The organism is Azospirillum brasilense (assembly GCF_005222205.1).
Lineage (GTDB): Bacteria > Pseudomonadota > Alphaproteobacteria > Azospirillales > Azospirillaceae > Azospirillum > Azospirillum brasilense_G.
In genome coordinates, this window is record NZ_CP032345.1 from 1,818,043 (window position 1) to 2,041,712 (window position 223,670).

Below are 223,670 nucleotides of genomic sequence, written 5' to 3' on the forward strand. Positions count from 1 at the left end.
CCCTTCGCGCCATCCTTCGCAGGGCCCTTGCCGCGGTCGGCGATGGCCAGCATGCGGCGGCCGATCTCGGCGCGGGCGGCGGCGGCCTGCGCCTCGCTGATCAGGCCGCGGCCCTGGTCGCGCTCCAGCTCGCCGAGCTGGTCGCGGTAAACCTCCAGGTCGTAGGCGGCACGCTCCTCGGCGGCGCCCTCGGGCTTCCTCAGCAGCGGGGGCACGATCAGCAGCACCACGGCCGCCGTCAGGGCGGCGGCGACGATCCAGAACAGCATCAGGCTTTGTCCTTGCGGAGCAGGGCGTCGAGGCGCCGCCGCTCGTCCTCGGTCAGCGGGGCGGTGTCGCCGCCGGCAGCAACGGCGGCTCCCTTCCGCCCGCGCAGGTACAGGGCCGTGGCGACGCCGCCGATGGCCAGGATCACGAAGGGGCCGATCCACAGGAAGAGCGTCGTCGCCTTGAAGGGCGGGCGCAGCAGCACATAGTCGCCGTAGCGGTCGGTGACGAAGCTCAGCACCTGCTGGTTGCTGTCGCCGGCGGTCAGCCGCTCGCGGACCAGCACGCGCAGGTCGCGGGCGAGCGGCGCGTTGGAATCGTCGATCGACTGGTTCTGGCAGACGAGGCAGCGCAGATCCTTGCTGATCTCCCGGGCGCGGCCCTCCAACGCCGGGTCCTTCAGAACCTCGTCGGGCTGGACGGCGGAGGCGGCGACCGGGGTCAACGCCAGCAGGACGGCGATCAGAAGGGCTCTCACGACGCGCTCCGCAGATGCTTGACCATGGGCAGGATCTGCTCCTCGACCACCTGCGGGGTCAGGGGGCCGACATGCTTGAAGCGGATGCGGCCCTGGCGGTCGAGCAGGAAGGTCTCCGGCACGCCGTAGACGCCCCAGTCGATGGACACGCGGCCGTCCAGGTCGACGCCGATGCTGGCGTAGGGATCGCCGTTGCGGTTCAGCCAGGCGATGGCGTCCTCCGCCTTGTCCTTGTGGTTGATGCCGCGCACCGTCACGCCCTGCTCGCGGGCCAGCCGGGTGATGATCGGGTGCTCGGCCTTGCAGGGGATGCACCAGGAGGCGAAGACGTTCACCAGCGTGACGTCGCCCTTCAGCGTCGCGTTGGACAGCCCTTCCTTGTAGCCCGGCAGCGGCGGCAGCGAGAATTCCGGCGCCGGCTTGTCGATCAGGGCGGAGGGGATGTCGCGCGGGTCGCGGTCGAACCCGCGCAGGAAGGCCACGCCGACACCGACGAACAGCAGCAGCGGCAACAGATAGATCAGGCGGCGCATCGTGGGCTTGTCCTTACTCGGCGGGCTGAAGGCTGCCCTTGGCGGCGCGGCGGCGCTCCGGGGCGCCGATGCGGAAGCGGCGGTCGGACAGGCTGACCAGCCCGCCCAGCATCATCCCCAGCGAGCCGATCCAGATCCACGGCACCAGCGGGTGATGGTACAGCCGCACGGTCCAGGCCGTGCCGTTCTGCGTCGGGTCGCCCAGCGCCACATAGACGTCGGACAGCCAGGTGGTGTGGATCGCCGCCTCGGTCGTCGTCATGCGGGTGACCGGGTAGCTGCGGCGCTGCGGCGTCAGGGTGGCGATGTGGTTGCCGTCGCGGGTGACGGTGAAGACGCCCTGCTCGGCGCTGTAGTTCGGCCCCTGCACCGTGCCGACGCGGTCGAAATGCACGGCGTAGGCGCCGACCGTGGCGTTGTCGCCCGGCTTCATCGCCTTGATCGTCTCGCTCTGCCAGGCCGAGGTGCCGGTCATGCCGGCGATGGCGATGCCCATGGAGGCGTGGGCGATGGTCATGCCCCAGGCGCTGCGCGGCAGGTTGACCACGCGGTTCCAGCTGTCCTTCGCCGGGATGCGGAACAGGCGGATGCGCTCCGCGAACTCGGCGATCGAGCCGAAGAAGGCCCAGGCGGCGAGCGCGACCCCGACCAGCGCCAGCAGCGGCCCGCCGCCGTTGGTGACGTAGGCGGCGATGGCGACGCAGGCGACGGTCGCCACGCCGGCCGTCCACAGCCGGGTCAGGGCGCCCAGCAGGTCGGCGCGCTTCCAGGCCAGGAAGGGGCCGACCACCATGGCGATCACCATCGGGATGGCGACGGGGATGAAGGTGGCGTTGAAGAAGGGCGGGCCGACCGACACCTTGCCGAGGTCGAGCACGTCGAGGAACAGCGGGTAGAGCGTGCCGATGAAGACCGTCGCCGTCGCGGTGGACAGCAGCAGGTTGTTCAGCACCAGCGAGCCCTCGCGGCTGACCGGGGCGAACAGGCCGCCGGTCTTCAGGCTGGGCGCCCGCACGGAGTAGAGCAGCAGCGAGCCGCCGGTGGCGATCGCCAGCAGGACCAGGATGAAGACGCCGCGCGCCGGGTCCACCGCGAAGGCGTGGACCGAGGTCAGGATGCCCGAGCGCACCAGGAAGGTGCCCATCAGCGACAGCGAGAAGGTGATGATCGCCAGCAGGATGGTCCAGGTCTTCAGCGCGTCGCGCTTCTCCACCACGATGGCGGAGTGCAGCAGCGCGGTGCCGGCCAGCCAGGGCATGAAGGAGGCGTTCTCGACCGGATCCCAGTACCACCAGCCGCCCCAGCCCAGCTCGTAGTAGGCCCACCAGGAGCCGAGCGCGATGCCGGCGGTCAGGGTCGACCAGGCGGCCAGCGTCCAGGGCCGCACCCAGCGCGCCCAGGCCGGGTCGACGCGCCCCTCGATCAGGGCGGCGACCGCGAAGGAAAAGGCGATGGAGAAGCCGACATAGCCCGCGTAGAGGAAGGGCGGGTGGAAGGCGAGGCCGGGGTCCTGGAGCAGCGGGTTCAGGTCGTTGCCGTCGAGCGGCGCCGGAACCACGCGGAGGAAGGGGTTCGAGGTGATCAGGATGAACAGCAGGAAGCCGACGCCGATCATGCCCTGGACGGAGATGACGCGGGCCTTCAGCGAGGGCGGCAGGTTGCGGCCGAAGATGCCGACCGCCGCGCCGAACACCGTCAGCATGACGACCCACAGCATCATCGAGCCTTCGTGGTTCCCCCACACGCCCGACACCTTGTAGAGCATCGGCTTCATCGAGTGGCTGTTGGCGACCACGTTCGACACGCTGAAGTCCGACACCACATGCGCCCAGGTCAGGGCGCCGTAGGCGACCAGGACCAGAAGCATCTGGGCGATGGCGGCGGGACGGGCGACGCCCATCCAGGCGGCGTTGCCGGTGGCGGCACCCACCAGGGGGACGCCGGACTGCACCAGCGCCACGAACAGCGCCAGCACCAGCGCGTAATGGCCGAGTTCGGGAATCACGGGCCCGATGCTCCCTTAAAGAACGGAATGTGGAGGAGTGGGGAAGCCGCCAGCGTCACGAGCTGGGCTTCTGCTCCTTCGAGTTCGCCTTGAAGTGCTCCGCCTCCTTCAGGGCGGCGGCGACCTCCGGCGGCATGTAGTTCTCGTCGTGCTTGGCCAGCACCTCGCGCGCCTGGAAGACGCCGTTGATCATGCGGCCTTCCGTGATGACGCCCTGGCCCTCGCGGAACAGGTCGGGAAGCTGGCCGCGGTAGCTGACGGCCACCGTGTGCACCGTGTCGGTGACGCGGAACTGCGTCGTCACCCCGTCGGGCATCTTGCTCACGCTGCCTTCCTCGACGAGGCCGCCCAGGCGGAAGTTGCGGTCGCCGATGTCCTGGGTCTGCAACTGCGTGGGGCTGAAGAAGAAGACGATGTTGTCCTCGAACGCCGTCAGCGTCAGGGCGGTGGCCGCGCCAAGGCCCAGCAGGGCGAGGCCCAGCATGTAGAGGCGCCGTTTCTTGCGGGTCATCCTTCACCAACCTCCGCCGCGGGCGACGCCGCGGCTCCGTTGCGCGCCCGGCGCCGCCGCGGCGGGCGGCTGCCTTCCAGCGCCTTCAGGGTCGTCTCGGCGCCGCGCAGCGCCTTCAGCGTGGCGACCAGCAGGCCGACCATCACCAGCGCCGCCAGCGCGTAGGACGACCAGACATACGCGGCGTAGCCGCCCATCGCGAAAAACTCTGCCATCCTTGCCTCCGGCCCAGCCTGTTCCCGTGCCTCAGCCCTGCGCCTCGGTCAGGCGCATCGTCTGGATCTTGCGCTGCACGATCTCCGCCCGCAGGCGCAGCAGGACCACCGTGATGAAGTAGGCGGTGAAGCCCAGCGCCATGACCAGCAGCGGGACCAGCATGGACCCGTCGATGGTCGGTCCGCCCATGCGGATGACGCTGGCCGGCTGGTGCAGGGTGTTCCACCAGTCCACCGAGAATTTGATGATCGGCACGTTCACGATGCCGACGAGAAGCAGCACGTTGCCCGCCCGCGTCCCGCGCTGCGGGTCGTCGAAGGCGTTCACCAGCGCCATGTAGCCGAGATAGAGGAAGAACAGGATCAGCACGCTGGTCAGCCGCGCGTCCCACACCCACCACGTCCCCCACATCGGCGCGCCCCACAGCGAGCCGGTGACGAGGCAGATGAGGGTGAAGCCGGCGCCGACCGGGGCGGCGGCCTTGGCGAACAGGTCGGCCAGCGGGTGCTTCCACACGAGTCCGCAGGCGGCGGCGATGGCCATGTTGACGTAGACGAACAGGCTCATCCAGGCGGCGGGCACATGGATGTACATGATCCGCACGGTGTCGCCCTGCTGATAGTCGCGGGGCGAGCCGATCAGCGCGATGTAGAGCCCGACGATCAGCAGGATCACGGTCGCCCCCGCCGTCCAGGGCAGGATCGCCGCCGACAGGCGCTGGAAGCGGGCAGGATTTGCAAATCGATGCATAGGACCTATGGGCCTCTGGTCGTGCTGCGGACGATATAAGCTCAGTGATGCCCCAGCGCGAGGGGTTTCGCCTTGATCTTGGTCAGGAAACATGGCCGCACACCGTGGTGTTTTCAGGACGGTGCGGCGGCCTGTCGCACTGACGGTACGACGGGTTGACGCGGCCTTTCCATGCTACGTTGGTGCAGGGCGGGTGGAAAAGTCCGCCCGGACCGGATGACGGGGCGACGCCGCGCTCAGTGCCGGTGCGCGTGGTGGGCGTCCGGAAAGTGGGCGTGCCGGTGCCGCAGGCGGCCGTGGCGATGCCGGTGGCTGTGCGGTTCGGTCACCGGGCCGTCGTGATGGTGGCGGTGGTGCTCGTCATGGGTGTGCGGGTGGTCGTGCTCGATCTCCTCATGATCGTGCTCGTGGTCGTGATCCTCGGTCAGGTGCAGCCAGACGCCGACACCCATCAGGACCGCCGCCGCCGCCAGCCCGAGTGTCACCGGCTCGCCGAAGATCGCCAGGGAGGCGATGCCGCCGACGAAGGGGGCCGTCGAGAAATAGGCCCCGGTGCGGGCGGCGCCGATGTGGCGCAGGGAGACCACGAACAGCACGAGGCTGACGCCGTAGCCGAGCAGCCCGACCAGCATCGCCGCCGCCGCGGTCGGCGCGGCGGGCGGGGCGTCGCGGAGCGCCAGGGCGATCCCGACAGTGACGCTGCCGGCCACCAGCCCCTTGATCGTGGCGATGTCCGCCGGGTCGGCCAGCGACACCTTGCGGGTCAGGTTGTTGTCCACCGCCCACATCAGGCAGGCGGCGGCGACCGCGGCCGGTCCCCATCCGGCGGCGAGGGCCACCGGTCCGCTCCAGGACAGCACGACCGCTCCCGCCACGATGGCGGCCATGCCGGCGACGAGGCGCCGGTCGACGCCCTCGCGGAAGACGAACCAGGCCAGCAGGGCGGTGAACACCCCCTCCAGATTGAGCAGCAGCGAGGCGGTGGATGCCGGCGTCGCGGTCAGGCCGGCCATCAGCAGCACCGGCCCGGCGACTCCCCCGGCAACGACGGCGGCCAGCAGCCAGAGCCATTCGGCACCGCGGAGGCCGCGTTCGCTGCGCTTGCGCTCTCCCGTCAGCCCACGGACCAGCCGGACCAGCCCCAGCCCGATCCCCGAGCCGAGATACAGCAGGCCCGCCAGCATCCAGGGCGACAGGTCATGGACGAGCAGCTTCGCCAGCGGCGTGCTGACGCCGAAAAGGACTGCGGCCAGGATGGCGGTCGTCGCGCCGGTTCGGGGCATGAGCGCCTCGCACGCCAGTTGAGTGAGGGAACCGCCCCCACGCTAACCCACCCCCGCTGCGGAGGGGAGGGGGTCAAAGGGCTGGGAGGCGGACGGTGCAGAGCTTGTCGGGGCTTTCCTTGGCGATGGCCTTGTGGCCGGCGATGGCGGTGTTGATCGCGTCGGGGGTCAGCCGATGCCGCCCGGGCGCCAGCACCACGGCGACGCCGCTGGCCGACAGCAGCGGGAAACGCCGCACCGCGCCGTAGCGGTCCTTGCCCTCGAAGCAGCCGGCCTCCCGCGCCTCCGCGTCGTAGAGGCTCTCCGCGTCGGAGCGGAATTGCGCGACGAGGTCGGCGACGCGGGCGAGCGCGTCCTCGTCCGCGGCGCCGCTGAGGGCGACGAAGAAGTCGTCGCCGCCGATGTGGCCGGCGAAGCCGCCGTTGCCCGACGCCCAGGCCTTCAGCCGCTCGCTGAACATCAGAATGGCGCGGTCGCCCTGGCGGAAGCCGAAACGGTCGTTGAAGGGCTTGAAGTTGTCGAAGTCCAGATAGGCCAGGACATGCCCGCGGTCCTGCTCCTGAAGGGCGCGCTCGATGTGGCGCACGATGGCGGCGTTGCCGGGCAGGCGGGTCAGCGGGTTCTGGTCGGCGGCCACGGCGAGGTTGCGCTCGTGCACCAGCCGGATCAGCGCGCCGCTGGACAGGAAGCCGGCGTATTCGCCGCCTTCGATGATGATGATGCCGTCGCTGGCCTCCTCCGCCGAGAAGGCTTCGATCACCTGGTCGAGTGGGGTGGAGATGTCGCAGACCGGGCTCTTCACCACCAGATCCAGAAGCGTGTCGCCCAGACCCCTGTTGCGCAGAAGCTCGCTGCCGAAGCGGGAATAGACGAAGCGCTTCAGGTCGCGTTCGCGGATCAGCCCCAGCGGGCGCTGCTGGCGGTCGACGATGGGGGCGATGGACGGGCTGTGGTCGCCGCGGAAATATTCCAGAAGCTCGGTCTTCGGGGAGGTGACGGCCAGCGGCGGCTGGCGCTCGATCACCTCGGACAGGCGCAGGCGGGCCTCGTTCGGCTTGCGGCGGTCGCGGCGGTTCAGCTCCTCGACGATGCCGTAGCGCTCGGGCACCGCGCGCAGTTCCAGGCTCGGCCGGGCGATCAGGTAGCCCTGGGCGAAGTCGCAACCGAGATCGCGGCAGGTGTGGAATTCCTTCTCCGTCTCCACCCCCTCGGCGATGATGAGGATGCCGAGCGCATGGGCGTAGCCGACCAGCGCGTGGGCGATGGCCCGCTTGCGCGTGTCCTGGTCGATGCCGTCGATGAAATAGCGGTCGATCTTGAGATAGTCGGGCTTGGATTCGTAGAGCAGCCGCAGCCCGGCGAAGCCGACGCCGAAGTCGTCCAGCGCCACCCCGATGCCGGCCTGCCGGTAGCGGTCGATGGCCTGCTCGATGCTGTGGTCGGGGCGCAGCTCCCGCCGCTCGGAAATCTCCAGGCTGATGGCCAGGCGCGGGTCGGCTGTGCCGCCGTCCAGCGCGAAGGGGGCCAGCCAGGGCGAGCCGGCCACCCCGACCACCCGCGCGTCGATGTTCAGGAACAGCTTGGCGTTCGGCCAGTTGTCCAGCGCCCGGAAGGCGGCCGCCGCCTTGGCGTGCAGGGCGCATTCGACCTCGGCCAGCAGACCCTGCATGCAGGCGGCGTCCAGCAGGTCGTTGGGGCTGGCGAAGGGGCTGCGCTCCAACCCGCGCAGCAGAGCCTCCATGCCATGGCAGCGGCCGGTGCGCATCTGCACGATGGGCTGGAAGGCGACCGACAGACCGGCCAGAAGTCGGGTCCATTCCGCCGGCAGCGCGGCCTTGCGGGCGCTCCCCGCCGGGACGCCGGGGCGACCATCCCATTCTTCTGCTGGCACCGAGGCCATGGCTTCGTCCACCGCCGGCTGTCCATGTTCGTCACGGGCTGGCCCTTCTTGTAGCGGATCATCTTTTCGATTTCGTGACAAAGGCGCGCTATGCCGGCGGCGGGCGTTCCAAAATGCCCTTCGCACCGCGGCCCCGCTTTGCGCTATAGGGGTGCGCTTCAACGCAGACGATGATGGATCTGGGGGGCGGCGGGGCATGAAGGTCGGCATCGACATGGGGGCGGCCATGACGGCTGGCGCGACGGGGGCGTCGGCGATGCTGGATCTCGAGGAGCTGCTGGCGACCCGCCTGCTGGTGCAGGGCAACTCCGGCTCCGGCAAGTCGCATCTGCTGCGCCGCCTGATCGAGCAGAGCGCGCGCTGGGTGCAGCAGGCGGTGATCGACCCCGAGGGCGACTTCGTGACTCTGGCCGAGCGTTTCGGCCACATCGTGGTGAACGCCGACGAGCACAGCGAGGCCGCCCTGCAGAGCGTCGCCGCCCGCGTGCGCCAGCACCGCGTCTCCGTCGTCCTGAACCTGGAGGGTCTGGACGCGGACATGCAGATGCGCCACGCCGCGGCCTTCCTGGGCGGGCTGTTCGACGCCGACCGCGACCACTGGTACCCCATGCTGGTGGTGGTGGACGAGGCGCAGCTCTTCGCCCCCTCCGCCGCCGGCGAGGTGTCGGACGAGGCGCGCAAGGTCTCGCTGGGCGCCATGACCAACCTGATGTGCCGCGGCCGCAAGCGCGGGCTGGCCGGGGTGATCGCGACGCAGCGCCTCGCCAAGCTCGCCAAGAACGTGGCGGCGGAGGCCTCCAACTTCCTGATGGGCCGCACCTTCCTCGACATCGACATGGCCCGCGCCGCCGACCTGCTGGGCATGGAGCGCCGCACCGCGGAGATGTTCCGCGACCTGGAGCGCGGCCATTTCATCGCGCTCGGCCCGGCCATCTCGCGCCGTCCGCTGCCGCTGCGCATCGGTGCCGTCGAGACGCAGGGGAGGGCCGGCAGCCCGAAGCTGATGCCGCTGCCCGACACCCCGCTGGAGGACGCGCGGGAGCTGATCTTCAAGCCGGGCGAGCCGGAACCACCGCGCCTGCCGGTGCGCCGCCCCTCGACCAGCGCCAGCGCCGACCTGCTGGCCCAGCTCGCCCGCCCGCGCCCCCTGCCGGTGGAGCCGGAAAGCGAGGACGCCGCCCCCGCGCCGCCTCTGGAGGAGCCGGAAACGCCGGAGCAGGCGGCGGAGCGCAAAGCCGCCTACGAGACGATCCTGCGCGAGGTTCTGGCCGATCCGGAGGCGCCCTACCGTTCCATCGCCGTGCTGTACCAGGACTTCCTGGTGCGCTGCCGGACCCAGGGGGTACGGGGCGAGCTGCTGGAACTGCCGGCCTTCCGGCGCAAGCTGGCGGCGGCCCGCGCCGGGGCGGGCGACGGCACCACGGAGAATCCCGCCTGGGAAAAGGCGACCCAGGTCGCGGCGACCCTGCCGGAGGACATCCAGGTCGTTTTCCTGCTGCTGGCCCGCGCGGCGCTGGACCATCTGCCCTGCCCGTCCGACGCCGAGGTGGCCCGCGCCTGCGGCAGCCGGTCGCGAGGGCGGGCGCGGCGGCTGCTGACCTACATGGAGCAGCGCGGCTTCATCGCCACGCGCAGCGGGCTGGGCAACACGCGCAGCATCGCCCTGCCGGCGCTGGGCTGGGAGACGGCGCTGGGCGATCCGAACGCCGAGGACGGTTCCGACGGGCCGGAGGACGGCGGGCTGTTCGCCACCGCCTGATTTTTCTTTATTCGTCGTCCGGCTCGATCCCGGCGGCCAAGGCGTGGGCCAGACGCCCGGTGGCGGCGACCGTGGCCATGGCCTCCTGCGCCTTGGCGGCGATGCGCGCGGTGCCCTCCGGCGTCGGCTGGTGGAGCGACGGGTCGGGCAGGCGTTCGGCGAAGTCCCAGGCGCCGGTGGCGGGGTCCCAGACCTCGAACACGTCGGGGTTGGGGCGGCGGGCGACCCATGCGCGGGCGGTGTTGCCCTCGGCGTGGAAGCGCACCCCGAAGAAGCGGCTGGCCGCCATGGCCCCGATGGCCGCGACCAGATCGCCGTCGGCGTCCGGACAGCGCTGCGTCAGAGCGGCGCGCAGGGCTTCCGCCAGGGCGCGGCGGTCGTCATGATGGGGAAGGCCGTCGGGATCGGTTCTCATGACCCGCGATGGTAGAGGGACGGCGCGCCTCCGCAAGCGGGCGCGATGTCGCAAGCCCCCCTGAATGTTCCCGGAGTCGTCATGGTCAGCCTGTCCGAAGCCTACGCCATCGCCATCGGCCACCATCGGGCCGGACGGATGGGCGAGGCCGCCGGGGTCTACCGGGCGATCCTCGACGCCGACCCGCGGCAGGCCGACGCGCTGCACCTGCTGGGCGTGCTGTCCGGCCAGACCGGGCGGAGGGAGGAGGCGCTGTCGCTGATCGCCCAGGCCATCGCGCTGGACCCGGAGGCGGCGGACTATCACGACAATCTGGGCAGCCTGCGCCGCACCGCCGGGGACGCGGCGCGGGCGGCCGGGCAGCACGCGCGCGCCCTGACGCTGGAGCCGGCGCGGGCCAAGGCGGCCTTCAACCGGGGGCTGGCGCTCGGCGATCTGGGCCGGGTCGGAGAGGCACTCGGATGCTTCCGTGTCGCCTTGCGGATCGATCCGGGCTATGGGGCGGCGGCCCTGGCGGCGGGCCGGCTGCTGGCCGGCGGGCCGGAGCCAGGGATAATCCGTGGGGCGGCGGAGCGCTGGCTGGCCCACGCCCTGTCCCTGGCGCCGGACAGCGCCGATGCGTGGGCCGCCGTGGGGCGGGCAAGGCTGGCGGCGGGGGCGGACGACGGGGCGGTGACGGGCTACGACCGGGCCGCAAGGCTGCGTCCAAGTGACGGGGCGGCGCTGAGCAACCTTGCCATGGCGACCTTGCAGGCCAGCGGCGCCCTGCCGGAGTTCCCTCGCGCCGACCGCCCGGAGGCGACATGGGGCGAACCGCTCGCCCGCGCGCTCGACCTGTTCCTGGCGGCGCTGGAGCGCGGGGCGGGCGAGGTGACGGAGGCCGCGCTGTTCCGCACCGCCGTGCTGGCCATCCACCGCGGCATGCTGGACGACGCGCGGCTGGAACGGATCGCCCGGCGGGCGCGGGACCGGCTGCGGCGCACTCCGGACGATGGCGCGGCGGCGGCCTGCATCGCCCACGGCCTTTACCGCCGGGGGCGGCTGGTGGCTGCCTCGCGGCTTGCCCGGCGCTGTCTGCGCGGCTGGTCGGAGGAGGCGATCCGCGCCGACCCGCAGGCGGCGAAATGGCGGCAGGTCGATGCGCGCCCGGTCTTCCTCGACGCGCTCGCCGCGTATCGGCCGCGCATCGCCGAGGCGGGGGAGCGGTCGATGCCGGTTCCTCCCGCGGCGGGTGGTGGCGCGATCCTGCTGGTCAGCGTCGATTCCGGCTATTGGCGGCGTTTCGGCGACCGCTTCCTGTCCCACGTCCTCAAGGATGCGCCGGGCGACCGGGTGCATGTCCACATCGTCAATCCCGGCGCGGAGGACCACGCCGAACTGGATCGTCGCTGCACCACCCAGCCGGGGCGCCTGTCCTGGTCGCTGGAGCGCATCGACCTGTCCCTGCACGCGCCGGGGGCGGAGACCACCTATTACGCCTCCGCGCGCTTCTTCATGGCTCTGGACCTGCTGGAGCGGACGGGGGCACCGGTCTTCATCACCGACATCGACGCCCGCGGCACGGCGCCGCTTCCACCGGACTTGCGGGACGGGGCCGGGTGGGACCTGACCATCATGCGCGACCGCCGCGCCCGCGGGCCGTTCGACGAGATCCTCGGCGGCTTCCTGGGGATGGCGCCGACCGCAGCGGGGCGGGAGTTCCTCGGCCTCGTCCGCGCCTACATCGGCTGGTTCTTCGACCGGGGCGAGGCGGCCTGGACGCTCGATCAGGCGGCGCCTTACGCCGTCCTTCACGACTGGATGCGGCGTGGGCGGACGCTGCGGCTGCGGGAACACGAGTTCCTGCGGCTGCCCTGGTTCGATTTTCCGGTGAAGGGGGAGGGGTGAGGGGCCTGCTACGCCGCCTGGACGCTGTTGTCCTTGCGCCGGGACAGCTGCAACTGACCGTCCAGGCACTTCACGTAGGTGGTCTTGCCGGCCTTCAGATTGTCGCAGACGGTGACCAGCGCGCGCGGGATGGCCGCGAATTCCTTCGAGCCGCGCGACTGCGTGTTGTAGGCGGCGAGATGCTGGCGCAGCCCTTCCTTCGATACCGGCTTCCCGTCGTTCCCGATCATGGTCGTCCCCGCGCGTGTGGTCGTCGGTGGCCGAGGCTACGCGGGGACGGTGCCGAACTCAACGCCCCGGACTCAACGACCGCTGTCGTCCGCGGGCTTGCCCCCCGGTTTTCCCCCGTCGCCGGTCCAGTCGTCGGTGATGTAGCGCTGCGCGTCGCTGATCTTTTCCACCTCGTCGCGGCTCGGCGGCTTGGGCACGCGCGACTGGCCGTTCTCGCGGTCCTGGTCCATGGGTCCTCCATCGCTTTGCCAGTGATGTGGACGGAAGGGTGGGATCGGCAAGCCCATCCCGGACAGGGGCGCGGACCGGGTTAAGGCGTTCGCGTTCGATCGCGGGGGCCGCTATGACCGCCGCCCGCTTGACAGGCGAACCCGCGCCGCCGGATCATCCGGCCGTTAACCGCTAAGAATTCCAAAGAGAATTCGCCCCGTCCGGGGTCGTTCCGGGATCACGCAGGGAGTATGGGAACCATGAACACGCTTGCGCGCCGTCTGGCCGGCGCCGCCCTTCTGTCCGCCGGTCTTTCCTTCGGTCTCGCGGCCACGCCGGTCCTGGCCGACACGCCGAAGGACACGCTGGTCATGGCCTGGCAGTTCGACGACATCGTGACGCTCGATCCCGGCGAGATCTTCGAGCTGTCGGGGGCCGAATACGGCGCCCAGGTCTATGACCGGCTGATCCGCTTCGACGTCAACGACGTCAGCAAGATTTACGGGCAGGTGGCGGAAAGCTGGACCGTCTCCGACGACGGCAAGACCTTCACCTTCACCATCCGCGACGGGATCAAGTTCCACTCCGGCAACCCGCTGACGGCGGAGGACGTGGCCTACTCGCTCCAGCGCGCCGTGAAGATGAACAAGGGGCCGGCCTTCATCCTGACCCAGTTCGGCCTGACGCCGGAGAACGTCGACCAGAAGGTCCGCGCGACCAACCCGCGCACCCTGGTCTTCGAGACGGACAAGACCTACGCCCCGACCTTCGTGCTCTATTGCCTGACCGCCGACGTCTCCGGCGTGGTCGATTCCAAGCTGGTCAAGAGCAAGGAGGTCAACGGCGACTTCGGCGCTGTCTTCCTGAAGGCCAACTCCGCGGGGTCCGGTCCCTTCGTGCTGCGCCAGTGGAAGGCCAGCGAGCTTCTGTCGCTGGAGGCCAACGCCAATTACTGGGGCGGTGCGCCGGCGGTGAAGCGCGTGCTGATCCGCCACATCGCCGAGCCGGCGACCCAGCGCCTGCTGCTGGAGAAGGGCGACGTCGACGTGGCCCGCAACCTGAAGCCGGAGCAGTTCGAGCCGCTGCGCGGCAACGACAAGATCCGCATCGTCCAGGCGCCCAAGGGCACGCTCTACTATTTCGGCCTGAACCAGAAGAACGAGGTGCTGGCCAAGCCCGACGTGCGCAAGGCCTTCAAATACGCCGTGGACTACGACGGCATGGCGAAGACCATCATGAACGGTCTCGGCACCGTCCATCAGGCCTTCCTGCCCAAGGGCTTCCTCGGCGCGCTGGAGGAGAACCCGTACACGTACGACCCGGCCAAGGCGAAGGAGCTGCTTCGCCAAGCCGGCTATCCGGACGGCATCACGGTGACCATGGACGTCCGCAACACCTCGCCCAGCATGGACATGGCCCAGGCCATCCAGGGCAGCGCGGCGGCGGCGGGCATCAAGATCAACCTGCTGCCGGCGGACGGCAAGCAGGTGGTCACCAAGTACCGCGCCCGCAACCACGAGGCGCTGCTCTACCAGTGGGGTGCCGACTACCAGGACCCGAACACCAACGCCGACACCTTCGCCGCCAACCCGGACAACGCCGACGACGCCAAGGCCAAGCCGCTGTCCTGGCGCAACGCCTGGGACATCCCCGAGCTGACCAAGAAGACCGCCGCCGCGGTCGAGGAGCGCGACACCGCCAAGCGCGCCGCGATGTACCAGGAGCTTCAGCGCGAGGTGCTGGAGACTTCGCCCTTCGTCATCATGTTCCAGCAGACCGAGGTGATCGCGGAGCGCAGCAACGTCGAGGGGCTGGTCTGGGGGCCGAGCTTCGACAGCAACTACTACTGGAAGGTCAGCAAGAAGTAAGGGACGCTGTTTGATTCCCTCTCCCGTCCCGGGAGAGGGAGGCGCCGGAGGCGCCGGGTGAGGGTCGTGCAAGGAGCGAGGCGCTGATCCTCGGCGGTACCCTCACCCTTCCCGTGCTTTGCACGGGTCCCTTCCCTCTCCCGGGGCGGGAGAGGGACTTCGAACTCAAGTCGGGTGAAACTTGGCCGCTATCTTGAAACGACCGGGGATGCCGGGGCGGCGTCATGCGATTCGCGGAGCGGGCTTGCTCGTCTCGGTGGCGCTGACCGTCCTCGGCCTCCTGCTCGTCACCTTCCTGATCGGGCGCGTGGTGCCGATCGACCCGGTGATCTCCGTGGTCGGCGACCGCGTGTCCGCCGACACCTACGCCCGCGTCCGGCAGGAGCTGGGGCTGGACCTGCCGCTGTGGCAGCAGTTCCTGCGCTACGTCGGCGACGTGATCCAGGGCGATTTCGGCACGTCCGTGCTCACCTCCCGCCCGGTGCTGGAGGACATCCTGCGCGTTTTCCCGGCGACGCTGGAGCTGGCTACCGCCGCGCTGATCGTCGGCGTGCTGCTGGGCATCCCGGCGGGGGTGATGGCCGCCGTCCATCGCGGGCGCTGGCCGGACCATCTGATCCGGGTGATCGGGCTGATCGGCCATTCCATCCCGATCTTCTGGCTGGGGCTGATGGCGCTGCTGGTCTTCTACGCGCGGCTCGACTGGGCGCCGGGGCCGGGGCGGGTGGACGTCTTCTACGAGGGGCTGGTCGATCCGGTGACCGGGGTCATCACGGCGGACGCCCTGCTGGCCGGCGAGACCGACGTGTTCTGGAACGCGCTGCACCATCTGGTGCTGCCGGCGGGCATCCTCGGCCTCTACAGCGTGGCCTACATCGCGCGCATGACGCGCAGCTTCATGCTGGACCAGCTCCGCCAGGAATACATCACGACGGCCCGCGTCAAGGGCATGTCGGAGGCGCGGGTGATCTGGCGCCACGCGCTGGGCAACATCGCGGTGCCGCTGACGACCGTGGTGGCGCTGTCCTACGCCTCGCTGCTGGAAGGGTCGGTGCTGACGGAGACGGTGTTCGCCTGGCCGGGGCTGGGGCTCTACATCACCAACTCGCTGCTGTCGGCCGACATGAACGCGGTGCTGGGCGGCACGCTGGTGGTGGGGGCGGTCTTCATCGGCCTGAACCTGCTGTCCGACCTGCTCTATCGTCTGCTGGATCCCCGTGCGAGATGAGGGTGGCGCGATGACCGCACAGACGCATGCGACCGAAAGCGGGCTGCGGGCATGGCTGACCGCGGAGACGCCGCAGTCCCGCGGGCAGGCCCGGCTGGGCCGGGTCTATCTGGGCTGGTTGGCCTTCGCGCGAAACCGGCTGGCCATGATCGGGCTGGGCATCGTGCTGCTGCTGGTGCTGATGGCGGCGCTGGCCCCGCTGCTCGCCCCCTACGATCCCTACGCGCAGGACCTGTCGCAGCGGCTGCTGCCGCCCAGCGCGGCGCACTGGCTGGGCACCGACGCCTTCGGGCGGGACATCCTGTCGCGCATCCTCTACGGCTCCCGCCTGACGCTGATGATCGTGGCGCTGGTCGCGGTGACGGCGCCGGTGGCCGGGCTGCTGATCGGGACGGTGGCGGGCTATCTCGGCGGCTGGGTGGACGCGGTCCTGATGCGCGTCACCGACATCTTCCTGGCCTTTCCCAAGCTGATCCTGGCGCTGGCCTTCGTCTCGGCGCTGGGGCCGGGCATCGAGAACGCCATCATCGCCATCGCGATCACCAGCTGGCCGCCCTACGCCCGCATCGCGCGGGCCGAGACGATCACCATCCGCAAGAGCGACTTCATCAGCGCCGCGCGGCTCCAGGGCGCCTCGACGCCGCGGATCATCCTCGGCCATGTGGTGCCGCTCTGCTCCTCCTCGCTGATCGTGCGGGTGACGCTGGACATGGCGGGGATCATCCTGACGGCGGCGGGGCTGGGCTTCCTCGGCCTCGGCGCGCAGCCGCCCGCCCCGGAATGGGGCGCGATGATCGCCACCGGGCGGCAGTATGTGCTGGAGCAGTGGTGGGTCGCCACCATGCCCGGCATCGCCATCTTCGTGGTCAGCCTGGGCTTCAACCTGCTGGGCGACGGCCTGCGCGACGTTCTGGACCCGAAAGGCCAATGAGCGAGACACCTCTGCTGGAGGTCGAGAACCTCCGCATCTCCTTCCCCACCCGGACGGGCGTGACGCAGGCGGTGCGCGGCGTCTCCTTCACCGTCGGGCGGGAAAAGCTGGGCATCGTCGGCGAGTCCGGCTCCGGCAAATCGATGACCGGGCGGGCCATCCTGCGGCTGGTCCCGCCGCCCGGAATCGTGACCGCCGACCGGCTGAGCTTCCAGGGCGAGGACCTGCTGACCCTGCCGGAGAAGCGGCTGCGCGGCATCCGCGGGCGCCGCATCTCCATGGTCATGCAGGACCCGAAATTCTCGCTGAACCCGGTGATGACCATCGGCGCCCAGATCGCCGAGGCCTACCGCGTCCATTCCAGCGCCGGCACGGCGGAGGCGAAGCGGCGCGCGCTGGAGATGCTGGAGGCCGTGCGCATCCGCAACCCGGAGCGGGTCTACGGCCTCTACCCGCACGAGGTGTCGGGCGGCATGGGCCAGCGCATCATGATCGCCATGATGCTGATCCCCAACCCCGACCTGCTGATCGCCGACGAGCCGACCTCGGCGCTCGACGTGACGGTGCAGATGCAGGTGCTGGCGATCATGGACGAGCTGTGCTCCAGCCGCGGCATGGGGATGATCTTCGTCAGCCACGACCTGAACCTGGTGGCGTCCTTCTGTGACCGCATCCTGATCATGTACGCCGGCCGGGTGGTCGAGACCTGCCGCGCGTCGGAGCTGCACGCGGCGAAGCATCCCTACACGCGCGGCCTGCTCGACAGCCTGCCGCGCCTGGACGACACGCGGGCGGAGCTGCCGGTGCTGGCGCGCGACCCGTCCTGGCTGGAGGGTGTTTCTCCCTCTCCCCCCGGGGAGAGGGGCGGGGTGAGGGGGCGCCGGCATCGCCGGAAGGTTCGGGAAAAGCGCACCCCCCTCACCCTAACCCTCTCCCCGGGGGGAGAGGGGACATGGTCCGGTGGAGGGCGGGCGATGATCGACGTCAAGGATCTGCGCGTCACCTTCGGCCATGGCGCCGACGCGGTGGCCGCCGTGCAGGGGGTGTCCTTCGCCGTGCGGGAGGGCGAGAGCTTCGGGCTGGTCGGCGAATCGGGCTCGGGCAAGTCCACCGTGCTGCGCGCCGTGGTCGGGCTGAACCACGACTGGACCGGCTCCATCGCCGTGGCCGGCGCCGCGCAAAGCCGCCGGCGGGAGAAGGGCTTCTTCAAGTCCTGCCAGATGGTCTTCCAGGACCCCTACGGCTCGCTGCACCCGCGCCACACCATCGACCGCATCCTGGCCGAGCCCATCGCCATCCATGGCTTGCGCGACGCCGACGCGCGGATCGACCGGGTGCTGCGCGACGTCGGGCTGGGGCCGCAGTTCCGTTTCCGCTACCCGCACCAGCTCTCCGGCGGGCAGCGCCAGCGCGTCGCCATCGCCCGCGCCCTGGTGCTGGAGCCGCGCGTGCTGCTGCTGGACGAACCGACCTCGGCGCTCGACGTCTCGGTGCAGGCGGAAATCCTCAACCTGCTGAAGCGGCTGCGGGCGGAGCACGCGCTGACCTACGTGCTGGTCAGCCACAATCTGGCGGTGGTCGCCACCATGTGCGACCGGCTGGCCGTGATGAACCGCGGCCGCATCGTCGAGGAGATGGACGTGGACTCGCTGCGCCGGGGGGCGGCGCGGGAGGACTACACGCGCCAGCTCCTGCGCGCCAGCCAGGGCTACGACCGCGCGGCGGCGGACAGCTTCAAGGACTTCGCGTAGGCGCTCAGTCAGCCTCGGGGGGCGCGGCGGGGCGGGTGGACAGCGCGTCGGCCCGGGCCTGGAGCTTGGCGAGCAGGCCGTCGAGCTGGCCCATCTCCTCCTCCGTCAGCGCGCCGGTCAGCTCCCGCTCGTAGGCGAGCGCGAGGGGGACGATCTCCGTGTAGATCGCCAGCGCCTTGGGCGTCAGGGTGAGCTGCGCCTTGCGGCGGTCGGTGGCGCCCGATTCGCGCAGGATCAGCGCCGAATCGAGCATCCGGCTGATCGCCCGGCTGACCTGCACCTTGTCCATGGCGGTGCGCTGGGCGATCTCGCCCGCGCTCAGCGTCTCGCCGCCGCCCAACACGGCGATGACCCGCCATTCCGGGATGGTGATGCCGAATCGCTTCTCATACAGCTTCGCCACCGTGTGGCTGACCGTGTTGGACAGCACCGACAGGCGGTAGGGCAGGAAGCGGGTCAGATGCAGCAGCGGCGCGGCGGGATCGGCGTCGGAGCGCTTGCGGCGAGGGGAGGCCATGGGGTGTCGCGCCTTATCGGAATGCGGGAACCGGTGCCGGCTTCCCCATCCTGCCCCGGAAATTGGCGGACGCAACCGTTTCAGGTAAAATTTTTCAGCCGCCGGGAATTCGCCGGACAGGCCTCAGCGGTTGACGATCAGCGCCACGCCCAGCACCGCGACGATGGCGCCCGCCCAGGCTCCGGCCCCCGGGCGCTGGCGGGTCCAGACCCACAGCATCGGCAGGATCAGCACCGGGCTGGTGGCCGACAGGGTGGCGACCACCCCGGCGTTGCCGTGGGCCAGCCCGATCAGCAGCAGAGTCATGCCCAGCCCCAGCCCGATGAAGCCGTTCACCACCACCTGGGCGAAGATGCGCGGCGTCAGGCCGGGGCCGAAGCCGAGGCGCTGGCCGGGCAGCAGCCCGCCCGCGAACAACAGCAGCCCCGACGTGCCGACGCGCACCGCCGCCGCCGCGATGGGGTCGGCGCCCGCCGCCATCACCGGCCGGGCGATGACCGAACCGGCGGCCTGGCAGACGGCGGCGATCAGGCAGGCGCCGACGCCGATCAGCAGGCGCCCCCGCACCGACTCCCAGTCATGGGGGGCGGTGCCGGTGCCGTTCGGGACCGGGCTGGCGCGGAAGAAGATCGCCAGCATCACCCCGGCGGTGACGAGCGCGATGCCGACCGCCGTCCACGGCCCCAGCGCCTCCCCCAACACCGCCCAGGCGAGCAGCGCGGTGATCGGCGCGTTGGTGGCGTAGATGACCGAGTTGCGGCGCGGCCCGATGCGCCCGAGCGCCCAGAACAGCGCGGTGTCGCCCATCACGATGCCGACCGCGCCGGACAGCGCCAGGATCGCCGCGCCCTGAAGGTCGAGCGTCTGCCAGCCGCCGAGCAGCGTCGTGGCCAGCGCCGTGCCGACAAAGACGATGCTCATGCGCAGGCGGTTGAAGGCGACCGAGCCGATGGCCCGCACCGGGCCGATGGCGATCAGCCCGCTGGCCGCCCAGCAGAGCGCGGCCCCCAGGGCGGCGAGGTTGGCGGTCAGCATGACGGGAGCTTCGCAAGGGCGGGGTGGGGCGCAGGGCGGGGCGCGGAGTGGGGCATCGTGCCGGCACCCTATCCGGAACCCGGCCGCGGCGGTAGTCCGGCAGTAGTGCGGCGGTGGTATGGCGGGGGTGTGGGCGGGGGGCGCCTACTGCACCACGATCCGCCGCACCACGGCCTTGGTGGCGCGGGCCAGATCCGCCGGAGCCAGGGCGATCTGCAGGCCGCGGCGCCCGCCGTTGACGACCATCTCCGGCAGGCCCTCGGCGCTGGAATCGATGAAGGTGGGCAGGGCCTTGCGCTGGCCCAGCGGGCTGATGCCGCCGACCATGTAGCCGGTGGTGCGCTCCGCCAGCGCGGGGTCGGCGAGATCAGCCTTCTTGGCCCCCGCGGCGGCGGCCAGAGCCTTCAGGTCCAGCTTCGCCGCGACCGGGATGACGACGCAGGCCAGCGCCTTCGGCTCCAGCTGGACGATCAGCGTCTTGTAGACGACCGCCGGGTCCAGCCCCATGGCCGCCGCGGCGTGCAGGCCGATGGCGTCCGCCGAGGGGTCGTACTCATACTCCATCAGGCGGTGGGCAATCCCCGCCGCCTTCGCCGCGTTCACCGCCGGTGTGACCTTCGCCGCCATATGACCTTGCTCCCCCGGGCGCGGATTCGCCCTTGCGCGCCGGGAGCTTAGCAGACCGTTCAAGCGAGGGGGAGGGGGGGGCGGAGGGACGGGCACGCTGCCGCGGTGCACCCCTTTCGACGACGCAATTTTGCCCAAATTGCGCCCGTGTTCATGCCAACGCGCCTTGGACAGACGGGCCGCCTGCCGCGATTCTGACCGCCGGCCCGCGTCCCGGTCGGAGAGTTGGAGAATCATGGTTCCACGCACGCTGCTTGTCGTCGATGACGATCCCACCCTGGAAGGCCGGGTCCGGGACGCCTTGCCGGTGTGCCGGATCGTCGCTGCGGGCGGCGTGGCGGACGCGCTGGAGGCGGTGCGGACGCACCGGCCGCCGGTGGTGGCCCTGTCGGTCGATCTGGCGCATCTCGCGGAATCGCCGAACGGAAGCGGCGACGGGCTGGACGCCCTGTCGCTGATCCTGGGCGAGGCGCCGTCGATCAAGCTCATCGCGCTCGCCCCGCACGACCAGCGGGTGCTGGCGGTGCGCGCGGTGGCCCGCGGCGCCCACGAGGTGTGCGGCAAGCCGATCGATGCGCAAGAGCTGGCCGGGGTGGTGCAGCGCGCCTTCCAGCGCGCCGACCTGGAGCTGGAAGGGCGCCGGCTGGCCAGCGGGGACGCCCCGCCGACCCTGCGCGTCCTGCGCGACGAGACGGAGCGGCGCGCCCTGCTCGACTCGCTGGCCCGCTCCGGCGGCAACCTGTCGGCGACGGCGCGCCTGCTCGGAGTCAGCCGCCCGACGCTCTACAGCCTGCTGCGCCAGCACGGCATCCGCGCGGATTAGCGTGGGCTTGGCTCATTCCGCGCGCGAGCCGGGGTTGCCGATCATCGAGAGGAACTCGCGCCGGGTCGACGGGTCGCTGCGGAAGGCGCCAAGCATCCGGCTGGTCACCATGGTGACCCCGGTCTTGTGCACGCCGCGGGTCGTCATGCACTGGTGCTGCGCTTCGATCACCACGGCGACCCCTTCGGGCTGGAGCACCTGATCGATGGCGTTGGCGATCTGAGCGGTCATCTTCTCCTGGATCTGCAGGCGCTTGGCGTAGGCCTCGACGAGCCGCGCCAGCTTGGAGATGCCGACGACGCGCTGGCGGGGCAGGTAGGCCACATGCGCCTTGCCGATGATCGGCACCATGTGGTGCTCGCAATAGGATTCCAGCCGGATGTCGCGCAGGACGACCATTTCGTCGTAGCCGTCGGTCTCCTCGAAGGTGCGCTTGAGGATGTCCTCGGGATCGACGGCGTAACCGGCGAAGAACTCCTCGTAGGAGCGGACCACCCGGTCCGGCGTGCCGAGCAGACCCTCGCGCGACGGGTCGTCACCGGCCCAGCGGATGAGCGTGCGGACGGCCTCCTCGGCTTCGGCGCGGGTGGGGCGCTCGGTTGCGCCGTTGCTGATGTCGGCCGGATGGCCGGGGCCGCGGAGGATGTTGTCGGCGTGCGGGGTCTTGGAAGCCGTCACGGGGCGAAGCCTTTCGATTTCCTGGTCCAACAGGTCCTGGTCACACGAGGGCCGGCGCAGGGCATCCAATGCCGGAGCCGGCTGGTCAGGTATGGATACGGTCCGCCGCCTGCCTGGATCACCGGGATTTTCGAAAAAATTCGGCAGGCAGCGGAGAGGAGTATGGCGCAAGTGGGTTCGGACGCCCCACAATCAAGGCGCCGGATTCAGCCTTTCGGTCCGCCTTGCGGCGATTGGCTGCACGCGCCGGGCGGACGGCGTCAGTTCAGCTGGCGGGGCTGGTGCGGGCTGTCCAGCGAGAAGGCGGGGACCGCCACGTCGAAGGCCTCGCCGCCGCCAGTCTCGAACCGGTAGGAACCGACCATGATGCCGGACGGCGTGGGAAGCGGCGTTCCGCTGGTGTATTCGAAGCTTCCGCCGGGCTCCAGCACCGGCTGTTCGCCCACCACGCCCGGCCCGCGGACCTCCTGAACGCGCCCCAGCGCGTCGGTGATGTGCCAATAGCGTGTGCGCAGCCGGACGGTTTCCTGGCCTTCGTTCTCGATCCGGACATGGTAGGCCCAGACATAGCGGCTTTCGGCGGGCATGGACTGCTCTTCAAGAAAGACCGGCTGGACGGTGACGCGGATCGCGCGGGTGACTTTCGTGTACATGGCGGCACTCCCGGCCCAGAGAATAGTGGTGGGGGAAAGCGCCTGTCCAGTGGTGGAGCGGATGATTCCCCCTCCGGACGCTCCGATGCGGCGGGAGGGGAGTTCCGGCGATGCATGGAGGACACACCGGGAAGCCATGCGCAACGGGCCGGTTCCGGCCCTTTCACGATCGCTTGAACCCCCTGTCCGCTGGTGTTATATGCGAGGTCCCTGCAACGGCCGAAGAGCCTTGCCCATGTCTCGTCCGCACAGCATCAGCATCCGACGACGACGCCACGCCGCGCTGCGCGCGGTTGCGGCCGTCCTTGGGTCGCGTGCGGACGCTTCGGGTTTCCGCCGGCACTGATCCGGCGCTCCCCCGGCGCGGCGGCGCGGTCCGCCTCCGACCACAGTCCTTTTGCCGGGAAGCCCCTGACATGATGATCTCCCTGGAAGAGCCGCGGCACGACGCGGCGATCGAAGCCCTGCTCGACCGGTCCTTCGGCCCGGATCGTTTCAAGAAGACCGCCTACAAGCTGCGGGAGGGCGTCGCCCCGATCCCGGAGCTCGGCTTCGTCGCCATCGAGCATGACGAGCTGGGCAACGAGATCCTGGAGGGCACGATCCGCTATTGGCCGGTGACCATCGGCGGCACGGTGCCGGCGCTCCTGCTCGGCCCGATCGCCGTGTCGGACCGGCTGCAGGGTGGCGGGCTCGGCAGCAAGCTGATCCGGATGAGCCTGAACAAGGCGGCGGCGCTCGGTCACCGGGCGGTGATCCTGGTCGGTGACGCCCCCTATTACGCGCGGTTCGGCTTCTCGCGGGAGCTGACGCTGGACATGGCCCTGCCGGGCCCGGTGGATCTCGACCGCTTCCTGGGCCTGGAACTTGTGCCGGGCGCTCTGGCCGGCGCCGCCGGCATGGTGACGGTCCCGGCGACGGACGAGGGTTATGGAGTGCCCGCGAACGAGGACGTGCGGCCGGCGGCCGGCGGCACCGCCTTGTTTCCGCGGCTGATCTCGCCGCTGGCGTCGGTTTTCGCCGCGTCCCCGCGGGAACTTGCCGAATCCCGCCTGTGGCATGCTCGAACCGCTTGAAAGCGGCGAAAGCGTCGCCTATAAACATGCGGCGCGCGGGTGTAGCTCAATGGTAGAGCAGAAGCTTCCCAAGCTTACGACGAGGGTTCGATTCCCTTCACCCGCTCCATGAATTTTGACTTTTTGGGACACGGTGGGACACAATCAAGGGACAACAGCCCTTGATGTCGTCCCATGGCAACAATTGAAAAAAGTGGTCCCTTCCAGTTTCGCGTCAAAGTTCGCCGCAACGGTGTCTCCGAAACTCGCACCTTCGAATCAAAACGCGAGGCCGACGAGTGGGCGCGCGTCATGGAAGGTCGCATAACCGGCGATGATTACCAAGACAGTCGTTTGGCAAAAAAGACGACGTTGGTTGACGCCTGCGATTGGTTTGAAAAAAATCTTGACAAAAGCAAGCCTGACTTCCGCAACAAGTTGAGCAAGCTCAAGTATTGGCGCGAATCTGAATTCAATTTCTGGTCAATAGCAAGCATCCGACCCGCTCATTTGATCCAGTGGCGCCGCATCGTCCTCGATGAAGACAACGCCGACTGCGGTGAGGTTGCCGGGCCAGAAGCCGAGGTTGGACCACAGACCGTAGTCCACCGGCTCAATGTGCTGGCGCAAGTCTACCAGCATTGGTCGCTGGCCCATGATCAAGTTGTCAGTTGCCCTGTAACCAAGGGCGTCCGTCCCAGCCTACCAGACGGGCGGAACCGGCGGCTGGACCCTCATTCTGACGAGCATGGCCAAGACGAGGAGGCACGCCTTCTTGCCGCTGCGGCGAAGTCTTCGCGTCCATGGCTTGTTGCTGCCATCATCATTGCCATTGAAACGAGCATGCGGCAGGCTGAACTCGCTGGCCTTACGTGGGGTCGCGTCAATCTGTCCGCTCAATACCCATACTGCGACTTGCCGATGACCAAGAACGGGAAGCCTCGCCGTGTGCCGTTGTCAACACGAGCGGTTCATGCGTTTCAGTCACTCCTACCGGAAGGTGTTGCGGGCGCGTTGGGTAAACGTGCCGTGTTTCCTGTCGAGACAGGGCGAGGAATCGCTCACGCCTTCCGTGATGCCGTAAGCGATGAGGCATTCCCCGACCTGCGATGGCATGACCTCCGGCACGAGGCGGTGTCGCGGCTCTTTGAACTCACCGACTTACGCGACACGGAAATCATGGCGATTACCGGGCATCTTCGCCCCGAAATGCTCGCCCGATACACACATCTTCGGGCAGACCGACTCGGTAGCCGCTTGCCCGGCGGTGCGATGAACCCAATGAGCCAGTTCGCTGGGGCGCCGTAATCAACCACCACACGGCCGCTGACACCACCCCTCGTTCGGGTGGCGATGATGACAAACAGGCCGCCGGGTAGACGCCCGGCGGCCTGTTGTCGTTTCGGTCTGGGGCGACCGGGAAAGACACCCGAACTCGGATTTACCCACCACTAAATAGCTGATGGTTCAGACAATCATCATCCCGCGCCGGGCGCCGCGCATGACGCGGGACGAGATGTCGGCGGCGGCTGAGCGGCAGGCCGAGGTGATTGTGGCGTTGCGGTCGTTCGGTCGGGAGGACGTAGCTGATCGGTTGGCATGCTGCATTAGCGCACACATGGCTCGTCGCGGCGATCCGGCGGCGGCCCGGACATGGCCTTGGCGTTGTAAGTCGGCGGGGTGCTGCTGGTGCAGTAGAACACATCAGCACCGGGCGTGGCGTGCAGCCTTGCGGTGGGGCCGTGGGCTGGTGCAGCGCAGCTTGGTCGTGATTCCGCTACCCCATCCGCCCGGCGGCTTGCGGAATGCCGCGAAGACACTGCGAAGATCGCTTCGCGATGTTCGCGATGGGGAAGCGGCCAAGTCCCGCAGGTGGCTGGACGTGGGGTTCGGCGGGGTGGTGATCAGCGATTCGGCTTGGCTGGTTGCGCTCCATGACCGGCTGGACCGACAGGAAGTCACGCGGGTGGTGCGGCGCCGGTGGGGTTCGGCGCAGGTGGGTGCGGACATGCCCGCGCACGTGCCGTTCGAGTTCACCACCGCCGACCTCGTAGAATTGGCGCTGGCACGTCGCGGTGCTGCCGAACCCACCAAAATTACTGTGGGCCTTCGTAAAGTCGAGTTCGGCCAACAACACCAGAAAGACGCGGGTAGGTCGGTGGTGGATGAGCCCATGCCGTTCATCTGGTGAATTCTGTCTAGGTAACCACGTGTCGCTTGGCGCGACACGTGCCGTCCGCGCCTGCGGTTTCTGGCGGTCTTCGCTCGCGTTCCGCTCGCTTCATCCGCAGAAACCTTGCCGCGTTCGTCTTCCGGCGAACTTTCATCTTGAAGAATCATTTGATCCGGCTTTCACCCTAGATTGATGTTGCATTCTCTCCCCCACACTCCGCGACACGTGTGCGCGATGGTGAGGGGAGATGAACGCGAACCTTTCACCCTGAGTTGCCCCGGAGGGAGGTTGCCCCATTAGCGGCGTGCTCGCGTCTCCGCGATTGCTGGCGGCTTCCCGCAGACCAGCATGCACCGCCCTATCCCGGCCACGGGTATGGTCATGGACGAGGGGATTGCTCCCGACCTTCCGTGTTGTGCCAAGCGGTTATGAATGGAAAATTCAAGCTCGTGCGGTCAGCAATGGGGGGACCGAGCCGCACGCGGACAGGTGTCAAAGCCAAGACACGACTGTCCTCATTGAAAAGTGCCTTTCGCGGATCGTGTCCGCCGAGCGGCAGTTGCGTTCCGACCCGCGTTGTGGGGGTCGAAGTCCGGCTCGTTGGTCGCTCTACCGCGCGGATCGGTCGTGCCGTGAGGCTCCAACTGGCGCTTTGGGGCGGAGTCACCCCGACTAACTCCTGAGCGAATTATGTAAAACTGAAACTACCGACTGCTACACTTCCGCGTTGTCGCCGAGGGCGTTGGTGAGCCAGTCGCGAAGCTCAACGCGACAGGCCCCGTCCGCACGCGGACGAACATTCTGGTCTACCGTCCATAGGATGTGAGAATTCGTTTTATTCATCTCAAAGTTGTCGTTGTAAACGGCATCGAAATCGCAACGCCACGTCTGGCCGATGAAAACGTAGCGGTATACCACCTTGCTGGCTGCCGCCGACATCAATCGGGCGTTGATAGCGACCCCGGAAATCGTCCACGAGGCGGCGTCGCCGATTGGTGTCAAACTCCGCGACACCAACTCCTTCATCAGCAAATTGTTATCTACGCCGATGGCGTCCCAGACCGCATTCTCGCGCTCGCCGAGATTCACATTTTGTCCTGCCAATTCCTTCAAGCTCACTTCACCGTTACTCCAGAATTTTACAACACTCTGACCTTGGTCAGCTAAATCTATTTAGTATGACCGCAGATTTTGACCAAGAAAAGGAGCAAAAAACATGAATTTCGACCTTCGCCGAGCTTATGCGGTGCTTCGCGGCACTGGCGCTGTTAGTTCGATGACGCAACTCGACGAGTGGCTGGGCCAGCGTCCCGGATATTTGTGGCGCGGCGGGCCGACCGTGAGCCGCAAGGCCGCACTGCCCGCCCTGATGCGCCTCGCCAAGCGGCTGGACTCGCTGACCGGCGCCGTCGAGCGGGTGCCCGCCGTTCGCGATCTTCGCGCGGCGCTTGCTGCCGAAATCGCGCATCGGGTGACGCACGATGTCCGCTGATGAGCTTGGGCTTGGCACCGACGAGTTCGTCGAACGGGTGTTGACGCTGGTCGAGGCGGACGGAAGCGCCGCCCCGGCGAAGGGCGCGGAGCGTCGGCGGGTCGCCCTGGAGCGCCGCAACAAAGCGATGGCGGCCACCACCAAGGCCGCGCAGTCGGTGGCGGCCAGCGATGCGCCCGCGTCGCTGAAATCGGCCAAGCTCGCTGTGCAGAACGCCCGGCGCCGCGAGGCCGACGCGGTTTACCGCGCGGCCATCGCCGAGGGCGATGACTCGTGGAAGGTCGTCATCCGCGAGGCCGCCGAGCGGGTCGGCATGACCGTCGTAATTCCGCCCCGGCCCGGCGAGGTGGAGCATTACGGAGCGAAGGGTGAATTGGTTGGTCGGTCCAAACGAGTTGGCAATAAAATTACCCATTACACGGCGGATGGGCGAGCGGTGGGGACCACCACCTTGTCAGGTCGGAAGCTATTCAGCCGGTCGGTGACCGGGGCGGCCACGGGCAAACACATCATTCGGAACTGATGAAGGTCGCGCCACACCCGGTTTTGGGCATGCCCAACACCATGGAAGCAAGGCTGTAGGATGGGTGGGCGGGTGGCGTGAGCCACACCGTCTTCCCATCAACCGAGCGACCATAGTAGCCGCCCGCTCGGCGTCGGCCGTGATGGTGGCGTTCAGGTCGATGCCGCAGTCGGCAAGGTCTGGGTCAGAAAGGGCGCGGCACCCTTGACTCGTTCGCCTCCCATTTTACCAGTAAAATGTGTCGTTCATGCAACGGCGTGTCGATTATGACACGCCATGGTGCTTGTCCAACAACCCAGCAGCAACGTAGCAGTCGAGATGATGCCGCGCGTCCCAATTGAATTCGCGTCGGTCGACGCCGAGGTCGAGGCATTCACCCAACATGGTGATCAAGACGGCATGTTGTTCGTGCCAGTTGCTCGCGTCGTCGTCCATCGCCTCGGCCATCGCATTCGTGATGATCACGGCCAAATCGGTGGGTAGGGATTTGTGAAAGACCCTCACTTGCTCGCCCCCGCCACGGCCTGCTTGGCGATCTTCGCGATGGTGGCACGGCTCGCGCCGGTCGCGGCGTTGATTTGGCTGTAGGTCAGCCCCTTGGCGAGCATCGTGGCGATTCCGGCATTTCGCTTCTCGTCGGCCGGGCGGCCCTTATACCGCCCGGCTTCTTTCGCTTTGGCTTGCCCCTGGGCCTGACGCCGCCGCCGGTCTTCGTAATCCTTTCGGGCTACGGCAGCGAGCACGTCGAGCATCATGCTGTTCACCGCCGAAAACATGCGGGCCGTGAATTCGTCCGTTGGGGCGGCCAACATCCACGACGTAGGGAGGTCGAGCGCCACCACCCGGATTTGTCGTTGGTCGAGTTCTGCGCGAAGCCGGGACCAGTCGGCGGCGGTCAACCGGCTGAGGCGGTCTACCTGCTCCACGAGAATTACATTGCCGGGTTCCTGGCAATCGCCCAGCAGCCGGAATAGCTCCGGCCGAGCCAGTTTCGCCCCCGACTCGTTCTCGACGTAGGTCGCCGCGATGGTCAGGCCGCGTTCGGCCGCGAACGCGGCAATTTGCTCGCGGGCGCGGGTCGCGTCCTGCTCGGTGGTGCTGGCTCGGAGGTAAGCTCGAACGAACATGGTGGTGTGCCATCCGGTTCACTTTGGATGGTTCATATAATAGTGGTTCATTTTGGTTGGTCAACAGGTATTTGTTGAACCAGTCGAAGGCTGGTTCAGTAGACCCATACCCAATTCGAACCGGCACTCTACTGCCGCAGGTTGGAGCGCGCGGCTTACCTCACGGCCCACCAGCCTCGACAGACGGCTGCCGGAACGACCAGCACGCGAACTGCCCCGGCCGGTTGCACTTGCCCTTGGAGTTACTGCGGTGGCATGCTCCAGCCGCAATTTTTGGCAAATCGGTGGCAGGGGTATGAGCGAAGCGTTTTTCGAGCGGCCGATCCTGAACTCGCCCTACGCTTACCCTGCCCGCCATTGGGAACTGGACGCCGACGGCCAGCCGACGAACCGGATCGTCGAGCATCGTCGCCGGTCCGAACTCATCAGCCCTATTCCGAAGACGAAGAAGCGCCGCAGCCCGACTCAGACAAGCCTCGACCTCGACCGCACCGCCGACCTGACGCACGACGGGCAGGAATACAACCCAACCCCCTACATCAACAAGATTCGCAGCGAGGTGGAATCCTGGCGCCGGTTGCCCAACCCCAATGACTGGGGGGTGACGCCGGAAACCGCCCGCCTGCTCCAGCATTGGCGTCACCATCCGTTCCAGGGGGTTCGCCCTTTCTTCTGCCAGATCGAGGCGGTTGAAACCGCGATCTGGTTGACCGAGGTCGCTCCGCAGCGCGGCGAAATCTGGCAGCACATCAAGGGCGCCAACCAGCAAGCCAACCCGGAACTGCTGCGCATGGCGCTGAAGCTCGCCACCGGCGCGGGCAAGACCACCGTCATGTCGATGCTGATCGCGTGGCAGACGGTCAACGCCGTTCGCCATCCGAACGCCAAGTCCTTCTCGCGCGGCTTCCTGATCGTGGCGCCGGGCATCACCATTCGTGACCGGCTGCGCGTGCTGCTGCCCAACGACCCCGAGAGCTACTACCGCAATCGCGAGATCGTTCCGGGCGACATGCTCGCCGACATCGAGCGGGCCAAGATCGTCATCACCAACTACCACGCCTTCAAGCGGCGCGAGCGCATGGAGGTTTCGAAGGTCGGGCGGGCGCTGCTCAAGGGGCGCGGCCCGGACCTCGACACGTTGGAAACCGAAGGCCAGATGCTCCAGCGCGTGATGCCGGACCTGATGGGCTTGAAGAGCATCGTCGTGCTGAACGACGAGGCTCACCACTGCTACCGCGAAAAACCTCCCGAACAGGGCGGCACCGATGATGTCGCCGCGCTGAAAGGCGACGAGAAAGACGAGGCCAAGCGCAACAACGAGGCCGCACGCCTGTGGATTTCCGGGCTGGAGACCGTCAAGCGCAAGTTGGGCCTGCGAGCCGTCTACGACCTGTCGGCCACGCCCTTCTTCCTGAACGGCTCCGGCTACGCCGAGGGAACCCTGTTCCCGTGGACGGTCAGCGACTTCTCGCTGATGGACGCCATCGAGTGCGGCATTGTCAAGCTGCCCCGCGTGCCGGTGGCCGACAACATCCCCGGCGCCGACGTGCCGAAGTTCCGCGACCTGTGGACCCACATCGGCAAGCGCATGCCCAAGGCTGGGCGCGGTGCGGGCAAGACGCTCGACCCGCTGGCGATCCCGGTGGAGCTACAGACCGCGCTGGAGGCGCTCTACGGCCATTACGCCAAGACCTTCGACCTGTGGGAGCATGAAGGTATCGGCGTTCCGCCGGTCTTCATCGTGGTCTGCAACAACACCGCCACGTCGAAGCTGGTGCATGACTACATCTCCGGCTTCCACCGTCCCAACCCCGATGGGTCCGCGACGTTGGAGCACGGGCGCCTCCCTCTGTTCCGAAACTTCGACGAATCCGGCAACCGGCTGGCCCGGCCGCGCACCCTGCTGATCGACAGCGAGCAGTTGGAGTCCGGCGAGGCGCTGGACAAGGATTTCCGCGCCATCGCGGGTGATGAGATCGAGCGGTTCCGCCGCGAGATCGTCGAGCGCACCGGCGATATCCGCAAAGGCGAGGCGATCACCGACCAAGACCTTCTGCGCGAGGTGATGAACACCGTCGGCAAGAAGGGGAAGCTCGGCGAGTCGATCCGCTGCGTCGTCTCCGTCTCCATGCTGACGGAAGGATGGGACACCAACACCGTCACCCATGTGCTGGGCGTGCGCGCCTTCGGCACGCAGTTGCTCTGCGAACAGGTGGTCGGCCGCGCCCTGCGGCGCCAGTCCTACGACCTGAACGGCGAAGGGCTGTTCAATGTCGAATACGCCGACGTGCTGGGCGTGCCCTTCAACTTCAACGCCAAGCCGGTCATCGCCCCGCCCGCTAAGCCACGCGAGACGGTGACGGTCCAGGCGGTGCGGCCCGACCGCGATGCGCTGGAAATCACCTTCCCCCGCGTCGAGGGCTATCGCGTCGAACTGCCGGAGGAGCGGCTGACTGCCGCCTTCGGCCCGGACTCCGTGCTCGACCTCAACCCCGATCTGGTCGGCCCGTCCGTCACCAAGAACCAGGGCATCGTCGGCGAAGGGGTCGATTTGACCATCGCCCATCTGGAGGACATGCGCCAGTCCACCATCCTGTTCCATCTGGCCCGCCACCTGCTGTTCCAGAAATTCCGCGATCCAGGCGCGGAACCGAAGCTCCATCTGTTCGGCCAGTTGAAGCGGATCACCAAGCAGTGGCTCGACGGCGGCTATCTGCGCTGCACCGGCGGCACTTACCCGGCGCAGGTCATCTACCGGGAAATCGCCGACATGGCTGCGGAGCGGATCACCGCCGCGATCACGTCGGCGCATGTCGGCGACCGGCCGGTCAAGGCGGTGCTCGACAGCTACAACCCCAAAGGCTCCACAGCCTTCGTCAGCTTCACCACGTCGAAGACCACGCGCTGGCAGACCGACCCGCGCAAATGCCACGTCAACTGGGTGGTCTGCGACAGCGATTGGGAGGCCGAACTGTGCCGGGTGGTCGAAACGAACCCGCGCGTCCTGTCCTATGTGAAGAACCACGCCCTGGGCTTCGAGGTGCCATACCGGCATGGCTCCACCCCGCGCCGCTACCTGCCGGACTTCATCGTCCGCATCGACGACGGACGCGGTGCGCAAGACCCGCTGAACCTGATCGTTGAGGTGAAGGGCTATCGCGGCGAGGACGCCAAGGACAAGGCGGAAACCATGCGTGCCTACTGGGTGCAGGGTGTCAACAACCTGGGCAGCTTCGGCCGCTGGGCGTTCACCGAGTTCACCGCCGTCTACGAGATGGATGCGGCTTTCGCGGCACTGGTCGAATCGTTCCAGTCAAAGCCAGCGAGCCGCTTCCGTGCATTTTTGGGAATTGCCGGTCCGGGGATGACAACGGACGAGATTATGGAGCTTACCCGTGGCGACAAATAACAGAACCTTGGTTGACACGAACATCCTGCTCGATCTCGTCACGAAGGATGAAAAGTGGGGGGGGTGGTCGGTGGCGCAATTGGAAGCTGCCGCTGCCAAAGGCCCTCTCTTCGTCAACAAGGTTATATTCGCCGAGTTGTCGGTCCGTTTCGACAGCGCCAAGAGCGTGCTCGCGATGCTGGACGGCATGAAGATCGATTTTGCGGATATTCCCCATGATGCCATGTTCCTTGCGGGCAAGGCGTTTTCCCAATATCGGAAGGCCGGGGGCACGAAGCAGGGGGTGCTGCCCGACTTCTTCATCGGGGCGCATGCCCAGGTGGTCGGGACACCGTTGCTGACCCGCGATACCGGGCGGTTTTCCACCTATTTCCCCAGCGTGCCGTTGATCACCCCGACGACGGTTCCGCCGCTGGCGGGGGGCGGCAAGCCATTGTGTCATTGATGCCGGACGGCCACCACGCCGGACCCGTGCGCACGGTTCCTATTGAGTTCTCATCGTCCCAAGGTAGATCACATGGCTGAGAAAGAGATCGGCGCGATTCGTCACAAGGACGCCAAGCGGCGGTTGATCCCGACGGCGGAGTTGCAGTCGGTGATGGACGAGGCCGAGAAGGCACCCGTCCGCGTCGCCTACGAGCGGCGCAACCGCGATCTCGATCCGCAACTGGTGTGGCGCGGCAAGGATGAACAGGATTGGTCGGACCTGATCGTCCAGGCGCCGCCGCTCTACATTCAGGAGAAGGTCCACCCGAAGGTTCTGATCGAGGAGTTGAAGCGCGAAACCCGTGCGCGGGCCGAGGGCAGGAAGCCCAAGGGCAGCAATTACGAGATGTTCGCCGACTTCAACGGGCTGCCCGACAAGGATGTGGCGACCGAGTTCTACCGCCACGACTCCAACTGGACCAACCGGATAGTGTTGGGCGACAGCCTTTCCGTGATGGCGAGCCTTGCGGAGCGCGAGGGGCTGCGCGGCAAGGTCCAGTGCATCTATTTCGACCCGCCCTATGGCATCAGGTTCAACAGCAATTTCCAATGGTCCACCACCAGCCGCGACGTGAAGGACGGCAACAAGGACCACATCACCCGCGAGCCGGAGCAGGTGCGCGCCTTCCGCGACACATGGCGCGACGGCATCCACTCCTACCTCACCTACCTGCGCGACCGCTTGACCGTCGCTCGCGACCTTCTGGCCGACAGCGGGTCGATCTTCGTCCAGATCGGCGACGAGAACGTGCATCGGGTGCGGGCGCTGCTCGAAGAGGTCTTTGGCGAAGATAATTTTATTTCAGAAATTCTCGTTAAAAAGAAAGGAAGTCAAAAATCATCAGGGCTTGATCCAGTTAATGATTACATACTCTGGTTCTCAAAATCATCACGCTCAAGTGGTGTTTTGAAGATACGCAGCCTCTTTGAGGCGAGAGAAATCGATGCCGAGACTATTGATGAGTTCTCCCGTGTCGAGATGCCGAATGGGAATGCGTATAATTTGAAATCTTATGTCGATAAGAGTGGTGGAAAGTTAGATTTCCGAGCCTTTCCGAAGCGAGTATTTGAGGAGTTCCCTGGTGGGCGCCTGTTCAGACCTTGGCCCATCACGAATGGTGGCGAGCGCCCTGCACAAATGGACCCTGTGGTATACAATGGAGAGCCTATCTACCCGCCAAAAGGAAATTGTTGGCGCCACACATCTCGCCCCGGCGATGAGGGTCTTCCGGGAATGGAAAGAAACAAAATCGCGGGGAGAATCATCAAGTCGAAGACAAGCCTGGACTATAAGCGTTACTTAGATGACTTCCCTTACAAGTCAATTTCAAATTGGTGGGATGGATTCGGTGGGGCAGCAGATCAAATTTATGTTGTCCAAACAAATGAGCGGTTGATCGAACGCTGTATCCTGATGGCGACCGACCCTGGCGATATCGTCCTCGATCCCACCTGCGGCTCGGGAACGACCGCCTATGTCGCCGAGCAATGGGGACGGCGGTGGATCACCATCGACACATCACGGGTGGCGCTGGCACTGGCCCGCGCCCGCATCATGGGGGCGCGCTACCCCTATTACCTGTTGGCCGATAGCCGCGAGGGCCAGATCAAGGAAGGCGAGGTCACTCGCACCCCACCGAAGGACGCCGCTACGCGCGGCGACATACGGCAAGGCTTCGTGTATCGGCGCCATGCCTACATCACGTCCGGTGTCATCGCTAATAACGCCGAGATCGACGTGATCTGGGAGGGGGCGCAGAAGCGGCTGGAGCCGTTGCGTGCTCAACTGAACGCTACGCTCGGCACCGGCTGGGAAGAGTGGGAAATCCCCCGCTTGGCGGAGGAGAACTGGCCGAAGGCGGCGAAGGCGCTGCACGCCGAATGGTGGGCGTTGCGCATCCAGCGCCAGAAGGACATCGACGCCTCGATCTCCGCCAAGGCCGAGTTCGAGTATCTCTACGACAAGCCCTATGTGGACAACGGCAAGGTCCGTGTCGCTGGTCCCTTCACGGTGGAGAGCCTGTCGCCGCACCGCATCCTCGCCATGGATCAGGACGACGAACTGATCGACCTGCTCGACGCGGCCGAGGGCAAGCGCAAGGCGTCCGACCTCGCCCCGGACGACTTCGCGGCGATGATCCTCGACAACCTGCGGGCGGCCGGGGTGCAGCAGGCGCACAAGGAGGACCGCATCGCCTTCACGTCGCTGACCCCCTGGCCGGGCGATTTCATCGCCGCCGAGGGGCGCTACATGGAGGGCGAGCGCGAACGCCGCGCGGGCATCCTGATCGGGCCTGAGTTCGGCACGGTGTCGCGCGCCGATCTGGTGGCGGCAGCCCGCGAAGCGGGCGACGCCGGGTTCGACGTGGTGGTGGCCTGCGCCTTCAACTACGACGCCCGCTCGGCCGATTTCGAGAAGCTGGGGCGCATCCCGGTGTTGAAGGCGCGGATGAACCCCGACCTGCACATGGGCGGCGACCTGAAGACGACAGGCACGGGCAACCTGTTCGTCGTGTTCGGCGAACCGGACATCGACATCCTGAAGGACGCCGACGGCCGCCTGCGTGTGCGGATCAAGGGCATCGATGTTTTCCACCCCTCCACTGGTGAGATCACCTCGGGTGGCCCCGACACCATTGCCGTCTGGTTCATCGACACCGATTACAACGAGGAGAGCTTCTTCGTCCGCCACGCCTATTTCCTGGGCGCGTCCGACCCCTACAAGGCCCTGCGCACGACGTTGAAGGCGGAGATCGACGCCGACGCCTGGGCCAGCCTGAACAGCGACACCAGCCGTCCTTTCGACCTGCCCACGTCGGGCCGGATCGCGGTGAAGGTCATCAACCACCTCGGTGATGAGGTGATGAAGGTGTTTTCAGTGGAGTGAGGCGATTGGACGACCGGGGGGACAACGAGGAGAACGCTGAAGGTGCGCCGGGTGGCCTCTATGGCGTTCGTCCCGCCGGACGGGAGGGATGGTTCCTGCGCGACCATCGCGGCGACCGTGCGGCTCTGATCGCCGTGCTCGCCGCCGAGGGCATTGTGGCCGAGGTGGTGGAGATCGCGCCGTTCCTGCGACGTGGCCCCATGTCCTTGCCGGACTTTATCCTCGACGAGATGGCATTGCATTTCGGGTGGAGCTTCGACCCTGCCATCGACGGCTGGCGGGCGCCGGGCGAGGCGCTGTCGCCCTTCCCCAGCACGCCCCTGCCGGTTGATCGGATCGACGTGCGTTACGAGGTTCCCAGGGGCTTCTTGATGCCGATCACCATTGCGGCGGGCGGCCAGAGCGTCACCTTCGATGTGACCAACACCTTCGATCCGATCCCCGGCATCACGCCCTGGCTTGAGCGGGTTCTGGACGGCGAGCACCCCCGGCTGACTATCGACCGCGAGGGCGAATACACCGAACTGCATGTCCTGCCCACCGACCAGGGCGTCCGCCTCGTGGTCGCCCTGCTGGAGGAGGAGTGGAGCACCCCGATTGATGTCCGCCTGTCCCGGTTGGCCCTGATCGCCGGGTTCTACCGCCCGCTGGTCGAGGTGTGGGAAAGCGATGCGCTGGTGACGGAGGGGTGGCGGCGCTGGCATTTCGATCTGGCCGTCGGTTCCAGCGGGCTGACGGCGGCCGATCACGTCCCTTATTCCGTCCGCTCGGCCCGCATCGACGCGGCGCTTGCCGATCACCCCGACAGCGTTGGAGAGACGCCGTGACCAAGCCGCGCGGCAAGCGCCCGGCCTACCCATCGCCATGAACCGGGTGGACGTGACCTATCCAGCTTAATTCGTGCTTGATCGTGCCCGTCGTGCCACTTGTTCTGCCTTGGTCGGGCGGCCACGCCGTGTTTGCTTCACTGAACTCCCGCTTGCTTGCGGTGTTCCACCCAGAACTGGACTTGCAGAAAGCCATGCCTCGACTTCGGATGTGACGTAGTAAACGCGGTTCGAACCGGGGTATAGGCGCCAAGGTGGACCGCTGCATGACGGGTTGTCCATCCGGCTTTTCTTCAAGCGGGAAACAGTCAAGATGCCTGGGTATTGGTTGGCAACTTGCTCGGTGGTTAGGAATCGCCCCATGTGGTGATCATGATCGTCTTGAGTAACCCGTTGCACGCGGCATATGGGTTCCCCGCGCGTGGCGGGCGGTGAGGCCAAACTGACCACCACCGATTTGGTCTACCGATCATACGAGTCGGCCAGTCCCGGTGTCAAAATTCACGTGCACGGTTCATCTTGGTTCGCAAAATCTTGGGGCAGCTTGGGACAGTGCCGAAGAACCACGGGGAACAACGGCGAACCAACTCGAACCACAAGGCACTGTTTTTGCTGGAAGCTGCGCGAAAGGTGATCGGCTTCAAGGCATCCAAAACGGCTTCCCAAGCTTACGACGAGGGTTCGATTCCCTTCACCCGCTCCAACATCTCCTTGAAAATCAGAAACCTGCTGAAGCCTGGGCCATCCGGGCGCGCAGGCGTGCGGGGTGGCCGCGGACGTCGTCCGGCGGCCCGATCCCCGTTGTAAACCGGCGCTTACCGGCGCTTGCCGTTATCGGACGTCAGCGCGCCGACCGCTGCACCGGCCGCACCACCGATCACACCGCCCATCACGGCGCTTCCCCCGGTCAGGGCGCCGACCGCGGCACCGCCTGCGGCGCCGATGGCGCCACCCGACAGCGTGCGCTGTTCGCGGTGGCTGAGGTTCGAGCAGCCCGTCAGGACAAGGCCGCCAACCACCATCACTGCCAGTTTCTTCACCATGCTCATACCCGTTCTCTTCCCTGCATTCTTGAGCACCACCAGCCGTGGAGGCCAGCGGTCAAGCCTGCGCTTGCGATGCATGCTTACGGAACGAACACGCTTTTGCGTGTGACTATTCCGGGGCGAAGAACCGACGATCCCATCCCTAAGAGGGTCGGATCGTTCCTCCTCCCTTCCTCGAAATAGGAATTCGCGACCGCGCTGCAAAGCCGGTGGAATGGTGTTTGGTCGGCGGTCCGAAAACTATAAGAAAAATCTGGTTATTTCCTATTTACCTTTTTCTGCGTCGAAAAGTTGCACGAATTCGGAGGCGTTTCCTCTTTACTTCATCCTGGCCGCGTGGAAGGTTCAGTGTCCTAACGACCTGCGCGACATCAAGGACGCAGGCTCATCGGAAACGTCCCAGGATGCCCGCCATGCTGCATCTTTCAAGGCCGCAGGCCCTTGCCGTCCTCCCGGCAAGCCGCCCGAGTGACCGCCGTGAACGACACCCGCTGCAGCCGGTCAGCGCCCATCCGTGCGCGCCGGCTTTCGAGCGCTCCGATGCCGCGATGCATCCAGCGGTGCCGGCGGCCGTGCCGGCGTCCGTGCCACGGATCCGCGCCGGCCTCGATGGGCAACCGCTGGCCCGCGTCATCCACATGGCGACCACCGGCGTGTGGGTGGTGAAGCGCCATGGCCGGATGCTTGAAATCGACGGACGGCTGCACTGGAACTGCCCGCGCACGCTCGCGTCGGACGCCGAGCGCGCCGGCGTCGTCCTGTCCGATCTGGTCGTGAACACTGGCCACCAGCTCTGATCCGATGGTGGAAAAAGAAAGGAGCGGCGCCCACCGGCGCCGCTCCTTCGCGTTCTCGGGTCCGGTGGGGAACGCCGGTCAGCGCTCCATCGTCACGGCCTTGATGGTCTCGACGCGGATCTCCTCGGTCAGCCGTTCCTTGTAGGCGGCGAATTCCGGGGTGGTCTTGACCTTGTAGGACCGGGGGTGCGGCAGATCGATGGGGATGTCGCACTTGATGCGGCCCGGCCGGGCCGACATCACCACCACGCGGCTGGCCATGAAGATGGCCTCGTCGATGTCGTGGGTGACGAACATCACCGTCTTGCGGTCGGCCTCCCAGATGCCCAGCAGCAGCTCCTGCATCAGCTCGCGCGTCTGGTGGTCCAGCGCGCCGAAGGGCTCGTCGAGCAGCAGCATCTTGGGGTCGTTGGCCAGCGCGCGGGCCAGCGCCGTGCGCTGCTGCATGCCGCCGGACAGTTGGGCGGGGTGGTGGTTTTCGAAGCCCTTCAGCCCGACCTGGGCCAGGAAGCGGTCGGCGATCGCCAACTGCTCCGCCCGCGGCAGGCCGCGCTCGCGCAGGCCGAAGCAGACGTTGTCGCGCACGGTCAGCCAGGGGAACAGCGTGTAGGACTGGAACACCATGCCGCGGTCGGGGCCGGGGCCGGACACCGCCTTGCCCTCCAGCAGCACCTCGCCGGCGGTGGGGGTCTCCAGCCCGGCGACGATGCGCAGCAGCGTGGACTTGCCACAGCCCGACGGCCCCAGGATGGTGATGAAGTCGTTGTCGGCGACCTCCAGGCTCGTCGGCACCAGCGCGCGGGTGGGCGCCGTGCTGTTGCGGCCGGGGAAGGTCTTCTCGACGTTGCGGATGGACAGCTTGCTCATGGCCGGCGCTTATCGTCCTTTGGCCCACGGGAAGAGACGGGCGTTGAGCGCCCGGAACAGCAGGTCGGTGATCAGGCCGATCACGCCGATGATGAAGATGCCGAAGATCATCTGGCCGGTGTCGAGGAAGCGCTGGGCGTCGATGATCATGTGGCCGATGCCGCGCGACGCGCCCACCAGCTCCGCCACGATCACGTAGGTCCAGGCCCAGCCGAGGACGAGGCGCAGCGCCTCGAAGATCTGCGGCGAGGCGGCGGGCAGCAGGACGCGCAGCACCACGCCGTCGCGCTTGGCGCCCAGCGTGTAGGCGGCCTCCACCAGATCGGTGCGGATGCCCGACACGATGACCGTCACCATGATGATGAGCTGGAAGACCGAGCCGATGAAGATGACCAGGATCTTCTGCAACTCGCCCACACCCGCCCACAGGATCAGCAGCGGGATGAAGGCCGAGGCCGGCAGGTAGCGGGCGAAGGACACGAAGGCCTCGAAGAAGGCCTCCACCGGCTTGAAGGCCCCCATCAGGATGCCCAGCGGCACCGCCAGGGCGGCGGCCATGGCGAAGCCGGCGAAGACGCGCCAGACCGTGACGGCGATGTCCTCGGCGAAGCCGAACTCCCGGAACAGCGCGATGCCCGCCGTCAGCGTGTCGCCGGGCGAGGCCAGGAACAGCGGCTTCACGAAGCCGCCGTAGGTGGCGATGCCCCAGCCCAGGAAGAACAGCACGAAACAGGCGATGCCCAGCACCGTGCGCAGCGCCGGAGCGACCGGCTTCAGCGGAGTGAAGAGGGGTGACATGGGATTGGTGGACCGTTGTCGGTGTATTGGACGCGCTTGCCCCCACCCCGGCCCTCCCCCGCTGTCGCAGGGGAGGGGGCTTGATTCCCTCCCCTGCGCAGCGGGGGAGGGTTAGGGAGGGGGCAACGGCAGCAGATACGTATCGTCTTACTTCACGAAGGACGTGTCGGTCATGCTGTCCAGGCTCGGCGGGGCCTTGCGGATCAGCTTGGCCTCCAGCATCACGTCCTGGACCTCCTTGATGAAGGTCGGCATCGTCTTGGTCAGATACTCGACGTTGCCGGCCTTGTCGTACCAGAGCACGGTCTTGGCGGATGTGGCGAACTGTTCCGGCGTCTGGTTGACGTCGCGGGCCATGATCTCGAAGGCCTTCTTCTCGTCCTTCTTGATCTCGTCCAGCGCCTCGAACCAGCTGTCTACGAAGGCCTTCACCACCTTCGGGTTCTTCTGGATGTAGTCGGGCTGGAAGGCCAGCGTGTCGATGATGACGCCCGGCGTCTGGTCCGACGTGACGATGATCTTGCCGTTGGCCTCGCGCACCTTGGACAGGTACGGCTCATAGGTCACGGCGGCGTCGAACTGGCCGGCGACGAAGGCGTTGGCGGCGTCGGACGGCTGGAGGTTGACGGTCTGCACCTCGCCGATCGACAGGCCGTTCTTCTTCAGCACATAGGCCAGCCAGAACTGCGGCACGCCGCCATACTGCACGGCCACCTGCTTGCCCTTCAGGTCGGCGAGGCTGTTGACCGCGTCGCGCACGACGATGCCGTCGCCGCCATGCGAGCTGTCGAGCACCAGCACCTGCGTCACGTCCACGCCGGAGGAGGCGTAGAGCAGGTGCGTGTCCACCGTGGTGGTGATCGCCTGCACCTCACCGGCCGCCATCGCCTGGTGGCGGTTGGAGGTCGGCATCTTCTTGATCTCGACCTCGATGCCGTTCTTCTTGAAGATGCCGGTTTCCTTGGCCAGCGTGATCGGCGCGAAGCCGGTCCAGCCGCTCATCGCCACGGTCACCTTGGTCTGCGCCGAGGCCGAAACCGCGCACAGCCCGGCGACGGCCGCCGCCAGGGCTCCGGCCATCCACGACGTCTTCCTCATGATCCCCCGCTCCCGGTTCTGAAGGTGTCTTTTGATCGCGCCGGGCGGCGGCCCGCCGCCCACGCATCCGTGTGCCGCATTGTGCACGCCCATGGGGCGGGTGGGAAGGGACGGCCGGCCGCGGCCGCGCAAGCCTGACCTTCGTTGGAAGGGTCGGAGGGAAGCTCTTGCAACCAAAGGCTTATTGGGATGCTTGCGTGCCCAATCCATATACCAACTGAACAAACCGCGACGGGTGTATGCCGTTCTTTTGGGCACCACAGAGGGGAGGCCGGACAGGATGCGCTCCATGGACCCGATGAACCCGCCGATGAACGCGATGGACCGCCAGCGCACGCTGGACTATTTCGAACGACTCGGCCGGGACAAGGTGCGACTGTACAGCGCCATCGACTGCGACCGTTACCTGGGCGGCTGGCAGGTGCGGGAACTGGCCGACCAGTGGCTGGCCGAGAAGGCCGCGGAGGAACGCCCGGTGCCGTTGTGGCGCCGGATCGTCCGGCGGCGCTGACGCCGCCGGACGCTTTCCTTCCGTTTACGCCGCCCCGGCGTTCGCCATCATCTTGCGCAGGTCGTTGGGGAAGACCGGCTTGTGCAGGATGCTGAAGCCGTTGCGGCGGGCCTCGTCCAGCCGTTCCGGGGCGGTGTCGCCGGTCAGGATGATGCCCGGCACGTCCTTGCCGACCAGACCCTGCACCGCGGCCAAGGCCTCCGGCCCGGTCCGCCCCTGCTGGAGCTGATAATCGGCCAGCACGATCTGCGGACGCCGACCGTCGGCGCGCAGCCGCTCCAGCGCCTGGTCGCCCGAGCGCGCGGTCAGCACGCTGTAGCCCCAGCCCTCCAGCATCGCCTTCAGGCCGAGCAGGATGATCGCCTCGTCGTCGATGACCAGCACCATCCCCTTGGTCGCGCAGTCGTTGGCGGCCTGCCGGAAGAGGTCCATGGCGGGCGGCGGCACGGCGGCGCGGGGCCTCTCCACGACGACGCGCGGCATCTCCACCGAGAAGACGGAGCCGATGCCCTCCTTCGAGCGCACGCGGACGCGATGGTCGAGCAGCTTCGACAGGCGCTTGACGATGGCGAGGCCGAGGCCCAGCCCGCGGTCGCCGCTGCCCTGGATCTGGGTGAACTCCTCGAAGATGTCCTCCAGCCGGTCGGCGGGGATGCCGACGCCGCTGTCCCACACCTCGACGCGCAGCCGGTCGGGGCCGCTGCGGCGGCAGCCGATCAGGATGCGGCCCTGCCGGGTGTAGCGCAGCGCGTTCTCGATCAGGTTGCGCAGGATGCGCTCCAGATGCGACGGGTCGGTGCGCACCCAGGCCCGCGTCGGGACGGCGCGCAGCTCCAGCCCCTTCTGGGCGGCGCGCGGCGCGTATTCGGCGACCAGACGGCCGAGCACCTGACCCAGCCGGACCTCCGCCGGGTTGGCGGCGATCTTGCCGGATTCCAGCCGCGACATGTCGAGCAGGCCGTCCAGCAGACCCTTCAGCGTGTCCAGCGCCTGACGCATGTTGTCGAGCAGCGGCAGGCTGGGGTGGCCCTGCAGGCGGTCGCCCAGCGCGGCGGCGAAGAGGTAGAGCGACTGCACGGGCTGGCGCAGGTCGTGGCTGGCGACGGCCAGGAACTTGGACTTGCCGGCGGCGGCGTGCTCCGCCTCCTCCCGCGCGCGACGCAGGTCGGCCTCGGCCTGCTTGCGGCCGGTCACGTCGACGGCGGCGCAGGTGATGCCGGCCAGCGCGCCGTCCGGGCCGCGCAGCGGGTCGATGGTCATGTCGTAGAAATGGTCCTGCCCGGCGTGGCGGATGCGGACCTCCTCGCGCACGCCCTCGCCGGTCTCCAGCGCGCGGCGCTTGATGGCGGTCAGGGCTTCGGCATCAGCGGTGTCCTCGAACACCTCGGCGTCGGTCTTGCCGACGACGCGGTCCGCCGTGAAGCCGAGGGCGGGGTTGTGCATCCAGGTGTAGCGCAGGGCGCAATCCTGGTTGAACACCACGACGCCGGAGTTGCGCAGCGCCGTGCGGAAGCGCTCGTTGGCGACGCGCAGCGCCTCCTCGGTGGACTTGCGCTCGGTGATGTCGATGCCGGAAACGATCAGGTGGGTGATCCGCCCGTCGGGGCCGCGCATCGGGGTGACCCGCATCTCCATGATCGCCGCGCGATCTCCGGCGATGCGCACCGGCGCGTCGAAGCGCGCGGAATCGCCGTGGGCGGCGCGCTCCACCGCCGTGCGCAGGCGGTCGCCCGCGGTTCCGTCGAAGGCGCGCCGGCAGGCCTCGTGGAAGGGGTGGCCGACGATCTGCTCGACCGGCAGACCGGACGCCTGGACGGCGGTCTGGTTGACCTGGAGCACGTCGCCGTCCGGGCTCAGCACGCCGACGAAGGTCGGCAGGGCGTCCAGCACGGCGCGCAGATGCTCCTCCGAGCCGCGCAGCGCGCGCTCGCGGGCCTCCAGGGTCTCGGCCATGGCGTCGAAGGCGCGGCCGAGCTGGCCGATCTCCGACTTGCGGTCCACCAGGCCGGCCCGCGCGCTGGAATTGCCGGCGCTCCAGCCCTGGGTGGCGCGGATCAGCGCCTCGACCGGGCGGCGGATGAACAGGGTGCCGCCGATCCAGGCGGCCAGGATGGCGACCAGAAGACCGGTCAGCGTCATCAGCAGGCCCTGGCGGGTGGCGCGGTCGATGGTGCCGGCCACGGCGGTGTGGTCGAGCCCGACGCTGATGAACAGGTCGCGCGTGCCCTGGCGGGAGGGCGAATAGGCCAGCACCCGCGCCACCCCGTCCATCCCGGGCAGGGTGGTGACGCCGCCGCGGTTCTCGTTCAGCAGGTTCAGATAGGGTTGCGGCACGCGTTCGCCGCGCTGGGCGATGCCGTTGGGCAGCTTGACCAGGATGGTGCCGTTGCGGTCGGTGACCAGCAGGCTGGCGTTCTCGGGCAGGGGCCGCGCCGCGAAGTTGGTGGCCAGCCAGGGCAGGTCGAGGCCGAGCGTGACCACGCCGGCGATGCCGCCGGCCTCGTCGCGGAAGGGAACCGCGAAGGGCAGCATGGCGGTGCCGGGCTCCGCCGCCGGACCGGGGGTCGTCCATTCGCCGACGACGAAGCGGCTCTCCTCCAGCGCGCGGCGGACATAGGGGCGCTGGGCATTGGCAAGGCCGGCGGCGGCGGTGGCGTTGTCGGACGTGGCGCTGCACAGAACGGCGCCGTCGCGGTCGAGGACGGACAGGTTGCGGTATTCGGGAGCGCGTTGGGCGAGCCGGATCAGGTGGGCCTGGCACTGGGCGTAATCGCCGGACCGCAGGGTGGCCGATTCCGCGATGGAGGTGACCATCAGCCGCGCGCCGTCGACGATCCGCGCCTGCTCCCCCTCGACCAGATGAAGCAGCCGCTCGGCCTGAGTCGCGACTTCCTCGGCGCGTTCCGCACGGAACTGGAACACGCTGTAGGCCTGGATGCCCAGGGCCGGCAGGACGGCCAGAAGCACCAGCAGGAAAAGGCGGGCCAGCAAGGTCATCGTGTCACAGGCTCCCATCGGGCGGGAAAGCAGCCGGAACCAAAAGTCCGCTATCGTTTCGCCTGTGTCCTGAATAACCTTTGCATGGTTAAATCGCAGTTAATGAGTGGGATTTATTTGCTTACAGATCGGCAACCTGCGGGATTTTCTCTGGAAATAAAGGGGTAGGTGGAGCGGTGGGGTTGGGGGTTTACTTCTGTATTTCTCCTAAAATTATATGGCTTCCTTTCATCGAATGGGTTAATCACCACCTCTTTTGATCGGCGCGCGGCGAACGAATCCGTGCGGCCCCTCCGCAGGGGCCTGCCATGGGAGCGCCCTCGTTGTTTGCGCAACCTGTGGTAAATTCAGGCGCGTGGCGGTCCCAGGCCGGATCATCCGCTTTCAGCGGAGGACGGGCGTGCTACAGTGCAGGCCCCGCCTGCTCCGGAAGATCCGCTTGCTGTTGAAGCCCCACCATCGTCCGCTGGTCCTTCTGGTGCTGGCAGCGTTGCTGCCGCTGGTTGTCCTGTCGGCGGCTCTCGGCGGCGCCTGGCTGCGGGGGCAGCAAAGCGCGATGGAGGCCAACGCCGTCGCCCTGGTGGAGCGCTTGTCGGCCCTGGTGGACCGCGAATTGTCCGCCCAGATGGACGCGCTGAAGGCGATGGCGGCGTCGCCCCTGCTGGACGGCCTGGCCGTTGGCCGCGAGGTCGATGCCGCGGCCTTCTTCGAATACGCCGAACGGGTGCAGGGCGCGATGCCCCTGTGGTCGACCATCGTCCTCAGCGATGTCGAGGGGAACCGGCTGGTCGACGCTCCCTTCCTGGTGGGCGGCGTCCGGGGCCGGGTGCTGGAACTGGACAGCCACCGGCGCGTGGTCGAGACGGGCAATCCGGTGGTCGGCACGATCCTGCGCGGCCCGCGCGGCGTCCACGCCTTTCCCATCCGCGTTCCGGTGACGCGCAACGGCGCGACGGTCGCCGTCCTGTCGGCGGTGGTGATGCCGGAGGGATTCCAGAGCCTGCTGTTCGGAAACAGGCTGCCGCCGGGCTGGATCGCCGCCGTCATCGACGCCGAGGGGCGTCTGGTGGCGCGGGCCGGCGGTGAACCGGACTTGATCGGGCGCCATGCCAGCGAAAACGCGCTCAGCGCCCGCCGCGCCGCCGGCAGCGGCGTCTATGACGGAATGAGTCTGGAGGGCACGCCGACGGTGGTCGCCTTCCGCACGCTGCCCGATTACGGGTGGTCGGTTCACTTCGCCATCCCGCAGGACGCCTACCGGGCGCCGGTCTCCAACGCGCTGTGGCTGGCCGGGGTGGGGGCGTTGGCCAGCCTGTTGATGGCCGGCGCCTTCCTGTGGCTCCTCAGCCGCGAGTTGCGGCTGCGCCGCCGCCAGGAGGCGGCCCGGGAGGAAAGCCTGCGGCTGGAGGCCCTGGGCCGGATGACCGGCGGCGTCGCCCACGACATCGCCAATCTGCTGACCGTCGTGATGAGCGGCATCGCCGTCATCCGCCGCCGCCCCGACGACCCGGAGCGCATCACCCGCGTGCTGCCCGAGATCGAGGGGGCGGTGACGCGCGGGCAGGCGCTGATGCGGCAGATGGCCGCCTTCGGCCGCCGCAGCGTCTACGAGCCGGTGCCCTTCCGCCTGCAGGACCGCAAGGCGGCGCTGGAAGCCCTGCTGGCGCGCTCCGCCGGAAGCGCGGTGTCCACGGCGCTGATCGTCCCGGACGACCTCTGGCCCATCATCGCCGATCCGGACGCCATGGAGGTGGCGCTGCTCAATCTGGCGGTGAACGCCCGCGACGCCATGCCGGACGGCGGCACGCTGACCGTCATGGCGGAAAACCGCGGCCTGCCGGCCCGGCGGGGGGACGACACCGGGCTGACCGGCGATTTCATCGCGCTGGCCGTCCGCGACACCGGCACCGGCATCCCGCCGGAGCATCTGCACCAAATCTTCGAGCCTTTCTTCACCACCAAGCCGGATGGCAAGGGAACCGGGCTGGGGCTGAGCCAGGTCTTCGGCTTCGCCCGGCAGTCGGGCGGGACGGTCACGGTGACCAGCACCGTCGGCGCCGGCACCACCGTGACGCTCTATCTGCCGCGGGCGGCGACGGGCGCGACCCCCGGCTGAGGGGGGCGGCGATCATGGTGGTGGAACCGCCGTGCCGCGCGCCGTGTTGAACGGGCGCCATGGACACCGCATTCCGCACGCCCCCCCATTCCACCACGACGGACGGCGCCCCGCGCACGGTCGGCGTGGAGGTCGAATTCGCCAATCTTGACGCCCCGTCGGCGGCGGCGGTGGTGCGCAGCCTTTACGGGGGCGCGCTGGAGCCGGAGGACCCGCACCGTTGCCGGGTGACCGGCACGCGGCTGGGCGACTTCGCGGTGGAGCTGGACATGCGCTCCGCCCATCCCGAAAAGACGGAGGCCGGCAAGGCCGAACCGGGCGAGCCCGGGGCGCTGGGCAAAGTGGTCGGCAAGGCGGTGGACGGCGTCGTGGACGCGCTGCGGCCCTGGTGGGGCAACGTCGGCAGCCTCGTCATGCCCTTCGAGATCGCCGCCCCGCCCATCCCCATCGACCAGCTGGCCGAGCTGGAGCCCCTGTTCGCCGCCTTGAGCGCCCAGGGGGCCGCCGGCACGGGCGCCAGCCCGCTCTTCGCCTTCGGCCTGCATCTGAACCCCCAGGTGGCGCGCACCGACGGGGAGTATGTTCTTGACCACCTGAAGGCCTTCCTGCTGCTGGCCCCCTGGCTGCGCCGCGAGATCCGTGTGGACCCGACCCGGCGCCTGACCGGCTTCATCGCCGCCTTCCCGGTGGAGTACGCGGTGAAGGTCGTCGATCCCGCCTACCGTCCCGACCTCGACGGGCTGATCGGCGATTATCTGGAGGCCAACCCGACCCGCAACCGCGAGTTGGACCTGTTCCCGCTGTTCGCCCATCTCGCCCCGGAGACGATGGCGGCCAAGCTCAGCGACCCGCATGTGCGGCCCCGCCCGACCTTCCATTACCGCCTGCCGAACGCCCGGCTGGGCGATCCGGACTGGTGCCTGGCCCAGGACTGGAACCGCTGGGTGGCGGTGGAGGAGCTGGCGGCCGACCGCGACCGGCTCGACGCGCTGGGGGCGGACTTCCGCGCCTTCGCCGCGCGCAAGGCGCTGGACGGCTGGGCCGCCGAGGCGGGCCGGCGGCTCGCCGTCTGACGGGGGCGACATGGCCGCCTTCATCGCACGGGGACGCCCCCTGATCGGAGTCACCGCGTCGGTGCATGGAAGCCGCATCGCCTGGTGGGCGAACCGTCTGGCGCTGCGCCGCGCCGGCGCCCGGGCGGTGCGCATCACGGCGCGCGACCCCTTCCCCATCGAGCGGCTGGACGGGCTGGTGGTCGGCGGCGGCGACGACATCGACGCCGCCCTCTACGGCGAGACCGCCCTCCCGAAGATGCGCATCGACCCGGAGCGCGACCGGCTGGAGCTGCGCGCGCTGGACGGCGCGGCGGCGCGGCGGCTGCCCGTGCTGGGCATCTGCCGGGGCTCGCAGATGATCAACGTGCACCGCGGCGGCTCGCTTCTCACCGACATCCACGAGGTGTACGAGGAGGCGCCGCGCCTGCGCACCGTGCTGCCGCGCAAGCGCATCCGCATCGATCCGCGCAGCCATCTCTACCGCATCCTCGGCATCGCCGAATGCCGGGTGAACGCGCTGCACCATCAGGCGGTGGACCGGCTGGGCGACGGCCTGCGCGTGGTGGCGCGCGAGACGGTTGGGATCGTCCAGGGGATCGAGGCGGTCCACCACCCCTTCCTGATCGGGGTGCAGTGGCATCCCGAATATCTGGTCGCCGACCAGCGCCAGCAGGCGCTGTTCCGCACGCTGGCCGCCACCGCCGCCGGAACCGCCAGCCTGGAGGACGCCGCCGCCTTGTGATCGCTCCTTAACTGTTCGTTGTGCCACCATTTCCCTCGCGCGTGGAAGCGGCTATCCTAACGATCGGGCCTGACGATCGGGCCGCCGCAACGGCGAAGGGGCAGCGGGTGACGGAGAAGCAGACGGGCCGGCGGCTTCGGCTGCACACGGTGACGATGATCACCGCGCTGGCCACGGCGTTTCTGATGGCCGGGCTGACGCTCGGGGTGGGCGGCGCCTTCGTCCGGGTGCTCGACCTTGCCGAAGAGGCGGACCGCGCCATCGTTCCCCAGATCGCCCGCCAGCACCAGTACGCCGTCTTCGCCGCCCGGATGGGCCAGCTCGCCGAGGCCGTCCTGCGCGCCCGCTCGCCGGAGGAGCGCGCCGGCGCCCTGGCCGAGGTGGAGGGCGTGTCGCAGCGCTTCGCGGCGGACGCCGCGGCCCCGGAGCTGCTGCAACGGCTCGATACGGCGATCCAGGCGGTGCGCCGCACCGCGGAGCGGGCCGACGCCATCGACGCCCTGGCGGCCCAGGCGGTCGCTCTGCAGAAAAAGGGGGACGAGGCGTTCCTGAGCCTGCTGCGCTCCGGCGCGCCCCTGGCGGTGCAGGAGCCCTACCACCGCGCGCTGGAGGCGCTGGCCGCGGGTCTGATCGCGACGGACACGGTGCAGCTTGCCGGCGAGGTCGCCCGCTTCCACGAACACGCCGCCGCGGTGGTGAACGCGCTGATCCCGCTGGAACCGGGGGAGCGGGCGCCGCTGGCCCGCACCGCGCGCGACCTCGACGGGCTGGGCGCGCTGTTCACCCTGCGCCGGACCATCCTGTCCGAAGCGGGGCTGATGGGGCTGGAGACGGAGATCGCCCACGGCGTGCTGAACGACCTCAGCGGCAGCCTGACCGACGCCGCCGCGACCAACACGCGGCGCATCGCCGACACCCTGACCGATCAGGCGCGCAGCGGCCTGTGGATCGTTCTGGTCGGGCTGGGAATCGCCTCGGCCGTGCAGACACTGCTCTATGTGCTGCTGCGTGTCCATGTGGTCCGCCCGATCCGCCGCGCGTCGCAGGCGCTGGCCATGGTCCAGAAGGAGCGCCGGACCGTCCGCCTGCCGCCCGCCCTCTTCGCCGAGCTTCAGGCGATCTCCACCAGCGTGGAGCGGTTCGGCACGGCGCTGGTGGAGACCCACGCCTACGCCGAGGCGTTGAAGGCGGGGGAGGAGCGGATGCGCGTGATCCTGGCGGCGTCGCCCTTTCCCATCGTGATCGCGCGGCGGTCGGACGACACCGTCCTCTTCGCCAACCCGCAGGCCGAGGCGCTGTTCGGGACCGAAGGGTCGCGGCTGGCGCTGACGCGCAACGCGCGTTTCTTCGTCCATGCCTCCGACGCCGTCCGGCTGTCCCGTCTGGTGGCCGAGCGGGGGGCGGCGAGCGACCTGGAGATGGAGATGCGCACCGCCGGTGGCCGGGCCTTCTGGGCGATGATCTCCGCGGTGGAGATCCACGACGTGGACGAGCCGGCCATCCTCATCGCCGTCAACGACATCACCCTGCGCAAGCGGTCGGAGGAGGAGACGGAGGCCGCCAAGCAGCGCGCCGAGAGCGCCCTGGCCGACCTGCGCGACACCCAGGCCCACCTGATCCAGGCGGAGAAGATGGCCTCGCTCGGCGGGATGGTGGCGGGGGTGGCGCACGAGGTGAACACGCCGGTGGGCATCGCCCTGACCGGGATCACCCACCTCGCCGACCAGACCCGCAAGGTGGCCCGCGGAGTCGAGGCCAACACGCTGCGCCGCGCCGACTTCACCGGCTATCTTGCCACTGCCGGGGAGGCCTGCCGGCTGATCGAGAGCAACCTGAACCGCGCCGCCGAGCTGATCCAGAGCTTCAAGCAGACCGCCGTGGACCAGACCAGCGAGGAGCGGCGCCGCGTCGATCTGGCCGCCTATCTGGACGACGTGCTGACCAGCCTGCGGCCCCGGCTGAAGCAGACCCCCCACCGCGTGGTGATCGACTGTCCGGCGGGCCTGTGGGTGGACAGCTACCCCGGCGCGCTGTTCCAGGTCCTGACCAACCTGACCATGAACGCGGTGGTCCACGCCTATCCGGACGGGCGGGCCGGCACGCTGACCGTCGCTGTCACCCGTCCCAACCCGCAGGAGGTCGAACTGCGCTTCGCCGACGACGGCTGCGGCATTCCCGCCGCCCATCTCGGGCGTGTCTTCGACCCCTTCTTCACGACGCGGCGCGGCGAGGGGGGAAGCGGGCTCGGCCTGCACATCGTCTACAACATCGTGACCACCCGCCTGCGCGGCAGCATCCGGGTGGAAAGCCGGGCGGAGGGCCGGGAGGGCGGCCAAGGGGGTGGAGGCACCTGCTTCGTCCTGCGCTTCCCCGCCGAGGCTCCCCCCGCGGTGGACTCCGGTGAACCGGCGGCGGTCAGGCCGGAGCCGGTGAGCTGAAACGGAAAAGGGCGCGCCGGAGGTCCCGGCGCGCCCTTCGCTGCAAACCTCGAAGCCTTACTTGCTGCCGTCCGGGCCGCAGTTCGGGGTGCCCGGCGGGCAGTGGGTGCCGGTCGCGGTCTGGTTGTCGCGGGCCGGGTTGCTGCTGGTGGCGCTGCCCAGGCCCGACGGCGCGGTGGTCTGGCCCTGCCACGTGCCGCCCGACGAGCCGCTGCCCATGGTGCCATTGCCCGTGGTGCTGCCCGACGAACCGGGCACGGTGGTCCCCGGCGAGTTCATGGTGCCGGTCGAGCCGGCGGTGCCCGGCGAGGTCACGCTGCCCGGGGTGGAGCCCGGGCCGGAGGTGCTCAGGCCGGTGGACGGCGAGGTCGTGGTGCTGGGGACGGTCGGGCTCACGGCGGTGCCGCCCGACTGGGCGACGGCGGAGCCGGCCATCAGGGCGAGGGCCGACGCGGCGGCGATCAAAAGGGTACGCATCCTCATCTCTCCATCTGGTGGCGGCGCCCTTTGGCCGGGCGCCCTCCTGGCGGGGGTTCGGGCGGAAATTCGGTCTGGCGCTCTGCGGCGCGCCCGTCCCCCATTCGCCCATCCCCAACAGGAGGCCCGGCGCATCGTTTCGGAAAAACCGGACGGTCATCCGATCTTTTGGAGCGATCTTTCGGAGGCCCGCCCACCGTCCCGGCTTTCCGGCGGCCCCATCCAGAGGCGGCCGCCGGACAATTCCGGAGCAGTCCGGCGCTCCGCGGAACAGCCCGGCGCCAGAAGAGTTGACGCAAGCACCGCTACGGCACGTCGAGGCAGGAATGAGCGAACATCGGGATGCGGCGGACTTGGCCGGGGCGCGGCCCATCCTGCGCCCCGGCGCCACCTGCTGGCGGACCGAGCGGGCCGACCGGGTGGCCGTGCTGGTCGACGGCGCCGCCTTCTTCGCGGCGGTGCGCGCCGCCCTGCTGAGGGCGCGGCGGTCGGTGATCCTGCTCGGCTGGGACATCGACCCGCGGATGCGCCTCGACCCCCACGACCCGGAAACACTGGGCGATTTCCTTGCCCGCCTGATCCATCATCGCCCGTCGCTGCAGATCCACGCGCTGAAATGGGACATGCCGTTCCCCATCTCGCTGGAGCACCCGCACGGGCCGCTGGAACGGCTGAACCGCCGCACCGGGCCGCGGCTGACGCTGGAGCTGGACGACGCCCTGCCGGTGGGAGCGGCGCAGCACCAGAAGCTGGTGGTGGTCGACGACGCGCTGGCCTTCTGCGGCGGCATCGATCTGGCCGGAGACCGTTGGGACACGCCCGAGCATCTGGACAACGATCCGCGCCGCCGCTGGCCGACCGGCGAGCTTCACGCCCCGCGCCACGACGTGATGATGGCGGTCGACGGCCCCGCCGCCCGCGCGCTGGGGCTGATGGCGCGCGAGCGCTGGAGCCACGCCACCGGGCAGGCGCTGCCGCCTCCGCCGCCGGAGGATTTTCTGGCGGCCGGCGCCGATCCCTGGCCGGAGGGGCTGCACCCGCTGATCACCGACGCGGATGTCGGCATCGCCCGCACGCTTCCCGACTGTCTGGTCGGCCGTCCGGTCCGCGAGAACGAGGCGCTGACCTTCGCCGCCATCGCCGAGGCGCGCCACAGCATCTATCTGGAGAACCAGTATTTCGCCTCCTTCCGGGTGGCCGAGGCGCTGGCCCGGCGGCTGCGCGAGCCGGACGGGCCGGAGGTGGTGGTCGTCGTCCCCATGGAAAGCCCGAGCTGGTTCGACCGCATGGCCATGGACACGCCGCGCGGCGTGGTGCTTCAGGAGCTGCGCGCCGCCGACCGCCATGGGCGCCTGCGCGCCATGACCCCGCTGACCGAGGGCGGCAACGGCATCGTTGTGCATTCCAAGTTGATGGTGGTGGACGACCGGCTGCTGCGCATCGGGTCGAGCAACCTGAACAACCGCTCCATGGGCTACGACACGGAGTGCGATCTGGCGGTGGAGGCCCCGCCGGGCGACCGCAGCACCGCCAACGCCATCGGCGCCGTGCGCAACCGCCTGCTGGCGGAGCATATGGGCGTGGACCCGTCGGAGATGACCGCGGCCCTCCGCGCCGCCGGCGGCCTGGTGGCCGCCATCGACCGGCTGAACAAGCCGTCCGGACGCCGCCTGGCGCCGCTGCCCGACACCGACCCCGGCCTGACCGAGCAGGCCTTCGCCGCCCTGCGCATCGCCGACCCCGACCGTCCGGAGGAAGCCTGGGCCGTGTGGAAACGCATGCCCCCGGCCCCGGCGCCGGCCCGCTCCCTGACCCGCGCGGTGGGGGCGGCGCTGTTCACCGCCGGGGCGATCGCCGGGGTCTACGCGGTCGCCCGGGCGATGGTCGAGACCGAGCGCGGCGACCGCTGAGCGGCGCGCCGCAACCGGACGTCAGGCGGCGCGCCTGCGGACGCCGGACAGGCCGCGCAGATCCTCCTCCAGCCCGTTCAGCCGGGCCAGCCCGCCGCTGATCGCGTCCAGCTCCCGCCGCAGCCCCTCGGGCACCCGCAGGTCGCCGGCGAAGCCGGTGACCGTGTCGGCCAGGCTGTCGCCCAGCCGGTCCAGTTCGTCCATCAGCCGCCGTTCATGCCCGGCGACGTCCTGCTGGCCAGCGCTGAGGCTTTGCAGGCGGTCGGCCAGATCGGACAGCAGCGCGTGCTCGGCGGCCACCTTCGCCTGGGCGTCCTGTCCGGCGATCTGCTGGGCGATCGCCTGCTGCATGCGGTCGATGCCCTTCTGGATCACCTGGATGGCCTCGTTCGACTGGCGGGCCAGATCGCGCACCTCGTTCGCCACCACGCGGAAGCCGTGGCCGTACTCCCCGGCCCGCGTCGCCTCGATGGCGGCGTTCAGCGCCAGCATGTTGGTGGCGGACATGATGCGGGTGATGGCGTTGACCGAATCCTCCAGCGCGCGGGACTCCGCGACGATCTGCTCGAACCGCGTCAGGTCGGAGGTGGCCTCCGCCCGGCGGCGGTCCAGATGATCCTGGAGGCTGGCGAGAAGCGCGCGGTTCTCCGTGGCGCGGCGCTGGGCGTCGTCGTGGCGGCCGGCGATCTGCACCCCGCTGTCGCGGATGAAGCCGACCAGGGCGGCCACCGCGTCCTGCGTGTCGGACAGGCGGGCGCGCAGGGCCTGCGCCTCCCGCTCCGCCTGGTCGAGCGCCGCGCCGACGCGGGCCTTGGCCAGCTCGACCGCCTGCGGCACCTTGGCGATGGCGCGCTCGGCCTCCGGCGGGATCCCCTGGGGCCGGCGCGCGTAGGCCAGCCGGGCGGCGCACAGGCTGCCGAACTCGTCCAGCGGGCCGTCGATGCCGTTGTCGCGCAGCAGGCGCCGCCACTCTTCGGAATCCCGGTGCAGGGTGACGAACAGGCGGTTGGCCTCGTCCGTCGTCAGCGTCTCGCCGTCGAAGGTCAGATGTTCGTGCGGGATGAAGTTGAACAGCGACGTGACCATGGTCCGCCGCGTTTCCAGCACCCAATACTGGACGACCATCACCACCATGATGGTGACGATCATGCCGAGCGCCGCCGCCGGCCCCTCCGGCACGCCGAACCGGTGCAGTGTGGCGTTCCACAGCGGGTTGAGGAGAACCACCACCACGATCACCGGAAGGCCGATGATGAGGAGAAGCAGAGCCTGCGCCTTCAAAAATCCCCTGCTGAGCATCGCTCCCTCGTCACCCTGTCCAGTGGTCATTCCGAATCCCCGCGCAATCAAAAGGACGCCAAGGTCCCTCCTGTTCGCGCATCGTAAAACCACACACCGTAAAAGGTAAAGAAGCATTGATTTTGCCCTGCATTCGAGACAATTTTTCCGGAGGACAGCGTTTCCGACGCAATGGTGGCGTGGGAGAAGCAAGTCGGAGCGGGAAAAACGGCCGGAAATCGGGCCGGAATCGAAGCGGGCGAGCCGTTTCCGGCCCGCCCGTTCTTGCTCAAGCGCGATGTGCGTCAAATGGCAGCATGGCCCGTCAGGAGCGCGTCTCCGCCACCGAGCCCGGCTCGGAGATCACGATGTCGACGCGGCGGTTCTGCTGGCGTCCCGACTCCGTGCTGTTGGAGGCGACCGGCTGGGCCGATCCCAGGCCCTGGGCGGCGATGCGGCTGGGGTTGACGCCGCGCGCCGTCAGCGCGTCGCGCACCGCCATGGCCCGCTCCTCCGACAGGCGCAGGTTGGTGGCCGACGAGCCGGTGGTGTCGGTGTAGCCCTCGATCCGCACGGTGCGTTCCGGGTTGCGCTGGAGGAAGTTGGCGAGTTCGCTCAGCCGCGCGTCGGCGCCCGGAGTCAGGCGGGCGCTGCCGGTGGCGAACAGAACGTCGCCCAGCGACATCACCAGCCCGCGCTCCGTCCGCTCCGCCTGGAGGGCGCGGATCTGGTCCTGGAGGCGGTAGGTCTCGGCGTTGGCGACGACCTGCTGAGCGCCCTTCATCGCCGCCACGTCCTGGGCGATCTGGAGCTGCCGGTTGGCGAGATAGGCCTGATGGTCCATCTCCGCGGTGTTGCCGTCGCTGCGCGCCCGCTCGCCGCGCTGCAGCGCCTCTTCGGCGCGGCGCAGCTCCAGCGTGGCGTTGCTCGCCAGCTGCGGGTTGGCGGCGGCGCCGGAATAGGACTGGCGCGCCTGGGCCAGGGCCGGCGTGTCGTCCGGGGTGGCGCAGGCGCCGAGCGACAGGGCGACGACTCCGAGCGACGCCAGGGCCAGGCTTTTCCTCACCGCCAGGGTCTTCTTCGTGGTGTGCATCACGGCGTGCCCTCCAGCGTGCGCGGGGAGTCCCAGGTCGAGGTCCCGCTCATGCCCGATGGGGCCAGGGGAGCGGCGGCCGAGGCGGCGGGCGCCCGGCCCGGCACACCGCTGTTGGGGTTGGCAAGCGTGCGGACCGCGCTGGCGGCCTGCTGCGCCGTCGCGCGCTGCGAGCGCACGGTGGCGAGTTCGGCGTCGGCCTGCGCCTGTTCGGCGAGGCGGCGGGCCTTGGTCCGCTCGTCCTCGCGCATGGCGGCGTCGGCGGCGGCCAGCTTCTCGCGGGCGGACTGGAACTCCGCGGGGGCGTGTTCGAGGGCGCCGGCCCGTTCGGCCTGCTGGATGGCCTGCGCCGACGCGCCGAGCTGGGCGGTCGGCGGCGGCACGCTGCCGGCGCAGGCGGCCAGCCCGAGCGACGCCGACAGGATGGTCGCGGCCCTCCATCCCACCCTGGGCCATCCCAATGTCGAAATGCTGTTGCGGTTCATGCTGCGGCTTCCCGAATGACCGCGGCGCACGGCCGCGGGAGAGTGTTCGCCGCTCCAACGCGCCGCCGGGTGGAAGGTTCCTTGTCCGCACATCCGCGCCGGGAAACGCCCCGCTTGCGCACAAAAAGACGGCCGGGGGAGTGCCCCGGCCGCAAGGTCTGCCTGGATGGGAGGGTGGATCAGGAGGGGGTTACTTCTGGATGCCGATGACCTGCTGCTGCGCCTTGTTGCCGATGCCGGCGGCGAGGTTGGAGACGGTGCCGAGGTTCTGGTTGAACAGGGCGCCCGGCGCGCCGAACTGCATGGCCTTGACCTGCTGCTGGGCGGTGTTGCCGATGCCGACGGCGCTGTTGCTGACGGTACCGGCGTTGCTGTTGAAGCCGCCCAGGGCGAAGGGCGCCTTCACCCCGCCGCCCATCCCGCCGCCCGCCTGCAGGCCGAAGACCTGCTGCTTGGCGGTGTTGCCGACGCCGGCGGCGAGGTTGGAGACGTTGCCCAGGTTGGAGGCGGTGCCGAACGGCCCGGCCAGCCCGCCGCCCGCCTGGACGCCCATCACCTGCTGCTGCGCCTTGTTCTGGATGCCCGCGGCGGTGTTGGAGATGACCCCCAGGTTGCTGGCGTTGCCGAGCGGGATGCCGCCGGTCATCAGGTCGCCGGCGAAGGCCGGGGCGGAGCACAGGACGGCGACGGCGGCGGCGATCAGGGTGGTGCGGCGCATGGTGTGGTTTCCTTCCGGTGTCTGGGGAGTTGGCTTCTGGGGGGATTTGTCTGCCGGTTCCGTCTGCGTCGGGGCCCGGCCTGTCCGATGACCAGACACTACGCCCGGCCGCCCTCCCCCGCTGTGGCCTGCGCCACACCCGGACGCGGTTTGCTGTCAGACCCGCAGGCTTGACGTTCATCAAGACTCCGTCCGGCAAAGCGGTGTCTTCTCTGCCCCCATGACCACCGACCTTCTCCTCGCCGCCCTGTTCCTGTTCGCCACCCACGCCGTGCCGTCCTGGCCGGGGGTGCGGCCGTGGCTGATCGCCCGGCTGGGGCGGGGCGGGTTCGTCGCCCTGCATTCGCTGGGCTCGCTGCTGGCGCTCGGCCTGTTCGTCTGGGCCTACCGCGAGGCTGGGGGAGGGGAGCCGCTGTTCGTTCCCGCCGGCTGGGCGGCGCCGCTGGTCGTCGCGCTGATGCCGCTGTCCTTCCTGCTGATCGCCGCCCGCGTCACCAGCAAGGCCGGCGAGCCCGACGCGCCCAACCCGCCGTGGGGCATCTACCGGATCACCCGCTTTCCCGGCTCCATGGGGCTGCTGCTGTGGGCGCTGCTGCACCTGCAAGCCACCGGGGACGGGCGGCGGGTCGTGCTGTTCGTCGCGATGGCGGCCATCGCCCTGTTCGCCATGGTCAAGAACGACTGGCTGCTGCGCCGGAGCGCGGCCGGGCGGGCCTACCGGGCGGAGACCTCGGCGCTGCCCTTTGCCGCCATTCTGGCCGGACGCCAGCGCTTCCGTCCCGGAGAGATCGGCTGGGGCCGTGTCCTGGGCGCGCTGGCCGCCTACGCCGCGATGATCGCGGCGCACCCCTGGCTGTTCGGGGTCAGCCCGCTCTATTGGCTGTAGCGCAAAGGTCTCCGGCACGCCGCGTCGCTCCGCCTGTTGACGGTCCTGAGAACAGACCGCACTGGGAGGACAGCGCCATGGAGCATCACACCGGCCCCGACGACCCCCGCGTCCGCGAGCGCGCCCACGCCATCTGGGAGCGGGAGGGCCGTCCCGAGGGGCGCCACATCGAGCATTGGCAGCAGGCCGCCCGCGAGATCGCCGAGGAGGACGCCGTCCCCGGCCCGGAGTCCGGCCTGCAGACCCCCGACAGCGCCAGCGAGCGCGCCCTGCACGAGGCCGCCGAGCATCTGCGCGGCGTCGACGCGCACAGCCACCACCGCCAGTCGTCGCCGGCGGAAGGCTGATCGGGCGGAAGGCTGACCGTCAGTCCTCGTCGTCCAGGGAGAGCTGACGGACCTCCAACCTCGGGTCGGGCTGCTGGGAATTGGGTTGGGGCAGCGGGCGCGGCTCCGCCGCCCGGCCCGCGGCGGGAGGCGGCGCGGCGCGGGGCGGGCGCAGCGGCTTGTTCACCGTGCCCCGCGGGCCGATGCTCGGCTCGTCGCCGAAGTCGGGCAGGGGCGGGCAGCGGTCCATCACCGCGCGCATCAGGACGGCGACCCGGTCCGTCTGCTTGCGCAGGCCCTGCCCGCGCTCCCCGTCATAGAGCGGGTCATCGAGGAACTTGCGGATCTCCATCAGCGCGCGGAACTCGACCCCCACCGTCTCGTGGGTGCCGATGGGCAGCGCCTTGACCCGCGCGAAGGTGTTGAAGAAGCCCAGGCTCTCCTCCACGAACAGGATCACCATGCGGGCGTGCAGGCGTTCCAGCGCGGTGGTCATCGGGCCGATCAGCTCCTCCATCTCCGACGGGGCGGCGTCCAGCCGTTCCTGGGTCACCGCCGCCAGCGAGAAGAAGTCGCGCACCTTGCGGGAGAATTTGCGGTAGCGGCCCATCCCGCCGACCGACACGCGCTCCCGCGCCGCCGCCGCCAGATCCGCGCACTTCTTCAGCATGTCGTCGAGCCGCATCAGCATGCGGGCGACCTCGCGCTGGCGCTGGGCCGCGCTGACCATGGGGGCGGGCGGGGCCTGCCGGCGGGGAGGGGAGGGGCGGCCGATCATCAGACCATGGTTATCCCGATCCGGTCCGCCGGGTCTAGTTCGCCGTTCGGACGTTCAGCACCCGTTCGCTGCCGCCGCGCAGGACGGTCACCTGAAGGGGCGTGCCGGCCCGCACCAGACCCATGCGGTTGCGGAAGTCGGTGGCGCTGCGCACCGGGCGCCCGTTCACCGCGGTCACCACGTCGCCGCTGCGGAAGCCGGCGCGCTCGGCGGCCGATCCGCGCTCCACCTGGGCGATGACCGCCCCGGCGTCGCCGGCCAGATTCATGCTGTCGGCCAGATCGGGGGTCAGGTCCTGGATGGAGACCCCCAGCCGGCCGCGCCGCACCTCGCCATACTCGACCAGCTGCTCCATCACCGAGCGGACGATGCTGACCGGGACGGCGAAGCCGATGCCGACCGACCCGCCCGCCGGCCCGATGATCGCGGTGTTGATGCCGACCAGCTCGCCGTTGAAGTTCACCAGCGCGCCGCCGGAGTTGCCGGGGTTGATGGAGGCGTCGGTCTGGATGAAGTCCTCGTACCCCTCGATCTTCAGCCCGCTGCGGCCGAGCGCCGAGACGATGCCGGAGGTCACCGTCTGGCCCAGCCCGAAGGGGTTGCCGATGGCGACCAGGAAATCGCCGACCTTGAGCTGGTCCGAATCGCCCCAGGGCAGGGCGGTCAGCTTTTCCGCCTCGATCTTCAGCAGCGCGATGTCGGTCGCCGCGTCCCGCCCGACCAGCTTGGCGCGCAGGCGGCGGCGGTCCTTCAGGGTGACGGCGATCTCCTGCGCGTTCTCCACCACATGGGCGTTGGTGATGACGTAGCCGCGCCGCGCGTCGACGATGACGCCCGACCCGGCGCTGACCTGCGGACGGGCCTGCTGCTCGGGGACGTTGAAGAAACGGCGGAAGAAGGGGTCGCGCAGCAGCGGGTTCTCGGCCTGCGGCGCCCGCGACAGGACGGCGATGTTGACGACGGCCGGGGTCACCTGCTCCAGCATCGGCGCGATGGTCGTCACCCCGGTCACCCCGGCGGGCAGGGCCGCCGCGGCGGGTGCGGGGGCCAGGCCCGCGCCCGGAACGCCGATCCCCAAAAGCCCGGCCACGCACGCCGCCCCCGCAAACCGAAGCGCCGCGAACCGAAGCGTCGTCCTCATCGGCATCTTGTCCCCGTTCCTGTTGTTCCGTGCTGCCTTGGCGCGGCTGATGTGGGCGAGCGGCGCCCGTGGGTCAAGCCTGCGCACCCTTTGCCCCGCCGCGCGCCGCTCCGGAGTATAGGGCAGCGGCGGCGACGGGAGAATCCTCCATACCGCAGCCCGCGGTCTTTCCGGGCTCCGCTCCGGCGATCGATTTCCATGCTTGGTTGCATGACGACGGGGTGCGTCATCGCGCGCCGCCCATGACTTCATTAAGACTTTGTTCAGCGGGATCTGCGAGGACCTGTTGGCAAGGATTTGCCTGAAATCCAGCCTATGTCTGGTGTAACCTCAGTTTTCCTAAGACGTGCTTTCCTCCATGGCGGATACTCAACAGCGGCCCGCCGACGGTGACGACGATGAGCGATGTTCCTCTGATGGAACTGACCGAGCATGATTACCTCCAGATGGAGGAGGCGCTGTCGCAGACCGCGCGCGGCCGCGCGTTCCTGCGCATGCGCGACCGGCGATCCCGCGTCGTCGCGGTGGACGAGTTCCACCGGCTGACCGGCGCGCTGGAGCAGCAGGTCAACCGGCTGCGCGGGGTGGACCCCGGCGCCTTGCCCCGTCCGGTGCCGGGAGGCGGGATGGGGGATGGCCTGCAGCTTCAGCAGGAGCTGATGTCGATCACCCAGGTGGTGCGCGAGACGCGCAGCGACATCGCCGCGCTGCGCCCCGCCGACACCGGATCGAACCGCATCGAGGCGGCGACCGGCGAACTGGACGAGATCGTCGCGGCGACCGAGCGGGCGACCACCGACATCCTGAACGCCACCGAGAAGATCCAGGAGATCACCCAGGGCATCCCGCGCGACGATCCCGACATAGCGGAAATGATCGACGCCATCGACGCCTGGAGCATCGAGATCATGACCGCCTGCGCCTTCCAGGACATCACCGGTCAGCGCACCACCAAGGTGGTCAACACGCTGCGCTACATCGAGCAGCGCGTGAACACGATGATCGAGATCTGGGGCGTCGACCGCATCGCCACCGCCTCGGAAACCGCGTCGATGGGCGAGGGGGCGTCCCACCGCAAGCTGGGCGACACCCGGCCCGACGCGCATCTGCTGAACGGTCCGCAGCTCGGCGGGCCGGAGGTCAGCCAGGACGACATCGACGCCCTGTTCGACACGCTGGCCACCCAGATCCCCCAGGTTCTGGAACGCGCCGAACCGGCCGAAGCGCCCGCCCCGCCGCCCCCGCCCCCACCTGCCGCCGCTGCGAAGCCGGCCCCGCGTCCCGCCGCCCCGGCGCCCGAACCGTCGGGCGGCGGCAGCGAGATTTCGCAGGCCGACATCGACGCGCTGTTCGCCTGAGGCGCCGATGGCGAACGACGGCTCCCACAAGTCCCGGATACGCTTGAGCCAGGAGCAGCTGGACCGGGTGTGCGAGCGCCATGTCCGCTTCACCGAGGGGCGGCCCAACGGCGCCCGCGCCAACCTGCCCTTCTTCGACCTGACGGGGCTCGACCTGTCGGGCCGCAACCTGACCGGCGCGCACCTGTCCGGGGCCATCCTGCGCGACGCCCGGATGCAGGGAACCATCCTCGACCACGCCGACCTCTACGGCGCGGACCTGCGCGGCGCCGACCTGTCGGAGGCGCGGCTCTACCGCACCGACATGCGCGGCGCCAACGTGCGCGGCGCCATCCTGGACGGCGCGGTGATGGTGGAGGTCGACCTGCGCGACGGCAGCGTCGCCAACCGCAGCGCGTCGGGTGAGCTGAAGGTGATCGGCTTCGAGCCGGGACCGGCGGACATGGCCTCGGCCAAGCTGACCAACGCCGACATGGCGCGGGCCAAGCTGTCGGGCAGCTTTGCGCGGGCGGCGGACTTCACCAACTCCCGCCTGTCGGGGGCGCGGCTCCAGCGCACCGACCTGCGCGACTGCAACTTCTCCGGCGCCGACCTCCAGGGGGCGGACCTGAACGGCGCCGACCTGCGCGGGGCCAAGCTCGACGGGGCCAAGGTGTCGGAGCTGGACCTCGTCACCTCCATCCGCACCGACGAGGAGGCGGTGGCGGCGGCCCAGGCGCCCACGCCCATCCTGGAACCGGATGAGGACCCGGCGGCGGAGCCTGCCCGCCCGGCGATCGCAGCGGCGGACATCGAGGTTCTGCTGCACCAGCATCTGCTGTGGCTGGGCACCAGCGGCCAGCAGGGGCGCCAGCTCGACCTGACCGGCCTGAACCTCGACGGGGCGGACCTGTCGGGCAAGGTGCTGACGCTCGCCAAGGGATCGGGGGTGCGGCTGCGCCACGCCCGGCTGAACGGCGCGCAGCTCCAGGCGGCCCAGTTCGACGGGGCCGACCTGCGCTCCGCCGACCTGCGCGGCGCCGACCTGCGCGGCGCGAAGCTGGACCGGGCGATCCTCATCGACGGCTGCCTGGACGGGGCCAATCTGGGGATGCTGCTGATCAGCGCCGGGGCCAAGATGATGCGCGCCTCGCTGGTGCGCGCCCGCATGGCCGGCGCCTCGCTCAGCGCGACGAACATGAAGGGCTGCGACCTGACGCTGGCCGATCTGACCGGCTGCGACCGCAGCGGCGCCATCTTCGACGAGGCCATCCTGGACGGCGCCCGGCTGGGCAACGCGTAGGGTTCGGAGCCGATTCACCACACCGTTTCACCGCAAAGAAAAAGCCCCTCCCCGGCGGACCGGGAAGGGGCTTTTTTCCGTGCTGCGGCGGGCGAGGTCTAGGTCGCTCCCTGGGGGGCGATCTGGCCTCCGGGGGCGACGCCCGGCTGGCCGGTGACCGGCTCCGTCGCGTGGTGGGCGATGGCCGTCGGGGCCGATTCCGGGCTCATCAGCGACATGCTGACGGTCGGGGTCTTCCATTCCAGGCTGTCGAAGGCGCCGCAATGGCCGCACAGGCCGCCCCAGCTCGGGCTGACCGCGTTGCAGGCGCTGCAGGTCCAGGCCGGGTCCGCCGGGGCGTTCGCCGCCTGGGCCAGCCAGGCGCGCGCCGCCTCCTCGTCCTGCCGCTCCGCCCGCTCCAGCTCGGCCAGGAGCTGGAAGACGCGGCGGGAGGGCCGCATCTCCAGCGCCTTGGTCAGATGGGCGCGGGCCTCGCCCCAGAGCTGGGCGTCGAGGGCGGCGCGGGCCACGGCGAGCAGCGACTCGACGTCGTTGGGGGCGTGGTTGCGCAGCTTCTCGAACATCTTGACCCGCGTCATCGGGTCGTAGCTCGACACCACCTCGCGGTAGGCCGAGGTCAGGTCCGGGTGCGGGTTGACGCGCCAGCAGCGCTCCAGGGTCTTGGCGGCGTTCTTGTGCTTGCCGATGGCCATCTGCAGCCGGGCCGCGCGGGCCGCCGCCGGGACGAAGCCGGACAGCAGGTCGTGCGCCGCCTGGGCGTGCGAGAGGGCCGAGTCGGACCGGCCGCGGCGCTCCGCCTCGAAGCTGCGCTCCAGAAGCAGGGTGGCGCGGTGGCGGCGGCCGTCGTCGGGGTTGATGGCGCCGGCCTGGACGGCCTGCTGCAGCGTGCCTTCCGCCGCCGCCCATTCGCCCGAGCGGGCTTCCAGGTCGTACAGCGTGCCGAGCAGCCAGGGCGTGTTGGGCTGGAGCGACTGGGCGCGGCGGGCGAGCTGCAGCGCCTCCACCCGGTCGCCGGCCTTCAGCGACTGCGTCAGCAGGCCGCGCAGGCCGAGGAAGGCGGTCTCCGGCCGGTCGAGCATGGCGGTGAAGTATTCCTTCGCCGCGCGGTCGTCGCCCTGGAGCTGGGCGGCCTGGGCCGACAGCAGCATGGTCAGCGGCGGTTCGTTCAGCAGCCCGTCGGCCTTGCGGGCCATCTTGCGGGCGGTCGTGGCGTCGCCGGCGGCGACGGCGACCATGCCGCGGGTCAGCGCCTGATAGCCGCGCTCGCGCCGGCGCGACCGGCGGTAGCGGCCGAAGTTGCGCGGCGCGCCGAGGATGGCGCGGGCCAGCCGGTAGAGGACGATGCCCGCCGCCAGGGCGGCGACGCCGATCAGGATGGCGATGCCGATCCCGGTCTCGACGACGTAGCCCTGCCAGTTGATGGCGAGGGTTCCGGGGTGGTTGGCCAGCCAGACCGCGATCGCGACGACGATGGCGACCTTGATGATGAACCAGATGGCGCGTGTCATTGGGCCGCTCCCTTGACGCCGGCGGACTGCGACAGCAGGCCGATGGCGCGGTTGGTGAGCTGCTGGCCGGCCTCGTTGGCGGCCAGACGGGCCTTGGCGTCGGCGATCCACGGGGCGGCGACCTGCGCCGCCGGCCCCTTCAGGGCCGCCAGCTCCTTGACCGCGCCGCCGAGGTTGCCGGCCTGCAGGGCGGCTTCGGCGCGGGCGACCACCGCCGAGGCGCCGTCGCCGACCGCGTCGCCGCCCGAGCGGCGCACGGTGACCAGCGTGGCGATCTTGCCGGTGACCTGCTCGACCCAGTCGTTGCCCTCGCCCTGGTTGTCGGCGCGCACGATGTCGGAGGCCATGGCGGAGAAGCGGTCGGTGAGCTGCGGCTGCGTCGGCACGCCCTTGGCGGCGTAGCCGGCCACGGCCTCCAGCGGCTGGGTCACCTGGGCGTCGCCCGACGCCACGGCGCGGACGGCCTGGAGTTCCTGCTGGAACGGCTGCCCGGCGGCCAGCGCGGAGCGCAGCTGCCCGGCGGCGAGCACCAGCGTCTGGGCGGCGGTGGCGGCGTCGCGGCGGGTTTCCACCGCCTGGTTGACGGCGGCCAGCTCCTGCTTCAGCGCGTCCACCTCCTGGCGGATCTGCCCGGCGGCCTGGGCCTCGCTGCCCACCGCGTCGACGCGCTGCTGCACCTGGCCGAGCTGCTCGGTCAGCTGGGCGACGCGCGGGTCGGGCTCGGCCGGGGCGGCGGCAGCGGCGGCCTGCGGACGCTCCTCAAGCTGCTGGATGCGGGCGGCGAGCTGGCCAACGGCGTTGTCCAGCGTCTGCTGGTCGATGCCGGCGGCGGCGTTGCCCTCGGCCGGGGCGGCGGGGCGCTGCTCCAGCTTGGCGAGGCGCTCGGTCAACTGCTGGATCTGGTTGCGCAGGGCCGGGTCGGGCTGCGGCGCGGGCGCCGTGGCGGCCGGACCGGCGGCGGGACCGCCGGCGCTGGGCCAGCCGGGGACGCGCGGGCCCCACCAGGGCTGCGACAGGGCCGCGGCGCCGACCAGCAGGGCGATCAGCGACACGGCGGTGGCGAAGCCGGCGCCGGACTTGCGCTCCTCGCGCGGCGCCTCGTAGCGCGGCGGCTCGTAGGAGGAGGCGGTGTAGGCGGGGGCGGGGGGCTCCACCGGCGGCGGCGTCTCGCTCTTGACCTCGTCCGGCTTGAAGGGATCGGCCTTGGCCTCCTCGATCCGGGTCTCCTCGACCGTGATCGCCTCGGAGCGGATCTCCTCGCCCTTGATCGTCTCGGCCTTCACCTCGCCGCCGGGCAGCGTGTCGGCGCCCGGCAACGTGGAAGGCGGCAGGGTGTCCGCGACGGGCGGCAGGGTGGAGGGCGGCAAATCCGTGGCCGGCACCGGGCCACCGCCGGGCAGCGTGTCGGCGTCCGGCACAGTGGAGGGCGGCAGGGTGTCCTCGGCCTTGCCGGGTTCGGTCTTAGACGGCTCGGCGCCTCCGGGGAGCGTGGCGGCCGTCGCGATGATGGCGGCGTCCGGCGGCAGCGGCACCACCGAGCCGGCGGCGTCGGGAGCGTTGCGGTCCTCGCTCGGCGTGGCGGCTTCCAGGTCGGCTTCGCTCAGCTTGATGCGGTGCTTGGCGGCGGAGGCGCGGAGATCGGCGTGGCGGGCCAGCGGGATGGCGCCGCGCTTCTTCCAGCCCTGCACCGTGGTGACCGGGATGTCCAGCTTGTGGGCCATGGGGCGGATGCCGCCGAAGCGCTCGATGATGCGTTCGACGGCGGGGCCGCCGGCCACTTGATTTTGGTCGGGCGTCTGGTTCTGGTCGGACGGCGTGTGGCCGTTCGGGTCAGCCTCGTGTTCGGAGCCTGGGCGAGAGGTCATTGGGTGCCTTCTGGTCGCAGTTGTTCTCAACGAACGCCACACAAGCCCCCAAGCGGATGCGCTCAAGCCCGGCCCGTGCCGCCGGATGCTTCCGGCAGCAGGCCGAGCAGAGAGTCCTGCTCCGGCCGTGGCGCCACCCGTACGTTCTGCCACGGTGTCACTCCCAGCTCACCGTACGCGCGGGCAGCCTCCGCGACCGCGGGGCTGAGGCAGAGCGCGTCCACTGTACGACAGCGGTCGATGAGCCCGGCCTCGGCGACAAGCCTAACAAACGAACGGGCGGTACGGGGAGAGAAAAACAACACGGCGTCCAGTGTTCCCGTACGCAGCAGCGCCGCCGTGCCGTCCGACAGCCGCGCGCTCGGAACGGCGTCGTACAGCGTTTCCCGCAGGATGGAAAATCCGGCCTCCCCCAGCAGCGCCGACAGGTCGCCGGCCAGCTTGGTTCCTGCGACATGAAGTAGCGGACCCGCCGCTGCGGTGCAGCGTCGGCGCACCAGATCGGCCAGCGCGTACACGTCGCCGGACGCGCTTTCGACCTGCGTGAAACCGGCCGCGCGGGCGGCGGTCGCGGTGGCGTCGCCGACCGCATAGACCGGACGGTCAAGCCGGCTTGTACGTCTGGTGTAGCCCCGTACGCCGTTTGCGCTGGTGAAGAGAAGGGCCTGTACGTTTCCGACGTCCGGCTCCGGCCCGTCCAGCCAGCGGATCTCCAGCATCGGCTCCGCCGACACGGCGAATCCCAGCGCGCGCAGACGGGCCGCCAGCGGCTCGGAATCCTCCGCCGGACGGGTAACCAGAAGGTGGGGGGCCGCCATCGCCGGCCGCCGTCAGCTCTTGAAGAAGTCGGGCGGCAGGACCGCCTTGATCTCCGCCCCGGCGTCGGCGCCGATGGCGGCGGCATCGCTTGCGTTGCCGCTGCGCTCCGCCCGGAAGACCTGCCGGCCGTCGTTGGACAGCACCTTGGCCTTCAGGTGCAGCCGGTCGCCGTCCAGCGTGGCCAGTCCGGCGATGGGGGTGCGGCAGGAGCCGTCGAGCATGGCGAGGAGCGCGCGCTCCGCCGTCACGCGGGCCGTGGTGGCGGCGCAGTTCAGCGGGGCGAGCAGGGCGCGGGTGGCGTCGTCGGCGCTGCGGATTTCGATGCCGATGGCGCCCTGGGCGACGGCGGGCAGCATCTCCTCATGCTCCAGCACGGCGGTGATGCGGTCGGTCAGGCCGAGCCGGCGCAGCCCGGCGAGCGCCAGCAGGGTGGCGTCGACCTCCCCGGCCTCCAGCTTGGCGAGGCGGCTCTGCACGTTGCCTCGGAAGGGGACGACCGTCAGGTCGGGCCGCCGCTCCAGGATCTGGGCCTGACGGCGCAGGCCGGCGGTGCCGACGACGGAGCCGGCGGGCAGCGTGTCCACCGTGTGGCCGCCGCGCGAGAAGAAGGCGTCGCGCGTGTCCTCGCGCGGCAGGAGCGTGGAGATCTCCAGCCCGTCCGGCATCCAGGTCGGCACGTCCTTCATCGAATGGACGGCGAGGTCGGCGCGGCCGTCGAGCAGCGCGTCCTCCAGTTCCTTGGTGAACAGGCCCTTGCCGCCGGCCTCGGCCAGCGTGCGGTCCAGGATGCGGTCGCCGGTCGTCTTGAAGACGACGATCTCGATGGCGCCGGGGGCGGCCAGATGCGGGTGCGCCGCGATCAGCCGGTCGCGGGTCTCGTGGGCCTGCGCCAGCGCCAGCGGGCTGCCGCGCGTGCCGATGCGGAGCGGTTGGGTCATGGGGGCAGTGTTCTAGGCGATCCGCCGCGGTTTGCAAGCCCTGGTGACGGGCCTGCTACTCTTTGGTGAAAGACTTTGCCGCGCATCTCACGGCGCGCATCTCATTGCGCGCGCCGCGCCGTGACCACCATGCGGCGGCTGTCCACCGTCCAGGGCGCGTCCTCGAAATCGCCGGCCAGCCGCTCCACGGCGAATCCGGCGGCTTCCAGCATCAGCTCCAGCTCGTAGCGGAAGATCATCCGCCAGGTGAAGCCGTACTCGGTCACCGCGATCTTGCCGTCCGCCAGCAGCTCGTCGTACCAGCCGTGGATGCGCTGGCACTGCCGCTCGTCCAGGCGGGTGGCCAGGCTGTTGCGGATGTAGCGGTTGCCGCTGTGCGGGTTGCGCCGCGGTTCCGACGGGCTGGGCTTCGTCTCGGCGTCCATCGGCATGGTCAGCGGGTTCATCACGTCCAGCGCCAGCGCGCCGCCCGGCGCCAGATGGGCGGCGGCGGCGGCCAGCGTGCGGCGCTCCGCCGTCAGGTCGGGAATGAGCATCAGCACGTTGAAGGGGATGACCGCCAGCCGGAAATCCCGCACCGGCAGGTCGAGCGCCGCGGCGTCCTGCCGCACCATGTGGACGCGGTCCCGCACCTCCGGCGCCTCGCGCGCCAGCTTGGCGCGGAGCTGGTCGAGCATGGCGGCGGAGACGTCCACCGCCCACACCGTGTGCCCGGCGCGGGCCAGCGGGATGGTCAGACGGCCGGTGCCGCAGCCGATCTCCAGAACCGGGCCGCCGGTCGCCGCCGCGCGCTCCTTGTAGAAGGGCACGTCGCCGAGGATGCCGAGCCGGGCCAGCGTCGCCGCGTGCTCGGCCCGCGCCTCGCCGATCTCCAGCGACGGGTAATCGCCGTCGTAATAGACGATGCTGGCGTCGTCGTCGGGGACGTCCTTGTTCATGGAAAGGGAAAACCCTGAAGAATCCGGGCCAAGACCCTATACCAGAGCGGTGGAGACGGCTAGTTTGACGGCCATCATGATCGTTCTTGGAATCGAAACGAGCTGCGACGAGACGGCGGCGGCCATCGTGACCGACGCGCGGGAGATCCGCGCCGACGTGGTGCTCTCGCAGCTGGACGACCACACGCCCTACGGCGGGGTGGTGCCGGAGATCGCCGCGCGCGCCCATCTGGAGCATCTGGACGGGCTGATCCGCCGCGCCATGGCGGAGTCCAAGCTGGGCTTCGCCGACATCGACGCCGTGGCGGCGACCGGCGGGCCGGGGCTGATCGGCGGGGTGATCGTCGGGGTGATGACCGCCAAGGCCATCGCCGCGGCGCGCGGTCTGCCCTTCGTCGCGGTGAACCATCTGGAAGGCCACGCGCTGACCGCCCGGCTGACCGACGACGTGCCCTTCCCCTACCTGCTGCTGCTGGTGTCCGGCGGGCATTGCCAGCTCCTGGTGGTCGAGGGGGTGGGGCAATACCGGCGGCTCGGCACCACCATCGACGACGCGGTGGGCGAGGCGTTCGACAAGACGGCCAAGCTGCTCGGCCTCGGCTATCCCGGCGGGCCGCTTCTGGAGAAGGCGGCGGCGCTGGCGACGAATCCGGGCCGCTTCGACCTGCCGCGCCCGATGGTCGGGCGCCCCGGCTGCGACTTCTCCTTCTCCGGCCTGAAGACCGCGGTGCGGCGCCATGTCGAGGAGCTGGGGACGCCCCTGTCGCCGGAAGACCGGGCCGATCTGGCCGCCGCCTTCCAGACCACGGTGGCCGAGGTGATGGCCGACCGCTGCGCCCGCGCCATGCGCCGGTTCAAGGAGATGCACCCGCAGGGCGGCGCCCTGGTGGTGGCCGGCGGCGTGGCGGCCAACAAGACGCTGCGCGCCCGCCTGCAGACGCTGGCCGACCGCGAGGGCATGCCCTTTGTGGCGCCGCCGCTGCGGCTGTGCACCGACAACGCGGCGATGATCGCCTGGGCGGGGATCGAGCGCTTGCGGCTGGGCCAGACCGACCCGCTGGACTTCGCGCCGCGCCCGCGCTGGCCGCTCGATCCCACCGCGAAGCCGGCCATCGGCAAGGCCGGGGTCGGCTCCGGCGTGAAGGCGTGAGGATGATGCCGTCGTGACCCTGACCTTCCGCACCGCCGGGCGCGACGACGTGCCGGAGATCGTCCGGCTGACCGCCGACGACGCCCTGTCCACCGGCGGCGACGTCTACAGCGAGCCGCTCGACCCGCTCTACTGGGACGCCTTCGACCGCATGGCGGCCCAGCCGGGCAATTCCATCGTGCTGGCGGAGTTGGAGGGGCGGATCGTCGGCTGCTTCCAGTTCACCGTCACCCACGGGCTGGCCCGCCGTGGCGCGGCGCGGGCGACGGTGGAGGCGGTGAAGGTGGACGGCGCGCTGCGCGGCCAGGGAATCGGCAGCGCCATGATGCGGCACGCCATCGCGCTGGCCCGCGCCGAAGGCTGCGTGATGGTGCAGCTGACCAGCCAGACCCGGCGCACCGACGCCCACCGTTTCTACGAGCGGCTGGGCTTCCGGGCGAGCCATGTCGGGATGAAGCTTCTGCTGACGCCGGAGGCGTGACCGTCCGGGTTGCGGACGGAGAGCGCTCCGCCTAAACAGGCGGGCAAAACCTTCAGGATACATCTTAAAATCGGGGGGCATCCATGGCGGCAACGGACTTCCGGCGCATCGGCGTGATCGGCGGCGGGGCCTGGGGCACGGCGCTGGCCTTGGCCGCCCTGCGCGCCGGGCGGGAGGCCCTGCTGTGGGCGCGCGAGCCGGCGGTGGTCGAATCGGTCAACGCCGCGCGGGAGAACCGCGACTATCTGCCGGGGGTGGCCTTGCCCGCCGCGCTGCGCGCGACCGGCGATCTGGGCGAGGCCGCCGCCTGCGACGCCATCCTGCTCGTCACGCCGGCCCAGCATCTGCGCAGCGCCTGCGCCGGCCTCGCCGCCCATCTGCAACCGGGCACCCCGCTGGTCATCTGCGCCAAGGGGATCGAGCTGGACAGCCACGCCCTGATGAGCGAGGCGGCCGCCGCCGCGCTGCCGGCGGGGACGCCGCTGGCCGTGCTGTCCGGCCCGACCTTCGCGGCGGAGGTGGCGCGCGGCCTGCCGACCGCGGTGACGCTCGCCTGCGCCGACGCCGCGCTGGGCGCCCGGCTGGTCGAGGCGCTGGGCAGCCGCACCTTCCGCCCCTACTTGTCCGACGACGTGGTGGGGTCGCAGATCGGCGGGGCGGTGAAGAACGTGCTGGCCATCGCCTGCGGCGTGGTGGAGGGCCGCAAGCTGGGCGACAACGCGCGGGCGGCGCTGATCACCCGCGGGCTGGCCGAGATCACCCGGCTGGCCCTGGCGCTCGGCGGCCGGCCGGAAACGCTGATGGGGCTGTCGGGGCTGGGCGACCTGACGCTGACCTGCTCCAGCCTGCAATCGCGCAACATGTCGCTGGGCGCCGCCCTGGGCGCCGGCCGGACGCTGGCCGAGGTGCTGGCGGAGCGCCGCTCCGTCGCCGAGGGCGTCTACACCGCCGCCGCGGTGGTCGGGCTGGCCGGGAAGAGGGGCGTTGACATGCCGTTGTGCGCCGCCGTGGACGCCATCCTGAACCGCGGCGCCGGGCTGGACGCGACGATCGACGGGCTGCTGTCGCGGCCCTTCCGCGAGGAGGGGCGCTGAGGGCGCGACCGTCTTCGGAATGATTGCAAGATCGGATGGGTTGTGCGAGGCTTTGCGCCCTCACAATCGGAGTCCGTTCCATGCTCGCCCCGCCGCACCCGCTCGCCCTGCTGGCGCTCCGCGCCGCCGCACTGCTGGCTGCCGGGCGGACGATCGCCGCCCGACGGAGCGGGGACGGGCGAAAACAGCGCGGCGCCTGAACGACACCGCCGCGACGGCGGTCCCGCGCGTCCCGGGCGTCCGCCGCCGCTGCGCGCGCCGTTCCTCTGGCTGCACCGCTGAGGCACCCTGCGTCTGCGGAAGGCCGCGCGTCGCGGCACCTTCCGCAGCGGTCGCGGCTGCGCTAGGCTCCCGCCCGACCGAACGGAAGGGGTTCCCCATGCTGTACATGTTCCATTGCACCGACAAGGCCGGCGCCGCCCAGGTGCGGGCCGACAACCGCCCCGCCCATCTGGCCTATCTGGAGGCGCACGCCGACCGCCTGTTCGCCGCCGGCCCGCTGCTGTCCGACGATGGCCAGGGCATGGCCGGCAGCCTGCTGATCGTGGAGTGCGCCGACGAGGCCGACGCCAAGGCGTTCGCCGCCAACGACCCCTACGCCCAGGCCGGGCTGTTCGAGAACGTGGAGATCCGCGCGTGGCGCCGGGTCTACCCGAAGTCCTGAGCGGGGGCGGACGGCGATGGCCCGCTGGCTTCTGAAGTCGGAGCCCTTCAAATATTCGTGGGACCGCATGGTCGCCGACGGCACCACCCATTGGGACGGCGTGCGCAACCATCAGGCGTCGAACAACCTGAAGGCCATGAAGATCGGCGACCGCGCCTTCTTCTACCACTCGAACGAGGGGCTGGAGGTGGTCGGCGTCGTCGAGATCGCGCGGGAGTACTACCCGGACCCGAGCGACGAGGCGGGGCGCTTCGGCATGGTCGACGTGCGGGCGCTGCTGCCCGTGAAGACGCCGGTCACGCTGAAGACGATGAAGGCCGATCCGCTGCTCCAGGGCATGGCCCTGGTCAAGCAGTCGCGCCTGTCGGTCTGTCCGGTGTCGGACGCCGAATGGGCGCATGTCTGCGCGCTGGCCGGGATCGAGGCGTGACGGTTCTTCGGACGTGTTGAGAGCGCGGCCGTCTGCGGCGGCGGATCAGTCCGCCGGTTCGCAGATGGCCGCCTGGAAATCCTGCGTGGCCTGAAGCATCCGGCGGGCCAGCGCCTGCATCTCCGCCGCGGCTCCGGCGAATCCCGCGTCCTCCCCGAACGGCGCCAGGGCGGCGGAGCCGGACGCGTCCAACTCGGCCAGCGAGGCCGTGCGCAGGGCGGCGTCGATCACCATCAGGCTGGTGCGGCTGCCCATCTCCGACAGGCGCCCGGCCAGTTCGATGCCCTGTCCGGCGCCGCCGACGGGCGTGCCGTTTCCAGTGGTGCCGTTTCCGGTGGTGCCGTCCGCGTTGGTCGTGCTGGCCATGCCGGTGCCCTGCTGTTGGGTGAACGCCATGCACGCTAACGATGCGCCGGTTAAGACCGGGTTAAGCGGCCCCCCGAAGGGCGTCATCATGCTTTCGTATTATGCGCGACAAATAGTCGCGCGGTCGTGCCGCGGCGGATGCCGGTGAAGTCAAAAGAATGGGCGGTGCGCTGCAACAAAGTGGAGCCGAAAACCCCGATGGAGGGGACGGACAATCAGCCGTTCTGCTTGTGGTGACGGGAACTTGTGTGGATAATGTCCCGCAACAGGAGCGGTGGGAAGCCGCTCCCCAACAGCCCTTCAGGGCGTAACCAGAAGCACTACGGGGGAATCGCGAGCCAATGTCCGACAATTCGTTTTTTCCTGTTAAGCCGGAAATCGCCAAGACCGCTTACGTGGACGAAGCCGCCTACGCCCGCCTGTACGAGCAATCGATCAACGATCCGGAGGCCTTCTGGGGCGAGCAGGGCAAGCGCATCGACTGGATCAAGCCCTACAGCAAGGTGAAGGACGTCAGCTACACCGGCGATGTCCACATCAAGTGGTTCTACGACGGCACGCTGAACGTCTCCGCCAACTGCGTCGACCGCCACCTCGCGACGCGCGGCGACCAGACCGCCATCATCTTCGAAGGCGACGATCCGGGCGTTTCCAAGCACATCACCTACAAGGAACTGCACGAGCAGGTCTGCCGCCTCGCCAACGTCCTGAAGAAGAACGGCGTCAAGAAGGGCGACCGCGTCACCATCTACCTGCCGATGATCCCCGAGGCCGCCTACGCCATGCTGGCCTGCGCGCGCGTCGGTGCCATCCACTCCATCGTGTTCGGCGGCTTCTCGCCGGACAGCCTGAAGGACCGCATCGTCGACTGCGACAGCCACTTCGTCATCACCTCCGACGAGGGGCTGCGCGGCGGCCGCAAGGTTCCGCTGAAGGCGAACGCCGACAAGGCCGTCGCCGCGGCGCCGAGCGTCAAGCATGTGCTGGTCGTCAAGCACACCGGCGGCGACGTCGCCTGGACCGAGGGCCGCGACCTCTGGTACCACGAGGAGATCGCGTCGGTCTCCGCCGACTGCCCGCCGGAGGAGATGAGCGCGGAAGACCCGCTGTTCATCCTCTACACCTCGGGCTCGACCGGCAAGCCGAAGGGCGTGCTGCACACCACCGGCGGCTATCTCGTCTACGCGTCGATGACCCACCAGTACGTCTTCGACTACAAGGACGGCGAGGTCTACTGGTGCACGGCGGACGTGGGCTGGGTCACCGGCCACAGCTACATCGTCTACGGTCCGCTGGCCAACGGCGCCACCACGCTGATGTTCGAAGGCGTGCCGACCTATCCGGACATCTCCCGCTTCTGGCAGGTGGTGGACAAGCACAAGGTCAACATCTTCTACACCGCCCCGACCGCCATCCGCTCGCTGATGCGCGAGGGGGAGGCTCCGGTGAAGAAGACCTCCCGCTCCAGCTTGCGCATCCTGGGTTCGGTGGGCGAGCCGATCAACCCGGAAGCCTGGCTGTGGTACTACAACGTGGTCGGCGAGGGCCGTTGCCCGATCGTCGACACCTGGTGGCAGACCGAGACCGGCGGCATCCTGATCACCCCGCTGCCGGGCGCCATCGGCCAGAAGCCGGGTTCGGCGACCAAGCCCTTCTTCGGCGTCAAGCCGGTCGTCGTGGACAACGACGGCAAGGAGCTGGAAGGCGAGACCGAAGGCAACCTCTGCATCGCCGACAGCTGGCCGGGCCAGATGCGCACGGTGTTCGGCGACCACGAGCGCTTCGTCCAGACCTACTTCTCGACCTTCGCGGGCTACTATTTCACCGGTGACGGCTGCCGCCGCGACGCGGACGGCTATTACTGGATCACCGGCCGCGTGGACGACGTGATCAACGTGTCCGGCCACCGCATGGGCACGGCGGAAGTGGAAAGCGCGCTGGTCGCCCACCCGAAGGTCGCCGAGGCCGCCGTCGTCGGCTACCCGCACGACCTCAAGGGTCAGGGCATCTATGCCTACGTCACGCTCAACGCCGGGGAGACCCCGTCGGAGGAGCTGCGCAAGGAGCTGGTGGCCTGGGTCCGCAAGGAGATCGGCCCGATCGCCTCGCCGGACCTGATCCAGTGGTCGCCGGGCCTGCCGAAGACCCGTTCGGGCAAGATCATGCGCCGCATCCTGCGCAAGATCGCCGCGAACGAGCACGACAGCCTGGGCGACACCTCGACGCTGGCCGATCCGACCGTCGTGACCGACCTGATCGAGAACCGCATGAACAACGCCTGACCGCGGCGTTCATCGGGTTTTGTCTACGGACCGGGGGCCTTCGTGGCCCCCGGTTTCGTTTTGTGGGCTGTTGCTTGGTGCCGTTATTTGGGAGGGGTGTCCGATCCGCCGGAGGCGCCACCGCCGGACTGATTCTTCACGGACTCGGCGGTGCCGGGCTTCAGGCCGGACTCGCCGCTCGCCGCGTTGGGGACGGCGCCGATGCGGCCCTGCGCGCGGGTCTCCGCCGCGTTCTTCTGCTTCTCGGTGCGGCGCTCGCCCAAAGTCGGGTCCTGGGCGCCGGTCGATTCCATCCAGGCTTCGCCCTGGGACGGCGGGGCGGCGCCGAGGCCACCCTCCATCGTCTTGGCGTCCTGCGCCACGGCGGCTCCGGACAGGGCGAGGCTGGCGGCCAGCAAGGCGATGGCGCCGGGGACGTAAGACGAGGCCTGGGTCGTCATGGTTCGCTCTCCTCCTTGGTGGGAGGGGCAACAGCGGAGCGAGACGGCGGGTTCCCGATTCACCCGTTGGTGGAACGGGTTAGCCCATGCCCGTCCCGTCGCACCAGGGCTGGCGCCGTTCGCCGTGATAGGGGCGGGCGAGCCCCGCCTCGATCAGCGCGGCCGACAGGTCGGTGCCTCCGCCGGTCAGCACGCGGGCGCGCACCCGCCCACCGTACTTGTCTGGCTGGACGTCGAGCAGCCGCACCGGGGCCGCGCCGATCAGGCGGCGCGCGTGGTCGCGGGCGGTCTCCGCCAGCTCCCGCTCATGGGGGCAGCGGGCGCGCATCTCCGGCGCGTCCAGCCCGTCCACCCGGACATGGGTTTCCACCACCTGACCCAGCCAGATGGTGGCGCGCACCAGCAGCGTGTCGCCGTCCAGAACCTCCAGCACCTCCGCCGGAATCGGGCCGGGCAGGGCGGGCGGAGCGGCCTGAAGGGTGCCGGACAGCAGGGTTGAGAGAAGCGCCAGCCACAGCCCGGCGGAGCGGAGCGGGCATGGGGTGATGAACTTGGGCGATCCCATGGCGCGACCTCTCCGGGCACCGGTTCGCGAAAGGGCGAACCGGTCACAGAGTAGCGCGCGAACCAGAACGCATCAAGCACAACCTAGGTATTGTGTCCTGAATGCGTATGTATTCAATTCTTGAACAGGAGTGCAGAGGCAATCGATCCTATGAGCGTCGGCTTAGAAGTCCGAGCAGCGGCCCTTGAACTCCCAATCGCCGAAGCGGGTCGGCTCCGGTCCCTGGGGACCGCCGATTTCGCCGGGCATCTGCTCGGGTCCCTTGGCGCCGGTTTTGGCGGTCGTTTCGGCAGTCGTTTCGGCCTCGGGCTTCGGGGTGTCCTGCGGTGCCGGGCCGGTGGTCTTCGTCTCGGTCATGGCCGTCCTCTGGGGTCGGGTGCGGTGCTTGGCCATCTTGAACGATGCCTTCCGCCAAGCCCATATCACCAGACAGGCCCGGCGGAAAGCCCCGCCGGGGCCATCCTGTCCAACCAACAGTGAAACCGTCCAGAAGATCGCCCGGAACATCGCCCGGAACATCGCTAAGAGAACACCGCCATGACCAGCTATGTGAAGACCACCATCCTCCTCGCCGGCCTGACCGCCCTGTTCATGGGCATCGGCTATCTGATCGGCGGCAAGGGCGGCATGATGATCGCCTTCGTCATGGCGCTGGGCATGAACCTGTTCAGCTACTGGAACTCCGGCGACATGGTGTTGTCCATGTACGGCGCGCGGGAGGTCGACGCCTACACCGCCCCCGAATATTACGGCATCGTCCAGCAGCTCGCCGAGCGCGCCGGCCTGCCGATGCCGCGCGTCTACATCATGGAGAACGACCAGCCCAACGCCTTCGCCACCGGGCGCAACCCGGAGAACGCCGCGGTTGCCGCCACCACCGGCCTGCTGCGCCTGCTGAGCCCGGAGGAGATCGCCGGCGTCATGGCGCACGAGCTGGCCCATGTGAAGAACCGCGACACGCTGATCATGACGATCACCGCGACCATCGCCGGCGCCATCTCCATGCTCGCCAACTTCGGCATGTTCTTCGGCGCGTCGCAGGGCAACAGCCAGAACGGGCAGGGCGGCAACCCGCTGGGGCTGATCGGCGGCATCCTGATCGCCGTCCTGGCCCCCTTCGCCGCGATGATCGTCCAGATGGCGATCAGCCGCACCCGCGAGTACGAGGCCGACCGCATCGGCGCCGAGATCTGCGGGCGCCCGCTGTGGCTGGCCGACGCGCTGACCCGCATCCACAACTACGCCCACCAGATCCCCAACTACGCGGCGGAATCCAACCCGGCCACGGCGCATCTGTTCATCGCCAACCCGCTGCACGGGCGCAGCCTCGACAGCCTGTTCTCCACCCACCCGAACATGGAGGAACGGGTCCGCCGCCTGCGCGGCATGGCCGGCCCTTCCTTCATGCCGCGCAGCCCCTGGGGGTGAGCCGGTCAGGACCATCGCGCGACCCGATGCGCCGCGAGGACGGTGGACAAGATCGACACGGATTTCACGGATTTGGGCACGGATTCCACGGAATCCCCAATCCGTGCCTCATTCCAGCCGCACTGGGCCGAACAGCTCCGTGAAATCCAGTTTTGATCCGTGAAATCCGTGTCGATTTTTGTCCGCGTTTTCTGGGCGCTGCGTTCAGGCGGGCTTTTCCGGCCCGGACGGTTCGCGGTTGCACGCCGAAAGACGTACGTCTACCTTCCCACCGCTTGCCGATTGTGGGGCGCTCAGGGGGAACACCGCATGTCCGACGTCACGAAATACCGCCTCGTCACCCGGTCCGACTTCGATGGGCTGGTCTGCGCCGTGCTCCTGAAGGAGCTGGGCATCCTCGACGAGATCAAGTTCGTGCATCCCAAGGACATGCAGGACGGCAAGGTCGAGATCTCCGACCGCGACATCACCACCAACCTGCCCTATGTGCCCGGCGTCCATCTCGCCTTCGACCATCACCTGTCGGAGACGATCCGCGTCGGCAAGCGCGACAACCACATCATCGAGGCCGACGCCCCCTCCGCCGCCCGCGTCGTCTACAACTACTACGGCGGCAAGGAGCGCTTCCCGACCATCTCCGACGCGATGATGGCCGCGGTCGATCAGGCCGACTCCGCCCAGTACGGCATCGAGGACATCCTGAAGCCGCAGGGCTGGACCCTGCTGAATTTCATCATGGACGCGCGCACCGGCCTCGGCCGCTTCCGTGACTTCCGGATCTCCAACTACCAGCTCATGATGGAGCTGATCGACTGCTGCCGGAATCACGGCATCGACGAGATCCTCGCCCTGCCCGACGTGAAGGAGCGGGTGGACCTCTACACCGAGCATGAGGCGAAGTTCTCCGACCAGCTCGCCCGCTGCAGCACGATCCGCGGCAACGTCGTGGTCATCGACCTGCGGCGGGAGGAGACCATCTACGCCGGCAACCGCTTCATGATCTACGCGATGTACCCGGAATCGAACGTGTCGATCCACGTCCTGTGGGGGCTGAAGCAGCAGAACACGGTGCTGGCCTGCGGCAAGTCGATCATCAACCGCAGCTCCAAGACCAACATCGGCCCGCTCATGCTGGAATACGGCGGCGGCGGGCACGAGGCGGCGGGCACCTGCCAGGTGGACAACGACAAGGCCGAAGCGGTGCTGGAGGAGATCGTCGGGCGCATGCGCGCCGACGGCTGACGGGAATCGTGCCGGACCTGTTCCTCGACAAGACTCCGCTGTTCGACGCGGGGTGGCTGACCGTTTCCGCCGCCACCAGCCGGGATGACGTGCTCCTCCGGATCGCCGAAGCCGAACGCCGCGCCGAGGCGGCGCTGGAGCAGCTCGCGCAAACGCTGACCCAGGGCATCGCGGCGGCGGAGCGCGACCGGCGCATTGACGCCCTGCTGGCGCTGGAGACGCGCGGCATCCCGGCTTCCCGCACCGCGGCGGACGGGGCGGTGGAGCGCGTCATGATGGAGGTCGCCTTCCGCAAGCGCGACCTGATGCCCCGCTTCCACGAGCTGGCCGAGCGGTGCCGTGCCATCCACCGCAGCGCCCTGGCGATGGCGCGGGACGCCCGCTGGGCGCTGATGCTGGAGCGCGCCGCCGCCGACCCCGGCGGGCCGTCCAGCCCCATCCAGGGGACGGGGACCCGCTACGTCAAGAGCGACCGCTACGACGCCCGCGCCGCGCGCAGCCTGCCGCCGGACGACCGTGTGCGCGCCGACCGTTTCCTCAAGCGGCTGGGCGAGGACCCGGTGCCGCCGGAGCTGGAGTTGAGCGCGCTGGAGGGGACGGCGCTGTGGGCGATGAAGGCCGGCAACGGCAACCGCTTCATCCTGCGCCGGGCCGAATTGCGCGGCGTCGCCTGCTTCTTCGTCGAGGATGTCGGCCCCTACCCCGACCACGAGGGCGGACGGCGGGGCGTGCTGGCCCGCTGAGAGGGGAGGGAATCCGTTCGGCCCCGCGCTGCGGCTACTCGACACCCGCGGCCCGGCGCGCTACATCCAGCGGCATGTCCGACGCCTCCCTTGCCGCGCGCTCCGCCGCGCTCGACCTGCTGCGCGATGTGCTGCGCAAGTCCATCCCCTTCGACGACGCGTTCGACGCGCATCCGGAGTTGCGCGGGCTCGACCCGCGCGACCGCGGCTTCGTGCGGCTGCTGACCGCCACCGTGCTGCGCCGGCTCGGCCAGATCGACGCGCTGATCCAGGGCAGCCTCGCCAAGCCGGGCCTGCCCAAGGCCACCGTGCACGACATCCTGCGGCTGGGCGCCGCCCAGCTCGTCTTCCTCGGCACGCCCGCCCACGCCGCCGTCGACACGGCGGTGGAGCTGGCCGCGGCCAAGGGGGCCGAACCCTACAAGGGCCTGATCAACGCCGTCCTGCGCCGCATCGGCCGCGAGGGGGCGGAACTGGCCGCCCAGCAGGACGCCGGGCGCCTGAACACGCCGGACTGGCTGTGGCTGGCCTGGCGGCAGGCCTACGGCATCGGCCGCACCCGCGGCATCGTCGAGGCGCACCTGCACGAGGCGCCGCTGGACATCACCGTCAAGGCCGATCCCGCGGCCTGGGCGGAGCGGCTGGAGGCCAAGCTGCTGCCCACCGGCACGCTGCGCCGCGCCGCCGGCGGCAACCTGACGGAGCTGCCGGGCTTCGCCGAGGGCGCCTGGTGGGTGCAGGACCTCGCCGCCTCGCTGCCGGCCAAGCTGTTCGGCGATCTGGCGGGCAAGCGCGTCTACGACCTGTGCGCGGCGCCCGGCGGCAAGACCGCGCAGCTCGTCGCGCAGGGCGCGCAGGTGACGGCGGTCGACCGTTCCGCCAAGCGTCTGGAGCGGGTGCGGGAGAATCTGGCCCGCCTCAACCTGTCGGCGGAGGTGCTGGCGACCGACGCCGCCACCTGGACCCCCGACCAGCCGGCCGACGCAGTGCTGCTCGACGCCCCCTGCTCGGCCACCGGGGCGATCCGCCGCCACCCCGACATCCTGCGCGTCAAGACGCCGGAGGACATCACCAAGCTGGCCAAGGCGCAGAGCCGCCTGCTGGCCCACGCCGTCGATCTGGTGAAGCCGGGCGGGACGCTGATCTACTGCACCTGCTCCATCCAGCCGGAGGAGGGCGAGGCGCAGATCGACCGCATCCTGGCCCGCGACAAGCGGGTCGAGCGGCTGCCGATCACGCCGGGAGATATGGGCGGCGGGCATGCGGGGGATGGCAATTTGGCCGAGTTGATCAACGAGCGTGGTGAGGTACGATCCCTGCCGGGCATGCTCGGGGACCTCGGCGGGATCGACGGGTTCTTCGTGGCACGGCTGCGACGGCTGCACGATTAGGGCACCACCGGCTTGCGGGGGTCGAGGCGAATTTGATACGACAACAGGATGCATCCCCCCGATCGCCCGAATGCCTTCAGCGAAGCGCCGGCCATCGCCTCCCCCTGCCGTGTGACGGGGTGAGCCGATGAGCGCCGGGCGTGGGAAAATGGGCCGCTTGCGGGACGGCGTCGCGCAGATCGCCTTCGGCAACCCGATCTACAAGCTGACGCTGGGCGGCCGCGCGCCGACCGCCCTGTCCGCCGTGCCGCCGGACCCTTGGCCGGGCGACGCCGGCGAGGGCTCGGCGATCCTGGCCGGCGTCTTCCGCTTCGGCGGGCAGGCCGCGGCGGCCGACGCCCACGGCGCGCCGAACTGGCGGGCCGGCAGCGCCGTCTGGCAGGACGCCCTGCACGGCTTCGACTGGCTGCGCGACCTGCGGGCGGTCGGCGGCGACACGGCGCGGCGGCGCGCCCGGTCGCTGGTGCTGTCCTGGCTGGAGCACAACGGGAGCTGGAACGCCCAGACCTGGGCGCCGGAGGTGCTGGGCGCCCGCATCGCCGCCTGGATCGGCCTGCACGACTTCTACTGCGCCTCCGCCGACGACGAGTTCCGCGCCGCGGTCTTCGACAGCCTCGCCCGGCAGGTCAAACACCTGACCCGCGTGGTGCCCGGCGCGCTGGACGGCAAGGCGCTGGTCACCGCGGCCAAGGGCCTCGTCTATGGCGGCTTCTGCCTGCCGGAGCACGAGCGCGTCGGCCAGGACGCGTTGAAGCTGCTGGAGCGCGAGCTGCCGCGCCAGATCCTGCCGGACGGCGGCCATATCGAGCGCTCCCCCTCGGTGCAGCTCCGCATCCTGCGCGACCTGATCGACATGCGGTCGGTCCTGCGCACCGCCCGCGCCGACGTGCCGGAGGCGCTGCAGCACGCCATCGACCGCATGACCCCGGCCCTGCGCTTCTTCCGCCACGGCGACGGCGGCCTCGCCCTGTTCAACGGCGGACGGGAGGAGGACGCGGCGCTGGTCGACACGGTGCTGGCCCAGGCCGACGCCCGCGGGCGCCCGCTGAAGAGCGCGCCGCACACCGGCTTCGAACGGCTGATCGCCGGGCGGACCATGGTGCTGATGGACACCGGCGTGCCGCCGGTCACCGGGCTGGACGCCACCGCCCACGCCGGCACGCTGTCGCTGGAGATGTCGGTCGGCAAGGAGCGGCTGATCGTCAATTGCGGCGCCCATCCGGTGAAGACCGGCCCCTGGCGCGCCGCGCTGGCCGGCACCGCCGCCCATTCCACCGTCGTGCTGGCCGAGACCAACTCGTCGGAAGTGATGGAGCAGGGCGGGCTGGGCCGCCGCCCCTCCCATGTCGGCTGCGAGCGGCAGGAGAACGACGGGGCGGTGCTGGTCGTCGCCACCCACAACGGCTACAGCCGCAACTTCGGCTACCTGCACCGCCGCCGCGTCTATCTGGCGGAGAACGGCGAGGACCTGCGCGGCGAGGACATGCTGGAGCCGGTGATCGGCGCCACGCCGGAGCCGCGGCCCTTCACCATCCGCTTCCACCTGCACCCGGCGGTCCAGGCGAGCCTCGTCCAGGGCGGGCAGGTGCAGCTCAAGCTGCCGAGCGGGGCCGCCTGGCGGCTGCGCGCGTCGGGCGGAACGCTGGAGCTGGAGGAGAGCATTTATCTGGGCAGCGGCGACGAGCCGCGGCGGACCACCCAGATCGCCGTCTCCGGACATACCGGCCCCGCCATCAAGACGGTGAAATGGGCCTTGCGCCGCGAGCGCAAGGGGGGGTAAACCGCGCGCATCCGCGGCGGACAGGCCGTGGGAATACGGATCGGTGCCTGTTTCGAGAGTCTGTGGAGTGTTCGCCCTGCGACCGTGATCCCCGCCCCGGCGGGGGTGACGAAGCGGGGTGTTTCGCTTTTCCGGATCGGTCAGGTCCCGACGGCTCAGGTCCCGTTTTCCCATGCGCCGTCTTCCCAAGCCCTGCCCGCCGCAGCCGGTTCCATGACAGCCAGGATGCCCCGATGAGCCCGCCGAACGTCGCCCACTCGCCCGCCCCCGATCTGGTCCGCATCACGCGCGCGCTGATCTCCGTGTCCGACAAGACGGGCCTCGTCGCGCTCGGCCAGGCGCTGGCGGCCAAGGGCGTGGAGATCCTGTCCACCGGCGGCTCCGCCCAGCGGCTGGCCGAGGCCGGCATCCCGGTGAAGGAGGTCTCCGACCACACCGGCTTCCCGGAAATCATGGACGGGCGCGTCAAGACGCTGCACCCGCGCGTGCACGGCGGCATCCTGGCCCGCCGCGACATCCACGCCGAGGCGATGACCACCCACGACATTCCGCCGATCGACCTCGTGGTGGTGAACCTCTACCCGTTCGAGGCGATGGTGTCGAAGGGCGCCGACTACGCCAACTGCGTGGAGAACATCGACATCGGCGGCCCGGCGATGATCCGCGCCGCGGCCAAGAACCACGACTTCGTCACCGTCGTCACCGATCCCGAGGATTACGAGGCGGTTCTGGACGAGCTGGCGACCCATGACGGCGCCGTCACGCTGACGCTCCGCCGCACGCTGGCCCAGCGCGCCTACGCCCGCACGGCCTCCTACGACGCGGCCATCTCCTCCTGGCTGGCCGGTCAGCTCGGCGAGACCTTCCCGCCGCGCACCACCCTGTCGGGCAAGCTCAGCCAGACCCTGCGCTACGGCGAGAATCCGCACCAGCAGGCGGCCTTCTACGTCACCGGCGAGCAGCGTCCGGGTGTGGCGACGGCGATCCAGCTCCAGGGCAAGGAGCTGTCCTACAACAACCTGAACGACACCGACGCCGCCTTCGAGCTGGTCGCCGAGTTCGAGCGCCCGGCCGTCGCCATCATCAAGCACGCCAACCCCTGCGGCGTGGCCGAGGGGGCGAACCTGCTCGACGCCTACAAGCAGGCCCTGCTGTGCGATCCGGTCAGCGCCTTCGGCGGCATCATCGCCGTCAACCGTCCGCTGGACGCCGCCACGGCCGAGGAGATCGCCAAGCTGTTCGCCGAGGTGGTGATCGCTCCGGACGCCGACGACGCGGCCCGCGCCCTGCTCGCCACCAAGAAGAACCTGCGCGTCCTGCTGACCAAGGACGTGCCGAACCCGGCCGAGCCGGGGATGATGGTGAAGCAGCTCTCCGGCGGCTTCCTGCTGCAGAACCGCGACAACGGCCGCATCACCCTTGACGACCTGAAGGTGGTGACCAAGCGCGCCCCGACCGAGCAGGAGCTGGCCGACCTGCTCTTCGCCTTCCGTGTCGCCAAGCATGTGAAGTCGAACGCCATCGTCTACGCCAAGAACGGCGCCACGGTGGGCGTCGGCGCCGGCCAGATGAGCCGCGTCGACTCAGCGCGCATCGCCGCCATCAAGTCGGCGGAGGCCGCCAAGGCCGCCGGCCTGAGCGAGCCGCTGACCAAGGGGTCGGTGGTCGCCTCGGACGCCTTCTTCCCCTTCGCGGACGGCCTGCTGGCCGCGGCGGAGGCCGGCGTGACGGCGGTGATCCAGCCCGGCGGCTCGATCCGCGACAACGACGTCATCGCCGCCGCCGACGAGAAGGGCTTGGCGATGGTGCTGACGGGGATGCGCCACTTCCGGCACTGAGCATCCGCGTTCGCGAGCTTTTGCCCCCTCCCTAACCCTCCCCCGCTGCGCAGGGGAGGGGACCAACCCCCTCCACCGCGGAGCGGGGGAGGGTCGGGGAGGGGGCAAGGCACTCTTTACCCCCGCCGCGGCCCCATCAGCCGGGCCAGCAAGGCGGTGGCGTCGGTCTGCGGCGCTTTCCCGTCCGCACCGTCTTCCGGTTTCAGGCGCCCGGTCGCCGCCATGGCGATCAGCATCGCCGGATGCAGCGCGGGGTGATGCCCCGGCGGATGCCCGGCCGAATCGCTTTCCCCACGCGCCGCGGCGTGGTCGCGGGCCAGCGCCTCGTTGATGTGCGCGAAGGCCTCGATGTCCTTGATGTGCAACATGTCCGTTCCGCCCTCCGCGCCAAGTTCGTTGTGCGTCGCAGCAAAAGGCAAGTTAGCAGCTTCCGCTGGGTGAATCCGCCGTCATGCCGCGGCGGACTGTCGCACCCCGTTCGCATCGCCCGGTGCCGGCTCCCGAACCGCCAGCATAAGCCCAAAACCGATGACGAAGAAAGCCACAACGCTCGCCATGCCGGCCCTCTGGCTCTCGAACAGCGTGGTGGCCAGCCCGAAGGCCAGCGGCCCGACGAAGCCGGCCATGCGGCCGGTCAGGCTGTAGAGCCCGAACATCTCGCCCACCATGCCCGGCGGGGCCAGCCGCGCCATCATCGACCGGCCGGCTGCCTGCGCCGGCCCGAAGAAGGCGCCCAGCCCCAGGGCCAGCACCCAGAACCACGCCTTCTCCGTCGCCAGCAGCAGCGGCACGCCGAAGGCGGTCAGGCCGATCAGGCTGACCAGGATCGTCGGCTTGGCCCCCATGCGGTCGTCCACCCAGGCGAAGCCGATGGCCCCGACGCCGGCCACCACGTTCAGCGCGATGGCGAAGAGCAGGATCTCCTCGAAAGTCATGCCGAAGGCCTGGGCGGCGAAGATGCCGCCAAAGGCGGTGATGGTGTTGATGCCGTCGCGGTAGATCGCGCTGGCGATCAGGAAACGCAGCGTGTTGCGGTATTTGCGCGTTTCCGCCAGCGTCCGGCGCAGCGTCGCCATACCCTCCCGCGCTGCCTGACGGATGCCGAGGCCGGTCGCCGGCACGTCCGGAACGAACAGGAAGAAGGGCAGGGCGAACAACCCGTACCAGGCGGCGGCCAGCAGGGCGGTGGCGCGCACCGGCGCCTGCTCCGCGGTGTCGAGCAGGCCGAACAGCGGGGTGGGGGACTTCACGAAGACGAACAGGGCGACCACCAGACAGGCCAGCCCGCCGAAATAGCCGATGCCCCAGCCCCAGCCGGAGATCCGCCCGAGCATCCGCGGCGGGGCCAGAGCGGTCAGGCTGGCGTTGTAGAAGACGTTCGCCAGCTCGAAGGCGACGGTGCCGATGACCACGCAGACCAGGGCGAACAGCGCGTGGGACGGGTCGGGCTTCACCCACCACAGGGCGGCGCAGAAGACCACGGTCAGGCCGGTGAACAGCGCCATCCACGGCTTGCGCCGCCCCGTCCGGTCGGCCACCGCGCCCAGAACGGGGCTGAGCAAGGCGATCAGCAGACCGGCGACGGTCAGCGCGGCGCTCCAGCGCGAGGCCCCGGCGACCTCGTCCCCGACCACGCCGCGGGCGAAATAGACCGAGAAGATGAAGGTCGTGATGATGGTGTTGTACGACGAGTTCGCCCAGTCGTAGAGGCACCAGGACGCGATGGCACGGCGGCTCGGCGCCTCGGCGGTGTGGGGCATGCTGAAGGATCGGCCATCTGTTGTCCGGGATGGCCCACTCTAGGCAAACCGGCCGGGAATGCCAACCGAGGGGATCGGGCGCCGGCTTCCCGTCCTACTCCCCGATGACGGGCTTGTCGAAGCTCTGCGCCGCCGCCCACCGCGTCGCCCATTCGGTCGAACTCTTCTCCTCAGCGCTCACGGCGTCCAGGAAGGTGAGGTTCGCCTTCATCCTTGCGGCCTCGTCGCCGCGGAACGGATCGACGAAGCTGGCCTCCTGGCTGATCGGGCCGTTGTAAAGCCCCATGGCCAGCCCCTCCTGCTGGGCCATGATGGATTGGGCGATGTCCTGCTCCTGCTTGCTGAACTGGCCGCCGGCGTTGCTGCGAACCGCTTCGAGTGAGCGGCGGTCGAGATCGCCCATCAGGGAGTACCAGTCGCGGCCCTCGAAACTGTCGAAGTCGAAGGGCTTGCCGCTCGCCTTCATGGCGTCGTACTGCGCGTCCATGCGGGCGCGGGCGTCCTTGGCGACGGCCGGTCCGCTCAGGCCCGCCGAACTGGACACCGCCCCCGGATCGGTGACGGCCTTCGCCAGCGCCGTGGCGGACTTGCCGTCGCGCGTCGGGAAGTAGGCGGCGTAGGGGCCGGCCGGCGTGCCGTTTCCGGTCTTGGCGGCCTTGGACGCCGTGGCGGTTGCCATGAAGGCCTGGGCTTCGACGGACAGGGTGACGAAGACGGCCGAGCCGCCGGAGGCCGCCGCCGGTTGGCCGGCGGCCGTGTTCGCGGAGGTTCCCTTGTCGGCGCCCCCCAGCACGGTCAAGGCCGCCCTGAGGCTGAAACCGGCGAGGCTGAAACCGGCGAGGCTGAAGCCGGACGCTTGCGCGTTTGGCGTCGTGATCGACATGAGAAGGCCCTCCCGACCATCCAGGCGGGCGTCTTGCCGATGCCGCCAATCGTTGATGGCAGCCTACAGCGTTCAGGCCAGGGTTGTCAAAATCAGGGGCTTTTTATTCTGTAGGGCGAATAGCCGCGGGGGGCGCGGCCGTTGGGGGCTCGTCCAGGTGAACGGCGTCGAGGTCGATGGTGGGGCGCCGGTCGTTCAAGCGCTGATCGATCCGGGCGCGCCATTGCGCCATCTGCGCCTGGATCGCCTCGATCTCCGCCTTCTGCCGATCCAGGTCGGACAGGTCCGGCGGCGGGACGGCGATGCGGTCGGGAGTCTCGTCGATGCTCACGGGCCTCTCCAGTCTGGTGTCGATCGGCTGGCTTCGGTCCGCGGCAAAGCCCGAAGGCGCGCGCCCGCTCAACCGCCCACGCCGAACGAAATCTGGTTGTTGTCGTAGCGGGCGACGATGGTCAGCCGGTCGCCGGGGCGCACGCGGATCGGCGTCTCCAGATAGGTCATCGCCTGCTTCCAGTGGTTCGTCCGCGCCTGGCTTTCGGAGCGGTAGGTGACCTCCTCGTCCATATAGAGGTCAAACCAGAAGGCCACACCGTGGCAGGTGCCTTCCGCCGTGATCTCCACGGCGATCTCGCGGACCCCCTCCTCGGGCATGTTGCGGGTGAAGTCGAAGTCGAGCGCGGTGAAGGCGGCCGACAGCGGCGTGTGGGCGTCGGCGCCGAGGTCGATCTGCTGGTAGCCGGGGGAGCGGAACACGTCGAAGGTCGACATGTCGAAGCCGCCGATGGTCTTCACCGGGTTGATGCGGGCCAGCTCCGGGGTCTCCACCAGCATGGCGTAGACGGTCGAGGCGCGCGGGATGATCGCGCCGCCGGGCTTCACCAGATGGGTGCGGGCGTGCTGCAGCACCGATAGCATGCGCGGCGCCAGCATGCCGATGTTGATGAGTTCCGACACGAAGACGTCGGCCTTCTCCCGCAGGTCGCCGCCCTCGCCCACCGACAGGCGGGTGGACAGCTTCGGCACCACGTCGATGCGGTCGGCGTAGCCGTTGTTGGCGACGGTCTCGCGGGCGATGCGGGCAAGGATCGGGTTCACCTCGCAGGTCACCACCTTCCGCGCCCCGGCGCGCGCCGCCATCATGGCGACGATGCCCGATCCGGTGCCGATCTCCAGGACCAGCGAGTCCGGACCCACCGCGCGCTTCAGCGCCGCCTCGTAGGCGTCGTTGCGCTCGAAGTCGTTGATCATCGGCAGGTGCCAGCCGGGGACGGCGTTGGAATAGATCAGCCGGCGGGTGAACTGCACCAGCGGGTGGTCCGGCGCGATGGCGCGGGCGGCCTCGATGGCCTCCACCGCCTCGTTGGCGCGGTCGAGGCTCTGCAGCGTGTGGGCCAGACCGACATGGGCGGGGACGAAGCGGGGCGCCGCCGCGATCACCACGCGGAAGGCCTCCTCCGCCTCCTCCAGGGCGCCGCGGGTGCTCAGCGCCTCGGCGAGGTTGTAGCGGGCCTCCAGATACTCCGGCGCCCGTTCCAGCGCGGCGCGGAAGGCGGCCTCCGCCTCGTCCAGACGGCCCAGCTCGCGCAGGGTGGTGCCCAGGAAATTGTGCATCTCCGGCGCGTCGCCGCGCAGGGCCAGGGCGGCGCGGAAGGCGCCCTCGGCGTCCTCCAGCCGGCCCAGCGCCTTCAGCGCGTTGCCCAGATTGCCGTGAAGCTCCGGCAGGCGGTCGTTGAGGGCGATGCCGGCGCGGAACGCCTCCTCCGCCTCCGCGGCGCGGCCGAGCTGGAAGAGCAGGCTGCCGCGGCTGTTGTGGAAGGACGGGTCCTTGCCGTCCTCGGCGATGGCGTGCGTGAAGAGGTCGAGCGCGCCGTCGGGATGGCCGGTGTGGGCGGCGACGACGCCCAGCAGGTGCAGGGCCTGCGCGTTGTGCGGGTCGGTCGCCAGAATCGCCCGGCAGGTCGCCTCCGCCCCGCCCAGATCGTTCGTCCGCAGCAGGCGGATGGCGTCGTTCAAGGTCGGCTGGGGGTCGGTCATCGCGGCGGCTCCGGGTCGTTCAGTGTCCGCACCATAGCGGGAAAGCCCGAGCCGCTACAGATCAAGTTTGTGCCGTGGCGGGAGCATGCTTTGCGTGCGGGGGCCGAAGTCCGTACACGCGACAATCTGCCCTTGCAAGGCGTTGCGTCCATGCGTTGTGTTCCATTGATATTCTATTGCCTTTTGGTAGATTTCGGCGAAAGTCCCTTGCCTTGTGCACCTGTCCCCGACCGTTTTGCCGGAGTCACGTCATGGCCGATACAGACCATACCCTGCCGATCATCGCGATCTCGCCCAGCGGCGTCACGAACCGCGAGGGCAACAGCGGCATCACGCCCTATCTCTTCACTGTGACGCGCAGCGGGGACGTCAGCCAAGCCTCGACAATCGATTGGGCGGTTGCTTCGTCTGGCTCGGTTCCAGGAAGCCTCATCTACCAACTCGATGACGGCCAACTCAGCGCCGAGGATTTTGGGGGAACCTTACCATCGGGAACCATGAACTTTGCCCCCGGAGAAACGACGAAAACCCTCACCGTTCCCATTCAGGGCGATCAGCATGTGGAACGCGACGAAAACTTCAAGGTCATGCTCTCCAATCCGATCGGCGCCACGCTCGATACAAATGCCTTTTCGTCGACCGGAAGCATCCTCAATGATGACATCCCGTTTTCCATTTCCATGATGCCGCTGGGGTTAGCATCAACCGGGATCGCGGAGGGGAATACGGGGAGCATCAATTTCGATTTCTATGTGGGACGCGACGTCGCTCTGAATCCAAAGGCCTTTTCGGTAAATTGGCGAGTCGTCGGTTACGGCCGGAACCCGGCCGACGCCGCCGATTTCGGAGGGACGCTGCCCTCGGGTACGATCCACTTTGCCGAAGGGGAACATAATAAGGTCATCAGCATCCGCGTGACCGGCGACCGGCTGCCCGAATCCGACGAGGGCTTCCGTGTTGAACTCTCGACACCAGTTGCGGCTTCGGGTGGTTCCGCTACGGATGTCGCGATGAGCGTCGTCATAGAGACAAGGTCAGCGCTGGGCATCATCAAGGACGACGACAACGGTGATTCCAGCAATCTCCTCTCGATCATGTCCGGTGGCACTGGCCGCTATTTTCGAATGGACCCCTACTCCGGTCCCGTCACATGGCTGAAGAACATGCACATCGCCGAGGATGACGGTGAAGCGATGGTGGGATCGGCTGCCGCCGACTTCATCAACGCGCGCGGCGGCGACGACGCCGTGGACGGCGGCATGGGGGACGATGTGCTCGATGGCGGCACGGGATCGAACTGGCTGGTCGGTGGCTTCGGCAACGACACCTTCTTCATCGACGGGCGTGGCGGCGGCACCACATGGTCCACCGTGACCGATCTGGAAAAGGGCGAGTGGGTGACCGCCTGGGGTTGGACGGAAGGCGTGTCCAAACTGACCTGGGCGGAGATGGCCGGTGCGGAAGGCAACAAAGGGGCGACGGCCCATATCGATCTGGACGCGAATGGCAGCATCGATATGAGCCTGACCATCGCCGGCAAATCCTCCGGCGCGATCCTGGTGATGCCCGGTCAGGTGAACGGTTCCAGCTATCTCGCCTTCACCCTCGCCTGACCGGGCCCACGGCCTCCGATCTTACCCCGCCGTCAGGCCGCGGAGCTGCCGGTTTGCCACCGCCAGCATCGACAGGTCGACGTTGGGCTGGGTGCGCAGCTCGGACAGGAGCTGCTCCACCCGTTCCACCACCGGTCGGCGATGGGCGATCCAGGCCTCCACGGGGGCTTCCGCGGGAAGCTGGTCCACCGCCTCCAGGACGCGGGTGGTCAGCGCGGTCTGGTGGGCGAACAGGTCGTCCACCAGAGCGGCCACCGCCTGCTTCTGCCAATGGTTCTCCGCCTTCGCCGCGGCGGCCTTGTCGCGCAGCCATTCCAGACCGAAGCGGCGGCCCAGCATGAAGTAGACCGCGGCGACGTCCGCGACCCCGCGGCCGGTGCGTCCGGCGATGCGGACGAGGTCGGGGGCGGCGGCCAGCACCGGCAGCGCGGCCATGCGGCGGGCCAGCTCGGCGGGAACGCCTTGCTCCTGGTAGGAGGCGACGCGGGCGGTCAGGCGGGCCGTCTCCTCGGCGTCCAGCACATTGTCCAGACCAGCCAGAAGCGTCTCGATGCCGGGCCGGAAGGCCTCCGTCTCGCGGGCGATGTCCAGCGGCTGCTGGCAGCTCGCCAGGAACCAGGCGGCGGCGCGCTCCATGTGGCGGACGGTCTCCAGGATCATGGCGGTCTGGAGCGCGGCGGGAACCGCGTTGTCCAGATCCTCGATCCCCGTCCACAGCGAGCGCAGGCCGAAGGCGTCGCGCACGATGGTGTAGGCGCGGGCGACGTCCGCCGGTCCCATGCCGGTCTTCTCCATCATCTCCTTGACGAAGGTCGGGCCGGTGCGGTTGACGAGGCTGTTGGTGACGCTGGTCGCGATGATCTCCCGCCGCAGCCGGTGCCGCCCCACCGCCTCCGCATGGGCCTTGCGCAGCGGCTTGGGGAAGTAGCGGGTGAGGTCGTCGGCCATGAAGGGGTCGTCCGGCAGGTCCGACGCCAGCAGATCGTCGTAGAGCGTGATCTTGGCGTAGGCCAGCAGCACGGCCAGCTCGGGCCGGGTCAGCCCCTCGCGGTTGGCCATGCGGGCGGACAGCTCCTCCTCGTCGGGCAGATACTCGATGGCGCGGTTGAGCCGGCCCGCCTTCTCCAGCGAGCGGATCAGCCGGGCCTGAGCCTCCAGCGCGTCGGGACCCTGGGCGCGGGCGACGGTCAGGGCCTGGCTCTGCAGGTAGTTGTCGGCCAGCACCAGACCGGCCACCTCGTCGGTCATGGCGGCCAGCAGCTGGTCGCGCTGCTTCAGCGTCATGTCGCCGCGGACGACCACGTCGTTCAGCAGGATCTTGATGTTCACCTCATGGTCGGAGGTGTCGACGCCCGCCGAATTGTCGATGGCGTCAGTGTTCAACCGGACCCCGTGCTGCGCCGCCTCGATGCGGCCGCGCTGCGTGACGCCGAGGTTGGCGCCTTCGCCGATCACCTTGGCCCGCACGTCGCGCCCGTCGATGCGCAGCGCGTCGTTGGCCTTGTCGCCGACCTCGGCGTTGGTCTCCTCCGCCGCCTTCAGGTAGGTGCCGATGCCGCCGAACCACAGCAGGTCCACCTCGGCCTTCAGCAGGGTCTGCATCAGCTCCAGCGGGGTGACGTGGTCCTTGGCGATGCCGAAGCGCTGGCGGATCTCCGGCGTCAGCTCCAGCGACTTGGCGGAGCGGTCGAAGACGCGCCCGCCCGCGGACAGCAGCGACGCGTCGTAGTCCGCCCAGGAGGAACGGGGCAGGTCGAACAGGCGCTGCCGCTCCTCCCAGCTCCGCGCGGCGTCGGGGTCGGGGTCGATGAAGATGTGCCGGTGGTCGAAGGCGGCGAGCAGGCGGATGTGCTTCGACAGCAGCATGCCGTTGCCGAACACGTCGCCCGACATGTCGCCGACGCCGACGACGGTGAAGTCCTGCGTCTGGGTGTCGTGCCCCAGCTCGCGGAAATGGCGCTTCACCGATTCCCAGGCGCCGCGGGCGGTGATGCCCATCTTCTTGTGGTCGTAGCCGGCGGAGCCGCCCGACGCGAAGGCGTCGCCCAGCCAGAAGCCGTGGTCCACCGACACCGAGTTGGCGATGTCGGAGAAGGTCGCCGTGCCCTTGTCGGCAGCGACCACCAGATAGGGATCGTCGCCGTCGTGGCGCACCACCTCGGGCGGCGGCACCACCGCCCCCCCGGCGTCGAGGTTGTCGGTGATGTCCAGCAGGCCGCGCATCAGCGTCTTGTAGCACTCGATGCCTTCGGCCAACGCCGCCTCGCGCCCGGCGGACGGCGGCGGCGGGCGCTTGACCACGAAGCCGCCCTTGGAGCCGACCGGCACGATGACGGTGTTCTTGACCATCTGCGCCTTCATCAGCCCGAGGATCTCCGTGCGGAAATCCTCGCGCCGGTCGGACCAGCGGATGCCGCCGCGCGCCACCTTGCCGCCGCGCAGATGGACGCCCTCCATCCGCGGGCTGTAGACGAACACCTCGACCATCGGGCGGGGCAGCGGCAGGTCGTCGATGTGGCGGCTGTCGATCTTGAAGGAGAGGTAGGTCTTGGGCCGCCCGTCCGCGCCGTTCTGATAGGCGTTGGTGCGCAGCGTGTTGCACAGCAGGTTGAGGAAGCGCCGCAGGATGCGGTCCTCGTCCAGGTTCTTCACCCCGTCGAGCGCGCGTTCGATCTCCGCGGCCAGCCCCGGATCGTTCTGCGAACGGCGGGCCGGGTCGAAGCGGCTGTGGAACAGGGCGACCAGCTTGCGCGCGATGGCCGGATGGCCGGCCAGCGTGCTTTCCACCACGTCCTGCCCATAGGGGATGCGGGCCTGGCGCAGATACTTGGCGTAGGCGCGCAGCACCGTCACCTCCCGCGCGGTCAGGCCGGCGCGAAGGACGAGGCGGTTGAAGCCGTCATCCTCCATCCGGCCGTCCCAGACGGCGGCGAAGGCGTCCTGGAACTTCTCCTTCACCATCGCGCAGTCGATGGGCAGCCCGTTCTGGGAGCGCGCGGTGAAGTCGTGGATCCACACCGGGGCGGCGTGGCCGGCGATGGCGATCTCGAAGGGCGCTTCGGTGATCACCTTCAGGTCCATGTGCTCCAGCATGGGCAGCACGTCGGACAGCGGCACCGGGCGGCCTTCGTGGTAGATCTTGACGTGCAGCTCGTCGCCTTCGGCCTCCAGCGGGCGGTAGAGGTTGATGCCCAGCGCGCCCTGGGCCGTCGCCTTCTCGATCCGCTCGATGTCGAAGACCGCGGCCTCGGCGTTGAACTCCTCGCGGTAGGCGGTGGGGAAGGCGTCGGCGTAGCGGCGGAACAGGGTGCGCCCCTGCTCCTCGCCGTGCGCCTCGACCAGCGCGTCGCGCAGATGGTCGTCCCAGCCGCGCGACGCCTGGACCAGCCGCGCCTCCAGATCGGTGGCGTCGACGGTGGGCACGCGGCCCGGCTCGGTCCGGATGATGAAATGCAGGCGGGCCAGCACGCTTTCGGTCAGCTGCGTGGTGAAGCCGGTGCAGGTGCCGTCGTAGGCGGCCTCCAGGATGGACTGGATGCGCCGGCGCAGCGTGGTGTCGTAGCGGTCGCGCGGCACGTAGACGAGGCAGGAGGCGAAGCGCTCGAACGGGTCCTTGCGCACGAACAGGGCCAGCCGCTGGCGTTCCTGCAGGTGCAGGATGCCGACGGCGATGTCCAGCAGCTCCGGCACCTGGATCTGGAACAGCTCGTCGCGCGGGTAGGTCTCCAGGATGTGCAGCAGCGCCTTGCCGTCATGGCCCTGCGGGTCGAAGCCGGCCAGTTCCATCACCTCCGCGACCTTGCGGCGGAGGTAGGGGATCTCGCGCGGGCTGCGGTTGTAGGCGACGGAGGTGAAGAGACCGGCGACCAGCCGCTCGCCGATGATCCGCCCCTCGGCGTCGAAGCGCTTGATGAGGAAGGCGTCCATCGGCACCGCGCGGTGCACGGGGGAGGGGCGGTTGCCCTTGGTCACCATCAGGACGCGCGGGTTGCGCAGGAAGTCGCGCACGTCGGGCGGCAGGGTGGCGTAGTTGCGCAGCCCGTCGAAGACGGTGACGGAATCGTCGCGCAGGATGCCCAGGCCGCTGCCGGCGACCAGACCCAGCGAGGAGTCCGCCCCGTCGGCGCCGCTCTCGAAGCGGTATTCGCGGTAGCCGAGGAAGGTGAAATGATCGTCGTCGGCCCAGGAGAGGAAGGCCTTGGCCTCGTCCACCTCGTCGTCGGGGATGATGGGCGGGACGGCGGCGCGGGCGCAGTCGGCCTCCAGGATGGCGGCGCGCACCTGCTGGCGCATGGCCCGCCAGTCGGCGACGGCGGCGCGCACGTCGGCCAGCACACGCTCCAGCCCCTCGCGGGCCTGGTCCAGCGCGGCGGCGCCGGTGACCGCGCCGACCTCGACGTGCATGAAGGATTCGGGGGCGGCGTCGGTGGGGGCCGCCGCCGGCTCGTACAGCTCCACGAGCTGGCCGTCGGCGTCGCGCTTGACCCGCACCACGGGGTGGATGACCAGATGGACGGTCAACCCCTGGCGGTTCAGCTCCGCGGTCACCGAGTCGACGAGGAAGGGCATGTCGTCGTTGACGATCTCCACCACCGTGCGGTGGGACTGCCAGCCATGCTCCTCGACGCGGGGGTTGTAGACGCGGACCTTGGCGCGGTCGGTCGCCTCGCGCTGCTGGCCCCATTGCCACATGGCGAGTGCAGCGCCGTAGAGCTGCTCCGCCGGAGCCTGGATGATGTCGTCGGGCGGGACGTTGTCGTAGAACTGCCGTACGAAGCGCTCCGCCGGTGCCGCGCGGCTGCGGCCCAGCCGCTCGCGAACCTGCCGCACGACCTCTTCGGTCAGCTCGTCCTTGAGCTGTTCGGCCCTGAGAGCCATCGCTCCAATCCTTCCCTGATTTTTTGCGGCGGTTTGCCGCCGTTGTAGGCAGAGGGTAGCCGATTTGCCGCGACAGGCAACAGGCGGAGGGGCGTAACCGGAAGAGGCGGTTATTACGGAGCGGCCCTTCGTGTCCAAATCGATGAAAGTTGAATGAGTCGGAAAGTGGGCGTATTTTTTGTGCAGGCGCGTCCCGTGCGCGCAACCACAGAGACGGCCATGCCCAACGACGACGCCCGCCCGCCGGAGGCTACCCCGGTTCCGCCCGCCAAGCCCCGTCTGCACGTCCTCGTGGTCGATCCCGACCCGGCGCTGGCCGGGCTGACGCGCGCCGCGCTCGACGGCTTCGCGCTGGACGGGGCGCCGGTGATGGTGCTGACCGCCGCCACCGCCGCCGAGGCGCGCGAGGCGCTGTACCGCAACCCCGGCACCGCCGCCGTCCTGCTGGAGCCGGTGCTGGACCCCGCGGCGGATGGGCCGCCCGAAGGGCTCGCCTTCATCGATCACATCCGCAAGGATCTGGGGAACAGCCGCGTCCGCATCCTGGTCTGCACCGCCCATCCCGAGCGGGCGCCGGAAGAGGAGGTGGTGGAGGGGCACGACGTCAGCGACTACCGCCTGAAGGACGGACTGACGGCGCGCACGCTGCGCACCGCCGTCGTCCCGCGGCTGCGCGCCTTCGCCAACCTGCAGACCCAGGCGGCCGGGCGCAAGGCGCTGGCCCGCATGCTGGTGGCGACCACCGGCCTGCTGGAGATGCGCACCCCGGATGTGCTGTTCCCCAACATCCTGCCGCGCGCCGTCGGGCTGCTGGGCATCGGGCGGCACGCCCTGCTGTGCATCCAGGGCGACACGCTGCCGCGCGACCGCCGCATCCGCGTGCGCGCCTCCACCGGGCGCTTCGCCAAATGGAAGGACGTGGACGTCGCCGAGCTGGGCGAGCCCAACGTGGCCGCCGCGCTGGAGCGGCTGAGCCCGAGTTCCGAGACCATCGTGGAGCCGGGCTACTGCGCGCTGCGGCTGCGCGCCCATGGCGGAATCATCGGCATGATCTACGTCGAGGGCCACAACAACGAGGGCACCGCGCGCGAGTGGCAGCTGCTGGAGCTGTTCCGCAACAAATGCTCCATCGCCTTCGAGAACGCCCTGCTGTTCGAGGAGCTGAACACCGCCCAGAAGGCCACCGTCCTGGCCATGGGGTCGCTGGCCGAATACAAGGACAACGCCGCCGCCGGCCATCTCCAGCGCATCGAGCGGCTGGTCGGCGACATCGCCCGCGAGCTGCGCGTCCATGGCCGTTTCGCCGACGAGCTGGACGATGAGCTGGCGGAGAAGGTCGGGCTGGCCGCCCTGCTGCACGACGTCGGCATGCTGAGCGTGTCGGACGAGACGCTGGGCATCCCCGGCGAGCTGGCGAACAACGACATGGCCGCCATCCAGCGCCACACGCTGATCGGCCACCGCATCCTCAGCGAGGCGGCTCTGCCCCTGCGCGGGCGCAGCCTGCTGTCGATCGCCGCGGAGATCGCCCGCTACCACCACGAGCGCTACGACGGGTCGGGCTACATGGAGGGGCTGCGCGGCGGCGCCATCCCGGTGTCGGCGCGGATCATGGCGGTCGCCGACGTGTTCGACGCCCTGATCACCGACCGCCAGTACCGCAAGGCCTGGGGGGTGGAGCACGCCATCACCTGGATCGCCGAGCGGGCGGGCAAGGACTTCGACCCGCTGGTGGTCGAGGCGTTCCTGACGGTGGTCCGCCGCATCCAGGCCGAGGAGCCGGACTGGTTCCCCAAGCCGGAGGGCGGCAACCAGGGCCTGCTGGTGGCAGCGATCGGGCGCAAGCTGCGCGCCCTGTTCGGCAACCGCGCCGAACCGATCAACTGACCCGCACCCCTGCATGACGGAAGCTGACCGAACGGCCTTTCCCAAGTGGAGAGGCCGTTTTGCCGTTGCTTTCCGATGATGGGCACCGGCGCGGCATTGTGTCCGTTTCTCTCACAGTGGTTGCGCCTAAAATACTATTGTGTACAAAAAATCGTGTTACTATGAGTTGCGCAACCGATACCACAGAAGCGTTCCTTGGTAGCGCTCCGGCGTGGTGATCTTGCGGCAGCATTTGGCGGAGCCGACCATGAAAGCCAGACGTTTCATTTCCAGTCTCCTGACCTCCTGTGCCCTGCTGTTGGGCGCGACGGCGGCCCAGGCCGCCTATCCGGAGAAGCCGATCACCATGATCGTCGCCTACGGGGCCGGCGGATCGACCGACGTGACCGCGCGGATGCTGGCGCCCTTCATCGAAAAATACCTGGGCGGCGGCGCGCGGATCGTGGTGATGAACCGCGGCGGCGCCGGGGGGGAGATCGGCTTCGCGGCCATCGCCGACGCCACGCCGGACGGCTACACCATCGGCTTCATCAACACGCCGAACGTCGTCACCATCCCGATCGAGCGCAACGCCCGGTTCACGCTCGACCGGCTGGACCCGCTGGTCAACGTCGTCGACGACCCGGGCATCATGACGGTGCATGGCGACAGCCCTTACAAGACGGTGGAGGATCTGGTCGCCCAGGCCAAGGCCAACCCGAACACCATCACGCTGGGCTCCACCGGCGTCGGATCGGACGACCATCTGGCCATGCTGCTGCTCCAGCGGCAGGCCAATGTCCGCTTCACCCATGTGCCCTTTCCCGGCAGCGCGGAGAACTACCGCTCCATGCTCGGCCGCCACACCCAGATCTGCGGCCAGAATCTCGGCGAAGGGCTGCGCGGCAAGGCCGGCGGCGACAACATCCGCATCCTCGGCGTGATGAGCACGCAGCGCTGGGACATGGCGCCCGACCTGCCGACCTTCAAGGAACTGGGTTACAACATCACCATGGCGTCGCTGCGCGGCGTCGGCGCGCCGAAGGGCCTGCCGCCGGAGATCCGCGCCAAGCTGATCGATGCGGTGACCAAGGCCGCCAACGACCCGGAGTTCCAGAGCAAGGCCCGCGACACCTACCAGCCGCTGCGCATCCTCGACTCGGAGGCCTTCACCGCGGAGCTGAAGGAACTGGACGGCGATTTCCGCAACCTCTGGCGCGAGTTCCCCTGGCTGAAGTGATCGGGGGAAAACCCCCACAGGCGAGGGCGCATAGGAAAGGCCCCTCTTCCACATGGAAGAGGGGCCTTTTTCATGGGCGGTGCCGGAGGACGCCACGGCGTCCTCCCCGCATCGGGCCGGGTCAGGCCGCGGTGATCCGGGTGATGAAGGCTTCGATCTCGTTGTCCAGCCGGTTGAAGCTGCGCGACAGCTCCTCCGTCGTGGTCTGGACGGCGCCGGCGGAATGGCCGGTGGTCTCCGCCGCCTGCTGCACCAGCCGCATCTCCTGGAGCACGGCCACCGTGTCGGTGGCGGCGCGCTGCGAGCGCTCGCTGATGTCGCGGGTGGCGGCGTCCTGCTCCTCCACCGCCGCGGCGACGGTGCTGAGCGATTCGTCCACCTGCCGGATGGTGTTGACGATGGCACGGATGGCGTTGACCGCCGCGGTCGTCGCCGCCTGCACCGCCGCGATCTCCGCGCCGATCTCGTCGGTGGCCTTGGCGGTCTGGTTGGCGAGGCTCTTGACCTCCTGCGCCACCACGGCGAAGCCCTTGCCGGCCTCGCCCGCGCGCGCCGCCTCGATGGTCGCGTTCAGCGCCAGCAGGTTGGTCTGGCCGGCGATGTTGTTGATGAGGCCAACCACCTCCTCGATCTTCCGGCTGGCCTCGCTGAGGCCCTGGACGATGGAGTCGGTCCGCCCCGCCTCATCCACCGCGCCGCGGGCGAGCTGGGTCGACTGGGTGATGGAGCGGGTGATCTCGTCGATGGAGGCGCGGAGCTGCTCGGCGCCGGCGGCCACGCTCTCCACCTCGCTCGTCGCCTCCTGCACGGCGTGGGCGACCGAGTCGCTGTGGTGGCTGGTCTGGCGGGCGTTCTCCAGCATCACGTTGGCTTCGCCGCGCATGGAATCGGCGGAGCGAACCACCTCGCCCATCATCGCCTTGACCGACGCCTCCAAGTCGGCGGCGAGGCTGTTCATGGCCCGGCGCTGCTCTTCGGCGGCGCGGGTGCGCATGGCTTCCTGCTCGCGGGCCATCTCCTGGACGCGCAGCGCGTTCTCCTTGAAGACGCGGACGGTGCGGGCCATCTGGCCGATCTCGTCGCCGCGCTCGGCGGCGGGCACCTCGTCCTCCAGCCGGCCCTGGGCCAGGCGTTCCATCACCGTGGTCAGGCGGACCACCGGACGGGCGATGTTGAAGCCGATGAACAGCGCCACGCCCACGGTGATCAGCAGGGCGACGATCGCCGAGGCGATGAAGGCCTGGGTGGTCGCGTCGACCGACGCGTTCACGTTGGCGTAGGCGTCGGCCGACTGCTGGCGCTGGTAGGTCAGGTAATCGCGGGAGGTGCCGTTCAGGCGCCCGTAGGCGGCCTGGACCTCTTGCAGGAAATCGAGCGGATCGACGCCCATCTTCAGCAGGTCGAGGAAGCTGGTCACCTTCGCCTGATAGGCGGCGGTGTCGGAGCCGAAGCGCTGGAGGATCTGCCCCTCCTCCTCGGTCGCGGCCGACTGGCCCTTCATCTTGTCGGCCTGGACCTTCAGCCTGGAGAGCTGTTCGGTCAGGGCCTTCGATTCATCTTCGACCGCCTTGGGGGAGGCGTTGGCGGTGCTGAGAATCACCGTCCGGTAAAGGCCGGCGTGGGCGACGGTCAGCGTGTCGGTCAACGCCTGGACGTCCGCTTCCCGCGTGAAGGAGCGGTTGAACAGCGTGTCCAGCAGGCGTGACTGTTCCGTGATGGCGGAGCCGCCGAGCAACGCGATGGCAAGCATGCCCAGAATCGCTGTCGCCGCCGGGATTCCCATTTTGGTGGGAATGTGGAGGTGATTGAGGAAAGTCATGGAGCACCTGCTTCAACCATTGGCCGGTCCGTTGGCGCCGGATGGTCAGGGGGGCTTGAACCGCACCCGCCGCAGGCCGGTCGGCCGGCGGCGGGTGGTTTCACGGATGGGCCGGACCCGGACGGACCAGCCCGCCCGGGTCGCGTCAGCCCCGGATCACTTCAGCCAGGGCGACGACTGCCACAGCGACTTCAGCTCGGTGTCGAGCTGCTTCAGCTCCGCCGCGAAGGCGTCGGGGCTGAGGACGCGCAGCGGCTGGAAGGTCTCCTTGGCCTCGGCCTTCGCCACGAACTCCGGATCGGTGGCGGCCTTGGTGACGGCGTCCACCAGCTTGGCGCGGACATCGGCGGGCAGGCCCTTCGGCGCGCAGACGCCGCGCAGCGAGGCCATCAGCACCGGGTAGCCCTGCTCCGCGAAGGTCGGGATGTCCGGGGCGGCCTTCCAGCGCTCCTTGCTCATCACGCCCAGCACGCGGATCTGGTCGGTGGCCTGGCCGCGCAGCCCCTCGCCCAGGTTCTGGCCGCTGATCTGGATCTTCTTGGCGAGCATCGCCTTGTAGTTGGCGGCGGAGCCGGAGAAGGGCACGTGGGTGAACTGCACGCCCGCCTGGCGCTGCACCAGCAGCATGGCGAGCTGGTCGTCCGAACCCACGCCGGTGGTGCCGACGGTGACGGTGTTCGGGTTGGCCTTGGCGTGCTCCACGACGTCCTTCAGCGTCTTGAAGGTGCTGTCGCCGGGAACGCTCCACACGCCGGGATCGTCGACGACGTTGACCAGCGGGTCCAGCCGGTCCGCCGAGAAGCGGGCCTGACGCTCGATCGGGATCGACACCATGTTCGGCGTGTTGCAGAAGCCGATGGAGTAGCCGTCCGGTGCTGCGTCGGCGATGGCTGCGAAGCCGATCTCGCCGCCGGCGCCCGGCTTGTTCACCACTTCGATCCGGGTGCCGCCCAGATGCTTCTCGATGAAGGGAGCCAGCAGGCGCGCGGTCACGTCGGTCGATCCGCCGGCGTCGTAGGCGACGACCACGGTGATCGGCTTCTCGGGATAGGCGGCCCGGGCCGTCGACAGAGCGGTCGTCGACATGGCCAGCGCCAGGGTCCCGGCCGCCAGCGCCAGGAACTTGCTGCGAATGATCATCTGGATGCCCTTCTTTCCTGCGGTATTGCGGAAGACCCCCTTGGCCGCGGACGCGGTGGGGTCCCGGGAGTTCCCGCCCGTCCCGACGCGGGAACAGGCTGGGCCTCCTTTTCTGAAATTCTCGTAAAGATCGATGGTCATTGATTTCGACAGCATTGATATGTTCGGTCACGAACGACACGAAATGTCATCCTGTCCTTGTTCAGGATGGCTGCATACTTCAGTATGTTTGTCGTCGTGAAGGGCCGGTCCCGTTGCCGGCGCGGCGGCGGTGGTCGGCCGTTTTTCTCGCAAAAAGGAGCGTTTCATAGACCCAACGCTGTCAGATCGACCATTTTGAGCGATATTGTCGCTTCAAAGTGGAAGATACACGGTTGTTGTTCGTGCATCAATCGTGCTGACCGGACGGATGACGCGGAAATCACAACGATTTTCGTAGAATGCTTTCCATTTGGTGTGGCCTCTTGGATTTCCGCAGGATCGGCCGCGCGCGGTCAGCGTCAAATGGACGCATAATGAAAATGTCCTGCGGCGAAATGACCGCGTCACCCCATCGCCACCATGAAGGCGACCGAAATCGAGATCGGGGACATCAGCGTGGACAGCAGCAGCGACATCGACACCAGCTCCCGCCCCGTCTGGTAGCGTTCGGCGAAGGCGTAGACGTTGACGCCGATGGGCAGCGCCGCCGCGGTGACGGCGGGGGCCAGCCAGTCCGGGGGCAGGTGGAAGACCTCCACCGCCAGGACCCAGGTCAGCACCGGGTGAAGGACCGTCTTCATCACCGCCAGGACCAGCGCCTGGCCGAACTTGCCCGACAGCTTCCCGAAGGACAGCGCGGTGCCCAGCGTGAAGCAGGCGCAGGGCAGAACGGTGGCGGCGGCGTAGTCGGCCGCCTTCATAACCGCGTCCGGCACATGGACGCCGCTCAGGTTGAAGCCCATGCCGACGACGATCGACAGGATCATCGGGCTGAGCAGGGTCGCCTTGACGGCGTTGACCGCGGCGGCGACCGGCCGCCCGCCCGCCGTCCGCTGCGCCTCGGCGATCATCGTCGCCGTGGTGAAGAGGAGCGGCGACTGGAACAGGATCAGCAGCATCACCGGGATGGCCACCGACGAACCGTAGGCGTCCATCAGGATCGGCGCGCCGAGCAGGCCGATGGAGGAGAAGGAGGGGGCGAAGCCGCCGATCGCCGCCTCGTCCCGCCGCCGGATGGACAGCATCCAGGCGGCGCCCAGCGCGAAGATGATGAAGGCCGCGACGAAGAAGGACGCCACGAACCCCCATTCGATGGGATCGGGGATCTTCGCCTTGGCCATCGCCGCGAAGAGCAGCGCCGGCAGGGCGTAGATGCCGAGAAAGCGCGACAGCCCCTGAGCCGCCGTGTTGCTGAAATTGCCCGATTTCCCGGCGTAGAAGCCGAGCGCGACCAGGACGAACATCGGCAGCACGATTTGAAAGATGAGCGTCATGGCGGCGGAAACCGGTCTTGGGGCGGCTCGAAGGGCTGTGCGGTTCGCCGGCGGCGTGGTCCGGCGGGTGCCGGGGGTCAGCGCAGGGTGGGCGTCTCGACGATCTCGGGCTCCGGCACGCCCAGCACCTCCATCAGCGACTTGCCGGCGTCGAGTTGCTGCGACCAGATCTTCTCCTTGGCCATCAGCTCCAGGCAGCGCTTCAGCACCTCGTCCATCACAACCAGCGGCACCACGGTCACGCCGTCGTCGTCGCCGATGATGAGGTCGCCCGGGTTGACCACCATGCCGCCGACGCCGGCCGGGACGTCCATCTTGCCGCCGAAGGCCTTGTGCGGGCCGCGCGGCACCGAGCCCTTGGCGAAGACCGGGAAGCCGATGGTCCGGATTTCCTGGAGGTCGCGGACGGAGCCGTCGATCACCAGCCCGCCCAGGCCGCGCGACTTGCAGCCGCGGACCACCCATTCGCCGGCCAGCGCCACCTCCTCCAGCCCGGCGCCGGCGACCACCACGACCTCGCCCGGCTCGGCCAGGCTGCAGGCGGTCAGCAGCATGCTGTTGTCGCCCGGCATCGACACGGCGGTGCGGGCCTGACCGCAGATGCGCATCCCCGGGGCGCAGGGCTTGATCCGGGCGTCCATGCTCTGGCAGCGGTTCTGCACGTCGGACGCGATGCTGCTGGGGACCGTCTTCCAGATGTCCAGCATGTCCGGGGACAGGCGCGGAAAATTCACGATGTAGCGTTGCATAGCCATGGGAAGGACCTCTTGTCGTCTGGGCGGGTTGCCGTCTGGGCTGTACGAAGCGGGGCTTGGAAGCGCGACCAGCGGCACCGCCGGTCGCAGCGCGACGACAGCGGAGCCGGTGACGATCAGGCGGGGGAGGGCCGGTGTTGCCGGAGCGGCGGACGCCGGCCGGACAGGAGCGTCCTATCCGGGAAAATCACGGGATCAGCCCGTCCGACGCAACCAGACCATCCATGGTGCATACAACCCTAACCGGATAGAAGTTCTATTTGTTTCGTATTTGAAGCATAGTCCGTCCAGGGGTCATACGCAAGTAGGTTGCCCAATAGTAAATTTATTCACGCGGTCATATGGGGTATGTGCGCGGGGAATGACCTACAAAGGCATGCCGTTTGTCCTGTTTCGCGTCTTTAGATTGCGTCTTCCGGCGGCGCGCGCCCTGTATGGCTGCGTTGGGCCGGAGTTGGGACTCTCAGGGGGTGAGGCGTCGGTCGCGGCCGGCGGCCGGCTGCGGTGCAGACTCGGCTTCGGAGCGGACTCGGTTTCAGAAGCGCAGGTGCCGGTTGCGGACTCGCAACGCGCGGGGATCGGGGATGGGCGGGCGGGAAAAACGAAAAAGGCCGGCACCCGAAGGTCCAGCCTTTCCATCCACCGATCTGGCTCCCGTCTGGAGGATCATCGCCTCCGCCGGGAGAATGGAGCGGGCGAAGGGATTCGAACCCTCGACCCCAACCTTGGCAAGGTTGTGCTCTACCCCTGAGCTACGCCCGCGCTCCGTTTCGCTGCCGTTCGGACCCGTGTGTCGGTGCCGTCCGGCGGCGTGCGGCGGACTATACTCATGGATTTGCGCAATGCAAGCGTCATGTTTCACTTTTCTCGGGCGCCTGGGCGAATTTTCCCGGACGAATTTTCCCGGCACCGCTAAAGATGGAGCCATGGACACCCGCGACACCCCCGAGGGCAGGGCCGAGGAGCCGCTGCCGACGAGCCCCGAGCAGCTCCTGGAGCATCTCGCGGCGCTCGGCATCCGCACCGTGACCCACCGCCATCCGCCGCTCCACACGGTGGAGGAGAGCAAGGCGCTGCGCGGCGCGCTGCCCGGCGGCCATTGCAAGAACCTGTTCCTGAAGGACAAGAAGGAGCAGCACTGGCTGGTCGTCGCGCTGGAGGATGCGCGGGTCGAGCTGAACCGCTTCGACAAGGTGATCGGGTCGGCGCGGCTGTCCTTCGCCTCCGCCGACCGGCTGTGGCGGCATCTCGGCGTGCGGCCCGGCTCGGTCACGCCCTTCGCGCTGTTCAACGACCGCGAGCGGCGGGTGAGGGTGGTGCTGCAGGAGCAGATGCTGGCCCACGACCCGCTGAACTACCATCCGCTTCTGAACGACCGGACCACGGCCATCGCCGCCGCCGACCTGCTGCGCTTCCTGCGGGCCGGCGGGCACGAGCCGCTGATCGTGCCCTTCGGCGAGGAGCCGCCGGACTCTCAGCCGACGCTTGCTTAACGCGCCCCGTGCGCTCATCTATCACGCGAGATCGCAAAGGGATACGTGACCGCCATGTTCTCCATTCCGCCCGCCAACAAGCCCGCCGCCGCCGGTGCCGCTCCCGCCGCCGGTGACCTGATCAAGGACAGCAGCGACCGCGCCTTCATGGCCGATGTCATCGAGGCGTCGCAGTCCGTCCCGGTGATCGTCGATTTCTGGGCGCCCTGGTGCGGCCCGTGCAAGCAGCTCGGCCCGATCCTGGAAAAGACGGTGCTGGCCGCGAAGGGCAAGGTGCGGCTGGTCAAGATCGACACCGACAAGGACCCGATGATCGCCTCGCAGCTCCGCGTGCAGTCGATCCCGGCGGTCTACGCCTTCTTCCAGGGGCGTCCGGTCGACGGCTTCATGGGCGCCCTGCCGGAGTCGCAGATCAAGGCCTTCGTGGAAAAGCTGGTGAAGCTGGCCGGCGCCGCGGGCGGCGGCGAGGGCGACATCCTCGAGGAGGCGCTGGCCCAGGCCAAGGAGGCGCTGGAGGCCGGCGACACCCAGACCGCCTCGGAGATCTACGGCGAGATCCTGCAGGCCGATCCGGAGAACCTGAACGCCGCCGCCTACGCCGGGCTGGTCCGCTGCCTGATCGTCAACGACGACCTGGCCCGCGCCAAGCAGATGCTCGACAAGGTGCCGGATCCGATCGCCAAGGACAAGGAGATCGCCGCGGTGCGCAGCGCGCTGGAGGTCGCCGAGCAGGCTGCCAACGCCGGCCCGATCCCGGAGCTGATGGAGAAGGTCGCCCACAATCATGACGACCACGAGGCCCGCTTCGACCTCGCGCTCGCGCTGTTCGCCGCCGGCAAGCGCGAGGCCGCGGTGGACGAGCTTCTGGAGCTGGTGCGCCGCGACCGCGCCTGGAACGACGAGGCCGCCCGCAAGCAGCTCGTCAAGTTCTTCGAGGCCTTCGGCCCGACCGACCCGCTGACGGTGCAGAGCCGCCGCCGGCTGTCCTCGATCCTGTTCCGCTGATCACGAGGGGACGGCCGCGGGCCTTTTCGTTCGCGGCCGCTTCGTTCGCCATCGCTCTGTTCGGGGGCGCTCTGTTCGCCGTGCCCGGGGGTTCTATATTCGTCGCATGAGCCGGAACCCCATCGACCCGTCACCGGACCGTCTGCCGCGGCAGCTCCCGATCTTCCCGCTCGCGGGGGTCCTTCTGCTGCCGCGCGGTCGCCTGCCGCTGAACATCTTCGAGCCGCGCTACCTCGCGATGGTCGAGGACGCGCTGGCCGGCGACCGCATGATCGGCATGGTCCAGCCGACCGACCCGGCCTGCCGCCTGCGCGAGCCGGCGGTCTACGGCACCGGCTGCGCCGGGCGGATCACCAGCTTCAGCGAGACCGAGGACGGCCGGTACCTGATCACCCTGACCGGGATCAGCCGCTTCGCCATCATGCGGGAGCTGGAGGGCCAGCGCGGCTACCGCCGCGTCGCCGCGGACTGGGACCGCTTCGCCGGCGACCTGATCGACCCGCTGGAGCGTGGCGGGGCCGACGGCTGCGGGCTGGACCGCGCGCGTCTGCTGGCCGGGCTGAAGGGCTATTTCAAGATGCAGGGCCTGTCGGTGGACTGGAAGGCCATCGACGGCACGCCGGACGAGCGGCTGGTCACCTCGCTGGCGATGATCTGCCCCTTCTCGCCCAGCGAAAAGCAGGCCCTTCTGGAGACGCCCGACCTGCCGGAGCGCGCGAAGCTCTTGATCGCCCTGGTCGAGATGGCCATTCTCGACGGCCATGAGGGCGACGGCGGCAACGCGCTGCGTCATTGACCGTTTCCTTCGACCGACACTGCACTTTCCGACTGCGAGGCCCGATCCATGAGCGCCCACCCCCACGACGACACGCCCGCCGACGGCAAGACACAGGCGCGCGTCGATCCGAAGCTTCTGGAGATCCTCGTCTGCCCGCTGACCAAGGGGCCGCTGCGCTACGATGCCGAGCGCGCCGAGCTGATCAGCGACCGCGCCGGGCTGGCCTATCCGATCCGCGACGGCATCCCGATCATGCTGATCGACGAGGCCCGCAGCCTCGACGGGAAGCCGGGGGCCGCCTGATGTCCGACGAGCAATTCGCGTCGGACGCCTTCGGCACGAAGCACTGGCCGGTGGAAGTCCGGCTGAAGAAGGAGGAGAAGCGGCTGGAGGTCGATTTCGACAACGGCCAAACCTTCTCCTTCCCGGCGGAGTTTCTGCGCGTCCACAGCCCGAGCGCCGAGGTGCAGGGCCACGGTCCCGGCCAGAAGCAGACCGTCTCGGCCCGCCGCCACGTCGGCATCATGAGCCTGGAGGCCATCGGCCATTACGCCTTGCGGATCGTCTTCGACGACCTGCACGACAGCGGCATCTACTCCTGGAAGCTGCTGTACGAGCTGGGCGAGGATCAGGACCGCCTGTGGGCGGAGTATCTGGCGGAGCTGGAGGCCAAGGGGCTGAGCCGCGATCCGCGCGGCCGGCGCTGACGTGACGGCGGGGTGCGGCATTCCGTCGCGGCCCCGCTTCGTTCCATGTGGCCTTTCCGGGCGCCGGGGCGCGGCGTGTTGCGCTTTCATGAAAAGGGCGTAGATAACGGCCCATCGACCGTTCCTCCGCCGCAGGATGACCGCCGTGACCGCGACCGACCCGCCCGGCGCGACCGCCAGCCAGACCGCCGCGCCCAACACCGATTCGTCGCCCGGGGGCGGACTGCCCGTTCCCACCACGCCCGCACCGGACACGGCGCCGGCCGACCTGCCGCCGCCGCCAGCAAACGGCTGGGGCTGGGCGGGCGGCTACGGGCGGCGCGGCAGCGCCCTGCGGCAGAAGCTGGCCTCCCATCTGGCGGCCCGGCGGCGCAAGCGGCGCGCCTGGGCGCGCGACATCGCGCGGATCGTCCTGGTGCTGTCGATCATGGCGCTCGCCGTGCTGGCCGTGGAGATCGGGCGCAAGGCGGTGGTCGTGCTGAACCGCGCCGACCTCGGTGCCGTCCATCTGTTCGGGGAGCGGGGCTGAAGCGCTTGATGTTCCCTCTCCCCTCTGGGGAGAGGGTTAGGGTGAGGGGGGTGCGCTTTTGCCGAACTTCCCGCCACGCGCATCCCCCTCACCGGCCCTTCGGGCCACCCTCTCCCCGGAGGGGAGAGGGCTGAGGATGGCGTGATCTGCTCAGGGCAGGATGACCACGTAGCGTTTCGTCGTGGTCTCCAGCACCTCCCACACGCCGTCGAAGCCGGGTTCCAGCGTGAAGCGGTCGCCGGGGCCGACCGTCCAGCGGCGTCCGTCGGTGTGGCTGATGGTGCTGGTCCCCTCCAGGATCTCGCAATACTCCCACTCGTCGTAGACGATCCGCCAGGATCCGGGGGTCGAGCGCCAGACCCCGGCGAAGCGCTTGCCGTCCGCCGATTCGTACTCGTTCCAGGTGGTGAAGACCGGCGCGCCGGACAGGACGCGGTCGGCGGCCGGGCCGCCGGTCTCGGGCTCAATGGCGGGGCGGGCGGGGTCGCTCAGCAGGGCGAGGCTCATCAACGTCTCCCTTTCACCAAATGCCTTTCACCAGGCGGCGAGCAGCGGCGGCAGGCCGTGCAGGCTGTCGATGCGGCGGTAATTCTCGGTGGGCGGCTCGGCCACCTCGTGCGCCCAGGTGACGTGGTAGGGCACATGGACGGCGTGGCCGCCGACGGCCAGCACCGGCAGGATATCCGACCGCACGGAGTTGCCCACCATGACGAAGCGCGCCGGGTCCACCCCGTGGCGGTCGAGCAGGCGGCGGTAGGTCGCCGGGTCTTTCTCGCTGACGATCTCGACGGCGTCGAAGCGCCCGGCGAGGCCGGAGCGGGCGATCTTGCTTTCCTGGTCGAACAGGTCGCCCTTGGTGACGAGCAGCAGCCGGTAGCGCCCGGCCAGCCCCTCCACCACCTCCTGCACCCCGTCGAGCAGATCGACCGGGTGCTCCAGCATCGCCTTGCCGAACTCGACGAGGCTCTGGATGTCCCGCCCGCCGATGCGGCCGTCGGTCAGGTCCACCGCCGTCTCGATCATCGACAGGACGAAGCCCTTGATGCCGTAGCCGTAGACGCGGAGGTTTTCGCGCTCGGCCTGCAGCAGACGCCGGTCGATGTCCGCCGGATCGGCGAGATGGTTGGCGAGCAGCGCGCGGAAACGGTCCTGCGTCATCGAGAACAGGGATTCGTTGTGCCACAGCGTGTCGTCGCCGTCGAAGGCGATGGTGTCGATCATGGGAAGAACTCGGTGTCGGACGACGGTCGGGACCAGAGGTAGGACGCCCCGCAGCGGCTGTCCAGCGCTCCGTTTCAAACCCGGTTTGTTGGTGAACTGCACAATTTGTGGCGCCCAAAAGCTGTGCATTCGTCCATTATTCTTGCATCGGTGATATTCCTACGACAGCTATCGAGAAAGCTCACGGCTCGCATACCCACATGGCGGTGGCGGGTTTGAACGGGATGAGCAATATTCTTTCTCACAAAGCGAGGGCGCGGCGGCCACTTCCGGCAGGCCCCCTCGGGACCTTCAAAGATAGGATGACCACCATGGCAATCGCTCTGCGCACGGCCCCCGCCGGCCGTACCCTGCGTCCTGCTCCGGTGGCGTATGTGCTGGACAGCGTTCTGGACACGTTCGCCCTGTGGCGGCAGCGCACCATCACCCGCCGCGAACTGGCTCGGCTGGACGACCGGATGCTGCACGACATCGGCATCTCCCAGATCGACGTCGAAGGCGAGATCAGCAAGCCGTTCTGGAAGGCTTGATGCCGCCGTCACGGCTGCGGGAGACCGCAAGGAAAAGGGCCGCTCCTGTCTAAGGGAGCGGCCCTTTTCGCGTTCGGGTCCCGGTCATCCCGCAAGCGGACAAAAGAAAAGGCCCCCCATCCCGAAGGATGGGGGGCCTTTTTGGTAGAAGCGTCGCCCGATCAGATGCAGATCTGCTGGAGCGGGGCGAAGCCGTTGAAGCAGACCGCCGAGTAGGTCGTCGTGTAGGCGCCCGTGGCGTGGATGCGCACGCGGTCGCCGGCCTTCAGGTCCATCGGCAGCTTGTACTCGGCGCGCTCGTAGAGCACGTCGGCGCTGTCGCAGGTCGGGCCGGCCAGCACGACCGCTTCCGTGTCGCCTTCGCCGTCATCCCCCATCACCTGGATCGGGTACTGGATCGCCTCGTCCATCGTCTCGGCGAGACCGCTGAACTTGCCGATGTCCAGATAGACCCAGCGCTTCACGTCGTTGGCCGACTTGCGGGAGACGAGGACGACCTCGCTCTCGATGATGCCGGCGTTGCCGACCATGCTGCGGCCCGGCTCCACGATGGCTTCCGGCAGGCGGTTGCCGAAGTGGGTGCGCAGGGACTCGAAGATGGCCTGGCCGTAGGCGGTGGTCTCCGGCACGTCGGTGCGGTAGCGGGTCGGGAAGCCGCCGCCCAGGTTGATCATGCCGAGGTCGACGCCCAGCACCTCAAGCTCGCGGAACAGCTGCGCCACCTGGAAGATGGCGTGGTCCCACTGCATCAGGTCCTTCTGCTGCGAGCCGACATGGAAGGACACGCCGTAGGGAACGACGTTCATGCCCTTGGCCTTCAGCAGCAGCTCGCGCGCCATGGCGAGGTCGCAGCCGAACTTGCGCGACAGCGGCCACTCGGCGCCTTCGCCGGAGGTCAGGATGCGGCAGAAGACGCGGGCGCCGGGGGCGGCGCGGGCGATCTTCTCCAGCTCCGCCTCGCTGTCGAAGGCGAACAGGCGCACGCCCAGCTCGAAGGCGCGGCGGATGTCCGCTTCCTTCTTGATGGTGTTGCCGTAGGAGATGCGCTCCGGCGCGCAGCCGGCGGCCAGAACCATCTGGATTTCCGGCACGCTGGCGGTGTCGAAGGCCGAGCCCAGACGGGTCAGCAGGCCGAGGATCTCCGGCGCCGGATTGGCCTTCACGGCGTAGAAGATCTTGGCGTCCGGGAGCGCTTCCTCCAGGTCGTGATAGTTCGCTTCCACGACGTCCAGATCGACGACGAGGCACGGGGTCTGCGGACGCTGCTCTTCGAAAAAGCGCGCAATCTTTTCGGTCATCTCAGTCTCCCGGACGCAAGATGAAGGTGTCGGACGAATTGTGAAAAAGCAGGGGCGGAGCGGCCGAACGCTGCTGACCGGTCAGAAAGAAAAGACGGTCAGGCGTTCAGGCCGCCCATACTGGACTGCCGTGTCGCCTTGCGGGGAAGAGCTGAACTGGACAGAACCGGAAAGAGTCGGAGACGGGTGAGCCGGCGCCCACCCACAACAACATGAACCATCGTAACCTCCAAGTCGCCGCCTTGCTTAAGGGACGGTCGGGGATCACGCGTTACGTCGTTGCATAACCACATCTCGAAATGACGAGGGGCGGGCCAGCGGCACGTGCGCTTGCGAGTTGCGGTTACATAGATCGAACGGGCCGCCTTTTAAAGTGAAAAATGCGACCGGGCGCAAAAAAGTAGCAAGCGTTACGCAAAGGTAAAAATAGGGAGGAATAACATGGACTTGAGTACGGCCATTCCGGTCTGGGACATGGCGGCCCGGCTGGCCGCGGCGGCGGTTTGCGGGGCGGCGCTGGGACTCGACCGCGAGATCCGGGGCAAGGCGGCGGGGCTGCGCACCCACACGTTGGTGGCCATCAGCGCGGCGGTGACTACCCTGGTTGCGCTGGAGCTTTACTGGGGCATGGCCGGGAAGGGAACCGGCGGGGGCGACATGGACCCCACCCGCGTCATCCAGGGCATCGCTCAGGCCATCGGCTTCATCAGCGCCGGGGTGATGTTCCGCGCCGGGACCACGGTGCGCGGGGCGACCACCGCGGCGCTGATCTGGATGGCCGGCGCTCTGGGCATCGCCTGCGGGGCCGGCTTCTACCTGCTGGCGGGGATGGCGCTGGCGCTCTGCCTCGGCGTCACCATCGTCTTCTCCTACGCCCTGCGCTGGATTCCGGACTCGGTCAAGCGCGAGGACTGACCAGGAACCGGTGGGCCAGCGCGGCGCCCAGCGCGACCAGCCCGATCGCCGTCATCATGGGAAGCTGGCTGTCCGCGTGGGTGTGGCCGAGCGCCACGCCGATCAGCGCCGCCACGGTCATCTGCACGAAGCCGACCAGCGAGGAGGCCAGCCCGGCCATCATCGGGTAGGGGCCGACCGCCCCGGCCATGGCGTTGGGCAGGGTCAGCCCGGCGCCCAGCAGGAAGAGGAAGACCGGGGCGATGACCGCCGCCAGGTGCAGCACCCCGCCCAGCGCCAGCCCCACCCCGAGCAGCCCGCCAGCCAGCGAGACCGCCGTGCCGGTGCGGATCATCCGCGGACCGCCCAGCCGCGCGCTCAGCCGCCCGGCCAGGAAGGAGCCCACCGCGTAGCCCAGCACCACCGCGCCGAAGCTCGCCCCGAACTGCGCCGGCGTCAGGTGCAGCCGCCCGATCAGCACGAAGCTGGACCCGGAAATGAAGGCGAAGATTCCGCTGTAGGCGAAGGCCACCGTCAGCATCTGCCCGACGAAGCCGCGGTCGCGCAGCAGCAGCGCGTAGTTGGCGAGCAGCCGGCCGGGCTGCAGCGCCGTCTCGTCGCGGTTGGCGTTGGTCTCGCCCATCAGGGTCCAGGTGGCGGCCAGGATCAGCGCGGCGAAGCCGGTCAGCAGCAGGAAGTTGCTCCGCCAGCCGAACCACTCCGTCAGGACGCCGCCCAGGATCGGGCCGGCGGCCGGGGCCAGCGTCATCGCCATCGCCATGTAGGCCAGCACGGTGGCCGCCCGGTCGCGTCCGAAGACGTCGCGCACCACCGCCCGCGCCACCACCGGGCCGCAGCAGGCGCCCAGCGCCTGGAAGAAGCGCGCGACGATCAGCGTCTCGATGTCGTCGGTCAGCGCGCAGGCGGCGCTCGCCAGCAGATAGATGAGGATGCCGCCGAGCAGGGCGGGCCGCCGCCCGAAGCGGTCGGACACCGGCCCGTAGACGAGCTGCGACACCGCGAAGCCGGCGAGGAAGACCGACAGGGTGAGCTGCACCGTGGCGATGTCCGTGTCGAACACGCTGACCAGGGTGGGCAGGGACGGAAGATACAGGTCGGTGGACAGCGGGCCGAAGGCGACGAGCGCTGTCAGCAGCACGCGGACGGTCAGGGAATCGGGACGGGGCATGGAAGGGATCGGGCCGGGAACGATGGGGGAGGCGCACTCTAGCAGAGGCTTGGCACAGCCCCGTCACGGCGTTTCGGCATGACCGTCATTTGCATGTGAAACCATTCCCGTGTCGTCGCCGCTTCCCTCGCCGTACCGCAGCAGCCGGGCGCCGTTGGCCTTCAGCCAGAGGCGGGGCGTGCGCACGTCGCCGGTCAGCTGCGCGCACAGCGTCCAGAAGCGCTGGGAGTGGTTCATCTCGCGCAGATGCGCCACCTCGTGCCCCACCACGTAATCGAGCACGGACTCCGGCGTCAGGATCAGCCGCCAGGAGAAGGAGAGGCGGCCGGTGGCCGAGCAGCTTCCCCAGCGGCTCTTGGTGTCGCGCACGGTGACGGCGGCGACCCGCGCGCCGATCAGCGCGGCCTTGGCGCGCGACCGCTCGGCCAGTTCGCGCCGCGCCTCCGCCATCAGGAAGTCGCGCACCCGGCGGGCGACATGCTCCGCCCGGCCGCCGACCAGGATCGCGCCGTCCTCGCGCCGGGTCGCCCCGCGCAGCTCGGGGGCGTGCCGGATGACGTGGTCGACGCCGAGATAGGGCACCACCGCGCCGTCGGCGAAGGGAAGCTGCGGCGGCAGGGCGGCCAGCCGCGCCCGGACCCAGCCGTCGTGCCGCCCGACGAAGCGCAGCGCCTCGGCCTCTGGGACGCCCACCGGGATCACCACCTGGATCAGCCCGCGCCCGGCGTCCACCCGCAGGGTCATCCGGCGGGCACGGGCGCTTTCCCGCAGCTCCAGCGGCACGGGCAGGCCGGCGACGGCCAGGGCGCGTGGCGCCTTCGGGCGTGGGGCCTGGGCTTTGGCCTGGGCTTTGGAGGGGTGGGATTTGCGGCGGAAGAGCATACCTGACTTATAGCCCGCATGGCCGGCCGGGGCCAATGGCGCCTTTCTCTCTCACATTCAAACGGAATTTGTCCCAAGTGAGTTTTGCATGTGATATTTGACTTGGATGGGCAAGTGGCCGGATAAATGTGCTCTGATCTCAGTTTTTGCGGTGAAGTTGTGGTCGAGTATACCAGAAAGAACTCAACCGAAGGTCATATGACTGATCGTGCGATCTGGCTTGAGGCTCTGGTCTCCGCCAACGGCGCCGCTCACGCTCTGCTTGGGCTGGACGCGCGGCTTCTCGTGGTCAACCAAGCTTTTGCCGCCGCCTTCGGCCGCCTGCCGGAGGAGGTGGAGGGCCGGGAGCTGACCGAGCTGGACGTCCCAGCGGCCATCGTGTCCCAAGTCGGGGCACAACTCCGCCGTGTCGTCCTCACCGGGACTCCGGTGTCGGCCTTCGGCCTGCTGCCCCGGGGCGAAATGGTGCTGAGCCCGGTGCGCGACGCGGACGGGGTGATCACCGCGGTCGCCGCCATCGCCGACACCAACGCCGCCGCCCTGGCCGCCGCCCGCGCCGAGGCCGAGCGGGTCCGCCAGGAGGCCGAGACGGGGCGCACCGCCATCGGGCGCTTCCTGTCCGCCGCCAGCCACGACCTGCGCCAGCCCTTCCAGGCCATGCACCTGTTCCATCATCTGCTGATGGGCCGCCTGACCGATCCCGGCGCGCGCGACCTCGGCGAGAAGCTGGAGATGTCGATCGAGGCGGCGGAGGGACTGTTGCGCGCCCTGCTCGACGTGTCGAAGCTGGAGGCCGGGCTCGTCCGGATGCAGGTGCAGAGCTTCCCCATCGACGAGACGCTGGGCCGCCTGCTCAACGAGTTCGCGCCGGAGGCCGACGCCAAGGCCCTGCGCTTCAACGTCCGTCCCGCGGACGTGGAGGTGAGCACCGACCCGGTGCTGCTGGAGCAGCTTCTGCGCCCGATCCTGTCCAACGCCCTGCGCTTCACCGAGTCGGGCGGCGTGCTGCTGGCGGCGCGGCGGCGCGCTGCGCATCGAGGTGTGGGACACCGGCATCGGCATCGCCCCCGCCGACCACGCGGCGATCTTCGACGACTTCCACCAGCTCGGAAACCCGAACCGCGACCGCCGGCACGGGCTTGGGCTGGGGCTCGCCATCGTGCGGCGTCTGGCGGCGCTGCTGGGGCTGCGCGTCTCGCTGCGTTCGGTGCCCGGCAAGGGCTCCGTCTTCGCGGTGGAGGTCCCGCTGGCGGCGGCGAGCGCCGCGGAACTGCCGGTCGAGAGCAGCAGCGCGGCGTGACAGGGCGGGGAGCCGCTTTCCCTCCATTTTATCGAACGAACAGAGAGCGCCGGCCTCGCTTGCGCTCTCCGACCCGTCCTTCGGCGCCGCGCCGGGCATCGACGGAACGCGCATAATTCCTCCCAAGGCCGGGGCCGTTCACGGCCCGCCGGCCCCGGCGTCATGGTCTGGGTGCGCCACGGGCGCGGCCCGGGATCGGAGGAAAGCATGCATCGCAAAACAGGGTGCCGGCTGGCTGGTTGTCTGGCGGGGATGACGATCGCCGCCTTCGCGATCCTGCCCGCCAGGGCGCAAACGACGAGCCTGGACTGGGATCAGCGCGGCTGCGTCTTCGGACCGCGGCCCGGTCTGGATCGGCTGGTGTCCGGCTACAACCCCGGTGCGCAGCCCTATTACTGCCCGCCGCCCGCCGCGCTGTATCCCGCGCCGCCGGTCGCGGCCCCGACGGCGTCGCTCTATCTGTCGGCGCCGAGCCGGTCCTACTGCCTGCTGCGCTCCTCCGGCCTGATGGGGGACAGCCTCTCGTACCTGGCCGGGTCGCTGTGCCGGGACGACTCCGCGCTCTGGGCGCTCGCCCAAACACGGCACCCCGAGAGATGACGTAAGGGTGATAGTCCGTACTGATACGTACGGCTGATTGACAGCCTCCCTCTCTGTCCTTAAGGCTTGCAAAAAAAGGAAACACGCAAACGGGGAGGAAAACCATCGATGCCGGCGCAGCACCCGTCACCACCCTAAGTCCCGTTCCGTGCCTCACGCAGGACCGACGTTGCAACCGCCAGGAGCGGATGCGGCGCGTCCGTGCGCGCGCGTTCCGGACACGTCATCAAATCTTCACAAGACCGTCGCGGGACCGCAACCCGCGCCCTGCATGTCAGCACATCACGCAATCGATTGGTTCCAGGGAGAGACCACCATGCTGACCCGCCGCAAGCTCGCCGTCTCGACGGCCGTCTTCGCGCTCGCCGCCGGTTTCACCGGCGCCGCCTATGCCCAGCAGAAAACCGTCATCGAATTCTGGCATGGCCTGCCCCAGCCGCTCGGCGGCCAGCTTGAGCAGGTGGTGAAAAGCTTCAACGAGAGCCAGGACAAGGTCCAGGTCAACCCGACCTTCAAGGGCAGCTATCCGGAGACGATGCAGGCGGCCATCGCCGCCTTCCGCGCCGGCAACGCCCCGCACGTCGTGCAGATGTTCGAGGTCGGCACCGCCACCATGCTGTCCGCCGGTCCGGCCATCAAGCCGGTGCACCAGCTGATGAGCGAGACGGGGTCGGGCCTCGAAGCCGCGGCCTACATCCCGGCGGTCCGGGGCTATTACAGCTCCAAGGACGGCAAGATGATGGCCCTGCCGTTCAACAGCTCCACCACCATCACCTTCTACAACAAGGACGCCTTCCAGAAGGCCGGGCTCGACCCCAACAAGCCGCCGGCGACCTGGCCGGAGGTGGCCGACGCGGCGCGCAAGCTGAAGGCGGCGGGCGTGACCTGCCCGATGACCTTCTCCTGGCCGACCTGGACGCAGTTCGAGCAGGTCGGCGCGCTCCACGACAAGCCCTTCGCATCGGAGGCCAACGGCTTCGGCGGGCTGAACGCCACGCTGAAGATCAACGACCCGTTCTTCGTGAAGCATCTCCAGACGCTGATCGACCTGCAGAAGGAAGGCGCGCTGCGCTACGGCGGGCGCGACAACGCCGCGGACTCGCTGTTCCCGTCGGGCGAATGCGCGATGATCCAGGCCTCGTCGGGCCTGCGCGGGCGCATCGTCAAGGAGGCCAAGTTCAACTGGGGCGCCGCGCCGCTGCCCTACTGGCCGGACGCCATCGCCTCGCCCAAGAACTCGATCATCGGCGGCGCTTCCTTCTGGGTGATGACCTCGCCCAAGCGCACCGCCGACGAGTACAAGGCCGTCGCCGCCTTCTTCAGCCACCTCGCCCGTCCGGAGGTGGACGCCAAGTGGCACATGGACACCGGCTACGTCCCGGTGACGCTCCAGGGCTTCGAGCTGGCCAAGAAGGAAGGCTTCTACGACAAGAACCCCGGCGCCGAGGTGCCGGCGGAGCAGCTCACCCGCACCGCCACCACGGAGAACACCATGGGGCTGCGGCTGGGCAACCTGCCGGAAATCCGCAACATCATCCAGGAGGAGATGGAGAAGGCGTTCCAGGGCCAGCAGACCGCCCAGCAGGCGCTGGACAACGCGGTGAAGCGCGGCGACACGGTCCTGCGCAACTTCGAGCGCGCCAACAAGAACTGAGCAAGGCTTATGGGCTGTTCCCTCTCCCGTCCCGGGAGAGGGTGGCCCGAAGGGCCGAGTGAGGGTCGACCGAGGATCGAAGAGCTGATCCTTGGCCTTACCCTCACCCTTCCCACGCTTCGCGCGGGTCCCTTCCCTCTCCCGGGGCGGGAGAGGGCGGAAAGAACCGGAGACAACCGAAGGGTTCCATGCAACGTCGCGTGATTTTCGACAACAGGGCGCTGCCCTACCTGCTGCTGGCGCCGCAGGTGGCGGTGACGCTGATCTTCTTCATCTGGCCGGCGGCGCAGGCGCTGTGGCAGTCGGTGCATCTCCAGGACGCCTTCGGGCTGCGCAGCCAGTTCGTCGGGCTGGAGAATTTCCAGGCGGTGCTGAGCGACCCGAACTATCTGGAGACGGTCAAGACCACCATCGTCTTCAGCGCGTCGGTGACCGTCCTGTCGCTGGCCTCCGCGCTGGGGCTGGCGGTGATGGCCGATTCGAAGATCCGGGCGGCGTCCGCCTACAAGACGCTGCTGATCTGGCCCTACGCCCTGGCGCCCGCGGTGGCGGCCGTGCTGTGGATGTTCATCTTCAACCCGGACATCGGCATCCTGGGCCGCGCCTTGAACAACCTCGGCTACGCCTGGGACTACCGGCTGAACGACGGTCAGGCATTGACCATGGTCATCCTGGCGGCGAGCTGGAAGCAGGTCTCCTACAACTTCATCTTCTTCCTGGCGGGCCTCCAGGCCATCCCGCGCTCCGTCCTTGAGGCGGCGAGCATCGACGGGGCGGGGGCGGTGCGCCGCTTCTGGACGATCACCTTCCCGCTGCTGTCGCCGACCACCTTCTTCCTGCTGGTGGTGAACATCGTCTACGCCTTCTTCGAGACCTTCGGCACGATCCACGCCCTGACCCACGGCGGGCCGGGCAAGGCCACGGAGACGCTGATCTTCCGCGTCTACCAGGACGGCGTGGTCAACCACGACCTGGGCGGCTCCTCGGCGCAGTCGGTGATCCTGATGGTCATCGTCATCGCGCTGACCGCCATCCAGTTCCGCTTCGTCGAGCGCAAGGTGCATTATTCATGAACCGCGACCGTGACACCCCGCGCTCCGGCGGGCGCCTGATGGACATGGTCCCGCACCTGATCCTGATGCTGGGCGTCCTGATCTTCGCCTTCCCGATCTACGTGACGGTCATCGGCTCGACCTGGGACGCCGCCACCATCGGGCGCGGCAACCTGCCGCTGACGCCGGGCGGGGAGATGCTGAACAACTACGCCTCGGCCTGGAGCGAATCGCAGGGCAACCGCGTCATGCACACGCCCGTGCGCATCATGATGTGGAACAGCCTCGTCATGGCGCTGGTCATCGCGCTGGGCAAGATCGCCATCTCGATCATCTCGGCCTACGCGGTGGCCTTCTTCCGCTTCCCGCTGCGCATGGTCTTCTTCTGGATGATCTTCATCACGCTGATGCTGCCGGTGGAGGTGCGCATCATCCCGACCTACGAGGTGGTGGCGAACCTCGGCCTGATCGACAGCTACGCCGGGCTGACCATCCCGCTGATCGCCTCGGCGACGGCGACGCTGCTGTTCCGCCAGTTCTTCCTGACCATCCCGGACGAGCTGGTGGAGGCCGCGAAGATCGACGGGGCGGGGGCGCTGCGCTTCTTCCTGGACGTGGTGCTGCCCCTGTCGCGCACCAACATCGCGGCGCTGTTCGTCATCCTCTTCATCTACGGCTGGAACCAGTATCTGTGGCCGCTGCTGATCACCAACAGCGCGGAGATGGAGACGGTGGTCATCGGCATCACCAAGATGATCGGCAACGGCGAGGCCGCGACCGACTGGAATCTCATCATGGCGACGACGGTGCTGGCCATGCTGCCGCCGGTGGCGGTGGTCGTGCTGATGCAGCGCTGGTTCGTCAAAGGCCTTGTGGACAGCGAGAAATAAGAAATGGCAACGGTCGATCTGAATCGGGTCCGCAAGTCCTACGGCGCCGTCGAGGCCATCAAGGGCATCGACATCAGCGTCGCGGACGGGGAGTTCCTCGTGCTGCTCGGCCCCTCGGGCTGCGGCAAGTCCACGCTGCTGCGCATGGTCGCCGGGCTGGAGAGCATCACCGGCGGCGAGATCGCCATCGGCGGGCGGGTGGTCAACGGGCTGGAGCCCAAGGACCGCGACATCGCCATGGTGTTCCAGAACTACGCGCTCTACCCGCACATGAGCGTGTTCGACAACATGGCCTACGGGCTGAAGATCCGCGGCCTGCCCAAGGCGGAGATCCAGGCGCGCGTCGCCAAGGCCGCGGAAATCCTGGAGCTGAACCGCTTCCTCGACCGCCGGCCCAGCCAGCTGTCCGGCGGGCAGCGCCAGCGCGTCGCCATGGGCCGCGCCATCGTGCGCGAGCCCGCCGCCTTCCTGTTCGACGAGCCGCTGTCCAACCTGGACGCCAAGCTGCGCACCCAGATGCGCGTCGAGATCAAGCGGCTCCAGGACCGACTGGGCATCACCAGCCTCTACGTGACGCACGACCAGGTGGAGGCGATGACGCTCGCCGACCGCATCCTGGTCATGAACCACGGGGTGGCCGAGCAGGTCGGCACGCCGCTGGAGGTCTACCAGCGCCCGGCCAGCCTGTTCGTGGCGGGCTTCATCGGGTCGCCGCCGATGAACGTGCTGGACGCGCGCTTCGACGGTGCGGGGCAGGCGGTGGCGCTGCCCGGCGGCACCGCCTTCCTCCTGCCGCGCCCACGTCCCGACATGGCCGGGCGGCCGGTCAAGCTGGGCGTGCGGCCGGAGCATCTCGCCGTTACCCCCGGCCATGGGCCGCTGATCGTCACGGTCGATCTGGTGGAGGCGCTGGGCGCCGACACGGTGGTCTACGGCCGCCTGCCGGACGGGGAGGCGCTGGTGGTCCGGGTCGCCGGCCTGCCGTCCTGCCGCGAGGGCGAGACCCTGCGCGTCGGCGCGCCGCCCGACGCCCTGCACCTGTTCGACGCGGAGACCGGCCGGCGCCTGCCGGATTGAATGGGTGCCGGATTGAACGCAGGCGGGGCTGTTGCATTCGCAGCCGTCCCGTGTCTCCCTGTCGATCCGTCATGTCCCGCCGAAAACAAGGATAAGAAACGTCATGAAGCTCTACCTGAAGCCGGGCGCCTGCTCGCTGTCGCCGCACATCGTCCTGCGTGAAAGCGGCCTCGCCTTCGACGTCGCGGCCGTCGACCTCGCCGCCAAGAAGCTGGAGGACGGCAGCGATTTCCTGGCCGTCAACCCGAAGGGCCAGGTGCCGACGCTGGCCTTCGACGACGGCGCCATCCTGACCGAGGGCGCGGCGATCGTTCAATATGTCGCCGATCGTGTGCCGGAGAGCGGCCTGCTGCCGGCCGTCGGGACGATGGAGCGCTATCGCGTGCTGGAATGGCTGAACTTCATCGGCACGGAGCTGCACAAGACCTTCAGCCCGCTGTTCCGTCCGACCACGCCGGACGCCTTCAAGGACATCGCTAAGCAGACGCTGACCGCCAAGTTCGCGGTGGTGGAGGCCGGGCTGGCCGGTCAGGATTACCTGACGGGCGACCGCTTCACGGTGGCTGACGCCTATTGCTTTACGGTGCTGCGTTGGGCGCCGCGGGTCGGTCTGCCGCTGGACGGTTGCCCGAACATCACCGCCTACATGGCCCGCGTCGCTGCGCGCCCGGCGGTGGCCGCGGCGCTGGCGGCGGAAGGGATCGCCTGACCGCTGGCCGGACGGGGAGGGGACGCACCTGTTCGATCCCGAGACAGGCTGGTGATTGCCCGCGTAGACTGCTCGGGCAATCACCAGCAGGGAGGGGGCGAAGACCCCGACGAGCATGAGCGCAACCGACCGCAAACCCGTTCCGCCCTTCCACCTCGCCTTCCCCGTCCGCGACAAGGAGGAGGCGCGCGCCTTCTACGCCGGCCTGCTGGGCTGCGGGGTGGGACGGGAATCCGACCGCTGGATCGACTTCGACCTCTACGGTCATCAGGTGGTGGCCCATGTGACCGAGGAGGCCGGGACCCGCGCCACCAACCCGGTCGATGGCGAGGACGTGCCGGCCAGCCATTTCGGCGTGATCCTGGATTGGGATGACTGGCACGCGCTGGCCGACAAGCTGAAGGCCGAAGGCGTGCGCTTCCTCATCGAGCCGCAGATCCGCTTCAAGGGTCAGGTGGGCGAGCAGGCCACCATGTTCTTCCTCGACCCGAGCGGGAACGCCCTGGAGTTCAAGAGCTTCCAGGACATGGGGCAGATCTTCGCGCGGTGACGCCCGCGGCAATGCTTCGACGCCATCGGCATTTCCTTCACCCCGGAGGGAAGATCCGGCCCAGGCCGACGGTCCGATTTTCCCCTCCGCCTCGGTGAAAGCCCGTGTTTCCGCGTCATCGCGATGGCATGGAAGCTGCTAACGGGAAATGGCCGAAGCGATTTCGCCGGTCAACCGAGAGGTGTCTCATGAGCAGTCCGCCCGTCTCTGCGCCGGGAATTGGGCCGGGAATTGGGCCGGGAATTGGGCCGGGAATTGGTTCGTCCGGCGCGTACGCGCTGAACGGTGGCAAAGTCACCCGCTTCTCCGCGGCGACCAAGGCGACGCCGGAGATGATGGCGCGGGTCGGGGTCGGTGATTCCGCCTTTGAGCAGCAGATGAGGATCGCGGCGGACCCGAACGCCGTGGACCCGGCGGTTGCGGCGCGCAGCCGTGCCGTGCAGGCCCACACGGTGTTCCGGCAGGGCGGTCAGGTCGTCGCCGCCGTCTGGCGGGACGGGCAGACGCTCATGGGCAACGGGCTTGCGGCGCGGCTCGACTGGACCGCGCTGGAGCGGCAGACCGCCGCCCTGTCCGACGCGCAACGGCGGGACGCGCTCGCCGCCGCCATCGCCAAGCAGCTCGGCGGGGGCGTCCAGGTCCAGCGCTACGGTGACAGCGGCGCGGCGCCGACGCGTGGCGCGGTGATCGACGAGCAGGCCGCGGCGAATCGGGCGGTGCGCGGCGGGCGGTGATCCCGCCGCGCACCGAACAGACTTCAGGCCGCGGACCGCTTGTTCCCGCCCGGCTGACCGCCGTGCGGAGCGGGGCGGCGGTTGTGGCGGTTCTGCTGGTTGGCCGACACCTTGGCCTTCAGCGGCTGGTCGCCGGTGGCGCCGGCAACCCGCGCGCCCTGCGGCGCCGACGGCTTCGCACCGTGGGCCTTCGGCGCCTGGGGCTTCTGGCCCTGCGGCTTGCCGCCGCCCGGCTGCTGCTGCTGGGGCTGGCCGCGGCCCGGACGGGGCTGCTTGGGCGCCGGCTTCGGCGGCTTGGCGGAGGAGGCGTGGATCGCCGCCACCACCGACGCGTGGTAGGGGTGGTCGTGGTCCGCCGGGACCGGCTGGCGAATGGTCTTCTCGATGGCCTTCAGATAGGCCACCTCCTCGGCGTCGCAGAAGGACACCGCGCTGCCGTCGGTGCCGGCGCGGGCGGTGCGGCCGATGCGGTGGACGTAGCTTTCCGGCTCGTTCGGCAGGTCGAAGTTGATGACGTGCGTGATGCCGTCGATGTCGATGCCGCGCGCCGCGATGTCGGTCGCCACCAGCGCCTTGAGGTCGCCGCTGCGGAAGGATTCCAGGGCGCGCACGCGGGCCGACTGCGACTTGTCGCCGTGGATCGCGTCGGCCGGGACTCCGGCCTTCTTCAGATGGTCGGCGATGCGGTCGGCGCCGTGCTTGGTGCGGGCGAAGACGATCGTCCGCTCCATGGCACCTTCCTGGAGCAGGTCGGCGAGCAGGCGGCGCTTGTCCGCGCGCTCCACGAACAGCACGCGCTGGGCGATGCGCTCCACGGTGGTGGACTGCGGCGCCACCTCGATCCGCTCGGCGTCGGTCAGGATGCTGTGCGCCAGCTCGACCACGGCTTCCGGCATGGTGGCGGAGAACAGCAGGGTCTGGCGCTGCTTCGGCAGGACGGCGACGACCTTCCGCACGTCGCGGATGAAGCCCATGTCGAGCATGCGGTCGGCCTCGTCCAGGACGAAGATCTCGACCTGGTCGAGCACGCACTGCTTCTGGGCCATCAGGTCGAGCAGGCGGCCCGGCGTCGCCACCAGCACGTCGGTGCCGCGGGCCAGAGCGGCGACCTGCGGGCTCTGCCCGACGCCGCCGTGGATCACCGTGCGGCGGATCGGCAGGTGCCGGCCGTAGGTGCGGAAGCTCTCGCCGATCTGCAGCGCCAGCTCGCGCGTCGGTGTCAGGATCAGGGTGCGCGGCGCCTTGGCCTGCACGCGCTTCTTGTTCTGGAACAGCCGCTGGAGGATCGGCAGGGTGAAGGCGGCGGTCTTGCCGGTGCCGGTCTGGGCGAGGCCGAGCACGTCGCGGCCCTCCAGAAGAACGGGGATGGCGCCGGCCTGGATCGGCGTGGCGGTCTGGTAACCCTCTTCGGCGACGGCGCGCAGAAGGGGCTCGATCAGGCCGAGGCCACTGAATTCGGTCATACGGGGAGGGTCCTGGTCACGTGAACAGAGGCTGCACCTGGGCCGTGCCCGGACATGGCCGGGGGCGGCGTGGCTTGGGGCGCTCCGCCGCGGGAGTGCGCGGAGCCATCAATTCACCGTGGGAAGGCGCAAGCGGCGCCGGTACCGGGACGACGAGGAGCCGGCAGCCCCAAAGCAAAATCGACCGACCACACATAGGGGGTGGGGCGGCTTTTGGCAAGCAAACAAGGGCCTTGGCCGTGTTCCGGACCGGAAATGTCCCTGGGACGGGCGGCAATTCCGGGGGACGGTGGGGCGGCGTGGGTGTGATGTTCCGGCGGGTGAGGCATTTTGCCGCGTGAATTCCCGGACAAAAAAACGGGGTATAGGATTGCGAATGAATTTCAGTATTATGATGGGCGCTGCAGCATGGCGACCCGGATCGCGGGAGACGGCGCCGGAACGGATGGCAAAGGCGGTGGGGCAATGACGTCGCGTCTCGAATCCTTGTGCCTGGAGAAGGGGCTGAAAATGACCGGCCAGCGCCGGGTCATCTCCCAGGTCCTGTCGGAGTCGGAGGACCACCCCGACGTGGAGGAGGTCCACCGCCGCGCCGTGCTGATCGACCCGCGGATCTCCATCGCCACGGTCTACCGCACCATGCGCCTTCTCGAAGACGCGCAGGTGATCGAGAAGGTGGACCTGGGCGACGGGCGTGCCCGCTATGAAGAAGCGTCCACCGACCACCACCACCACCTGATCGACACGCGCAGCGGGCGGATCATCGAGTTCGCCAGCCCGGAGCTGGAGGCGCTGAAGGAGCGCATCGCGCGGGAGCTGGGCTACCGCATCGTCGGTCACCGGCTGGAAATCTACGGCGTTCCGCTCGACGGCGTTTCCGTCGACGGCGGCGACGCGCTGGACGGCAACTCTGGGGATGGCGGGGAGCGTCGATGAAGAGCATGCGCTGGCTGACGATCGCCCCCTACCCGACGGTGAGCCTGAATTGCCGCGACGCGGTCCAGCGCTGCTACGCCGGCCTGTGCGACTGCGGCCAGCCGGAGCGCTACGCGCTGGAGGCGGCGGTGACCGTCTTCCGCTACCACCATCCGGAAACCCCGCCCTTCCAGGCGGAGACCATCGTCAGCCAGTGGGTGGCCGGCCCGGTCCGCCACTGACCGCCGGCCTCGCCGCGTCTTCTCACCAGGGCCGCCGCTTGCGCTCCAGCGTGTCGGTGGCGAAGTCCTCGGGCCGCAAAGGCTTGGCGAAGTCCGGCGGGGCGAGCTGGTTGTCGAGGCCGCTCACCACATAGCGGTCGCCCGTCAGGTCGTAGGTGATCTCCAAGGCCGGGGCGAAGACGGGCACCTGGGGATAGGCGATCCCGTGCGCCTCCGCGTAGCGGACCAGATCGCCCTTGGCGTCGTAATGGTCGGCCATGACGATCTGCCAGGAGTCCTCGTCCAGATAGTAGGTGCGCTCCGGCAGGGCGTGGCGGAAGTTGGGTTTCGCCCGTGCCTCGACGATCCAGACCCGGTGCATCTCGTAGCGCAGGAACTGCGGGTTGGGATGGCCCAGCCACAGGAAGTCCACCGGCGCCAGGCCGGGCGTGTTCATCCGGCTGGCGTTGTAGGGCACATACATCTCCCGCCGCGTCACCAGCGCGAAGTCGAAGCGGTCGAGCGGCCCGCTGAACATGTCCAGCATGTCGGCGGTTCGGATGCCGCCGCTGGCCGGGTCCGGCGTGTCGTAGACGAAGTCGGGCGCGCGGACGGGCTTGCCGGTCTCCCCCTGGCGGAACCAGGCGGCGAAGCCGGCCTGGATCGGGTTCAGCGTGCCGTGCAGCAGCAGGGTGGTCCCGGCCTCCGCCTTGGGCATCAGGGTGGTGCGGCGGTAATGGAAGGGGCGCCCGCCGTCGATCCCGGCGGCGTAGCTGGACTGCCAGTCCTCGCGGTAGACCGCCGCGGTGTAAATGCCGCCGGATTCCGGCAGGACGGTGGCGCCGGTGCGGCTGAAGGAATTGCCGCGCCAGCGCAGGATGTGGTTCCACATCGCCTGCACGCCGTTGGCCGGGATGGGGAAGGGCACGCCCACCCGCGCCCCGCTCAGCGCCAGGCCGTTCTCGCCCAGCCTGGCGCGCCCGGCGTTCGCGATTGTTTCGTCGTAGACGCGCTGGGGGGCGGCGGCGCTGCGGTGGCTGGGGAAGACGGGGATCTCGAAGGACGGGTACTTGGTCAGCATCGCCTGGAGACCGGCGGACAGGCGGACCTTGTAGCGGTCCAGATCCGCCGGTCCCACGGTGAACCAGCGCCCGTCCTCGTCGTAGGGGTCGGGCAAGGGGGTGCCCGGCTTCCAGCCGCCGGGAACCTGGGTCAGCCCGCCCTTCCAGGCCGGAATGGCCCGCGTCCGGCTGGCGCCGCGCACCGCGCCGAAGGGGGTCAGCTCCTCCCCCAGGGCGGGAACCTTCTCCTGCGCGGCGATCGGGGTGGCGTAGGGGATCACCGGCAGGGAAAGCAGCAGGCTGGAGAACTGGCGGCGGTTCATGCGCGTCTCGCGGCGTGGCGGGTCGCGGGGACGATACCCCAATCGCGCGCCGGTTCGAACGGACAAAGGGTGTTTCGCGGGCGTTCAGGGGTCGGGTGCCGCGGCGATGACGCGTTCGACCTCCCGCATCGCCTGTTCCAGCGCCGTGGCCAGCGCGGTCACCCGCTCCCAGGGGGCGTCCTGCATCACCGCCTGCTCCAGCGCCTGCGCGGCGTCGCCGAGCGGCGTCGCCCCGGCGTTGCGCGAGCAGCCCTTGAGATTGTGGGCACCGGCGCGGATCGCCGTTCCGTTGCGCGCGGCCACGGCGGCGGCGACCTCGTCCGCGATGTGGCGGCCGATGCCGACGAAGTCGCTCAACAGCTCGTCCATCAGCGCCCGGTCGTCGCCGCAGAGCCGGCCCAGCACATCGAGGTTGATCGGAGGCAGGCCGATCGGCGGACTCTCCGGCGCTGCCGGGGGCGCCGCTGGCGCCACCGCTGGGGCTGCCGCTGGGGCTGCTTCTGGGGCCGCCGCCGCGGGCGGCAGGAAGCGGGTCAGCGCGGCGTCGAGCTTCGCGAGATCCAGCGGCTTGCTCAGCGCCTCGTCCATGCCGGCCGCGCGGTAGCTCTCGATGTCCGCCGGGGCGGCGTTGGCGGTCAGGGCGATGATCGGCAGATGGGCGCCGGTGGCGCGCTCCGCCGCGCGGATGCGCCGGGTCAGCTCGAACCCGTCCACCTCCGGCATCTGGATGTCGGTCAGCAGCAGGGCGTGGCGCCGCCGTCCCAGCGCGGCCAAGGCCTCCGCCCCGCCGGTGGTCAGCTCGGCCGTGTGGCCGAGCGCGGCGAGCTGCATCTGCAGGACCTTGCGGTTGATCGCGTTGTCCTCCGCCACCAGGATCAGCCGCCCCAGGGCCTCCGCCTCCGCGATGACGCGCTCCGGACTGAGCGGGGCCGGGGCGCAGGGCGCGGCGGGCAGCGGGCTTTCGCCGGGGGCGGCGTCCGTCGGGGCGCGACCAGCGGCCACCGCGACGGCGCGCACCAGAGGCATGCGGCGGACCGGGCGGCTCACCGGGACCGCCCCATCGGCGAGACGGCCGCCGAGCGCCGTGGGATCCTGGAGCAGCACCGTCGGCACCTGCGCTTCCCCGACGCGGCGGCCCAGCAGCTGCGGCGCCTGGGCGGCGGCGGGGGTGTGCAGCGCCTCGTCCACCACCACGACGTTCAAGGCGCCGCGTTCCGATTGGGCCGTCCGGGCCTGTTCGGCCAGCGCGTCCGCTTCCCCGGCGGCCAACACGCGCGCCCCGGCGGCTTCCAGATAGTCGGCGACGATCCGGCGCTCCTCCGTGTCCGGCAGGCCGACCAGGACGGTCAGGCCGGAAAGGTCCGGCTCCACCGGCCCCGAGGGGGTCATCGCCGAGGAGGCTTCGGTCGGGGCGGGGTCGGCCGCGGCGCCCAGCGTCAGCTCGACCCAGAAGGTCGAGCCCGCCCCCGGCGCGCTGTCCACCCCGATCGCCCCGCCCATCAGCGCGACCAGCCGCCGGCTGATCGACAGGCCCAGCCCGGTGCCGCCGAATCGCCGGGCGGTCGAGCTTTCCGCCTGGGTGAAGGGCTGGAAGAGCTGACGGCGCGTGGTGTCGGAAATGCCGATGCCGGTGTCGGCCACCTCGATGCGCAGCCGGGCGCCGTCCTGGCCGTTGCCGTCGATCCTGGCGGCCAGGGTGGCCCGCACGACGATCCGCCCGCGCTCGGTGAACTTGATGGCATTCCCGCACAGGTTGAACAGGATCTGGCGCAGCCGCCCCGGATCGCCGGTCAGCGCCGGTGGGATCGCCGGGTCCACATGAGTCAGCAGAGCCAGCCCCTTGGCCCGCGCCGCCGGGGCCAGCGTCTCGGCCACCCCTTCGACGAGGGCGGGGATGGAGACCGGCACCTGCTCCAGGTCCATCTTGCCGGCCTCGATCTTCGAGAAGTCGAGAATGTCGTCGATGATCCGCAGGAGCGAGGCCGCCGATTCCCGCATCGTCGCCACGGTGTCGCGCTGCCCGCCGTCCAGCGGCGTGCGCTCCAGCAACTCCAGCATGCCCAGCACACCGTTCATGGGCGTGCGGATCTCGTGGCTCATGGTGGCGAGGAAGGCGGATTTGGCGGCGGTCGTCTGTTCCGCCTGCTCCTTGGCGCGTTCCATCTGGTGCTCGGCCAGTTTGCGCCGGGTGATGTCGTAGACCCAGGCGAGATGGACCGGGCGGCCGTCGAGCAGCGTGGTGTCCACCGACACCAGCGCCCAGAAGACGGAGCCGTCGGCCCGCCGCACCCGCACCTCGGCGTCGCGCAGCGAGCGGCGGAAGAAGGTCCAGTGCGTCTCGTGCGCCTCGGTGTTGTCCGGCTCGATGAACAGGTCGGCGATGGAGACGCCGACCAGCCGCTCCTTCGGCACGCCCAGCAGATGGACCAGCCGGTCGTTGCACATCACGAGGACGCCGTCGTGGGTGTAGGCGCAGACGCCGACCGGGCTCGATTCCAGGATGGCGCGCATCTGTTCGCGGCTCTGCCGCAGCTCGTGCGTGCGCTCGGCCACCTTGGTCTCGATGGAGCGGATGTAGTCGTAGGCGCGCAGCGCCGCGATCACCGCGGTGAACAGGCCCTCCGCCGACAGGTCGGCCTTCGACTTGTAGTCGTTGATGTCGCAGCCGACGATCACGTCGCGCTGCGGCGCCTGGCCCGGCTGGCCGGTGCGCAGGATGATGCGCACATCGAGGTTGCCCAGCGGGCCGCGGATCCAGCGGACCAGCGTCAGCCCGGCGTCGTCCTCCTCCATCACCACGTCCAGCAGGATCACCGCGATGTCGCGCCGGGCGCCCAGGACGGCGCGCGCCTCGGCGGCGGAGCGGCAGCCGATCAGCTCCAGCCGGCGGCCCTGGAACTCCACGTCGTCCAGCAGGAGGGCGGTCATGGAATGGACGTCGTCCTCGTCGTCCACCACCAGGACGGGCCAGGGCGGAGTCTCCTCCCCCTCCTCGCCCTCCTCGTCGGCGAACAGGATTTCGTCGTCGGTGTCGGGCATGATCAGTTCGTCGGTCATGCTGCGTCCGTCATGCTGCGTCGGTTGCCGGGTCTTTCCCGGCGGCGGCCGTGCGCGGCGCCGTCACGGGAATCCGCAGGAGGAAGGCGGTGCCTCCGCCCGTGGGGGTGTCGGGTGCCGAACGGCTCGGGGCCGGGCTCTCCACGGAGATCCGGCCGCCCAGCGATTGCGTCACCAGATTGAAGACGATGTGGAGGCCGAGCCCGCTGCCCCCGGTGCCGCGCTTGGTGGTGAAGAAGGGCTCGAACACCTTGGGCAGATTGTCCGGGGCGATGCCGACCCCGTCGTCGGCGAAGCGGATGTCCAGCTCGCCGTCCGGCAGCTCCTCCACGGTCAGCGCCATCACCCCCTCCCGGCCGTCGGGAAAGGCGTGGGTCAGCGCGTTGATGACCAGATTGGTGATGACCTGGCTGAGCGCGCCGGGATAGCCGTCCATGGCGATGCCGTCCGGGCAGGCGACGGTCATCCGGTGCGGGCTCTTGCGCAGGCGCGGCCCCAGCGAGGTGATGATCTCGTCCAGGTAGGAGCGCAGGTCGAAGCGGCGGCGCTCCTGGCTGGTCTGGTCGACGGCGACGCGCTTGAAGCTCTGGATCAGCTCGGCCGCGCGGGTCAGGTTCTGCTCGATCAGGCGCGAGGCTTCGCCCGCCGCCGCCACATAGGCGGTCAGGTCGGACTTCTTCAGCGCCCCCTTCGCGAAAGCCTCGGTCAGCGTCTGCGTCTTCGAGGCCAGATGGGTGGAGCAGCTGTAGGCGATGCCGACGGGCGTGTTGATCTCGTGCGCGACGCCGGCCACCAGCAGGGCGAGCGAGGCCATCTTCTCCGCCTGGACGAGGCTGTCCTGGGTTTCCTTGAGGTCGGCGTAGGCGGTCTCCAGCGCCTCCATGGCGTGGAACACCTCCTCGGCGGAGCGCGCCTCCACCGTCACGTCGGTGAAGGTGCGGACGAAGCCGCCTTCCGGCAGGGGGTTGGACCGCACCTCGATGATCGTGCCGTCGGGCCGCCGCCGCTTGAAGGCGAAGGGCTGGTCGGGAACCACGGCGGTTTCGTCCAGCTCCAGGTCGGGGTCGATGCTGAAATCCTCGAACGCGCCCTGGGCGCGCTGGAGCCGGATGATCTCGGGAAACAGCGGGTTGCGGGCCAGGAAGGCCGCCGGCACGTCGAGAAGCTCCGCGGCGCGGCGGTTGGACATGACGACCCGCAGGTTGCGGTCCACCATGATGATGCCCTGGTCGGTGTTGTCGAGCGTGATCTGAAGGACGTTCCGCTCGCGCGCCAGATCCCGTTCGGCCTGCATGCGCTCGGTCACGTCGGACATGGTGCCGGTCAGACGGACCGCCGTTCCCTCGGCGTCGCGCAGGGCGGTCGCCCGGTCCTCGATCCAGCTCCAGCCGCCGTCCCGGCGGCGCATGCGGTAGACGGCGGTGTAGGCGCTGTCGGTGTCGCGCACGCGGCTGCGGGACGCCGCGACGACGCGCCGCCGCTCCTCCGGGTGGATCAGCGACTCCCAGGTCTGCGCGGTCATCGCCAGTTCCGCCGGACCGTAGCCGAGCAGGGCCGGAAACTCCTTCGACCACCAGTACTGGCCGGTCCGCAGGTCGTAATCCCAGACGGAGGAGCGGGTGGCGGCGATGGCCAGCCCCAGCCGCTCCTCGCTCTGGCGCAGGGCGGCCTCCTCCTCGTCCAGCCGGGTCAGCATGCCGTTGTAGGCGGCGATCACCCGCCCCAGCTCGTCGGCCGACGACCACTGCACGCGCTGGCGCAGATGCTCCTGCTCGGCGGTGCGGATCGACGCGATCAGCCGGCGCAGCGGCACGCCGATGGTCAGCCGGTGGGCGGTCAGCGCGGTGACCAGGGTGCCGACCAGCATCAGCAGCAGGAGCCACAGCGTGTTGACCATCTCCTGGCGGATCTGCTCGTCCACAGGGGCGTAGCTGAAATGGAGGGTCAGCGTGCCGAGCCGGCGGTTCTGCACCTGGATCGGACGGCGCACCGTCTCGCGCCCGGCGACGGGACGGCAGTCGTCCTCCGGCCACGCGAAACGACTGTCGGCCAGCTCGTCGGCCACCTCGATGCACTGAAGCTCACGGTTGACGGAAATCGCCTGGATGATGTTGCGGATGGCCGGCACGTCTACGGCCCACAGGCTGGAGGACAGGGCGACGGCGTTGATCTCCGCCACCGCCTCGATCCGGTCGCGCAGGGCGCCGCGCAGATCCTTGTACTTGCCGTAGAAAAAGATCGAGGAGAAGCCGAGCGTGGTCAGGATCAGGATGGGAATCAGGATCAGCAGGAATTTCGCCGAGACCGTCGGCACCGTCTTCCACGCCTGCTCGATCACCGTCATGAAGGGTATTCCCGCAACCGGGGCCGCAAGCCGGGCGGACCGGCGGCACGGCGCCGCCTTTCCCGGTCATGCGGTTGTACTATCAACGGACACGCTTCGTCTATGGCGTGAATTGCGTGAAATTTCTCCTGTGGATCGAAAAAATCGCCGCAATGGTTGCTTGCTGCTTGAGGGGGTGTCGGCCTTGCACTACTGTTCGCGGGAGCCGCTTGCGCGGTGCAACACAAGAGGATGTCATGAATTTCCAGGTGCGCCGTTCCTCCGAAACCATCGAGGTGCTGTTGAGCGGCCGGTTGGAATTCACCGACCATGACAGCCTTCCCGACATCGTGGACCTGCTGAACGGGGAGGGCGCGCGCCGCTTCGTCCTGGACATGGACGGGCTGACCTTCATCGACTCGGCGGGCATCGGGATGCTGCTGATCCTTCAGGACGAGTCGGAGCAGCGCAACATCAAGCTGGTGCTGCGCAAGCTTCAGGGCGACGTGCTGCGCTCCATCGATCTGGCGCGGATCGGCGAAGTCGTCACCATCGAGCGGTGAACGGGCGATGGACGCTTCCCCCGCCTCCTCCGCCAGCCTTCCGCCCGGTCCGGCCGGTGCCGTGCGCCCCTTCAGCGTGATGCGGGACCGCGTGCCGGCGGAGATCGCCGCGCGGGTCTCGGCGCGCTTCGGCTTGAGCGACGCCGCCGCAGGCGCCGGGGACGCCGTCGATCACCGGGTGGCCGCCGCGGTTCTGCTGGCCCAGGCCGACCGGGACATCCTGCGCGGCGCCTTCGGGCTCAACCGCTTCCTGACGGTGGAACTGACCGAGCGGGAGGACGGCACCGGCGCCATCGACGCCGACTGGCTGGGCGCCCCGCCGGTGGAGCGGGGATTCTACCTGTCGCTGACCACCGGCACGGCCTACGGCCTGCAATGCGCGGTTCTGGTCTGCGACGAGCTGACCCGGCGCGGCGTGCTGACGCCGGAGCGGCGGGGCAACATCGAGCTGTGCCTGCACGAGGCCATCGCCAACGCCATCGTCCACGGCAATCTGGGCATTCCCAGCGCGACCAAGGAGCAGCCGGAGGGCTACCGCCTGTTCAGCCGGCTGCTGCGCGAGCGGCTGGGCGACGGCGCCGTGCGGCAGCGGCGGATCGACATTTTCGCGCGCTGGACCGCCGACAGCCTGTCCATCGCGGTGGTCGACCAGGGCAACGGGTTCGACGCCGCGGCCCTGCCGCAGGACACCGACAGCGGCGCCCAGTCCGGCCGCGGCTTCGTGTTCATGCGGGCGCTGGCCCGGCGCATCCACGTGACCGACGGCGGGCGCTGCACCCTGCTGCAGTTCGACCTGTGACGGACGGACGGGTCCACGCATGCCCATTTCCCTCGCCGCCAGCCGGGTCCTGATCGTCGACGACAACGAGTTCAACAGGAAGTCGCTGGCCCTGATGATCCGCCGCGCCGGGCTGACCCAGATCGAGGTCGCCGAGAACGGGGTGGAGGGGCTGCGCAAGGTGGAGAGCTTCCGCCCCGACCTCGTCCTGCTCGACGTCAGCATGCCGGTGATGGACGGGCTGGAGATGTGCCGGCGCCTGCGCGAGCGGCTGACCCACGAAGAATTGCCGATCCTGTTCCAGACCGCGCTGGACAGCGACGAGGAGCAGGTCCGCTGCTTCGAGGCCGGCGGCAGCGACTTCATCTCCAAGCCGATCAAGCCCGGCGAGTGCGTCGCCCGCGTCCGCCACCAGCTCGAAAAGCGCAAGCTGTTCACCGACCTCGCCAACTTCCGCGCGCGGGTGGAGCGGGAACTGAAGCACGCCAAGGCGATGCAGCTGTCCCTCCTGCCCGAGCCGAAGGAACTGGAGGCCGTCGCCGAGCGGTACGAGCTGGTGCTGGACGCCCATTTCGAAACCTCGTCGGAGCTGGGCGGCGATTTCTGGAACGTCTACCCGCTGGACAGCCACCGCGTCGCCTTCCTGATGGTCGATTTCGCCGGCCACGGCATCACCGCCGCCATCAACACCTTCCGCCTGCACACGCTGATCGACCGCTTTCCCATGCAGCATATGCCGCCGTCGGAATGGCTGGCCGGTCTCAACCGGGCGCTGAAGGAGGTGCTGCCGGTCGGGCAGTTCGCCACCGCCTTCTTCGGCATCCTCGACCTGCACACCGACACGCTGACCTACGCCTCGGCCGGGGCGCCCAATCCGGTGGTGGGGATCGCGGGGGAGCTTCGGCTGCTCGATTCGGCGGGGCTGGTGCTGGGCGCGTCGCGCCGCGCCGTCTACGCCGACCGCAGCCTGCGTTTGCCGCGCGGGAGTTGCCTGTTCCTCTACAGCGACGCGCTGATCGAGTGCAGCGGCCCGGACAACGAACCGATCGGCCAGGACGGGGTGCCCGGCCTGCTGCGCGGCGCCATCGCCGCCAACCGCGCCCGCCCGCTGGGGCCGCTGCTGGAGCGCTTTTACGCCCGCACCAGCCTGCCGCTGCGCGACGACCTGACCGCCGTGTGGATCGCCCGCCGGGCGTGAGGGCAGGTCCGGGAACCACAGTCTGGAAATGAGAAGGGCCGCCGCGGTCGTCCGCGGCGGCCCTTTTGCCTGATTCTCGGGGGAGGGGCGCCGTTACGCCTGCGTCTCGGAGGCGGCGTAGCGGCGGCGGACCCACATCACGCTCTTCACCGCGAAGATGGTGACGCCGATGCCCAGCGCGATGAGCAGAAGGATCTTCGGGCCGTTCTCGCCGATGGCGGCGGCGGCCTCGCCGAACAGGTAGCCGGCCCCGGCGAAGCTCCAGGCCCAGATGCCGGCGGCAATGAAGTTCCAGAACAGGAACTTGCGCCATGGCATGCGGGACGTGCCGACGGCGACCGAGGCGATGTTGCGCACCCCATAAAGGAAGCGGAAGGCCAGGATGAAGCCGACGCCGTAGGTTTCCAGCCAGTACAGCACGCGGGACGCGCGGGCCTCCGCCGCCGGGAAGCGGGCCAGCGCCTTGCCGCCCCATTTGCGGCCGATCCAGAAATAGCACTGGTCGCCCATGAAGCTGCCGATCCAGACGGCGGCCACCAGCCAGTAAAGGTTGATGATCCCCAGATGCGCGCCCATCCCGCCGAAAATGACGAAGGTCTCGCCTTCGAAGAAGGCCCATATGAAGGCCAGGGGATAGAAGGCATCGCCCCAATCCTGGAGCCAGGTCATCCAGTCCAAATCACCCTCCCCGCGGGTCGTTCCTTTTCGGCTCGGACCGCCGGCGGCGCGCCAGGGAAACGCAGGCGCGGCCGATGGTCAGGCTACGGACACATCATTGCACATACGTGCGTGTCTTGTCGCGCAATCATTCCCGAATCGGGGGGAGGAACCCGCACAAAGTTGGGGTACGAAACGATCTATTGCGGCGGGATTATTTTGTTTCCGGACACGTATTCTGTGAATCGGCCAGTGTTCGTGACTTGGTCAGCCGTCCTCACCCGACAATTCGCCGACCGTCTGCCGGGCGGCGCGCAGCAGCAGGGGATTCGGTTCGGACGGGCCGTCCTCTCCCTCGTCCTCCTCCCAGGCGCCCGGAGCGGCGCGGCGCTTCAGTTCGCGCGCGGCTTCGATCAGCAGATGGGCCAGCTTGTGGTCGGGCAGCGCCTGGGCCAGCGCCCGCAACTCCGCGTTGGTCAGGGCCGCCGGGTCGAAGTCGGCGCGCGGGGCCATCGGGACGGGCGGCGGCGGAACGAGGGCGAGGGTCATGGGGGCCGGAGCCGACGGTGACGGAACGTCCTCCCGCACCACGTCGACGGCCACCGGCGCCGCCACGGTGCTGGCGCGGGACCGGCGCGCCGGTTTGCGCGCCCGCTCCGTCTCGGGCAGGCTGTCGAACAGGAGAGGTTGCGTGCTCATCCGGTCACCCGCGATCCGTTCACCGCTAGTTTGCGAAGTGTTCTCTTTTCATTCTAGAGAACGAAGGCCGGAAGTCGAGCGGAAACTTTTGGGGCGGTCCCCTGAAACGCGGAGTCAGCCGATCGCGTCCAGGAACCGTTCGGGGCGCAGGATGCGGGTGCGGCCCACTTGGCGCACCGAGAGAAGCTGCCGGTCCACCGTCACCAGCCAGTCGGCGTCGGCGGCCAGCGCCACGGCCAGGAACATGTCGTCGTCGGGGTCGCGGCACAGCCGCTCCACCGGGGCGGGCTCGACCCTTTGGGCCTCCGCGGCGAAAGTGGCCAGGAAGGCGGCGCGCTCGTCCGCGGAGCGATAGCGCTCGAAATCCGGGCGCATCAGCACCTCGCGCAGCTCCGCCAGGGTGGCGTCGGACACGAAGGCGGCTCCTCGCGCCCGCACCGCCTCCACGCTGCGCTGGATGGCCAGGCTGCGGCGGGGAACCTCGGCGCCCAGCAGGGCGTAGCCGACGAGGATGTTGGTGTCCAGAACGGCCCGGATCGGCCCAGCGGCACGGTGGAGATTGGCGGTCATGCGCCCGTCGGTCCCATGGGCCGGTCAGCCCTTGCGGGTCAGCAGCAGCGCGGTCAGGTCGTCGTCGATGGGACCGACGGCGCGCAGGCGCTCCAGCAACCCGTCCAGGAAGCGGCGGCCGTCCGTCTCGTCGATCCGCTCCGCGACCAGGGCGGCGAGGCCCGGCTCGTCCAGGACATCGTCGCCGACCGGGATCTCGATGGCGCCGTCCGAATAGAGGAACAGGCGCCCGCCGGGGGGCAGGGGGAGGGAGCGTTCCTCATACTCCGCCGCGGCGAGCAGGCCGAGCGGCAGGCCGGCGCTGTCGCCCAGCCGCGGTTCGGCATCGCCCGGCGCCCAGACCATCGGGCGCGTCGATCCGGCGGACGCGTACACGAAGCGGTTCTCCGCCGGCTCGACCACCCCGGCCAGCATGGTGGCGAACTGCCCGTTGGGAAGCAGCGCGCACAGCCGCCGGTTGACGGTGGACAGGAACTCGGCCGGGGTCAGGCCGGACATGTCCATCTGCTGGCAGATCGCGTGCAGGCGGAAGGTGTTCAGCGCCGCCCCCACGCCATGGCCGGAGAAATCGACCATGTAGAGCATGATCCGGCCCTGTCCCTGCCCCTGGTCCGGTTCGGCGTCGTCGTGCCGCAGGTCCCAGAAATCGCCGCCCAGCTCCGACGAGGGGGCGAAATGGGCGGCGATGTCGACCGCCGCCGCGGCCTCCACCTCGGCCAGCCGCTCCGGCGAGGGCATCAGCCGTTCCTGCATCTTGCGGGCGAGCGACAGCTCGCTCTCCGTCCGCTCGCGGAAACGCTGAAGGTCGTGGAGCAGCGCGCGGTTCTGCAGATGGATGCGCACGCGGGCCAGCAGCTCGACCGCGTTGATCGGCTTGGTCACGTAATCGGTGGCCCCGGCGGCGAAGGCCTTGGCGCGGTCCTCCGCCCGGTTCAGGCTGGACTGGACGAGGACCGGCAGATCCTTCCAGGCCGGGATCGCGCGCAGGCGCCGGCACATTTCGAAGCCGTCCAGGTTCGGCATCATCAGGTCGAGCAGGATCAGGTCGGGCCGGAAGGTGTCCAGCCGGGCCAGCGCGTCGTTGCCGTCCTCGGCCATCTCGATGCGGGTGACGCCGCCGCGTTCCAGCAGGGCCTGGAGCAGGTGGCGGTTCACGCGGTTGTCGTCCACCACCAGGACGCGGGCCGCCTCCAGCCCCGGAACCTCCGGCAGATTGTTCATCGTGCACCCCCGCGCCCGATCCAGACCAGCGTGTGGTCGTCGAGCGGCACGTCGCCCTGGGCCGCGGCGAGCGCCGAGGTCACCGCCGCGAAGGCGTCGCCATCCTCGCCGTTGTTCATGGAGTTCCGGACGGCGGCGCTTCGCAGCAGGGCGGCGAAACCGCCATTGCGCCCGCCCAGCGTGTCCAGCACGGCGGTCGAGTGCAGGACCAGCGCGGAATCCGGCGGGAAGGGCAGGTCGCGTTCCTCGTAGCGGGTGCCGGCGGCGATCCCCGCCGGCTGGTCGGACCCCTCGCCGAAGATCAACGAGGCGCCGCCGGGCGGCACCAGGACCGGCGGGGCGGCGGCGGCCGCCGCGTAGGTGAAGCGTTCCGCAGCACCATCGACGACGCCGTAGATCACCGTGGCGTGCTGACCCAGCTCCAGCAGGCAGACGGCCCGCTCGTTCAGCTCGGTCAGGAAGGCGCCGGGCCGTTCGCCGAGCTGGGGCGCCAACTCGTGGATCAGCGTGTGCATGCGGAAGGCGTTCAGCGCCGCCGAGACGCCGCGCCCGGCCATGTCCAGCAGGAACAGCCCGAACCGCCCGCCGGCCAGCGGCAGAACCCCCCAGAGGTCGCCGCCCAGATCGGAGGACAGCGCCGTGTGCGACCGCAGCGTCACCCCCGCGCTGTCCGAAAGCGCGGCGCACAGCGCCGGGGAGGGCAGGAGATGGTCGTACATGGAGCGGGCCATCGCCAGCTCCCCCTCGACCCGCGCCCGGTAGGTCTGCAGGTCGCGGATCAGCACCCGGTTCTGCAGGTGGATGCGCACGCGGGCGACCAGCTCCGTCCGGTCCAGCGGCTTGGAGATCAGGTCGGTGGTGCCGGCGGCGAAGGCGCGGTTGCGGTCGTCGCTCGACGACAGGGCGGTCTGCACCAGCACCGGCAGGTCGGCGTAGGCGTGGTCGGCGCGCAGGCGGCGGCACACCTCGAACCCGTCCATCCCCGGCATCATGATGTCGAGGATCAGCAGGTCCGGCGCCTCGGCGGCGATCTGCTCCAGCGCGTCGAAGCCGTCCTTGGCGTAGGCGACGTTCTGGAACCCGGCTTCGCCAAGCAGGGCGCCGATCAGTGTGCGGTTGAAGTCGGTATCATCCACCACCAGGATGCGGCAGGCGGCGATGGCGTCGTCCATCAGAGAGGGAACCTCATGCGGATGCGGCGCCCGCCGTCGAGAAGCTGAAGTTCCTCGACGATGGCGGCGATCAGGTCCAGGCCGCGGCCCGAGGCGCCGTAGTCGATGCGCTCCGGCCGGGCGAAGCCGGTTCCCTCGTCGGCGACCTCCACCACCGCGCAAGCGCTTTCCAGCCAGGCGGTGACCTCGATCCGGCGCTCGGCGAAGGCGGGGTCGGCCATGCGCGCGGCCAGGTCGTGGGAGAAGCGCTCCAGCGCCTCGACGCTCAGCCCCTTCATGCCTTCGACCTGGAGGTTGCCGTGGACCACCGCGTTGCTGATGGCTTCGTGCAGCGCCAGCTCCATGTCGTCGCGCTGGGCTTCCGGCATGGGGTGCAGGGCGGCCAGCCCGTTCAGGACGCGCCCGGCCAGATGCAGGCGGTTGGCGGTCACCGTCGTCACGCAGGCGAACAGGTCGGCGCGGGCGGCGCGGCGCGCGGCCTCGACGACCTGGGCGTCGGACAGGCCGGCGACCTCGATCCAGGCGCCATAGGGCCGCTGCCAGAACTCCGGCGCTTCCACGGCGGCGGCATCGCCCACCAGGAGCAGAACGGAGGCGCCGAATTCCTCCCCCGCCGGGGAGCCGGGCCGCCGGGGCGGAAGCCGAAGCGCCGCCGACAACCGGTCCAGCCGGTCGGCCGGCACGCCCAGGCCTTGCAGGGCGGCGACGCGGGTGGGGGAGGGGACCAAGGGGGTCAGTCCTCGATCGTGACGATCTTGTTGAGCTGGGCCACCGTCAGCACGCGCTTGACCTGACCGGCGGCGGAGCGCAGGACGAGCTGCTTGTCCGCGTTCGCCATTTCCTCCCGCGCGATCAGAAGCATGCCGATCCCCGCCGAATCGACGAACTCCAGTGTAGAGAGGTCGAGCACCTGACGCTTGGCCTTGTTCTGCAGCATCTCCCGGATCAGGGCGCGCAGCTTGGCGTGGTCGTTGAAGGTCAGGCGACCGCGCAACCGAACCAGGGTCTCCTGCTCCTTGTCCTCAATTCCGTAGTCCATCGGTCCGGTGTTCCTGAAGGGTGTTCCTGAAGGGGCATGGGTGCGGGTGGCCTTTGCGGACCACGCCAGAATGGAGCAAGACAGGCCGGGGATTCCAGAGAATCCCTCGGTTTCAGAAAAGTTCGATGTCGCCGCCGGAACTGTCGTCCTGGCCGGCATCGACGTCAAGGACGCCATGCTCGTCCAACGCCGTCCCTTCCAGCAGCAGACGGCGCACGAAGCGCTGGCGCATCTCGCTCAGCTTGAAGCGGCCCAGCAGCTCGTCGAGCCATTCCTGCGGAACCTGCGGCCCCAAGGAAGCGGGCATTTCGACGCGGGTGCGGTTTTCCAGCTCGTTCAGCCCCTCCGCCATGATGGCGAGGCTGTCGTTGATGGCCTCCAGCCGCTGCTTGGTCAGGTCCTGGAACTGCATCCCGGTGACCATGCGGCTGATGGTGGCGGACATGTCCGACGACACGGTCGCCGCCGTCTCCAGCACCGCCTGGAAGTGGTTGGTCTGGTCGACCAGGCTGTCCATGGTCTTGTCCACCCGCTCCTTGGCGAGCATCTGGGGGGACATGTCGGTGTCGGCGATCTGGCGCAGGATGTCGTGGCCGTTGCGCACGCCCTTGACCACCGCGGTGACCTTGGAGCGCATGCGGTCGGCCAGCGCCCCGGTGTTGCGGGAGAGGTGGCGCACCTCCTGGGCGACCACCGCGAAGGTGCGGCCGGCCTCGCCGGCGCGGCTCGCCTCGATGGTGGCGTTCAGCGCCAGGAAGTTGGTCTGGCGGTTGATGGCGTCGATGTCGCCGATCGACTTCTCCAGCTCCGCCACGTCCTTCTGCACGTCGTCGAGCAGATAGACCATGCTCATGGCGTGGCGCGACAGCAGGACGATGTTGGAGATCATGTCCGCGATCATCTGCTGCATGCCGGTGACGAGCTGGTCCATCGGCACCCGCTCCCCGTCGATGGAGACGGAGCCGGCCATGCCGACGATCTGCTCCACCCGCTCCGACTGCTGCATGGCCTTCTCGGCCAGCTCGCGGAAGCGGTGGGAAAGGTCCAGCGTGGCGTCCTCGACCGTGGACGAGGTGCGGGTCAGCTCGTTCTGCACCGCCTCCAGCGTGCGGCGCTGGATGTCGGCGTAGCCCATCCAGGTCGCCAGAAGCTCGCCGGTCACCGGGATCTTCCCGCCGATCTCGGGCAGGCTGTGCACGGGAGCGCCATCGTCGGGAAGGTCCGGCTTCTCCGGTTCCGGTCCGGCTTCCAGGCGGGGCGCGCGGCCGTAGAAAGACATGGTGCTGCTCCTCAGTTCGCGCGCGTGCGGTGTTCGCCGATGGCGTCGAACGCGCGCAGCATCTCGGCCGGTATCTGCGCCAGCGGCAGTTCGACGGCGACCGCCCCGGCTTCCCGGGCGGCGCGCGGCATGCCGTAGACGACGCAGCTCGATTCCTGTTCGCCGATGGTATAGGCCCCCGCGTCGCGCATCGCCAGCATGCCCGACGCCCCGTCGCGGCCCATGCCGGACAGGATCACCCCCACCGCGTTCGCCCCCGCCGCCTTGGCGACGGAGGAGAACATCACGTCCACCGACGGGCGGTGGCCGCTGACCGCCGGCCCGTCCTGGATGTGGCAGGAATAGCCCTGGGCGTCGCGGATGATCACCAGATGCCGGTCCCCGGGGGCGATGTAGACCTTGCCCTGGACCAGCCGGGCGCCCTGGGTGGCGACCTCCACCGACGGCGGGGAGATGCGGTCGAGCCGGGCGGCGAAGCTGGGGACGTAGCTGGGACCCATATGCTGGGTGATGACGATGGGCGGGCAGTCGGCGGGCATGACGGACAGCACGTCGCGGATGCGCTCCACCCCGCCGGTGGAGGCGCCGATGGCGATGAAGCGGGTGCCCGACCCGGCGCGGCGCGGCGTCTCAAGGGGCGAGGCCGCGGGCTTGGGCCGCCGCATCGACAGGCGGGCGGTGGCGGCGATGCGGATCTTGCCGACCAACTCGTGGGCCATCGCCTCGAAGCCGTGCCCCTCCGAGCCGTCGGGCTTGGCCACGCAGTCCACCGCGCCGATCTCCAGCGCGCGGATCGTCGCCTCCGACCCCTCCTGGGTCAGGGAGGAGACCATGACGACCGGCGTCGGGCGCAGCGTCATGATCTTTTCCAGGAAGGACAGCCCGTCCATCCGCGGCATCTCGACGTCCAGCGTGACGACGTCCGGGTTGGTCCGCTTGATGACGTCCCGCGCCTCGTAGGGGTCGCGGGCGACCCCCACCACCTCGATGCCGGGCTCCTCGGAGATGATGGCCTTCAGCATCTCCCGCATCAGGCTGCTGTCGTCCACGATCACGACGCGGATGGAGCGTGTCATGGCTCAGTCCTCCCCGAACAGTTCCACATCGCCCTCGATCGGCTGGTGCCGCAGGCTGGAGCGGAAATTCAGTTCCTGGTTCGCCGTCTCCGACAGGGCTTCCGGCCGCAGCATCTTGCGCATCGCCTTGCCGGTGTGGGGGAAGTAGTGGATGCGCCGGGCCGAGGCGCCGCCGAGATCCTGGCCCATCAGCTTCAGCCCCTCCCGCCGGACATAGTCGAGCGCGAAGGCGGCGTTGCGCTGGCCGACGTCGAAGCTGGAATCGATGACGCGGGCGCCGCCGAACAGCTTCACCTCCAGCCGCCCGCGCTGGGCGCCGCGGGCCAGCAGGTCGTTGATCAGCCGCTCCATGGCGACCGAGCCGTAGCGCGCCGCCGCCCCGGTGCCGGCGTCCTCGGACTCCGGGACCTCGGGCAGCAGGAAATGGTTCATGCCGCCGATCGCCGTCGCCGGGTCGTGGACGCAGGCGGCCACGCAGGAGCCCAGCGTCGTCACCATCATCACGTCGGAGCGGTCGCTGACCAGATGATGGCCCAGGAAGACCTTCATCGTGTGGGCGCGGAACTGCGGGTGGAAGTAGCCGCCGGTCTGCCGGGCCTCCGCCGCGCGGCGGCTTGCGAATGCGGTCATGCGTCACAGCCTCCGGTAGATGGTGGGGCCGGTCTGGCGGAAGCGGTCCGACACGCCGTACAGGCTCTCCGAATGGCCGAGGAACAGATAGCCGCCGGGCTCCAGCATGCGGGCGAAGTTGCCGATCACCTGGGTCCGCCCGACGCGGTCGAAATAGATCAGCACGTTGCGGCAGAAGATCGCGTCGAACGGCCCCTTCATGGGCCAGTGCTCCAGCAGGTTCAGCGGCTTGAAGGTGATCAGCCGCTTCAGCTCCTCCTCCATCGCCACCATCGGTTCGCCGCCCTCGCGCTGGCGCCGGGTGAAGCGGTCGCGCAGGGGGGCCGGGATGCTGTTCGCCAGATCGGCGGGATAGACGCCGCGCCGGGCGGTGTCGACCATGTGGGTGTCGATGTCGGTCGCCAGGATCTTCGCGTCCCAGCGCCGCAGCTCCGGCCCGAAGCTGGAGGCCAGAACCATGGCGATGCTGTAGGGCTCCTGCCCGGAGGAGCAGCCGGCGGACCAGATGCGCAGCCGCGGGTGGGAGGATTCCCCGGCGTGGCGGGCGCGCATCTCCGGCACCGCGGTCTTCGCCAGGAAGTCGAAATGGTGCGATTCGCGGAAGAAGCTGGTCAGGTTGGTGGTCAGGGCGTTGACCAGGAAGCCGACCTCGTTCGCCCCCTCCTCGCTCTCCAGCAGGGCGCAGTAGCTGTCGAAGTCGCTCAGGCGCAGGTCGCGCAGCCGCCGGGCGAGGCGGGAATAGACCATCTCGATCTTGTGCGGGGCCAGCGCGATCCCGGCGAGCTGGTAGAGCATATGGGCGATGAAGTCGAAGTGCCGCCGCTCGAACGGGAACTCCCGCCGGCCCGACGTCGCCGCGGGGACGGCGTCGCGGTCGGCCGGGGCCGAGCCGGGTGCGGGGGAAGGGCTGGGGGCCGTGGTCATGCCGCCCGTCCGCGGGCCAGCTCGGGCGCGCCGTGGGTCTGGTTGGCGTCCAGCGAGAAGAAGGCCATCTGCTGGCGGAGCTGACCGGCCTGCTCCTCCAGCGAGCGGGCGGCGGCGGTGCTTTCCTCGACCAGTGCGGCGTTCTTCTGGGTCATCTCGTCCATCTGGGCGACGGCGGTGTTGACCTCATCCAGGCCGGACGCCTGCTCGGCGGTGGCGCGGGCGATCTCCGACACGAGGTCGGCGACCCGCGCGATGCCCGCCACGATGTCGGTCAGCGAGGAGCCTGCGGAGCGGACCAGCTCCACCCCGTCCTTGACCTGCGCCCCGCTGTCGAGGATCAGCGTCTTGATCTCCTTGGACGCCTGGGCGGAGCGCTGCGCGAGGTTGCGCACCTCCTGCGCCACCACCGCGAAGCCGCGCCCGGCGTCGCCGGCCCGCGCCGCCTCCACCGCCGCGTTCAGCGCCAGCAGGTTGGTCTGGAAGGCGATCTCGTCGATCACCCCGATGATGTCGGAAATCTTCTGCGACGAGCGCTCGATCCCGCGCATCGCCTCCACGGCGCTGGCGGCGACCTGACCGCCCTTCTCGGCGGCGCGGCGGGCGTCGTTGGCGAAGGCGTTGACCTGCTGGGCGTTGTCGGCGTTGGAGCGGACGGTGGCCGCCAGCTCCTCCATGCTCGCCGCCGTCTCCTCCAGCGAGGAGGCCTGCTGCTCGGTGCGCTCGGACAGGTCGAGGCTGCCGTCGGCGATCTCGCGGCTGGCCGCGGCGATGGATTCGGCGGCGCCGTTGATGCGGCGGACGATCTCCGACAGCTTTTCCGCCGTGCCGTTGAAATCGTCCTTCAGGCGCAGGAACACGCCCTCGTACGGCTTGTCGATGCGCCGCGACAGGTCGCCCTGGGACAGCGATTCCAGCATGGCGGCCAGATCCTCGGTCACGCCGGAGACGTTGCCGGCCAGCCGGTTCATGCCTTCGCTGACCAGCCGGAAGAAGCCGGTCTTGCCGTCGAGCGCGATCCGCTGGGAGAAGTCGCCGCGCACGGCGCTGTCCACCATGGCGGCGATCTCCGCCTCGATGGACAGTTCCGCCGTCAGGTCGCGCCATTCGACGACGAGACCCAGCTTCTCGCCGTGGCGCCCGGCGACCGGGCTGGCGGTGATCTCGAAGCTGCGGCGGCCCGCCTTGACCATGCCCTTGTGGGGGCTGGCGAGGCCGGTCAGGCTGGAGCGCAGGCGCGGGGCCTCGGTGTCGAGCGCGTCGAGAGTCGTCCCGATCAGCCCGGCGGCGTCGAAGGCGGGCAGGGCTTGGCGCAGGTCGCTCTCGGCGGCCTTGAACATCGCGAGGGCGGCGGCGTTGCAATAGGTGACCGTCCCGTCCTCGCCCACGGTCATGATGCAGGACGACACGCGGTCGAGCGCGATCCCGGCCCGCACGGCGGTCACCGCGTCCTCCTTGAAGGCGGCGACGGCGCGGGCCATCGCGCCCAGCTCGTCGCGCCCGTCGGTGTGGGGGACGGTGACCGACAGATGGCCGTCGGTGAGGTCGGTCATCACCTTGCGGATGCCCTGGACCGGGCCGGTGATCGAACGGGCGATGACCTGGGCGGCGCCAATGCCCAGCAGCAGCGACAGGCCGCCCAGCAGCAGGGCCAACAGGACGCTGTTCCCCACCTCGGCCTCGGCGCGGGTCTCGATTCCCTTCTGCTCGGCCTGGATGGCGGTGGCGATCGAGTCGATCGTCGCGGTCAGGGCGGTGACGATCTTGGCGACGATCTCGGCGCGCAGGCGGTCGATCTCCTTGTCGGCGGCGACGGCGTCGCGGAAGGCGGTGCGGTAGCCCGGCGCCCGTTCCGCCACCTCGCGCAGCAGCGCCGCCACGCCGGGTTCGGTCAGCAGGGACTGCGCCTCGCGCACATGCTCCAGCATCTCGTCCAGGTTCTTTTCCATCGGCCCCGCGGCGGCGGCGTCGCGCATGCCGAGCGCCCGGTTGGCGAAGAGGCGGCTCAGCACCCAGTGCTTCTCCATCTCCTCCCCGACCAGGGCGGCGTCCTTGTCGCCGGTGGCCCGGGCGCCCTCGACGATGCGCTCCAGCGTCGCGGTGATCTGGGTGCCCAGCGGGTCCATGGTCTGGCGGATGGCCGCGTCGTAGCGGTCGCGGACGACGCGGATCGCCTCGAACTGGGTGTGGTATTCGGTGTGCAGCCGCGCCAGCTCGGCGAAGGCCGCCGCCTGGCTGGAGCGCTGGATGGCCGCGCCGTGGGCAGCCAGCGCCTGATCGAACTCGGCGCGCAACGCGCGCTGGCGGTTGAGCGCGGCGGGATCGCCGGACACCAGATAGTCGCGCCCGTGGATTCGCTGGTTGGCGAGGCGGGCCGAGAGGTCCTTGGCGAAGGTGGCGAGTTCGCCGCTGGAGAGCACCGCGTCGACGCTGCCGTTCAGGCTGCGGATGCTCAGCAGGCTGGCGGCGACCTGGGCGGCCAGCAGGGCGAGCAGGAGCGCGAAGGCCAGCCACAGCCGCTTCGAGATGCCCATCGCCCCAACGAACGAACCGACCCCTTTCGCCATGCCGTCCCCCTTGCCCGCCGCGTCGTACCGGCGTTAGCCCTTATTTGAAACAAACCCGTGTGAAAAGCCGCGACATGACGCACCCCCGTCGGCGCCTGTGCGGGCACCTCCGTGGGGCGCTGTTCAGGACGCGCGCTCCAGCGCCGGCAGGGCCCTGGTCGCCGAGTCCAGCTCGCTGTTCTCGACGGAGAACAGCTTCTCGACGTTCAGCAGCGTGACCATGCGGTCGTCGGCGGTGTAGAGGCCGCTGAGATACTCGGCGTCGACCATGCCGCCGTCCACGTCGGGTGGCGGCTTGATGGCGTCGTGGCCGATCGCCAGGATGTCGGAGATGGCGTCGACCAGGATGCCGCGGGTGCGCTCCCCCACCTGGATGACCACCACGACGTGGCGCTTGGTGACCGACGTGGCGCCGCCGCCGAAGCGGGCGCGCAGGTCGAAGATCGGGATGATGATGCCGCGCAGGTTGATGACGCCGCGCACATAGTCCGGCAGGTTCGGCAGGCGGCTTTCCGGCGTCCAGCCGCGGATCTCGCGGACCGACAGGATGTTGACGCCGTACTCCTCGCTGCCGACGGTGAAGGTGACGTACTGCTCCTCGGCGGCGTTGACCGCCATGACGTCGTTGCGGGCGTCGGTGCGGCTACCGCCGACGGTGGCGAGCGCGGTGGAACTGCTCATCGCTGTGGCCTCAGACCGGTTCGAGTGCGGGTGCGGGCAGCGCGGCCACCGGCGAAGACGGCGGACGCGGCGCCCTGGAATCCATGTGCCGGCTCATCTCGCGCAGGCCGGCGACGTCCAGGATCAGGGCGACGCGCCCGTCGCCCAGGATGGTCGCGGCTGCCACGCCGTCGAGGCGGCGGAAGTTCGCTTCCAGGCTCTTGATGACGACCTGCTGCTGGCCCAGAACCTCGTCCACGACGAGGCCGAGGCGGGAGCCGTCCTCCGTCTCCACCAGCACGACCAGCGCGCGGGTGGGGTCGGCGACGGCGCCGGGGATGCCGAACAGCTGGTGCAGGTAGACCAGCCGCACATACTCGCCGCGGGCCATCATCACGTCGCACTTGCCGACCAGCCCGTGCAGGTCCGCCGCCTTGGGGCGCAGGCTCTCCACGATGTTGGTCAGCGGCAGGACGAAGCGCTCCTCGCCGACCGAGATCACCATGCCGTCGAGCACCGCCAGGGTCAGCGGCAGCGACAGCACGAAGCGCGAGCCCTCGCCCGGCGTGGAGTAGACGCCGATGCGCCCGCCGAGCGAGGTGATGTTCCGCCGCACCACGTCCATCCCGACGCCGCGGCCCGACAGGTTGGACACCTGATCGGCGGTGGAGAAGCCGGGCAGGAAGATCAGGTTGTCGATCTCCTCGTCCGACAGGGTGGCGCCCGGCTGGACGAGCCCCTTCTCGATGGCCTTGGACAGCACCTTGGGCCGGTTGATGCCGCGCCCGTCGTCGGTGATCTCGATGACGATGCGGCCCGAGCGGTGCTGCGCCGACAGGTGCACGGTGCCGGCGCGCGGCTTGCCGACGCGCTCCCGCTCCTCCGGCCCTTCCAGCCCGTGGTCGATGGAGTTGCGGATCATGTGGGTCAGCGGATCGACGAGGTTCTCCACCACCGTCTTGTCCACCTCGGTCGTCTCGCCGCTGGTGACGAGCTGGACCTCCTTGCCGGTGGTGGCGGCGCATTCGCGGACCAGCCGCGGCATGCGGGAGAAGACGCTCGACACCGGCTGGGCGCGGATCGACATCACGCTCTCGCGCAGCTCGCGGGTGTGCTGGGCCAGCTGCTCCAGCCCTTCCAGAAGCTCCTGGAACTCGCCGGGGGGCAGCTCGCGCACATGCTCGGCGATCATCGCCTGGGTGATAACCATCTCGCCGACCATGTTGACCAGCCGGTCGATCTTGTCGAGATCGACGCGGATGGTGTGGCTCGTCAGCCCGGCGTGCTCCGCCCCGCCGCCGTTGGGGCGCGGGCGGGCGGCCTCGGCCTTCGGAGCGTCGGCCCCGAGGGTTTTGGGGGGCGCTTCGGGGACCGCGGCGACCACCGCCTGCGGGGCCGCGGCGGCGACGGGCACCGGATCGGTGACGGGGGGCGGCGCCTCGGGGGCGGCGGGAGGCGGGGCCTCCGCGGTGATGCGGATGTCGCAGTCGTCGGCCACGAACTCGAAGACGTCGTTGATCTTGTCCAGATCGACGTCCGCGTCGGCGATCAGCGTGACCGTCCAGGAGAGGTGGAGAAGCTCCGCTTCCAGGTTCTGGAGGTTGGGCAGGGCGTCGGTGTGGCATTCGACGGTGGCGTCGCCCAGCCGGCGCAGCGCGCGCAGCATGAAGGCCGGCTCGTTGCCCGACATCAGCAGGTCGGGCCGCGGCCGGAAGACGATGGTCCAGCGCAGCTTGCCGGGGGGAACCGGGTCCTCCTCCGCGCGGGCGGCGGCGATGGCCGCCATGGCGTCGCCGAACAGCCCGGCCTCGTCGTCCTCGTCGTCGGCGTAGACGGGGGCGGGCGCCGGAGCGGCGGGGGCGGCCGCCGGAGCCTGGACCTGCGGAGCCCCGCCCGACAGATGGCGGCGCAGGGCGGCCACGGTGCCGTCGGTGGTCCCCGCCGGGGCGGGGTCGCCTTCGCGCGCGTAGGCCAGCATCTGGCCCAGCAGGTCGTTGGCGCGGATCAGCGTGTCCACCAGCTCCGTCGTGACGGGGACGGTGTTGTTGCGCACCCCGTCCATCACCGTCTCGAACTCGTGCGCGAAGGCGACCAGCTCGGTGAAGCCGAAGGCGCCGCCGCCGCCCTTGATGGAATGGACGGCGCGGAAGATGGCGTTGACCTCGTCGGAATCGACCTCGCCCGGCGTCAGCCGCAGCAGGCCGGCCTCGGCGACCTCCAGCAGCTCCGCGCTTTCGTCGAAATAGGTTTGCTTGAACCGGCTCAGGTCTTCCACGGACGCCCCCTCACAAGCCAGGACGCGGCGTCAGCCGCACACCTTCTGGACGACGGAGATCAGCTTCTCCGGGTTGAAGGGCTTCACGATCCAGCCGGTCGCCCCCACCGCCCGGCCTTCGGACTTCTTCTTCTCGTCGGCCTCGGTGGTCAGCATCAGGATGGGCAGCGTGCGGTGCGCCGGGGTGGCGCGCAGGCGGCGGATCAGGGTCAGCCCGTCCATCACCGGCATGTTCAGGTCGGTGATGACGAGGTCCACCTTGTTGGCGCCGATGACGCCCAGCGCCTGCTGGCCGTCGGCGGCCTCGACCACGTCGTAGCCGGCGCCCTTCAGCGTGAAGGAGACCATGTCCCGCATGGTCCGCGAATCGTCGACGGTGAGTACCTTCTTCTTCACGCTTGGCTCCATTGCTTCAACCAGCCGTCCAGCCCCAGATCCTCGCAGGCTTCCGCCAGGACCTCGGACGGCTGGGCGATGGCGAACGTACGGTTCTGTTCGGCGGCGTGCCGGGAGGCGACGAGGAGCGCCTGGACGCAGGCGGTGCTGACCCGCTCCACGGCCGCGGCCTCGGCGACCACGGTTTGGGACGCGGCGAAGCCGGCGCGCAGGCTGTCCAGCAGGGGCTGCGCCATGGCGAGGTCGAGGTCGCTGGGCAGGCCCAGCCGCACCGTTCCCCCCTCGTCGCTCCACTTGATCAAGGTCACCGCCCGTCTCCTTGCAACCCGACCGGGCAATGCCCCGTCCGGGAGACTGTTCATGTCCGGCATTTGGTAAAAAACCTGCCTGAAACACGTATAAGGATTCGTTAAGGCAACTGGACTGACCTGTGTCAACCGGAGCGCGTTCCGGCGGTGTGGTCCGGTTCTTTCGCGGTTTGATCGTTTTGTGACACGGCTGTTGCCGCTGTTGCCAAAGGAACGGTGAAGGCGAAGGTGGCGCCCTTGCCGGGGGCGCTGTCGACCCGGATGCGGCCGCCAAGATGCTCAACGATGCGCTTGCTGATGGCCAGCCCCAGCCCGGTGCCCTGCGGCTTGTCGGTCATGGTGTCGCCGACCTGCCGGAAGCGGTCGAAGACGATGGCCTGATGCTCCGCGGCGATGCCGGGGCCGCTGTCGGTGACCGACACGCGCAGATGGTCGTCCTCCGCCGCGACGGACAGCGAGGCCCGGCCGCCCGCCGGGGTGAATTTCGCGGCGTTGGAGAGCAGGTTCACCGCCACCTGCACCAGCCGGTCGTGGTCGCCGCGCACCGGTGGCAGGCCGTGCGGGATGGTGACGGCCAGCGCGATGCCGCGCTCGTGGAACAGCCGGGCGGTGGCCGCCGCCGCCTGCTCCAGCGCGGCGCCGAGGTCCATCGGGCGGACCTGCCAGTCGATCTCCCCGGCCTCGATCTTCGCCATGTCGAGGACCTGGTTGATGAGGCGGGTCAGCCGCTCGCTCTCGGTGATGACGAGGCCGAGGAACTCCTGCCGCTGCTCCAGCTCGATGTCGGGGTTGTCGTGCAGCACCTCGGTCAGGGCGCGGATGGAGGTCAGCGGCGTGCGCAGCTCATGCGTCACGGTGGACAGGAACTCGTCCTTCAGCCGGTCCAGCTCCGTCAGCCGCAAGTTGGCGGCGCGCAGCGCGGCCGACGCGCGCTGCAGCTCCGCCGTCCTGTGTTCGAGCTGGCGGCTGTACTCGATGACGTGGCTCGTCTCGTCGAGCATCCGCATCAGCTCGGGGTAGCTGACCTCGCCGCCTTCGACCGCGGAGGCCAGGGCCACCCGCGCCGAGGCGGCGCCGATCGCCCCGGCGAGCAGCCGCTCGGCGAAGCGCACCAGTTCCGCCCCGGCCCGGCGGTCCGGTTCCAGCGGCCCGTTGCGGCGGACATATTGGGCGAAGGCGGCCTCCGCGCGCTGCGGACCGAGGAAGCGCGCGACGATGCGCTGCAGGTCGCCGACCGTGGCGGTGCCGCGCCACGCGCCGGCGGGCAGCGGGGTGTCGCGGTGCTGGAACACCTCGACGAAGGCGGTGGCCTGCGCCCGCTCGCCCAGACCGGGGCGGTCGAGCAGGGAGACCACGACGTAGAGCCCGATGTTGAGCAGCATGCTCCAGAACAGGGCGTGGGTCAGCGGGTCCATGCCGTCCAGCCCGAACAGAGCGTAGGGCCGCAGCAGGGCAACGCCCCACGGCCCCTGGTCGATGAAGGCGGCGGGCAGCCAGCCGGACCGCGCGAAGCTGGGCAGCAGCAGCGTGTAGGCCCAGGTCAGGATGCCGGCGCTGAGGCCGGCCAGCGCGCCGCGCCGGGTCGCCCCCGCCCAATAGACGCCGCCGATCAGCGCCGGGGCGAACTGCGCCACCGCCGTGAAGGAGATCAGGCCGATGGCGCTCAGCGCATAGGCCGAGCCGGCGATGCGGAAATACAGGTAGCCGAGCAGCAGGATCGCCACGATGGCGGCGCGCCGGATGGTCAGCAGCAGCGGCGACAGGTCGTGCAGCCGCTCCAGCCGGGCGCTGCGGGCGCGCAGCAGAAGCGGCATCACGATGTCGTTGCACACCATGGTGGAGAGCGCGATGGCCTCGACCACGATCATGCCGGTGGCCGCCGACAGACCGCCGATGAAGGCCAGAAGCGCCAGCCAGTCCACGCCGGCGGCCAGCGGCAGCGCCACCACGAACATGTCCGGGGCCACCGCCCGGTCGGGGAAGCGCATCAGCCCGGCCACCGCCACCGGCAGGACGAACAGGTTGATCAGCAGCATGTAGAGCGGGAACAGCCACAGGGCGCGGGTCAGGTGCCGCTCGTCCACATTCTCGATCACCGTCACCTGGAACTGGCGGGGCAGGCAGAGCACCGCCGCCATCGACAGCAGCGTCATGGTCAGCCACGACCCGTCGGCCAGCGCCGGGGTGGAGGTGAAGAGGGTGCGGATCTCCGGATGCTCCGCAGCCGTGGCGAACAGTTCGGTCGGGCCGTCGTGAAGCCCCCAGACCACCGCCGCGCCGACCGCCAGGAAGGCCACCAGCTTGACCACCGATTCGAAGGCGATGGCCGCCACCATGCCCTCGTGATGCTCCGCCGCGTCGATGTGGCGCGTGCCGAAGATGATGGCGAAGGCCGCCATGACGACCGCCACGTAGAAGGCGTTGTCCAGGACGACGGGCAGGGACAGGCCGCCGGTGGCGCCGGACGGGTCGGTGCCCCACAGCACGTCGAAGCTGACCGCCACGGCCTTGAGCTGCAGGGCGATGTAGGGCGTCACCCCGATCACCGCGGTCAGCGCCACCAGCCCGCCCAGCCCCTGGCTGCGCCCGTAGCGGGAGGCGATGAAGTCGGCGATGGAGGTGATGCGCTGCGCCTTGGCGATGCGCAGGATCTTGCGCAGCACCAGCGGCCCCAGCAGCATCAGCAGGGTCGGGCCGAGATAGATCGGCAGGAAGCCGATGCCCAGCGACGCCGCCCGCCCGACCGATCCGTAGAAGGTCCAGGTCGTGCAGTAGACCGCCAGCGAGAGCGCGTACACGTACGGCGACGCGATGACGCTGCGCCCGCCGTCGGCCCGCCGGTCCGCCCACCAAGCGATGGCGAAGAGGAAGAGCAGATAGGCGAAGCTGGCGGCGACGATGGTGGGCCAGGGCATGTCAACGCCCCCTGCGTTCCAGAAGCACCGCCGACAGCGCGATCACCCCGCCCCACACCCCCAGGGCGTACACGTACAGCAGGGGCATGCCGAACAGCGTGTCCCCGGCGCCGAAAACGCGCAGCAGCGGCGGGTTGAAGGCGACCACGCCGAACAGGAACAGCGCGATCAGCCGGTCGGCGCCCGCCCGGCGCGGTGAAGGGGGTGCGGGTTGCGGGGCGGGCCCGCCGGTCAAAAGGCGCGCTCCCGCGCCGCCAGCTCGACGATGATGTTGGCGCCGCGGATGGCGTCGTCGAGCGTGCGGACGTCGCGTTCCTTGAGCATCTCGACCATGCGCAGGAAGACCGCGGCGGTGACGAGGCTGTCGCCCAGCGCCGTGTGGCGGTCCACCACCTCGATCCCCAGCCGCTCGGCGATGCCGTCCAGCGTGTGGTCGCCGCCCTCGCCGAGCAGCATCCGCGACAGCAGCATGGTGTCGAGAACCGGGCTGTCGAAGCGCACGCCCGAGGCGCGCTCCTTCATCTTCAGGAATTTCAGGTCGAAGGCGGCGTTGTGGGCGATCAGCACAGCGCCCGACACGAAGCCGCGGAACTGCGGCAGCACCTTGTCGATGGTCGGCTTGTCGGCGACCATCGCGTCGGTGATGCCGTGGAAGGGGATCGATTCCGGTGGGATGGTCCGCTTCGGGTTGACCAGCGTGTTGAAGGTCTCGCCGGTCAGGATGCGCCCGCCGACGACGCGCACGGCGGCGATCTGGATGATCTCGTCGCCGGTGCTGGGCGACAGGCCCGTCGTCTCGGTGTCGAAGACCACGTAATGGAGCTGGTCGAGCGGCGTGCGGCCAAGCTCGCTGGTCGCCAGCGGCTGGTGCAGCAGGTTGAAGTCGAAGAACTCCGGCCGCGCCCCGCCGCGCGCCGCGGTGTGGGCCGACGGCGGCTTCAGCGCGGGCGGCAGCGGCACGCGCAGGCGCGACAGCAGCTCGCCCTCCGACCCCGGCCCCTTCACCGGCTCGCTCCACATCGTGCTCTTGTGGTGCTGGAGCACGTCGCCGACCGTCAGGCCGCCCAGCGCGTCGGGCAGCGGGTGGTCGAGCCAGCTGTCCACGATGCCGCTGGGCACCGACGGGCCGCGCCAGGTGATGTCGAGATAGACCCAGCTGTCCCCCGGCTCCACCGACAGGTCGTAGGCGGGGACCCCGGTCAGCGCGTAGACGTACTCGATCAGATAGCCGAACAGGATGACGAGGCTGTAGCTGTCGCCGTGCACCCATTGCGGCAGGCCGGTCAGCGTCACGCCGTACTGGGCGTCCGGCCCGACCCGGTGGCGGATCAGGTTGATCAGGTTGGTGGAGTGGATGTCGCTCATCGGCCAGGAGCCGGTGACGACGCTGCGGTACGCGTTGGTGACGCGGGCCAGCCGCTCCGACAGGGTGTTGGACGAGTCCATCAGCGCGGCTTGGAAGGCGGCGCGCTCCTCCGGCCCCAGCTCCGGCGTGTCGTCCAGCGTCTCCAGCACGGCGCGCAGATTGGCGATGGGCGCGCAGAAGCCTTCCGTCGCCTCGCGCAGCAGGGCGTCGCGCTGGCCGAGCGCGGCCAGTTCGCTGGTCGCGTCCGACAGGGTGATGACGTAGCCCGTGATCGTCGGTGGCTCGTCCGAGCCCTCCGGCGGGTCCTGCAGGATGGCGCTCATGCGCCCGGCCAGCAGGATGTGCCCGTCGGTGGTGGCGCCGACGAACTGGGCGGTGGTGCCGTGCTCGTGGTTGACGTGCCGTCCCTCGCGCACGCGGAGCGTCAGCCGCTCCAGCGTGTGGATGACCGGCTCCGCCACCACGAAATGCAGCAGGGAGCGGCCCAGCCCGAGGTCGCCGGCCAGATGCAGGATGTCGAGCGCCGTCTGGTTGTAGAGAAGGATCTGGTGCTTGAGGTTGCAGACCAGCACGCCTTCATGCAGGTCGCGCAGGACGGCGGCCAGCCGCGTCTTCTGCTCCTCCGCCTTGGCGGTCGACTCCGCGACGGTGCGGGCGGTGTCGCGGCGGGCGGCGGCCAGCTTGTCCGACAGCTCGTTGACCGCCTTGGCCACCGGGGCGAGGTCGCCGTAGCGGGCCAGCGGGATGCGCGCGCCGGTCTTGCCGTCCGCCGTGCCATGGGCGATCAGCCCAGCCTCGCGGCTCAGCGTTTCCGAGGCGCGCAGCAGCCGCCGGTCGACCAGCCCCCACAGGCCCCAGACCGCGGCGGTGACGGCGGCGGTCATGGTGACGGCGTAGGTGACGAAGGCGTTCGGGTCGTTGTTGGCGCTGAAGCCGACCGCAGCCCCCACCGACAGCAGGGGCAGGCCGACGCCGGCGGCGTGGAAGGCCAGGGGGATGATCCGGCGCGGCTCCGCCGGGGTGGTTGCCGGGGCTGCGGTCCCGGCACTTCCGGTGGTCGCCGGGGCGCTCATGGCTGAGGCTCCGCGGTTCCGCCCGGCGCGCTGTCCTGGTTGCTCTCGGGGTTCAGGTATTTGCGGACGGTGGTGACGAGGTCGCGGGTCGAGAAGGGCTTGGTGATGTAGTCGGTGGCGCCCAGCGCCATGCCCTTCTGCCGCTCCACGTCGCGGCTCTTGGCCGTCAGCATGATGATGGGCAGCGACTGGTGGGCGGGGTTGGCGCGCAGCGACTGGCAGACGTCGAACCCGTCGCGCCGCGGCATCATGGCGTCCAGCAGGATCAGGTCGGGCGTGCTTTCCGCAACCGATTCAAGGGCTTCCTCGCCATTGCGGGCGATGCGAACGGCAAAGCCGGCCTTCTGCAACAGGACCTGCAGGGAGAGGACGATGCTGGGCTCATCGTCGGCGACCAGGATCGTCGGCTTCATACCAGGGTTTCCTCCGGTTCGCCGGTCTCATGCGCCGGCTTCTTGCGGCTGCGCTTGTTCTAATATGCGTGCCTGTTCAATCCCATGTTAGCGGCAAGGAGAAGGGCAGATCAAGACGCAGCCCGCCCGCAATACCGAAATTGCGGGCGGGCTTTTGCAAAGGAAAGACGCGGAATAGAAGGGGGCGACAGTTTGTCGCGGTGCCGCCGTTGCCTGCGGTCAGCGCGTTGAGACGACGATGGGCTGGGCTTCCACCTTGCCCTTCAGCGACGCGGCGGCCTGACGGGCGGCCGCGGTGTCGGCGTAGCCGCCGACGCGGACGACGTGCCAGGAGCGCTGCTCGGCGTCGGTCCAGCCCAGCGCGTAGGCGTTGAAGCCGAGACCGCGCAGGCGGCGGACCAGCCCTTCGGCGTTGTCGGCCTGCTGGAAGGACCCGACCTGCACGGCGTAGCGCCCGTCCGGAACGCTGGCGGACGCCGGCGGCGTCAGCACGCCCGACGATGGCGCCGTGGCGGGCGGGGTGGAGGCGGTCTTGGGCGCCGGCTTGGCGGGCTGCGGCGCCGCTGGGCGCGCCGCGGCGGCCGGGCGCTGGGCCGCGGCCGGCGGGGGCGGGGCCGACAGCATGGCCTGAAGCTCCGCCGTTTCCGCGGCCTTCACGGGGGCGGGGCCTTGGCGGGCTCGGCCGGGGGCTGGGCCATGGCCGAAGCCGGCGGGTGCGCCGGGGGCTTCGCGCTCTCCGCCGTTTCCACAGGGTGCGGCGCGGGATGCAGCGCGGGGACGGGGTCGGCCGGCTTGGCGGCGGCGGGAGCGGGCGACGGCAGGACCGGCGGTTCCGGCACCTTCAGCGCCGGCGGCGGAATCTGCGGCAGCGCCATGGGCGGGGTGGCCACCGTGGGCGCCGGAGCGACGACGGTCTGCGTCTGCATCGGCGGCTGGGCCGGAGCAGCGGGGGCCGGAGCGGGGGCAGGGGCCGCGCGGGTGATGAGCGCTTCCGGCTTTGCCGGAGTCCCGGCGCCGGGCGAGGCGCCGCCGGGGCCGGGGCGCTGGGGACGGCGGTGATGAGCGGCGCCGGGGGCGCGGACGGCGCCTCCCCGCCCTGGTCCAGCATCACGACGACCGCGCCGATGCCGATGGCGGCGGCCAGCGCCGCGGCGATCTTGCCGATGGGCAGGTGCCGCTCCGCCTTCCGTCCGGCGTCCGGGGACAGGAGATCGTCGTCCTCCGCCGGGTCGGCCTTCAGATCGTCGTTGAGGGCGCGCAGAAGGCGGGCGATGTCGTCCCGGGCCTCCCCGCCATCGTCGGCGGGGGCGTCGGCCATGGGGCGCGCCTTGTGATCCGCCGTCTGACCGGCGGCCTTCATCTCATCCTTGAACGTCACGGCGGCGTGCGCACCCAGTTGAAGATCGCAAGGAATCGGCAGTCACGGGACCGCGGCCCGAAAGGGCCGCGCCGCGATCCAAAGACCTTCTACTGTATTTCGACGTTCGTTCAAACGCCGATGCGACGAATTGGCGTGAGAAAGTTGGGCGCGGACGCGCGTCCGGGTCGCTTTTTCCCGGTTCAGGCCGGTTCAGGCCGCCGGCCGGTAGGGATGCTCGGCCACCCAGTGGCGGGCGATGTCCAGCCGGGTGGCGACCCACGCCTTGTCGTGGCCCCGCACATAGTCGAGGAAGCGGGCCAGCGCCGCGGCGCGCCCCGGGCGCCCGACCAGACGGCAGTGCAGCCCGATCGACATCATCTTCGGCTGGTCCTCGCCTTCGGCGTAGAGCACGTCGAAGCTGTCCTTCAGGTAGGTGAAGAACTGCTCGCCGGTGTTGAAGCCCTGGTTGGTCGCGAAGCGCATGTCGTTGGCGTCGAGCGTGTAGGGCACGATCAGCTGCGGCCGGCCGAAGCGGTCGTCCCAATAGGGCAGGTCGTCGGCGTAGCTGTCGGCGTTGTAGAGGAAGCCGCCCTCCTCCGACACCAGCTTCCAGGTGTTGGGGCTGCACCGCCCGAGATACCAGCCGAGCGGGCGGGAGCCGGTGACGCGGGTGTGGATCTCGATGGCGCGCAGCATGTGCTCGCGCTCCACCTCCTCCGGCAGATGCTGGTAGTCGATCCAGCGGTAGCCGTGGGTGGCGATCTCCCACCCGGCGTCCAGCATGGCGCGGACGGCGTCCGGGTTGCGCTCCAGCGCCATGGCGACGCCGTAGACGGTCACCGGCAGGCCGCGCTCGGTGAACATCCGGTGCAGCCGCCAGAAGCCGGCGCGGGAGCCGTACTCGTAGATCGACTCCATGTTCATGTGGCGCATGCCGACGATGGGCTGGGCGCCGACGATCTCCGACAGGAAGGCCTCCGACGCGGCGTCGCCATGCAGGACGCAGTTCTCCCCGCCCTCCTCGTAATTGATGACGAACTGCACCGCCACCCGCGCCCCGCCCGGCCAATAGGGGTGCGGCGGACGGGACCCGTAGCCGATCAGGTCGCGCGGGTAATCGTGTGACATGGCGGGTGCGCTCCGTAGGGAAGAGGGGCGGTCAGGAGGCGGAGGACGAGGATTTTTCGGCGGGTGGCTCCTCCGGCACCTGATGGCGCAGGATCAGCGGGGCCTGGAGGGCGCTGAACAGCAGGGTCAGGGGCATGATGCCGAACACCTTGAAGTTCACCCAGGCGTCGGTGGTCATGGTGCGCCACACCACCTCGTTCAGCGCGGCCAGCAGCAGGAAGAACCACGCCCAGCGGATCGCCAGCGTCCTCCAGCCGGCGTCGGACAGGTTCAGCACCGATCCCAGGACGTGCTTCAGCACGTTGCGCCGCGTCAGGTGCGCCGTGAACAGGACCGCGGCGAACAGCAGGTTGACCAGCGTCGGCTTGATCTTGATGAACAGGTCGTCCTGGAGCCACAGCGTCAGCCCGCCGAACAGCAGGACGAAGCCCGCCCCGACCACCGGCATCACCGGCACCTTGCGTTCGAACCGCCAGGAGATCAGGACGGAGATGCTGGTCGCCACCATGAACACGGCGGTGCCGATCATGATGCCGGCCTGGGAATTGGCGATGAAGAAGGCCGCCAGCGGGCCGGCTTCGATCAGCAGTCGGGCGTATTGGTTCATGATCCTCACATAGACCGAACCGGGCTTGGGATAAAGTGAATCCCTCTCCCGTCCCGGGAGAGGGTGCCCACGCAGTGGGCGGGTGAGGGTCTTGCGAGGATCAAGGCACTGATCCTTGGCGGCACCCTCACCCTCCCACCGCTTTGCGGTGGGTCCCTCCCTCTCCCGGGACGGGAGAGGGATCGAAGGCCGAGGGTATTTGGAAGCGCTCAGAACCGGTAGGAGGCGCGGATCGAGCCGTAGTTGGTGTAGGATTTCTGCCCCTCGAACTCTGGCGACAGGAAGTTCTGGGCGTAGGAGATGCCGAACGGGCCGTAGCGCAGCGCCACGCCGAGCTGGAAGGCGGCGACGAAGTTGTGCTTGTCCACCGACCGGCTGTCGCGGAAGCTGTTGCCGTCCAGGAAGATGTTGCGGGCGATGGCGCGCCCCTCCGCCCCGGCGTAGACGTACCAGGAGAAGGGCGGGCGCGGCTCCCCCGCGGCCACGCTGTCCTGGTAGGGAATGCTGGCGGTCGGGCGGAGGATCAGCGCGCCGACCGGCGGCGCCATGTTGCCGCCCAGCCGCATCGTGACGCCCGCCCCGCCGAAGGTCAGGACGTTGCCGACGCTGCCGGCGACGTGGGGGCTGATGTCCGCCTCGAAGGGGCCGATGCGGGCCGGGCGTTCGGCGCGCCAGACATGCTCGTAGCTGAGGATGATGCCGGGCTCGTTCTTGAGCTGGTAGTCCCAGCCCTCCGGCCAGCGGGCGCCGGGCACGATGCGGTGCACCGCCTTCTGGGTCTGCTCCGCCAGCGAGGCCGGGCCGACCATGCCGAGGTCCAGGTCGATGCGGTCCACCTGCCGCGTCTCTTCCGAGATCACCGACAGGCGCCCGTACAGCCAGCCGGCGTAGGGGCGGTCGGTGGCGTCGGGGATGGGCTTGGTGATGTCGCTGGGGGTGTACATGTTCTGGCCGAAGGCGATGCCGTAGCGCCGCACCCCATGCTCGCCGATCCACGGGACGAGGTTGGCCAGCCAGTCGATGTTGCCGTAGGTCGGGCGGTCGCCGGAGACGTAGTAGAACTGCACACCGTTCGTGTAGTAACGGTCGGTGCCGCCACCGAACAGGTCGTTGTCGACCCAGGCGCCGATGGACGGGCCGGACCGGGGCGTGGTTTCCGCCGGCGGAACGGTGTCTGTGTTTGGAGCATTGTCCGCCTCTGGTGCGCTTTGCGCCAGCACCGGTCCTGCCGCCAGCCCGAGAGAAAGGGCGGCGATGACGCTCCAACCTGCACGCACGGCCATAATGGTTGAATTCCCTTCGTTGCCGAGCACCCTAAGATAGGGCGCAGGCGCCCTTTGGCGCCTGCACTTTCGGGTGGGGCAAAATGGCTTTCGGAGGGCCGCTTACTGGAAGGCGGCCTCGGCGAAGCTGCGCAGCTTGCGGGAATGCAGGGTCTCCATGCCGTGCTCGCGCAGAAGCTCCATGGCCAGCACGCCGATCTTCAAATGCTGGTCCACCCGCTCGCGGTAGAAGCGGTCGGCCATGCCCGGCAGCTTCAGTTGCCCGTGCATCGGCTTATCGGAGACGCAGAGCAGCGTGCCGTAGGGAACGCGGAAGCGGAAGCCGTTGGCGGCGATGGTGGCGCTTTCCATGTCCAGCGCGACGGCGCGGCTCTGGCTGAAGCGCATCAGCGGCTCGCGGTGGTCGCGCAGTTCCCAGTTGCGGTTGTCGATGGTCGCCACCGTGCCGGTGCGCATGATGCTCTTCAGCGCGTAGCCGGACAGGCCGGTCACCCGCTCCACCGCGGTCTCCAGCGCGCGCTGCACCTCGGCCAGCGCCGGGACGGGCACCCAGGTCGGCAGGTCGGCGTCCAGCACATGGTCGTCGCGGACATAGCCGTGGGCCAGCACATAGTCGCCCAGCCGCTGCGTGCTGCGCAGGCCGGCGCAGTGGCCCAGCATGATCCAGGCGTGCGGGCGCAGCACGGCGATGTGGTCGGTGATCGTCTTGGCGTTGGACGGGCCGACGCCGATGTTGACCAGCGTGATGCCGTTGCCGTCCGGGCGGGTCAGGTGGTAGGCGGGCATCTGCGGCAGGCGGAGCAGCCGCGCGCCGTTGGTGGGCGCCTCGCCGGGATTGCCCCCCAGATTGGCGTTGTGGACGATGACGCCGCCGGGCTCGACGAAGCGGTCGTACTGGCTGCGGTAGGCGGCCAGCTCGGGATCGGCGGCCGGCTCCATGATCTCGCGGGCCATGCGGATGAACTCGTCCACATAGAACTGGTAGTTCGTGAACAGGACGAAGTTCTGGAAATCCTCCGGTGCCGTCGCCGTGTAGTGGCGCAGCCGGTGCAGCGAGAAATCCACCCGCGGCGCGGTGAACAGCGCCAGCGGCTTCACCGCGTCCAGCGACTCCTCGTAGGTGCCGTTGACGATGGTGTCGTCCATGCGGGCGAGGTCGGGCAGGTCGAACAGGTCGGGCAGCCCGGCCAGCCGCTCCGGCGTCAGGTCGCCCTCGACGTGCATGCCCTGCGGGAAGGCGAAATGGATGGGGATCGCCTCGTCGCTGACCCCGACCTCCAGCGGAACATGGTGGTTGCGCAGCAGGAGCGAGAGCTGTTCGCGGTAATAGCGGTCGAACAGGTCGGGGCGGGTCAGCGTCGTGGAGTAGGTGCCCGGCCCCTCCACGAAGCCGTAGGCCAGCCGCGTGTCCACCGTGGCCGCCGAGGCGGTGGAGAGGCGGACGTAGGGGTAATGGGCCTGCTCCCGCCGTCCGCCGTCTTCGCCGCGGGTGAAGGCGGCGAAGCGGTCGCGCAGATAGGCGGTGTTGCGGTCGTAGAGGTCCTTGACGAGGGCCAGGGCGGCGTCCGCGTCGGTGAAGCGCTCGACAGGACCGGGGGGCACGGGGGAGGGGGAGTTTGGGGCAGCCGTCATAGTCTTCAGATAGGGCTTGGGCGAAGCGGCCGGAAGGCCTTTTCTCGCCCCGCCCACGGTTGGGCGCCGTTACTGGGACGGCAGCCCCATCAGCGACTTGGCGAACTGGTCGGCGTCGAACGGGCGCAGGTCGTAGACGCCCTCGCCGATGCCGATGGCGTGCACCGGCAGCTTGAACCGCTCGGCCAGCGAGACCAGGACGCCGCCGCGCGCCGACCCGTCCAGCTTGGTCAGGATCAGGCCGGAGACGTTCACCATGTCGCGGAACACCTCCACCTGATTGTGCGCGTTCTGGCCGGTGGTGGCGTCCAGCGTCAGCAGGGTGGTGTGCGGGGCGCTCTCGTCCACCTTCTTGATGACGCGGACGATCTTGCGCAGCTCCTCCATCAGGCCGGCCTTGTTCTGCAGGCGGCCGGCGGTGTCGATCAGCAGGATGTCCACGCCCTGGCGCCGCGCCTCCTCCAGCGCGTCGAAGGCGAGGCCGGCGGCGTCGGCCCCGGTGTCGCGGGCGATCACCGGGCAGCCGGTGCGCTCGCCCCAGATCTTCAACTGGCTGACCGCGGCGGCGCGGAAGGTGTCGCCGGCGGCCAGCATGACCGTCTTGCCCTCGGCGCGGAACTGGCGGGCCAGCTTGCCGATGGTCGTCGTCTTGCCGGTCCCGTTGACGCCGACCACCAGGATGACGTGGGGCTTCAGCGCGGCGTCGATGACCAGCGGCTTGGCGACCGGGCCGACGATCTTCGCCACCTCGGCGGCCAGCGTGGCCTTGACCTCCTCCGGGCTGACCTCCTTGCCGAAGCGGGTGCGGGCCAGCTCCGCCGTCACCTTGGCCGCCGTGGTCGGGCCAAGGTCGGCGGTGATGAGCAGCTCCTCCAGCTCCTCCAGCGCCTCGTCGTCGAGCTTGCGCTTGGTGAAGATGCCGGAGATGCCCTCGGTCAGCTTGGACGAGGACTTGGACAGGCCGTCCTTCAGCCGGGCGAACCAGCCCTTCTTGGGCTTCTCCTCCTCGGCCGTCAGGGCCACGGGGAGGTCGTCGCGGACGATCTCCGGCGTGTCCTCGCGCTCCTCCGGCCCGGACGGCGGAGCGATGGGCGGCGGGGGCGGGGTCTCGACCGCGGGCGGCAGCGGGAGTTCGGGTTCCGGCACCGGCTCGGGCTCCGGGGCCGGCGGCTCCTCGGCGACCGGTTCCGGAACAGGCGGCTCCTGGACCGGCTCTTTGGCGACCGGCTCTTCGGCGACCGGCTCCGCTGGCGCCGGCTCGGCGGGGACCGCTTCCGGAAGCGGGGCGGTCGTTTCGTCCTTGCGGGCTTGCTCTTCGGGCTTCTTGCGGCCGAACCAACGCAGGATCATGGCGTGTCCACTGTTTTCAAAGGGGGGTGCCGGTCAGCGCGCCGCCGGCCACGCCGGTGACCGTGGCGCGCAGGACGGAGCCGGGGGGCCGGGGCGTGCCCAGGCGGATTTCGGCGAAATGCTGGGTGCGGCCGAGGTCGTCCTTCTCGACCAGCACCGACACCTCGCGCCCGACCAGCGAGGCCAGCGTGCGGGCCTCGGCCTCGGCGCCGCGCGCGCGCAGACGGGCCGCGCGCTCCTTGCGGAGGCCGCCGTCGACCTGCGGCATGCGGGCGGCCGGGGTGCCGGGGCGCGGGCTGTAGGGGAAGACGTGCAGCCAGGTCAGGCCGCACTCCTCGACCAGCCGCATCGTGTTCTCGAACATCTCGTCGGTCTCGGTCGGGAAGCCGGCGATGAAGTCGGCGCCGAACACCATGTCGGGACGGAGGGAGCGCACGCGCTCGCAGAAGGCGATGGCGTCGGCGCGGCTGTGCCGGCGCTTCATGCGCTTCAGGATCATGTCGTCGCCGGCCTGGAGCGACAGGTGGAGGTGCGGCATCAGCCGCGGCTCGGTCTCGATCAGGCGCCACAGGTCGTCGTCGATCTCGATGCAGTCGAGCGAGGACAGGCGCAGCCGCGGCAACTCCGGCACCAGCGCAAGCAGGCGGCGCACCATCTGCCCCAGCGTCGGCGTGCCCGGCAAATCGGGGCCGAAGCTGGTGATGTCCACGCCGGACAGCACGACCTCGTTGTAGCCGGCCTTCACCAGCGCCTGCACCTGCTCCACCACCGCCCCGATGGGAACGGAGCGCGACGGGCCGCGGCCGTAGGGAATGATGCAGAAGGTGCAGCGGTGGTCGCAGCCCTGCTGGACCTGGACGAAGGCGCGCGCCCGGTCCTCGAATCCGCCGATCAGGTGGCCCGCGGTCTCCTTGACCGACATGATGTCGTTGACCAGCACCTTCTCCGCCGGGGCCAGACCCCAGCTTTCCGGCTGCAGCTTCTCCTGGTTGCCCAGGACCTGATCGACCTCCGGCATGGCGCCGTAGCGCTGCGGGTCGATCTGGGCGGCGCAGCCGGTCACCACGATGCGGGCGTTCGGGCGCTCGCGGCGCAGCTTGCGGATGGTCTGGCGGGCCTGCCGTTCCGCCTCCGAGGTCACCGCGCAGGTGTTGACGATGACGACGTCCCCCAGCCCGGCGTTGCGGGCGTGGGTGCGCATCACCTCGGATTCATAGGTGTTCAGGCGGCAGCCGAAGGTGACGATCTCCGGCTCGTTGGTCACAGTGTCGCTCATGCTCTTTCAGCCTAACGGGCGGCCATTCGTTCAGGCGGCCGCCAACTCCGCAGACAGCCGCCCGCTGTAGCTCAGGGCGACCGGGCCGGTCATCAGGACGCGGCCGTCCTCACGCCATTCGATGGTCAGGGTGCCGCCGTCCAGGATCACGTCGACCTTGCGGTTGGTCAGCCCGCGGCGGATCGCGGCGACCGCGGTGGCGCAGGCGCCGGTCCCGCAGGCCTGGGTGATGCCGGCCCCGCGCTCCCACACGCGCATGCGGACGCTGCCGGGGGACAGCACCTGGACGAACTCGACGTTGGTGCGCTCGGGGAAGGCCGGGTGATTCTCGAACACCGGGCCGACCTCGGCCAGCGGCACCGCCTCGGCGTCGTCCACGAAGAAGACGGCGTGCGGGTTGCCCATGCTGACCGCGGTGGGACCGGCGAAGCCGCCGTGCGACACCGCGTCGAGGCACAGCGTGTCCGCCGGTTCCGCCAGCGGGATCTGCGTCCAGTCCAGATTGGCCTGACCCATGTCCACGGTGATGCGCCCGTTGTCGGCGCGGCTGGCCTGCAGGATGCCGGCGTTGGTCTCGAAGGCGACGCGCTCCGCCCCCGCCTCCTCCATCAGCAGCCAGCCGACGCAGCGCGAGGCGTTGCCGCAGGCCGACACCTCGCCGCCGTCGGCGTTGCGGATGCGCATGAAGCCCGCCGTGCCGTCCGTTTTCGCCGGCTCGATCACGATGAACTGGTCGCAGCCCACCCCGGTCTTGCGGTCGGCGATGGCACGCACCTCGGCCTCGGCCGGCGAGTACGGCGTTTTGCGGGCGTCGATCACGACAAAGTCGTTGCCGAGCCCGTGCATCTTCAGGAATTCGCGCGTCATGACCGCCGTTATATGGCGACCGGGCCTGCGGAGTCCATGGCTGCACGGGGTGGTCGCGGCAAACAGTTCACGGAGTCACTGGGTTTCGGCTCCGCCGGTGTCGGCCGTGTCCCCGTCGGGCAGGGTGGCGCCCGACGCCGGGGGGATGCCTTCCAGCAGGTCGAGCATCCGGGCGAGGGTGTCCTCCGACTCGGGCCGCGGCGGCGTTCCGCCGGTGCGCTCCCACGCCTCGTAATCCCAACCCGCGGCGCCCATCGCCATGTCGGGCAACGTGAAATGCCCCTCCACAGCATGGGTCGGCGGTCCGCCCGTGCGGGACAGCCCGACCAGCAGGGCTACGGACACGGTGACTCCAGCCACCCAGGCCCACAGCACGTCGCTGTTGTTCATGGCTCCCTCCCGGCTCTTTGCCAAGGCAGGTCGGTGTCGGGGCCAGTCCTGTCGGATGCGCCCCATTCCATGGACTTCGGGTGTCTGCGGCGGCGCACAATGAGGCTTCGGGAGATATCCGGAAGGGGAGGTTGCCCTTGGCAGTCCGAAGGTCAGGCGCCTTTGAAGACCAGATGCTTGGAGGCGGCGAAGTTCAGCGCCATGCCGGACAGCGAACCGGCCGCGACGGCCAGCACCGGGTGGGCCTCGGCGATGGGCAGGGCGGCTTCCAGCCCGACCGAGACGCCGTAATTCACCGCCCCGCCGAAGGCGTTGGCGGCCAGGAAGGTCGCCCATTGCCGGTACAGCGGCGCGTCGGCCGCCCCGCGGAAGGTGAAGGCGCGGTTCAGCGCGAAGGTCGTGGTGGCGGCGGCCAGATAGGCGGGGATGCGGGCGGCGAAGAATTCCAGCCCGGCGCCGAACACCAGCGCGTAGACCACCGCCGTGTCCACCACCAGACCGACCACGCCGACGAGGCCGAACTTGCCGAACTGCACGGCCAGCCGGCCGAGCCGGCTGTCGGACAGGGTGCCGAGGAGATCGCCCATGGTCAGGACCCGGCGGCCTTGCGGACCGGATGGACGCCCGGCGCGGGGATGGACAGGTAGCGCATGCGCTTGGCCTCGCGGCGGCCCAGCGTGACCGTGTCGAGGATCAGCCCGCAGGTCAGGCTGAGGAAGCCCAGCAGCATCAGCCCGGTGGACAGCACGGCGGTGGGCAGGCGCGGCACCAGCCCGGTCTGCAGGTAGGTCGCCACCACCGGCCAGGCGAGGATCACCGACGCCGCGGCGAGCGCCGCGAAGATGGCGAAGAAGAAGGGCAGGGGGCGCTCCTCCTTCACCAGATTGACGATGGTGCGCAGGATGCGGACGCCGTCGCGGATGGTGTTCAGCTTGCTGTGCGAACCCGGCGGGCGGTCCTTGTAGGGCGCCTTGATCTCGGCGATGGGCATGTTCAGCTCCAGCGCGTGGACGGTCAGCTCCGTCTCCGTCTCGAAGCCGCTGGCCAGCGCCGGGAAGGACTTGATGAAGCGCCGCGAGAAGACGCGGTAGCCGGACAGCATGTCCTGGATGCGGTTGCCGAAGATCAGCGCGACCATGCCGGTCAGCAGCTTGTTGCCGAAGCGGTGGCCGGGCCGGTAGGCCTTGACGATCTCGGTCACGCGGGCGCCGTTGACCATGTCGAGCTGGTCCTCCCACAGCCGCTTGACCATCAGCGGCGCGGAGGGCGCGTGGTAGGTGTCGTCGCCGTCCACCAGCACATAGACGTCCGCCTCGATGTCGGAGAACATCCGGCGCATGACGTTGCCCTTGCCCTGCAGCGGCTCGTGCCGCACCACGGCGCCGGCGGCCTTCGCCACCTCCACCGTGCGGTCGGACGAGTTGTTGTCGTAGACATAGACCGTCGCGTCGGGCAGCGCCGCCTGGAAGTCGCGCACGACGGCGGCGATGGCCGCCTCCTCGTTGTAGCAGGGGATCAGCACCGCCACCACGGGGGCCATATCCGGGTCCGCTTCCCGGGTCGGGGCTGCGGACGCCGCGGCCCGGTCGGATTGACGGTCGGCCGGTCGGTCGATGATGGAGACGGTCATGGCGATGCGCTTCGAAACGGTGCCTGTGTAAGGTTAAACAGCACAATCGCCTGATTTAATCCACTGACCTTTCAAGGTCCGCCATTCGTTGCACGGCGCAGAGGTTCAGCGGCTCGCCCAGGTTGTTGGGAATGACGCGGCAGTTGTCCTGCGCCACCCGCAGCCCCAGCAGGGCGGCGGCCTTCGCCGCGCCGGGCGTGTCGGGGATGGTGCTGAGCATCAGGAAGCGCCCGCGGTGCGCCCCCACCTTGTCCTGCATCAGGGCGAGGTAGCCGTTGCCGACCGAATCCGGCTGGAGGAAGTTGGACTGGATGCGCACGAAGGGGATGCGCGGCGGGAAGGCCGGGATGACGTGGGAGATCGCCCAGTAGCCGGCCATCAGCACCATCGTGCCGTCCGGGTCCTCGATGGGCGGCACGGCGGCCTCGACCCAGCGTTCGCCCCACGGCACGCGGCCCCAGTCGGCGGGCCGGGCGGTGGCCTGGACCAGCAGCAGGAGCGCCGCCGCCAGGGCGAGCGCCGCCCGGCGCGGCACCGGCAGCAGGCCCGCCGCCATGACGATGGCCAGCGGGGCCAGCATCTCCAGCGGCACCAGATAGCGGTAGATGCAGAACATCCCCACCCACAGCGCGTAGGTCACCGCCATGGCGGTCAGCAGGTAGCGGCTGGCGGCGGTGTCGGTCAGCCCCGCGGAGGGCCGGCGGAAGACGCGTCCGAGCAGCGCCAGCGCCGCGGCGGCGGGAACGAGGAGGAACAGCACCAGGACGCGCAGGTCGAAGAAGGCGACCTCGCCGACCTTCAGCGGCGCGAAGGGGAAGACCAGCGGGAAGAGCAGGCGCTCCAGCCGCGAGTCCGGGAAGAAGCCGACGTTGACGTAGCCGGACAGCGCGGCGAAGGGCGACTTGAAGATCTGGTTCATGTGCGGGAAGACCGGGTTCCCGTACTCCACCCACAGATGGGCCATCCAGAAGCCGCCGCACAGCGCCAGCCCGCCGAGCACCCCGACACCGAAGAGGAAAGCCAGCCACAGCCGCCGCCAGGGCCGCGCCGGCAGCGCCAGGAAGGCGAGGCAGAGCCCGACCGCGTAGATCACCGTGGGGTTCTTCATCCCCATCGCCGCCCCGGCCAGCAGCCCCGCCGCGGCCGCCCGCACAAGGGCGCCCGGCACCGGCCCGTCGATCAGCCGCGGCAGCGACCCCGCCACCACGACCAGCGCGCCGAGCACGCCCAGGCTGACCATGTTGTCGTGGAAGGTGGTGCCGAGCAGCCCCAGCGTGCCGCCCCCGAAGCCGGCCATCACCGCCAGCAGGGCGGCCAGGGCCACCCGGCGTCCCGCACCGCCGACGCGCAGCGTGGCGTGGGCCAGCAGGAAGGCCAGCGCCAGGTTCAGCCCGTGCAGCGTCCCCCAGACGAATCCCGCCGCGCGCGCCGGCAGATGGCTGGCGAGCAGGTAGAAGGGCACATCCAGCAGGGGGTTGTAGAAGCTGGGCATCTGCGCCGGCAGCATGTCCATGCCCAGCCGTCCGGTCAGCAAGGCGTAGGCGTTGTACCAATGGTAGTTCCGCAGATCCCAGTTGGCGTCCATGCCGAGCGCCAGCCCGAGCAGGCCGTAGAGCGGCGGGGCGAGCAGCAGAAAGGCGAGCGCCGCGGTGCGCGGGCGGCGGGCGGTGGGGAGCAAGGTCATGGAGGTCGCGGAACCCAGGGAAGCGTCGGCCCCTTGGTAGGCGAGGGGACGCCCCACAGCAAGGACCGGATGCCGGGCCGGCCCTGGCGGAAGGCACGGCGGCGGACGTGACGGCGGACCTGGTGGAGGGAATTCGGGAGCAATTTCGTTGCGTCCGGCTGTGTTCCGGGATGCGGAATCGCGCGCCGCGGGCGCCGTTTGCGGCAAGCTTCCTCTGGCAATGGCGGGACGGGTCTGCTATTCACCGAACTCCGCATGCACACGCTTGCGCCTCTTTTGCGCGACAGGATTCTGGCGATGGAAAAGTTTACGGTTCTCACCGGTGTTGCGGCGCCGCTGCCGATGATCAACGTCGACACCGACATGATCATTCCCAAGCAATTCCTGAAGACCATCAAGCGGACCGGGCTGGGCAAGCATCTTTTCGACGAGATGCGCTACACCCCCGACGGCGCCGAGGTCGCGGAATTCGTCCTCAACAAGCCGGCCTACCGCAGCGCCAAGATCCTCGTGTCGGGCGACAATTTCGGCTGCGGCTCCTCGCGTGAGCATGCGCCGTGGGCGCTGGCCGATTTCGGCATCCGCTGCATCATCGCGCCGAGCTTCGCGGACATCTTCTTCAACAACTGCTTCAAGAACGGCATCCTGCCGATCAAGCTGCCGAAGGAACAGGTGGACCTGCTGCTCGACGACGCGTCGCGCGGGTCGAACGCCATCGTCTCGGTGGATCTGGAGAAACAGGAGATCACCGGTCCGGACGGCGGCAAGATCAGCTTCGAGGTCGATCCCTTCCGCAAGCATTGCCTGCTGAACGGGCTGGACGACATCGGCCTGACCATGCAGCAGGCCGCCTTCATCGACCAGTATGAAGGCAAGCAGCGCGGCGGCCAGCCCTGGCTCTGGGGCTGAACCAAGCCAACCGATACCGGCCCAATGGCATCAGGCCATGACGGCCTTGCGGACCGGCGGGGGTGGACCCACCTTCCGGCCTGTCGGTCCGCGGATTAGACAACACTGATAAAGTCTCCAATGGGGAGTGCGTGCGCCATGCCCGCCAACAAGAAGCTTCTGTTTTTGCCCGGCGACGGGATCGGTCCGGAGGTCATGCGCCAGGTGCGCCGGGTCATCGACTGGCTCGACCGCAAGCGCAACGTCACCTTCGACGTCACCGAGGGGCTGGTCGGCGGTGCGGCGATCGATGCCTACGGCGTTCCCCTGAAGGACGAGACGCTGGCCGACGCCCTGGCGGCGGACGCGGTGATGCTGGGCGCCGTCGGCGGCCCGAAGTGGGACAACCCCACCGACTACACCAAGCGTCCGGAAGCCGGCCTGCTGTCGCTCCGCAAGGAACTGAACCTGTTCGCCAACCTGCGCCCGGCGGTGGTGTTCGACGCCCTGGTCGACGCTTCGACCCTGAAGGCCGACGTCATCAAGGGCCTGGACATCCTGATCGTCCGCGAGCTGACCGGCGGCGTCTATTTCGGTGAGCCGCGCGGCATCACCGACATCGGCAACGGCGAGCGCCGCGGCGTCAACACCCAGGTCTACACGACCAGCGAGATCCGCCGCGTCGCCCGCGTCGCCTTCGAGCTGGCGCGCAAGCGCGGCAACAAGCTCCACTCGATGGAGAAGGCCAACGTGATGGAATCGGGCCTCCTGTGGCGCCAGGAAGTCACGAAGCTCCATCAGGAGGAGTTCTCCGACGTCACGCTGGAGCACATGTACGCCGACAACGGCGCCATGCAGCTGCTGAAGAACCCGAAGCAGTTCGACGTGATCGTCACCGACAACCTGTTCGGCGACATCCTGTCGGACGAGGCGGCGATGATGACCGGCTCGCTCGGCATGCTGCCGTCGGCCTCGCTCGGCGCCCCGGACGCCAACGGCCAGCGCAAGGCGCTCTACGAGCCGGTGCACGGCTCCGCTCCGGACATCGCCGGCCGCGACCTCGCCAACCCCTGCGCGACGCTGCTGTCCTTCGCGATGTGCCTGCGCTACTCGTTCAACATGGACGAGGAGGCGAAGATGCTGGAGAAGGCCGTGCAGAACGTGCTGTCGGGCGGCATGCGCACGGCGGACATCATGGCGCCGGGCATGGCCCGCTGCTCCACGACCGTCATGGGCGACTCGATCCTGCGCGAGCTGGACAAGCTGGCCTCCTGACCGGTTGCGCCTCCGGCCCGGCAGGCTGGAGGACGCCGACCAGCGGACGATGAAAAGAAAGCCCCTCTCCGGTTCCGGAGAGGGGCTTTTCTCGTTGGTGCCGTCAGTCGCCTTCGCCCGGACGCAGGGCGGCCCCGCGTCCGCCATGGCTCGCCTGCCCGCCCTTCCGCCCCGCTTCGGCGGCCAGGGATGGGTTCTTGGAGAAGCTGCGGGAGGACGCCGGTACGCTCCGGCCCCCCTTCCGCCCCGCCTCCGCGGCGAGTTCCGGGTTCTTGGAGAAGCTGCGCTTGTCGGCTGGCACGCTTTCCCCGCCCTTGCTGGCGATCTGGCGTTGCCGGTCACGGTCCATCGATGCGAAGCCGCGGTTCGATGTGCGACCGCTCCCGGATTGGACTTCGTCTTGGCCGTTGTCTTTCGAGGCCATCTTCAACCTCCACCTCTGCCACATGTCGGAAAACCGATGGGGGGCGACTTGGTTCCGGGGAGGTCGTGATTCCGATTCTTTCGGCACCCGTAAGTGGCAGCGGGATCCATCGGACAGCATCCGGGAACGCATCGCATCCCGAATGGTTGACCGGACGGGGGTAAGCCGAAGCGGGACCACGAAGCAGAGAGCCATAAACAGAGAGGGTCTACGATGGGAGTCGAACTCACGGCCGAACGACGGCTGTTGTCCGAGAAGGAATTCGAGCAGGTCCGCCGCAGCCATTACCCGGAGCTGGAGGGCCTGCCGCCCGATGAGACCCTGACGCTCGCCCGCTGGCTGCGCGGGGAGCGCGACCGGGCGCGCGACATCATCGCGGCGCGCCGCCGCGGACGGCGGGGCAAGGCCAGCGGCACCGGCCAGCAATCGGCCGACGCCAGCGAGCGCGGTCTGTCCGCCAAGAAGCAGGTCTACGCGCGGGCGCTGAAGCGGGTAAACGGGCGGCTGGAGCGGTTCCGCGCCGAGCGGCGGCGGGAGATCATCCAGGCCAACCTTCAGGACGCCCTGAAGCGCAGGAAGGAGGCGGAGCCCCAGCACCCGACCCCCGGGCGCACCCCCCGCAAGGGCATGCGCCCGATCCCCAGCGGGCGCCGGACTGTCGAAACCGATCCGCGCGAGATCGGGCGGGTGTCGCAGTTCGTGAAGGACGCCCAGGCGCGCCGGGATTCCTGAGCGCCCTGTCCATGAGAGGGGCGGTGGGCGTCAGCCCGCCGCCTCCAGCGCCCGGATCGCCTCGGCCATGGCGACGAGGCGCCGGGCGTTCTCGACGTGCAGGTTCTCCACCAGCCGCCCTTCCACCAGCACCACCCCCTTGCCCTGGGCGACCGCCTCGGCGTGGGCCTGGATGATGCGGTGGGCGTGAGCGACCTCGTCCTCGCTCGGCGCGAAGGCGGCGTTGCAGGCGGCGATGGTCTTGGGGTGGATCAGCGTCTTGCCGTCGAAGCCAAGCTCCCGCCCCTGGACGCAGGAGTCGGCGAAGCCCGCCTCGTCGTTCAGGTCGAGATGCACCCCGTCGAGGATGGCGAGGCCGTAGGCCCGCGCCGCCAGCAGGCAGAGGCCCAGGCTGGTCAGCATCGGCAGACGGTCGCGCGTGTGCGCCGCGTGCAGGTCCTTGGCGAGGTCGGAGGTGCCCATCACCAGCCCGCCCAGCTTCGGGCTGGCCCCGGCGATCTCCTTGGCGTTGAGCATGCCGAGCGGCGTCTCCATCATGCACCAGATGGTTTGCCCCTCCGGCGAGCCGTTGGCGCGCAGCACCGCCTCGGCCTGGCGGACCATGTCGGGGCTCTCCACCTTCGGCAGCAGCACCGCGTCGGCGCCGCTGGAGGCCGCCATCACGAGGTCGTCGTAGCCCCAGGGGGTGTTCAGCCCGTTGGTGCGGACCACCAGCTCCCGCCCGCCATAGCCGCTCGCGGCGATGGACGCCTTGATGGTGGCGCGGGCCTCCGCCTTGGCGTCGGGGGCGACGGCGTCCTCCAGGTCGAGGATCAGCCCGTCGGCGGGCAGGCTGCGGCCCTTCTCCAGGGCGCGGGCGTTGGAGCCGGGCATGTAGAGCACGCTGCGGCGCGGGCGGGCGGTGGCGGCCATGGCATTCCCTCAAGCGGTCTTGTGTCGTTGCCGCAGGATTAGCCGCCGGAGCGCGGGCTGTCCATGCGGTGCGTAGGGCTGGTCTGCATGGAAACATCCCCAGCGTGTGGCGCGGACGGTTTAGGATGCGCCCCCAACCTTTCGGATCGTCCGCCCATGAAGACCGTCATTTCGATCCAGTCCCACGTCGCGTACGGCTATGTCGGCAACCGGGCCGCGGTGTTCCCGCTGCAACGGCTGGGCTGCGACGCCATCGCGGTGAACACGGTGCAGTTCTCCAACCACACCGGCTACGGCGAATGGACCGGCCAGGTCTTCACGGCGGAGCATGTGGCCGACCTGATGGACGGAATCGCCGCGCGCGGCGTCCTGCCCACCTGCGACGCTCTGCTCTCCGGCTACATGGGCGACGTCGGGCTGGGACAGGTGATCGTCGAGACGGCGGCCCGGCTGAAGGCCGCCAACCCGCGCGCCGTCTACGCCTGCGACCCGGTGATGGGCGACGTCGGGCGCGGCTTCTTCGTGCGCCCCGGCCTGCCGGAGTTCATCCGCGACCATGCCGTCCCCGCCGCCGACCTGATGACCCCCAACCAGTTCGAGCTGGAGTATCTGACCGGCCGGACGGTGGAAACGCTGGACGACGCGCTGGCCGCCACCGCCGCCCTGCGGGAGCGCGGCCCGCGGCTGGTCCTGGTGACCAGCCTGACCCGCAAGGACGCCGACCCCGGCCACATCGAGATGCTGGCCGACGACCGCGACGGCGCGTGGCTGGTCTCGACCCCGCGACTGCCGCTGGACCCGCCGCCCAACGGGTCGGGCGATGCGGTGGCCGCGCTGTTCCTGGCCCATTACCTGAAGGCCTTCGACCCGGCCGAAGCGCTGGAGCAGGCGGCGGCGGCCATCTACGCCATCTTCCAGACCACCCGCCGGATGGGCACGCGGGAGCTGCAACTGATCGCGGCGCAGGACGAGTTCGTGAACCCCAGCCAGCGCTTCACGGTCACCCGCGTCCGGTAAGCCCCTTACGACCACGCGCCCAAGAGACGGCGCGCACAGAGGAACGACATGCGGATTTGCGTCTATGCCGGGTCCAACCCCGGCACCAACCCGGCCTATGGCGAGGCCGCGGAGCAGCTTGGCCGCCACATGGCGGAACGTGGCATCGGCCTCGTCTACGGCGGCGGGCGGACCGGCCTGATGGGTCGGATCGCCGACTCGGTCCTGGCGGCGGGCGGCACGGTCACCGGCATCATCCCGCAATTCCTGATGGACAAGGAGGTCGGCCACCAGGGCCTGCAGGAGCTGCGGGTCGTCTCCACCATGCATGAGCGCAAGGCCCTGATGGCCGAGCTGTCGGACGGCTTCATCGCGCTGCCCGGCGGCATCGGCACGCTGGAGGAGCTGTTCGAGGTGTGGACCTGGGCGCAGCTCGGCCGCCACGACAAGCCCTGCGGCCTGCTCAACGCTTCCGGCTTCTACGATGGCTTGGCCGGTTTCCTCGACCATGTGGCGGGGGAACGCTTCATGCAGCCCAAGCACCGCGACATGCTGATCGTCCGCGACACCGCGCCGGGCATCCTGGACGCCTTCGCCGCCTACGAGCCGCCGGCGGTGCGGAAGTGGCTGGACGAGGCCCGCACCTGACCCGGCAGGTCTTCAGGGCTCGAAGAGCTTCTTCATCAGGGCGTTCCAGTCGCGCTTGAACTGGGTGCCGAAGTCCACCTCGGCGACCGCGTTGCCGCGGCCGGCGGGGCGGACGATCGCCGCGGCCTGGGAATCGGGTTGCGCTTTCGCCTTGCGCTGGACGGTGACGACCCGCTTCTTCGGGGGCGGGTCGGGCTTGCGGGCGGGCAGGGGTGCCGCGGTGACCGTGACGGCGGGCGCCGCCCCGGTCTGCGAATTCCGGGAAAAGGCGTCCTTGCACCAGCCGCTGTCGCGCGCCTGGGTCAGCGCGTCCCCGTCGAGCAGCCAGCAGTCGACGCTGCCCGCCCCGGCGGCGGGAGCGGGCTGGATCGGTGCCGTCAGAAAAAGCGCCAGCGTCAGTGCACCGCACTGGGACCGCCAAGGCATGCTTCGCCCTCTCCCTCACCGTTGGACCGACGTTCAGCAATACAACGTCGGGCGCCCCTTTATCTGCGGCGCGAAACGGGAGTAGGACGGCATCGCCGTGGTAACACGGGCGGGGGCGCGGCGATCCGGCCCCTCAGGTCAGGTGCTGCTGGCGCAGGTAGTCCTCGGACTGCATCTCCATCAGGCGGCTGACCGTGCGTTCGAATTCGAAGGCGTGGGTGCCCTCGGGGTACAGCCGTTCCGGCGGGCCTTCGGCGGCGACCACGAGGTTGACCTTGTGCTCGTAGAGCGCGTCGATCAGCGTCATGAAGCGCTTGGCCTCGTTGCGCAGCTCGTCCTTCATCGTCGGCACGCCGTGGATCAGCACGGTGTGGAAGTGCGTCGCGATGGCGATGTAGTCGGCCGCACCCAGCGGCTTGCCGCACAGGCTCCAGAAATCCACCAGCGCGACGCATTTGGCGGCGCAGGCGATGTCCACCTTCCGGCCCTGGACCGACAGATGGGTCGGTTCGCCCCGGGCGCCGTCGGTCAGCGTCTCGAAGGTCTGGCGGATCCTGGCGTCGCTTTCCGGGCCGAGCGGCCAGAAATAGACGGGCTTGCCCTGGAGCCGGTCCAGCCGGTAGTCGGTCGGCCCTTCCAGCGCCAGAACGTCGAGCTTTTCCTTGAGCAGGGCGATGAAGGGCAGGAACAGCTCGCGCTGCAGCCCGTCCTTGTAGAGCATGTCCGGCGGCCAGTTGGAGGTCGCGACCACCACCACGCCCAGGTCGAACAGGCTGGTGAACAGCCGGCCCAGGATCATCGCGTCCACGACGTTGGTGACGTGGAACTCGTCGAAGCAGAGCAGCCACGCCTCGTCGGCCAGCGCGCGGGCCAGCTCGGGCAGAGCGTCGTCGGCGTCCTTGCCCTTGCTCTTGCCCGACTGGCGGTGCTGGTGGATGCGCTCGTGCACCTCCAGCATGAATTCGTGGAAATGGACGCGGCGCTTCTTCTCCACCGGGGCGGTGTCGAAGAACAGGTCCATCAGCATCGACTTGCCGCGCCCGACGCCGCCGTACATGTAGAGGCCCTGCGGCGCCTCCGCCGGTTCGGAGCGCGGACGGCCCAGCCCGAACCGCTCCAGCCAGCCGGCCTTCGCCCCGCCGGCCTTCCCGGCCGGCTGCGGGCTGTAGCCCTTCAACGCCTTGTAGAGGCTCTGGAGCTTCTCGGCGGCCAGCTCCTGGTCGGGGTCGGGGCGCAGCGTCCCGGTGCCGCGGCGGGCCCGGTAGAGCGAAAGCGGTCCGTCAGACATGGAATTCGCGGGTCTCGGCAGGGAAAGGTCTTACGTAGCCGATGCGTCCCCGCGGGGCAACGCCCGATGCCGGGATGCAGATGCGCTCAGGCGATCACCACGCGGTTGCGGCCCTGGCGCTTGGCCTCGTAGAGCGCGGCGTCGGCCCGGCGGACGGTGTGTTCGTAATCCGGGTGCCCCTCGTGCAGGGCCGCCCCGATCGAAGCGGTGACCCGCAGCCCGTTCCCGGCGCCGTGAAAACGGTGCTCCTCGACCGTTCGGCGCAGTTGGTCGGCCTTCACGCGCAGCGACGCCTCGTCCATCTCGGTCAGCAGGATGAGGAACTCCTCCCCGCCGTAGCGGAAGACGAAATCGCCGGCCCGGACGTGGGTGTGCAGCAGTTCGGCCATGTCCGACAGGACGGAGTCGCCCGCCTGGTGGCCCAGCGTGTCGTTGATCGTCTTGAAATGGTCGGCGTCCATCAGCAGCACGGCGAAGGGCTTGCCGTGACGCAGGCTGATGGCGACCTCGCGCTGGAAGATCGCCGGCATGAAGCGCCGCGTCAGCAGGCGGGTCAGCGGGTCGCGCCCGCTTTCGATCTCCATCGCCTTCTCGATGATGGTGCCGAGGACGTAGGCGATCTCCGTGACGTCGTTGTTCAGCTCCTTCACGAAGGCGGGTGTGATCCAGCCGCCCTCCACCGCCGCGGTCACCTTGGCGCTGATGCGGGTGGTGCGGTTGCGGATGAGGTCCAGCTCGGTGACGCGGCCGAAGGTCAGCTCCGCCTTGTGGTTCAGCCACAGGCCGAAATCGGAGGATTCGATGGGCGGCGGGCTTGCGTGGTTGCGGTCCTCATGCGCGTAGAAGGACACCACCGTGTTGCGCAGCCAATCGAACAGCGACGATTTCAGCCGCTCGCCCTCCAGCGCAAGATTGGGGCCGCTCATGAACATCTTCAGCGACTGCTGGTGGCGGACGTTGCCCAGCAGGTCGCCCAGATAGGCCTCGTGCATGTTGTCCAGCACGGTGTCCAGCAACTCGCCGACGAACAGGATGGCGGACGCGGTCTGGGCGCGGCTGAGGTCGGCGGCCAGCAGCCGGGCGGACAGCTCCTTCTTGACGATCCGCATCCCGGCGTTGACCAGGGTCAGCGGGATGTTGATGCGGGCGTGGATCAGCCCGACTTGGTAATTCTGCTCCAGCACCGTCGCGATGGCCTCGTCGGTGGAGGCGGTGAAGAGCGCCGTGATCCAGCGCGCCAGCGACGGGCGCAGCCGTTCCTGGACCAGGGTGTGGCTGAGGAAGGTGTTGCTGTCCGGGCGCTCGAGCAGGATCGCGTAGAAGACGCCCGAGATCGCCTCGGCCTCGGCGAGCGCGATGGCCGTCACGCGCTCGCGCACGGCGGGTTCGGTGTCCGCCCACAGCGACGACAGCGTGGCGGCGAGGATCGCGGCCTTGCGGTCTTTCTGGCTGTCCATCGTCCCTGTTCCTTTGCGCAACCGCCCCCGACCCCTGTGAATTCTTAACGCCCGGAGACCGTCAGGCAAAGCGACAATCGCTCGTGCGGCTGGTCGGGTTCATTGATGCATTAAGGTTAAACTTCCATTATGGTTTTCGCGTGAGATTGGCGGTGGCCGGGGACGGCACCGTCTTACGTTGGGCATGCCACGCGGGCGGTCCCTCAACGGCCCCGTTGTACTGCGTGCGGAGAGTTTTTCACAGCCATGGCCAGCCGCAATCCGGTTCGCGACACGACCTTGCCGCCCTCCGGAACGGGGGCCGCCGGACCGACCCCCTCCGGATTGGGGGAGCGGCTGTTCGAGGTGCTGGGGTCGGTGCGCTTCCTGATGAGGGCGTCGGGCGTGGCCTTCATCGTCGTGGTCAACGCGATGATCGCCTACGGCGTCTGGCAGCGCCACGCCGAGGCCATCGAGGGGGCCGAGCGGTCGACCCGCAACCTCGCCCGCATCCTGGAGGAGCAGGCCGTCCGCACGGTGTTCAGCGTGGACCTGCTGCTGTCCGATCTGGTCACCGTCCTGGACACCCACCCGCAGGCGCGCACCGTGGCGGCGCCGTCGGTGAACGCCCTTCTGCGCAACCGCCGCGACGCCATCGGCCCGGTTTCCGGACTGGTCGTGGTGGACGAGCAGGGCCGTGTGCTGCACCATTCCGCCGACAGCAGCCCGCCGGCCTTCGACCTGACCAACCGGCCCTATTTCGCGGTCCACCGGGAAGAGGGCGCGTCGGACGGCGGGCTTCACGTCGGCGCGCCGATCGCCAGCATCGCCTTCCCCGGCACCTACGTCATCCCGATGAGCCGCCGCTGGTCCCACCCGGACGGGAGCTTCGCCGGGGTGGTGGTCGCCATGATCAACCCGCTGCGGCTGGGGGCCGGCTTCGAGGGGTTGCGGCTGGGGCTGGAGGGCACGGTCACCCTGGCGCTGGCCGACGGCACGGTGCTGATCCACCGTCCCTGGGACGAGGGCCGCCGGCGCCTCGCCACGCTGGCCGAATGGCCGGAGGTCGACGCCGCGCTGCGCACCCGGGACGCGGCGACGCTGGACAGCGTGCTGCCCACCGACGGGCGCCCCAGCGTCGCCAGCGTCCGCCGCGTCGCCGATTATCCCTTCACCGTCGCCGCCACCCTGCCGAAGGCCGAAGCGCTGGGCGAATGGAAGCGCGACAGCGCGGTGTGGATCGCCATGGGCCTCGCCATGTCCGTGGTGATCGCCTTGCTGACCTGGTACGTGGAGCGGCAGCAGTCCCGGCGGGAGCAGGACCAGAACCGGCTGGAGCGCGCCTCCCGCCGCATCCGCGGCATCCTGGAATCCATGGTGGACGCGGTGGTCACCATCGACTCCCGCGGCATCATCGAGACCTTCAACCCCGCGGCCGAGCGCATGTTCGGCTATGCCGAGGCGGAGGTGGTGGGGCAGAGCGTCAACATCCTGCTGCCGGAGGGTTTCCGCGTCGGCCACGACCGCTCGATGGCCGAGTATCGGCCGAACGCCGGCTCGCGCATCATCGGCAACGATCGCGAGGTCCTGGCGCTGCGCCGCGACGGCAGCACCTTCCCGATAAATCTGGCGGTCAGCGCGTTGCGGCTGGGCGGACCGGACGGAGAGGGTGGTCCGGGCGATGCCGGCGGCGCGGTGCGGCGCGTCTTCGTCGGCGTCATCCGCGACGTCACCAAGCGCCGGCAGCAGGAGGCCGAACTGCTCGCCTCCAAGAGTCAGGCGGAGATGGCCAACCGCGCCAAGTCCGAGTTCCTGGCCAACATGAGCCACGAGCTGCGCACGCCGCTGAACGCCATCATCGGCTTCTCGGAAATCCTCGACAGCGAATTCTTCGGCGCGTTGAACGAGCGCCAGAAGTCCTGCGCCAAGGACATCCACGACAGCGGCAAGCATCTGCTGGACATCGTGAACGCCGTGCTCGACATGTCGAAGATCGAGGCGGGCCGCTACGAACTGTCCGAAGAGGTGATCGACCCCTGCGAGGCGGTGGCCCAGTGCCTGACCATGGTCCGCGACCGCGCCGCCGACAATGGGGTGGACCTGCGCAACGGCGTGTCCGGCGGCCTTCCCGCCGTCTGGGTGGACCGCCGCGCCTTCAAGCAGGTGCTGCTGAACCTGCTGTCCAACGCGGTGAAGTTCACGCCCGACGGCGGCAGCGTCACTCTGGCCGCCCGCGTCGAGGAGGACGGCGCCCTTGCCCTCTCGGTGGCCGACACCGGCATCGGCATCCCGAAGGAATTCATGGAGCATCTGTTCCAGCCCTTCCGGCAGGCCGACAACTCGGCCAGCCGCCAGTTCGAGGGCACCGGGCTGGGGCTGTCGATCTCCAAGAACTTCATGGAGCTGCACGGCGGCTCTTTGACTTGCGACAGCACGCTCGGCGCTGGGACTACCATGACCCTGCGCCTGCCCGCCGAGCGGGTGATGAAGCCGGAGGACACCGCCGTGAGGATCGCGGCGGCGCTGGTGTGATGGACGTTCGACGGTGTGACGGCAAAAAATAAGGCGCCTTGCGGCGCCTTTCTTCAGGTTCCGGAGGCTTTCGTCCCCGGCGTTCGGGTGCGGGAGGACACGGCCTCCCGCAGTCCCTTCATGCTTCTCAGACGTCCAGCAGCAGGCGCCGCGGGTCCTCGATGTTTTCCTTGATGCGGACGAGGAAGGTCACCGCCTCCTTGCCGTCGATGATGCGGTGGTCGTAGGACAGGGCCAGATACATCATCGGGCGGATCTCGATCTTCCCGTTCACGACGACCGGACGCTCCTGGGTCTTGTGCATGCCCAGGATGGCCGACTGCGGCGGGTTGATGATCGGGGTGGACATCAGCGAGCCGTAGACGCCGCCGTTGGAGATCGTGAAGGTGCCGCCGGTCAGCTCGTCCATCGACAGCTTGCCGTCGCGGCCCTTCTTGCCCAGCTCGCCGATCTTGCCCTCGATCTGGGCGAAGCCGAGCTTGTCGGCGTCGCGGACGATCGGAACCACCAGACCCTGCGGCGTGCCGACGGCGACGCCGATGTCGTAATAGTTCTTATAGACGAGGTCGGTGCCGTCGATCTCGGCGTTGACCGCCGGGATTTCCTTCAGCGCCTGGATGGCCGCCTTCACGAAGAAGGACATGAAGCCGAGACGCACCTTGTGGCGCTTCTCGAAGAAGTCCTTGTACTCGTTGCGCAGCGCCATGACGTTGGTCATGTCCACCTCGTTGAAGGTGGTCAGCATGGCGGCGCTGTTCTGGGCCTCCTTCAGACGCTCGGCGATGCGCTGGCGCAGACGGGTCATGCGGACCCGCTCCTCCTGCGCGGCGCGCGGACGGTCGCCCGCGGTGCCGGCGGTCCACTGGTACTTCTGCGGCGCGGCGGCCGGAGCGGCGGCGGGGGCCGCGGCCGGCTTGGCGGCGTGGTCGATCACGTCGCCCTTGGTGATGCGCCCGTCCTTGCCCGTGCCGGCGATCTGCGCGGCGTCGAGGCCCTTCTCGGCGACCAGCTTGCGGGCGGCCGGGCCGGCGTCGGCCAGGGCGGCGTTGCCCGCCGGGGCCGGAGCGGCGGCCGGGGCAGCCGCCGGAGCCGGAGCGGCGACGGGAGCGGCGGCCTTGGCCGGGGCGGCCACGGCGGCGCCGGCCTCGCCCAGCACGCCCAGCAGGGCGCCGACGCCGACGTTGGCGCCGTCGGCGGCGACGATCTCCGCCAGCGTGCCGGCGGTCGGGGCGTTCACCTCAAGCGTGACCTTGTCGGTCTCCAGCTCGACCAGCGCCTCGTCGGCGGCGACCGCGTCGCCGACCTTCTTCAGCCAGCGGGCAACGGTCGCCTCGGAGACGGACTCGCCCAGGGTGGGGACCTTGATTTCGGTAGCCATAAGTTCCTCTCGTACTTTCTTGTTCTACGCCTGGGCGTCGAGTCAGCGGATGACGAGCGCGTCTTCCAGAAGCTTCGCCTGCTCCTGGTTGTGACGCTTGAGCAGGCCGGTGGCCGGCGACGCGGAGGCCGGACGGCCGACGTAGCTGGGGCGCGAGGCCTTGTGCTCGATCGAGGTGAGGGCGCCTTCCAGACGGCGGTCGACGAAGGCCCAGTAGCCCTGGTTCTCCGGCTCCTCCTGGCACCACACCACCTCGGCGTTCGGGTAGCGGGCGAACTCCTCGGTCAGGGCGGAGCGGGGGAACGGGTAGAGCTGCTCCAGCCGGACCAGCGCCACGTCCTTGATGCCGCGCGCGGTGCGCTCCTGCAGCAGGTCGTAATAGACCTTGCCGGTGCAGACCACGATGCGGCGGATCTGATCGTTCGGCAGCAGGTCGGTCGCCGTCTCGCCGAGCACGCGGCGGAAGTTCGTGCCCTCGGCCAGCTCCGACAGGCTGGAGATGCACAGCTTGTGGCGCAGCAGCGACTTCGGCGTGAACAGCACCAGCGGCTTGCGGAAGGGGCGGCGCATCTGGCGGCGGAAGGCGTGGAACAGGTTCGCCGGGGTCGTCAGGTTGCAGATCTGCCAGTTGTCCTCGGCGGACATCTGCAGGAAGCGTTCCGGACGGGCCGAGGAGTGCTCCGGACCCTGGCCCTCGTAGCCGTGCGGCAGCAGCAGCACGAGGCCGGACATGCGCAGCCACTTCGATTCGCCCGACGAGAGGAACTGGTCGATGATGGTCTGGGCGGTGTTGGCGAAGTCGCCGAACTGGGCTTCCCACAGGGTCAGGCTGTGCGGCTCGGCCAGCGAGTAGCCGTATTCGAAGCCGACGACCGCGGCCTCGGACAGCGGGCTGTCATGGACCTCGAACGGGCCCTGGTCGGGGCGCAGGTGGTTCAGCGGGATGTACTTGTTCTCGTTGTTCTGGTCGTACATCACCGCGTGGCGGTGCGAGAAGGTGCCGCGGCCCGAGTCCTGGCCCGACAGGCGGACGCCGTTGCCCTCGACCAGCAGCGTGCCGTAGGCCAGCGCTTCGGCGGTCGCCCAGTCGATGCCCTCGCCGGTCTCCAGCGACTTCTTCTTGGCCTCAAGCTGGCGGGCGATCTTCGAGTTGATCGCGAAGTCCTTCGGATACTCGCAGAGCTTGTTGCCGACCTCGCGCAGCACGTCGATCGCCACGCCGGTGTTGCCCTTGCGCTCGTCGTCGGTCTTCGCGGCCTCCAGGCCCGACCACTTGCCTTCCAGCCAGTCGGCCTTGTTCGGCTTGAAGGAGTTGGCGGCCTCGAACTCACCCTCCAGCTTCTTCATGAAGTCCTGGATCATCTGATCGGACTCGGCCTGGGTGAGGACGTTCTCCTCGACGAGCTGCTTGCCGTACAGCTCCCGCGTGGTCCCGTGGGCGCGGATCTTCTTGTACATCAGCGGCTGGGTGAAGCCCGGCTCGTCGCCCTCGTTGTGGCCGTGGCGGCGGTAGCAGACCATGTCGATCACCACGTCCCGCTTGAACTTCTGGCGGAACTCGGCGGCGATGCGGCTGATGTGGACGACGGACTCGGGGTCATCGCCGTTGACGTGGAAGATCGGCGCCTGGACCATCTTCGCCATGTCCGAGCAGTAGACGCCGGACCGCGAATAGGTCGGGTTCGTGGTGAAGCCGATCTGGTTGTTGATGATGAAGTGCACGGTGCCGCCGGTGCGGTAGCCGCGCAGCTCCGACAGGCCCAGCGTCTCGGCCACGATGCCCTGGCCGGCGAAGGCGGCGTCGCCGTGGATCAGCACGCCCATGACCTGCTCGCGCTCCAGGTCGTTGCGCTGCGCCTGCTTGGCGCGCACCTTGCCCAGCACGACCGGGTTGACCCATTCCAGGTGGGACGGGTTGGCGGTCAGCGACAGGTGGACGATGTTGCCGTTGAAGTCGCGGTCCGACGAGGTGCCGAGATGGTACTTCACGTCGCCCGAGCCCTGGACGTCCTGCGGGCTGGACGGGTTGCCCTGGAACTCCGAGAAGACCGCGGCGAAGGGCTTGCCCATGAAGTTGGTCAGCACGTTCAGACGGCCGCGGTGGGCCATGCCGACGACGACTTCCTTGAGGCCGAGCTGGCCGCCGCGCTTCAGGATCTGCTCCAGCGCGGGGATCATCGACTCGCCGCCCTCAAGGCCGAAGCGCTTGGTGCCGGTGTACTTGAGCTGCAGGAACTTCTCGAAGCCCTCGGCGGCGATCAGGCGCTCGTAGATGGCGCGCTTGCCGTTCACCGTGAAGTCGGTGTGGTTGCGCCCGCCCTCGATGCGCTCCTGGATCCAGGCCTTCTCTTCCGGGTCCTGGATGTGCATGAACTCGACGCCGATGTTCCCGCAGTAGGTCTTCTGCAGGATCTCCAGGATCTGGCGCAGCGACGCCGTCTCCAGGCCCAGCGAGTAGTTCAGGAAAATCGGCCGGTCCATGTCGCCCGGGCCGAAGCCGTAGGTCGCCGGATCGAGTTCCGGGTGCGGCTCGCGCTTCTCAAGACCCAGCGGGTCGAAATGCGCGTTCATGTGGCCGCGCACGCGGTAGACGCGGATGAGCATCAGCGCGCGGATGCTGTCGAGCGTCGCGGCGCGCAGCTGCTGGTGGCTGATGCCGCCATAGACCTGCTGGGCGTGGGCGACGAGGCCGGCGTTGCCGTTGGTGGCGGCCGGGGCGCCGACGCTTTCCAGCGAGGCGGCGATGGGGTCGAGCGCGCCGTTGGCGAGCGTGCCCTCCTCCAGGCTCCAGGACGGGCCGTTCAGCTCGTTCAGGACGGCGCGGGAGTCGTCGTCCAGCTCCCTGAAGAAGCCGTTCCAGCTCGAATCCACCGAGGAGGGGTCCTTCAGGAAGCGCGCGTACAACTCCGCGACATATTCGGCGTTCGAGCCGAACAGGAACGAGGTCTTCTCCAGATTAGCGGACATATGTTTGCCTCGGGCGTTTGCCCGGTTCCCTCAGAGAGTTTTTTTGCTTGTCGCGGGGCTCCGGGCGGCCCCGGATCTCCGGGAGGAGACACGGGGCCGCCGGTCCTTCGGCAATGGGCGGGAATATGGGGTCCCGCCCACGCTTTATCAGCCCTTGAAGACCTTGAGCATGGTGGAACCCAGGCTCGCGGGGCTGTCGGCGACGGCGATGCCGACGGACTTCATGAACTCGATCTTGAAGTCGGCGGTGTCGTTGCCGCCGGAGATCACCGCGCCGGCGTGGCCCATGCGGCGGCCCGGAGGCGCGGTGCGCCCGGCGATGAAGCCGACGACCGGCTTCTTGGTCCCGGAGTCGCGGATGAACTCCGCGCCCTTGACCTCGGCGTCGCCGCCGATCTCGCCGATCATGATGATGCCCTCGGTCTCCGGGTCCTTCAGGAACAGCTCCAGGCTGTCCACGAAGTTCGTCCCGTTGACCGGGTCGCCGCCGATGCCGATGCAGGTCGTCTGGCCCAGCCCCGCCGCGGTGGTCTGCGCCACCGCCTCGTAGGTCAGCGTGCCCGAGCGCGAGACGATGCCGATCTTGCCGCGCTTGTGGATGTGGCCCGGCATGATGCCGATCTTGCACTCGTCGGGCGTGATGATGCCCGGGCAGTTCGGCCCGATCAGCCGGGTCTTGGAGTTGCCCAGCGCGCGCTTGACGCGCACCATGTCGAGCACCGGGATGCCCTCGGTGATGCACACCACCAGCGGGATCTCGGCGTCGATCGCCTCCAGGATGGCGTCGGCCGCGAAGGGCGGCGGCACGTAGATGACGCTGGCGTTGGCGCCGGTCTTCTCGACCGCGTCGGCCACCGTGTCGAAGACCGGCAGGTCGAGGTGCTTGGTGCCGCCCTTGCCCGGGGTGACGCCGCCGACCATCTTGGTGCCGTAGGCGATCGCCTGCTCGGAATGGAAGGTGCCCTGGGCGCCGGTGAAGCCCTGGCAGATCACCTTCGTGTTCTTATCGACGAGAACAGCCATCTTACGCGGCCTCCTTCACGGCCTTGACCACCTTCTCGGCGGCGTCGGCGAGGTTGTCGGCCGACAGGATCGGCAGACCGGACTCGCTGAGGATCTTCTTGCCCAGCTCGACGTTCGTGCCTTCCAGACGCACGACCAGCGGAACGTGCAGGTGCACCTCGCGGGCGGCCGCGACGACGCCTTCGGCGATGACGTCGCAGCGCATGATGCCGCCGAAGATGTTGACCAGGATGCCTTCGACGTTCGGGTCGGAGAGGATCAGCTTGAAGGCCGCGGTGACGCGCTCCTTGGTGGCGCCGCCGCCGACGTCGAGGAAGTTGGCCGGCTCACCGCCGTACAGCTTGATGATGTCCATGGTCGCCATCGCCAGACCGGCGCCGTTGACCATGCAGCCGATGTTGCCGTCCAGCTTGACGTAGTTGAGGCTGTGCTTGGCCGCCTCGATCTCGGCCGGGTCTTCCTCGGCCTCGTCGCGCAGCTCCTCGACGTCCTTGTGGCGGAACAGGGCGTTGTCGTCGAAGCTCATCTTGGCGTCGAGCGCCAGGATGTCACCCGAGCCGGTGACGATCAGCGGGTTGATCTCGACGATCGCGCAATCCAGGTCCACGAAGGCCTGATAGGCGGCCTGGATGAACTTGGCGGCGGCGGAGACCTGCTTGCCCTCGAGGCCGAGCGCGAAGGCGACCTTGCGGGTGTGGTAGCCCTGGATGCCGGTGGCCGGGTCGATGGCGACCTTGACGATCTTCTCCGGCGTGTTGTGGGCGACCTCCTCGATCTCCATGCCGCCTTCGGTCGAGGCGATGATGGTGACGCGGCCCGAGGCGCGGTCGGTCAGCAGGCCGAGATACAGCTCGCGCTTGATGTCGGCGCCTTCCTCGACGTAGAGGCGCTTGACCTCGCGGCCGTCCGGACCGGTCTGCTTGGTGACCAGCACGTGGTTCAGCATCTCGCCGGCGTTCTTGCCGACCTCCTCGATGGACTTGACGACGCGGACGCCGCCCTTGCCCTCGGGGTTGTCCTTGAACCGGCCGGCGCCGCGGCCGCCCGCGTGGATCTGCGACTTCACGACCCACACCGGGCCGCCCAGCTCGCGGGCGACGGTCTCGGCTTCCTGCGGGGTGTAAGCGACGCCGCCGCGGGGCACCGCGACGCCGTACTTCTTCAGCAGGCCTTTGGCCTGATACTCATGGATGTTCATCGGGCGTCCATCTGTTTTTATGGTCGGCTGACAAGGTGTGGTCGGCTGACGATGGGCGAAGATCGGGCAGGCGTTTCCTGCTGGCGGACGCGCCAGGGCGCAAGTCTTCGGGGGAGCTGAGTCCTTGAGGAAGCCTTACGCCGGCTGGCGCGAACGTCCGCGGTCACTGTACCACCGGGCGCGGACGGTTCAACCGTCCGCGCCTGGGGCGACAGGGCCGCAGGCCGCCGCGCAGGCAAAAAACAGGCCGCCTTAGGAGGCGGCCTTCTCAGCCTGCTGCTTCTTGACCACCTCGACGAGCTGCTTCACAGCGTCGACCGAGTGATCGAACATCTTCTTCTCTTCCGCGGAGAGATCGATCTCGATGATCTTCTCGACGCCACCGGCGCCGATGATCGTCGGGACGCCGACGTAGAGGTCGTTCTGGCCGTACTGGCCGGTCAGGTAGGCGGCGACCGGAACGACGCGCTTCTGGTCCTTCAGGTAGGACTCGGCCATCTGGATGGCGGAGGCGGCCGGGGCGTAGAAGGCCGAGCCGGTCTTCAGCAGCTTGACGATCTCGGCGCCGCCGTCGCGGGTGCGCTGCACGATGGCGTCCAGCTTCTCCTGCGTGGTCCAGCCCATCTTGACCAGATCCGGCAGCGGGATGCCGGCGACGGTCGAGTAGCGGACGAGCGGGACCATGGTGTCGCCGTGGCCGCCCAGCACGAAGGCGGTGACGTCCTCGACCGACACCTTGAACTCGTCGGCCAGGAAGTAGCGGAAGCGGGCCGAGTCGAGCACGCCGGCCATGCCGACGACGCGCTCCGGCGGGAGGCCGGAGGCCTGCTGGAGCACCCACACCATCACGTCCAGCGGGTTCGTGATGACGATGACGAAGGCGTTCGGGGCGTACTTCTTGATGTTCTCGCCGACGGTCTGGCAGACGCCGGTGTTGATGCCGATCAGGTCGTCGCGGCTCATGCCCGGCTTGCGCGGCACGCCGGCGGTGACGATCACGACGTCGGCGCCTTCGATGACCGAATAGTCGTTGCCGCCGCTGAGCTTGGCGTTGAAGCCTTCGACCGGCGAGGTCTCAGCCAGGTCGAGGGCCTTGCCCTCCGGCATGCCTTCGGCGATGTCGAACAGGACGACGTCGCCGAGTTCCTTCTGGGCAGCGAGCAGAGCCAGCGTGCCGCCAATCTGGCCGGCGCCGACGAGCGCAATCTTCTTGCGAGCCATGGAGCGTTTCCCTAAGCGTGAGCGTCCCCCATTCAGCGGAGGACAGAACCGATTGAGTTTAGCGTCCTAGGGATCCAGCGCCCTGAGATTTCGAGGGCGGTTCCTAGCGCGATTCCGGCCCGAGAGCAAGCGTGACCGCAAGCACGGGACGCGGAACTGTGCAATCGATTACGGCGAATGGCCGCAACGGCAAACAGGAATTTGGCGTTGCGGGTGCGGCGCACTATTCTTTGGATAGGTTTTGAAGGCCATTCGGCATGGGGGGAAGAACCATGATTCGCTTTGCACCGGCATTTTGCCTGACCGTGACGCTGGCCCTGGGAAGCGGCGGCGCGGCCTTGGGACAAACCGTCGCAGACTATGAGGCCGCTCTGGCCAAGGCCCCGATAAACACGGCGGCGGCCGGCACCGCGGCGACCAGTCCGGCGGCCGCTTCGGCGACCACGGCGGCGGATGCCCCGTCGGCCACCGACGTGCTCTATTGCCGGCCCGTGTCGAACTACGTGTACACCTCCGTCCCGCCGGGGGAGCGCAGCGGCATCGTGGTGCCCTTGGTCGCCTTCGACGGGCCGAGCGACCCGGAGACCATGCGCAAGCGCGCCCTGTGCGAGACGGTGCGCCGGATGGCGGTGATCCAGTTCGATTCCGGGTCGGGCGAGGAGATCGTCACCCCGCCGCAGCTGATCGACACCGATCCGTCGCGCCCGCTGTATCAGAACGATCCGACGCTGGCCCCCGATACGCGGCGCGCCCCGGCCCGCCGGCCCCTGGAGATCCAGTAAGGGACATTTCGGGGACGGCGCTCCGCGGCGTCAGGAGCGGACGCCGTAGAGCGCGAGGTGGCGGGTCATGTCCGCCGCGGGCAGCGGGTAGTCGGTGCCCTGGCGGGCGTTCAGCACGGCGCGCGGCGGGATGCCGGCGGCGCGGATCTGCACCCGCATGGCGCAGCGCATCGAGTAGCCCGCCCGCCAGACCAGCGCGGTGACCGCGCGGGGGTCGCCGGAGCGCAGGATGTCGTCCACGATCCCCGGATGGACGGCGGCGCGCAGGGCCAGGGCGGCGCGGACGAAGTCCGTTTCCTCCCAGGACAGGGCGTCGCCCAGCGCCGTCTCGTCCAGGGCGCCCTGGCGGTGCAGGCGGACGGCGCGGCGCCCCGGCGACTCGGCGGGATCGCGTTCCTCGACCCAGGAGACGCGCCGGCGGGTCACGGCGGCAACCTCCGCCGCGGTGACCGCGTCCAGATCGGTGCGGCGGCGCAGCAGGTCGGCCACCGAGTCGTCGACGAACTCCGCCAGCCGCAGGGCCAGCCGCTGCGGCAGGGCCGGCCGGCCGGCCAGCTTGGCCTGCCAGTCCGGATGGCCGCCCGACCGCTCCACCAGATCCTCCAGCCGGTCGTCCGGGATGACCGCGCCGTCGTTGTCCAGCAGGACGCCCGTGGCCTCCGCGTCGCCCGTGTCGACGATGGCGCAGGACAGCGGCGCGCTGACCGCCGGCCGCCGCGCGATGGCCGCCAGCGCCCAGCCGGCGGGGTGGGCGGCGACAATCTCCAGCAAATCCTCATCGGTCAGGGTGGCGCAGCAATGCAGGATCGGCTCCGCCACCGAGCGTTCCACGTCGCGGGCCAACGTGCGCGCCACGGCGGGCGGGGCGCAGGCGACGTCCTTCAGCGCCCCGGCCAGCGCCATCCTCACATGGGTCGCGTGGTCGCGGGCCAGCCGCTCCAGCATGCGCAGGGCGGCGGCGGTGGCCTTGTCCTGGCGGTCCGGCGGCAGGTCGGGCAGCAGCCGGCACAGCTTGCGCGCCAGAAGCGCGCGAACCCCGGCGTCGCCCATGCCGGCCCGCCGCGATTCGACCAGCGCCGCGCCGACGCGGCGGCGCGCCGGTTCCGGCACCGGAGGAGCGGGGGGAGAATCGTCGAACAGATAGCCGAGCAGTTCCGGGTCCACCCCGTCGTCCATGGGGGTGTCCGTTCGCGGCGCCGAGCGGGCCGCGCCGGGACGGTCGTCCCCGTGATCGGCGTGAGGGGGCTGACGTGGCTGCATCGGGATATCCAACGACGGGTGGGTTAACGGGCCGCTAATGGCCCCGAACTTGTCGCCGGTGCCCGCCGGGCGCAACCGTACCCTGTGCCGCCAGTCGAGCCGCCAGTCACGCCATCGGCCGGGGATGTGAAAGCGGCGAAAACGGACGCTGAAAAGAAAAAGGGCCGCAACCCCGGTGGGGCGCGGCCTTGAAGAGTTTAGGGAGGAAACGCACTGCAAAAGCAGTAACGGGGCGGATCATAGGCTCTGACCTTGGTGGATGGTAATACCAAGTTGGTATTGGTGCGGTGCGGTGTGTGCATGGCGATGCGGGAATAAAATGTTGTTTGCCCAGCGTGTGAGCAGGATTTCGACCGTTTGCACACATTCGAGCCGGATGGACGGATGATGGAAACGCAAACGATCAGGCTGCGAGTATTGTTTGTGACCGGAGCTATGGTGGGTGAAGTCTCACCGGATGCTGAGCGACCTCCATCCGGCCATGCCCCTGGGCGCCACCGTCCTTGAAGGCGGTTTGCGTGCCGGGCGGATTGTTCGTGAGGCTTGCCGGTCCGCTGGAAAAACCCTCCCCCGCGGCGGGCCGCGGCGCGGGGAAGGGGAAAGGGAGACGGTGCTCAGGCGGCCAGCTTCTCGCGGATCAGCGCCTTGGTCTCGTCCAGGCCGTAGAGCTGGATGAAGGAGCCCATGCGCGGGCCGGTGGTCTGGCCGAGCAGCACCTCGTAGAGCGCCTGGAACCACGCGCGCAGCTCGGTGAAGCCGTGCTCCTTGCCGACCGCGAAGACCTCGTTCTGGATGACGTCGCCCGCCGCGTCGGCGGGGATGGCGTCCAGCCGCGTCAGCAGATCCTCCAGCGCGGCGCGCTCGGCGTCGGTGGGGGCGCGGAAGCGCTTCGTCGGCTTCACCTGGTCTTGGTAGTAGCGGACGGCGTAGCCGACCAGCTTGTCCAGGAAGGGGCTGTTCTCCGGCGTCGCCTCGGGCGCGTAGCGGCTGATGAAGCCCCACATCACGTCCTTGGTCTCGGCGTTCGCCGCCCCGGCGAGGTTGAGCAGCAGGTTGAAGGACACGTCCGAGCGCACCGCCGGCGCCGTGCCGTTGTGGATGTGCCAGGCCGGGTTCTCCAGCGCCTTGGCCGGCTCCTCCACCGGCAGCTTGGCGACGAAGGCCAGATACTCGTCCACCGCCCGCGGGATCACGTCGAAATACAGGCGCTTGGCCGACTTCGGCTTCTGGAACATGTAGAGGGCGAGGCTCTCCGGCGGGGCGTAGGCCAGCCACTCCTCCATGGTCAGGCCGTTGCCCTTGGACTTGGAGATCTTCTGGCCCTTGTCGTCGAGGAACAGCTCGTAGTTGAAGCCCTGCGGCGGGGTGCCGCCGAGGATGTTGACGATCTTCCCGGCCAGCTCGGCCGACGGGATCAGGTCCTTGCCGTACATCTCGTAATCGACGCCCAGCGCGTACCAGCGCATGCCCCAGTCGGGCTTCCACTGGAGCTTCACATGGCCGCCGGTGACGGGGACCTCGACCTTCTTGCCGTCCTCGTCCTGGAAGACGATGGTGCCGGCGTCCACGTCGCGCTCCAGCACCGGGACCTGAAGCACGCGCCCCGTGGAGGGGGAGACGGGCAGGAACGGGCTGTAGGTCTGCTGGCGCTCCTCGCCCAGCGTCGGCAGCATAACGGCCATGATCTCGTCATAGCGCCGCAGCACGCCGAGCAGCGCCTCGTCGAATCGGCCCGACTTGTACCAGTCGGTGGAGGACTGGAACTCGTACTCGAAGCCGAAGCTGTCGAGGAAGGCCCGCAGCCGCGCGTTGTTGTGCGCGCCGAAGCTGTCGTGCGTGCCGAACGGGTCGGGGACCTGGGTCAGCGGCTTGCCGAGATTGGCGGCGACCAGCTCCTTGTTTGGGATGTTGTCCGGAACCTTGCGCAGCCCGTCCATGTCGTCGGAGAAGCAGAAGAGCTTCGTCGGGATGTCGCTCATCCGCTGGAAGGCCTGACGGACCATGGTGGTGCGCGCCACCTCGCCGAAGGTGCCGATGTGCGGCAGGCCCGACGGACCGTAGCCGGTCTCGAACAGGACGTAGCCTTTGGCCGGCGGCTCTTTCGCGAAGCGCGCGACGAGTTTGCGCGCCTCCTCGAACGGCCACGCCTTCGCCTGCAACGCCAATTCCCGCTCGCCGGTCATGGTAGAGCCCCTTCAAAACTCGACGGAAGTGTAGAAAGGCAGCGACCCTAGGGCGCAGCGCGCCGTCCGTCAACGGGCGCCGCGCTTGTCCGTCCTACGGTTTGCGCGCATTTCTGGAAGATGATCATCCGTCGAGGACCCGCATGAGCTGGCTGTTTCTGTCCGTCGCCATCGCCTTCGAGATCGTGGGCACCGTCGCCATGAAGATGTCCGACGGCATGACCCGCCTGTGGCCCAGCCTGGCGGTGGTCGCCTGCTATCTGGTGGCCTTCGCGATGCTGGCCCAGGCGCTGCGCGAGATCGAGGTGGGCGTGGCCTACGCCATCTGGTCCGCGGTGGGCACGGCGGCCATCGCGGCGATCGGGGTGTGGGTGTTCGGCGAGTCGCTGAACTTCCTGAAGCTGGCGGGGATTCTGCTGATCGTGGCGGGGGTGGTGAGTTTGCGGATGTCGGGGGGCGGGGCGTAGGGGTTTGTAAATCCGTCTGATGAAGATATTCATGCCTGTTCACGCCAATGGCGCAGTCATCATTTCAATGTGCCTCGGTTCTTGGCAGACTGGTCAAGATTACCGCTTTCACGGGCTTGCTTCGGGGTTGGCATCATGCAATTCTAGTATATAGGAGCCAGCCATGTCACAGGACGAACGCCAGATAGAATCTCTTCGCCAATGGCTGACAGGCGTAATCGTGATCGTCGCGGTTATTGTGTCATTCGTTGGCTTTGCCCGAGTTTCTGTGGCATGGACCTTGACGATCGCGTCTGGGGTGCTTGTGTTTTTGGTATTGTTCCTATGGAATATCGGTCGAAAAAAGCGGGCCAGGAGAACGCGGCGGTAAAGGCGAAAGAACACGTTTAATTTTATGTGACCCCGAAATCGGAATCCATGTCCGTCCATTGGAAATTTCTCTATAAGTAATTTCGACCTTCATCATGACCCCTTCCGCCACCTGAACCGGCAAGGTGCGGTCGTGTATGGCCTGAAGGACGGAACCGTCTTCCATCAAAGCACTGAACTCCAGCCCATCTTTAGCGAACCGCCAACGGCGGGGAGCCGGGATCAGGACCGGCTTAATCAATACCACGTCCCAAGTTGCCATGCGTGTTTCGGCATCTGGCTTGATTTCGTCTGTATCCCCTGTCCAAAGCCCGCTTCTCGCGGCGAATTCTTGCCTGGGAATGCTGTACGCCAACGATCTATCGGAGCGAAACACGTCAATCCGGCTGTAAGCGGGCTCATCCTGAACGATACCGTAGAACCGTTGTTGCTGCCGCTGGAGTTCGACTGACTCTTTCAGTAAGTCACGTGTTTCTGTGAATACCTGCATCTGATCATCAGGGATGCGCGGATCAGGAGTAAGCGAATTCGTGACAGCCACTGTGATGGCTGTAGTTGTTACTAGGCCGCCGAGCGTAATAGCAGCCTTTTTGACCAGCGGGAATTCCGCCATTCCGTCAGAAACATCACCGACAAATTCTTTAACCTTTTGCACCGCGAACAGGAAAGTTTGACTTCCCTTCTCTACACCTACCAGTTCGATTCGAACATTCGCGTCTGGTTCAACAGCGAGAGCGGCGGCGCGAAGCAAAGCAGCTCATGCTGATAAGGCTTCGGCTGCAATGGCGGCATCAGGATTTCGGCCTTCCGCGATTTCAAACTTCAAAATTAAGTCAGCGTCAGCCATCCGCGTTCCCCTGTGCTTCTACAGAAGGCTACGCGGTTCCATTCGCTTGCGTCAACTCCACGCGTCAATAAAGTATGTGCCTATGGCATCAAGGCGTCAAAATTGGGGAAATGCGTCGTTGTAAGTCTCTTTTGAGAGGAGGCGTGGGCTGATCATCAATTTTCCCACTTCGCGCAATCCGCCAGCCCATCGCGCTCCACAACCGCCATGCGCCGCTCGATCACACCGGCCCGCCGCGCCACGTAGGCGCCGGGCGGGTTCGGGGACCAGTTGCGGGGGTTGGGCAGGACGACGGCGAGAAGGGCGGCCTCGCGGCGGGTCAGGGCCGATGCCGGCTTCTTGAAATGGTGACGGGCGGCGGCCTCGGCGCCATAGACGCCGTCATCCCACTCCACGATGTTCAGATAGACCTCCAGGATGCGGCTCTTGGGCCACAGCGTCTCGATCAGCAGCGTGAACCACGCCTCAGCACCCTTGCGGGTCCAGCTGCGGTCCGGCCAGAGGAAGGCGTTCTTGGCGGTCTGCTGGCTGATCGTGCTGCCGCCGCGCAGGCGCCGGCCCTCCTCGTTGTCCTCGAAGGCGCCCTCGATGGCCGCCCAGTCGAAGCCGCCATGGCCGCAGAACAGCGTGTCCTCCGACGCGATGACGGCGCGGGCGAGGTGGGGAGAAATTTGCGACATGGGCACCCAGTCGTGCGCCAGCCCGGACCCTCCGGCGGCGCGGATCAGCATCAGGGGCGTGGCCGGCACCGGCGCCACGCGGTAGAGCGCCGCCCAGCCGACGCTGAAGGCCACCAGGGCGACGGCCAGGGCCATCAGGAGTCTCAGCAGACGCCGGACCGGAAACCGCATGCGCTCGACCTCTCCTCTGCGACGCTCAAGGACGGGGGAGCACTTTCGAGGGGGCGGGCCGATCGGTCAACACGGGTTTGCTCGCATTGCGGCGGCGGGGGCCACTATACTGCGCGCCATGGATCTGACCTCGGCGCCCTCCCTCCCGTCCTTCAGCCTCGATGACGCGCCGGCCCTGGTCGCCGGCGCGCGGCGCGTGGTCCTGCTGACCGGCGACGGCGAGGTGGAGGAATTGGCCCCCGCCGCCGCGGCGAAGCGGGCGCGCCGCCAGCCGCCGCTGGTCTGCCACGCGCGGGCGATGGCGCGCCGGCTGGGGACCGAGCCCTTCGCCGCCTTCGACCTGCTGGAGCTGTTCGCCTTCGTCCTGCCCGCCCGCTTCTGCGTGCCGACCCCGCGCGGGCTGGCCGAGGCGCTGGACCTGCCGATCCCCGACGGGCTGGAGGACGACGCGCTGGCCCTGCACCGGGCGGTGCGCAAGCTGCTGGGTTTGCTCGGCACGCCGGGGCGCGAGGAAGCCTCCGACCCGGTGGCCTTCGCCTGGGAGATGGGGCGCGCCGGCTGGCTGTGGGCGCCCGCGGTGCTGGCCGCGCTCGGCAAGCCGGACGGGCCGGAGAAGGGCGCCGCCCGCGCCGGCCTGCGCGTCTGGACCCGCATCAAGGAGTGGCAGGACGGCCCGCCCGAGCCGCCGCCCGCCCACCATCCGGTGGAGCCGGACGAGGCGCGCCGCCGGCTGTCGGTGATGCTGTCGGCCAGCGTGCCCGGCAAGGTGGCCGAGCCGCGCCCGCAGCAGGCCGACTACGCCAGCGCGGTGTCCGCCGCCTTCGCCCCGCGCCCCGCGCCCGACACGCCGAACGTCGTGCTGGCGGAGGCCGGAACGGGCGTCGGCAAGACGCTCGGCTATCTGGCGCCGGCCACGGTGTGGGCGGAGAAGAACGGCGGCACGGTGTGGATTTCCACCTACACCCGCAACCTCCAGCACCAGATCGACGCGGAACTGGACCGCCTCTACCCCGAACCGGCGACCAAGGCGCGCAAGGTCGTGCTGCGCAAGGGCCGGGAAAACTACCTGTGCCTGCTGAACCTGGAGGAAGCGGTTCGCGGCATGCCGATGCAGCCGCACCACGCCATCGGGGTCGGGCTGATGGCGCGCTGGGCCGCGGCGACGCGCGACGGCGACCTGACCGGCGGCGACTTTCCCGGCTGGCTGGTCGACATCGCCGGGCGCGGGCGGACGCTGGGCCTCGCCGACCGGCGGGGGGAGTGCATCTATTCCGCCTGCGACCATTACGCCCGCTGCTACATCGAGAAGAGCGTGCGCCGCGCCCGCAAGGCTGACGTGGTGATCGCCAACCACGCGCTGGTCATGGTGCAGGCGGCGCTCGGCGGCGGCGAGGAGCCGACTCTGCCCACCCGCTACGTCTTCGACGAGGGGCATCATGTCTTCGACGCGGCGGACAGCGCCTTCGCCGGGCATCTGACCGGGCGCGAGACCCAGGAGCTGCGGCGCTGGCTGCTGGGGGCGGAAGAGACGGGGCGCAGCCGCGCCCGCGGGCTGAAGCGCCGCATCGAGGATCTGGTCGCCAGCGACGAGCGGGCGCAGGAGCTGATGGACGCGGTGATGCTGGGCGCCCGCGTCCTGCCGGCGGAGGGCTGGGCGGCGCGGCTGTCCGCCGACAACCCGCAGGGGCCGACCGAGGCCTTTCTGCTCGCCGCGCGCCGGCAGGTCTATTCGCGCACGGCGGGGCAGGGCGGCCCCTACAGCCTGGAGGCCGACAAGGCCTACCCGGTGGACGGGCTGCTCGACGCCGCGGAGGCTCTTGAGGCGGCGCTGGTCCGGCTGGCGGAACCGCTGGCCGGGCTGGCGAAGCGGCTGGCGGCAAGGCTGGAGGACGAGACGGCGGAGCTGGACAGCGACCAGCGGCGGCGCATCGACGCCATGGCGCGCAGCCTGACCCGGCGCGGCGTGCTGACCGTCGAGGCGTGGCGGGCCATGCTGAAGACACTGCCGGTGGAGACCCCGGCGCAGTTCGTCGACTGGTTCGCGGTGGAGCGGATCGACGGGCGCGACGTCGACGTCGGGCTCTACCGCCACTGGATCGACCCGACCGTTCCCTTCGCCGAGGCGCTGGCCGGGCCCGCGCATGGCATGGTGGTCACCTCCGCCACGCTGACCGACGGTACCGGCGACACCGCCATGGACTGGCAGGCGGCGGAGGACCGCTGCGGCGCCAGCCACCTGCCCAAGCCGGCGCTGCGCGCCCAGGTGCCGTCGCCCTTCGACTACCCCAACCGCACGCGGGTGATGGTGGTCACCGACGTGCGCAAGGACGATCTGGGGCAGGTGGCGTCCGCCTACCGCACGCTGTTCCAGGCGGCGGGCGGCGGCGGGCTTGGGCTGTTCACCGCGATCAGCCGCCTGCGCGCCGTCTACGACCGCATCGTGGAGCCGCTGGACGCCACCGGCGTCCCGCTTTACGCCCAGCATGTCGACCCGCTGGACGTGGCGACCCTGATCGACATCTTCCGGGGGGAGGAGCACGCCTGCCTGCTCGGCACCGACGCGGTGCGCGACGGGGTGGACGTGCCGGGCCGCTCGCTGCGGCTGATCGTGTTCGACCGCGTGCCCTGGCCGCGTCCGGACATCCTGCACCGTGCCCGCCGCGACGCCTTCGGGCGGCGGCGCTACGAGGACATGATCGCGCGGCTGCGGCTGAAGCAGGCCTTCGGCCGGCTGGTGCGGCGGGCCGACGACACCGGGGTGTTCGTGCTGCTCGACCCGATGATGCCGAGCCGCCTGTTCGGCGCCTTCCCCGAGGGGGTGGAGGTCCGCCGCGTCGGCATCAAGGAGGCGGTGGAGGCGACGGCGGAGTTCCTGCGGGGCTGGTGAGACCCCGCAGGAACCGGACAGCGCCTCAGGCGGCGCGGATCGCCGCCAGGAAGCTCTCCACGTCGCGGCGCAGGTTCTCTGCCTGGGAGGCCAGCCCGCCGGCCGCACCCAGCACCTGATGGGCGGCGGCCCCGGTGGTGCCGGCGGCCTCGGTCACCTGGGCGATGTTGCTGGACACCTCGCGCGTGCCGATCGCCGCCTGCTGGACGTTGCGCGAGATCTCGTTGGTCGCGGCGGACTGCTCCTCGATCGCGGCGGCGATGGAGGTGGAGATCTCGTTGATCGCCGCGATGGTGCGGCCGATCCCCTCGATGGCGCCGACCGAGCCGGCGGTGGCCTCCTGGATCGCCTGGATCTGGGCGGCGATCTCGTCCGTCGCGCGGGCGGTCTGGTTGGCGAGCTGCTTCACCTCCGACGCGACGACGGCGAAGCCCTTGCCGGCCTCGCCGGCGCGGGCCGCCTCGATGGTGGCGTTCAGCGCCAGCAGGTTCGTCTGGCCGGCGATGTTGGTGATGAGCTGCACCACGGCGCCGATGCGGTGCGCGGCCTCGGCCAGCCCGCGCACGGAGTCGGTGGTGCGGCCGGCCTCCTGCACCGCCTGTCCGGCGATGCCGGTGGAGCGGGTGACCTGCGACCCGATCTCCCCGATGGAGCTGGACATCTCCTCCGCGGCGCTGGCGACCGTCTGCACGTTGGCGCTGGTCTGCTCCGCGGCGGCGGCGGCGTTGGCCGCCTGGTCGTTGGTCTGGCGGGCGGTGACCGCCATGCTCTGGGCGGTGGTGTCCAGCTCGGTCGCGGCGGCGGCGACGTTGCGCAGAGCGTCGGCGACCTGATCCTCGAAGGAGGCGATCAACCGCTCGACCGCCTCGGTCCGCCGCAGCTTGGCGGCCTGCTCGGCGGCCTGCGCGGCGGCCAGCCGGTCGGCCTCGATCAGCCCGTCCTTGAAGACCTGCACCGCCGTGGCCATCGCGCCGATCTCGTCGCCCCGGCTGGCGAAGGGAATGGCCGTCGTCTTGTCGCCGCCGGCCAGCCGGCGCATCGCCTCGGTCATCGCGCCGATCGGCGAGGAGACGCCGCGGATCATCATCAGCGCGCCGCCCAGGCAGACGGCGATGCCGATGAGCAGCGCGACGATGAGCATCGTGCTGGACTGGGCGTAGACGGCGTCGGCGTCGTCGCTCGCCTTGGCGGCCCCGCGGTTGTTGTGGTCGATCATGGCGTCGAGCGTCCGTCCGACCTCCTGGAAGCCCTTGTCGGCCGCGTCGCGGAACAGGGCGTTGGCGGCGGCGTTTTCGTTGCGCCGCGACAGGGCGGTGATCTGACGGTGCAGGGTGAGATACTGCGCCCACTGCTGTTCGAACTGGGCGAACAGACTGCGCCCTTCGGCGGTGCGCAGCGTCCCTTCGTAGGTCCGGCGGGCGTTGGCGATGCCGGCTTCCATCTCGTCCATCCGCTTCTCCACCGCGGTCATCTCCGTCTCGGTGGCGCTGAGGATGTGGGTGCTCTGCAGGATACGGAAGTTCGACACGGCGTCGTTCACGACGTTGACCTGAACGACCCGCGGCATCCAGAAGCTGGCGATTTCCGTCGAGCTGTCGTTGACCACCGACAGCCGGTTGATTCCCAAGGTGCCGATTCCAGCGAGAAGCAAGGATAGAAACGCAAAAACGGCGAAGGTTTTTGTTTTAACGCTGATGTCGTTCATGGTGTTTTTCTCTTTTCTGTTGTTTTGGTGGTTGGCTTCCTCGCGCGTCACCAAAGAGGGCTTTTTATTTCTGTTCGTCTTCGTTGATAATTATGAATTACGCAATGAACCGGTTGCGGCAAAATTGTTCATTGTGTGACAGTGAGGCGATGCCGCACACGCTCCGCACGCCCGACCGCATGGGCGCGCGGATGGGCAATGCAAAAACCCACATGTTCTGCGATAAGTTGAAGGATTGGTCGGCGGCCAAGGGGCGACCATGCGGAGAGATTCGCGGGACGCCTTCGAAGACGTCGGTCCGGAAGAGACTGGCGTCCCGCAGTCATCATGGCCGCCGTGCTCCCGCGGGCGGTGAAGGAGACTTCGCGACTCTACCGGTGCGGAACCTGAAGGCCCTTCGGGGATGCACGGTTTCTAGTGTCGCGTGCAGACGCTCACCGGTGGCCCCGCGGAGCCCGGATCATAGGCGGAATGAATGGAGCGCACACCGAGAATGGCCATGTCGTATCCATGCGTAAAAGTGCTGCGCACCGCGTATCCCAGCGTTTCTTACACGATAATACGTATCGTCGCAACATGAGAAAACGTGCAACCGACGATCGGCCTCGTCGCGAGCGGGGCGCCGTGGGAAGCAAGTTCACCGTGGAAATGGAGGCTTCCTCTCCAGGCTTGGGAGAAGCCGGCATGGTGCAGCTTGGGGACCGGCTCAAAACCGTGCGCGAATTTCTCGGTGAGACACAAAAAACAATGTCTCGCCGATTCCGCCTCGGGGAGAACACGTGGCAGTCCTACGAGTTGAACGGCAAGCTGCCGAAGGGGGAGACCCTGTCGGAACTGGCCACCCTCGGCATCGATATGAACTGGTTGCTGACCGGCCGGGGCCGCATGCGGATGGCGGCCGGGCGGCCGGAGTCCGGCGACGGTGCTCTTCCGCTTCCGCCGCGGGATGCCGCCCCTCCCCGGTCGGTGCTCGACCTCGCGCTGTTGAGCGAGGCGGTCGCCCTGGTCGAGCAGGGGCTGGCCGACCGGGGCCGCCGGCTGTCGCCCCGCGCCAAGGGCCATCTGGTGGCGGCCCTGTACGGTCTGGCGGCGGACGGTGCGGGCGGCTCCCGTCCGACCGGTGTCAGCCCGGCCGCCGTGGCTCATCTGCTCTGGCTCGCCTTGCAGATGGACGATGGGGCGCAACAGGGGGTGAGCGGCGATGGGGCGGCCAAGCCGCCGTGACGGCGGCCTATCCGGCTTTGCCGATGCGCGCGAGGTCGAAGGGCGTCGTCTGGTAGACTTGGTTGATCCAGTTGGCGAACAGCAGATGGGCGTGGCTCCGCCACCGGTTCTCCGGCGGCTGGCTCGGGTCGTCGTCGGGGAAATAGCCCTGGGGAACCGGCGTGGCCGGGTCCTTGGCGACGTCCCGGACATACTCGTTGCGCAGCGTGTCCGTGTCGTACTCGATGTGGTTGAACATGTGCAGCGACCGGTGGGCGGCGTCCTCCAGCAGGCAGGGGCCGGTCTCCGGGGCATCGAGGAGCACGCGCAGGCCGCTTTCCGGGAGGATGTCCTCCTCGCGCACCTCGGTCCAGCGCGAGACCGGGATGGGCACGCCGTCGGACAGGCCGCACAGGTAGGGCGAGGCGGGGGCGCGGTTGCGGTGCCGGTAGACCCCGGACGCCTTTCGCGGCAGAAGATGCTTCGGCACGCCGTGGAAATGATGAACGGCGGCCTGCGCCGCCCAGCAGATGTTCAGACAGGCGTGGACGTGGCTCTGCGTCCAGTCGAAGACCGAACACAGCTCGTCCCAGTAGGACACCTCCTCGAAGGGCATCGTCTCGACCGGGGCGCCGGTGATGATGAAGCCGTCGAACGTCTCGCGGCGCGCGTCCTCCCATGAGCGGTAGAAGGCGCTCATGTGGTCCGCCGCGGTGTTGCGCGGCACATGGTTGGTGATCCGGATCAGCGACAGCTCGACCTGAAGCGGCGTGTTGCCCAGAAGGCGGGCGATCTGCGTCTCGGTCCGGATCTTGTCGGGCATCAGGTTGAGCAGGCCGAAGCGCAGCGGCCGGATGTCCTGCCGGACGGCGTCGGCCTCCTGCATGACCATGACGCCCTCGGTCTGGAGGGCGGTGAAGGCGGGAAGATCGTTGGGTATCCTGATGGGCATGACTCGTCCGGCTCCGCTGTCGGTGCATCGGTCGGAACAGACGTCATGGCGAACCCCGTTTGTTTGCCGGTCCGGCCACATCCCCCTTCGGGACGCCACCTTGCTCGGGAAAGCAGGTTGGCGTTGAGCGTCCGCTCAACTCTTGATGCGCGGTGCACATTATACGGGCAGCGGCGGCTTGGCAACAGGAGCGGGACCGGAGGACGGTCCCACTGCCGCCCTCCGGTCCTGATCGGGGGATCCTCAGGCCGCCTTGATGGCGACGAGGAAGTTCTCCACCTCGCTCTTCAGGCGCATCGCCCCCTGGTTCAGGTCGCCGGAGGCCGACATCACCTGGCTCGCGGCGCTGCCGGTCTCGGTCGCGGCCTGCGACACGCGGCCGATGTTGCTGGTCACCTCCTGGGTGCTCTGCGCCGCCTGCTGGACGTTGCGGCTGATCTCCTGGGTCGCCGCCCCCTGCTCCTCGATGGCGGCGGCGATGGAGGAGGAGATGTCGTTGATCGAGGAGATGGTCGCCCCGATCCCGCGGATCGCGCCGACCGCCCCGCCGGTGGCCGCCTGGATGCCGGCGATCTGCTGGGCGATCTCCTCCGTCGCCTTGGAGGTCTGGTTGGCGAGGCTCTTGACCTCGCTCGCCACGACGGCGAAGCCCTTGCCGGCCTCGCCGGCGCGGGCCGCCTCGATGGTGGCGTTGAGGGCCAGCAGGTTGGTCTGGGCGGCGATGTTCTGGATCAGGTCCACCACGTCGCCGATGCGCTGGGCCGCTTCCGACAGCCCCTGCACGGTGGCGTTGGTGCGGTCGGCCTCGTCCACCGCCTTGCCGGCGATGCCGGCCGACTGCGACACCTGCTGGGAGATCTCGGTGATGGAGGCGGCCATCTCCTCCGACGCGGCGGCGACGGTCTGCACGTTGGCGGAGGTCAGTTCGGCCGCCGCCGCTGCGCTGCCGGCCTCGGCCCGCGTGTGCTCGGCGATGTCGGTCATGCTGCGGGCGGTGGTGTCGAGCTGCGACGCCGCGGCGCCCACGGTCTGCAGGACGCTGTGCACCGCGCCGTCGAAGTTGCGGATCAGCGAATCGATCCGCTCGGTGCGGCGGCGCTTGTTCTCCTCCTCGGCGGCCTGGGCGGCGGTCAGGCGCTCCGCCTCGATCAGGCCGTCCTTGAAGACCTGCACCGCACGCGCCATGGCGCCGATCTCGTCCCGGCGGGCGCCGCCTTCCACCGCGATGCCGAGGTCGCGCTTGGCCAGACGGTCCATGATGGCGGTCAGGGCGACGATGGGCCGGGCGACCGACTTGGTCATGGCGATGCCGGCGAACAGGCAGAGGACCGCCACGAAGGCGATGGCGCCCAGAATCCAGTTCCGCGCCCCGACATAGGTGGCCCGCCCGGAGTCCGCCGCCTTCGCGGCGTTCTGGACGTTGGAGGCGGTCAGCTCGTTGATGAGCGCGGAGCATTCGTCGAACGCCTTGCGCGAGTCCTCCCGATAGATGCCGGTGGCCTTCTCGTTCTCGTTGGCCCGGGAGGAGGAAAGCAGCTTGCCTTGGCTGATCTTCAGATAGCTGTCCCAGGCGGCCTCCCAGCGCTTGAAGGTCTGGGTTTCCCAACCGGGGGCCAACAGCGGTTCATACTTCCGCCGGGCCTCCGCCAAGCGGTTCAGAACCGTGGTCATTTCCTTTTCGACCTCGGCCATTTCCGCGGGGTGGAGCGCCAGGATGTGGGACGCCTCCAGGATGCGGTAATCGTTGGCCGCGCCGTCGATCTCCCCGATGGCGGTGACGCTGGGCAGCCAGTTGGAGCGGATTTCCTCAGCGGCGTGGTTGACGGTGCTCAGCCGGTCAACGGCGAACAGTCCCAGGGCGACCGACATCAGCAGGACACAGACGGTGGCGGCGACCACCTTGGTCCGGATGGTCATGGAACTCAGCATGGACATGGCGCGTATCTCTTTCCCCCGAAACGATGCGGCGGCGGTCGATTGTTATGAGTCTGAACGAAAGTATTTGGCAGTCCAGACGTCCCTGCGTGGGGCGTTGGACTTGCCTGTATCAAATGATGGAGCGGCAATTATTAAAAAATATGCAAAACCGACGCGGCGTGTTCTGCGCGACACTTGTTCAATGATGTCTTTGTGTCAGGAAAGATGAGCAGCCGAAGAGGCGAACACGACCGGGCGACCGCAAGCCAAGGTTCAGAGCGGCGGCGCGTAGGTGGCCAGCAGGACGGACAGGGTGACCACGCTGGCGATGGTGGACATCAGGATCGCGGCGGAGGTGCGCTCCACATAGATGCGGTACTGGCTGGCCACCACGAAGGTCAAGGCGCCGGTGGGCAGGCCGGCGAGGATGATGGCCGACCCGGCCCAGAAGGGGTCCAGCGGGAACAGCGTCTGGATGAGCAGCCAGGCCAGCGCCGGCTGCACCACCAGCTTGCACGCGCTGATCCAGCCGACCTCCAGAAAATTGGCCTTCAGGCTCTGGGTCGCCAGGAACAGGCCGATGGCGAAGAGGGCGCAGGGGCCGGCGGAGGCGCCCATCAGGTCGCAGTAGATGGCGACCGGGCGCGGCACCGGCACGCCGGATAGGAAGACCGACCAGGCGAGCCCCAGGGCCGTGGAAATGATCAGCGGGTTCTTGACCAGCGCCCGGCCGACGTCGCGCAGCGCCTTGCCGATGCCGCCGCCCTGGCTGTTGGCGAACTCCAGCCAGATCACCGCGATGCCGACCATGATCGCGCTCATGATGACGGTGGCGAGGATGGCCGGGGCCAGACGGTCGGGGCCGAAGGCCGCCAGGAACAGCGGGATGCCCATGTAGCCGGTGTTGGAGAAGCAGGCGTTCAGCCCCTGCATGCACTGGATCTGCGTCCGCTCGCGGTGGATCAGCCAGCCGAGCAGGGCGCCCAGCGCGTAGACCGCCAGCATCGAGCCGAGGAAGGCGCCGATGAAGGGGCCGTTGAAGATCTCGGGCAGCGAGCGCTTGGCCGTTCCGAGGAACAGCACCGGCGGCAGGGCCATCCAGTAGACGAACTTGTTCAGCGCCTCCGACGAGGCGGGACCGAGCAGCTTCGCCTTACCGGAAAGGACGCCCGCCAGGATGATGGCGAAGACCGGGAGCGCCACGTTGAAGACCACCGACATGGGGGGCGACCTTAAGGGGCAACCCGTCCCCTGTCGAGGGACCCACCCGTCCGCCCCGGGCATAGCTCCCTTGACGGCGCTCCCTCCCTTGACGGCGCGCGGGGGGCGGGCAAGATTGGGCGGGGCCCTTTTTCCGCAGGAGTTTCGATGATCAACCATCACAGCGCGCTCATCTACGTCATGGTGCTGGTGTCGGCGTGCGACGGCGACATGACGGACGCGGAGCTTGAGGCCATCGGCGAGAACGTCCGCTACCTGCCGATCTTCAAGGATTTCGACATCGACCGGCTGACCGACGTGACCCGCGAATGCTCCGGCCTGCTGGCCGACGCCGACGGGCTGGAGACGACGCTCCAGATCGTCAAGGAGGCCATTCCGTCCAAGCTGTCCGAGACCGCCTACGCGCTCGCCTGCGACATCGCCGCGGCGGACCCGTCGGCCTCGCAGGAGGAACTGCGGATGCTGGAGCTGATCCGGCACAAGCTGGGCGTGGACCGGCTGTGCGCCGCCGCCATCGAACGCGGCGCGCGGGCGCGCCATACCCGCCTGTGACGGCCGGGAGCATGACAGCCAGGGACATGGCCAACCTCAAGGACCGTACGGTCGGCTTCATCGGGCTGGGCCTGATGGGCCGGCCGATGGCTCGCAATCTGGCGAAGGCCGGCGCGGCCCTGGTGATCAGCAGCCGCAGCCCCGGCCCCGTCGAGGAGCTGGCGGCCGAGGGCATGAGCCCCGCCGCCGGGCCCGCCGAGGTCGCCGCCCGCGCCGACTCCATCGTGCTGATGCTGTCGGACACCGTGGCTGTGGAGGCGGTGGCCGCCGCGCTGATGGACGCGCTGCGGCCCGGCCATCTCGTCATCGACATGGGCACCACGGCGGTCGGGGCGACCCGCAAGCTGGCCGAGGCCGTCCGCGCCAAGGGCGCCGACTGGGTGGACGCCCCGGTGTCCGGCGGCACGGTGGCGGCGGAGGCCGGCACCCTGACCATCATGGCCGGCGGCACGGAGGAGGCCTTCGCGCGCGCCCTGCCGCTGTTCCAGGCGATGGGCCAGCGCATCACCCATGTCGGCGGCAGCGGGGCCGGTCAGGTCGCCAAGATGGCGAATCAGGTGATCGTCGCGCTGAGCATCGGCGCGGTGGCCGAGGCGCTGGCGCTGGCCAAGGCGGCGGGGGTGGAGCCGGGCAAGGTCCGCGACGCCATCCGCGGCGGCTTTGCCGAATCGCGCATCCTGGACCTGCACGGCCAGCGCATGGTCTCCGGCGACTTCACGCCGGGCGGCCGCGTGGTCACCCAGATCAAGGACCTGAAGCAGGCGGAGGAACTGGCGGAGCAGTCCGGCATCCAGCTTCCCGCGCTGGGCCTCAGCCTGGAGCTGTTCGAACTGCTGGCCGAGCAGGGCGACGGCGGGCTGGACCACTCGGCCCTGTACCGGCTGTTCGTCAAGTAAGCCCTTCTGGCTCCGGTCGGTTCGCGTCGGCCGGAGCTAAAGCGAACTTCCGTTCGCTTTGGACTCATAGCGCCTCATTCGCCGGCGGGCTCCGGTCGCATGTGCGACCGGGACCGCCGGCGCGGTCCAAAGCGGATTGCAATCCGCTTTAAAGGGCCAGATGCAGCAAGGGGAACGGGCGGCCGCTGTCGTCCAGCGCGGAGCGCCCGACCTCCCGGAAGCCGAGGCGCCGATAAAAGGCCCGGGCGGCGCCGTTCTGCTCGTTCACATCCACCGTCAGATGCGGTCCGCCGTCGCGAGCGCGGGCGACCAGGGCGCGGCCGATCCCCCGGCCGTGCCACGCCGGATCGACGAACAGCGTGTCGATCTTGCACCCGGTCATGCCCAGGAAACCGACCGGCCGGTCGTCGCCGTCCACCGCGACCAGCAGCGCCGCCGCCGGAAGATACTGGTCGCGCACGAGGTCGGCGTAGAAGGCAATGTCCTCCTCGCTCAGGAAATCGTGCGTGCTGCGCACCGCGGCGAGCCAGACGGCAAAGAGGACCGGGGCGTCGTCCGGACGGGAGGAGCGGATCGGGATCACGCGTCGAGATACTCCTTCACCAGCAGCTCGGCGATCTGCACGGCGTTGAGCGCGGCGCCCTTGCGCAGGTTGTCGGTGGACGCCCAGAAGGACAGGCCGTTGTCCACCGTGTAGTCCTCGCGGATGCGGCTGACGAAGACCGGGTCGTCGCCGGCGACCTCGACCGGGGTGATGTAGCCGTCGTTCTCGTGCTGGTCGATCACCTGCATGCCCGGCGCCTTGCGCAGGATGCGGCGGGCCTCCTCGGCGGTCAGCGGCTCGACGCATTCGATGGTGATGGCGGCGGAATGGCCGATGAAGACGGGGACGCGGACGCAGGTCGCGCTCACCTTGATCTTGGGGTCGAGGACCTTCTTCGTCTCGACGTTCAGCGCCCATTCGTCCCGCGTCGCGCCGTCCTCCATGAAGGGGCCGACGTGGGGGATGACGTTGAAGGCGATCTGCTTGGAGAAGACGGACTTCTGCACCGGGTCGTTCACGTAGATGGCGCGGGTCTGGCCGAACAGCTCGTCCATGCCCTCCTTGCCGGCGTCCGAGGCCGCCTGGTAGGTGGAGACGACGACGCGGCTGATCGTGGCCTGCTCGTGCAGGGGCTTCAGCGCCATGGCCAGAAGGACGGCCGCGCCGCCGGGGCTGGCCACGATGTTCTTCGTCGCGTAGCCGGCGAGCGCGTCGGCGTTGACCTCCGGGACCACCAGCGGGACGTCGGGGTCCATGCGGAACTGCGGGCTGGCGTCGATCACCACGGCGCCCGCCGCGGCGGCGCGCGGCGCGTGGGCCGCCGAGACCTTGGCGTCCGCGGCGAACAGCGCGATGTCCACGCCCTTGAAGTCGAAGCGGGCGACGTCCTCCACCTTCAGCACCGCGTCCTCGCCGAAGGACACCTCCTTGCCGACCGCGCTGTCGGCGGCCAGGGCGATCACCGCGTCGGCCGGGAACCGGCGGTCGGCGAGGGTGGTCAGCATTTCCCGTCCGACGTTGCCGGTGGCGCCGACGACCGCGACTGTGTAGCCCATGGCGGTTAATCCCTGTGATATGCGGTGCGAAGAGGGCTTGAGGTATGCGGTTCCCAATGGAATTGCAACAGCGCCCGCGTTGTGACACCGTGTCCGCCCTATCACGAACGACCGCGACCGGCACACCGGGGCATGGCCACTCCGCTCGAAGACATCATCGCCAAGGCGATCAAGGACGCGGACAAGTCCTTCTTCAACGAGGACTACACCAAGCAGGCGCGTTCGGTGATGAACGCGCTGAAGAAGGCCGGCTACGAGGTCGCTCCGGTCCGCCCGCCCGAGGGGCTGGTGGAATGGGCCAAGGAGAACATTCCCTTCGGCCGGCTGCGTCCGGCGGAGCTGATTACCCAGATGTATTCGATGATGGTGGAGAATGTTCGCCGCTTCGACAAGTAATAGGCTGAACGGCGAAGCCGGGTTTCGGCCCTGGTAATACCAGCTGCAGCAAAGCCCGTTAGTTTTCAGGCACTTCCCGCGGTGCGCCATTTTGGCCACGGCCAAGTCCCTGCCGTTGACTCGTGTGCGGTAGAGGCGTAATTCAATCGCCAAACACAGCAGGGCTTAAAACTTTCGGTCTCGCATCACCCGCCGTCGCGGCAACAGCCCTCCTTGCCGCGACCGGTCGCCGAACTGAGGACGACGCAATGGCAAACGGCAGCGGTCGGCCGCTCTCTCCGCATCTGCAAGTCTACAAACTCCCCAGGACCGCGCTCCTGTCCATCACGCACCGCATCACGGGCGTGGGGCTGGCCGTGGGCACCCTTCTGCTGACCTGGTGGCTGGTCGCCGCTGCCACCAGCCCCGCCGCCTACGAGCGCGCGCAGCACTTCATCGGCTCCTTCTTCGGGCTGCTGCTGATGTTCGGCTGGTCGCTGGCGCTCTATTATCACCTGTGCAACGGCATCCGGCATCTGGTGTGGGACGCCGGCAAGTCGTTCGAGCTGAGCGAGGCCGAGCGCGGCAACCAGATCGTCATCGGTGCGGCGGCCGTGCTGACCGTGCTGACCTGGATCATCGGCCTGGCCGTGTGGTGAGGAGAGAAGACATGGCGTCCAACAGCAAGACCCTCCGCTCGCCGCTGCAGATCGCGCGCGGCCTGGGCTCCGCCAAGCACGGCACCGAGCATTGGTGGCACCAGCGCGTGACCGCCATCGCCCTGGTTCCGCTGACCATCTGGTTCGTCTTCGGCGTGATCCGCCATCTGGGCGCCGATCACGCGGCCTTCGTCGCGTGGCTGGAGTCGCCCTTCTCGGCGCTGATGATGGTGCTGACCGCCGTGGTCACCTTCCACCACGCCCAGGCCGGGCTGCAGGTGGTGATCGAGGACTACGTGCACAATGAGATGGCGAAGATCCTGAGCATCCTGGCCGTGAAAGCCCTGTGCTTCGTGCTGGGTGCCGCCTGCGTCATCGCCGTCCTCAAGATTTCGTTCGGAGCCTGACGAGCCATGGCCGCCTACGATATTATCGATCATTCCTATGACGTCGTCGTCGTCGGTGCCGGCGGCGCGGGCCTGCGCGCCACCTTCGGCATGGCCGAGAAGGGCCTGAAGACGGCGTGCATCACCAAGGTCTTCCCGACCCGCTCGCACACCGTGGCCGCCCAGGGCGGCATCTCGGCGGCGCTCGGCAACATGAGCGAGGACGACTGGCGCTTCCACATGTACGACACCGTCAAGGGGTCGGACTGGCTGGGCGACCAGGACGCCATCGAGTACATGTGCCGCGAGGCCATCCCGGCGATCATCGAGCTGGAGCACTACGGCGTGCCCTTCTCGCGCACGCCGGAAGGCAAGATCTACCAGCGCGCCTTCGGCGGCATGACCGCCCATTACGGCAAGCAGCAGGCCTACCGCACCTGCGCCGCCGCCGACCGCACCGGCCACGCCATCCTGCACACCCTCTACCAGCAGTCGCTGAAGCACGAGGCGGAGTTCTTCGTCGAGTACTTCGCGCTCGACCTCATCATGGAGGACGGCGTCTGCAAGGGCGTGGTGGCCTGGAACCTCGACGACGGCACCATCCACCGCTTCCGCGCCCAGCTCGTCGTTCTGGCGACGGGCGGCTACGGCCGCGCCTACTTCTCCGCCACCTCGGCCCACACCTGCACGGGCGACGGCGGCGGCATGGTGCTGCGCGCCGGCCTGCCGCTGCAGGACATGGAGTTCGTGCAGTTCCACCCGACCGGCATCTACGGCTCCGGCTGCCTCATCACCGAGGGCGTGCGCGGCGAGGGCGGCTACCTCACCAACTCCAACGGCGAGCGCTTCATGGAGCGCTACGCGCCGTCGGCCAAGGACCTCGCCTCGCGCGACGTGGTGTCCCGCTCGATGACCATCGAGATCCGCGAGGGCCGCGGCGTCGGTGAGCACAAGGACCACATCCACCTGCACCTGGAGCATCTCCCGCCGGAGATCATCCACCAGCGCCTGCCCGGCATCGCCGAGACGGCCAAGATCTTCGCCGGCGTGGACGTCACCAAGGAACCGATCCCGGTTCTACCAACGGTGCACTACAACATGGGCGGCATCCCCACCAACTTCCGTTGCGAGGTGGTCAACCCGACCGCCGAGGATCCGGACCGCGTGGTGCCCGGCCTGATGGCCATCGGCGAGGCGGCCTGCGTGTCGGTGCACGGCGCGAACCGCCTGGGCTCCAACTCGCTGCTCGACCTCGTGGTGTTCGGCCGTTCGGCGGCCATCCGCGCCGCCGAGATCGTCGAGAAGGGCAAGTCGGTGTCGTCGTCCGCCGCCGCGACCGACGTCGCGCTGGAGCGCTTCGACCGCATCCGCAACGCCAAGGGCTCGATCAAGTCGTCGGAGCTTCGCCTGGAAATGCAGCGGACCATGCAGAACAACTGCGCGGTCTTCCGCACCGGCGAGGTGCTGGAGGAGGGCGTCAGGCTCATCGACCAGACCTTCGCCAAGAAGAGCGACATGGCGATCAGCGACCGTTCGCTGGTCTGGAACTCCGACCTCGTCGAAGCCATCGAGCTGGACAACCTGCTGTACCAGGCGGTCGCCACGCTCCACTCGGCGAAGAACCGTCCGGAGAGCCGCGGCGCCCACGCCCGCGAGGACTATCCGGACCGCGACGACGAGAACTGGATGAAGCACACCGTCATCGAGGTGTCGGGCAAGGGCGAGACGAAGATCGGGTACCGCCCGGTCCATCTCTACACCCTGACCGACGAGGTGCAGGTGTTCCCGCCCAAGGCCCGCGTCTACTAAGGCGGCAAGAGCAAGGCAAGGATACGAACCATGGTCGAATTCAACCTGCCCGCCAATTCCAAGGTCGGCGTCGGCAAGACCATCAACGCCGCCAACGGCGCCAAGCGGGCGAAGACCTTCAAGATCTACCGCTGGTCGCCGGATGACGGACAGAACCCGCGGGTCGACACCTACGTCGTCGACCTCGACAAGTTCGGCCCGATGATCCTGGACGCGATCATCTACATCAAGAACAACGTCGACTCGACCCTGACCTTCCGGCGCTCCTGCCGCGAGGGCATCTGCGGGTCCTGCGCGATGAACATCGACGGCACCAACACGCTGGCCTGCCTGAAGGCCATCGAGGAGGTGAAGGGCGACGTCAAGATCTACCCGCTGCCGCACATGCCGGTGGTCAAGGATCTCGTCCCCGACCTGAAGCACATCTACGCCCAGCTCGCCTCGATCAAGCCGTGGCTGCAGTCGCAGTCGCCGGCCCCGAGCCGCGAGCGTCTGCAGTCGCCGGAGGACCGCGCCAAGCTGGACGGCCTCTACGAGTGCATCCTGTGCTTCTGCTGCTCGACCTCCTGCCCCAGCTACTGGTGGAACGGCGACCGCTACCTCGGCCCGTCGATCCTGCTCCAGGCCTACCGCTGGATCGTGGACAGCCGCGACGAGATGACGGGCGAGCGCCTCGACAACCTCGAGGACCCGTTCCGCCTCTATCGCTGCCACACCATCATGAACTGCACCAAGGCGTGCCCGAAGGGCCTCAACCCGGCCAAGGCCATCGCCGAGATCAAGAAGCTGATGGTTCAGCGCCGCTGATCCGTCCGTTTCGGTTCGTTGATGAGGAACGGGGCGCCTCCGCGAGGGGGCGCCCCGTTTGCATTGGTCCTTGGGCGGCGTCCTGGCTCACGCGAAGTCGGGGTCGGTGGGCCGGGACGGCGGCAGGTCGTCGTTGGGCAGGGGGGAGGGCATATCCTCCTGCGGGCCGGGGGTCGGCAGGTCCGGGTTGTCAGTCAGGGGGCCCGGGGTGGGAAGGTCCTGGCCCGGCGGCGGGAAGGGCGGGGCCGCGCGCAGCGGCTGCGGAAAGGCGCTCGAATAGGTCCAGCCCATGGGTCTGTCGCTCCCGGTGTGGTGAGGGTGTCCTGCATCAACCGTCCGGCTGGCCCGTCTGCGCAGGTTGACCGGCGGCGATGAGGGGGTATGCTTTTCGAGGGAGCGAACCATCCGGATAGAACCAACCCCAAGCCAAAAAGGGAGAAGATCATGGGCAGCACGGCCGGCCAGGCGTTGAGCTACATCCAGGGCGAATGGATCGCGGGCAACCCCGCCATCGTCGGCCCGATGACTCACGCGCTCTGGCTGTCTTCGGTCGTTTTCGACGGCGCCCGCGCTTTCCAGGGTGTGGCCCCCGACCTTGACCGCCACTGCGCCCGCGTCGTGCGCTCGGCCCAGGTGATGGGCCTCGCCCCCATGCTGACCGCCGGCGAGATCGAGGAGCTGTGCTGGGACGGCATCCGCCGCTTCCCCAAGGAGGCCGAGCTGTACATCCGCCCCATGTTCTACGCGGAGGAGGGCTTCGTCGCGCCCGACGCGGAGAGCACGCGCTTCGTCCTGTCGGTCTACGAGGCGCCGCTGCCCAGCGTCGCCGGCTTCACCGCCGGGCTGTCGAGCCGCCGCCGCCCGGTGCCGGACATGGCGCCGACCGAGGCCAAGGCCGCCTGCCTCTACCCCAACGCCGGGCTGGCCCTGAAGGAGGCGCGGGAGCGCGGCTTCGACAACGCCATCATGCTCGACCCCATCGGCAACGTCGCGGAATTCGCCACGGCCAACCTGTTCATCGCCAAGGACGGGGTGGTGCGCACGCCGGTGCACAACGGCACCTTCCTCAACGGCATCACCCGACAGCGCGTGATCGCCCTGCTGCGCGACGACGGCGTGACGGTGGAGGAGGCCACCCTGAGCCCCAGCGACGTGCTGGAGGCGGACGAGGTCTTCTCGACGGGCAATTACGCCAAGGTGGTGCCGGTCACCCGCGTCGAGCAGCGCGTCCTGCAACCCGGCCCCCTGGCGGCGCGGGCACGGGCGCTCTATTGGGAATTCGCCTTCCGCTGACCGGCGGCGATCGATCCCGAATGCCGGTTTCCGGGCGGTATGCGGCCCGGAAACCGGCTTGATGACTGGCCGGTTCCGCGGCATGATTCCGTCGAAACGGTGGGGCGGCCCACCGAAGGAATCCGTGGAGGAAGGGCATGCAATTCCGCGAACGGCGCCGCGTGATCCAGGTGATCCGCACCGTCTACGATCCGGACCTGAAGCGCGGGCGGTCGGAGCTGGTCGGGAAGATCGACAAGGCCGCCCCCGTGGTCACCGACAAGCTGCAGAAAAGCTGCACGCCGGAGGAGTTGTCGGAAATCCTCACCTATCTGGACGACCGTCACAACCGCCTGCGCAACGAGGCGGTGCGCGCCGGGGCGGAAACCCTGCCGGCCCAGATGCGGGAAGCCGCGGAGTATTTCCGCACCCACCGCGACGACGACGCGCGGGCCTTCGCCACGGAAATCCGGCTGGCGTGGGAGGAGTTGAAAACGGCCCTGCGCGAGTCCGGCTTTTCCAAAAGCAAGGTGTTGAAAAGGGGGGCGGACCGGGACAAGGTCGCGACGCTGCCGGAGGCGCCGACGCCCACTGTGTCTTTGAGCGTCGAGGGCGCGGCCGAACCGGTGAGCGTCCGGTCGCCCGCACAGCCGGTTCGCAAACCGCGCGCCAGGAAGGCGCGGGCCGTCTCCGCCGCCGCCGTGGAGGGGGCATCCCCGGACATGGACGGGGCCGGCAGCCCTCCGGCGGTCTGACGACCGCGCCGGTTCAGCCGCCTGCGCGAACCAGCGCGCTGGCGGCGTTGCGGTGATGGGTCAGCGCGGCGGTGAGGCGGGTCAACCAGACGTCGCTGGCCGTCCGGTCGGCGGGCAGGGCGCGGCGACGGTGCGCGGTGCCCCGGCGCGCCTCCTCGGCCAACCGGACATGCAGGCGAAGCGCGGCGGCCCGGGCCAGGACGGTGTAGCGCTCCACCCCTTCCAGAAGCGCAGCCCGCAAAGCGTCGCGTGGCGGCGCGTCATCGTGGTGGCGTTCCAACGCTTCGAGAAGGGCCAGATCTTCGAGACGCGAGGGGCGCGGAGGCGTTCTGGCGATTCCGGTCATGACCGGACGCTAGACCTTCGGACCGCCAATGTAAAGGAAAAATATCCTAGGACCGTGTGCCGCAGGGCTGACGCTTACTGGCTTGCCCAGACGATGCGGGCCATCCAGGCCACCTCGGCGCGCGGGATGCTGCGGTCCGGATGGGCGCGGTTGATGGAGATCAGCTCGATCTTCGTGGCGGTCTCGCGCAGGAGCTGCTTCGCCATCACCTCGCCGCCCTTGGTGCGGACGACGACGCGGTCGTTGCGCCGGATCTGCGCGGCGGGCGAGACGATGATGGTGTCGCCGTCGCGGTAGACCGGGTCCATGCTGTCCCCGGCGATCTCCAGCGCGTAGGCGTGGGGGTCGCCGATGCTGGGGAACAGAAGCTCGTCCCAGCCCACGCCCGAGGGAAAGCCGGCGTCGTCGAAGAAGCCGGCGTTGCCCGCCTGGGCGTAGCCGATGACCGGCACCCGCTGGAGCGAGCCGGCGCCCGCGGCATCGCCGACGAGGCTGACGAATTCCGACAGCGACGCGCCGGTCGCCTCCAGAACCTTGGACACGCTCTCCGTCGAGGGCCAGCGGAGCTTGCCGTCGCCGGTGGTCCGCTTGCTCTTGTTGAAGGTCGTCGGGTCCAGCCCCGCGCGCCGCGCGAGCCCGGAGGCCGACAGCCCGTGCTGGGCCGCGAGGCGGTCGATGGCCCGCCAAATGTCCGCATGTTTGAGCATGGGAGGATAATCACATAAACCGCCCGCCTCGTCCCTAGGAACCTATTCATATTTTCCTTGACGAAGGATTTTAATCAGTACATAACGTGAACATCTGTTCGCCAGCCGCGCGTGCCGCGGCCCATCCGGCGCTCCGCCCGAGAGCGATGTGGCGCCCGCGAACGCAAGAGCTGCAATTCCGAGGGAGACCCCACGCATGGTCCATCACCGCAACACGTCCATGGTCCTGTCCGACGCCGTCGGGGAGCCGTTCGGCAGCGCGGAGGAGGCGTGGTTCTGGTCGGTCCAGGCGCAGGACGCCAAGGCCGCCGGGGCGCGCATCGCCGCCGGGCGGGGGCTCGTCCAGCGCCCGTGCGAGCCCGGCGACGTGCTGTGCGCGGTGGATCGGCTGTACCGCCGCCGCCTGCTGATCCGCGACCATCTGCATGTGCTGGTTCATTACGGGCGCCGCCTGATGGCGCCGGACCCGGCGCGTTACCGCGAGCAGCGCGCCCACACCCTGTGGCGGGAGGCGTTCGACCGGCTCCGCCCGGTGCTGCGCGACAAGGGCATCGTTCAGTGAGCACGCCTCTGCCGCAGCCCTGCCAAGCGGGGCCCTGCCGGCCGGGAGCGGACGCGCCGCGCGCCTGGGTGGTCTTCCGGGGCGAGGCGGAACTGTGGTGGCTGCGCCTGCTGAAGCCGGGCTACCGCCACTGCTTCGCGCTGCTGCACGACGGGCGCCGCTGGGTGATCGTCGACCCGCTTTCGCCCTTCACCGACGTGTCGGTCCTCGATCTGCCCGCCGCCTTCGATCTGCCGGGCTGGTACCGCGGGTTGGGCATGGCGGTGATCCCGGCGCCGGTGCGGCGCGGTCTGACCCGCCCGGCCCCCTGGGGACCCTTCACCTGCGTGGAGGCGGTCAAGCGCCTGCTGGGGTTGCACGCGCCCGGTGTCCTGACGCCCTGGCAGCTTTACCGGCGGCTGGCGTGCTCCGCCGTCGGGTCCTGATCGGCGCCGCCGTCCCACCCCCGCTTCCAGTCGCCCTGTCTCACCACGAACAAGGAAACCCCGCCCATGGCGAACCTGTTCAAGGCGCCGCGGCCGACGGCGCCGCCGGCGCCCGCCCCGGACCCCGCGCCCACCCCCCAACCCACGCCGGCCCCCGCCCCCGAGCCTGTCCCCGCGCCGACCCCGGCGCCCGAGGCGGCTCCGGCGCCGGTTCCCGCCACGACGCCCTGGTGGAACACCGCCCCGGACCCGGTGCCGGCACCCGCCGCCCCGGTGGTCGAGGCCCCGTCCTCCGCGGTCCCGCCCGCCGCCGATCCGGTCACCCCGGTTCCGGCCAGGGAGGAGGAGAAGGACCCGGCGAAGGCCGCCGAGGCGCTGATCCAGCGGCGCAACCGGGGACGGGCGGGGACGGTCCAGACCTCCTGGCGGGGCGCGCTGGACGTCGGCGCCCTGGTGCCGCTGCGCAAGCGTCTGTTGGGGGAGTGAGGCCATGAAGGACACCGCACCCGACGCTGTTCGGGAACGCCGCAAGGGGAATGCCGCATCCGCGTCGCCGAACGGGCCGGAGCGTCTGCTGGAGCGCTACCGCGCCGCGCGGGAACGCCGGTCGGTCTGGGAAAGCCATTGGCAGGACTGCTACGACCACGCCCTGCCCAACGGGCAGCCCTTCCGCGGCGGCGGCACCCCCGGCGAGCGGCGGGTGGACCGGCTGTTCGACGGCACCGCGCCGGACGCGGTGGAGCAGCTCGCCGCCAGCCTGCTCGCCGAGCTGACGCCGCCCTGGTCGCGCTGGTTCGGGCTGCAGCCCGGCCCGTCGCTGCCGGACGGGGAGCGCGACCGCGTGGCCCCGATGCTCGACCGCGCCGCCGGCATCGTGCAGGCGCATGTCGACCGCTCCAACTTCGCCGTCGAAATTCATCAGGCCTTCCTCGACCTCGTGACGGTGGGCACCGCCTGCCTGCTGATGGAGGAGGCCCCGCCCGGCGCCGCGTCCAGCCTGCGCTTCACCGCGGTGCCGCTGGCCGAGGCGGTGCTGGAGGAGGGGGCGGACGGGCGGCTGGACGGCACCTTCCGGCGCAGCGAGGCGACGCTGGCCCAGATCGAGCGCCGCTTTCCCGGCGCCCCCCTTCCGGACGAGGTGCGGGAACGCGGCGCCGCGGAGCCGGACAGCCGCTTTCCGCTGGTCGAGGCGGTGCTGCCGGACGGGATGGCCTACCGCTGGACGGTGGTGCTGGACAGCGGCCTGGCCGATCCCGCCACGCTGGCCGAGGGCCGCTTCGCGCAATCGCCGTTCATCAACTTCCGCTGGCTCAAGGCACCGGGGGAGACCTACGGCCGGTCGCCGGTCATGAAGGCGCTGCCCGACATCAAGACCGCCAACAAGGTGGTCGAGCTGGTGCTGAAGAACGCCTCCGTCGCCGTCACCGGCATCTGGCAGGCCGACGACGACGGGGTGCTGAACCCCGCGACGATCCGGCTGGTGCCGGGGACGATTATCCCCAAGGCGGTGGGGTCGGCCGGGCTGACGCCGCTCGCCAACCCTGGCCGGTTCGACGTGTCGCAGCTCGTGCTCGACGACCTGCGGGCGCGCATCCGCCACGCGCTGCTGGCCGACCGGCTGGGGCCGCTGGACCAGCCGCGCATGACCGCGACCGAGGTGGTCGAACGCTCCGCCGAGATGGCCCGGCTGCTGGGCGCGACCTACGGGCGGCTCCAGGCGGAGCTGCTGACACCGCTGGTGCTGCGCGCCGTCGGCATCCTGCGCCGCCGCGGCGAGATCCCGGACATCGCGGTCGACGGGCGCACGGTGGCGCTGCAGCACCGCTCGCCACTGGCCCAGGCGCAGGCGCAGAGGGACGTCCAGGCGACGCTGCGCTGGCTGGACACCGCACGTCAACTCGGTCCGGAGGCGCTGTCGGCGGTGGACGTGGCGGCGACCGCGCGCTGGCTGGGCGAGGCCTTCGGCGTGCCCGCCAAGCTGGTGCGGGTGGAGGCGCATCATGGCTGATCCGGCAGGATCGCACAAAGCCGGGTGGGACTGGCTGGAAGGCGTGCCGCCCGCCGAGGCCGTTCCGGCGGGCGACCCGGCGCCCAGCTTCGCCCGCTGCTTTGCCGGGCCGGACGGGGCGCGGGTGCTCACCGCCCTGAAGGCGATGACGCTGGAGCGCACGCTCGGCCCCGACGCCTCAGACGCTGCGCTGCGCGACCTCGAGGGCCAGCGCCGCCTGGTCGCCCTCATCCTCGCCCTGACCGCCCGCGGGCAGGGCGCCTGAGTCTTTCATCGACAAGGAGCTATCCATGGCTGAGAACCTGCTGACGTCGACCGTTCCCGGCGCCCCGCCCACGGTGCCCGAGAAGTTCCGCGACCCGGAGACCGGGGCGGTGCGCGTCGAGGCGCTGCTGAAGTCCTATCTGGAGCTGGAGCGCAAGCTGTCCGCCTCCGGCAACGGCGAGCAGCCCGGCCTGCTGGCGGCGCCGGGCGTGCCGGACGGGCCGGAGGGCTATTGCATCGCCTGCGACCACGGGCTGTTCGAGCCGGACCCGGCGATCAACGGCCGCCTGCGCGGTGCCGGCTTCACGCCCGAGCAGGCGCAGCTCGTCTACGATCTCGCCGCCGAACGGCTGGTCCCGCTGATCCAGGAGCTGGCCGCCGAGTTCCAGGCGGAACGCGAGGTCGAACGGCTGTCCGCCCAGTTCGGCGGGGCCGAGCGCTGGCGGGAGGTGTCGCGGCAGCTTCACGCCTGGGCGGTGAAGAACCTGCCGCCGGCGGCGGTGGAGGGGCTGTCGACCACCTATGAGGGGGTGATGGCGCTTCACCGGATGATGACCGGCGGCGAGCCGGCCGCCCTGTCCATGCCGGCCGGCGCGCCGTCCGCCGGCGGGGAGGCGGAACTGCAGGCGCTGATGCGCGACCCCCGCTATTGGCGGGACCGCGACCCGGCGGTGGTGTCGAAGGTGACCGACGGATTCCAGCGCCTGTATCCGACCGCCTGATTGGCCGCCTGATTGGCGGGCTTGGCGCGGCTTTGCAGGGTCACCCGGCGAAGCCGCGCCGGATGGGCGAAATGTCGCAGCCGGTTTGAAAAGGACGAAGGGAGACCGGGGCAGGCAACTTGACCGTTGCGTGTTTGAAATAAAAAAGCGACGCTTTCGCGCAGAATGACAACCGCCCGGAAGCAGCCGGGCGTGACGATCGCCGTCGGGACCGTGATGACGCTGCGCCGCAAGATCCGTTGGCTGACCTGGATCGGCCTGATCGGCTGCCTCATGGCGGCAATACCGGCGCTTTACCTGCTGCGCAGCGGTTTGATCACGGAACGGGAACGGCTGACCCACGCGCTGGTCGGTTCGGCGCACGCCATGCTTGGCGAGATCAACGCGGCCATCGAGGCCGGCGCCCTGGCGCGGGACGAGGGCCAGGGACAGGCGCGGCTGGCGCTGCGGGCGCTGGGGCGCGATCCCTTCCATGTCAGCGTCTTCACCGACGGGCGCGTGCCCGAAGGCTGGATGGGCGAGGGGCATTCGGTCCGCGCCAGCCTGACCTTCGAACCCTGGGGCTGGGCCATCGCGGCGGCCAGCGGGACCGACGACCTCGACCGCGAATTCGCCATGGAGGCCCTGGCCTTCGTCCTGTTCATCACCGTTCTGCTGGTGCTGAGCTGGCCGCTGTCGGTGTTCCTGTCGCAGCATGTGCTGGGTCCCATCGAGGCGCTGTCGGAGCGGATGGAGCGGCTGACCGAAGGGCAGACCGGCATCGACATCCCCGGCCGCGACCGCAAGGACGAGTTCGGCGCCATGGCCCGCGCCATGGACTATTTCCGACAGGCCGCCGAGGCGCTGATCGTGCGCGACGAGCGGCTGTTCGGCATCATGAACAACATCGGCGAAGCCATCGTGCTGGTCGGCGAGGACGGTCGGGTCGAGGAGCACAACCCCGCCGCCGTCGCCCTGTTCGGGGTCCCCGCGGAGCGGCTCGACGGCCATCGCTTCGCCGACCTGTTCGCCGAGGAGGACCGCGAGCGGGTCGCCCGGCTGCTCGGTTTGGGGCTCACACCAGGGGCGCCGGACGGGGACGGTGCGGCGGGACCGGGTGCCGGCGGCGGCCGCACGGAGCGCGCCGAGGAGCTGGTGATCGAGCGGGCGGACGGGCGGATCGACGCCTCGCTCTCCCTGTCCTGCCTGGACGTGCAGGGGCGGCGCAGCTACGTCTGCGCGCTGGCCGACATGACGGAGCGGCTGCGCCACGAGCGGGAACTGCTGCGGCTCGCCACGCGCGACCGGCTGACCGGCCTGCCGAACCGCGCCCTCATCGAATCGCTGCTCGACACCTCGATCGAGCGGGCGCGCCGCCATGGCCGCCGCTTCGCGGTGCTGTGCCTGGACCTGTCGCGCTTCAAGCTGATCACCGACACGCTGGGCCACCACGCCGGGGACCTGCTGCTGCAGGAGGTCGCCTCGCGGATCGTCGTCACGGTGCGGGCGAGCGACACGGTGGGGCGCATCGGCACCGACGACTTCGCGGTGATCCTCGACGAGGTGGGCGAGGCGAAGGAGGCGGAGATCGCCGCCCAGCGCATCCTGGCCGCCTTTGACGAGCCGGTGCTGCTGATGGGAACGGAGCATTACGTCCGCCCGTCGATCGGCATCGCCCTGTTCCCCGACCACGCCGACAGCGCGCAGGAGCTGATCCGCTCCGCCGACACGGCGCTCTACGCGGCCAAGCGGGCCGGCGGCAAGCGCCACGCCTTCTTCCGCAAGGAGCTGGCCGACCAAGCGCACCGCCATCTGGCGCTGGACCGCGACCTGCGGGCGGCGCTGGCGCGCGGGGAGTTCCAGCTCCACTACCAGCCCAAGGTGTCGCTGATCGACCAAGCGCTGGAGGGGTTCGAGGCGCTTCTGCGCTGGGACAAGCCCGGTTTCGGAATGATCCCGCCCGGCGAGTTCATCCCGGTTGCCGAGGACACCGGCTTCATCGTGCCCCTCGGCGACTGGGTGCTCGACGAGGCCTGCCGTCAGTTGCGGGAGTGGATCGACCATGGGCTGGAGCCGGTGCCGGTGGCCGTCAACATCTCGCCGCGCCACCTGCGCCAGCGCTCCGCCGAGGATTTCCGCCGCATCATCGACCGCCACCGCCTGTCGCCCGATCTGGTCGAGCTGGAGATCACCGAGGGCGCGGTGATGCAGGACATGGACCACGCCCTGTCCGTCCTGGCCGCGCTGAAGGCCATGGGCATCCGCGTGGCGGTGGACGATTTCGGCACCGGCCATTCCTCGCTGAGCTACCTGAAGCGGCTGCCGGTGACGACTTTGAAGATCGACCGGTCCTTCGTGAACGGCGTGCCGAGCGAGCGGGAGGACAACGGCATCGTCTCCACCATCATCGCCATGGCCGACATGCTGGGGCTCGACGTGGTGGCGGAGGGGGTGGAGAAGCCGGAACAGGCCAATTTCCTGCGCCACCACAACTGCACCCTGGTCCAGGGCTGGCTGACCGGGCGCCCGGTTCCCGCCGGGCAGGCCGCCGACCTGCTGGCTGTGCGCCTGCGCCGGACCGCGTGAGATCCGGAAGAACCGGGGGCCGTCGCCCCCGGTCCGTCCTCCTGATTCGGCCGTGACGTCAGCGCAGCGCGCCCTTGACGTCCTCGTACTTGCCCTTCTGCCAGGACTCCAGGCCCTTGAGGTCGTTCTCCGACATGTCGACGGTCAGGCGCTCTCCCTTCATGTGCAGCCGCTCCAGCGGCAGGACGACGTCCTTGTCGCTGACGTCGGCGACGTGGTCGACATCGATCACCGCGAAGGTCTGGCCACCCTTGCGGACGATGCCCTCGATCTCGGCGATGTCCTTGCCGTCGCTGCCGTAGATGTCCTTCCCCTTGAGCTGGGCCGCGGTCATCTTCGCGACCGCCGGGTCGAGCGAGCCGTGGGTGGCCGCGACCTGCCCGGTCGCCTTGTTGTTCGGGACCTCCTTGGCGGCGGTTCCGGACGTGCTTTCGGCCAGGGCCGGCGTGGCGAGCAGAAACGCCGCGACGCCACAGGCGGTGATGATCGTCTTCATGAAGCGTATTCCTCTTTTATGCCGTGTTTTTCGTGCCGTGATGGCCAACGATTCAACACCGTGGTTCTGGGGGATATTCCGTGCCCCAAGGGAGTACCGCGCCAAGATGATAGGATTGCGATAAAGGAAAATATTCTTGACATGGAAGGGCGATTGTCCTAGAAACGGACTTGCCAACGCCCGTCGTGCGTCCCCTCACACGACGGGCCGCGGCATCCCGAACCTCCCCTCCACGCCTGTCCTGAAAGGGGCTGACCGGACAACCGAAAGGCCCGGCCAGCCCCTTTCTTTTTCGCGCTTCGCCCGCGGCCGGGCGCGCGTCCCCTCGTCCTGTTCCGGGATCGGGCGCGCCCGACAACCGGGTGGCGGAATGCTTCCCGCCGGACGGGACCCCGCAGAACGCGAAAGGAATACAGTCCAATGTCCACCTCGGTCGCCCAGGCTTTCGTCAAGCAGTTCGAACGCGAAGTGCACGACGCCTACCAGCGCATGGGCTCCAAGCTGCGCAACACGGTGCGCACCAAGAACAACGTCCAGGGCGCCTCCACCGTCTTCCAGAAGGTCGGCAAGGGCACCGCGTCGACCAAGGCGCGCCACGGCGCGGTTCCGGTGATGAACCTCGACCACACGCCGGTCGAATGCACCCTCTACGACTTCTACGCCGGCGACTGGGTCGACCGGCTGGACGAGTTGAAGACCAACATCGATGAGCGGCAGATCATCGCCAGCGCCGGCGCCTACGCGCTGGGCCGCAAGACCGACGAACTCATCCTCGGCGAGCTGAACAAATCCACCAACTTCGCGGGCGGCTCCAACGACGGGCTGACCAAGGCGAAGGTGCTGACGGCCTTCGAGAAGCTGGGCGAGTCCGACGTGCCG

General features: G+C 69.2%; 209 protein-coding genes, 2 tRNA genes, 1 pseudogene and 1 riboswitch (2 of these 213 only partly in view). Of the genes and pseudogenes, 93 read left to right on the forward strand and 119 right to left on the reverse strand.

Annotated elements, in window-relative coordinates; all coding sequences use genetic code 11:
- The 9 genes from ccmI to D3869_RS08840 form a co-directional block, all read right to left on the reverse strand.
- On the reverse strand, positions 1-269 hold the start of the coding sequence (gene ccmI / locus D3869_RS08800) for a c-type cytochrome biogenesis protein CcmI (RefSeq protein WP_137139732.1). 1,162 nt of this gene lie to the left of the window's left edge; the window shows 269 of its 1,431 coding nt (coding positions 1-269); the start codon lies at positions 267-269; the stop codon falls past the left edge of the window.
- Complete coding sequence (locus D3869_RS08805; protein WP_137139733.1) at positions 269-745, reverse strand: cytochrome c-type biogenesis protein; 477 nt, start codon at positions 743-745, stop codon at positions 269-271. The genes ccmI and D3869_RS08805 overlap by 1 nt, the downstream gene beginning before the upstream one ends.
- The gene (locus tag D3869_RS08810) at positions 742-1,278 is read right to left on the reverse strand and encodes a DsbE family thiol:disulfide interchange protein (protein WP_038525709.1); all 537 of its coding nucleotides are present in this window, start codon (positions 1,276-1,278) and stop codon (positions 742-744) included. Before D3869_RS08810 ends, D3869_RS08805 begins: the two co-directional genes overlap by 4 nt.
- A 13-nt stretch (positions 1,279-1,291) precedes the next feature.
- The gene (locus tag D3869_RS08815) at positions 1,292-3,283 is read right to left on the reverse strand and encodes a heme lyase CcmF/NrfE family subunit (protein ID WP_137139734.1); all 1,992 of its coding nucleotides are present in this window, start codon (positions 3,281-3,283) and stop codon (positions 1,292-1,294) included.
- A 55-nt stretch (positions 3,284-3,338) separates the two neighbouring features.
- Positions 3,339-3,794: a cytochrome c maturation protein CcmE gene (gene ccmE / locus D3869_RS08820; RefSeq protein WP_038525715.1), complete on the reverse strand. Its 456-nt coding sequence runs from the start codon at positions 3,792-3,794 to the stop codon at positions 3,339-3,341.
- The gene (gene ccmD, locus D3869_RS08825; RefSeq protein ID WP_035669739.1) at positions 3,791-4,009 is read right to left on the reverse strand and encodes a heme exporter protein CcmD; all 219 of its coding nucleotides are present in this window, start codon (positions 4,007-4,009) and stop codon (positions 3,791-3,793) included. Before ccmD ends, ccmE begins: the two co-directional genes overlap by 4 nt.
- A 31-nt stretch (positions 4,010-4,040) precedes the next feature.
- Positions 4,041-4,760, reverse strand: coding sequence for a heme ABC transporter permease (locus tag D3869_RS08830; RefSeq protein ID WP_137139735.1), 720 nt, complete (start codon positions 4,758-4,760; stop codon positions 4,041-4,043).
- 236 nt (positions 4,761-4,996) lie between these two features.
- Complete coding sequence (locus D3869_RS08835) at positions 4,997-6,043, reverse strand: DMT family transporter (RefSeq protein ID WP_137139736.1); 1,047 nt, start codon at positions 6,041-6,043, stop codon at positions 4,997-4,999.
- A 73-nt stretch (positions 6,044-6,116) separates the two neighbouring features.
- The gene (locus D3869_RS08840; RefSeq protein ID WP_247895599.1) at positions 6,117-7,955 is read right to left on the reverse strand and encodes a bifunctional diguanylate cyclase/phosphodiesterase; all 1,839 of its coding nucleotides are present in this window, start codon (positions 7,953-7,955) and stop codon (positions 6,117-6,119) included.
- A 184-nt stretch (positions 7,956-8,139) separates the two neighbouring features.
- On the opposite strand from D3869_RS08840, the gene D3869_RS08845 reads away from it, so the two are divergent.
- Positions 8,140-9,702: an ATP-binding protein gene (locus D3869_RS08845; RefSeq protein WP_137139737.1), complete on the forward strand. Its 1,563-nt coding sequence runs from the start codon at positions 8,140-8,142 to the stop codon at positions 9,700-9,702.
- 7 nt (positions 9,703-9,709) lie between these two features.
- On the opposite strand, the gene D3869_RS08850 is transcribed toward D3869_RS08845, so the two are convergent.
- On the reverse strand, positions 9,710-10,117 hold the full coding sequence (locus D3869_RS08850) for a hypothetical protein (protein ID WP_137139738.1): 408 nt from the start codon (positions 10,115-10,117) through the stop codon (positions 9,710-9,712).
- Positions 10,118-10,162: 45 nt separating this feature from the next.
- Between D3869_RS08850 and D3869_RS08855 the strand changes: the two genes are divergently transcribed.
- Positions 10,163-12,004, forward strand: a complete 1,842-nt coding sequence (locus tag D3869_RS08855) for a tetratricopeptide repeat protein (protein WP_175426427.1) — start codon at positions 10,163-10,165, stop codon at positions 12,002-12,004.
- A gap of 8 nt (positions 12,005-12,012) precedes the next feature.
- On the opposite strand, the gene D3869_RS08860 is transcribed toward D3869_RS08855, so the two are convergent.
- Together D3869_RS08860 and D3869_RS33030 are read right to left on the reverse strand one after the other, a co-directional pair.
- Positions 12,013-12,234, reverse strand: a complete 222-nt coding sequence (locus D3869_RS08860; RefSeq protein WP_014239111.1) for a hypothetical protein — start codon at positions 12,232-12,234, stop codon at positions 12,013-12,015.
- A 72-nt stretch (positions 12,235-12,306) separates the two neighbouring features.
- Entirely contained in the window at positions 12,307-12,465 is a 159-nt protein-coding gene (locus D3869_RS33030; RefSeq protein WP_175426428.1) for a hypothetical protein, read from the reverse strand.
- Between the two features lie 240 nt (positions 12,466-12,705).
- Here D3869_RS33030 and D3869_RS08865 point away from each other — a divergent pair, with 240 nt between their 5' ends.
- The 4 genes from D3869_RS08865 (at position 12,706) to D3869_RS33660 (ending at position 18,223) form a co-directional block, all read left to right on the forward strand.
- The gene (locus D3869_RS08865; RefSeq protein ID WP_137139739.1) at positions 12,706-14,313 is read left to right on the forward strand and encodes an ABC transporter substrate-binding protein; all 1,608 of its coding nucleotides are present in this window, start codon (positions 12,706-12,708) and stop codon (positions 14,311-14,313) included.
- Between the two features lie 208 nt (positions 14,314-14,521).
- Positions 14,522-15,541, forward strand: coding sequence for an ABC transporter permease (locus D3869_RS08870; protein ID WP_137139740.1), 1,020 nt, complete (start codon positions 14,522-14,524; stop codon positions 15,539-15,541).
- 10 nt (positions 15,542-15,551) lie between these two features.
- A complete protein-coding gene (gene nikC / locus D3869_RS08875; RefSeq protein ID WP_137139741.1) occupies positions 15,552-16,472 on the forward strand; it encodes a nickel transporter permease in 921 nt (306 codons plus the stop codon).
- Positions 16,469-18,223, forward strand: a complete 1,755-nt coding sequence (locus D3869_RS33660) for a dipeptide ABC transporter ATP-binding protein (RefSeq protein ID WP_247895600.1) — start codon at positions 16,469-16,471, stop codon at positions 18,221-18,223. Before nikC ends, D3869_RS33660 begins: the two co-directional genes overlap by 4 nt.
- Positions 18,224-18,227: 4 nt before the next feature.
- Here D3869_RS33660 and D3869_RS08890 read toward each other — a convergent pair whose 3' ends face one another.
- The 3 genes from D3869_RS08890 to ybaK form a co-directional block, all read right to left on the reverse strand.
- Positions 18,228-18,740 carry a MarR family winged helix-turn-helix transcriptional regulator gene (locus D3869_RS08890; RefSeq protein WP_137139742.1) on the reverse strand — a complete coding sequence of 171 codons (513 nt, stop codon included), beginning with the start codon at positions 18,738-18,740 and terminating at the stop codon, positions 18,228-18,230.
- Between the two features lie 123 nt (positions 18,741-18,863).
- The gene (locus D3869_RS08895) at positions 18,864-19,775 is read right to left on the reverse strand and encodes a DMT family transporter (RefSeq protein ID WP_137139743.1); all 912 of its coding nucleotides are present in this window, start codon (positions 19,773-19,775) and stop codon (positions 18,864-18,866) included.
- Between the two features lie 144 nt (positions 19,776-19,919).
- Positions 19,920-20,402 carry a Cys-tRNA(Pro) deacylase gene (gene ybaK / locus D3869_RS08900; protein WP_137139744.1) on the reverse strand — a complete coding sequence of 161 codons (483 nt, stop codon included), beginning with the start codon at positions 20,400-20,402 and terminating at the stop codon, positions 19,920-19,922.
- Between the two features lie 235 nt (positions 20,403-20,637).
- On the opposite strand from ybaK, the gene D3869_RS33665 reads away from it, so the two are divergent.
- On the forward strand, positions 20,638-21,225 hold the full coding sequence (locus D3869_RS33665) for a response regulator (RefSeq protein ID WP_137139745.1): 588 nt from the start codon (positions 20,638-20,640) through the stop codon (positions 21,223-21,225).
- A 12-nt stretch (positions 21,226-21,237) separates the two neighbouring features.
- On the opposite strand, the gene folE is transcribed toward D3869_RS33665, so the two are convergent.
- A complete protein-coding gene (folE, locus tag D3869_RS08910; protein ID WP_175426483.1) occupies positions 21,238-21,870 on the reverse strand; it encodes a GTP cyclohydrolase I FolE in 633 nt (210 codons plus the stop codon).
- Between the two features lie 293 nt (positions 21,871-22,163).
- Positions 22,164-22,556 (reverse strand): Co2+/Mg2+ efflux protein ApaG, encoded by a 393-nt coding sequence (apaG, locus tag D3869_RS08915; protein WP_137139746.1) that lies wholly within the window; start codon positions 22,554-22,556, stop codon positions 22,164-22,166.
- A gap of 416 nt (positions 22,557-22,972) precedes the next feature.
- On the opposite strand from apaG, the gene D3869_RS08920 reads away from it, so the two are divergent.
- From D3869_RS08920 to D3869_RS08935, 4 genes are all read left to right on the forward strand, one after another.
- The gene (locus D3869_RS08920) at positions 22,973-23,632 is read left to right on the forward strand and encodes a GNAT family N-acetyltransferase (protein WP_137139747.1); all 660 of its coding nucleotides are present in this window, start codon (positions 22,973-22,975) and stop codon (positions 23,630-23,632) included.
- A 35-nt stretch (positions 23,633-23,667) separates the two neighbouring features.
- Positions 23,668-23,741, forward strand: a tRNA-Gly gene (locus D3869_RS08925).
- 65 nt (positions 23,742-23,806) lie between these two features.
- Positions 23,807-24,919 (forward strand): site-specific integrase, encoded by a 1,113-nt coding sequence (locus D3869_RS08930; RefSeq protein ID WP_137139748.1) that lies wholly within the window; start codon positions 23,807-23,809, stop codon positions 24,917-24,919.
- A gap of 442 nt (positions 24,920-25,361) precedes the next feature.
- Entirely contained in the window at positions 25,362-25,802 is a 441-nt protein-coding gene (locus D3869_RS08935) for a hypothetical protein (protein WP_137139749.1), read from the forward strand.
- A gap of 696 nt (positions 25,803-26,498) precedes the next feature.
- On the opposite strand, the gene D3869_RS08940 is transcribed toward D3869_RS08935, so the two are convergent.
- Entirely contained in the window at positions 26,499-26,903 is a 405-nt protein-coding gene (locus tag D3869_RS08940) for a hypothetical protein (RefSeq protein ID WP_137139750.1), read from the reverse strand.
- 97 nt (positions 26,904-27,000) lie between these two features.
- Here D3869_RS08940 and D3869_RS08945 point away from each other — a divergent pair, with 97 nt between their 5' ends.
- Positions 27,001-27,276, forward strand: a complete 276-nt coding sequence (locus D3869_RS08945; protein WP_137139751.1) for a hypothetical protein — start codon at positions 27,001-27,003, stop codon at positions 27,274-27,276.
- Positions 27,266-27,799, forward strand: coding sequence for a hypothetical protein (locus D3869_RS08950; RefSeq protein WP_137139752.1), 534 nt, complete (start codon positions 27,266-27,268; stop codon positions 27,797-27,799). The genes D3869_RS08945 and D3869_RS08950 overlap by 11 nt, the downstream gene beginning before the upstream one ends.
- Before the next feature lie 264 nt (positions 27,800-28,063).
- Here D3869_RS08950 and D3869_RS08955 read toward each other — a convergent pair whose 3' ends face one another.
- Both D3869_RS08955 and D3869_RS08960 read right to left on the reverse strand, forming a co-directional pair.
- A complete protein-coding gene (locus tag D3869_RS08955) occupies positions 28,064-28,264 on the reverse strand; it encodes a hypothetical protein (protein ID WP_137139753.1) in 201 nt (66 codons plus the stop codon).
- A 35-nt stretch (positions 28,265-28,299) separates the two neighbouring features.
- Complete coding sequence (locus D3869_RS08960) at positions 28,300-28,926, reverse strand: recombinase family protein (protein WP_137139754.1); 627 nt, start codon at positions 28,924-28,926, stop codon at positions 28,300-28,302.
- A gap of 295 nt (positions 28,927-29,221) precedes the next feature.
- On the opposite strand from D3869_RS08960, the pseudogene D3869_RS08965 reads away from it, so the two are divergent.
- The 4 genes and pseudogenes from D3869_RS08965 to D3869_RS08980 all read left to right on the forward strand — a co-directional run.
- Positions 29,222-32,254, forward strand: a pseudogene (locus D3869_RS08965) (BPTD_3080 family restriction endonuclease); the annotation flags it as partial.
- Between the two features lie 67 nt (positions 32,255-32,321).
- Positions 32,322-32,780 carry a type II toxin-antitoxin system VapC family toxin gene (locus D3869_RS08970; protein ID WP_137139755.1) on the forward strand — a complete coding sequence of 153 codons (459 nt, stop codon included), beginning with the start codon at positions 32,322-32,324 and terminating at the stop codon, positions 32,778-32,780.
- 72 nt (positions 32,781-32,852) lie between these two features.
- Entirely contained in the window at positions 32,853-35,708 is a 2,856-nt protein-coding gene (locus D3869_RS08975; protein WP_137139756.1) for a site-specific DNA-methyltransferase, read from the forward strand.
- Positions 35,709-35,713: 5 nt separating this feature from the next.
- Positions 35,714-36,535: a hypothetical protein gene (locus tag D3869_RS08980; RefSeq protein WP_137139757.1), complete on the forward strand. Its 822-nt coding sequence runs from the start codon at positions 35,714-35,716 to the stop codon at positions 36,533-36,535.
- A gap of 815 nt (positions 36,536-37,350) precedes the next feature.
- On the opposite strand, the gene D3869_RS08985 is transcribed toward D3869_RS08980, so the two are convergent.
- Positions 37,351-37,584, reverse strand: a complete 234-nt coding sequence (locus tag D3869_RS08985; protein ID WP_432613400.1) for a YMGG-like glycine zipper-containing protein — start codon at positions 37,582-37,584, stop codon at positions 37,351-37,353.
- Positions 37,585-37,985: 401 nt separating this feature from the next.
- Here D3869_RS08985 and D3869_RS08990 point away from each other — a divergent pair, with 401 nt between their 5' ends.
- Entirely contained in the window at positions 37,986-38,378 is a 393-nt protein-coding gene (locus D3869_RS08990; protein ID WP_137139758.1) for a hypothetical protein, read from the forward strand.
- 78 nt (positions 38,379-38,456) lie between these two features.
- Here D3869_RS08990 and D3869_RS08995 read toward each other — a convergent pair whose 3' ends face one another.
- The 3 genes from D3869_RS08995 to D3869_RS09005 form a co-directional block, all read right to left on the reverse strand.
- Positions 38,457-39,245, reverse strand: coding sequence for an ABC transporter ATP-binding protein (locus tag D3869_RS08995; protein WP_014238630.1), 789 nt, complete (start codon positions 39,243-39,245; stop codon positions 38,457-38,459).
- A gap of 9 nt (positions 39,246-39,254) precedes the next feature.
- On the reverse strand, positions 39,255-40,043 hold the full coding sequence (locus D3869_RS09000; protein WP_137139759.1) for an ABC transporter permease: 789 nt from the start codon (positions 40,041-40,043) through the stop codon (positions 39,255-39,257).
- Between the two features lie 147 nt (positions 40,044-40,190).
- Positions 40,191-41,141 carry an ABC transporter substrate-binding protein gene (locus D3869_RS09005; RefSeq protein WP_137139760.1) on the reverse strand — a complete coding sequence of 317 codons (951 nt, stop codon included), beginning with the start codon at positions 41,139-41,141 and terminating at the stop codon, positions 40,191-40,193.
- A 289-nt stretch (positions 41,142-41,430) separates the two neighbouring features.
- Between D3869_RS09005 and D3869_RS09010 the strand changes: the two genes are divergently transcribed.
- Positions 41,431-41,652 (forward strand): hypothetical protein, encoded by a 222-nt coding sequence (locus D3869_RS09010; RefSeq protein ID WP_137139761.1) that lies wholly within the window; start codon positions 41,431-41,433, stop codon positions 41,650-41,652.
- Positions 41,653-41,676: 24 nt separating this feature from the next.
- On the opposite strand, the gene D3869_RS09015 is transcribed toward D3869_RS09010, so the two are convergent.
- Positions 41,677-44,649, reverse strand: coding sequence for a PAS domain-containing protein (locus D3869_RS09015; protein ID WP_137139762.1), 2,973 nt, complete (start codon positions 44,647-44,649; stop codon positions 41,677-41,679).
- Positions 44,650-45,088: 439 nt separating this feature from the next.
- Here D3869_RS09015 and D3869_RS09020 point away from each other — a divergent pair, with 439 nt between their 5' ends.
- The 4 genes from D3869_RS09020 (at position 45,089) to D3869_RS09035 (ending at position 51,000) form a co-directional block, all read left to right on the forward strand.
- A complete protein-coding gene (locus D3869_RS09020) occupies positions 45,089-46,765 on the forward strand; it encodes a sensor histidine kinase (RefSeq protein WP_137139763.1) in 1,677 nt (558 codons plus the stop codon).
- Between the two features lie 59 nt (positions 46,766-46,824).
- Entirely contained in the window at positions 46,825-47,838 is a 1,014-nt protein-coding gene (locus tag D3869_RS09025) for an amidoligase family protein (protein WP_137139764.1), read from the forward strand.
- 10 nt (positions 47,839-47,848) lie between these two features.
- Positions 47,849-48,562 (forward strand): gamma-glutamyl-gamma-aminobutyrate hydrolase family protein, encoded by a 714-nt coding sequence (locus D3869_RS09030; protein ID WP_137139765.1) that lies wholly within the window; start codon positions 47,849-47,851, stop codon positions 48,560-48,562.
- Between the two features lie 107 nt (positions 48,563-48,669).
- Positions 48,670-51,000 (forward strand): sensor histidine kinase, encoded by a 2,331-nt coding sequence (locus tag D3869_RS09035; RefSeq protein ID WP_137139766.1) that lies wholly within the window; start codon positions 48,670-48,672, stop codon positions 50,998-51,000.
- A gap of 57 nt (positions 51,001-51,057) precedes the next feature.
- On the opposite strand, the gene D3869_RS09040 is transcribed toward D3869_RS09035, so the two are convergent.
- Positions 51,058-51,477 (reverse strand): hypothetical protein, encoded by a 420-nt coding sequence (locus D3869_RS09040; RefSeq protein WP_137139767.1) that lies wholly within the window; start codon positions 51,475-51,477, stop codon positions 51,058-51,060.
- A gap of 326 nt (positions 51,478-51,803) precedes the next feature.
- Here D3869_RS09040 and D3869_RS09045 point away from each other — a divergent pair, with 326 nt between their 5' ends.
- Positions 51,804-53,387, forward strand: a complete 1,584-nt coding sequence (locus tag D3869_RS09045) for a phospholipase D-like domain-containing protein (RefSeq protein ID WP_137139768.1) — start codon at positions 51,804-51,806, stop codon at positions 53,385-53,387.
- Between the two features lie 21 nt (positions 53,388-53,408).
- Here D3869_RS09045 and D3869_RS33670 read toward each other — a convergent pair whose 3' ends face one another.
- The 4 genes from D3869_RS33670 to D3869_RS09065 all read right to left on the reverse strand — a co-directional run bounded on the left by D3869_RS33670 (position 53,409) and on the right by D3869_RS09065 (position 56,961).
- Positions 53,409-54,716, reverse strand: a complete 1,308-nt coding sequence (locus D3869_RS33670; protein ID WP_247895602.1) for a methyl-accepting chemotaxis protein — start codon at positions 54,714-54,716, stop codon at positions 53,409-53,411.
- A gap of 274 nt (positions 54,717-54,990) precedes the next feature.
- Positions 54,991-55,758: an OmpA family protein gene (locus tag D3869_RS09055; protein WP_137140613.1), complete on the reverse strand. Its 768-nt coding sequence runs from the start codon at positions 55,756-55,758 to the stop codon at positions 54,991-54,993.
- Entirely contained in the window at positions 55,758-56,204 is a 447-nt protein-coding gene (locus D3869_RS09060; protein ID WP_014238616.1) for a DUF4398 domain-containing protein, read from the reverse strand. Before D3869_RS09060 ends, D3869_RS09055 begins: the two co-directional genes overlap by 1 nt.
- Positions 56,205-56,433: 229 nt before the next feature.
- The gene (locus D3869_RS09065) at positions 56,434-56,961 is read right to left on the reverse strand and encodes a hypothetical protein (protein WP_137139770.1); all 528 of its coding nucleotides are present in this window, start codon (positions 56,959-56,961) and stop codon (positions 56,434-56,436) included.
- 220 nt (positions 56,962-57,181) lie between these two features.
- On the opposite strand from D3869_RS09065, the gene D3869_RS09070 reads away from it, so the two are divergent.
- Both D3869_RS09070 and D3869_RS09075 read left to right on the forward strand, forming a co-directional pair.
- Positions 57,182-57,847 (forward strand): NnrU family protein, encoded by a 666-nt coding sequence (locus D3869_RS09070; RefSeq protein ID WP_137139771.1) that lies wholly within the window; start codon positions 57,182-57,184, stop codon positions 57,845-57,847.
- Positions 57,848-57,924: 77 nt separating this feature from the next.
- Positions 57,925-58,194, forward strand: a complete 270-nt coding sequence (locus D3869_RS09075) for a DUF2934 domain-containing protein (protein ID WP_137139772.1) — start codon at positions 57,925-57,927, stop codon at positions 58,192-58,194.
- A 19-nt stretch (positions 58,195-58,213) separates the two neighbouring features.
- Here the strand turns inward: D3869_RS09075 and D3869_RS09080 are convergent, their stop codons facing one another.
- Positions 58,214-58,951, reverse strand: a complete 738-nt coding sequence (locus tag D3869_RS09080; RefSeq protein WP_247895603.1) for a hypothetical protein — start codon at positions 58,949-58,951, stop codon at positions 58,214-58,216.
- 34 nt (positions 58,952-58,985) lie between these two features.
- Positions 58,986-60,041, reverse strand: a complete 1,056-nt coding sequence (locus tag D3869_RS09085; RefSeq protein ID WP_349017869.1) for a Do family serine endopeptidase — start codon at positions 60,039-60,041, stop codon at positions 58,986-58,988.
- 449 nt (positions 60,042-60,490) lie between these two features.
- Here D3869_RS09085 and D3869_RS09090 point away from each other — a divergent pair, with 449 nt between their 5' ends.
- Together D3869_RS09090 and D3869_RS09095 are read left to right on the forward strand one after the other, a co-directional pair.
- Complete coding sequence (locus D3869_RS09090; RefSeq protein WP_137139774.1) at positions 60,491-61,450, forward strand: protein phosphatase CheZ; 960 nt, start codon at positions 60,491-60,493, stop codon at positions 61,448-61,450.
- Between the two features lie 43 nt (positions 61,451-61,493).
- Positions 61,494-62,732, forward strand: coding sequence for a pentapeptide repeat-containing protein (locus D3869_RS09095; RefSeq protein ID WP_247895604.1), 1,239 nt, complete (start codon positions 61,494-61,496; stop codon positions 62,730-62,732).
- Between the two features lie 98 nt (positions 62,733-62,830).
- Here D3869_RS09095 and D3869_RS09100 read toward each other — a convergent pair whose 3' ends face one another.
- The 5 genes from D3869_RS09100 to D3869_RS09120 all read right to left on the reverse strand — a co-directional run bounded on the left by D3869_RS09100 (position 62,831) and on the right by D3869_RS09120 (position 68,800).
- Positions 62,831-64,240 (reverse strand): heme biosynthesis protein HemY, encoded by a 1,410-nt coding sequence (locus tag D3869_RS09100; RefSeq protein WP_137139776.1) that lies wholly within the window; start codon positions 64,238-64,240, stop codon positions 62,831-62,833.
- Positions 64,237-66,105, reverse strand: coding sequence for a mitofilin family membrane protein (locus D3869_RS09105; RefSeq protein ID WP_137139777.1), 1,869 nt, complete (start codon positions 66,103-66,105; stop codon positions 64,237-64,239). Before D3869_RS09105 ends, D3869_RS09100 begins: the two co-directional genes overlap by 4 nt.
- Before the next feature lie 62 nt (positions 66,106-66,167).
- On the reverse strand, positions 66,168-66,923 hold the full coding sequence (locus D3869_RS09110) for a uroporphyrinogen-III synthase (RefSeq protein WP_137139778.1): 756 nt from the start codon (positions 66,921-66,923) through the stop codon (positions 66,168-66,170).
- 12 nt (positions 66,924-66,935) lie between these two features.
- Positions 66,936-67,862, reverse strand: a complete 927-nt coding sequence (gene hemC, locus D3869_RS09115; RefSeq protein ID WP_137139779.1) for a hydroxymethylbilane synthase — start codon at positions 67,860-67,862, stop codon at positions 66,936-66,938.
- 101 nt (positions 67,863-67,963) lie between these two features.
- Positions 67,964-68,800 carry a class I SAM-dependent methyltransferase gene (locus D3869_RS09120; protein WP_137139780.1) on the reverse strand — a complete coding sequence of 279 codons (837 nt, stop codon included), beginning with the start codon at positions 68,798-68,800 and terminating at the stop codon, positions 67,964-67,966.
- Positions 68,801-68,876: 76 nt separating this feature from the next.
- Between D3869_RS09120 and tsaD the strand changes: the two genes are divergently transcribed.
- The 5 genes from tsaD (at position 68,877) to D3869_RS09145 (ending at position 72,619) form a co-directional block, all read left to right on the forward strand.
- Positions 68,877-69,950, forward strand: coding sequence for a tRNA (adenosine(37)-N6)-threonylcarbamoyltransferase complex transferase subunit TsaD (gene tsaD, locus D3869_RS09125; RefSeq protein ID WP_137139781.1), 1,074 nt, complete (start codon positions 68,877-68,879; stop codon positions 69,948-69,950).
- Between the two features lie 13 nt (positions 69,951-69,963).
- On the forward strand, positions 69,964-70,431 hold the full coding sequence (locus tag D3869_RS09130) for a GNAT family N-acetyltransferase (RefSeq protein ID WP_137139782.1): 468 nt from the start codon (positions 69,964-69,966) through the stop codon (positions 70,429-70,431).
- Between the two features lie 83 nt (positions 70,432-70,514).
- Positions 70,515-71,525, forward strand: coding sequence for an NAD(P)H-dependent glycerol-3-phosphate dehydrogenase (locus D3869_RS09135; protein ID WP_137139783.1), 1,011 nt, complete (start codon positions 70,515-70,517; stop codon positions 71,523-71,525).
- A gap of 379 nt (positions 71,526-71,904) precedes the next feature.
- The gene (locus D3869_RS09140) at positions 71,905-72,189 is read left to right on the forward strand and encodes a YciI family protein (protein WP_094305214.1); all 285 of its coding nucleotides are present in this window, start codon (positions 71,905-71,907) and stop codon (positions 72,187-72,189) included.
- A gap of 16 nt (positions 72,190-72,205) precedes the next feature.
- Entirely contained in the window at positions 72,206-72,619 is a 414-nt protein-coding gene (locus D3869_RS09145; protein WP_137139784.1) for an EVE domain-containing protein, read from the forward strand.
- A gap of 45 nt (positions 72,620-72,664) precedes the next feature.
- Here the strand turns inward: D3869_RS09145 and D3869_RS09150 are convergent, their stop codons facing one another.
- Positions 72,665-73,015: a hypothetical protein gene (locus D3869_RS09150; RefSeq protein ID WP_137139785.1), complete on the reverse strand. Its 351-nt coding sequence runs from the start codon at positions 73,013-73,015 to the stop codon at positions 72,665-72,667.
- Between the two features lie 311 nt (positions 73,016-73,326).
- On the opposite strand from D3869_RS09150, the gene acs reads away from it, so the two are divergent.
- A complete protein-coding gene (acs, locus tag D3869_RS09155; RefSeq protein WP_137139786.1) occupies positions 73,327-75,267 on the forward strand; it encodes an acetate--CoA ligase in 1,941 nt (646 codons plus the stop codon).
- An 83-nt stretch (positions 75,268-75,350) separates the two neighbouring features.
- Here the strand turns inward: acs and D3869_RS09160 are convergent, their stop codons facing one another.
- The 3 genes from D3869_RS09160 to D3869_RS09170 form a co-directional block, all read right to left on the reverse strand.
- Entirely contained in the window at positions 75,351-75,707 is a 357-nt protein-coding gene (locus D3869_RS09160) for a hypothetical protein (RefSeq protein WP_137139787.1), read from the reverse strand.
- Positions 75,708-75,786: 79 nt separating this feature from the next.
- Positions 75,787-76,272, reverse strand: a complete 486-nt coding sequence (locus D3869_RS09165) for a thermonuclease family protein (RefSeq protein ID WP_137139788.1) — start codon at positions 76,270-76,272, stop codon at positions 75,787-75,789.
- Between the two features lie 162 nt (positions 76,273-76,434).
- Positions 76,435-76,629 (reverse strand): DUF1674 domain-containing protein, encoded by a 195-nt coding sequence (locus tag D3869_RS09170; protein WP_137139789.1) that lies wholly within the window; start codon positions 76,627-76,629, stop codon positions 76,435-76,437.
- Between the two features lie 180 nt (positions 76,630-76,809).
- Here D3869_RS09170 and htpX point away from each other — a divergent pair, with 180 nt between their 5' ends.
- From htpX to purH, 6 genes are all read left to right on the forward strand, one after another.
- On the forward strand, positions 76,810-77,700 hold the full coding sequence (gene htpX / locus D3869_RS09175) for a zinc metalloprotease HtpX (protein WP_137139790.1): 891 nt from the start codon (positions 76,810-76,812) through the stop codon (positions 77,698-77,700).
- Positions 77,701-78,009: 309 nt separating this feature from the next.
- A complete protein-coding gene (locus D3869_RS09180) occupies positions 78,010-78,942 on the forward strand; it encodes an exopolyphosphatase (RefSeq protein ID WP_137139791.1) in 933 nt (310 codons plus the stop codon).
- A gap of 8 nt (positions 78,943-78,950) precedes the next feature.
- Positions 78,951-79,685 carry a hypothetical protein gene (locus D3869_RS09185; RefSeq protein WP_137139792.1) on the forward strand — a complete coding sequence of 245 codons (735 nt, stop codon included), beginning with the start codon at positions 78,951-78,953 and terminating at the stop codon, positions 79,683-79,685.
- Positions 79,686-79,759: 74 nt separating this feature from the next.
- Positions 79,760-81,076 carry an RsmB/NOP family class I SAM-dependent RNA methyltransferase gene (locus D3869_RS09190; protein WP_137139793.1) on the forward strand — a complete coding sequence of 439 codons (1,317 nt, stop codon included), beginning with the start codon at positions 79,760-79,762 and terminating at the stop codon, positions 81,074-81,076.
- A gap of 148 nt (positions 81,077-81,224) precedes the next feature.
- Positions 81,225-82,856, forward strand: coding sequence for a heparinase II/III family protein (locus D3869_RS09195; RefSeq protein ID WP_137139794.1), 1,632 nt, complete (start codon positions 81,225-81,227; stop codon positions 82,854-82,856).
- Positions 82,857-83,089: 233 nt separating this feature from the next.
- Positions 83,090-84,694: a bifunctional phosphoribosylaminoimidazolecarboxamide formyltransferase/IMP cyclohydrolase gene (gene purH, locus D3869_RS09200; RefSeq protein ID WP_137139795.1), complete on the forward strand. Its 1,605-nt coding sequence runs from the start codon at positions 83,090-83,092 to the stop codon at positions 84,692-84,694.
- Between the two features lie 116 nt (positions 84,695-84,810).
- On the opposite strand, the gene D3869_RS09205 is transcribed toward purH, so the two are convergent.
- From D3869_RS09205 to D3869_RS09225, 5 genes are all read right to left on the reverse strand, one after another.
- Positions 84,811-85,062, reverse strand: coding sequence for a hypothetical protein (locus D3869_RS09205; RefSeq protein ID WP_137139796.1), 252 nt, complete (start codon positions 85,060-85,062; stop codon positions 84,811-84,813).
- 81 nt (positions 85,063-85,143) lie between these two features.
- Positions 85,144-86,454: an MFS transporter gene (locus tag D3869_RS09210; RefSeq protein WP_137139797.1), complete on the reverse strand. Its 1,311-nt coding sequence runs from the start codon at positions 86,452-86,454 to the stop codon at positions 85,144-85,146.
- Positions 86,455-86,548: 94 nt separating this feature from the next.
- The gene (locus tag D3869_RS09215) at positions 86,549-87,337 is read right to left on the reverse strand and encodes a hypothetical protein (RefSeq protein ID WP_137139798.1); all 789 of its coding nucleotides are present in this window, start codon (positions 87,335-87,337) and stop codon (positions 86,549-86,551) included.
- 103 nt (positions 87,338-87,440) lie between these two features.
- On the reverse strand, positions 87,441-87,668 hold the full coding sequence (locus tag D3869_RS09220; protein ID WP_137139799.1) for a hypothetical protein: 228 nt from the start codon (positions 87,666-87,668) through the stop codon (positions 87,441-87,443).
- Between the two features lie 68 nt (positions 87,669-87,736).
- Positions 87,737-89,371, reverse strand: a complete 1,635-nt coding sequence (locus tag D3869_RS09225; RefSeq protein WP_137139800.1) for a tetratricopeptide repeat protein — start codon at positions 89,369-89,371, stop codon at positions 87,737-87,739.
- A 251-nt stretch (positions 89,372-89,622) separates the two neighbouring features.
- Between D3869_RS09225 and D3869_RS09230 the strand changes: the two genes are divergently transcribed.
- The gene (locus D3869_RS09230; protein WP_137139801.1) at positions 89,623-90,984 is read left to right on the forward strand and encodes a Calx-beta domain-containing protein; all 1,362 of its coding nucleotides are present in this window, start codon (positions 89,623-89,625) and stop codon (positions 90,982-90,984) included.
- A 21-nt stretch (positions 90,985-91,005) separates the two neighbouring features.
- On the opposite strand, the gene D3869_RS09235 is transcribed toward D3869_RS09230, so the two are convergent.
- Positions 91,006-95,862, reverse strand: a complete 4,857-nt coding sequence (locus D3869_RS09235; protein WP_137139802.1) for an NAD-glutamate dehydrogenase — start codon at positions 95,860-95,862, stop codon at positions 91,006-91,008.
- Between the two features lie 219 nt (positions 95,863-96,081).
- Between D3869_RS09235 and D3869_RS09240 the strand changes: the two genes are divergently transcribed.
- Together D3869_RS09240 and D3869_RS09245 are read left to right on the forward strand one after the other, a co-directional pair.
- Positions 96,082-97,749 carry an HD-GYP domain-containing protein gene (locus tag D3869_RS09240; RefSeq protein WP_137139803.1) on the forward strand — a complete coding sequence of 556 codons (1,668 nt, stop codon included), beginning with the start codon at positions 96,082-96,084 and terminating at the stop codon, positions 97,747-97,749.
- Between the two features lie 247 nt (positions 97,750-97,996).
- Positions 97,997-98,968 carry a Bug family tripartite tricarboxylate transporter substrate binding protein gene (locus D3869_RS09245; protein WP_137139804.1) on the forward strand — a complete coding sequence of 324 codons (972 nt, stop codon included), beginning with the start codon at positions 97,997-97,999 and terminating at the stop codon, positions 98,966-98,968.
- Between the two features lie 121 nt (positions 98,969-99,089).
- Here the strand turns inward: D3869_RS09245 and D3869_RS09250 are convergent, their stop codons facing one another.
- From D3869_RS09250 to D3869_RS09270, 5 genes are all read right to left on the reverse strand, one after another.
- Entirely contained in the window at positions 99,090-100,718 is a 1,629-nt protein-coding gene (locus tag D3869_RS09250) for a methyl-accepting chemotaxis protein (protein ID WP_247895605.1), read from the reverse strand.
- Between the two features lie 225 nt (positions 100,719-100,943).
- Positions 100,944-101,927, reverse strand: coding sequence for a tripartite tricarboxylate transporter substrate binding protein (locus D3869_RS09255; protein WP_137139806.1), 984 nt, complete (start codon positions 101,925-101,927; stop codon positions 100,944-100,946).
- Positions 101,928-102,472: 545 nt separating this feature from the next.
- Entirely contained in the window at positions 102,473-103,402 is a 930-nt protein-coding gene (locus D3869_RS09260) for an AEC family transporter (RefSeq protein WP_137103977.1), read from the reverse strand.
- 77 nt (positions 103,403-103,479) lie between these two features.
- On the reverse strand, positions 103,480-104,157 hold the full coding sequence (locus D3869_RS09265; protein WP_137139807.1) for an RraA family protein: 678 nt from the start codon (positions 104,155-104,157) through the stop codon (positions 103,480-103,482).
- 687 nt (positions 104,158-104,844) lie between these two features.
- A tRNA-Gly gene (locus tag D3869_RS09270) sits at positions 104,845-104,919 on the reverse strand.
- Between the two features lie 164 nt (positions 104,920-105,083).
- On the opposite strand from D3869_RS09270, the gene D3869_RS09275 reads away from it, so the two are divergent.
- The 6 genes from D3869_RS09275 to D3869_RS09300 all read left to right on the forward strand — a co-directional run bounded on the left by D3869_RS09275 (position 105,084) and on the right by D3869_RS09300 (position 108,669).
- Entirely contained in the window at positions 105,084-105,650 is a 567-nt protein-coding gene (locus D3869_RS09275) for a prolyl-tRNA synthetase associated domain-containing protein (protein WP_014238570.1), read from the forward strand.
- A 54-nt stretch (positions 105,651-105,704) separates the two neighbouring features.
- Positions 105,705-106,655 carry a thioredoxin family protein gene (locus D3869_RS09280; RefSeq protein ID WP_137139808.1) on the forward strand — a complete coding sequence of 317 codons (951 nt, stop codon included), beginning with the start codon at positions 105,705-105,707 and terminating at the stop codon, positions 106,653-106,655.
- A gap of 106 nt (positions 106,656-106,761) precedes the next feature.
- The gene (locus tag D3869_RS09285; RefSeq protein WP_137139809.1) at positions 106,762-107,451 is read left to right on the forward strand and encodes an LON peptidase substrate-binding domain-containing protein; all 690 of its coding nucleotides are present in this window, start codon (positions 106,762-106,764) and stop codon (positions 107,449-107,451) included.
- Positions 107,452-107,499: 48 nt separating this feature from the next.
- The gene (locus D3869_RS09290; RefSeq protein ID WP_014238566.1) at positions 107,500-107,736 is read left to right on the forward strand and encodes a Trm112 family protein; all 237 of its coding nucleotides are present in this window, start codon (positions 107,500-107,502) and stop codon (positions 107,734-107,736) included.
- Complete coding sequence (locus D3869_RS09295; RefSeq protein ID WP_137139810.1) at positions 107,736-108,140, forward strand: gamma-butyrobetaine hydroxylase-like domain-containing protein; 405 nt, start codon at positions 107,736-107,738, stop codon at positions 108,138-108,140. The genes D3869_RS09290 and D3869_RS09295 overlap by 1 nt, the downstream gene beginning before the upstream one ends.
- A gap of 145 nt (positions 108,141-108,285) precedes the next feature.
- Positions 108,286-108,669 (forward strand): hypothetical protein, encoded by a 384-nt coding sequence (locus tag D3869_RS09300; protein WP_137139811.1) that lies wholly within the window; start codon positions 108,286-108,288, stop codon positions 108,667-108,669.
- Positions 108,670-108,819: 150 nt separating this feature from the next.
- Here D3869_RS09300 and D3869_RS09305 read toward each other — a convergent pair whose 3' ends face one another.
- Positions 108,820-109,176, reverse strand: coding sequence for a cupin domain-containing protein (locus tag D3869_RS09305; protein ID WP_137139812.1), 357 nt, complete (start codon positions 109,174-109,176; stop codon positions 108,820-108,822).
- 27 nt (positions 109,177-109,203) lie between these two features.
- Positions 109,204-109,890 (reverse strand): HAD family hydrolase, encoded by a 687-nt coding sequence (locus D3869_RS09310; RefSeq protein WP_137139813.1) that lies wholly within the window; start codon positions 109,888-109,890, stop codon positions 109,204-109,206.
- A 311-nt stretch (positions 109,891-110,201) separates the two neighbouring features.
- Between D3869_RS09310 and D3869_RS09315 the strand changes: the two genes are divergently transcribed.
- Entirely contained in the window at positions 110,202-110,420 is a 219-nt protein-coding gene (locus tag D3869_RS09315) for a DUF1127 domain-containing protein (protein WP_014238561.1), read from the forward strand.
- Between the two features lie 161 nt (positions 110,421-110,581).
- Here D3869_RS09315 and D3869_RS09320 read toward each other — a convergent pair whose 3' ends face one another.
- The gene (locus tag D3869_RS09320) at positions 110,582-111,718 is read right to left on the reverse strand and encodes a type III PLP-dependent enzyme (RefSeq protein ID WP_109072067.1); all 1,137 of its coding nucleotides are present in this window, start codon (positions 111,716-111,718) and stop codon (positions 110,582-110,584) included.
- 441 nt (positions 111,719-112,159) lie between these two features.
- On the opposite strand from D3869_RS09320, the gene D3869_RS09325 reads away from it, so the two are divergent.
- Positions 112,160-112,633: an MgtC/SapB family protein gene (locus D3869_RS09325; protein WP_137139814.1), complete on the forward strand. Its 474-nt coding sequence runs from the start codon at positions 112,160-112,162 to the stop codon at positions 112,631-112,633.
- Here the strand turns inward: D3869_RS09325 and D3869_RS09330 are convergent.
- Positions 112,617-113,801 (reverse strand): multidrug effflux MFS transporter, encoded by a 1,185-nt coding sequence (locus D3869_RS09330; RefSeq protein ID WP_137139815.1) that lies wholly within the window; start codon positions 113,799-113,801, stop codon positions 112,617-112,619. The genes D3869_RS09325 and D3869_RS09330 overlap by 17 nt on opposite strands.
- A 63-nt stretch (positions 113,802-113,864) precedes the next feature.
- Positions 113,865-114,683: a M48 family metallopeptidase gene (locus tag D3869_RS09335; RefSeq protein ID WP_137139816.1), complete on the reverse strand. Its 819-nt coding sequence runs from the start codon at positions 114,681-114,683 to the stop codon at positions 113,865-113,867.
- A gap of 198 nt (positions 114,684-114,881) precedes the next feature.
- Between D3869_RS09335 and D3869_RS34730 the strand changes: the two genes are divergently transcribed.
- From D3869_RS34730 to D3869_RS09385, 9 genes are all read left to right on the forward strand, one after another.
- Positions 114,882-116,099 carry a sensor histidine kinase gene (locus D3869_RS34730; protein ID WP_432613401.1) on the forward strand — a complete coding sequence of 406 codons (1,218 nt, stop codon included), beginning with the start codon at positions 114,882-114,884 and terminating at the stop codon, positions 116,097-116,099.
- Between the two features lie 91 nt (positions 116,100-116,190).
- The gene (locus tag D3869_RS09345) at positions 116,191-116,583 is read left to right on the forward strand and encodes a hypothetical protein (RefSeq protein WP_137139817.1); all 393 of its coding nucleotides are present in this window, start codon (positions 116,191-116,193) and stop codon (positions 116,581-116,583) included.
- A 316-nt stretch (positions 116,584-116,899) separates the two neighbouring features.
- Positions 116,900-118,237 carry a sn-glycerol-3-phosphate ABC transporter substrate-binding protein UgpB gene (gene ugpB / locus D3869_RS09350; protein WP_137139818.1) on the forward strand — a complete coding sequence of 446 codons (1,338 nt, stop codon included), beginning with the start codon at positions 116,900-116,902 and terminating at the stop codon, positions 118,235-118,237.
- A 188-nt stretch (positions 118,238-118,425) separates the two neighbouring features.
- Positions 118,426-119,310, forward strand: coding sequence for a sn-glycerol-3-phosphate ABC transporter permease UgpA (ugpA, locus tag D3869_RS09360; protein WP_014238552.1), 885 nt, complete (start codon positions 118,426-118,428; stop codon positions 119,308-119,310).
- The gene (gene ugpE / locus D3869_RS09365; protein ID WP_137139820.1) at positions 119,307-120,179 is read left to right on the forward strand and encodes a sn-glycerol-3-phosphate ABC transporter permease UgpE; all 873 of its coding nucleotides are present in this window, start codon (positions 119,307-119,309) and stop codon (positions 120,177-120,179) included. The genes ugpA and ugpE overlap by 4 nt, the downstream gene beginning before the upstream one ends.
- 3 nt (positions 120,180-120,182) lie before the next feature.
- Positions 120,183-121,256, forward strand: a complete 1,074-nt coding sequence (locus tag D3869_RS09370; protein WP_137139821.1) for a sn-glycerol-3-phosphate import ATP-binding protein UgpC — start codon at positions 120,183-120,185, stop codon at positions 121,254-121,256.
- Between the two features lie 103 nt (positions 121,257-121,359).
- The gene (gstA, locus tag D3869_RS09375) at positions 121,360-121,965 is read left to right on the forward strand and encodes a glutathione transferase GstA (RefSeq protein ID WP_137139822.1); all 606 of its coding nucleotides are present in this window, start codon (positions 121,360-121,362) and stop codon (positions 121,963-121,965) included.
- Positions 121,966-122,080: 115 nt separating this feature from the next.
- Positions 122,081-122,515 (forward strand): VOC family protein, encoded by a 435-nt coding sequence (locus tag D3869_RS09380; RefSeq protein WP_137139823.1) that lies wholly within the window; start codon positions 122,081-122,083, stop codon positions 122,513-122,515.
- Positions 122,516-122,703: 188 nt separating this feature from the next.
- Entirely contained in the window at positions 122,704-123,249 is a 546-nt protein-coding gene (locus tag D3869_RS09385) for a hypothetical protein (protein ID WP_137139824.1), read from the forward strand.
- A gap of 23 nt (positions 123,250-123,272) precedes the next feature.
- Here D3869_RS09385 and D3869_RS09390 read toward each other — a convergent pair whose 3' ends face one another.
- On the reverse strand, positions 123,273-124,712 hold the full coding sequence (locus D3869_RS09390) for a DEAD/DEAH box helicase (protein WP_137139825.1): 1,440 nt from the start codon (positions 124,710-124,712) through the stop codon (positions 123,273-123,275).
- A 465-nt stretch (positions 124,713-125,177) separates the two neighbouring features.
- On the opposite strand from D3869_RS09390, the gene D3869_RS09395 reads away from it, so the two are divergent.
- A complete protein-coding gene (locus D3869_RS09395) occupies positions 125,178-125,648 on the forward strand; it encodes a Fur family transcriptional regulator (RefSeq protein WP_247895606.1) in 471 nt (156 codons plus the stop codon).
- Positions 125,645-125,869: a hypothetical protein gene (locus D3869_RS09400; RefSeq protein ID WP_137139827.1), complete on the forward strand. Its 225-nt coding sequence runs from the start codon at positions 125,645-125,647 to the stop codon at positions 125,867-125,869. Before D3869_RS09395 ends, D3869_RS09400 begins: the two co-directional genes overlap by 4 nt.
- A 22-nt stretch (positions 125,870-125,891) precedes the next feature.
- Here the strand turns inward: D3869_RS09400 and D3869_RS09405 are convergent, their stop codons facing one another.
- The 3 genes from D3869_RS09405 to D3869_RS09415 form a co-directional block, all read right to left on the reverse strand.
- Positions 125,892-127,232, reverse strand: a complete 1,341-nt coding sequence (locus D3869_RS09405; protein ID WP_137139828.1) for a DUF1329 domain-containing protein — start codon at positions 127,230-127,232, stop codon at positions 125,892-125,894.
- 84 nt (positions 127,233-127,316) lie between these two features.
- Positions 127,317-130,289 carry a hybrid sensor histidine kinase/response regulator gene (locus D3869_RS09410; protein WP_137139829.1) on the reverse strand — a complete coding sequence of 991 codons (2,973 nt, stop codon included), beginning with the start codon at positions 130,287-130,289 and terminating at the stop codon, positions 127,317-127,319.
- 10 nt (positions 130,290-130,299) lie between these two features.
- Entirely contained in the window at positions 130,300-132,633 is a 2,334-nt protein-coding gene (locus tag D3869_RS09415; RefSeq protein WP_137139830.1) for a PAS-domain containing protein, read from the reverse strand.
- 236 nt (positions 132,634-132,869) lie between these two features.
- Here D3869_RS09415 and D3869_RS09420 point away from each other — a divergent pair, with 236 nt between their 5' ends.
- The 3 genes from D3869_RS09420 to D3869_RS09430 are packed head-to-tail and all read left to right on the forward strand — an operon-like array spanning position 132,870 to position 135,151.
- Positions 132,870-133,175 carry an STAS domain-containing protein gene (locus D3869_RS09420; RefSeq protein WP_137139831.1) on the forward strand — a complete coding sequence of 102 codons (306 nt, stop codon included), beginning with the start codon at positions 132,870-132,872 and terminating at the stop codon, positions 133,173-133,175.
- A gap of 7 nt (positions 133,176-133,182) precedes the next feature.
- Positions 133,183-133,974, forward strand: coding sequence for an ATP-binding protein (locus tag D3869_RS09425; RefSeq protein ID WP_137139832.1), 792 nt, complete (start codon positions 133,183-133,185; stop codon positions 133,972-133,974).
- A gap of 19 nt (positions 133,975-133,993) precedes the next feature.
- Positions 133,994-135,151, forward strand: a complete 1,158-nt coding sequence (locus tag D3869_RS09430) for a PP2C family protein-serine/threonine phosphatase (protein ID WP_137139833.1) — start codon at positions 133,994-133,996, stop codon at positions 135,149-135,151.
- Positions 135,152-135,244: 93 nt separating this feature from the next.
- On the opposite strand, the gene D3869_RS09435 is transcribed toward D3869_RS09430, so the two are convergent.
- From D3869_RS09435 to D3869_RS09600, 34 genes are all read right to left on the reverse strand, one after another.
- Positions 135,245-135,820 carry a DedA family protein gene (locus D3869_RS09435; RefSeq protein ID WP_035675919.1) on the reverse strand — a complete coding sequence of 192 codons (576 nt, stop codon included), beginning with the start codon at positions 135,818-135,820 and terminating at the stop codon, positions 135,245-135,247.
- Positions 135,821-136,075: 255 nt separating this feature from the next.
- A complete protein-coding gene (locus D3869_RS09440; protein WP_137139834.1) occupies positions 136,076-136,507 on the reverse strand; it encodes a hypothetical protein in 432 nt (143 codons plus the stop codon).
- 114 nt (positions 136,508-136,621) lie between these two features.
- Complete coding sequence (locus D3869_RS09445) at positions 136,622-137,077, reverse strand: putative toxin-antitoxin system toxin component, PIN family (RefSeq protein WP_137139835.1); 456 nt, start codon at positions 137,075-137,077, stop codon at positions 136,622-136,624.
- Positions 137,078-137,101: 24 nt separating this feature from the next.
- A complete protein-coding gene (locus D3869_RS09450) occupies positions 137,102-138,298 on the reverse strand; it encodes a PP2C family protein-serine/threonine phosphatase (protein WP_137139836.1) in 1,197 nt (398 codons plus the stop codon).
- Complete coding sequence (locus D3869_RS09455; protein ID WP_137139837.1) at positions 138,295-139,470, reverse strand: response regulator; 1,176 nt, start codon at positions 139,468-139,470, stop codon at positions 138,295-138,297. The genes D3869_RS09450 and D3869_RS09455 overlap by 4 nt, the downstream gene beginning before the upstream one ends.
- On the reverse strand, positions 139,470-140,198 hold the full coding sequence (locus tag D3869_RS09460) for an ATP-binding protein (protein WP_137139838.1): 729 nt from the start codon (positions 140,196-140,198) through the stop codon (positions 139,470-139,472). Before D3869_RS09460 ends, D3869_RS09455 begins: the two co-directional genes overlap by 1 nt.
- A 5-nt stretch (positions 140,199-140,203) precedes the next feature.
- Positions 140,204-140,509, reverse strand: a complete 306-nt coding sequence (locus D3869_RS09465; RefSeq protein WP_014241675.1) for an STAS domain-containing protein — start codon at positions 140,507-140,509, stop codon at positions 140,204-140,206.
- Between the two features lie 112 nt (positions 140,510-140,621).
- Positions 140,622-141,788 (reverse strand): methyl-accepting chemotaxis protein, encoded by a 1,167-nt coding sequence (locus D3869_RS09470; RefSeq protein ID WP_137139839.1) that lies wholly within the window; start codon positions 141,786-141,788, stop codon positions 140,622-140,624.
- 11 nt (positions 141,789-141,799) lie between these two features.
- Positions 141,800-142,864, reverse strand: a complete 1,065-nt coding sequence (locus tag D3869_RS09475) for a protein-glutamate methylesterase/protein-glutamine glutaminase (RefSeq protein WP_137139840.1) — start codon at positions 142,862-142,864, stop codon at positions 141,800-141,802.
- A 3-nt stretch (positions 142,865-142,867) separates the two neighbouring features.
- On the reverse strand, positions 142,868-143,494 hold the full coding sequence (locus D3869_RS09480; protein ID WP_137139841.1) for a chemotaxis protein: 627 nt from the start codon (positions 143,492-143,494) through the stop codon (positions 142,868-142,870).
- A 3-nt stretch (positions 143,495-143,497) separates the two neighbouring features.
- A complete protein-coding gene (locus D3869_RS09485) occupies positions 143,498-144,418 on the reverse strand; it encodes a CheR family methyltransferase (protein WP_137139842.1) in 921 nt (306 codons plus the stop codon).
- Positions 144,415-146,985 carry a methyl-accepting chemotaxis protein gene (locus tag D3869_RS34425; protein ID WP_137139843.1) on the reverse strand — a complete coding sequence of 857 codons (2,571 nt, stop codon included), beginning with the start codon at positions 146,983-146,985 and terminating at the stop codon, positions 144,415-144,417. Before D3869_RS34425 ends, D3869_RS09485 begins: the two co-directional genes overlap by 4 nt.
- Before the next feature lie 123 nt (positions 146,986-147,108).
- The gene (locus D3869_RS09495; RefSeq protein ID WP_137139844.1) at positions 147,109-147,666 is read right to left on the reverse strand and encodes a chemotaxis protein CheW; all 558 of its coding nucleotides are present in this window, start codon (positions 147,664-147,666) and stop codon (positions 147,109-147,111) included.
- A gap of 10 nt (positions 147,667-147,676) precedes the next feature.
- Positions 147,677-149,920: a chemotaxis protein CheA gene (locus D3869_RS09500; protein ID WP_137139845.1), complete on the reverse strand. Its 2,244-nt coding sequence runs from the start codon at positions 149,918-149,920 to the stop codon at positions 147,677-147,679.
- 30 nt (positions 149,921-149,950) lie between these two features.
- On the reverse strand, positions 149,951-150,328 hold the full coding sequence (locus D3869_RS09505; protein WP_014241666.1) for a response regulator: 378 nt from the start codon (positions 150,326-150,328) through the stop codon (positions 149,951-149,953).
- Positions 150,313-150,624 (reverse strand): STAS domain-containing protein, encoded by a 312-nt coding sequence (locus tag D3869_RS09510; RefSeq protein WP_137139846.1) that lies wholly within the window; start codon positions 150,622-150,624, stop codon positions 150,313-150,315. Before D3869_RS09510 ends, D3869_RS09505 begins: the two co-directional genes overlap by 16 nt.
- A gap of 125 nt (positions 150,625-150,749) precedes the next feature.
- The gene (locus tag D3869_RS09515; RefSeq protein WP_137139847.1) at positions 150,750-153,539 is read right to left on the reverse strand and encodes a sensor histidine kinase; all 2,790 of its coding nucleotides are present in this window, start codon (positions 153,537-153,539) and stop codon (positions 150,750-150,752) included.
- Position 153,540: 1 nt separating this feature from the next.
- On the reverse strand, positions 153,541-153,774 hold the full coding sequence (locus tag D3869_RS09520; RefSeq protein WP_137139848.1) for a hypothetical protein: 234 nt from the start codon (positions 153,772-153,774) through the stop codon (positions 153,541-153,543).
- A complete protein-coding gene (locus D3869_RS09525; protein ID WP_137139849.1) occupies positions 153,771-155,978 on the reverse strand; it encodes a 3'-5' exonuclease in 2,208 nt (735 codons plus the stop codon). The genes D3869_RS09520 and D3869_RS09525 overlap by 4 nt, the downstream gene beginning before the upstream one ends.
- The gene (locus D3869_RS09530) at positions 155,975-156,391 is read right to left on the reverse strand and encodes a response regulator transcription factor (RefSeq protein ID WP_137139850.1); all 417 of its coding nucleotides are present in this window, start codon (positions 156,389-156,391) and stop codon (positions 155,975-155,977) included. The genes D3869_RS09525 and D3869_RS09530 overlap by 4 nt, the downstream gene beginning before the upstream one ends.
- A gap of 219 nt (positions 156,392-156,610) precedes the next feature.
- Positions 156,611-157,048, reverse strand: coding sequence for an SPOR domain-containing protein (locus tag D3869_RS34430; protein ID WP_137139851.1), 438 nt, complete (start codon positions 157,046-157,048; stop codon positions 156,611-156,613).
- Positions 157,045-157,266 carry a hypothetical protein gene (locus D3869_RS09540; RefSeq protein ID WP_175426429.1) on the reverse strand — a complete coding sequence of 74 codons (222 nt, stop codon included), beginning with the start codon at positions 157,264-157,266 and terminating at the stop codon, positions 157,045-157,047. The genes D3869_RS34430 and D3869_RS09540 overlap by 4 nt, the downstream gene beginning before the upstream one ends.
- Positions 157,233-157,769 carry a hypothetical protein gene (locus D3869_RS09545; RefSeq protein WP_137139853.1) on the reverse strand — a complete coding sequence of 179 codons (537 nt, stop codon included), beginning with the start codon at positions 157,767-157,769 and terminating at the stop codon, positions 157,233-157,235. The genes D3869_RS09540 and D3869_RS09545 overlap by 34 nt, the downstream gene beginning before the upstream one ends.
- A gap of 192 nt (positions 157,770-157,961) precedes the next feature.
- Entirely contained in the window at positions 157,962-158,879 is a 918-nt protein-coding gene (puuE, locus tag D3869_RS09550) for an allantoinase PuuE (RefSeq protein ID WP_137139854.1), read from the reverse strand.
- A gap of 31 nt (positions 158,880-158,910) precedes the next feature.
- Positions 158,911-159,486 (reverse strand): septation protein A, encoded by a 576-nt coding sequence (locus tag D3869_RS09555; RefSeq protein WP_137139855.1) that lies wholly within the window; start codon positions 159,484-159,486, stop codon positions 158,911-158,913.
- Between the two features lie 209 nt (positions 159,487-159,695).
- Complete coding sequence (locus D3869_RS09560; protein ID WP_137139856.1) at positions 159,696-160,769, reverse strand: lipid A deacylase LpxR family protein; 1,074 nt, start codon at positions 160,767-160,769, stop codon at positions 159,696-159,698.
- A 102-nt stretch (positions 160,770-160,871) separates the two neighbouring features.
- The gene (locus tag D3869_RS09565; protein WP_137139857.1) at positions 160,872-162,401 is read right to left on the reverse strand and encodes an AMP nucleosidase; all 1,530 of its coding nucleotides are present in this window, start codon (positions 162,399-162,401) and stop codon (positions 160,872-160,874) included.
- A gap of 69 nt (positions 162,402-162,470) precedes the next feature.
- Positions 162,471-163,751, reverse strand: coding sequence for a signal recognition particle-docking protein FtsY (gene ftsY, locus D3869_RS09570; RefSeq protein ID WP_137139858.1), 1,281 nt, complete (start codon positions 163,749-163,751; stop codon positions 162,471-162,473).
- 16 nt (positions 163,752-163,767) lie between these two features.
- On the reverse strand, positions 163,768-165,027 hold the full coding sequence (gene mtaB / locus D3869_RS09575; protein WP_137139859.1) for a tRNA (N(6)-L-threonylcarbamoyladenosine(37)-C(2))-methylthiotransferase MtaB: 1,260 nt from the start codon (positions 165,025-165,027) through the stop codon (positions 163,768-163,770).
- Between the two features lie 30 nt (positions 165,028-165,057).
- A complete protein-coding gene (gene dapF, locus D3869_RS09580; RefSeq protein WP_137139860.1) occupies positions 165,058-165,894 on the reverse strand; it encodes a diaminopimelate epimerase in 837 nt (278 codons plus the stop codon).
- 75 nt (positions 165,895-165,969) lie between these two features.
- On the reverse strand, positions 165,970-166,284 hold the full coding sequence (locus tag D3869_RS09585; protein ID WP_014241651.1) for a hypothetical protein: 315 nt from the start codon (positions 166,282-166,284) through the stop codon (positions 165,970-165,972).
- A 152-nt stretch (positions 166,285-166,436) separates the two neighbouring features.
- On the reverse strand, positions 166,437-166,871 hold the full coding sequence (locus tag D3869_RS09590; protein WP_014241650.1) for a GtrA family protein: 435 nt from the start codon (positions 166,869-166,871) through the stop codon (positions 166,437-166,439).
- Positions 166,872-166,873: 2 nt separating this feature from the next.
- Entirely contained in the window at positions 166,874-167,914 is a 1,041-nt protein-coding gene (locus tag D3869_RS09595; protein ID WP_137139861.1) for a glycosyltransferase family 2 protein, read from the reverse strand.
- Between the two features lie 55 nt (positions 167,915-167,969).
- Positions 167,970-169,598, reverse strand: coding sequence for a hypothetical protein (locus D3869_RS09600; protein WP_247895607.1), 1,629 nt, complete (start codon positions 169,596-169,598; stop codon positions 167,970-167,972).
- A gap of 297 nt (positions 169,599-169,895) precedes the next feature.
- Here D3869_RS09600 and leuD point away from each other — a divergent pair, with 297 nt between their 5' ends.
- Positions 169,896-170,507, forward strand: coding sequence for a 3-isopropylmalate dehydratase small subunit (gene leuD / locus D3869_RS09605; RefSeq protein WP_014241647.1), 612 nt, complete (start codon positions 169,896-169,898; stop codon positions 170,505-170,507).
- Positions 170,508-170,645: 138 nt separating this feature from the next.
- Positions 170,646-171,761 (forward strand): 3-isopropylmalate dehydrogenase, encoded by a 1,116-nt coding sequence (gene leuB / locus D3869_RS09610; protein WP_014241645.1) that lies wholly within the window; start codon positions 170,646-170,648, stop codon positions 171,759-171,761.
- A 103-nt stretch (positions 171,762-171,864) separates the two neighbouring features.
- Here the strand turns inward: leuB and D3869_RS09615 are convergent, their stop codons facing one another.
- Entirely contained in the window at positions 171,865-172,185 is a 321-nt protein-coding gene (locus D3869_RS09615; protein ID WP_079285003.1) for a general stress protein, read from the reverse strand.
- A gap of 213 nt (positions 172,186-172,398) precedes the next feature.
- Between D3869_RS09615 and D3869_RS09620 the strand changes: the two genes are divergently transcribed.
- Positions 172,399-172,917, forward strand: a complete 519-nt coding sequence (locus tag D3869_RS09620; RefSeq protein ID WP_137139863.1) for a hypothetical protein — start codon at positions 172,399-172,401, stop codon at positions 172,915-172,917.
- 30 nt (positions 172,918-172,947) lie between these two features.
- Here the strand turns inward: D3869_RS09620 and D3869_RS09625 are convergent, their stop codons facing one another.
- Positions 172,948-173,829, reverse strand: coding sequence for an HpcH/HpaI aldolase/citrate lyase family protein (locus D3869_RS09625; protein ID WP_137139864.1), 882 nt, complete (start codon positions 173,827-173,829; stop codon positions 172,948-172,950).
- Positions 173,830-173,985: 156 nt separating this feature from the next.
- Between D3869_RS09625 and pdxY the strand changes: the two genes are divergently transcribed.
- Positions 173,986-174,846, forward strand: a complete 861-nt coding sequence (pdxY, locus tag D3869_RS09630; RefSeq protein WP_137139865.1) for a pyridoxal kinase PdxY — start codon at positions 173,986-173,988, stop codon at positions 174,844-174,846.
- Positions 174,847-174,894: 48 nt separating this feature from the next.
- A complete protein-coding gene (locus D3869_RS09635) occupies positions 174,895-175,473 on the forward strand; it encodes a TIGR00730 family Rossman fold protein (RefSeq protein WP_137139866.1) in 579 nt (192 codons plus the stop codon).
- Between the two features lie 12 nt (positions 175,474-175,485).
- Here D3869_RS09635 and D3869_RS09640 read toward each other — a convergent pair whose 3' ends face one another.
- The 3 genes from D3869_RS09640 to D3869_RS09650 form a co-directional block, all read right to left on the reverse strand.
- Positions 175,486-175,899 (reverse strand): hypothetical protein, encoded by a 414-nt coding sequence (locus D3869_RS09640; RefSeq protein WP_137139867.1) that lies wholly within the window; start codon positions 175,897-175,899, stop codon positions 175,486-175,488.
- Positions 175,900-176,032: 133 nt separating this feature from the next.
- Entirely contained in the window at positions 176,033-177,187 is a 1,155-nt protein-coding gene (gene zapE / locus D3869_RS09645) for a cell division protein ZapE (protein WP_137139868.1), read from the reverse strand.
- Positions 177,188-177,273: 86 nt separating this feature from the next.
- On the reverse strand, positions 177,274-178,644 hold the full coding sequence (locus D3869_RS09650) for a diguanylate cyclase (protein WP_137139869.1): 1,371 nt from the start codon (positions 178,642-178,644) through the stop codon (positions 177,274-177,276).
- 246 nt (positions 178,645-178,890) lie between these two features.
- Between D3869_RS09650 and D3869_RS09655 the strand changes: the two genes are divergently transcribed.
- Positions 178,891-181,155, forward strand: a complete 2,265-nt coding sequence (locus D3869_RS09655; RefSeq protein ID WP_137139870.1) for an ATP-binding protein — start codon at positions 178,891-178,893, stop codon at positions 181,153-181,155.
- A 127-nt stretch (positions 181,156-181,282) separates the two neighbouring features.
- Here D3869_RS09655 and odhB read toward each other — a convergent pair whose 3' ends face one another.
- The 5 genes from odhB to mdh all read right to left on the reverse strand — a co-directional run bounded on the left by odhB (position 181,283) and on the right by mdh (position 188,942).
- On the reverse strand, positions 181,283-182,533 hold the full coding sequence (gene odhB / locus D3869_RS09660) for a 2-oxoglutarate dehydrogenase complex dihydrolipoyllysine-residue succinyltransferase (protein ID WP_137139871.1): 1,251 nt from the start codon (positions 182,531-182,533) through the stop codon (positions 181,283-181,285).
- Between the two features lie 42 nt (positions 182,534-182,575).
- Positions 182,576-185,500, reverse strand: coding sequence for a 2-oxoglutarate dehydrogenase E1 component (locus D3869_RS09665; protein WP_137139872.1), 2,925 nt, complete (start codon positions 185,498-185,500; stop codon positions 182,576-182,578).
- 147 nt (positions 185,501-185,647) lie between these two features.
- Entirely contained in the window at positions 185,648-186,523 is an 876-nt protein-coding gene (gene sucD, locus D3869_RS09670; RefSeq protein WP_014241630.1) for a succinate--CoA ligase subunit alpha, read from the reverse strand.
- A 1-nt stretch (position 186,524) separates the two neighbouring features.
- A complete protein-coding gene (gene sucC / locus D3869_RS09675; RefSeq protein WP_094303045.1) occupies positions 186,525-187,721 on the reverse strand; it encodes an ADP-forming succinate--CoA ligase subunit beta in 1,197 nt (398 codons plus the stop codon).
- A gap of 252 nt (positions 187,722-187,973) precedes the next feature.
- On the reverse strand, positions 187,974-188,942 hold the full coding sequence (mdh, locus tag D3869_RS09680) for a malate dehydrogenase (protein WP_014241628.1): 969 nt from the start codon (positions 188,940-188,942) through the stop codon (positions 187,974-187,976).
- Positions 188,943-189,214: 272 nt separating this feature from the next.
- Between mdh and D3869_RS09685 the strand changes: the two genes are divergently transcribed.
- Positions 189,215-189,724: a hypothetical protein gene (locus tag D3869_RS09685; RefSeq protein ID WP_137139873.1), complete on the forward strand. Its 510-nt coding sequence runs from the start codon at positions 189,215-189,217 to the stop codon at positions 189,722-189,724.
- Positions 189,725-189,754: 30 nt separating this feature from the next.
- Here the strand turns inward: D3869_RS09685 and D3869_RS09690 are convergent, their stop codons facing one another.
- Together D3869_RS09690 and D3869_RS09695 are read right to left on the reverse strand one after the other, a co-directional pair.
- Positions 189,755-190,900, reverse strand: coding sequence for a DUF2336 domain-containing protein (locus D3869_RS09690; RefSeq protein ID WP_247895608.1), 1,146 nt, complete (start codon positions 190,898-190,900; stop codon positions 189,755-189,757).
- 698 nt (positions 190,901-191,598) lie between these two features.
- Positions 191,599-193,167, reverse strand: coding sequence for a lysine--tRNA ligase (locus tag D3869_RS09695; protein ID WP_137139875.1), 1,569 nt, complete (start codon positions 193,165-193,167; stop codon positions 191,599-191,601).
- 143 nt (positions 193,168-193,310) lie between these two features.
- Between D3869_RS09695 and D3869_RS09700 the strand changes: the two genes are divergently transcribed.
- Positions 193,311-193,634, forward strand: a complete 324-nt coding sequence (locus D3869_RS09700; RefSeq protein WP_014241623.1) for a DMT family transporter — start codon at positions 193,311-193,313, stop codon at positions 193,632-193,634.
- Between the two features lie 322 nt (positions 193,635-193,956).
- Here D3869_RS09700 and D3869_RS09705 read toward each other — a convergent pair whose 3' ends face one another.
- Entirely contained in the window at positions 193,957-194,754 is a 798-nt protein-coding gene (locus D3869_RS09705) for a hypothetical protein (RefSeq protein WP_137139876.1), read from the reverse strand.
- Positions 194,755-195,005: 251 nt separating this feature from the next.
- A complete protein-coding gene (gene mtgA / locus D3869_RS09710) occupies positions 195,006-195,701 on the reverse strand; it encodes a monofunctional biosynthetic peptidoglycan transglycosylase (RefSeq protein WP_137139877.1) in 696 nt (231 codons plus the stop codon).
- Positions 195,702-195,819: 118 nt separating this feature from the next.
- Between mtgA and D3869_RS09715 the strand changes: the two genes are divergently transcribed.
- Positions 195,820-198,588: an ATP-dependent DNA helicase gene (locus D3869_RS09715; RefSeq protein WP_137139878.1), complete on the forward strand. Its 2,769-nt coding sequence runs from the start codon at positions 195,820-195,822 to the stop codon at positions 198,586-198,588.
- Between the two features lie 25 nt (positions 198,589-198,613).
- On the opposite strand, the gene D3869_RS09720 is transcribed toward D3869_RS09715, so the two are convergent.
- Positions 198,614-200,293, reverse strand: a complete 1,680-nt coding sequence (locus D3869_RS09720; protein ID WP_137139879.1) for a methyl-accepting chemotaxis protein — start codon at positions 200,291-200,293, stop codon at positions 198,614-198,616.
- Here D3869_RS09720 and D3869_RS33035 point away from each other — a divergent pair.
- Both D3869_RS33035 and D3869_RS09725 read left to right on the forward strand, forming a co-directional pair.
- The gene (locus D3869_RS33035; protein WP_175426361.1) at positions 200,187-200,432 is read left to right on the forward strand and encodes a hypothetical protein; all 246 of its coding nucleotides are present in this window, start codon (positions 200,187-200,189) and stop codon (positions 200,430-200,432) included. The genes D3869_RS09720 and D3869_RS33035 overlap by 107 nt on opposite strands.
- A gap of 608 nt (positions 200,433-201,040) precedes the next feature.
- Positions 201,041-201,517, forward strand: coding sequence for a hypothetical protein (locus D3869_RS09725; protein ID WP_137139880.1), 477 nt, complete (start codon positions 201,041-201,043; stop codon positions 201,515-201,517).
- Positions 201,518-201,524: 7 nt separating this feature from the next.
- Here the strand turns inward: D3869_RS09725 and D3869_RS09730 are convergent, their stop codons facing one another.
- The 3 genes from D3869_RS09730 to D3869_RS09740 form a co-directional block, all read right to left on the reverse strand.
- Complete coding sequence (locus tag D3869_RS09730; RefSeq protein ID WP_137139881.1) at positions 201,525-202,448, reverse strand: homoserine O-succinyltransferase; 924 nt, start codon at positions 202,446-202,448, stop codon at positions 201,525-201,527.
- 49 nt (positions 202,449-202,497) lie between these two features.
- A riboswitch (SAM-I-IV-variant riboswitch) is annotated at positions 202,498-202,602 on the reverse strand.
- An 89-nt stretch (positions 202,603-202,691) separates the two neighbouring features.
- Positions 202,692-204,383: a methyl-accepting chemotaxis protein gene (locus tag D3869_RS09735; protein WP_137139882.1), complete on the reverse strand. Its 1,692-nt coding sequence runs from the start codon at positions 204,381-204,383 to the stop codon at positions 202,692-202,694.
- A 255-nt stretch (positions 204,384-204,638) separates the two neighbouring features.
- Positions 204,639-205,586, reverse strand: a complete 948-nt coding sequence (locus D3869_RS09740; RefSeq protein WP_137139883.1) for an AEC family transporter — start codon at positions 205,584-205,586, stop codon at positions 204,639-204,641.
- 147 nt (positions 205,587-205,733) lie between these two features.
- Between D3869_RS09740 and D3869_RS09745 the strand changes: the two genes are divergently transcribed.
- Entirely contained in the window at positions 205,734-206,138 is a 405-nt protein-coding gene (locus tag D3869_RS09745) for a tellurite resistance TerB family protein (protein WP_014241609.1), read from the forward strand.
- Between the two features lie 26 nt (positions 206,139-206,164).
- The gene (locus tag D3869_RS09750; protein ID WP_137139884.1) at positions 206,165-207,034 is read left to right on the forward strand and encodes an NAD(P)-dependent oxidoreductase; all 870 of its coding nucleotides are present in this window, start codon (positions 206,165-206,167) and stop codon (positions 207,032-207,034) included.
- Between the two features lie 148 nt (positions 207,035-207,182).
- Here D3869_RS09750 and D3869_RS09755 read toward each other — a convergent pair whose 3' ends face one another.
- Together D3869_RS09755 and D3869_RS09760 are read right to left on the reverse strand one after the other, a co-directional pair.
- Positions 207,183-207,617 carry an acetyltransferase gene (locus tag D3869_RS09755; protein WP_137139885.1) on the reverse strand — a complete coding sequence of 145 codons (435 nt, stop codon included), beginning with the start codon at positions 207,615-207,617 and terminating at the stop codon, positions 207,183-207,185.
- Positions 207,614-208,633, reverse strand: a complete 1,020-nt coding sequence (locus D3869_RS09760; protein ID WP_137139886.1) for an aspartate-semialdehyde dehydrogenase — start codon at positions 208,631-208,633, stop codon at positions 207,614-207,616. The genes D3869_RS09755 and D3869_RS09760 overlap by 4 nt, the downstream gene beginning before the upstream one ends.
- A gap of 132 nt (positions 208,634-208,765) precedes the next feature.
- Here D3869_RS09760 and D3869_RS09765 point away from each other — a divergent pair, with 132 nt between their 5' ends.
- The 5 genes from D3869_RS09765 (at position 208,766) to D3869_RS09785 (ending at position 212,669) form a co-directional block, all read left to right on the forward strand.
- Positions 208,766-209,029 carry a hypothetical protein gene (locus D3869_RS09765; protein WP_014241604.1) on the forward strand — a complete coding sequence of 88 codons (264 nt, stop codon included), beginning with the start codon at positions 208,766-208,768 and terminating at the stop codon, positions 209,027-209,029.
- A 248-nt stretch (positions 209,030-209,277) separates the two neighbouring features.
- Positions 209,278-209,667, forward strand: a complete 390-nt coding sequence (gene sdhC, locus D3869_RS09770) for a succinate dehydrogenase, cytochrome b556 subunit (RefSeq protein ID WP_109072269.1) — start codon at positions 209,278-209,280, stop codon at positions 209,665-209,667.
- An 11-nt stretch (positions 209,668-209,678) separates the two neighbouring features.
- Positions 209,679-210,074 carry a succinate dehydrogenase, hydrophobic membrane anchor protein gene (gene sdhD, locus D3869_RS09775; protein ID WP_014241602.1) on the forward strand — a complete coding sequence of 132 codons (396 nt, stop codon included), beginning with the start codon at positions 209,679-209,681 and terminating at the stop codon, positions 210,072-210,074.
- 6 nt (positions 210,075-210,080) lie between these two features.
- Entirely contained in the window at positions 210,081-211,862 is a 1,782-nt protein-coding gene (sdhA, locus tag D3869_RS09780; RefSeq protein WP_137139887.1) for a succinate dehydrogenase flavoprotein subunit, read from the forward strand.
- Positions 211,863-211,892: 30 nt separating this feature from the next.
- On the forward strand, positions 211,893-212,669 hold the full coding sequence (locus D3869_RS09785; protein ID WP_137139888.1) for a succinate dehydrogenase iron-sulfur subunit: 777 nt from the start codon (positions 211,893-211,895) through the stop codon (positions 212,667-212,669).
- Between the two features lie 87 nt (positions 212,670-212,756).
- Here D3869_RS09785 and D3869_RS09790 read toward each other — a convergent pair whose 3' ends face one another.
- Positions 212,757-212,960 (reverse strand): hypothetical protein, encoded by a 204-nt coding sequence (locus D3869_RS09790; RefSeq protein WP_137139889.1) that lies wholly within the window; start codon positions 212,958-212,960, stop codon positions 212,757-212,759.
- A 153-nt stretch (positions 212,961-213,113) separates the two neighbouring features.
- On the opposite strand from D3869_RS09790, the gene D3869_RS09795 reads away from it, so the two are divergent.
- Complete coding sequence (locus tag D3869_RS09795) at positions 213,114-213,962, forward strand: branched-chain amino acid aminotransferase (protein ID WP_137139890.1); 849 nt, start codon at positions 213,114-213,116, stop codon at positions 213,960-213,962.
- 137 nt (positions 213,963-214,099) lie between these two features.
- Positions 214,100-214,696, forward strand: a complete 597-nt coding sequence (locus tag D3869_RS09800; protein ID WP_137139891.1) for a hypothetical protein — start codon at positions 214,100-214,102, stop codon at positions 214,694-214,696.
- Positions 214,697-214,709: 13 nt separating this feature from the next.
- Here the strand turns inward: D3869_RS09800 and D3869_RS09805 are convergent, their stop codons facing one another.
- Positions 214,710-215,042, reverse strand: coding sequence for a hypothetical protein (locus D3869_RS09805; protein ID WP_137139892.1), 333 nt, complete (start codon positions 215,040-215,042; stop codon positions 214,710-214,712).
- Positions 215,043-215,116: 74 nt separating this feature from the next.
- Entirely contained in the window at positions 215,117-215,749 is a 633-nt protein-coding gene (locus D3869_RS09810; RefSeq protein WP_014241596.1) for a S24 family peptidase, read from the reverse strand.
- A 196-nt stretch (positions 215,750-215,945) separates the two neighbouring features.
- Here D3869_RS09810 and D3869_RS09815 point away from each other — a divergent pair, with 196 nt between their 5' ends.
- From D3869_RS09815 to D3869_RS09845, 7 genes are all read left to right on the forward strand, one after another.
- Positions 215,946-216,311 (forward strand): hypothetical protein, encoded by a 366-nt coding sequence (locus D3869_RS09815; protein ID WP_137139893.1) that lies wholly within the window; start codon positions 215,946-215,948, stop codon positions 216,309-216,311.
- The gene (locus D3869_RS09820; RefSeq protein ID WP_247895609.1) at positions 216,308-216,736 is read left to right on the forward strand and encodes a hypothetical protein; all 429 of its coding nucleotides are present in this window, start codon (positions 216,308-216,310) and stop codon (positions 216,734-216,736) included. Before D3869_RS09815 ends, D3869_RS09820 begins: the two co-directional genes overlap by 4 nt.
- Positions 216,737-216,802: 66 nt before the next feature.
- Complete coding sequence (locus D3869_RS33040) at positions 216,803-217,222, forward strand: hypothetical protein (protein ID WP_175426362.1); 420 nt, start codon at positions 216,803-216,805, stop codon at positions 217,220-217,222.
- A gap of 4 nt (positions 217,223-217,226) precedes the next feature.
- Positions 217,227-218,744: a portal protein gene (locus D3869_RS09830; RefSeq protein ID WP_137139894.1), complete on the forward strand. Its 1,518-nt coding sequence runs from the start codon at positions 217,227-217,229 to the stop codon at positions 218,742-218,744.
- A complete protein-coding gene (locus tag D3869_RS09835) occupies positions 218,737-219,009 on the forward strand; it encodes a hypothetical protein (RefSeq protein WP_137139895.1) in 273 nt (90 codons plus the stop codon). Before D3869_RS09830 ends, D3869_RS09835 begins: the two co-directional genes overlap by 8 nt.
- A 25-nt stretch (positions 219,010-219,034) precedes the next feature.
- On the forward strand, positions 219,035-219,730 hold the full coding sequence (locus D3869_RS09840; RefSeq protein WP_137139896.1) for a capsid assembly protein: 696 nt from the start codon (positions 219,035-219,037) through the stop codon (positions 219,728-219,730).
- 192 nt (positions 219,731-219,922) lie between these two features.
- Positions 219,923-222,295 (forward strand): putative bifunctional diguanylate cyclase/phosphodiesterase, encoded by a 2,373-nt coding sequence (locus D3869_RS09845; protein ID WP_247895610.1) that lies wholly within the window; start codon positions 219,923-219,925, stop codon positions 222,293-222,295.
- A gap of 58 nt (positions 222,296-222,353) precedes the next feature.
- On the opposite strand, the gene D3869_RS09850 is transcribed toward D3869_RS09845, so the two are convergent.
- A complete protein-coding gene (locus D3869_RS09850) occupies positions 222,354-222,791 on the reverse strand; it encodes a PRC-barrel domain-containing protein (protein WP_137139898.1) in 438 nt (145 codons plus the stop codon).
- Positions 222,792-223,211: 420 nt separating this feature from the next.
- On the opposite strand from D3869_RS09850, the gene D3869_RS09855 reads away from it, so the two are divergent.
- On the forward strand, positions 223,212-223,670 hold the 5' portion of the coding sequence (locus D3869_RS09855) for a phage capsid protein (protein WP_137139899.1). Its footprint extends 360 nt past the window's final position; 459 of the gene's 819 nt are visible here — the first part of the coding sequence; its start codon is at positions 223,212-223,214; the stop codon falls past the right edge of the window.

Excerpts from the sequence above, each read along its gene's own strand:
- D3869_RS08810 (WP_038525709.1), bottom strand. The coding sequence starts at position 1,278 with ATGCGCCGCCTGATCTATCTGTTGCCGCTGCTGCTGTTCGTCGGTGTC.
- ccmE (WP_038525715.1), bottom strand. The coding sequence starts at position 3,794 with ATGACCCGCAAGAAACGGCGCCTCTACATGCTGGGCCTCGCCCTGCTG.
- ccmD (WP_035669739.1), bottom strand. The coding sequence starts at position 4,009 with ATGGCAGAGTTTTTCGCGATGGGCGGCTACGCCGCGTATGTCTGGTCG.
- D3869_RS08830 (WP_137139735.1), bottom strand. The coding sequence starts at position 4,760 with ATGCATCGATTTGCAAATCCTGCCCGCTTCCAGCGCCTGTCGGCGGCG.
- D3869_RS08835 (WP_137139736.1), bottom strand. The coding sequence starts at position 6,043 with ATGCCCCGAACCGGCGCGACGACCGCCATCCTGGCCGCAGTCCTTTTC.
- D3869_RS08845 (WP_137139737.1), top strand. The coding sequence starts at position 8,140 with ATGAAGGTCGGCATCGACATGGGGGCGGCCATGACGGCTGGCGCGACG.
- D3869_RS08850 (WP_137139738.1), bottom strand. The coding sequence starts at position 10,117 with ATGAGAACCGATCCCGACGGCCTTCCCCATCATGACGACCGCCGCGCC.
- D3869_RS08855 (WP_175426427.1), top strand. The coding sequence starts at position 10,163 with ATGTCGCAAGCCCCCCTGAATGTTCCCGGAGTCGTCATGGTCAGCCTG.
- D3869_RS08860 (WP_014239111.1), bottom strand. The coding sequence starts at position 12,234 with ATGATCGGGAACGACGGGAAGCCGGTATCGAAGGAAGGGCTGCGCCAG.
- D3869_RS33030 (WP_175426428.1), bottom strand. The coding sequence starts at position 12,465 with ATGGACCAGGACCGCGAGAACGGCCAGTCGCGCGTGCCCAAGCCGCCG.
- D3869_RS08865 (WP_137139739.1), top strand. The coding sequence starts at position 12,706 with ATGAACACGCTTGCGCGCCGTCTGGCCGGCGCCGCCCTTCTGTCCGCC.
- D3869_RS08870 (WP_137139740.1), top strand. The coding sequence starts at position 14,522 with ATGCCGGGGCGGCGTCATGCGATTCGCGGAGCGGGCTTGCTCGTCTCG.
- nikC (WP_137139741.1), top strand. The coding sequence starts at position 15,552 with ATGACCGCACAGACGCATGCGACCGAAAGCGGGCTGCGGGCATGGCTG.
- D3869_RS33660 (WP_247895600.1), top strand. The coding sequence starts at position 16,469 with ATGAGCGAGACACCTCTGCTGGAGGTCGAGAACCTCCGCATCTCCTTC.
- D3869_RS08890 (WP_137139742.1), bottom strand. The coding sequence starts at position 18,740 with ATGGCCTCCCCTCGCCGCAAGCGCTCCGACGCCGATCCCGCCGCGCCG.
- D3869_RS08895 (WP_137139743.1), bottom strand. The coding sequence starts at position 19,775 with ATGCTGACCGCCAACCTCGCCGCCCTGGGGGCCGCGCTCTGCTGGGCG.
- ybaK (WP_137139744.1), bottom strand. The coding sequence starts at position 20,402 with ATGGCGGCGAAGGTCACACCGGCGGTGAACGCGGCGAAGGCGGCGGGG.
- D3869_RS33665 (WP_137139745.1), top strand. The coding sequence starts at position 20,638 with ATGGTTCCACGCACGCTGCTTGTCGTCGATGACGATCCCACCCTGGAA.
- apaG (WP_137139746.1), bottom strand. The coding sequence starts at position 22,556 with ATGTACACGAAAGTCACCCGCGCGATCCGCGTCACCGTCCAGCCGGTC.
- D3869_RS08920 (WP_137139747.1), top strand. The coding sequence starts at position 22,973 with ATGATGATCTCCCTGGAAGAGCCGCGGCACGACGCGGCGATCGAAGCC.
- D3869_RS08930 (WP_137139748.1), top strand. The coding sequence starts at position 23,807 with ATGGCAACAATTGAAAAAAGTGGTCCCTTCCAGTTTCGCGTCAAAGTT.
- D3869_RS08945 (WP_137139751.1), top strand. The coding sequence starts at position 27,001 with ATGAATTTCGACCTTCGCCGAGCTTATGCGGTGCTTCGCGGCACTGGC.
- D3869_RS08950 (WP_137139752.1), top strand. The coding sequence starts at position 27,266 with ATGTCCGCTGATGAGCTTGGGCTTGGCACCGACGAGTTCGTCGAACGG.
- D3869_RS08960 (WP_137139754.1), bottom strand. The coding sequence starts at position 28,926 with ATGTTCGTTCGAGCTTACCTCCGAGCCAGCACCACCGAGCAGGACGCG.
- D3869_RS08975 (WP_137139756.1), top strand. The coding sequence starts at position 32,853 with ATGGCTGAGAAAGAGATCGGCGCGATTCGTCACAAGGACGCCAAGCGG.
- D3869_RS08985 (WP_432613400.1), bottom strand. The coding sequence starts at position 37,584 with ATGAGCATGGTGAAGAAACTGGCAGTGATGGTGGTTGGCGGCCTTGTC.
- D3869_RS08990 (WP_137139758.1), top strand. The coding sequence starts at position 37,986 with ATGCCCGCCATGCTGCATCTTTCAAGGCCGCAGGCCCTTGCCGTCCTC.
- D3869_RS08995 (WP_014238630.1), bottom strand. The coding sequence starts at position 39,245 with ATGAGCAAGCTGTCCATCCGCAACGTCGAGAAGACCTTCCCCGGCCGC.
- D3869_RS09000 (WP_137139759.1), bottom strand. The coding sequence starts at position 40,043 with ATGTCACCCCTCTTCACTCCGCTGAAGCCGGTCGCTCCGGCGCTGCGC.
- D3869_RS09005 (WP_137139760.1), bottom strand. The coding sequence starts at position 41,141 with ATGAGGAAGACGTCGTGGATGGCCGGAGCCCTGGCGGCGGCCGTCGCC.
- D3869_RS09010 (WP_137139761.1), top strand. The coding sequence starts at position 41,431 with ATGGACCCGATGAACCCGCCGATGAACGCGATGGACCGCCAGCGCACG.
- D3869_RS09015 (WP_137139762.1), bottom strand. The coding sequence starts at position 44,649 with ATGACCTTGCTGGCCCGCCTTTTCCTGCTGGTGCTTCTGGCCGTCCTG.
- D3869_RS09025 (WP_137139764.1), top strand. The coding sequence starts at position 46,825 with ATGGACACCGCATTCCGCACGCCCCCCCATTCCACCACGACGGACGGC.
- D3869_RS09030 (WP_137139765.1), top strand. The coding sequence starts at position 47,849 with ATGGCCGCCTTCATCGCACGGGGACGCCCCCTGATCGGAGTCACCGCG.
- D3869_RS09040 (WP_137139767.1), bottom strand. The coding sequence starts at position 51,477 with ATGCGTACCCTTTTGATCGCCGCCGCGTCGGCCCTCGCCCTGATGGCC.
- D3869_RS09045 (WP_137139768.1), top strand. The coding sequence starts at position 51,804 with ATGAGCGAACATCGGGATGCGGCGGACTTGGCCGGGGCGCGGCCCATC.
- D3869_RS33670 (WP_247895602.1), bottom strand. The coding sequence starts at position 54,716 with ATGACCACTGGACAGGGTGACGAGGGAGCGATGCTCAGCAGGGGATTT.
- D3869_RS09055 (WP_137140613.1), bottom strand. The coding sequence starts at position 55,758 with ATGCACACCACGAAGAAGACCCTGGCGGTGAGGAAAAGCCTGGCCCTG.
- D3869_RS09065 (WP_137139770.1), bottom strand. The coding sequence starts at position 56,961 with ATGCGCCGCACCACCCTGATCGCCGCCGCCGTCGCCGTCCTGTGCTCC.
- D3869_RS09070 (WP_137139771.1), top strand. The coding sequence starts at position 57,182 with ATGACCACCGACCTTCTCCTCGCCGCCCTGTTCCTGTTCGCCACCCAC.
- D3869_RS09075 (WP_137139772.1), top strand. The coding sequence starts at position 57,925 with ATGGAGCATCACACCGGCCCCGACGACCCCCGCGTCCGCGAGCGCGCC.
- D3869_RS09080 (WP_247895603.1), bottom strand. The coding sequence starts at position 58,951 with ATGATCGGCCGCCCCTCCCCTCCCCGCCGGCAGGCCCCGCCCGCCCCC.
- D3869_RS09090 (WP_137139774.1), top strand. The coding sequence starts at position 60,491 with ATGAGCGATGTTCCTCTGATGGAACTGACCGAGCATGATTACCTCCAG.
- D3869_RS09100 (WP_137139776.1), bottom strand. The coding sequence starts at position 64,240 with ATGACACGCGCCATCTGGTTCATCATCAAGGTCGCCATCGTCGTCGCG.
- D3869_RS09105 (WP_137139777.1), bottom strand. The coding sequence starts at position 66,105 with ATGACCTCTCGCCCAGGCTCCGAACACGAGGCTGACCCGAACGGCCAC.
- D3869_RS09110 (WP_137139778.1), bottom strand. The coding sequence starts at position 66,923 with ATGGCGGCCCCCCACCTTCTGGTTACCCGTCCGGCGGAGGATTCCGAG.
- hemC (WP_137139779.1), bottom strand. The coding sequence starts at position 67,862 with ATGACCCAACCGCTCCGCATCGGCACGCGCGGCAGCCCGCTGGCGCTG.
- D3869_RS09120 (WP_137139780.1), bottom strand. The coding sequence starts at position 68,800 with ATGAACAAGGACGTCCCCGACGACGACGCCAGCATCGTCTATTACGAC.
- tsaD (WP_137139781.1), top strand. The coding sequence starts at position 68,877 with ATGATCGTTCTTGGAATCGAAACGAGCTGCGACGAGACGGCGGCGGCC.
- D3869_RS09135 (WP_137139783.1), top strand. The coding sequence starts at position 70,515 with ATGGCGGCAACGGACTTCCGGCGCATCGGCGTGATCGGCGGCGGGGCC.
- D3869_RS09140 (WP_094305214.1), top strand. The coding sequence starts at position 71,905 with ATGCTGTACATGTTCCATTGCACCGACAAGGCCGGCGCCGCCCAGGTG.
- D3869_RS09145 (WP_137139784.1), top strand. The coding sequence starts at position 72,206 with ATGGCCCGCTGGCTTCTGAAGTCGGAGCCCTTCAAATATTCGTGGGAC.
- D3869_RS09150 (WP_137139785.1), bottom strand. The coding sequence starts at position 73,015 with ATGGCGTTCACCCAACAGCAGGGCACCGGCATGGCCAGCACGACCAAC.
- acs (WP_137139786.1), top strand. The coding sequence starts at position 73,327 with ATGTCCGACAATTCGTTTTTTCCTGTTAAGCCGGAAATCGCCAAGACC.
- D3869_RS09160 (WP_137139787.1), bottom strand. The coding sequence starts at position 75,707 with ATGACGACCCAGGCCTCGTCTTACGTCCCCGGCGCCATCGCCTTGCTG.
- D3869_RS09165 (WP_137139788.1), bottom strand. The coding sequence starts at position 76,272 with ATGGGATCGCCCAAGTTCATCACCCCATGCCCGCTCCGCTCCGCCGGG.
- D3869_RS09170 (WP_137139789.1), bottom strand. The coding sequence starts at position 76,629 with ATGACCGAGACGAAGACCACCGGCCCGGCACCGCAGGACACCCCGAAG.
- htpX (WP_137139790.1), top strand. The coding sequence starts at position 76,810 with ATGACCAGCTATGTGAAGACCACCATCCTCCTCGCCGGCCTGACCGCC.
- D3869_RS09180 (WP_137139791.1), top strand. The coding sequence starts at position 78,010 with ATGTCCGACGTCACGAAATACCGCCTCGTCACCCGGTCCGACTTCGAT.
- D3869_RS09190 (WP_137139793.1), top strand. The coding sequence starts at position 79,760 with ATGTCCGACGCCTCCCTTGCCGCGCGCTCCGCCGCGCTCGACCTGCTG.
- D3869_RS09195 (WP_137139794.1), top strand. The coding sequence starts at position 81,225 with ATGGGCCGCTTGCGGGACGGCGTCGCGCAGATCGCCTTCGGCAACCCG.
- purH (WP_137139795.1), top strand. The coding sequence starts at position 83,090 with ATGAGCCCGCCGAACGTCGCCCACTCGCCCGCCCCCGATCTGGTCCGC.
- D3869_RS09205 (WP_137139796.1), bottom strand. The coding sequence starts at position 85,062 with ATGTTGCACATCAAGGACATCGAGGCCTTCGCGCACATCAACGAGGCG.
- D3869_RS09210 (WP_137139797.1), bottom strand. The coding sequence starts at position 86,454 with ATGCCCCACACCGCCGAGGCGCCGAGCCGCCGTGCCATCGCGTCCTGG.
- D3869_RS09215 (WP_137139798.1), bottom strand. The coding sequence starts at position 87,337 with ATGTCGATCACGACGCCAAACGCGCAAGCGTCCGGCTTCAGCCTCGCC.
- D3869_RS09225 (WP_137139800.1), bottom strand. The coding sequence starts at position 89,371 with ATGACCGACCCCCAGCCGACCTTGAACGACGCCATCCGCCTGCTGCGG.
- D3869_RS09230 (WP_137139801.1), top strand. The coding sequence starts at position 89,623 with ATGGCCGATACAGACCATACCCTGCCGATCATCGCGATCTCGCCCAGC.
- D3869_RS09235 (WP_137139802.1), bottom strand. The coding sequence starts at position 95,862 with ATGGCTCTCAGGGCCGAACAGCTCAAGGACGAGCTGACCGAAGAGGTC.
- D3869_RS09240 (WP_137139803.1), top strand. The coding sequence starts at position 96,082 with ATGCCCAACGACGACGCCCGCCCGCCGGAGGCTACCCCGGTTCCGCCC.
- D3869_RS09245 (WP_137139804.1), top strand. The coding sequence starts at position 97,997 with ATGAAAGCCAGACGTTTCATTTCCAGTCTCCTGACCTCCTGTGCCCTG.
- D3869_RS09250 (WP_247895605.1), bottom strand. The coding sequence starts at position 100,718 with ATGCTTGCCATCGCGTTGCTCGGCGGCTCCGCCATCACGGAACAGTCA.
- D3869_RS09255 (WP_137139806.1), bottom strand. The coding sequence starts at position 101,927 with ATGATCATTCGCAGCAAGTTCCTGGCGCTGGCGGCCGGGACCCTGGCG.
- D3869_RS09260 (WP_137103977.1), bottom strand. The coding sequence starts at position 103,402 with ATGACGCTCATCTTTCAAATCGTGCTGCCGATGTTCGTCCTGGTCGCG.
- D3869_RS09265 (WP_137139807.1), bottom strand. The coding sequence starts at position 104,157 with ATGGCTATGCAACGCTACATCGTGAATTTTCCGCGCCTGTCCCCGGAC.
- D3869_RS09275 (WP_014238570.1), top strand. The coding sequence starts at position 105,084 with ATGGACACCCGCGACACCCCCGAGGGCAGGGCCGAGGAGCCGCTGCCG.
- D3869_RS09280 (WP_137139808.1), top strand. The coding sequence starts at position 105,705 with ATGTTCTCCATTCCGCCCGCCAACAAGCCCGCCGCCGCCGGTGCCGCT.
- D3869_RS09285 (WP_137139809.1), top strand. The coding sequence starts at position 106,762 with ATGAGCCGGAACCCCATCGACCCGTCACCGGACCGTCTGCCGCGGCAG.
- D3869_RS09290 (WP_014238566.1), top strand. The coding sequence starts at position 107,500 with ATGAGCGCCCACCCCCACGACGACACGCCCGCCGACGGCAAGACACAG.
- D3869_RS09295 (WP_137139810.1), top strand. The coding sequence starts at position 107,736 with ATGTCCGACGAGCAATTCGCGTCGGACGCCTTCGGCACGAAGCACTGG.
- D3869_RS09305 (WP_137139812.1), bottom strand. The coding sequence starts at position 109,176 with ATGAGCCTCGCCCTGCTGAGCGACCCCGCCCGCCCCGCCATTGAGCCC.
- D3869_RS09310 (WP_137139813.1), bottom strand. The coding sequence starts at position 109,890 with ATGATCGACACCATCGCCTTCGACGGCGACGACACGCTGTGGCACAAC.
- D3869_RS09315 (WP_014238561.1), top strand. The coding sequence starts at position 110,202 with ATGGCAATCGCTCTGCGCACGGCCCCCGCCGGCCGTACCCTGCGTCCT.
- D3869_RS09320 (WP_109072067.1), bottom strand. The coding sequence starts at position 111,718 with ATGACCGAAAAGATTGCGCGCTTTTTCGAAGAGCAGCGTCCGCAGACC.
- D3869_RS09325 (WP_137139814.1), top strand. The coding sequence starts at position 112,160 with ATGGACTTGAGTACGGCCATTCCGGTCTGGGACATGGCGGCCCGGCTG.
- D3869_RS09330 (WP_137139815.1), bottom strand. The coding sequence starts at position 113,801 with ATGCCCCGTCCCGATTCCCTGACCGTCCGCGTGCTGCTGACAGCGCTC.
- D3869_RS09335 (WP_137139816.1), bottom strand. The coding sequence starts at position 114,683 with ATGCTCTTCCGCCGCAAATCCCACCCCTCCAAAGCCCAGGCCAAAGCC.
- D3869_RS34730 (WP_432613401.1), top strand. The coding sequence starts at position 114,882 with ATGACTGATCGTGCGATCTGGCTTGAGGCTCTGGTCTCCGCCAACGGC.
- D3869_RS09345 (WP_137139817.1), top strand. The coding sequence starts at position 116,191 with ATGCATCGCAAAACAGGGTGCCGGCTGGCTGGTTGTCTGGCGGGGATG.
- ugpB (WP_137139818.1), top strand. The coding sequence starts at position 116,900 with ATGCTGACCCGCCGCAAGCTCGCCGTCTCGACGGCCGTCTTCGCGCTC.
- ugpA (WP_014238552.1), top strand. The coding sequence starts at position 118,426 with ATGCAACGTCGCGTGATTTTCGACAACAGGGCGCTGCCCTACCTGCTG.
- ugpE (WP_137139820.1), top strand. The coding sequence starts at position 119,307 with ATGAACCGCGACCGTGACACCCCGCGCTCCGGCGGGCGCCTGATGGAC.
- D3869_RS09370 (WP_137139821.1), top strand. The coding sequence starts at position 120,183 with ATGGCAACGGTCGATCTGAATCGGGTCCGCAAGTCCTACGGCGCCGTC.
- gstA (WP_137139822.1), top strand. The coding sequence starts at position 121,360 with ATGAAGCTCTACCTGAAGCCGGGCGCCTGCTCGCTGTCGCCGCACATC.
- D3869_RS09380 (WP_137139823.1), top strand. The coding sequence starts at position 122,081 with ATGAGCGCAACCGACCGCAAACCCGTTCCGCCCTTCCACCTCGCCTTC.
- D3869_RS09385 (WP_137139824.1), top strand. The coding sequence starts at position 122,704 with ATGAGCAGTCCGCCCGTCTCTGCGCCGGGAATTGGGCCGGGAATTGGG.
- D3869_RS09390 (WP_137139825.1), bottom strand. The coding sequence starts at position 124,712 with ATGACCGAATTCAGTGGCCTCGGCCTGATCGAGCCCCTTCTGCGCGCC.
- D3869_RS09395 (WP_247895606.1), top strand. The coding sequence starts at position 125,178 with ATGACGTCGCGTCTCGAATCCTTGTGCCTGGAGAAGGGGCTGAAAATG.
- D3869_RS09400 (WP_137139827.1), top strand. The coding sequence starts at position 125,645 with ATGAAGAGCATGCGCTGGCTGACGATCGCCCCCTACCCGACGGTGAGC.
- D3869_RS09405 (WP_137139828.1), bottom strand. The coding sequence starts at position 127,232 with ATGAACCGCCGCCAGTTCTCCAGCCTGCTGCTTTCCCTGCCGGTGATC.
- D3869_RS09410 (WP_137139829.1), bottom strand. The coding sequence starts at position 130,289 with ATGACCGACGAACTGATCATGCCCGACACCGACGACGAAATCCTGTTC.
- D3869_RS09415 (WP_137139830.1), bottom strand. The coding sequence starts at position 132,633 with ATGACGGTGATCGAGCAGGCGTGGAAGACGGTGCCGACGGTCTCGGCG.
- D3869_RS09420 (WP_137139831.1), top strand. The coding sequence starts at position 132,870 with ATGAATTTCCAGGTGCGCCGTTCCTCCGAAACCATCGAGGTGCTGTTG.
- D3869_RS09425 (WP_137139832.1), top strand. The coding sequence starts at position 133,183 with ATGGACGCTTCCCCCGCCTCCTCCGCCAGCCTTCCGCCCGGTCCGGCC.
- D3869_RS09430 (WP_137139833.1), top strand. The coding sequence starts at position 133,994 with ATGCCCATTTCCCTCGCCGCCAGCCGGGTCCTGATCGTCGACGACAAC.
- D3869_RS09435 (WP_035675919.1), bottom strand. The coding sequence starts at position 135,820 with ATGACCTGGCTCCAGGATTGGGGCGATGCCTTCTATCCCCTGGCCTTC.
- D3869_RS09440 (WP_137139834.1), bottom strand. The coding sequence starts at position 136,507 with ATGAGCACGCAACCTCTCCTGTTCGACAGCCTGCCCGAGACGGAGCGG.
- D3869_RS09445 (WP_137139835.1), bottom strand. The coding sequence starts at position 137,077 with ATGACCGCCAATCTCCACCGTGCCGCTGGGCCGATCCGGGCCGTTCTG.
- D3869_RS09450 (WP_137139836.1), bottom strand. The coding sequence starts at position 138,298 with ATGAACAATCTGCCGGAGGTTCCGGGGCTGGAGGCGGCCCGCGTCCTG.
- D3869_RS09455 (WP_137139837.1), bottom strand. The coding sequence starts at position 139,470 with ATGGACGACGCCATCGCCGCCTGCCGCATCCTGGTGGTGGATGATACC.
- D3869_RS09465 (WP_014241675.1), bottom strand. The coding sequence starts at position 140,509 with ATGGACTACGGAATTGAGGACAAGGAGCAGGAGACCCTGGTTCGGTTG.
- D3869_RS09470 (WP_137139839.1), bottom strand. The coding sequence starts at position 141,788 with ATGTCTTTCTACGGCCGCGCGCCCCGCCTGGAAGCCGGACCGGAACCG.
- D3869_RS09475 (WP_137139840.1), bottom strand. The coding sequence starts at position 142,864 with ATGACACGCTCCATCCGCGTCGTGATCGTGGACGACAGCAGCCTGATG.
- D3869_RS09480 (WP_137139841.1), bottom strand. The coding sequence starts at position 143,494 with ATGACCGCATTCGCAAGCCGCCGCGCGGCGGAGGCCCGGCAGACCGGC.
- D3869_RS09485 (WP_137139842.1), bottom strand. The coding sequence starts at position 144,418 with ATGACCACGGCCCCCAGCCCTTCCCCCGCACCCGGCTCGGCCCCGGCC.
- D3869_RS34425 (WP_137139843.1), bottom strand. The coding sequence starts at position 146,985 with ATGGCGAAAGGGGTCGGTTCGTTCGTTGGGGCGATGGGCATCTCGAAG.
- D3869_RS09495 (WP_137139844.1), bottom strand. The coding sequence starts at position 147,666 with ATGAGCAGTTCCACCGCGCTCGCCACCGTCGGCGGTAGCCGCACCGAC.
- D3869_RS09505 (WP_014241666.1), bottom strand. The coding sequence starts at position 150,328 with ATGGAGCCAAGCGTGAAGAAGAAGGTACTCACCGTCGACGATTCGCGG.
- D3869_RS09515 (WP_137139847.1), bottom strand. The coding sequence starts at position 153,539 with ATGCCCTGGCCCACCATCGTCGCCGCCAGCTTCGCCTATCTGCTCTTC.
- D3869_RS09525 (WP_137139849.1), bottom strand. The coding sequence starts at position 155,978 with ATGAGCGCCCCGGCGACCACCGGAAGTGCCGGGACCGCAGCCCCGGCA.
- D3869_RS09530 (WP_137139850.1), bottom strand. The coding sequence starts at position 156,391 with ATGAAGCCGACGATCCTGGTCGCCGACGATGAGCCCAGCATCGTCCTC.
- D3869_RS09540 (WP_175426429.1), bottom strand. The coding sequence starts at position 157,266 with ATGGCGCTGCCGCAGATTCCGCCGCCGGCGCTGAAGGTGCCGGAACCG.
- puuE (WP_137139854.1), bottom strand. The coding sequence starts at position 158,879 with ATGTCACACGATTACCCGCGCGACCTGATCGGCTACGGGTCCCGTCCG.
- D3869_RS09555 (WP_137139855.1), bottom strand. The coding sequence starts at position 159,486 with ATGAACCAATACGCCCGACTGCTGATCGAAGCCGGCCCGCTGGCGGCC.
- D3869_RS09560 (WP_137139856.1), bottom strand. The coding sequence starts at position 160,769 with ATGGCCGTGCGTGCAGGTTGGAGCGTCATCGCCGCCCTTTCTCTCGGG.
- D3869_RS09565 (WP_137139857.1), bottom strand. The coding sequence starts at position 162,401 with ATGACGGCTGCCCCAAACTCCCCCTCCCCCGTGCCCCCCGGTCCTGTC.
- ftsY (WP_137139858.1), bottom strand. The coding sequence starts at position 163,751 with ATGATCCTGCGTTGGTTCGGCCGCAAGAAGCCCGAAGAGCAAGCCCGC.
- mtaB (WP_137139859.1), bottom strand. The coding sequence starts at position 165,027 with ATGAGCGACACTGTGACCAACGAGCCGGAGATCGTCACCTTCGGCTGC.
- dapF (WP_137139860.1), bottom strand. The coding sequence starts at position 165,894 with ATGACGCGCGAATTCCTGAAGATGCACGGGCTCGGCAACGACTTTGTC.
- D3869_RS09585 (WP_014241651.1), bottom strand. The coding sequence starts at position 166,284 with ATGAACAACAGCGACGTGCTGTGGGCCTGGGTGGCTGGAGTCACCGTG.
- D3869_RS09590 (WP_014241650.1), bottom strand. The coding sequence starts at position 166,871 with ATGGGCGATCTCCTCGGCACCCTGTCCGACAGCCGGCTCGGCCGGCTG.
- D3869_RS09595 (WP_137139861.1), bottom strand. The coding sequence starts at position 167,914 with ATGACCGTCTCCATCATCGACCGACCGGCCGACCGTCAATCCGACCGG.
- D3869_RS09600 (WP_247895607.1), bottom strand. The coding sequence starts at position 169,598 with ATGACCTTGCTCCCCACCGCCCGCCGCCCGCGCACCGCGGCGCTCGCC.
- leuD (WP_014241647.1), top strand. The coding sequence starts at position 169,896 with ATGGAAAAGTTTACGGTTCTCACCGGTGTTGCGGCGCCGCTGCCGATG.
- leuB (WP_014241645.1), top strand. The coding sequence starts at position 170,646 with ATGCCCGCCAACAAGAAGCTTCTGTTTTTGCCCGGCGACGGGATCGGT.
- D3869_RS09615 (WP_079285003.1), bottom strand. The coding sequence starts at position 172,185 with ATGGCCTCGAAAGACAACGGCCAAGACGAAGTCCAATCCGGGAGCGGT.
- D3869_RS09620 (WP_137139863.1), top strand. The coding sequence starts at position 172,399 with ATGGGAGTCGAACTCACGGCCGAACGACGGCTGTTGTCCGAGAAGGAA.
- D3869_RS09625 (WP_137139864.1), bottom strand. The coding sequence starts at position 173,829 with ATGGCCGCCACCGCCCGCCCGCGCCGCAGCGTGCTCTACATGCCCGGC.
- pdxY (WP_137139865.1), top strand. The coding sequence starts at position 173,986 with ATGAAGACCGTCATTTCGATCCAGTCCCACGTCGCGTACGGCTATGTC.
- D3869_RS09635 (WP_137139866.1), top strand. The coding sequence starts at position 174,895 with ATGCGGATTTGCGTCTATGCCGGGTCCAACCCCGGCACCAACCCGGCC.
- D3869_RS09640 (WP_137139867.1), bottom strand. The coding sequence starts at position 175,899 with ATGCCTTGGCGGTCCCAGTGCGGTGCACTGACGCTGGCGCTTTTTCTG.
- zapE (WP_137139868.1), bottom strand. The coding sequence starts at position 177,187 with ATGTCTGACGGACCGCTTTCGCTCTACCGGGCCCGCCGCGGCACCGGG.
- D3869_RS09650 (WP_137139869.1), bottom strand. The coding sequence starts at position 178,644 with ATGGACAGCCAGAAAGACCGCAAGGCCGCGATCCTCGCCGCCACGCTG.
- D3869_RS09655 (WP_137139870.1), top strand. The coding sequence starts at position 178,891 with ATGGCCAGCCGCAATCCGGTTCGCGACACGACCTTGCCGCCCTCCGGA.
- odhB (WP_137139871.1), bottom strand. The coding sequence starts at position 182,533 with ATGGCTACCGAAATCAAGGTCCCCACCCTGGGCGAGTCCGTCTCCGAG.
- D3869_RS09665 (WP_137139872.1), bottom strand. The coding sequence starts at position 185,500 with ATGTCCGCTAATCTGGAGAAGACCTCGTTCCTGTTCGGCTCGAACGCC.
- sucD (WP_014241630.1), bottom strand. The coding sequence starts at position 186,523 with ATGGCTGTTCTCGTCGATAAGAACACGAAGGTGATCTGCCAGGGCTTC.
- sucC (WP_094303045.1), bottom strand. The coding sequence starts at position 187,721 with ATGAACATCCATGAGTATCAGGCCAAAGGCCTGCTGAAGAAGTACGGC.
- mdh (WP_014241628.1), bottom strand. The coding sequence starts at position 188,942 with ATGGCTCGCAAGAAGATTGCGCTCGTCGGCGCCGGCCAGATTGGCGGC.
- D3869_RS09685 (WP_137139873.1), top strand. The coding sequence starts at position 189,215 with ATGATTCGCTTTGCACCGGCATTTTGCCTGACCGTGACGCTGGCCCTG.
- D3869_RS09690 (WP_247895608.1), bottom strand. The coding sequence starts at position 190,900 with ATGGACGACGGGGTGGACCCGGAACTGCTCGGCTATCTGTTCGACGAT.
- D3869_RS09695 (WP_137139875.1), bottom strand. The coding sequence starts at position 193,167 with ATGACCGGCGAGCGGGAATTGGCGTTGCAGGCGAAGGCGTGGCCGTTC.
- D3869_RS09700 (WP_014241623.1), top strand. The coding sequence starts at position 193,311 with ATGAGCTGGCTGTTTCTGTCCGTCGCCATCGCCTTCGAGATCGTGGGC.
- mtgA (WP_137139877.1), bottom strand. The coding sequence starts at position 195,701 with ATGCGGTTTCCGGTCCGGCGTCTGCTGAGACTCCTGATGGCCCTGGCC.
- D3869_RS09715 (WP_137139878.1), top strand. The coding sequence starts at position 195,820 with ATGGATCTGACCTCGGCGCCCTCCCTCCCGTCCTTCAGCCTCGATGAC.
- D3869_RS09720 (WP_137139879.1), bottom strand. The coding sequence starts at position 200,293 with ATGAACGACATCAGCGTTAAAACAAAAACCTTCGCCGTTTTTGCGTTT.
- D3869_RS09725 (WP_137139880.1), top strand. The coding sequence starts at position 201,041 with ATGTCTCGCCGATTCCGCCTCGGGGAGAACACGTGGCAGTCCTACGAG.
- D3869_RS09730 (WP_137139881.1), bottom strand. The coding sequence starts at position 202,448 with ATGCCCATCAGGATACCCAACGATCTTCCCGCCTTCACCGCCCTCCAG.
- D3869_RS09735 (WP_137139882.1), bottom strand. The coding sequence starts at position 204,383 with ATGTCCATGCTGAGTTCCATGACCATCCGGACCAAGGTGGTCGCCGCC.
- D3869_RS09740 (WP_137139883.1), bottom strand. The coding sequence starts at position 205,586 with ATGTCGGTGGTCTTCAACGTGGCGCTCCCGGTCTTCGCCATCATCCTG.
- D3869_RS09745 (WP_014241609.1), top strand. The coding sequence starts at position 205,734 with ATGATCAACCATCACAGCGCGCTCATCTACGTCATGGTGCTGGTGTCG.
- D3869_RS09750 (WP_137139884.1), top strand. The coding sequence starts at position 206,165 with ATGGCCAACCTCAAGGACCGTACGGTCGGCTTCATCGGGCTGGGCCTG.
- D3869_RS09760 (WP_137139886.1), bottom strand. The coding sequence starts at position 208,633 with ATGGGCTACACAGTCGCGGTCGTCGGCGCCACCGGCAACGTCGGACGG.
- D3869_RS09765 (WP_014241604.1), top strand. The coding sequence starts at position 208,766 with ATGGCCACTCCGCTCGAAGACATCATCGCCAAGGCGATCAAGGACGCG.
- sdhC (WP_109072269.1), top strand. The coding sequence starts at position 209,278 with ATGGCAAACGGCAGCGGTCGGCCGCTCTCTCCGCATCTGCAAGTCTAC.
- sdhD (WP_014241602.1), top strand. The coding sequence starts at position 209,679 with ATGGCGTCCAACAGCAAGACCCTCCGCTCGCCGCTGCAGATCGCGCGC.
- sdhA (WP_137139887.1), top strand. The coding sequence starts at position 210,081 with ATGGCCGCCTACGATATTATCGATCATTCCTATGACGTCGTCGTCGTC.
- D3869_RS09785 (WP_137139888.1), top strand. The coding sequence starts at position 211,893 with ATGGTCGAATTCAACCTGCCCGCCAATTCCAAGGTCGGCGTCGGCAAG.
- D3869_RS09790 (WP_137139889.1), bottom strand. The coding sequence starts at position 212,960 with ATGGGCTGGACCTATTCGAGCGCCTTTCCGCAGCCGCTGCGCGCGGCC.
- D3869_RS09795 (WP_137139890.1), top strand. The coding sequence starts at position 213,114 with ATGGGCAGCACGGCCGGCCAGGCGTTGAGCTACATCCAGGGCGAATGG.
- D3869_RS09800 (WP_137139891.1), top strand. The coding sequence starts at position 214,100 with ATGCAATTCCGCGAACGGCGCCGCGTGATCCAGGTGATCCGCACCGTC.
- D3869_RS09805 (WP_137139892.1), bottom strand. The coding sequence starts at position 215,042 with ATGACCGGAATCGCCAGAACGCCTCCGCGCCCCTCGCGTCTCGAAGAT.
- D3869_RS09810 (WP_014241596.1), bottom strand. The coding sequence starts at position 215,749 with ATGCTCAAACATGCGGACATTTGGCGGGCCATCGACCGCCTCGCGGCC.
- D3869_RS09815 (WP_137139893.1), top strand. The coding sequence starts at position 215,946 with ATGGTCCATCACCGCAACACGTCCATGGTCCTGTCCGACGCCGTCGGG.
- D3869_RS33040 (WP_175426362.1), top strand. The coding sequence starts at position 216,803 with ATGGCGAACCTGTTCAAGGCGCCGCGGCCGACGGCGCCGCCGGCGCCC.
- D3869_RS09830 (WP_137139894.1), top strand. The coding sequence starts at position 217,227 with ATGAAGGACACCGCACCCGACGCTGTTCGGGAACGCCGCAAGGGGAAT.
- D3869_RS09835 (WP_137139895.1), top strand. The coding sequence starts at position 218,737 with ATGGCTGATCCGGCAGGATCGCACAAAGCCGGGTGGGACTGGCTGGAA.
- D3869_RS09840 (WP_137139896.1), top strand. The coding sequence starts at position 219,035 with ATGGCTGAGAACCTGCTGACGTCGACCGTTCCCGGCGCCCCGCCCACG.
- D3869_RS09850 (WP_137139898.1), bottom strand. The coding sequence starts at position 222,791 with ATGAAGACGATCATCACCGCCTGTGGCGTCGCGGCGTTTCTGCTCGCC.